We start from the raw sequence: 230,686 nt of genomic DNA on the forward strand, positions 1-230,686 counted from the left end.
GGAACCAGGTGTTGATGTCGTTCATCCGGTACTTGCCGACGCCCATGTCGCCGGTGGAGCACTCGACGACCTCGTAGGCCAGGCCCAGCGCCTGGAGGATCGCCTCGGCGGTGCCCAGCAGCTCGGCGTGCCAGCGGTCGGACTCGGCCAGGTCGTCCGCGCAGATGACGAACTGCTCGACCTTCTCGAACTGGTGGACCCGCAGCAGCCCGCGCACGTCCCGGCTCGCGCTGCCGATCTCGCGGCGGAAGCAGGTGGAGATGCCGGCGTAGCGGATCGGCAGCCGCGAGGCGTCCAGGATCTCGCCCGAGTGCAGGCCGACCAGCGCCACCTCGGCGGTGCCGGCGAGGTACGCGTCGTCGGCCGGGATCTCGTAGATCTCCGCGCGGCCCTTCGGCAGCATGCCGCTGCCGACCAGCGGCGCCTCCTTGACCAGGACCGGCACCGACATCAGCTGGAAGTCCCGGCCGCGCAGCACGTCGAGGGCGTAGGAGTGCAGCGCCCGCTCCAGCAGGACCAGGTCGCCGCACAACGCGTACGCGCGCTCGCCTGCGACCCGGCGGGCGCGGGCGAACTCGGCCCAGCCACGCTTCTCGGCCAGGTCGACGTGGTCGAGCGTCTCGAAGTCGAACGTCGGCGGGGTGCCCCAGGTGCGCACCACCGTGTTGGCCGACTCGTCCGGCCCGACCGGCGCGCCCTCCCACGGGATGGTCGGCGTCGCCAGCATCAGCTCGGTCAGCCGCTCGCTGGTCGCGGCCTGCTGCTCGTTCAGCCGCCTGAGCTCGGCGTCGGTCTCGGCGCTCTGGGCGCGCAGCTCCTCCTTGCGCGCCGCGTCGGCCTTGGCGAACTCCTTGGCGGACGACTTGCGGCGGGACAGCGCCTGGTCCTTCGCGAACTGCAGCTCGCGGTTTTCCTGGTCGAGCTTGAGCAGCTCGTCGACGTCGAGGTCGAGCCCCTTGACGCGCACCGCCTGCTTCACCACGTCCGGGTTGTCCCGGATGAAGCGCTTGTCGAGCATGGAGTCCCGTCGTTCCTGATCGGAGTCTGGCCGGCCGGCCCTGCCCTGAAGCAGGCCTGCTCTCGTCCGAGACGGGCGTGCCCTGGCCTGAGGCGGGTCGTCACCGGCGTGGCGGCCGTCGACCGTTCGCTATAGGTCGGTTGAAGGTCACGCTATCAGCCGTCCGGACCGCGCCCGGCCCTCCCGGCGCCCGCGCCGCGGATCGCGTCCAGCCTGCCTTCAGCCGTGGGGGCCTACCGTCGAGGCCTACCGCCGAGGCCGGGGCAACTGGCGAGCGTGGACGCGCAGCAGGGCGGCTCCGGCGACACCCAGCCGGCGGGGGGTGCCGACCGCGACCCGGCGGTCCAGCACCTGGTAGTCGGCCTTCTCGATCTCGTCGAGGATGCCGCCGTAGAGGCGCGCCGCGGTCCGCACGCAGTCCCGCGACGTCGGGTGCAGCAGCCGGACCCCCGGCGCCGCGGCGCGCAGGATCTCCTTGGCGCGCCCCACCTCGTGGCGCAGCAGCCGGCGCACCGCGCCGTCGACCACGCCGGTCGCCAGCCGTTCCCGGGTGACGCCGAACAGCTCCATCGACTCCCGCGGCAGGTAGACCCGGCCGCGGCGCAGGTCCTCGCCGACGTCGCGCAGGAAGTTGATCAGTTGGAACGCGGTCCCGAGGTCCCCGGCGTACGGCGCCGCGGCCGCCGAGCTGGGTTCCAGGACCGGCAGCATCTGCAGGCCGATGACGGTGCCCGAGCCGTACACGTAGGTCATCAGGTCGTCGAAGGTGTCGTAGCCGGTGATGGTCAGGTCCATCGCCATCGATGCCAGGAACGCCTCGAAGTGGTCGACCGGGACGTCCCAGCGACGGATGGTGTGGAGCACGGCCGGCAGCACCGACACGTCCGACCGGTACAACGGCCGCGCCAGCGCGTCGTGGCCGCCGCCGCCCGAGCCGGCCGGGCCCGTCGGGTCCTCGCCAGCGGTGCCCTGGCGCAGCGCGTCGATCAGCCTGCCGCCCCAGTCGGCCAGCCAGGCGGCCCGCTCGGCGGCCGGCAGCTGTGAGTCGAGGCTGTCGACGATGTCGTCCGCGTACCGGGCGAACCCGTAGAGAGCGTGGACGTACGGCCGTTTCCACGCCGGCAGCAGCAACGTCGCCAGGTAGTAGGTGCGGCCGTGCTCCGCGTTGAGCCGCCGCGCCGCCGCGTAGGAGCGGCGCAGCTCCGGGTCCGCGGCGATCGCGGCCAGCTCGGCCTCGCCACCCCGGGCAGCTGTGGTCACAGCGCCTGAGGGTACGACGGCCGGTTTACGCCTGGGCGGCCGATCCGGGCCGTTCAGGGCAGCCGTCGGGCGAAGGCCAGGGAGAGCGCGGCCGCGGCGAGCCCCAGCCCGAGGCTGGTCGCGACGAACTGGTCGGTGATCTCGCGGAACTCCTTGCGGTAGCCGATCGAGCTGCCCAGGCCCTTGTAGATCGAGGTCAGCTCGTCCCCCGAGGTCGCCCGGTGGTGGGAGCCGCCGGTCTGCTCGGCGATCTGGCTGAGCGCCGGCTCGTTCACCGGCACCGGGATCAGCTGGCCGCCGACGTCGAGGGTGCCGTTGGGGGTGCCGTAGGCGATCGTGCTGACCGGGATGTGCGCGTCCTTGGCTGCCTGCGCTGCCTGGTTGTTCGGCCGGCCGCGGGTGGTCTCGCCGTCGGAGAGCAGCACGATCGCGGCCGGCGGCACCGCCTGCCCGCTGTTGACGAACTGGCTGCTGACCGTGTTGATCGCCGAGAGACCGGCGTAGATCCCCTCGCCGATCGCGGTCGCCGGGCCCAGCTGCAGGCCGTTGATGCCGGCCTTGACCGCGTCCCGGTCGGTGGTCGGCGGCACCAGCACCGCCGCGGTGCCGGAGAACGAGACCAGGCCCAGGTTGATCTTGGGTGGGAGCTGGTCGACGAACGCCTGCGCGCCCTGCTTGGCCGCCGCCAGCCGGCTGGGCGAGATGTCGGTGGCCGCCATCGAGTTCGACACGTCGATCGCCAGCACGATCGTCGCCCGTTCACGCGGGACCAGCTCGGTCCTGGCCGGGCGGGCGAGGGCGAGCACCATCCCGGTCAGCGAGAGCAGCAGCAGGGCCGCCGGGACGTGCCGGCGCCACCACCGTGGCCGGATCGGCAGCACCGAGGACAGCATCGACGCGGACGCCAGCCGGGCGGCGTAGCGGGCCCGGCGCAGCGACGTGACGATGTGCGCCGCGAGCAGCGCCGCGACGGCCAGCAGCAGCCACAGCCAGTGGGCCGACAGGAAAGTCATGACGTCCTGCCTGTTCGGGTCGCGTTCGTCCCGGGCCGCCCGCGGGCGCCGGCGGAGCGTAGGGCCGCCTGCCCGCGCCGGCTGGCCGCCGCGTAGCGGGCGATCTCGATCAGCCAGTCGGTGTCGGTCCGCAGCCGCAGGTGCGACGCGCCGGCGCCCCGCAGCGCCGCGGCGACGTCGTCGCGGTGGCGGGCCGCGGCCTGCTCGTAGCGGGCCCGGAAGCGGCGCGAGTGCGTGGGCAGGTCGAACAGCGCGCCGGTCTCCGGGTCGACGACCGCGAGCGGGCCGACGTTCGGCAACGACAGCTCCAGCGGGTCGATGACCTCGATCGCGAGCAGGTCGTGCCGGCCGGCCAGCGCCCGCAGCGGGCGTTCCCAGCGCAGGTCGACGGACAGGAAGTCGGACACGACGACCACCAGCCCGCGCCTGCGCGGCGGCCGGCGCAGCGACTCGATCGCCGTCGCCAGGTCCGTGCCAGCTCTGGCCCCGTCGGCGGTCCCGGCCGCGGCGGCCGTCCCGCGCCCGGCTCGCGGGGGCGGCTCGGCCGGGGTCCCGATCGTCAGCAGGGTGCGCAGGAGAGCCCGCAGGCCGGCCCGGCCCGGGCGGGCCGGGATCAGCCGGGTGCCGGTGTCGGTGAGCGCGACCGCGCCCATCCGGTTGCCGGTCCGCGCGGTCAGGAACCCGACCGCGCCGGTCGCCGCGATCGCGAGGTCTCGTTTCTCGCACCGGGCGCTGCCGAAGCGCTGGCTGCCGGTCAGGTCGACCAGCGCCCAGGTCTCCAGCTCACGGTCGGCGATCAGGTCGTGCACGTGCGGGACCGTCGTACGGGCGGTGACCGCCCAGTCCATCCGCCGGACGTCGTCGCCGAACTGGTACTCGCGGCTCTCGGCCTTCTCGCTGCCCTGGCCCGGCAGCAGGCCGAGATAGTCGCCGAGCAGCAGCCCGTCGAGCCGGCGCAGCACGGTCAGCTCCAGGTGCCGCAGGGTCCGCTCGACGACCGGGTCGGTGGCCCGGACGTGCTGGCCGGCAGCGTAGGTCTGGCCCGCGGCGTGCGTCCGGCCGGCACTGTCGGTCTGGCCGGCGCTGTCGGTCCCCGGCCCCGGGCTCATGCCGGCCGTTCCTCGTCGTACTCGGGGAAGCCGGAGCTGATGTTCGGCGCCCAGCGGCCCCGGGGGCCGATCGGGAAGCCCCCGTTGCCCTGTCGGGGCGCGACCTGGGGCGCCGGCACCCCGGCGACCACGCGGGCGGCGATCTCGTCGCTGGACAGCCCGTCGGCGAGCGCGTCGTAGGACAGCACGAGCCGGTGCGGGAGCACGTCGAGGGCGACCGCGCGCACGTCGTCGGGCACCGTGTAGTCGCGCCCGCGCAACAGCGCCAGCGCCCGCGCGGCGGCGACCAGGCCGAGGGAGGCCCGGGGCGACGCCCCGTAGGTGAGCAGCCCGGCGAGGTCGGGCAGGCCGTGGTCGGCCGGGTCGCGGCTGGCCAGCACCAGCCGGACGGCGTACTCGATGATCGCGTGGTGGACGAAGACCTCGTCCGCCCGTTCCTGCAGCCGTACCAGCGTCCGCGGGTCGAGCACCCGGTCGGCGTGCGGCGGGCGGACCCCCATCCGCCGGACGATCTCCAGCTCCTCGCCGGCCGTCGGGTAGGGCACGTTGACCTTCATCAGGAACCGGTCGCGCTGCGCCTCCGGCAGCGGGTACACGCCCTCGGACTCGATCGGGTTCTGCGTGGCCAGCACCAGGAACGGCACCGGCAGCCGGTGGGTCACCCCGCCGAGCGAGACCTGCTTCTCGGACATGACCTCCAGCAGCGCCGACTGGACCTTCGCCGGCGCGCGGTTGATCTCGTCCGCGAGCACGAAGTTCGCGAAGATCGGCCCGAGCTCGATGTCGAACGTCTCCCGGCTCGCCCGGTACACCCGGGTGCCGACGATGTCGGAGGGAACCAGGTCGTTGGTGAACTGGATGCGCACGAAGCTGCCACCCACCACGTCCGCCAGCGTCTGCACGGCGAGTGTCTTGGCGACGCCCGGCACGCCCTCCAGCAGGCAGTGGCCGCGCGCCAGCAACGCGACCAGCATCCGTTCGACCATGTGGTCCTGGCCGACGATGACCTTCTTCACCTCGAACAGCGCGCGTTCGAGCAACGCGGCGTCGCTGGTCGTGTCCGGTGCCGCCAGCACCTCCGGCCCTTCTTCCATGGCAGCATTCTCCCAGCCCCGCCGCGAGGCCGGCGCGGAAAATCGAGGCTCGGCCACGGTCGTCCGGTTTGTTTACGGTTCCTTAAGGCGGTTACGGTTTCCTGAGGCGGTTGCGGACACCCCCGCCCGGGCCGGGCGCGCGGCGGCCGGCGCGACCCGGGCCGACCACCCGTTCCGCGGCCAGCCGCCCCGAGAGCAGCACCATCGGCACCCCGACGCCCGGACGGGTGCCGCTGCCGGTGAACACCACGTTTTCCAGGCCCGGCGCGAGATTGCCCGGCCGGAATGGGCCGGTCTGCCCAAAGGTGTGTGCCGCCGCGAACGGCGCGCCGGCCGTGAGCCCGCGGGCCAGCCAGTCCGCCGGCGTGGTCATCGACTCGACCGCCATCGTGGCGGCGAATTCCTCGTAGCCGTGACGTTCCAGGGTCGCGACCACCTCGTCGCGGTAGCGCGGGCCGATGACCGACCAGTCGAGTTCCGCCCCGGCGACCGCATTGGGCGTGGGGAACAGGACATGGAAGGCATGCCCCCCGGCGGGCGCGAGCGCCGGTTCGGTCATCGACGGGACGCTGACCAGGAATGACGGGTCGCTCATCAGCTCACCGCGGTCGATGATCTCACTGAACGTGCGCCGCCAGGCCGCGCCGAAATGGATGGTGTGGTGGGCCGCGTCCAGCCGGTCCGCGTCCGGGTGCGCGTGCGCTCCCGCGCCGGCCAGCAGCAGGAAGCACGACGGCGAGTAACGCAGCCGGGCCAGCCGGCGCGGCGTCACCGTGGGCGGCAGCAGCTCCCGGTAGGCGGTCGGCAGGTCCGGGTTGAGCACCACGACGTCGGCGGCGATCCGCTCGCCGGTCGCGGTGCGCACCGCCACCGCCCGGCCGCCGCTCACCTCCACCTCGGTCACCGCGGTGCCGTAGCGGAACGTGGCCCCGTGCTTGGCCGCGGCGGCGGCCATCGCCACCGGCACCGCGTGCAGGCCGCCCTCGGCGTGGAACACCCCGGCGACCGAGTCCATGTAGGAGATCACCGCGTAGACGCCCAGCGCCTGGTGTGGAGCGAGACCGGCGTACATCGCCTGGAACGAGAAGAGCCGGCGGGTCCGCGGGTCGCGCAGGTGGCTCCCGACCAGCCGGTCGAGCCGGCGGAACGCGCCGAGCGCCGCCAGCCGGGCCAGCGACGGGCGCAGCAGGCCCAGCGGCGAGTCGAGCTGGGCGTCGATGAAGTCGCGCAGCTCGGCGCGGTAGATCGCCGTCACCGTCTCGACGAACCGCCGGTAGCCCGCGGCCTCGGCCGGGCCGCACAGCGCCGCGATCCCGGCCGCGGTGGCCTCCGGGTCGGCCCGTACGTCCAGCGCCGAGCCGTCCGCGAACCGGGCCCGGTACAGCGGGTCGAGCCGGCGCAGCGTCACCCAGTCGGCGAGGTCCTCGCCCACCGTGGCGAACGCGTCGGCGAGCAGGTCCGGCATCGTCAGCACCGTCGGGCCGGTGTCGAACTGGTAGCCGCCCGAGCGCCACACCCCGGCCCGCCCGCCGGGCACGTCGGCCCGCTCCAGCACGGTCACCCGGCGGCCGGCGCCGGCCAGCCGCAGCGCGGCCGACAGACCGCCCAGCCCGGCACCGACCACCACCACGTGGTCCGTCGGCCCCGTCACCGTCCGCACATCGGCCCCCTCCCAGTCCAGTTCCCGGCGGGGCCGGGTAAGCGCCAGGCGGCGCGGCGCCGGGTACGGTGCGTGCGTCCGCCCGGTCCGTCCCGCCTGGAGTAGTCGCCGTGTCCCATGTCACCGTCTCCGACGTGCTCGCGGTGGCCGTCTGCCTCGTCCTGCTGGCCGCCGCGCTGGGCGGGATGTGGCTGCTGCTGCGCCCCCCGCTGACCGCCGTGCGCACCGTCGAGGGCGTGCGCGCGGTCGAGGTGCGGCTGGCGGATGGCCGGGTCGAGATCGGCGAGGACGAGCGGGCCGACGCGCGTGTCGACCTGACGGTACGTCGCCGGGTCGGCCGGACCGTGCCCCGGCTGGTCAACGCCGGCGGCACGCTGCGCCTCGACGGCGAGACGAGCGAGGCGCGGCTGCGGCTGCGGCTGCCGCGTGCCACACCGGCGCGGGTGGAGCTGCGGGCCGGCGAGGTCAGCCTGTGGGGGTCGGCCGGCGACCTGGAACTGCTGACCGAGACCGCGACGATCGCCGGTCGGGAGCTGTCCGGGCGGCACGTGACCGCGCGCAGCGAGACCGGGGATGTCAACCTGCACTTCACCGGGGCGCCGGACCGGCTGGCGGTCGCGTGCGGGCCGGGCGCGGTCACCATCGTGCTGCCGGACGGCCGGTACGCCGTCGAGGTGGAGTCGCCCGACCCGGCGACCGTTCCCGACATCGACGTGCCCACCGACCCGGCCGCTCCGCACGCCGTCCTGGTGCGCAGTGACGGCGGTCAGGTCCGGATCGGAATCGCTGTATCCGGTGGCGCCCTGCCCATCTGACGGCCACCCGTTGCGGCTACCCTCGCCGTATGACAGCGGTAGGAAGCGCGCCGGCCACACCCCAGCGGGCGGGCACCAGGTCGGTGAAGGACTTTCTGGCCGCGGGCGAGATCTCCTACTCCTTCGAGTTCTTCCCGCCCAAGACCGCGGACGGCGAGCGGGCCCTCTGGCAGGCGCTGCGCGAGATCGAGGCGCTGCACCCGGCGTTCGTCTCGGTGACCTACGGCGCCGGCGGCTCGACCCGGGACGGCACGATCCGGGTCACCGAGCGGATCGCGGCCGAGACGACGCTGACCCCGATCGGCCACCTCACCGCCGTGAACCACTCCGTCGCCGAGCTGCGCCAGGTGATCGGCAGCTACGCCGGGGTCGGGGTGCACAACGTCATGGCGCTGCGCGGAGACCCGCCGGGCAACCCGCAGGGTGAGTGGGTCGCCCACCCGGAGGGGCTGCGCTACTCCAGCGAGCTGGTCGAGCTGGTGAAGTCGCTCGGGGACTTCTGCGTCGGCGTCGCCGCGTTCCCGGACAAGCACCCCCGCTCGCCAGACCTCGACAGCGACGCGGACTTCCTGGTCCGCAAGTTCGACGCGGGCGCCGACTACGCGATCACGCAGTTCTTCTTCGGCCCCGACGACTACTTCCGGCTGGTCGACCGGGTGCGGGCCCGCGGCTGCTCGGCCCCGATCATCCCGGGCATCATGCCGGTGACCAACGTCGCGCAGATCGAGCGGATGGCGCTGCTGTCCGGCGCGGACCTGCCCGCCGACCTCGTCACCCGGCTGCGCGCCGTGGCCGACGACCCGAAGGCGGTCCGCGAGATCGGCGTCGAGGTCGCCACCGACCTCTCCGAGCAGTTGCTCGCCGGTGGCGCGCCGGGCCTGCACTTCATCACCCTCAACCGCTCCAGCGCGACCCGCGAGATCTGCCAGGCCGTCCGAGCGCGGCGCGCCGGGCCCGCCGCCTAGGCGGGGGTCTGGGGGTCGTCCCCCGGGGCGGCATTTAGGAGGCGGACTGCGGGAAGCTGACCGAAGGTCAGCGAACAGGGTTCGCCCACCCCCGCCTCCTAATCCTGGTCCTCGTAGGCGTCGAAGACGCACAGCAGCCACTCGTCCCGCAGCGGCTGCTCGCGGACCAGGGCGAAGCCGGCATCGTTGGCGGCGTCGACGACGGCCATGACCAGGCCCAGGTCGAGCGAGCCGAACACGGGCGTGATCTTGACAGCCAGCACCACCTGGTCACGGCGGGTGTTGAAGAACTCGGCCGGGTCAAGGTCGTCCACACTGTCGACGACGCCCGAAATCTGCTCGCTCACGCGGGGGACTCTACGGGGAGGCGACGGTGGGCCGCGTGCGTACCCCCGTGCCGGCACGGGACAGCTACCTGCGTGCGTGGTCCGTCACCCATGGTGGGTACGACCCCGCGACCGGCGGCGCGCTCGTCCGCCGCTGGCTGGGCCTGACCTACCTGCTGGCCCGGCCGCTCGCCGCCCTGGGGGCCCCGCCGGCGGCGGTGACGGCCGTCGCGGCGGCCCTCCCGGCACTCGCGCTGGCTCCGGCCGCCGCCGGCGGGCGCTGGCCGCTGCTCGCCGGGGTCATCGTGCTCGCCAGCGCCGTGCTGGACAGCCTCGACGGCGCCGTCGCGATCCTGCGGGACCGCGTGAGCCCCGCCGGCTTCGTGCTCGACTCGGTGGCAGACCGGGTCGCCGACGCCCTCTACCTGATCGCGCTGTGGCTGCTGGGGGCGCCTGGCTGGCTCGCCGTCGCCGCGGCGGCCGCCCTGTTCCTGCTGGAGTACACCAGGGCCCGGGCCGGCAACGCGGGCTTCGGCGAGATCGGGGTCGTCACGGTGGGGGAGCGGCCGACGCGGGTGATCCTCACCGTCGTCGGGCTGCTCGCCGCAGGGGTGCTCCCGGGGCTGCGGGAGCCGGTGGCCGCCGTGGCGACGGCGGCCGTGCTCGCGGTCGCCGTGGTTGGCCTCGGCCAGCTCGCCGCCGTGCTGCGGCGCGTCCTGCGGCGACGGTGAGCGCGGCCGTCCCAGCCGCCGCGGGCCCGGATCAGGCCGGGCCGACGAGGTCGGCGACGATCCGGGCGGACAGGGCGACCAACGGCAGACCCCCGCCGGGGTGGCTGGAACCACCGACGAGGAACAGCCCAGGCACCGCCGTCCGGTTCGCCGGCCGCAGGAACGCCGCCCGGGCGCCGTTGGACGACGAGCCGTAGATCGAGCCACCCGGCGTGCCGGTGCGCCGCTCGAGATCGGCCGGGCTGATCGGCTCGTACCAGCGCAGCCGGTCCCGGACGTCCAGGCCACGCGCGGCCATCAGCTCCAGCACCCGGGCCGCGTAGGTCGCGACGAGTCCCGGGCGGTCCCAGTCGATGCCAGCTCGGCCTGGCCCGGGGTCGTGCGGCGGCGCGTTCACCAGGACGAACCAGGCCTCGCAGCCAGCCGGGGCGAGCGTCGGGTCGGCGGGCGCGGACACGTACACGGTCGGGTCGGTCGGCAGCCGGCCGCGGAAGACCGCGTCGAACTCGGCGTCGTAGTCCGCTGGGAACAGCACCGTATGGTGGCCCGTTCCGGCAGGCCCACTGGTCCCGGCCGCGCCTGGCCCGTCGGTGGGTGGGCCGAGGGCCAGGAGCAGGGCGAAACCGGACAGGGACGGCGTCGCCCGGCCGCCCGGCCAGCGGCCGGGCCGCCCCCCGGCCGAGCCGGCGAGCAGGCCGCCGTAGACCGTCGCCGCGTCCGCGTTGGCGACCACGACGTCGGCCGGCAACCGGCCACCGTCGGCGAGGATCACCCCGTCGACCCGGCCGCCAGGCCCACGGGAGATCGTCATCACCGGGGTGTCCAGCCGGATCTCGGCCTTGCGCTCGCGGGCCCGCTGGGCGATCGCCTCGCCGAGGCGGTACAGGCCACCGGGCACGTACCAGCCGCCGTACCGGCGCTCGATGTGCGCGATCACGGCGAGCGCGGCCGGCGCGCGGCGTGGGTCCGAGCCGGTGTAGGTCGCGTACCGCTCGACGAACATCCGCAGCCGGTCGTCGCCGAGGTACCGCGCGGCCACGCCCCGCAGGGTCCGGCCGGCGGTCACCGCGCCGATCCCGCCCGGATGGGCGGCGGCCAGGCGCAGCAGCCGGCCGGCGGACATCGGGCCGGACAGGAACGAGTCCCGGGTGACCTCCCAGACCTTCGCGGCATGCGCGTCGAAGCGAGCCCACTCGGCGCCCGCGCCGGCGTACAGGGTGTCGTCGAGCTCCGCGCGCAGGTCGTCGTCGCCTGCGCGGGCGGCGAAACCGGAGCCGTCGGCGAACCGGTAGGTGGCGATCGGGTCGAGGCGGCGCAGCTCGACGCTGTCGGCCAGCGCCCCGCCGGTCGCGGTGAACAGCTCCTCGAAGACCTCGGGCATGGTCAGCAGCGACGGCCCGGTGTCGAACGAGAACCCGTCCCGGGAGTACCAGCCGAGCTTGCCGCCGAGCTGGGGTGCCTGTTCGCACACCGTGACGACGTGGCCGGCGGCCGCGAGCCGGGCCGCCGCCGCGAGCCCACCGACGCCCGCGCCCACCACCACGATCCTCGCCACCCGGCGACTCTAACGATCCCCGGCGCCACGCACCGCCGCGACAGGGAACCTCAGTGACAGGGAACCTCAGTGACAGGGAACCTCAGTGACAGGGAACCTCAGTGACAGGAACCTCAGTGGACCGGGCGGCCCTTCCAACGCAGTGTGCCCCGCCTGTGCCGCCACCAGGACAGCCCGGTGAGCCAGGCCAGCGCGCCGATCGACACCGGGTGGGCGGCGGCGTCCGGCCAGCCTCGCCCACGGGTGGCCCTGGCGGTGACCAGCCGGCCGGCGACCCCGGCCAGGTAGCCGGCCAGGCCGGCCCGCGAGCCGCGCAGCGCGGCCAGCGCCGGCAGCACGAACAGCCACCCGAGCAGGCCCAGCTGGGCGGCGCTGGCCGCCGGCCGGCCACCACCCGCCGCCCACAACGACTTGGCGTACCCGTCGCGCAGCTCGCCGGCACCGCGGTACATCCGGGTCACGGCGAGGTCGGTCCCGTCGGCGACCACACCCCGCCCGCCGGCCCGCTTCACCGCCCGCAACAACGCGAGGTCCTCCAGCACCTCGGCACGCACCGAGGCGTGCCCGCCGGCCCGCCGGTAGGCGGCGGCGTCGACGCAGAGCAGCTGGCCGTTCGCGGCCGACAGCGAGCCGCGCCGGGAGCGCTCGGCCGCCCGCAGCGGCAGCAGCGCCAGGAACGACCACTGCAGCAGCGGCTGGACCAGCCGTTCCAGGACGCCGAGCGCCTCCTGGCGCGGGTACGGGCAGACCAGGTCGAGCCCGGCCTCGCGCAGCAGCCCGACCGTACGGGCCACCGCGTCCGGTTCGACCGTCACGTCCGCGTCGACGAACACCAGCACCGTGCCGGTGGCCGCCGCGGCGGCCCGGTCGCAGGCGTGCGGCTTGCCGAGCCAGCCGTCGGGTGGGCCGGCCCCGCGCTGGAGCGCGACCCGGGGGTCGGCGGCGGCGAACGCCGCCGTGATCGCGCCGGTCGCGTCGCGGGAGGCGTCGTCGTGGACGATGACCTCCAGGTTCGGGACGTCGGTCGAGGCGAGCACGGCCGCGACGCAGGCACCGATCCGCTCGGCCTCGTCGCGGGCCGGCAGCAGCACGCTCACCCGCTCGGCGACCGGTCGGGCCGGCGGCGGCCGTCGCCAGATCTGGGTGTTGACGGCGGCATGCGCCGCGACCAGCGCGGCCCCGGCCGAGCCGGACCAGACCGCGCCGCGGGCGGCCACCCCCACCAGCCGGGCCGTCCTTGCCCGGGCGGTCATCGCGGCGGGTCCGGGTCGGTCGGGTCCGGGTCGGTCGGGCCGTGGGGGGTGCGACGGGCCCGAGTACCGGGCCGTCGCGCCGGGAGGGGCCGCCACCGGAGCGGTCCGCCGCCGGTGGCGAGCAGGAGCGGGAGCCCCATGCCGATCCCGCCGGCCAGGGCCACCAGGGGCTGCCCGAAGAACGCCACACAGGCCAGCAGCCATGACCCGTACGTCCACCACACGAGACACAGCGGCACCCTGTCCCCTGGGGGCCACCCGGCTACTCCGTCCCCGGCGACGTTCCCGGCATGACCGCGGGTGGGGTCGGGCAGACGGTCCAGCACGGCGACGAGGACGGTGCCGACGACCAGCCAGCCGGCCGTGTTGGTCAGCGGGATGCCGTTGAGGCCGGGGCCGTCGCTGGGTGCCCAGGCCCAGAAGCCCTCGGCGACCATCCTCGGGTCGAGGAACAGGTCCCAGCCGGCCAGCAGCGTCCCGCCCACGAGCGCGGTCACCGCCTGGCCCGCCGGGCCCGGCCCGCGGATTGTCGTGGCGGCGTGACGGCCGAACAGCAGGGCGGGGTAGGCCATCATCGACCAGGCCAGCGGGATGATCACGGGAACGCCACCGATCTCGGGGCCGAGACCGTTGGTGTAGGCATACCGTCCGAACGGCCAGCCGGTGCGCAGCCCGACCACCTCGGCCACCAGCCCCAGCACGATCGTGAGTGTCAGATAGCGCGCGGTGAATCCCCAGCCGCGCCGGTGCGCGGCGTGGCTCACCGAGGCGGTGAAGAACGCCAGCACCTGGGCGGCCGTCAACCAGGCCCGACCGGTCCCACCGGCCGCGAGCAGCGGGTACGGGATCTGCACGGCGACCACCGCCCCGGCCGCGAGCCAGGGCAGCGCGCCCGCTACCCGGCCACCAGGGGGGCCTCCGGGCATCGTCCGCCCGCGCTGGGAACCCATCGGGGTGGCCCGCCCGCGCCGGCTGCTCGTCGCGGTAGCCCGTCCGGTCGGCGCGTCCGCCTGGCCGACATCCGGGTGCCGGTCGCCCGCGGCCCGGGCGCCGCCGGGCCTCCTCTTCTCCTGGACGTGGTCCGCGTTCTCCTGGACGTGGTCCGCGCGGCCACCGCTGGGCGAGCCAGCTGGGGGGCCGCCGAACGAGTCCGGGCCGAGACGCACGTCTCGGAGGTCTACAACGCTCGGGCGGGCCGGCCGAAACGGGCGGCCATCGCGCCACGGCGGTGCCGTGGGCTGGGCGGCGGCAGCTCCTTGCCGAGCACCGCGTAGGGGGTGTAGCTGCCCGGGAAACGGAAGTTCGACAGCAACGGGACGAAACCCTCGCTGGCGTAGAGCCGGCGGGCCCGGCTGTCCGGCAGCTCCAGCGCGGACAGCGCCGCGGTGCGGTAGGGCACGTCGCGCAGCAGCTCCCGCAGCAGCTCCCGGCCGATGCCCTGGCCCTGGTACTCCGGCAGGACGTGCAGCTCGACGATCTCGAGGCAGTCCTCCAGCCAGTGCACCGACGCGGCGGGGGACAGCGCGGTGGCCACCACGTCATGCCACCACTGACCCTGCCTGCCCGGCATCGCGTAGGTGACGCCGACCAGGGTGTCGTCGGAGGTCAGCGCGGCGACCGCGCGCAGGTCGCGCCGTTCCGTGTGCCGGCGGGCGTGCGTCATCCGGTCGCGGGCGGCGCGGACCGGATCCGCCTCGTGCACATCCAGGAAGGCCGCCTTGTAGACGGCGATCACCTCACCGAGGCGGGCACGCATCCGGGCGGGCGTCCAGCGCACCAGCCTGATGTCGGCACTCGCCAAGGCCTGCCTCGCAGTGAGTGGACGGGCGGTCGGGAGGTTGACGATAACCCGGCACTCTCGCCCCGTGCCCGGTGACCGAGTAACTGTCTCAAACGGGACACGGTGTGTCATCGCGCCGTCGTGGAACCGTCAGGACGCAGCGGATCCCGGCCGTCGACGGTGCCATGGCCGGCGAGGACCGCGAACCGGGCGAACAGCTCCTCGGCGTACCAACCGACCTGCCCGGTCCGGCGGACGACGGCGGCGTGCGCCGGGCGCCGGTAGGCGAACGCACGGACGGCGGCGAGGCTCGGCCAGACGCTGAACGTGCCCTGCAGCCCGATCGGCGCCTCCCCGATCCCGATCGCGAGCGTCGGTGCCACCGGGCCGTGCGGCTCGTCGGGGGAGGCGGCCAGGGCCGCGAGATCGGCGGCGACCGGAGGCGCGGCCCGCCAGAAGCTGACCGCGTGCCGGGGCGCGAGCCGGGCCCTGGTCAGCACCGCCACCAACCCTGGCGCCACCGGTTCCCGGGTTGGGGGCGCTGTGCCAGCTGTCCCGCCGGCCGCGGATTCGCTGCCTTTCAGGTCCGGGACCGCCGCCAGGTCCGGGACCGCCGCCAGGTCCGGGACCGCCGCCAGGTCCGGGACCGCGGCCAGGTCCGGGGTCGCTGCCAGGCCCGGGGCCAAGGCCGGCCCGCCTGCGTGATCGCCGTTTGTGCCCTCCAGTGGTTGCGGAACGGCCGTGAGCGCGACCACTGGAGGGCCGAAGTCGCGATCATGGATGGCGGGTTGGCCCGAGGCCGCAGGGGTCCCGGCTGGAGGGTTCCCCGCCGGTGGGGGGCCGAAGGGCTCGCGGCCGGACCAGCGGCCACGCCAGGCGAGCGGGCACAGCTCGACGTGGAAGTGCTCGTCGGCGATCCGCCCCCAGGACCGGGCGACCGGAGAGCCCCCGAACGCCTCGGCGGCGGCCGGGCTGTCCCAGACCGCGACCAGCCCCCAGCGGCGCGGCTCGGCGTCCCGCGGAGCGAAGGCCCCGGGGGTGCCGGTGCCGACCAGCCTGGCGAACGTGAGCCCGTCCGCGCGGCGCAGCCGTGCCCGGTCCAGGGCCATCCGGCCGAGCGCCCCGCCGATCCGCCGGGTGGGTACCCGCCACAGGTCGACGGTCACCAGCGGCCGCCCGGTGGCGCTCGGCGGCCAGCCGAGCGGCCCTCCCGGCGACGTCTTCTCCCACGACATTGACGCCTCCTCCCGGCCGGGCTACCGTCATCCTTGTTCGAACTTGTGTTCGAACAAAGTGTCGTTCGGACCAACACCGCTCGAACCAACATCGTTCGGACCAACACCGTTCGACACGCGACGTCGTTCCAGCAACATCGTTCAGCACCATGCCGGGCGGGCCGGCGACCGCACCTGGCGACCAGCCGGCGCGGTGGACCTCGGGAGGGTGGAGATGACCAGCCAGCCAACACGGCACCAGCAGTCGTCCGTGCCACAGCAGGCCGGGCGTCCGCCCGTGTGCCCGCAGCCCGCCCTGCATCCCGTCCGGCCTCGGCCCCCGCAGTCTGCCAACGGGGTACGACAGGTCGCGTCGGCCGACCAGCGGGCCATGGTCCCGGCGGCCGGGATGCCGCGGCGTTCCCGGGACGATCTGCTCGCGGCGGCCCGGCACGGACTGGCCGAGGCGGCCTTCGCCCACCCGGCGGGGGAGCGGTACGCGCTCGCGCACCTGGCCGCGCTGCGGGTGGCCGCGGCGGTGCTGGCGGCCCGGGCCAGGCCGCGGCCGGGCCGGCGTGGCCGGCCGGTGAGCGCCTGGCGGCTGCTGGCCCAGGTCACCCCGGAGCTCGGCGAGTGGGCCGACTTCTTCGCCGCGGGCGCGCCCCGGCGCGCCGCGGCCGAGGCCGGGCTGTCCGTCGTGTCCATCCGCGAGGCCGACGACCTCGTCCGGCAGGTGGAGATCTTCCTCGGGGTGGTCGAGGAGGTCCTGGGCCTGCCGTCTCAGCCGGCGCTCATCGGGGCGGCGGCGCCGGTGGCGCGTTCCGGGACGGACTAGCCGTGCACCCGGTCCGCGCCCGCGGCTTCCCGAAGTCCCGTGACGCCCACACCCGTGACATCCACACCCGTGACGCCCACACCCGTGACATCCACACCCGTGACGCCCACACCCGTGACATCCAGCCCCGTCACATCCAGGCCCGTGACGCCCATCCGGTGGGGCGGCCGCCCGGCCGCCCGGAGCCGGTGCTGGCCGCGCTGCGGGACCTGCGGGAGCTGCGGGACCTGCGAGAGATCACCCACGGCGGGCCGGCCGACCCGCCTGATCTCGGTGACCCTGACCGGCTGCTGCCGGTGCCGGCGGCACTGGCCGGGCTGCTGCCCCGACGGGCGCTGGCACGGGGGACGACGGTGGCCGTCGAGGGGTCGGCCGCGCTGCTGCTCGCCGTGCTCGCCGAGCCGTCCCGGGCCGGGGCGTGGTGCGCGGTGGTCGGCTGCCCGGCGCTCGGCCTGCTCGCCGCGGCCGAGGCCGGGATCGCGCTGGACCGGCTGGTCCTGGTACCCGAGCCGGGCCCGCGCTGGCCCGTGGTCACCGCGGCCCTGATCGACGCCCTGGACGTGGTGGCGGTCCGCCCGCCGGCGGGAGAGCGGACGGCCGGCTCGGCCCGACGGCTCGCGGCCCGTGCCCGTGAGCGGGGCTGCCTGCTGCTCCCGGTCGGTGCCGGCTGGGAGGGCGCGGAACTGCGCCTGACCGCGGCGGAACGGTCCTTCCACGGCCTCGGCCAGGGGCACGGGCACCTGCGCGGGGCCCGGCTGCTGGTCCAGGTGTCCGGCCGGGGCGCGGCCAGCCGGACCCGCCACGGCTGGCTCACCGTCGCCGGCCCCGACCCCGTCGTCGAGCTCGACACCACCTCCGGCCTGAGCCCCGCCACCGGAGGCCCCGCCTTCGGACTGGACGGCGTCATCGCCCAGAGCCGGGCGGCTGGCCTGGAAGGGGCTGGCGCGGTCGCCGGGCTGGACGGCACCGCCGGGCCGCGCCCGGCCGCCGAGCCGGCGGCCGGCGTGGCGCGAGAGCTGCACGTCGTCGTCGAGGGGGCCGCGTAGTCATGCCCGTGCGGATGCTGGCTGTGCACTGCCCGGACTGGCCGACGCTGGCCGCCGGGATCGGCCCCGAGGTGCCCGCCGCCGTGATCGAGGCGAACCGGGTGGTGAGCGTGACCGCTGCCGCCCGCGCCGCCGGGGTGCTGCCCGGGCTGCGCCGGCGCGACGCCCAGGGGCGCTGCCCGCGGCTGCGGCTGCTGGCGGCCGATCCCGATCGGGACGCCCGGGTGTTCGAGCCGGTGGTGGCCGCGGTCGAGACCGTCGTGCCCGGCGCCGAGGTGACCCGGCCGGGCGACTGCCTGGTGCCGGTCCGCGGCGCGGCCCGCTACTTCGGCGCGGAGGCCCTCGTGGTCGCCCAGATCCGTGGCGCGGTGGCCGCCGTCGCGGGCGACTGCCGGATCGGGATCGCCGACGGGCCGTTCGCCGCGGGGCTGGCCGGCCGGCTCGGTGAGACGGTGCCCGCCGGGGCCAGCGCCGGCTTCCTCGCCGGGCTGCCGGTGGAGCTGGTCGACCGGCCGGAGCTCGCCGGGCTGCTGCGCCGGCTGGGGCTGCCCACCCTGGGCGCGTTCGCCGCGCTGCCGGCGGCCCAGGTGCTCGACCGGTTCGGCCCGGACGGGGCGCTCGTCCACCGGCTGGCCAGGGGCGACGACGAACGGCTGCCGGAGCCCCGGGCCGTCCCCCCGGACCTGACCGTCGACACCCGCCTCGACCCGCCGGCCGACACCGTCGAGCAGGTCGTCTTCACCGCGCGCCGCCTCGCCGAGGACTGCCACGCGAAGCTGCTGGCCGCTGGCCTGGCCTGCGCCCGGGTCGCGATCGAGGCCGAGACCGAGAACGGGGAACGGCTGCGCCGGGTCTGGCGGCACGACGGCCCGCTGACCGCCGCCGCGATCACCGACCGGATCCGGTGGCAGCTCGACGGCTGGCTGTCCGCCGCGGCCCTGGCGTCGGAGGCCAGCCGGGCCGCCCCGCCCGGGACCGGCTATGGGCCCGGGTTGGCTGGGCCTGGGTCGGCTGGGGCCGGGCACGGGCCGACGGCGGGCGTGACGTGGATCCGGGTGGTTCCGGAGGACCTGCTGGCCGCCGACGGCCGCCAGTTGGGGCTGTGGGGTGAGCCGGGCGCGGCCGACGGCCGGGTGCGCCGGGCTCTCGACCGGGTCCAGGGCCTGCTCGGGCCGGAGGCGGTCCTGACCGCCGAGGTGCGCGGCGGGCGTGACCCCGCCACGGCGGTCCGGCTGGTGCCGTGGGGCGAGCCCCGCGGGCCGCGCGACGCCCTCGACGCGGACCGGGCCGGCGCCCCCTGGCCCGGGCGGCTGCCCGCGCCCGCGCCGGCGACCGTGCTCGCCGAACCGCGTCCCGCCCTGCTGCTCGACGCCGCCGGCGAACCGGTCGTCGTCAGCGGCCGGACGGTGGCCACCGGGGCGCCGGCCTGGCTGGCCGTCGACGGGCGCCCGCCGGTCCGGGTGACCGGCTGGGCTGGTCCCTGGCCGGCCGACGAGCGCTGGTGGGAGCCTTCCGGCCGCCGCCGCGCCCGTTTCCAGCTGACCACCGAGGACGGCGACGCCCGCCTGCTGTTCGTCGAGGGCGGTCGATGGTGGTGGGAGGCGTCCTACGGCTGAGCCGAGCGTGGTCGGGCCGGTCGGTGTGAGGACCGGCCCGGTGCCGGACCCGGCCTGGTTCGCCCCGTCTCGCATTCGCGCATGATCGCCGTTTGCGCCCTGCGGTGGTTGCGATCGAGCCCGGAATGCAACCACGGGAGGGCCGAAACGACGATCACTCAGGCCAGGCCGGGTCGACGTTGGGGCAGCGGCACTAGATGTGGTGACCAAGTACGCCGTGGCAGCGCGCGGCGGTGCCTGCCGGGGCGGCCCGGCGTCTGGGGGATAGGCGTGAGCTGGTGGAACCCGGCCGTTTCGTGGGCGGAGCTGGAGCGGCGGATGTCCGGGCGCCCACCCCAGCCGGGCGGGCAGGGCGGCCCGGAGGGGGATGGCGGGGACGCGCCCGCGTGGTCGAGGCACCGGGAGCCCTACCGGCCGGCCCCCGAACTGGTCGCCGCCGCGGCCGCGGCCCGCGCCGAGGGGGCGCCCGGCGTTGACGGCGCGGCCAGGCCGGCCCCGGCGGCGGCCCCGTACGCCGAGCTGCACTGCCACTCGGCGTTCAGCTTCCTCGACGGGGCCAGCCAGCCGGAGGACCTGGTCGAGGAGGCTGCCCGGCTCGGGCTGTCGGCGCTCGCGCTGACCGACCACGACGGCATGTACGGGGTGGTCCGGTTCGCGGAGGCAGCCGAGCAGGTGGGCCTGCGGACGCTCTACGGGGTGGAGGTCTCCCTGGCCCCGGGCCCGGACCGGCCCGTGCCGGGGCCGGACACGGGGGAACCCCGTCCGGGCCCGCGTCGGCCGGGGCCGCCCGGGGAGGCACCGGCCCCGCGCCCGGGGGTGCCCGACCCGGTCGGGGACCACCTGCTCGTGCTGGCCCGGACTCCGGAGGGGTACCGCCGGCTGTCGCGGGCGGTGTCCGACGCGCACCTGGCCGGCGGGGAGAAGGGCCGCCCGCTGACCAGCCTGGACGTGCTCGCCGCGGCGGCTGGCGACGGACACTGGCAGATCCTGACCGGCTGCCGCAAGGGGCTGGTGCCCGCCGCGCTGGCCGCCGGCGGCCTCGACGCGGCCCGGGTCGCCCTCGACGGGCTGGTCGGCCGGTTCGGCCGGGACAACGTCGCCGTCGAGCTGTGGGACCACGCGCACCCGCTCGACTCGGACCGCAACGACGCCCTCTACGGCCTCGCCCAGGAGGCCGGGCTGACCTGCGTCGCCACCAACAACGTCCACTACGCCACGCCGTCGGCCGGTCGGCTCGCCGCGGTGATGGCCTCGATCCGGGCCCGCCGGTCGCTCGACGAGATGGACGGCCACCTGCCACCGGCCGGCGCCGCGCACCTGCGTTCCGGCGCCGAGATGACCGACCGGTTCGCCCGGTATCCGGGCGCGGTGGAGGCGGCGGCACGGGTCGGGACCGAGAGCGCCTTCAACCTGCGGCTCGTCGCCCCGAGGCTGCCGGACTTCCCGGTGCCGCCCGGGCACACCGAGGCCAGCTGGCTGCGGCTGCTGACCATGCAGGGCGCGGCCCGCCGGTACGGGCCGCCGGTACGGGAGCGGGTCGGCGGCGCCTACGACCAGCTCGCCCATGAGCTCACCCTGATCGAGTCGCTCGGCTTCCCCGGCTACTTCCTGATCGTCCACGACATCGTCGAGTTCTGCCGCCGGGAGGACATCCTCTGCCAGGGCCGCGGCTCGGCGGCGAACTCGGCGGTCTGCTACGCGCTGGGCATCACCGGCGTCGACGCGGTCTCCTTCGGCCTGCTGTTCGAGCGGTTCCTCGCCCCGGAGCGGGACGGGCCACCCGACATCGACCTGGACATCGAGTCCGGCCGCCGCGAGGAGGTCATCCAGTACGTCTACGGCCGCTACGGGCGGGACCGGGCCGCCCAGGTGGCCAACGTCATCAGCTACCGGTCCCGCTCGGCGGTGCGCGACGTCGCCCGCGCCCTCGGTTTCTCCCCCGGCCAACAGGACGCCTGGTCCTCCGGCATAGACCGCTGGTCCCCACTACCCGCCGCCGCGCCGCCCGCCCCGCCGGCGGCCGTCCCGGCCGTGCCCGCCGCGGTGACGCCCGGGCCGGGCCAGGCCGTGGAACCGGCCGACCGGATCGGCACAGCGATTCCGGTCGAGGTGGTGGGGCTCGCGGGCCAGTTGCTTGGGTTTCCGCGTCATCTGGGCATTCACTCGGGCGGGATGGTGATCTGCGACCGGCCGGTGGCCGAGGTGGTGCCGGTGGAGTGGGCCCGGATGCCGGGGCGGACCGTCATCCAGTGGGACAAGGACGACTGCGCCGTCGCCGGGCTGGTCAAGTTCGACCTGCTCGGCCTCGGGATGCTGGGCGCCCTGCACCTCGCGTTCGCCCTGATCCGGGACCACCACGGGCGTCACCTGGACCTGGGGGAGATCCCGCCGGAGGACCCGGCCGTCTACGACATGCTCTGCGCCGCGGACTCGATCGGCGTCTTCCAGGTGGAGAGCCGGGCTCAGATGGCGACCCTGCCCCGGCTGCGGCCACGCCGGTTCTACGACCTGGTCGTCGAGGTGGCGCTGATCCGGCCCGGGCCGATCCAGGGCGGCTCGGTGCATCCGTACATCCGGCGCCGCAACGACCTCGAGGAGGTCACCTACCCGCACCCGCTGCTGGAGCGCTCGCTGAAGAAGACCCTCGGCATACCGCTCTTCCAGGAGCAGCTCATGCAGATGGCGATCGACGTCGCCGGGTTCACCGCGGCCGAGGCGGACCAGCTGCGCCGGGCGATGGGCGCCAAGCGGGCGACCGAACGGATCGACCGGCTGCGCGAGCGGTTCTACCAGGGCATGGCCACCAACGGGATCACCGGCGCGGCGGCCGACGAGCTGTACACGAAGCTCGCCGCGTTCGCGAACTTCGGCTTCCCGGAGAGCCACTCGGTCAGCTTCGCGTTCCTCGTCTACGCCAGCGCCTGGATCAAGCTGTACTACCCGGCGGCGTTCTGCGCGGCGCTGCTCAACGCCCAGCCGATGGGCTTCTACTCCCCGCAGAGCCTGGTCGCCGATGCCCGCCGGCATGGCGTCACCGTGCACGGCCCCGACCTGAACGCCTCCGGCGCGGGCGCGATCCTGACCGGCGAGGGGCGGCCCGCCGGGCTGGCCGAGCCGGTGTGGGACGGGGAGCCGGCCGGTGAGCCGGTCGGGGACGTGCCGGCTCCTGCCCGGATCGGGGTCGGGGCCGCGGCCGGCCAGGCCCCGCCGAACGGGGAAGCAGACGGCTTGACGGGGCCGCGGCATCCGGCGGTCCGGCTGGGCCTGGCCGGGGTCCGCCTGATCGGGACGGCGAACGCGGAGCGGATCGTGGCCGCGCGCGACGTAGGCGGGCCGTACCGGGACATGGCGGATCTGGCGCGCCGGACCGGCCTGGCCGCGGCCCAGCTGGAGGCGCTGGCCACCGCCGGGGCGTTCGGCTGCTTCGGCCTGGCCCGCCGGGAGGCGCTGTGGGCTGCCGGCGCCGCGGCCCAGGCGAGGCCCGACCGGCTGGAGGGGACGGCGCTGGTCGGGGATCCGGCGGCGGTCGCGGCGCACCTGCCCGGCATGTCCGGCGCGGAGGAGATCGTCGCCGACCTGTGGGCGACCGGGATCACCCCGAGCCGCTACCCGACCGAGTTCGTCCGGGACCGGCTGGACGCGCTCGGCGTGGTGGTCGCCACCCGGCTGGCGCGGCTCCCGGGTGACCGGCGGGTGGTCGTCGCCGGCGTCGTCACCCACCGGCAGCGCCCGGCGACGGCTGGTGGGACCACCTTCCTCAACCTGGAGGACGAGACTGGCCTGGTGAACGTGATCTGCTCCCGGGGAGTCTGGGTCCGTCACCGTGTGGTGGCCACCTCCGCGCCCGCGCTGATCGTCCGCGGCCGGCTGGAGAAGGCCGACGGCGTGGTGAACGTGATCGCCGAGCGCCTCGAGCGCCTCCCGCTCGCCGTGGCCCGCCGCTCCCGGGACTTCCGGTGAGGCCGGGTGTCGGGGCGCCCGTCGCCGGATCACCCCCGTTCGATTACCATCGGTTATCTTCACGGTCGCCTTGGTTACCGAACGTAGGGATAGCCGATGTCTCGATGGATGGTGACGGTCGCCGGAGTGTCGGTGGGAGGCCTCGTCGTCGGCGTGGTCATCGGGTTCTCGCTGCCCGCCCGATGACGGTCCCGGCCGCGGCGCCGTCGACGGGCCCGCCGGTGGACGGCCGGGCGGGCCCGCCAGCCCAGCCCGCGGGCGCGTACCGGGCGGCGGAGCGGGCCGACCCGCGGCACGCCGCCGTGTGGCGGGCGCTCACGGATGTACTCGCGGCCGGTCCGGCCGGCACCGGGGCCGGTCCAGCCGGAGCCGGGCTGACCGTGGTCGACGCCGGCGGGGGCAGCGGCGGGTTCGCCGTGCCACTGGCCGAGCGTGGCCACCGGGTGCTGGTCGTCGACCCGAGCCAGGACGCCCTGGCCGCCCTGGCCCGCCGGGCCGCCGACGCGGGGGTGGCCGCGCGGGTGACCGGCCGGCAGGGTGACCTGAGCGAGCTGAGCGCCGTGGTCGGTCCTGACCTCGCCGCGGCCGGCGGCGCGGACCTGCTGCTGTGCCACGCGGTCCTCGACCGGGTCGACGACCCGCGGCGAGCCCTCGCGACGGTGCTGCGGGTGCTGCGGCCCGGCGGCTGGCTGAGCCTGCTCGTCCCGGGCCGGGCCGGCACCGTGCTGGCGCGCGCGCTCGCGGGCAGGTTCGACGAGGCGGCCCAGGCCCTGGCCGGCCCGTACCCGCCGGCGCCTGGCCGGCGCCTGGCCGGCGAGACCCACCGGTTCGACACCGACGAGATCGTCGGCCTGGTGCGCGCGGCCGGTGCCGAGGTCGTCGCCGTGCACGGGGTCCGTGTGCTCACCGACCTCGCGACACCGCCGGCAGGCGGCGGGGACGAGCGGGAGCCCGCGGCCGGCTGGGCCGAGCGGCTGGCCGACCTGGAGGCCGCCGTCGCCACCCGTCCGCCCTACCGGGACCTCGCCGCCCAGCTGCACGTCCTCGCCCGTCGCACGGAGGCCGGACCGTGACCGGCGCGACGGCCGGCCCGGCCGGGACGGGCACCGACCGGTCGGTGGGCAGCCCGATCCTGCATGTCGACATGGACGCGTTCTTCGCCTCGGTGACCCTGCTGGAACGCCCGGAGCTACGCGGCCGGCCTGTGATCATCGGCGGCGGGACGCGCGGCGTCGTGCTGTCCGCGACCTATGAGGCACGCGCCTTCGGGGTGCGCAGCGCGATGCCGCTCGCCCGGGCGCGCCGGCTGTGCCCGCCGGCGCTGGTGCTCCCGCCCGAGCGGCACCGCTACCACGAGGTCTCCACCCGGGTGATGGCGATCCTGCGGGACATCACCCCGCTGGTCGCCCCGCTCTCGGTGGACGAGGCCTTCCTCGACGTCTCCGGATCCAGGCGGCTGTTCGGTACCCCGGCCGAGATCGCTCGGCTGATCCGCGCCCGGGTACTCGCCGAGGAGGGCCTGACCTGCTCGGTCGGAGTGGCGCCGACGATGTTCGTCGCCAAGATCGCCTCGACCCGGTCCAAGCCCGACGGCCTGCTGGTGGTGCCGGCGGGCGGGGTGCTGAGCTTCCTGCACCCCCTGCCGACCTCCGCCCTGTGGGGCGTCGGCCAGGCCACCGAGGCGGCGCTGGACCGGCTGGGGCTGCGCACCATCGGCGACATCGCCGACTGCCCGCTGCCGACGCTGCAGCGCGCGCTCGGCCAGGCCGCCGGCGCGCACCTGAACGCCCTCGCGCACGGCCGCGACGAGCGCGCCGTGGACCCCGGCTCGACCGAGGTCAGCATCAGCGCCGAGCACACCCTGTCGGTCGACAGCTCCGACCAGGACGCCCTGGCCCGGGAGTTGCTGCGCCTGTCGGGCCAGGTGGCCCGGCGACTGCGTGACCGCGGCCGGGTCACGAGGACCGTCAGCATCAAGATCCGGTTAGCCGACTTCAGCACGCTCACCCGGGCGCGCACGCTGCGCGAGCCGACCGACGTGAGCCAGGAGATCTACCGGGCCGCGCTGGAGCTGTTCCACGAGGCCGGCTTCGCCGGCAAGGCCGTCCGGCTGGTCGGAGTGCGGGCGGCGAACCTGGCGGACGCGGGCGGTGCCGGCCACCAGCTCGCGTTCGACGAGCGGCCGGTCGGCTGGTCCCAGCTCGACCGGGCCACCGACGCGGCCGGGCGCCGATTCGGGACCGGCTCCGTCGGCCCGGCCAGTCTGCTGCCCCGCCAGCCGAGGCGGCCGGAGAGCATCTGAGCCGAGCCGCGTCTCAGTCGAGCGTCCGCGGCTGGCGGGCGTCCGTCGACGAAGGTCTCGACGGCATGGCCAGGGTGGAGCGCGTCACGATCCGCGACGCCGGCGGGTCAGCCTTCCCAGCGACGGCGCCAGCGCTCCTCGACCCGCTCCATGAAGGTGGCACGGGTGCGCCGGCGCGCGGCCGTCCCGCCGCGGCGGGGGTCGGCGCTGCGCCCGCTCATCCGGCGCAGGTCAGCCGCTCCGCGCAGCGCGGCGGTCAACATGATCGAGAAGCCGAGAATGCCCAGGATGACGGTCAGCGTGGGTAGCTGGCTGAGAACGACGCCCACCACGAGGACAGCGAGGCCGAGGACAAAAAGCACCGCGTTGCGACGGATCCGTCGAACCAGGTAGGTCCGCGGGTTCGTGGACCGGACCGCGCTCGCGAATTTGGGGTCGTCCTCGACAAGAGCGCGCTCGATCTGCTCGAGCATGCGCTGCTCGTTCTCCGAGAGCGGCATCTACGCACTCCTCCCGCGACCCCAGCTCCTCAACCGGGCCACCTCGACCCGGCAGGACGAACCTAACCAAGGATAGGCATCGACACGCGGGCGTGGGGGACAACAGCCATCCTCGGTACCAGCCCTTTACCTGAGCCACCCACCCGCGCGTCCATTGTCGCGCACTGGCCATGACAAGGCGGGGCGGGCGCTGGCCCGCGCCCGTCCGCGACCCGGGCACATCGGTGCTATTCGGACTGGCGCAGGCGGTCGTCACCCATGCGCGCCGCCGCGGCCGGCGCCGAGCGAGTGGCCGGGCGCCGTTCAGCGGGCCTAGGCCTGGGCCGCCGGCTCACTCGGCTCGGGTTCGGGCTCGGCCGCTGCCGGGGGAGCGGGCCGGGCCGGCCGGCGCCGCCACGCCCGTTCGGCGGCGCCATACGCCCCCGAACGGGTCGCTCGCCGCAGCACGGACGGCGGCGCGACCTGCGCGACCAGCCTGCGGCTGCGTGGCGCGACCGACAGCAGCGCGCCGACGGCGATCGTCACGTCCGCGGCCACGGTGTCCGCGGCGGCCCCGACGGAGGTGCCGGGTGGGGCGTAGCGGACCCGCTCCTCGGCCCACGCCAGTCGGGCCAGCGCCGCCCGCGCGGCCACGACCCGGTCCTCGGTCGCCTCCGGCCCGGCCGACAGGTAGCGGTCAAGCCTGGCGATCACCATGCGGGGCGAGTCGCTGAGCCGCAGCGGGATACCGAGGTCCGTCGCCACGTCGAGCAGCTCCGTCCAGCCGGCCCGTACCCGGGCGCTGGCCTCCGCGGCGGCGGCCGCCGCGGAGGGCTCCGGCCCGGACCCACGGCGGGCCGGGTCCCCGCCCAGCCGGCGGCGGCGCAGGACGACCCGGGCGATCGCCGGCGTGGCGAGCAGGGCCAGGCCGGCCAGCGCGATCAGGACCCAGATCGCGACGCGGATCACGCCGTGGACGGTGCCGGTCGAGCCCGCCGCCGTCCCGGTCTGGCCGCCGGTCTCCAGCTGCTTCTGGCCGGGCTGCGGCTTCCAGGTGTTCGTGCCGAGGTCGAGGTCGCCCACCGGGGTCGGGTTGAACGCCACCCAGCCCGCGCCGGGCAGCCAGACCTCGGTCCACGCGTGCCAGTTGCCTGCCTTGTACAGCAACGACCCGTCCGGCTGCCGGACATCGGCGGTATAGGCGTAGCCCTCCGCGACCCTGGCCGGGATTCCCAGCGTTCGGGCCATGACCGCCATCGCCGTCGCGTAGTGGTTGCAGAAGCCCGTGTGGGTGCCGAACAGCAGATCGCTGACGCTGCCCGCCGGCGCGTGCACGTCATAGGTGAACGGCGCGGAGGTCAGGTAGTCCAGCAGCGCGTCTGCCTTCGCGTAGGCGGTCGTCGCCGTCGCGGTGACCGTCTGGGCCTGCTGGCCGATCCGCGGGTCGAGGCCGGCCGGCAGGGCCAGGTCGAGCTTCAGCGCGGCCGGGACCGGCCCGGACCTGGCGAGCTGGTCCGGGCTGGGATTCGGGATCTGGGCCTGGACCGTGTAGACCGCGCCGGCGGCCGTCGTCCCCGCGTCCGCGTAGATCGTGCCGGTCGCCTGGTGGAGCTGCCAGGAGCCCTCCAGGCCGGACACGGACGTGGCCACGGCGGGCACCGGCAGCTCGGACTCGTGGAAGTCGGGGTGTACGGAGATCGTCGCCGTCAGCTTCGTGGTCGCGACTCCGGCTGGCGGGCCGGGCAGGCCGTGGTCCAGCGGGGGGTCCCCGGACGCGGGCAGCGCCTGTTCGGTGAAGCCACTCGTGCCGTTGAAGTCGTCGAGTGCGGTCTCGCGCAGGAAGACGTCGCGGAAGGCGTCCGGATTGGACGTGCGCACGCTCAGCCGTGGCTGGGAGAGGTCGCCGTCCTGCAGGGTCTGGGCGAGGTCGGTCAGCGTGTGCCCGGAGCTCTGGGCGGTGGAGCCGTCCTGGCCCGACTGGGAGTTACCCGCGTCGGTGCCGGACGGCTGGCTGGCGGTCGCGCCGGGCGTCGGCTGCTGGGTCTGGGCGGCGGAGTCGTCCGGCGGTGTGGTCGGCTGGTCGGTGCCGCCGGCGTAGGACGGGAGCGTCACCCCGTCGGTGCGCGGCGTCGGCTCGAACGCGATCCAGCCGGTGCCGGGCAGCCAGACCTCCGGCCACGCGTGCGCGTCCCCGCCGCGGATCAGCACGCTGCCGTCGGGCCGCCGCTCGCCGCCGATGAAGCCGACGGCGACCCGCGCCGGAATCCCGAGCGCGCGCACGAGCAGCGTCATCGCCGAGGCGAACTGCTCGCAGTACCCGGTCTTGCTGACGAACAGGAACTGGTGCAGCGCGTCCTGCCCGGTGGGCGCTCCGTTGAGGTCGTAGTGGAACGTGCCGTTGTGGAAGTAGTCCTGGATCGCGCGGACCTTGTCGAAGTCGCTCGTCCTGCCGGTGGCGAGCGACTGCGCCAGCGCCCGGACCTGCGGGTCGAGGTTGTCGGGCAGCTTCGTGTCGTAGGCGATGTCGGCCGGGATCGGGCCCTTGGCCGTCTGCTCCTGGCGGCTCGGCGCCGGGTCGGCCGCCGTGACCGTGTAGGTGGAGCCCGCGGCCGAGCCCTTCGGGTTGAAGATCGTCTGGCTGGCCTTGTCGAGCAGCCAGTCCGAGCCGAGGCCCTGGACCGAGGTCGGGACCCACGGCGTCGGCAGGAAGTCCTCGCTGTAGCCCGGCTCGATCGAGATCGTCGCGGTCACCGGGCGGGTGTCCACGTTGTCCGGCGGGCCGGGCAGCCCACGGCTGGAGACCGGAGCCTTGGGGTTGCCGCTGAGCTCCCGGAGGTTGAACGACTGGCGGACGGCGTCGTAGTCCTCCAGCGCCACCGTCCGCAGCTGGACCGCGCCGGTGGTCCGCACGGTCAGCAGCGGCTGCTGCTGGTTGACGTGCAGCCGGTCCTGCAGCGTCACCATCGGCCACTGCACCGTCGTACGGGTGCCAGCCGGGCCGCTGCTGCCGGTGGGCCCGTTCGCGCGGTGCAGCAGCCCGTGGTTGTCCAGCGTCGGAAGGACCAGCGGCGCCAGCACCGCCAGCAGCAGCGCGCCGAGGGCGACCCGGCCGGCCAGGCCGCCGAGCCACAGCTGGGTCCTTCCCTCGCCGCGGGTCGTCACCAGCCGGCCCCAGCGGTGCACGACCGTCCGGCCGTCCAGGAGCAGCAGGGCGAGGAACCCGAGCACACCCAGGGTGAACGGCCCGGCGCCGACGCCGTGCGGCAGCACCGCCGCCGGCACCGCGAACAGGCCGAGCAGTGGCAGGCCCGCGAGGGTCGGGCGACCGGCGCCCACCACCAGCAGGTCGACGACCAGCGCGACGAACGCGGCGCCGAGCACCGTCAGCACGACCAGGCCGGGCCGGCTCGGCACGGGCGCGGCCAGCCGCGACATGTCCTGGCGGCCGCTGGACATCAGGTCCAGCAGGTAGGTGAGGCTCGCGCGGGTCGGCACGAAGCCCAGCCACGCCTCGGACCGGGCGCACAGCACGGTCAACGTCAGCAGCAGGCCGGCCAGGCTGAGTACCACGGTGGCCGACGGGCCGAGACCCAGCGCGCGGCCGAGGGCGGCGAGCCCGACGACCGCGAGGACCGCGAGCAGCACCGGTCCGAACCACCAGAAGAACCCGTCGAACAGCGGGCGCAGCGAGCTCGCGCACAGCAGCGACGCGAGCGCTCCGACCAACGTCGGCACGGCCTGGCCGCGTGCCGCGCCGAGCCGCGCCGCCGGGGCGACCCGGCGTCCGGCGGACCGGCCGAACCCGGGATCGCGGACGGTCGCCGGCCGGGTCATCGGGGCAGCCCCAGCCCGGGGGCCTCGGCTGCGCCCAGTCGCGGCTGGGCGGAGCCTGGGCTGGCGGGAGCGGGACCTCCGGCGGGGGCCCCGGCCGTGGGCTCACCGCCAGGCGTGGGCACGCGGACGAACCGGGCGGCCGGACCGGCCAGCCGTGGCCAGTCGTCGGCGAGCCGGCTGCCGATCCCGGTGATCAGGACCCGCCAGCCGGCGCGGGAGAGCGCCAGCTCGCAACCGGCCAGGTCGGCGCTGGCCCCGGGGTCCGCGCCCCATCGGCCGAGGTCGACGAGCACCGCGATGGCGGGCGCGTTGCGCGGGCGCATCGCGCCGAGCCGGCGCGCGACCTCCGGCGAGGTGCGGCCGAGCACCATCACGAGCATGCCGCCGTCGCCGCCGGCCACCGCGGCGTAGGCCGGGCGCGGATCGGCCTCCGTCACCTGGGTGATGACGGCGAGCTCGTCCAGCAGCGGGCCCGGGTTGCGGGCTGGCACCGCCGCCGCGAGCCCGCGGTGGGTGACCAGGCGCACCCCGTAGCCGCTGCGAGCCAGATGCGCGCCGATCGAGCCGACGGCGCTGACCGCCCACTCGAACGGCGACGCCGGCCCGACGTACTGCCCCCAGGAACCGAGGTGGTCGTCGAGCAGCAGGGTCGCGCCGCCGAGCCGCGGCGAGTCCTCGCGGCGCACCATCAGCTCGCCGGTCTTCGCGGTGGTGCGCCAGTGCACCCGGCGCAGGTCGTCGCCGGACCGGTACGGCCGCGTGGTCGCCTCGTCCTCACCCTTCAGCGCCGTGCGGCGCAGCACGGACGCGGCGGCCTGCGGCAGCGAGCGGGCGCCCGGCAGCTGCTCGATCGCCGGCGTCACCACCAGGTCGTCGCGGCTGCGGAACGCCCGGCTCAGCTCGCAGAAGCCGAACGGGTCGGCGAGCCGGATCGACATCGGGCCGAGCTGGTAGCGGCCGCGCAGCCCGGCGCGGATCTCATAGGACAGGTCGCGGGTCCCGCCCGGCTCGATCCGGTCCACCACGAACCGGGCCGGTGCCGCCAGGCCGTCCGGGAGGTTGTCCTCCACGAGCAGCACCGACGACGGCAGCCGGGACATGTTGTCCAGCCGGACCCGCACCTGCGCGGCCTGCCCCACGGTGACGCGAGGCGGCTCGATCCGGCGGGTGCACGCCAGCCGGTAGCGGGTCCTGGAGACGAACAGCGCCGCCGACAGGGGCAGCAGCATCAACAACAGCGCCACCCGGAGCAGGTCCTGCTCACCGAGCACGATCGCCGAGACGGCGCAGGCGCCGCCGGCGGCCAGGAAGGACCGTCCCCGGATGGTCAGGCCGCGCAGGGCGGCGGCGAGGTCGCGCACCGCTGGGCCGTCAGCGGCCGCGGCGCTGCTGTGGCCGGGGGGCCGAGCCGGGCCGGGGGATCGGGGTGCGGGCGATGATGTCGGTCAGCAGCCGGGCGGTGATGTCGATGACCGGCTCCCCGGACAGGGCCACCTCGGGCTGCAGCAGCAGCCGGTGGGCGATGACGGGGACCAGCAGCGCCTGCACGTCGTCCGGCAGCACGAAGTTGCGCCGGTCGAGAGCCGCCGCGGCCCTGGCGGTCCGGATCAGGTGCAGCGCCGCCCGCGGTGACGCCCCCAGGGCGACCTCGGGGTGGCGGCGGGTGGCGCCGACCAGCTCGACGATGTACTGGCGGACCTCGTCGGAGACGTGCACCGTGCGGACCAGCGAGATCATCTGGACGATCTCGCTGGCGGACGTGACCGGGACGACGTCGTCCAGCGGGTCGGCGGTGCCGTGGTTCTCCAGCATCGCGAACTCGGCGGCCGGCGACGGATAGCCCATCGAGATGCGCGCGGTGAACCGGTCGCGCTGGGCCTCGGGCAGCGGCCGGGTGCCCTCCATCTCCACCGGGTTCTGGGTCGCGATCACCATGAACGGCGACTCCAGCCGGTAGGTGATGCCGTCGACGGTGACCTGGTGCTCCTCCATGCACTCCAGCAGCGCGGACTGCGCCTTCGGCTCGGCACGGTTGATCTCGTCGCCGACGACGATGTTCGCGAAGACCGGCCCCGGCCGGAACTCGAAGTCGCGGGTGCCCTGGTTGTAGACGCTCACGCCGGTGACATCGCCGGGCAGCAGGTCCGGGGTGAACTGGATACGGCGAACCCGGGCGTCGATCGAGCGTGCCAACGCCTTCGCCAGCATCGTCTTGCCGACGCCGGGCACGTCCTCGATCAGCAGGTGGCCCTCGGTCAGCAGCACGGCCAGCGCGGTCCTGATCGCCTCTGGCTTGCCGTCGATGACGGCGCCCACGGACCGCAGGACCCGATCGGCGACGTCGGTCAGCTGGCCGACATCTCCGGCGGGTTCACGCCAGTGCAGTATTCCGGGCTCCGTCGCCACGTGGGCCCCCCTCCGGGATCAGCGGATGCGGCCCCCGGTGGGAGCTGTCCTCGCCCGAGTGTGACATCTCACCGGTCGATCTCGTTGTCCCAGGGCGAGGAAGACAGCCGGGACGGGGGATTTCCGCGCCGTATCGGGGTCGCGTGGTGCGCCGTAGTGCGGAGCGTGGCTCGTGGTGGTCCCCGGCGTTCCTCCGGCGGACCTCCTGGTGGGGCCGCCGCGCACAACGAGTTTCTCGGCGGCTGCCCACTTCTGGGCGAGGGCCACTCATCCAGAGGGCCGCCTGAACCGGAGCGGCGGTGGGGCCGCCACCTGGGAGTCGACGTTCCCTGGCGGCCCCGAACCGGGCCCGCCCAGGGGTGCCAACCACCGGCGCGCGCGGCCGTCGGGGAATGGGACCGCGGGCCGGAATCGAGGTGGGGAGGGGGGTGGTTCGTCGGGGTGTCGTGGGGGTGCTAGGTGGGGGGCAGTGGGGTACAGTGGCGCGCAGTGGGGGAACGGCGATCGGCTGGTGGCCTGTTTGCGGCATCCGTGCGCACTCGGGATCTCGGCGGGGTCCGGATCTTTGAGGTCTCGGATCGGCCGGGCGGTGCCGGCCCGTGACTCCGCCCTGGTGAGCGAGGAGGGGCGCCGGTGTTTCTCGGTAGCCACTCGCCACGCCTGGACGACAAGGGCCGGCTCACGCTGCCCGCGAAGTTCCGCGAGGAGCTGGAAGGAGGACTCGTGATTACCAAAGGACAAGAACGCTGCCTTTATGTGTTTCCGATGGCCGAGTTCTCCAGAATCAGCGAGTCGCTGCGCACTGCGCCGGTAACGGCGAAGTCGCTGCGCGACTACAGCCGGGTCTTCTTCTCGTCGGCCAACGACGACGTCCCCGACAAGCAGGGCCGCATCACGATCCCGCCGGCGCTACGTGACTACGCGGGGCTGACCCGGGACTGCATCGTCAACGGCGCGAACACCCGGGTCGAGATCTGGGATACCGAGCGCTGGGCGGCCTACCTGACCGAGCAGGAGGAGAGCTTCGCGGAGCTGTCCGAGGAGGTGCTGCCCGGCGTCATCTAGGGCCCGGCGGGATGCGGTCCGGCCGGGCACGACACCCATCGCCCTGGATCGTGATGCCACCTGGAGCGCGTCAGGCACCTCCCAGCGCTCCCCATCGCCCGCCGCCGAGACCCGCGGTGGGCCTAGCCGGCCAACGGGCCACGGTCAGGCAGCCGCCCCCGTACCCGTGGCCTTCCGGCCCCGCAACGGGCCGTCGCGTGCCGAGTCCTCCTCCCGCCCCGCCACCGGACGCCACTTCCCCGGCGTCCGGCGGCCCGGCGGGGTGAGACCGGGGCGCGGGCCGCAGCCGGCCCGGTGCCGCACGGACGGGCCGGTCGCGGCCACCGGGCGCCTGCCACCGGGTGGAGCGCCAGCGGCTTCCGGTGGACCTGTCCGGCCGCGCGCACGCGACTGTCGAGAAGGGCGGCGACTGGTGCAGGCCAGCCATATCCCTGTCCTGCTCGACCGGGTGCGCACGCTGCTCACCCCGGCGCTGACCCAGCCGGGCGCGATCGCCGTCGACGCCACCCTCGGCCTCGGTGGCCATGCCGAGGCGATGCTGCGCGCGCTGCCCGAGCTGCGGCTCGTCGGCCTGGACCGGGACCCTCAGGCGCTCGCCGCCAGCCGCGAGCGGCTCGCCTTCGCGGCCGGCCGGGTCGAGTTCGCGCACGCCGTCTACGACGAGATTCCCGCCGTCCTCGACCGGCTCGGCATCCCGGCCGTCCACGCGGTGCTGTTCGACCTCGGCGTCTCCTCGCTGCAACTGGACCTCGACGACCGCGGCTTCGCCTACTCCCGGGACGCGCCGCTGGACATGCGGATGGACCCGACGACCGGGCGCACCGCGGCCGACGTGCTCAACACCTATGACGAGGCCGCTCTCGCCCGGGTGCTGCGCCGCTACGGCGAGGAGCCGTTCGCCCGGCGGATCGCGGCCGCGGTCGTCGCCGAGCGGGCCAGGGAGGCGTTCACGACGTCGTCCCGGCTCGCCGATCTGGTGCGCGCCGCGATCCCGGCGGCGGCCCGGCGGACCGGCGGCAACCCGGCGAAGCGCACCTTCCAGGCGCTGCGGATCGAGGTCAACGCGGAGCTGGAGGTGCTGGAGCGGGCGCTGCCCGCCGCGCTCGACCGGATCGCGGTCGGTGGGCGGATCGCCGTGCTGGCCTACCACTCGCTCGAGGACCGGCTGGTGAAACGGGCGCTCGCCGACGTGACGACGACGCGCGTCCCACCCGACATGCCGGTCGTGCCGGCCGAGGCCGAGCCGACCTTCCGGCTGCTGACCCGCGGGTCCGAGCCGCCGACCGAGGCCGAGACGGCGGCGAACCCGCGGGCCGCGTCCGCGCGGCTGCGGGCCGCCGAACGGCTGAGACACAACGGCCAGGACCGGGCCATGGGACACAAAGGCCAGGACAGGGTTTCGAGCCACCCAGGACGTGCCAGAGGAGGGCGATCATGACAGCTCCTGCGAGCGACGAGCACCGGCCGCTGTCAGACGGTGCCACCGCACTGGCGCCGCAGTCCGACCCGGCCGTCCGCCCGGCCCCGGCCCCGGCTCGCCGGCCCAGGCCGCGTCGGGCCGCCGTGCCCGCCGGGCTGCCCGCTCGTCCCACCGCTCGCGCGGCGGCCGGCCGCGCCGCCGCGCCGGCGGCCGAACCCGTCACCGCGCCGTCGCGGACCGAGCCCAGGCCGGCCCGTCAGCCGGCGAGGGCGCCCAGGCCTGAACCGCTGGCTGGGCCGACCGCCCTTGCCCGGGCGCGGGCCAAGGCCGCCCGCGCGCAGCGGGCCCCGCGGGCCCCGTTCGTCATCCTGCTGCTGGTGCTCATGGCCAGCGGGCTGCTCTGCCTGCTGCTGCTGAACACCGCGCTGTCCGAGAACGCCTTCCACGCGCACAGCCTGCAGGCCCGGTCCGCGCAGCTGGCCGACGAGGAACAGGCGCTGGCTGTCCATGCCGACCAACTGTCCGCGCCGGGCGCGCTCGCCAGCCGGGCGGCCGCGCTCGGCATGGTCGCGGGCGGCCTGCCGCAGTACCTGCCGCCCGGCGCGAAGCTGCCGCCGGGCGCCCGAGTGGTCGCCGGTGGCGGCGGGGACGCGGCCGGGGGCGTCATCTTCTACGTGGTGCCCGCGCCGGCGCCGGCCCAGCCGGCGGGCGCCGCAAGCGGCGCCCCGACGGCCCCGGCCAGCCAGGGCCAGCCAGCAGCCGGCCAGGTCAGCGCGGCGCCGTCAACGCCGGCCGTGACGGGTACCGGGACGTCTGGCCGGTGAGCTCGACGCTCCTCCCACCGGACCGCCGCGCCTCCTCGCGGCTGCGGGTGGTGACGGAGGGCTCGCGAACCGGCTCCGCCCGGGCCGGCCGCCCGACCCGCGGCGACCGGGCCCGGCGGGAGCCGGCCCGGACCGTCGCGCGCTCCCCGTCGCCCGGCCGTCCCGGTCGCCGGCCGCCGCGCCGCCGCGGCGGCCGGGCGCTGGCGAGCTCCCGGCGCCGGCTGCGGATCGGCGTCGTCGTCATGACGCTGCTGCTGTTCGCGCTCGCGGCGCGGCTGACCCAGCTGCAGGGGTTCTCCGCGGCGACCTACGCCCGCCAGGCCGAGCGGCAGCGCACACAGGTGGTCAACCTGCCGGCGGTCCGCGGGGAGATCACCGACCGGGACGGCGCGACGCTCGCCGAGGACGTCGACGCCAGGTCCGTCTACGCGGACCCGAGCCTGGTCGACGACCGGGCGGTGACCGCCGCCAAGCTCAGCCCGCTGGTCGGCCTGCCCGCGGCGACGATCGAGCAGAAGCTGGCCGACCGCAAGCTGCGGTTCGCCTACATCGCGCGCGGCCTGACCCCGGATGTCGGCAACCGGGTGGAGGCGCTGGAGCTCAAGGGCGTCGGCGTGCTCCCTGAGCGCCGCCGGGTCTACCCGAACGGGACCGTCGCCTCGAACGTCGTCGGGTACACCAAGTTCGGCGCCAGGGACCTGCTGCAGGGCAACGGCGGCATCGAGTTCGCCTACGACAGCGTGCTGCGCGGCCAGGACGGCACCCGCCGGCTGCAGACCGACCCGGCCGGCCGGGAGATCCCCTCCGCGCCCAGCAGCGAGAAGGCCCCGGTCGAGGGCAAGGACCTGCGCCTGACCCTCGACGAGGACATCCAGTGGGATGCCCAGCAGGCCATCGCGGCCGGTGTCGCGCAGACCCAGGCGGACGCCGGCACCATCGTGATCATGAATCCGAGCACCGGTGACATCCTCGCGATGGCCGACGCGCCCGACTTCGACCCGAACAACGTCGCCCAGGCCAACCCGGCCGCCCTCGGCAACCGGGCCACCGGCTACGCCTACGAGCCCGGCAGCGTCAACAAGATCATCACAATGGCGGCGGCCCTGGACCGTGGCGAGATCACCGACACCACCCCGGTCACCGTGCCCGCGGACATCCGCCGTGGCGGGGTCACCATCCGAGACGCGGAGCCGCACGGGACCCTGCAGCTCACCGCCGCCGGAGTGCTCGCCCACTCCAGCAACATCGGCGCGGTGCTGATCTCGGAGAAGGTCGGCTCGGCCGGCCTGGAGGCGACGATGCGCGCCTTCGGCCTCGGCCGCCCGACCGGGCTCGACTTCCCGGGCGAGAGCGGCGGTCAGCTCGCGAGCTCGTCGACCTGGTCGGCCTCCCAGGCGGCGACGGTGTCCTACGGCCAGGGCATGAGCGCGACGGCGCTGCAGATGGCCACCGTCTACGCGACCATCGCCAACGGCGGGGTGCGGATGACGCCGCGGCTGGTCGACGCGGTCGGGTCGAGCTCCGGCGCGATGGTCCCGACACCGCGGGCGCCCGGCGTCCGGGTGGTCAGCGCCCGGACCGCGAGCACCCTGTCCGACATGCTCGAGCAGGTCACCACCTCCAACGGCACGGGCCCGGCCGCGGCCGTGCCGGGCTACCGGGTCGCCGGCAAGACCGGCACCGCCTACCGGATCGACCCTTCGTGCGGCTGCTACCGGGGCTACGTCTCGTCCTTCATCGGGTTCGCCCCGGCCGACCACCCGCGGGTCGTCATCGCCGTCGTCCTGGACAACCCGAAGACCTCTTACTTCGGCGGCACCTCGGCGGCGCCGATCTTCCAGAAGGTGATGACCTTCGCCCTCGCCACGCTGGGCGTGCCGCCGTCCACCGCCGCCGCGCCGAGCCTGCCCCTGACCCAGCCCGGCATCGCCGACCAGCCGGACATCCTCGGCCCGGGCGACGTGCCGGTCAGCCCGGCCACGCCGGCCACACCGACACCGGGGCAGGGCGCCCAGACCGGCCCGAACGCCGGGGCCTCGAGCCCACCGGCCGCCCAGCCGGGCGCCACCCGGGCGCCACCGGCGGCCGGGTGACCGCGGGCGTCGGCGCCGATCCACCCACCCCGGGTGATCGCGCGATGCCAGCCTGCCCACCGGCCGGCGGCGGCGGCCCGCTCGCCCCGAACGCGCCGGGTGAAATAGCCGAGGATCGCCCGGTTAATACCCGCTGTTGTGGGGGCAGGGCTGACAGTTGTGCGAATTCCGAGGAGACCGCATTGCCACGGGACGACACCGTGAGCAGGCGTGAGGCCGCGACGGGTGCCCTACTAAGGTCGACGGCGTGACCCCACCGGCACTGCGCCCGGCCCACCGGCCGGCCCGCACGCTCACCGAGCTGCGCGCTCTGCTCGCTGACCTCGGAAGTGTCCAGCGCGCCGCCGCGGCCGACGTGGCGGCGCCCGAGGTCGTTTTGCACGGCGTCACGCACGACTCCCGCGCCGTGCAGCCCGGCGACCTCTACGCGGCACTGCCCGGTTCGCACGCCCACGGCGCCGACTTCGCCGCCGCCGCGGCCGCGAGCGGCGCCGCCGCCGTGCTGACCGACCCCGCGGGCGCCGCGGCGCTGGCCGGCTCGGTCGACCTGCCGGTGGTCACGACCGCCGACCCGCGCAGCGACGTCGCCCAGGTCGCGGACTGGCTGTACGGCCAGCCGTCGCGCAGCCTCACGCTGCTCGGCGTCACCGGGACCAACGGCAAGACGACCTCGGCGTTCCTGGTCGACGCCGGCCTGCGCGCCGCCGGCCACCGCACCGGCCTGCTGGGCACCGTCGAGACCCGGATCGCCGACGAGCGCGTCGACTCGGTGCGGACCACCCCGGAGTCGAGTGACCTGCAGGCGCTGTTCGCCGTGATGGTGGAGCGCGGCGTCACCGCGGCCACGATGGAGGTCTCCAGCCACGCGCTGGCCCAGCACCGCGTCGACGGCCTGCGGTTCGCCGGCGCGCTGTTCACCAACCTCAGCCAGGACCACCTGGACTACCACCCGACGATGCGGGACTACTTCGAGGCCAAGGCCCGCCTGTTCGAGCCCGAGCGGACCGCCGCGTCGGTGATCGGGATCGAGCCGGGCGCCGGCACCTGGGGCCTGGAGCTGGCGGCCCGCGTTCCGGGATCGGTCACCTACGCCCCGGACCCGCCCGCCGACTGGTGGGCCGACGACCTGACCGTCGGCGCGCGGGGCAGCTCGTTCACCGCCCGCGGCCCGCGCGGTCTCGCCGTGCCGATGGAGGTCCGCCTGCCCGGGCGGTTCAACGTCGCCAACGCCCTCGGAGCGCTCGCCCTGCTGGTGGCCGCCGGCATCGAGCCGCGGGCCGCCGCGGCCGGCATCGGCACGCTGGCCGGCGTCCCCGGGCGCATGGAGCCGATCGAGGCCGGCCAGCCCTATCTGGCCCTGGTCGACTTCGCGCACACCCCGGACGCCGTCGAGACCGTGCTGACGTCCGTGCGCGGGCTCGTCGACGGCCGGGTGATCGTCGTCCTCGGCTGCGGCGGCGACCGGGACCGGGCCAAACGCCCCCTGATGGGTGCCGCCGCGGCGCGGCTGGCCGACCTGGCCTTCCTGACCAACGACAACCCGCGCTCCGAGGACCCGGCGGAGATCCTCGCCCAGATGACCGCGGGCATCGACCGGGTGGCCACCTCGGCGGCCAAGGTGACCGTCATCCCGGACCGGGCCGAGGCGATCGCCGCGGCCGTCGCCGAGGCCGGTCCGGGTGACGTCGTCGTCGTCGCGGGCAAGGGCCACGAACGCGGCCAGGAGCAGAACGGCGTCGTCACCCCGTTCGACGACCGGGCCGTCCTCGCCCAGGCGATCGCCGACGCCGGGCGGCCGACGGGCACGGGCCGATGATCCCGCTGACGCTCGCCGAAGTGGCCGCGGCCACCGGCGGCAGGCTCGACGGCGGCGCCGACGCGGCGACCCTCGTCACGGCCGCGGTCGTCGACTCCCGGCTGGTCGAGCCTGGCGCGCTGTTCGTCGCGCTGCCGGGAGCCCGGGTCGACGGCCACGACTTCGCCGCCGGCGCCGTCGCGGCCGGCGCGCGCGCGGTGCTCGCCGCCCGCCCGGTCAGCGTCCCCGCCGTGCTGGTCGCCGACCCCGCCGGCGCGCTCATGGCGCTGGCCGCGCACGTCCGGACGCTGACGAAGGCGACCGTGCTGGCCATCACCGGCTCCTCGGGCAAGACGACGACCAAGGACCTGCTCGCCGACCTGCTCGGGTCCCTCGGGCCGACGCTCGCCCCGCCGGGGAGCTTCAACAACGAGATCGGCCTGCCCCTGACGCTGCTGCGGCTGGAGCCGGACACCGAGTACGTGGCGCTGGAGATGGGCGCCCGGGGCATCGGCCACATCGCCGCGCTCTGCCAGGTCGCCCGGCCCCAGGTGGGGGTCGTCATCAACGTCGGCAGCGCGCACGTCGGCGAGTACGCCGACGGCCGGGCCGGCATCGCCCAGGCCAAGGGTGAGCTGGCCGAGGCCGCCACCGACGTCGTCGTGCTGAACGCCGACGACCCGCTGGTCGCGGCGATGCGCCCGCGCGCCGCCGGCCGGCGGGTTGTCACCTTCGGCGTCGCCGCGGACGCGGACGTGCGGGCCGAGCGGATCGCGCTCGACGCGGCCGGCCGGGCGTCGTTCGACCTGGTCACCGACGCCGAGCGCCACCGGGTGGCCCTCGCCCTGGTCGGCGAGCACCAGGTGGGCAACGCGCTGGCCGCCGCCGCGGCCGCCCTCGCGGTCGGGATGACGCCCACGGCCGCCGCCGCCGCGCTGGCGGCGGCCCGGCCGCGCAGCCGCTGGCGGATGGAGGTCACGACCGCGCCGTCCGGGCTGGTCGTCGTCAACGACGCCTACAACGCCAACCCCGAGTCGATGCGGGCCGCGCTGCGCGCCCTGGTCGGGCTCGGCGCCGACGGCGGTCCTGACCGGCGGCGGACCTGGGCGGTGCTGGGCCCGATGGGTGAGCTCGGGACCGCGGCCGAGGCCGAGCACGCCGAGCTCGGCCGGTTCGCCGCCCGGCTGGGCGTCGACCGGACGGTGGTCATCGGCGAGGCGGCCCGGCCGCTCGCGCAGGCGGCGGCGGGGGCCGGCGCGCGGGTGGACTGGGTCGCCGACGTCGACGCGGCCGCCGAGCTGCTCGCCACGGCGGCGCTCGGCGACGCCGACGTCGTGCTCGTGAAGGCCAGCCGCGCGGCCGGCCTGGAGCGGGTCGCGGCGGCGCTCACGGCGACCGGCGCGGCCGGTCCCGGGGCCGCGAGAGGAAACGGAAGTACAGAGGCGGCCGAAAGTCCGGCGGCAGCGGGAAGTACAGAGGCGGCGGAACAGACGCCGTGATCGAGGGGACGTGGGAAAGGGTGTTTAGCAGGGCCCGCGGGCCACAGCAGGCGCCGGCGGCCAGTGTGCCAGCCGACCGGGGCGGCCACGGGTGAGAGGTGTTCTCGTCGCGGCCTCGGTCGCGTTGTTGGTGTCGCTGCTCGGCACGCCGTGGGTCATCCGGCTGTTCCGCCGGCAGGGCTACGGCCAGGAGATCCGTGAGGACGGCCCGTCCAGCCACCTGAAGAAGCGCGGGACGCCGACCATGGGCGGCACCGCGATCGTCGCGGCCACCCTGATCGGCTACTTCGTCTCCCATCTGGCGACCGGCGCCGGGTTCACCGCGTCCGGCCTGCTGATCCTGATGGTGATGACGGGCCTTGGCGTCGTCGGCTTCCTGGACGACTACATCAAGATCCGCAAGCAGCGCAGCCTCGGCCTGACCGCGCGGACGAAGTTCGCCGGCCAGGCGATCGTCGCGCTCGCGTTCGGCCTGCTCGCCGTGCGGTTCAAGAACGCCTCCGGGCTGCTGCCCGGGTCGACGTTCATCTCGATCGTCCGTGACACCAACTTCTCGGTCGGGATCATCGGCTTCCCGCTGCTCGCCTGGATGATCATCGCGGCGACGTCCAACGCGGTGAACCTGACCGACGGCCTCGACGGCCTCGCGGCGGGCACCTCGGCGATGGTGTTCGGCGCCTACTGCGTGATCTCGTTCTGGCAGTTCGGCAACCTCTGCGAGCCGCACCACGCCGAGGCGGGCTGCTACTTCGTCCGTGACCCGCTGGACGTCGCGCTCGTCGCCGCGGCCGCGATGGGATCCTGTTTCGGGTTCCTGTGGTGGAACGCCAGCCCGGCGAAGATCTTCATGGGGGACACCGGCTCGCTGGCGCTCGGCGGGGCGTTCGCCAGCATCGCGATCTGCAGCCGGACCGAGCTGCTGCTGTTCGTGCTCGGCGGCCTGTTCGTCATCGAGACGGTCTCGGTGATCGTGCAGGTCGGCTTCTTCAAGCTGACCAAGCGCCGGGTCTTCAACATGGCCCCGATCCACCACCACTTCGAGCTCGCCGACTGGCCGGAGACCACGGTCATCATCCGGTTCTGGATCGTGTCCGGCCTCGCGGTCGCGTTCGGCCTCGGCCTGTTCTACGCCGAGTTCCTCTCCCATGGGGGGAGCAACCTGTGACCGGCCCGGGCGCCGGCGGCGTGGCCCGCCAGGCCCGCGGTGACGTGGCCGTCGACGAGCTGAAGGACGCGCCGGTGACCGTCGTCGGCACCGGCGTGTCCGGCGCCGCCGCGGCCCGCGCGCTGCTGCGCCTCGGCGCCAGGGTGACCGTCGTCGATGCCGGCGACGGCCCGCCCGCCCAGGCCGCCGCGGCCGAGCTGCGGGCCGCCGGGGCCGCCGTGCAGCTCGGCGGGCTGCCGACGGCCGTCGGCGCGGCCCGGTTGGTGGTCACCTCACCCGGCGTCCCGCCCGGCACCCCGCTGTTCGCCGCCGCGCGCGCCGCCGGCGTCCCGGTCTGGGGGGAGATCGAGCTGGGCTGGCGAATCCGGCCGGCCGCCCGCTGGCTCGCGATCACCGGCACGAACGGCAAGACGACGACGACGGAGATGCTCGGCGCGATCCTCACCGCCGCCGGCCGGCGGGCCGCGACCGCCGGCAACATCGGCACCCCCGTCGTCACCGCCGCGCTGGCCGAGCCGCCCTACGACACCCTCGCCGTCGAGCTGTCCAGCTTTCAGCTGCACTACACCGAGACGGCCGTGCCGGTCGCGGCCGCGATCCTCAACGTCGCCCCCGACCATCTCGACTGGCATGGCGGCCCGGACGGCTACGCGGCCGACAAGGCGCGGATCTGGATGCACCCGGCGACGATCGCGGTCGGCAACGCCGACGACCCCGGCAGCGCCGCCCTGCTCGCCGCGGCGCCGGGCCGGCGGGTCACCTTCGGCCTGGACCCGGCGACGGCCGAGGTCACCGTCGTCGACGGGTGGCTCGTCGACCGGGCGTTCGGCGGCGGCCCGCTCGTCGCCGTCGCCGACCTGCTCGCGGGGCCGCGTCCCGACGGCTCGGCCCAGGGCGGCTCGGCCCAGGGCGCGCCCGGCCCCGGGCGTCATCTGGTCGCGAACGCGCTGGCCGCCGCCGCGCTCGCCCGCGCGGACGGCGTCGAGCCGGCCGCGATCGCCTCGGCGCTCGCGGCCTACCGGCCGGGCGCGCACCGCAACGCCCTGGTCACCACCGTCGACGGTGTCCGCTACGTCGACGACAGCAAGGCGACCAACCCGCACGCGGCGGCCGCGTCGCTGACCGCCTACCCGTCGGTCGTGTGGATCGCCGGCGGGCTGAACAAGGGCCTGGCGTTCGACGAACTGGTCGAGCTCGCGGCCGGCCGGTTGCGCGCCGTGGTCCTGATCGGGCGCTGCGCGGACGAGATAGCCGCCGCGCTCGCCCGACACGCCCCCGATGTCCCCATGGAACGGGCCGCTGGCATGGACGATGCGGTGGAGGCTGCGGCGCGGCTGGCCCGGGCGGGCGACACCGTCCTGCTCGCGCCCGCCGCTGCCTCGATGGACATGTTCCGTGACTACGCCGAGCGCGGCGACCTGTTCGCCGCGGCGGCCGGTCGGCGCGGGCAGGTCGGTGCGGCCCCGGGGGTCGTCCCGCCGGGCGGGCAGAGTCGAGGAGGCTAGGGGCAGCGTGCGCGAGGCGCCGAGCTCCCGATCGGGTGTCGGATCCGGTGGCGCCGGATCCGGCGGTTCCGGTTCGGCGTCCGGGCAGCGGACCCGCCCCAGGGCGGCGGTCGCCCGTCCCGGGCGCGCCGCGCGCGCCGGAGCGGACGACGGGCGCCCGCCGACCGGCGACGACCGCCCGGCCAGGCGAGAGCGGCCGGCGGCCACCCCGCGCGACGCCGGCACGCTGCCGGCGCCCCGCGAGGACGAGAAGGCCTCGGGGCGTGACGGCGCGCGACCGGCGACGACCCGGGACGCGGCCCGGCCGGCGGGCTCGCGCGAGAGCCGCCGGCCCGCGACCCTGCGCGACGCGATGGCCCCGGCGGTGCGCCGCCCGAGGGTCCCGGCCGCGGCGGCGTCCGACCAGCAGGTCCGGGCCGGGAAGGCGGCCCGGCAGGCCAGCCAGGAGGCCGCCAGGCGGGCCGGGGGAGTGCTCTCGGTGCCGGGCCGAGGCGGCCAGCGGCGTTCCGTGCTGCGCCCGGTCCCGAGCCCGGACACCCCCGGCGCGGCCCTCGCCCGGCTGCCGCTGCTCGAACGGCCGCTCGCCTCGTACTACCTGCTCGGCTCGTCGGCGGGGCTGCTCCTGCTCCTGGGCCTCGTCATGGTCCTCTCGGCGTCCAACGTGCGGTCCTACGCGGCGTTCGGCTCGTCGTACACGGTCTTCGTCCGCCAGGCCACCTGGATGGGGATCGGCCTGCCGGTGCTGCTCGCGGCCAGCCGAGCGCCGAGCCAGTGGTTCCGCCGGGTCGCCTACCCGCTGATGGGCCTGACCCTGCTGCTGTTGCTGGCGGTGCTCTCACCGCTGGGGGTCTCCTCGAACGGCGCCCAGCGCTGGCTCGGGGTCGGCACGTTCAGCCTGCAGCCCAGCGAGCTGGCCAAGCTCGCGCTGGTGCTGTGGTCGGCGGATCTGCTGACCCGCAAGCGCCGGCTGCTCGGGGACTGGAAGCACCTGATCGTCCCCGTCGTCCCGGTGTCGGCGCTGATCGGCGGGCTGATCATGATGCAGCCCGACATGGGGACGACGATCGTCGTGTTCGCGGTGCTGTTCGTGGTGCTCTGGGTGGTGGGCACGCCCGGCCGGGTCTATGCCGGCCTCGTCGGCGTGCTCGGGGCCGTCGGCGCGATCCTGGCCGTGATCGAGCCGTACCGCCTGGAACGGCTGCTGTCCTACCGCGACCCGTTCCAGAACGCCCAGACCACAGGCTGGCAGGCCGTCCAGGGCATCTACGCGCTCGCCGGTGGTGGCTGGTTCGGCGAGGGGCTGGGCGCCTCGAAGGAGAAGTGGCCCGACCTGCTGCCCGCGTCGTACACCGACTTCATCCTGGCGATCATCGGCGAGGAGCTGGGGCTGCTCGGCTGCCTGGTCGTGGTGATCCTTTTCGGCGTCTTCGGCTATGCGGGCCTGCGGGTCGCGCACCGCAGCGACAACCAGTTCGTCCGGCTGGCCGCGGCCGGCTCGACCGGCTGGATCCTCACCCAGGCGGTGGTGAACATGGGCGCGGTCGTCGGCCTGCTGCCCATCACCGGCATTCCCCTGCCGCTGGTGTCGTTCGGCGGGTCGTCGCTGGTCCTGACCATGTTCTCGATCGGGATGCTGCTCGCGTTCGCCCGCTCCGAGCCGGCGGCGGCCCGGCTGCTGGCCGAACGGTCCCAGCGGCGACGCGAGGCGCGTCAGAAGCGCCGGCGTGGCCCCCGGGACCGGGCCCGTGACGGCGCGGCGGCCGGTGGCGCCGGGTCCGCCCCGACCCGCGCGGCCCGGTCCGCCGGCGCGGAGCGCGCTCAGACCGCCGTCCCGGCCAGGAGCAGGCCGGGACGGCGTGACCCAGACCTGAGCGGAACGCCGAAAACGCGCCGCACGAAGCCCGGCCGGGCCGGCATGGCCGGACCTGTCGCCACGACTGGCGGGCCTGGTGGGGCTGGGGAGTCCGGCGGGACTGGCAGATCCGGCCGGGCTGGCAGGCCGGGCGGCACTGGGGAGTCCGGTGGGTCTGGCCGGACTGGCAGGACCGGTGGGCCGGGCGGGTCCGGCGGGTCCGGCAGGGCGGGCAGGCCGGACGGGGCTGGCGGGTCCGGCCAGTCTGGCAGGGCCGGCGGAACGCGCAGGGGCGCCACGGCTCGCGGGGCCGACGGGGCCGGCAGGGGGAGCGGGGCTGGGAGGGGCGGCGCGACTGGCAGGGCTGGCACGACCGGCACCGCTGGTCGGGCCGGCAGGGCCGGTGATGGCCGGGAACGCACCGGAGACGCGACGGCGGACCGGCGGCGGCCCGAACCGGGACCGTACCGCCGCGGTGCCCGCGGGGACGGCGAGCCGGCCCCTGACGGCCCTCCGAGCGCCGGCTGATGTCCGTCCGCCAGGATGACCGGCCCTGACGGGCCAGTCGCTCGCGGCGGCCGGCCGGTGTGCCATCGTCAGGGGCGATGCTGAAGAGTGTGCTGCTCGCCGGCGGCGGTACGGCCGGCCATGTCGAACCCGCCCTCGCGGTCGCGGACGCGCTGCGCGCGGCCGACCCGCGCCTGCGCCTGACCCTGCTCGGCACGAAGACCGGGCTGGAGGCCCGCCTGGTGCCGGCGCGCGGGTACGAGCTCGCCACCGTGGAGAAGGTGCCGCTGCCGCGGCGCCCCAGCGCCCAGCTGCTCACCGTCCCGGGCCGGCTGGCCGGCGCGGTGAGCACGGCCGCCCACGTGCTGGCCGAGACCCGCGCCGACGTCGTGGTCGGCTTCGGTGGCTACGTGTCGGTTCCCGCCTACCTGGCCGCCCGCCGCCGTGGCATCCCGATCGTGGTCCACGAGGCGAACCCGCTGCCCGGGGTGGCGAACCGCCTCGGCGCCCGGTTCACGCCCTACGTCGCCACGTCGTACCCCGGCACGCCGCTGCGGGGCGCTCGCCTGACCGGCATCCCGCTGCGCCCGGAGATCCTCACCCTGGACCGCTCCGCGGGGGCGCAGCGCACCGCCAGGGGCCGTTACGGCCTGGACTACCAGCGCCCCACCCTGCTGGTCGTCGGCGGCTCGCAGGGCGCCCGCTCGGTCAACACCGCGATGACGCAGGCCGCTCGCGCGCTGGCCCGCTCCGGGGTCCAGGTGCTGCACGCCGCCGGCCCCCGCAACATCGACGAGGTGACGGCGGCGCTGCCCACCGGCCTGCCGGCGCCGTACGTGCTGCTGCCCTACCTCGACCACATCCCGTCGGCCTACGCCGCGGCGGACATGGTGCTGTGCCGGTCCGGCGCGATGACCTGCGCGGAGCTCTCGGCCGTGGGCCTGCCGGCGGCCTACGTCCCGCTGCCGCACGGCAACGGCGAACAGCGCCGCAACGCGCTGCCGACCGTGGAGGCCGGCGGCGGCCTGATCGTCGACGACGCGGACCTGTCCGCCGCATGGATCATGAACAACGTCGTGCCGGTGCTCGTGTCGCCGGAGCGACTGGCGAAGATGCAGGCGGCCATGGCCGGCGCCGGCCATCCGCAGGCGGCCCAGACGATCGTCTCGATGATCCACGAGGCCGAGGCCTCCCGCCGCCGCTCAGGCGGCCGCCACGCGGCCCACTGAGCCAGCCCGTCCCGTCCCGCCCGGCCCGGTCGGCCGGTCCAACCACGGAGACTCGGGTCATACGTGGTGGTTGCAGAAGATCGGGATTCGCAACCAAAGCGCATGATTCGCCGGTGGCCCGGTGGCCCGGTGGCCCGGTGGCCCGGGGCGTATCGTGCCGCGACCGCCAAGATCGGCGCGCGACATGATCGCCGCTTTAGCCCTCCCGTGGTCTCGAATCGGGCCTGGCTACGACCAGTCGAGGGCCGAACTCGCGATCATGGCCTTGGGGGCGAGGCGGGGCGAGGAAGGCTTCTGGGGGTTGGCACTAGGTGTCGAGGTGCATCGCGAGCAGGCGGGGTCCGAGCTCGGTGATGGTGCCCGCCCCCAGGGTCAGCAGGAGGACGTCGTGGCCTGGCAGGTCGGCGGCGAGGCGGTCGGGCAGCTCGGCCCAGGCGACGTAGCTCGTCTCGGCCGGTACCCGGACCCGCTTGGCCAGGTCGCAGGCGTGTACCCCGAGGTCGTCGCGTTCCCGCGCGGCGTAGATGTCCGTGACGTAGAGCCGGTCGGCGTCGCCGAACGCCACGGCGAAGTCGGCCAGCAACGCGGCCAGGCGGCTGTAGGTGTGCGGCTGGAGCACCGCCCAGACCTGCCGGCCCGCCGCCTGCTGGCGCGCCGCGGCGAGCGTGGCGCGGATCTCCGTCGGGTGGTGGGCGTAGTCGTCGACGATCTCGACCGCTCCGGTGCCGGGCAGTGCCCGGGCGCCGATCCGCTGGAACCGCCGCGCGGCGCCGGTGTAGCCGGCCAGCGCGGTGAGTGTCGTCTCGACCGGTACGCCCAGCTCGCTGGCGGTGGCGAGCACAGCCAGCGCGTTCAGGACGGTGTGCCGGCCGGGTAGCGCGAGGCGCAGTGTTCCGACCGGCTCCCCGTCGCGCAGCACGGTGGCCTCGGTCACCACCGGCGGCCCGGCGGCGGTCCGGTCGAGGCCGTCCGCGCCGCCGTCGGCGTCAGCGGAAGTGGCCGAGCCCGAGGCCGGACGGGCGCCGTCGGGCTGGCCGGTCGTGACGACGTCCACCGCGCGCCAGCCGAGCCCGTCCCCGAAGCCGTAGCGGACGACCCGCGGCCCGCCACCGGAGCCCTCGGCGAGCGTGCCGAGGACGGCCGCGACACCCGGGTCGTCGCCGCAGGCGACCAGCGTGCCGCCGGGACGAACCCGGGCGGCGAACGCGGCGAAGACCGCGCGCACGGCCGCCTCGTCGGGGAAGAGGTCCGGGTGCTCCCACTCGACGTTCGTCAGGATCGTGACCGCCGGGTCGAGCCCGCGGAACGCCCCGCCGTACTCGTCGGCCTCCAGCACGAAGATCTCGCCCCGGCCGACCACCGCTCCGCCGCCGAGCTGCGGTACCTCGCCGCCGATCACGGCGGTCGGGTCGGCGCCGGCGGCGCGCAGCGCGACCGTGAGCATCGCCGAGGTGGTGGTCTTGCCGTGCGAGCCGGCCACGGCGACCAGCCGGTAGCCGGCGGTCAGCTCCGGGAGCCAGTCCGAGCGCCGGCGCACGGGCAGGCCGGCCGCGCGGGCGGCGACGATCTCCGGATGGTCGTCGGGCAGGGCGCTGGAGGCGACGACGACGTCCACGCCGGCCAGTTCGGCGGCCAGGGCGCCAGGATCGGGCGGCGCGCCGGTGCGGACCCGGGCGCCCAGCGCGCGCAGCGCCTGGACCCGGTCGGACGGCTCCTGGTCGCTGCCCGAGACGCTCGCGCCGCGCGCCAGGGCGATCCGGGCCAGCGGGGCGAGGCCGGAGCCGCCGATGCCGAGGAAGTGCACGCGCGCGTCGCCCGCGCTCCGGGTTGCCTGCTCGCTTGTTCCTGCGCTCACGGGAGTGAGTGAACACCACCGGGGGCCGCGCCTATGCGCTGGCACGGCCGGGCGGGGTGGACGGGCCCGGGTGCGGGTCGGTCGCCAATGCGCCGAAACGCGGGGACCGGCTCGCCCGCGTGTCGTCGCTGGCGGGGGCCGGTACGGGGGCGACAGTGACGTGCCGGGAAGGAACGCTCGGCACTGTGACGAAGAGGACGGAGAATTCCATGGGTTGACGCGCCGGGCGGTTCCTTGACCCATGCGGACGCCATGCCTACTGTCCAAACACAGTCGCAAGTTGACATAACTCTAACCGTCTAGTGGACGGTGAAGGTTGAGGCTCGGCGGCTACTTCTCCCGACTCGCTCCGGCGGCGCCGTTAAGACGGACGTACTGGCGCGGGCGGGTGTTGTCCGCCCCACCGACGCCGCTGGAGGACCGACCCCGCAATGGCAGCCCCGCAGAACTACCTAGCGGTCATCAAGGTTGTCGGCATTGGTGGCGGTGGCGTCAACGCTGTGAACCGAATGATCGAGGTCGGTCTCAAGGGCGTCGAGTTCATCGCGATCAACACCGACGCGCAGGCGCTGCTGATGAGCGACGCCGACGTGAAGCTCGACGTCGGCCGCGAGCTCACCCGCGGCCTCGGCGCCGGCGCCGACCCCGAGGTCGGCCGGCAGGCCGCCGAGGACCACCGCGAGGAGATCGAGGAAGTCCTCAAGGGCGCCGACATGGTGTTCGTCACGGCCGGCGAGGGCGGTGGCACCGGCACCGGCGGCGCGCCCGTGGTGGCCAACGTGGCCCGCTCGCTGGGCGCCCTGACGATCGGTGTGGTCACCCGCCCGTTCACGTTCGAGGGCCGCCGCCGGGCGAACCAGGCCGACACGGGCATCGACACGCTGCGCAACGAGGTCGACACCCTCATCGTCATCCCGAACGACCGGCTGCTGGCGATGACGGACCGTGACATCAGCGTCCTCGACGCGTTCCGCAGCGCGGACCAGGTCCTGCTCTCCGGTGTCCAGGGCATCACCGACCTGATCACGACCCCGGGCCTGATCAACCTCGACTTCGCCGACGTCAAGACCGTCATGTCGCACGCCGGCTCCGCCCTGATGGGCATCGGCCGGGCCCGCGGTGACGACCGGGCCACCGTCGCGGCCGAGCAGGCGATCGCGTCGCCACTGCTCGAGGCGAGCATGGACGGCGCCCAGGGCGTGCTGCTCAACATCTCCGGCGGCTCGGACCTCGGCCTGTTCGAGATCAACGCCGCCGCCGAGCTGGTCGCCGACGCCGCCCACCCCGAGGCGAACATCATCTTCGGCGCGGTGATCGACGACGCGCTGGGTGACGAGGTGCGGGTGACTGTCATCGCCGCCGGCTTCGACACCGTGCCGGACCGGCGGGCCAAGGGAGCCGCGCAGCAGCGCTCCCGCCCGAGCCCGCCGCCGGCCGTCACCGCCGCCACGCCGGTCCCGGCCGGCGTGCTGCCGGCGATCCCGCCGGTCGTCACGCCGCCGCCCGCGTCGCAGCCGACCCCCACCTACGCCCCGCCCCCGTTGGGCCCGCCGCCGGCCGCTCCGGCGCCGACGCCGGCCCAGTACGTTCCGGAGCCGCTCGACCCGCGGCCGGAGATGGACGAGCCGCCGCACCGCTACGTCGCCCAGCACGGGGAGGGCCACGGCTCCGCGACCGGTGGGTACGGGTCCGACGGCGGCTACGGGTCCGGCTCCGACCAGCGGTCCGGGGCGCGGCCGAGCTACCCGCCGCAGCGCCGGCCGGTCCGGCCGATCGCCGACGACGAGGACGAGCTGGACGTCCCGGACTTCCTCAAGTAACCCGTGCCCTTCCTGTTCACCGACCGCTCCGGCGGCGTGTCCGCTGGCCCGTACGCCGCGCTGAACCTCGGCGCCCACGTCGGCGACGACCCCGCGGCGGTGGCGGCCAACCGGCGCGCTCTCGCCGAGATCACCGGGGCGTCGGCGTGCTTCATGCGCCAGGTCCACGGCGCGGAGGTGGTCACGCTCAGCGAGCGGACCCGGGCGGACTGGTTTCGCGATGACGCCCTCGGCTCCGCGCCCGAGCGGGCGGCCGCGCGCGGCGCCGACTCGCGCGGGGAGGACGGCCTCGTCACCGACGTTCCCGGTCTCGCGCTGACGGTGCTGGTCGCGGACTGCGTGCCGGTGGTGTTCACCGCCGCCGGCGCGGTCGGCGTCGCGCACGCCGGCCGGGCTGGGCTCGCCACCGGCGTGGTGCCCGCGACCGTCGCCGCGCTGGCCGACCTCGGCGCCGCGCCGCAGCACCTCCACGTCGAGGTCGGGCCGTCGGTGTGCGGCCGTTGCTACGAGGTGCCGGCGGCGATGCGGGACGAGGTCGAGGCCCTCGTCCCGGGCACGGCGACCGTCACCAGGGCCGGCAGCCCGGCGCTGGACCTGCGCGCCGGCGTCGCCGGACAGCTGCGGGACCTGGGCGTCACCGACATCACGGTCTCCGGTCGCTGCACCATGGAGGACCCCGCGCTGTTCTCGCACCGCCGCGACGCCGGGCGCACCGGCCGTTTCGCCGGCGTCGCGTGGCTGTGAGCGCGCGGCTCGCCGGTCGCCGGCCGCGGCCGGTCAAGGACCGGGGACCGAGGGCGTGGACCGGTCGACTTGACGGGAAAGGCCGGAGGACGGTCAGTAAGGACATGCACGGTGGCGACCTGACTGGCGTGGACACATCCGACGACGGACCGCGGGCCGACCTGCCCAGGCTGCGGGCGAACCTCGGCGACGTGCGGGAGCGGATCACCGCCGCGGCCCGCGCGGCCGGCCGTGACCCGGCCGAGCTGACCCTCGTCGCGGTGAGCAAGACCTGGCCCGCCGCCGATGTCGTGGTCCTGCGCGGCCTCGGGGTGACGCATTTCGCCGAGAACCGCGAGCAGGAGGCCGCCCGCAAGGTCGTCGAGGTCCACGCGCGGCTGGGCCTGCTCCCGGCCGGGGCGAACGGCGTCGCCGCCGGGTCCGGGCTGGCCGCGGATGCCGGTCGCGGAGGAGATTCCTGTCACGCGGGGACAAGTGGGACAGACGGGACGATCTGGCATTACGTCGGGCAGCTGCAGCGGAACAAGGCGAACGCGGTGGCCCGGTGGGCAGACTGGGTCCAGTGCGTGGACCGGCCCGAGCTCGTCGCGAGCCTCGCCCGGGCGGCGGCGACGGCGGGCCGCGAGCTCACCGTGTGCCTGCAGGTGTCGCTCGACACGTCCCCCGGCGGGCCCAACGGTGCCCCGACCGCCGGCCGGGGCGGCGCCGCACCCGCGGACGTTCCCGGTTTGGCTGATCTTGTCGCGGCGGCGGGCTGGCTGCGGCTAGCCGGTGTGATGGCGGTGGCTCCACGGGGACAACCGCCACGCCCCGCCTTCGCTCGGCTACGGGAGGTCGCCGAGAGACTGCGCCAAATCCACCCCGACGCGTGCGTCATCAGCGCCGGAATGTCGGGGGATCTGGAAGCGGCGGTGGCCGAAGGCGCGACACACCTACGGATCGGGACCGCTTTGTTCGGTGAGCGGCTTCCTGTCCCTTAGAGTCGCGCCATGGGGCTCGGGCGCAGGGCGATGGTCTACCTCGGTCTGGCCGAGGAGGACGATGAAGACTACGACTACCTCGACGACGAGGACGACGGTCAGGATGACCGACGGGACGTGCGTGAGCCCGTCCCGTTCGACCGAACGGTGCGGCGTATCGACGCGCGAGAGGAGCCGCCGCCAATGGCCAGACGTTCCTCATCCGTCGAGCCGCTGCGTCCCGCTGGAGCGGTTCCTATGCGACGGGTAGTTGCTGTGGAGGATGCGTCCCCCTACCGGATCACCACGCTCCAGCCGCGGAGCTACAATGACGCCCGTCAGATCGGTGAGGAGTTCAGGGACGGCACCCCCGTCATCATGAACCTCACCGAGATGGACGACGTCGAGGCCAAGCGGTTGATCGACTTTGCCGCTGGACTGATCTTCGGCCTGCACGGGGACATCGAGAAGGTGACCAACAAGGTCTTCCTGCTCACTCCCGCGAACGTCGACGTCACGGAAAGTGACAAGCGTCGGATGCGCGAGGGCGGCTTCTACAACCAGTCCTGACGGCTTGGCGTCTAACCCGCCAAGGACGTCCCGCCAACAAGGAGAGGTAGTCATCAGCACGCTGGGCGCTGTCATCTCATGGGTGCTGCTGGTGTACCTTCTGCTTCTGATTGCGCGGGCGGTCATCGACCTGCTGCAGTCGGTGAGTCGGAACTTTCGACCCACCGGCCCGTGGGTCGTGATCTGCGAGGTCGTGTACACGGCAACTGACCCTCCGTTGCGACTGCTGCGACGCTTCATCCCGCCGCTGCGCGTCGGATCGGTGGCCTTCGACCTCGGTTTCCTGCTGTTGTTCATCGTGATCGTGGTGTTGCGGAGCTATGCGACGAGGTTGTGACGGGGTCGTGTGCACACCGCCGACACGGGCGCGGGAGACTGCCCGTAGACCGCCCTCTCTTCGGGGAGCGGCGATGCCGCATGAGGAGGCGACGTGGCGCTGACACCACAGGATGTCCAGAACAAGGTCTTCAGCCCGACGAGGTTCCGGACCGGCTACAACGAGGATGAGGTTGACACCTTCCTCGACGAGGTCGAGGCCGAGCTGACCCGGCTGCTGGACGAGAACGCCGACGTTCGCCGCCAGCTCGACGAGGCCCGTCGCGCCGGCGGCGGTGGCCCGGGCGTGCCGCCTCAGCTCATCGAGGAGAACCAGCAGCTGCGCCGCCAGGTGGAGGAGGCACGCCGTGCCGCCGCCCAGGCGCAGGCGGCCGCCCAGCAGGCCCAGGCGCAGGCGGCGGCCGCCGCGGCTCGTGGCCCGTCCACGTCCCCGGTCCCGATTCCCGGCGGCGCGACCCAGGTGATCCCGGCGGTCGGTGCCCGTGCGGCCGCGGCGCAGCAGCAGCAGGCCCCGTCGGGCAACGCGGCGATCGACACGGAGATCGAGCAGCGGGTCGCCCGTACCCTGGTGCTCGCCCAGCGGACCGCCGACGAGGCTGTGCGGGAGGCGCGTGCCGAGTCCGAGCGTGCCCGCCGCGAGGCTCGTCAGGACGCGGACCGCATCCTCGCCGAGGCGCGGGCGCACGTCGCCGAGCAGCTCGGTGGCCTGGAGGACGACAAGCGTCGCCTCGAGGGCCAGGTCGAGCAGCTGCGCGCGTTCGAGCGTGAGTACCGGACCCGGCTGCGTGCCTACCTGGAGATGCAGCTGCGCGACCTCGACGGCATGCCGACCCAGCCGGCCGTCGGCGCGGGTGGCCCGCAGCGGCCAGGTCTCAACCCTGGCTCGCAGGGGGCCCAGCAGCAGCCACAGCCCGCGGGCGTCGGTGTGCCGGCCGGGGCCTACCAGCCCGGTCCCGGGCAGATGGGCGTCCAGAACGGCGTCGGTCGCCCCGACCACGACCCGCGCGCCAACAACGGCATGCAGGACTTCTGACGCGAGGCTCACCGTCGAGGCGGAGCGTTCGCCCGACGGTGACCACGCCTGGTGGGAAGGCGTCGCCGGCACGGTACCCGTGCCGGCTCGCAGTCGTCCGCCGGGCCGTCCCACCGTCGCGGAGAGGTCCGCGCCCAGGCCGCGGGTGACCGAGGGAAGGATGAACAGTGATCATCCTTAGTGGCGGGTTGCTCGCGGTCGCGGCCGTGCTGTGGATAGCGGGCGCCTTCGGACCGACCGCCTGTGTCTATGCGTCGCTGGCGCTGACGCTCTTCGCCGCGGGGATGCTGCCTCTCGGCGCCGCCCGCCGGGCCCGACGCGGTCCCGGCGGGTCCGTCGGCTGACCATCGCTGGGGGCCCGCCCGGTCCTCATGCCCAGGACGCCGTCTCGACCCCGGGCGGCTGACCGGGCGCCGGCCTACTGCTGGTCGGGGGCGACCGGGATGAAGCGGACCGTGCTTTCCACCGTGCCGGGCGGGGCGGTGTCGATGACCCGGACGGCCGGGTTCGCCCGCAGCTCGATCAGCCGGACCGCCGGCGTCCGGATGACGGCGGCGAACGCACAGTCGCAGTGGGCGCGCAGCGCGGCCGCCTCCGACTGGTCTCGCTTGCGGGTGGCCTCGTCCGCGGTGGTCGCGGCCCGTCCGGCCGCGCCGGCGGCCTGGGCGTCGAACGCGGCCAGCACGTCCGCCACCGGGTCACGGACCGCCGCGTGGTAGACCGCGCCGCTGCCCCCGGGGACGGTGAAGAAGACCTGGGTCACGCGGTAGTCGCTGAGCAGGGCGTGCAGGGCCTGCGGGGACCGGAACCCGCTCAGGTCCACCACGGCGAGCAGCTCCGCCTCCGGGGCGGCCTGGGCCTGCTCGGTCAGCTCGCGGTCCGCGATCCCGATGTAGGCGGCGGTCGAGTCGCCCGGAAGCGGGCCGATGGTGACGCTCGGGGTGAAGGCCGGCGGTGGCGCCGCCGGCCGCCCACCGCCCGGCGGCGGGACCGAGGTGACCGGCTCGACGACCGGCTGGCCGCTGACCCCGGGCAGCAGCAGCGCGGCCGCCGTGCTCAGCACGATCATCGCGACCAGGCCGAGCACCGCGATCCGCGCGCCCCGCTCCAGCACCGCCCGACCGACCGGCGTGACCCCGGTCGGGCCGGAGCCCGCGGCAACCCCGCCGCCGGTGCCCAGCGTGGCGTAGGAGGTGCCGTCCGCCGGGCTGGGGGGCGACAGCAGCCGAACCCGGACGGCTAAGCGCAGCAGCCGGGTCGTCACGGCGCGGCTGGTCGCGGCGGCGCCGGCGGCGACCACCTCCAGGGCCTCGCCCGTGGCCGGCAGCAGGGTGTCGTCCAGCTGGTCGAGGCGCGGCCCCGCGTGGTCGGCCGCCCGCGCGAGCCGGGCGCCGCCGGCGGTGGCGACCTCGACCGCCGCCCGGATGCTGGCCTGGCGGGCCGCGCCCACAACCTCACGCGCGGCCGCGCGCCCAGGGAAGCGGGGCGGCGACGGGCTCACGACATCGCCCGGAGCCGCTCCAGCGCCTCGGCGAGATCGGGCGGGTCCGGGCTGGTGAAGGTGACCAGCCGGCCGTCCGCCGGATGCTCGAAGGACAGCTGGAAGGCATGCAGCCACTGGCGGCGCAGGCCGAGCTTCTCGGCCAGGGTCGGGTCGGCGCCGTAGGCCAGGTCCCCGACGCAGGGGTGGCGCAGCGCGGACATGTGCACCCGGATCTGGTGGGTGCGGCCGGTCTCCAGCCGGACCTCGAGCAGCGACGCGGCGCGGAACGCCTCTTCGAGGTCGTAGTGGGTGACGCTGGGCTTCCCGTCGGCGACGACGGCGAACAGGCCCGGCTTGCGGGGATGCCGGTCGATCGGGGCGTCCACGGTGCCGCGCAGCGGGTCGGGGTGGCCCTGGACGACCGCGCGGTAGCGCTTGTCGACCTCACGCTCGCGGAACGCCCGCTTGAGCGCCGCGTAGCCCAGCTCGCTCTTGGCGACCACCATGACCCCGGTGGTGCCGACGTCGAGCCGATGCACGACCCCCTGCCGCTCGGCCGCCCCGGAGGTGGAGATCCGGTAGCCCGCGGCGGCGAGCGCACCGATCACGGTCGGCCCGGTGTAGCCAGGTGCCGGGTGCGCCGCGACCCCGACGGGCTTGTCGACGACGACGAGGTCGTCGTCCTCGTGCACGATCGTCAGGCCGTCGACGGGGGTCGCGATCACCTCGGTGACCGGGCGCGGCGAGGGCGGCAGCTCGACCTCCAGCCACGCGCCACCGCGCACGCGGTCGGAGCGGCCGGGCGCGGCTCCGTCCACGCTGACCTGGCCGTCGTCGACCAACGCGGCGGCGACGGTGCGGGACAGGCCGAACATCCGCGCGATCGCGGCGTCGAGGCGCAGCCCGTCCAGGCCGTCGGGTACCGGCAGCGAGCGTTGCTCGCCCGGGCGGCGGGAGACGGGGGAGCCGGCCTCGGCCGGCACCGGCGTCATCCCCGGCCGGCCGGGGGCTGCTCGACAGGCGGCCCCGGCGCGGCTGCCTGGTCCGCTCGGCTGTACCGGCCGCCGTCCAGGCCGATACCCAGCGCCGAGAGGATCACCGCGAGCACGGCGGCGATGACGATCGACGAGTCGGCCACGTTGAAGATCGGCCAGTGATGCAGGTAGATCCAGTCGACCACGTGGCCGCGCAGTGGACCAGGCGCGCGTACCAGCCGGTCGACGAGGTTCCCGACGGCGCCGCCGACGATCGCGCCGAGCACGACGGCCCAGGCGACCGAGGCCAGCCGGCGGGCGGTGCGCGCGACGATGACGACCACGGCCACGGCGATCAGGCTGAACAGCACCGTGGCGCCGCCCCCGATGCTGAACGCGGCACCGGAGTTGCGGGTCAGCTCCAGCTGGAGCACCCCCGGGATCAGCGTCACCGGCGCGTGGTTGGAGAGCGTCGCCACAACGATGATCTTCGTGATGGCGTCGAGCAGGACGATTCCGACCGCGGTGGCGAGCAGAACCCGCACGGGCGTGCGCGCGACTGGTCGGGGTGCCCGAGGGGCGGACCCTCCGCCCCGGAGCTCTCCGTCTTCGTCGCCGGGCAGGGTGACCCCGCCGGACGCACCGTCGGCCCGCGTCGCCGCGGGCGGACCGGCGTGCGCGCCGGTGGCCTTCCCAGCCGTCGGTTCCGGCTCCTTGCCCCAGTCCAGATACGCGCGCGCGACGGACTCGTCGCCCGGCTCGCGCACGCCACCCTCGCTGGTCGGTGCCTCTCCCACGCCGTCAACTCTACGGGCGTCGGCGACCGGACTCGTCGCCGCCCGCCGGATGGCCCGTGGGCTGGGCTTTCGTCCGCGCGCCGCCGCCGCCGGCCGGGTCAGGTCAGGCCGGCAGCTCGGCGACGTCGCCGGTGCCGAGCCGCTCCAGCACGACCCGGTAGGCCTGCAGCTGGCCGGTCACGAACCCGGCCGTCGAGCCCCACAGGAACGCGCGGAACTTCAGGTACAGCTCGGCCCCCCAGCGTTCGGTGACCTGCTCGCGGGCCGCGTCGAGGCGCAGCGCCCAGGCCCGGCAGGTCAGCAGGTAGTTGCGGGTGTCCTCGATCACCGTCCGGACCCGGAACTGCGGCGAGCGGGCGACGCAGGCCAGGTACTCGTGCAGCACCATCGGCGTGGAGCGCCCGGGGTAGATGTGCCGGCTCATGAAGCTCGACAGGTGATGCTTGCGGCGCATCGCGACGGCGTCCAGGTAGACCAGGCCGCCAGGGCGGACCAGCGCGGCGTACTTGCGCAGCGTGGCCGCGTAGTCGGGCAGGTGCTCGGTGACGCCCATGTTCACCAGCGCGTCGTAGGGCTCGGCGCTCTCGTAGGCGAACAGGTGCTGGCGCACGACCGCCGCGTCGTCGAACCCGCGGTCCTTGGCGAGCTCGTTCATGAACATCTCGGATGCCCGGGACAGGGTCAGGGACGTCACCTGGGCGCCCTGCTCGGAGCCGTACTGGAGGAACGCGCCCCACCCGCCGCCGACCTCCAGCACCCGGGCGCCGGGGGACAGCTCCAGGGCGTCATAGGCGTAGCGCATCTTGTTCGCCATCGCGTCCTCGAGCGGCTCGGCGTCCGACGTGAAGACGCCGTGTGTGTAGCACCGGTATTCCGAGTCGAGGAACGTGGTGAAGAAGTCCGCGTCCTCGTCGTAGTGGGCGGCGATCGCCTCGTCGTCGGCCTTGCGCTGCGCGCGGCCGCCGACCGCCAGCGGAGCGAACCGCCGGGCCCAGACGAGTGGGTGGAAGTCCGAGAACACCTTCCGGGAGGCGAGCGCCGCGACCACGTCGCCCTCGACCTCGACCGTGCCGCCGATGAACGCGTCGCCGACCTGGAACAGGTCCATGGAGGTCAGCGCCTGGTCACCGGCCGCCGACCGGCTGACCATCGAGAACCGAGGCTGGTCGTCGCCGACCTGGAATGTGAAGCCATCCGACATCTGGACGGTGAACGTCGTCCGCAACGACCTCTTCGCGTAGGCCCGCCGGAGCCGGCGCTCGAAGCGGTCCCAGGTAGCCGTGCTCATCCTCACCCAACCCGAGGTGTCCGCCGGGTTGCGCTCCCGGGGACCCCGGTGCCCATGGGGGTCCCGCTGATCCGCATACGGACCAAGTAGGGGATCGCTTGCCCGGGCCATTTGTGTTCATTGCTCCCTGGCGATTATGGCCACTTGGGACCCACTATGTGGAAACGTGGAGGGAACGGCTGTGCGAACCGGGGCAGGCCATTGAGCGGTGGGGCGTCCGTTCGGCATGGCGTCCCGGCCGGCCGGGAGCGGCCGGGTAAACCGGGTTGCGCCGCTCCGCTACGCTGGGAAACAGCCAGCGGCAAGACGTCGACGGGACGAGTAGCGGCGGGCGCGGCCAGAACGAGGACCTCAGCGAGCCGGGGTTGGTGGAAGCCCGGTGGCTAGCGCGTCGTGAAGATCACCCCTGAGTCGTCGGGAGAACACGCTCGTCCTGGGCGTCAGTAGATCCGGCAGCCGCGGTGGAACGAGGGGTGCGCCCGCGGCCGGCAGGCCGGGTCGGCGCGCAAGGAGGGTGGTACCGCGGTGTCGCCGCGCCGCCGGGTCTGGGCCCGGGGGAGCGCAGCGGCGTCGTCCCTCCGGCGGCACAGCCATGTCGACGGAGACCGGGACCCCACCACGATGACCAGCCCCACGGATACGCCCACCACCGCTGCCGGCGCCGACCATCCGCCGGCGTTCGCCCCGCTGCCGGCGAAGGTCGACCTGCCCGCCTTCGAACAGGAGACGCTCGACCGCTGGCGTGACACCCAGGTCTTCGAGCGCTCGCTGGCCGCGACCGCCGACGCGCCGTTGTGGGTGTTCTTCGAGGGCCCGCCGACCGCCAACGGCAAGCCGGGCGCCCACCACGTCGAGGCGCGGGTGTTCAAGGACGTCTTCCCGCGCTACCGGACGATGAAGGGCTACCACGTCCCCCGCCGCGCGGGCTGGGACTGCCACGGCCTTCCCGTCGAGCTCGCGGTCGAGAAGGAGCTGGGCTTCACCAGCAAGTCGGACATCGAGAAGTACGGCATCGCAGAGTTCAACGCCCGCTGCCGCGAGTCGGTGCTGCGCCACGTCGCCGACTTCTCCGCGATGACCGAGCGGATGGGCTACTGGGTCGACCTCGACGGCGCCTACCGGACGATGGACACGTCCTACATCGAGTCCGTCTGGTGGTCGCTGCGGCAGATCTTCGACAAGGGCCTGCTGGTCGAGGACTTCCGGGTCACCCCGTACTGCCCGCGCGACGAGACCCCGCTGTCCGACCACGAGGTCTCCCAGGGCTACAAGGACGTCGCCGACCCGTCGGTCTACGTCCGGTTCCCGGTCGTGCCCGGCACCGGCCCGGAGGGCTTCTTCACCGCGGAACGCGACGCGAGGCTGCTCGTCTGGACGACGACCCCGTGGACGCTGGTCTCCAACACGGCCGTCGCGGCCCATCCGGACGTCGCCTACGTCCTCGTGCGCACCGCCGCGGGGGAGCACCTCGTGGTCGCCGAGCCACTCGTCGCCACGGCCCTCGGCGACGCGGCCGAGGGAGCCACGGTCGTCGACCGGCTGACCGGCGCCCAGCTCGCCGGCACGCGCTACCGGCGGCCGTTCGAGCTGCTCGACGCCGCCCGGTTCGAGCCCGGCGCCGACGGCGTCACCGGCCGGCTCGCCGCCGGCCGTGCCCCTGCGGCCCCGCACTCGGTGCTGCTCGCCGACTACGTCACCACCACCGACGGCACCGGCCTGGTCCATCAGGCGCCGGCGTTCGGCGCCGAGGACCTCGGGGTCTGCCGCGGCGCCGGCCTGCCGGTCGTCAACCCGATCGGCACCGACGGACACTTCCTCGCCGACGTCCCGCTCGTCGGCGGACAGTTCTTCAAGGACGCCGACGCCGCGCTGACCGCGGACCTCGACGCCCGCGGGCTGCTGTGGCGCGGCACCAGCTACGTGCACAGCTACCCGCACTGCTGGCGCTGCCACACGCCGTTGATCTACTACCCGCTGCCCAGCTGGTACATCCGCACGACGGCGATCCGCGACCGGCTGGTCGAGGAGAACGCGAAGACCGACTGGCACCCGGACCGGATCAGGACCGGCCGCTACGGCGAGTGGCTGCGTAACAACGTCGACTGGGCGCTGTCGCGCAACCGCTACTGGGGCACGCCGCTGCCGATCTGGCGCTGCGCGGACGACCCGACCCACCTCACCTGCGTCGAGTCGCTGGCCGAGCTCTCGACGCTCACCGGCCGCGACCTGTCCGCCCTCGACCCGCACCGGCCGTTCGTCGACGACGTCACCCTGCCCTGCCCGCGGGAGGGCTGCGGCGGCATCGCCAGCCGGGTGCCCGAGGTGATCGACGTCTGGTACGACAGCGGCGCGATGCCGTTCGCCCAGTGGGGCGCCCCGCACCGCAACCAGGCCGAGTTCGAACGGCACTACCCGGCGCAGTACATCTGCGAGGCGATCGACCAGACCCGCGGCTGGTTCTACACGATGATGGCCGTCGGCACGCTGGTCTTCGACCAGTCGAGCTACGAGACCGTGCTCTGCCTCGGCCTGCTGCTGGACGCCGACGGACGCAAGATGTCCAAGCACATCGGCAACGTCCTGGACCCCTTCGCGCTGTTCGAGCAGCACGGCGCGGACGCGGTCCGCTGGCTGATGCTCGCCGGCGGCTCGCCGTGGTCGGACCGCCGGGTCGGCCACGAGGCGATCGAGGACATCGTCCGCAAGGTCCTGCTGACCTACTGGAACACCGCGTCCTTCTTCTCCCTCTACGCCTCGGCCTCGGGTTGGGACCCGGCCACGGCCCCCGGCGCGGCGCCCGCCGACCGCCCGGTCCTGGACCGCTGGGCTCTCTCGGAGCTGGCCGCGACCGTCCGCGAGGTCGACGAGGCGCTGGAGAAGTTCGACACGCTGCGCGCCGGTCGACGCATCTCCCAGTTCGTCGACGACCTGTCGAACTGGTACGTCCGCCGGTCGCGGCGGCGGTTCTGGGCCGGCGACCCGGACGCCCTGGACACCCTCTACCGCTGCCTCGACGGCGTCACCCGGGCGATGGCGCCGTTCGCGCCGTTCCTGACCGACTGGCTGTGGGCCCGGCTGTTCGCCCACACCCCGGGCTCGCCGGACTCGGTGCACCTGGCCTCCTGGCCCGAGCCGCCGGCCTCCTGGGTCGACGAGGCGCTGTCCGAGCAGATGACGCTGGTCCGCCGGATCGTGGAGCTGGGCCGGGCCGCCAGGGCCGGCAGCGCGGTGCGGACCCGCCAGCCGCTGCCCCGTGCCGTCGTCGGCGGGGCCGCCTTCGAGGGGCTTCCCGCCGAGCTGCGGGCCCAGATCGCCGACGAGCTCAACGTCACGACCGTCGAGGGCGCGACCGCGGACGTCGTGGACGTCTCGGTCAAACCGAACTTCCGGGCGTTGGGCCGCCGGTTCGGCAAGCGGACGCCGGTCGTGGCTGCCGCCGTCGCCACGGCGGGGCTGCCCGTGGACGGCACGCTCACCGTCGTGGTCGAGGGCGAGTCGATCGAGCTGTCCGGCGACGAACTGATCGTCACCGAGACGCCGCGCCAGGGCTGGGCGGTCACCTCCGAGTCCGGCCTGTCGGTCGCCCTCGACCTGGAGATCACCCCGGAGCTGGCCCAGGCCGGCCTCGCCCGCGACGTCGTCCGTGTCCTGCAGGACGCCCGCAAGAGCTCCGGCCTGGAGATCACCGACCGGGTCGACGTCTGGTGGTCGGCCTCCAAGTCCGCGACCGCGCTAGCGCTGCGCGAGCACGCGGCCACGGTCGCCGAGGAGGTCCTGGCCGTCAGCTTCGTCGAGGGAGATCTGCCGGCCGGCACCCACCACACCTCGGACGAGCTGGGCCTCACGTTCGCCCTGGGCAAGGCGGAGCCAGCGGCCAGGTAACGGTGTTCAGCTACGCCAACGAGGCCGGTGCCCGTTCTGCTCAAACGGACACCGGCCTCCGCCGAACGCGACTGACTGTAGGCCAAGGCTCGGGTGCCTAGACGGTGATCAGTGTGAGCCCGGGGTCCAGAACGTGGATGTCTTTCGGGTCCGAGGTGACCACCGGCGCGCCGAGGTCGCGCGCCAGCAATGCGACGTGGCCGTCGACGACGTCGCTCGTTCCCGTGACGGCCAGAAGACGCCCGACCTTCATCGCGACGCTTTCAGTAAGTGGTTCGACTCGGACGGTGTCACTCCGAACGAGCCCGATGACCGCATGCTGGCGAGCCGAGCCACGCCAAACCTGTGCGAGCACCCCGGCCGGGATGTGCGCAAAGAAACCCTTGATGGCCAGCTCGTCGATGATCGTCAGTACTCGGTGGGCCCGACGTTCCAAAGCGATCAAGGCTCCGGAGTCGAGCACGACCGTGGTCACCGCGCGTCCTCGGTCGCATCGTCGTCGTCACTGATGCCGAGCGCCGAACGGGCCCACGAACGCGTCTCGTCGTCGATGCCACCGGCCTCGGCGATCATCTCGTCGATGATCTCGCGGGAGCGAGCCCAGTCGGGCTCTCGGGCGGCCAGCTTGACGAAGTACGCCGAGATCGAGGTGACGTCGCCTGCCTCGACGGCGCGCCGCGCCTTCGCGAGGACCTCTTCCGGAACGCGGATCGTGACGCGCTTCAGGGCCATAGCCCGAGCGTAGGTTGTTCGCGGTGCATCTTCCGTCGCCTCAGGGTGAGCCGGTGGACTGGCCGTGGCTACCGCGGACATGGGCAACCTCCTTCTCTGACGTCCGCCGTCCGCGCCTTCCGGCGGACGAGGCGTGACAAGTGTGGGCCACTGGTGATGACTACGACACTGTCGTAGGCGACAGTAGTCGACCTGCACACATTCGCGCAAATCGTTCGCCCCACCCTCGGGCGCCGGCGTGCGACCGTGACGAGCAGGAGCGAGAGCGGCCAAGGGGCGCGGATCCGCCCCTAACGGGCGTCGGGTTCGCGGTGGGGCAACCGGTGCTTCCGGTCGGGGTCCGGGCAGGAGATTATCTTCAGCGGGTACCTGGGCGATCAGTGACGATCGCGACGGGTGGTCACAGAGCGCCACGATCGGCCGTACTGTTTGGGGGACACCGGCGCGCCCGCGCGCCCGGCTCGCCGTGCCCCCGGGCGCGGCCGGGACGACCGAGACCGCGGTGTGCCCTGGGACGGGCGCCAGACGCGAGGAATGAGGAACTTTCGGTGAAGCTGGCGATGGGCACCCGGGAGGTCTTCGACGCGGAGAGCCTGCTCGAGGAATACCTGGGGCCGCGCAAGCGCGGGCTGCGTTACGCCTACCCGTACTACGACGGCCTGGTCACGAACGGTGACCCCGATCTGCTCTGCACCGGCGACCTGCTCGCCCCCGCCCTGCTCGGCGTCGGGGTGGACGTCGACCGGCTGCACACCCTCACCGCGCTGATGCCGCTGCTGCAGCGGGCGCTGGACAAGCTCCCGCCCGGCATCGAGCTGATCGAGGCCGACGACGTCACCCTCGACCTGGTCGCCGCCCTCTACGACCCGCTGGACGACCCCGACGTCTCCGACCGCGACGTCAAGGGATCGCTCATCGCCAAGGTCCTGCACCGCAAGCGCCCGGCGCTCGTCCCCCTGTTCGACTCGAAGGTCCGGATCTTCTACCAGCACGAGAACTGCGTGCCGGCGGCGCCGAAGGACGGCCGGTCGTGGCGGCAGTACATGGAGCTGCTGGTCCGTGCGATGCAGTTCGACCTGCGCGAGAACGCCGAGGAGTTCCGACGGCTGGCGAACCTGGTCCCGACCGTCGGCCCGGGGGTCAGCTCGCTGCGGATGCTCGACATCGTCGTGTGGATGAGCAGCGCGGTCTGAGCGCAGCGCAGCCCCGGCCGGCCTCGCGTGACTATCCGGACGCCGCCGCCCGTACGAAGTGGTCCGGGCGTCAGGGAGAATGGTCCGGTGCGTAGTTTCGCCGTTCGGGGTCTGACCCGCCGGCACCGGTCCGGGGACACGGTCGTGCTCGCCAACGACCACATCGATCTCGATGTCCCGGCCGGTGAGGTGTTCGGCATCCTGGGCCCGAACGGCGCTGGTAAGACGACGCTGGTACGCCAGCTGATGGGCCTGCTGCGGCCCGACGAGGGCAGCATCGAGCTCTTCGGGCACGACGTCGTCGCCCGGCCGGACCTGCCGGCCCGGCTGGTCGCCTATCTTGGCCAGAGCGACCTCGCCCTGGCCGAGCTGCCGGTCGCGACGGCGGTGGAGACCACCGGGCGGATGCGTGGCCTGTCGAAGACCGCCGCCCGGGCCGAGCGGGACGCGGTGCTCGACGAGCTGGAACTGGTCGGCGTCGCCGGCCGTCCCCTCGGCCGGCTTTCCGGCGGCCAGCGCCGGCTGGCGTGCGTGGCGACGGCGCTCGTCGGCTCCCGGCCCGTGCTGGTGCTCGACGAGCCGACGACCGGTCTCGACACCCGCAGCCGGCGGGCGGTCTGGGCGGCGCTGCGGCGCCGGTGCGACGACGCGGGTGTGACGGTGGTCCTGATCACCCACAACGTGCTGGAGGCGGAGACGGTGCTCGACCGGGTGGCGGTGCTCGACGCCGGTCGGGTGATCGCCTGCGACACCCCGGGCCGGCTGAAGGCGCTCGTCGACGCGGATGTCCGCCTCGAGCTCGCCTGGCGCGAGGAGCCGCCCGCCGCCGACCCGACGGTGTGCTGGCTGGGCGAGGGCGCGACCCGCTCCGGCCGTCGCTGGACCGTCCGGATGTCACCGGAGCGGGCCCGCGAGGCACTCGCCCTGCTCACCACCGGCCCCGCGTTCGCGGCCCTTGACGACTTCAGCCTGGCGACGCCGTCCCTGGAGGACGTCTACCTGTCGCTCGGCGGAACCTCCCGTGACCTGGAGCGGATGTGACCCAGACCTGTCCCGACGGGCCCGGACGGCCGGTCCGGTGACGATCGCCCCCGTCGCCGCCGACGGCACGCCCCCGCCACCGACCACCCCGGCCGCCGCCGTGCCCGCGGCCCCGGCACAGGTCGGCCACACCGTCGTCCCCGCGGTGCCCGGACGTACCTCGTTCCCGGTCGCGTTCGTCGCCGTCTATCGCGGCCAGCTGTCGCGCGGCAAGGTCGCCCGGATGCCGCTGATGTTCGTCGCCGCGTTGCAGTCGGTCGGCATCCTGCTGTTGCTGCGCGGTGTCGTCGACATCGCCGACGTGGCCGTCGCCGCGCAGGCCGTCGCGGGCTGCACGGTGCTCGTCGTCGCCTTCGTCGCGCTCAACCTGCTCGCCCAGCGGTTCGGCGCCCTGCGGGCCGCCGGAGCGCTCGACTACTACCTGACGCTGCCCGTCCCGGGCACGGCCGTCGTGCTCGGTACCGCGGCCTCCTACGCCACGTTCGCCGTTCCCGGCGTCGTCGTCACCGCCGTCACCGGCGCGCTGCTGTTCGACCTGCCGCTCGGCGGCCTGTGGGTGCTCGCCCCGGTCGCGCTGCTCGCCGGCGCGAGTCTCGCCGGGATCGGTGCCGCCGCCGGGCTGCTCGCGCCCCGCCCCGAGCTCGCGACGATCGCCGGCCAGCTTGGCATGAGCATCGTGCTGTTCCTCGGCATCATCCCGTCGAAGCACCTGCCCGGCGTCGGCTGGCTGGTGCGTGACCTGCTGCCGAGCAGCTACGCCGTCGACGCGCTCACCGAGACCTTCCTGCCGTCGGTGCGCTGGGGCGTCGTCGCGCTCGACCTCGGCGTGTGCGCCCTGGTCGCCGTCGTCACCCTGGTCGCCGCGGCGGGGGCCCTGCGCCGGGCCGGCACGGCGTGAGCCGCCGGCACGAGCCCGCCCCGGTCTCCGACGCGGGCGGGGGTACGGGCAGCGGCGGGGCCCCAGACAGCGGGCCTGGCCCGTCGGGCGGGGAGGCCGGCCCCCGGCATGCCGCGCCGGGCCGTTTCCGGGCCCGGTTCCTCCCGGTCGAGCTGCCTGGCGGCGACCTGCGCGCGGGCCTCGTCTTCCTGCTGGGGCTGACGGCCGCCGGGCCCCTGCTCGGGCTGCTGTGGGCCGCCGTGGCGCCCCGGCTGGACGTGGCCGCCGGGATCAGCGGGAGCGAGACGGCGTTCACGGCGCAGGCCGACATCGACGCGACGTTCGGGTTCATCTGCCTGGGCGCCGGCGTCGTCGCCGGCGTCCTGGCCCGCTGGCGGGCCGCGGACGGCGGCTGGCCGGTGCCGGCCGCCCTCGCCGGCGGCGGGTTCGCCGGGTCGCTGCTCGCCGGCTGGATCGGCCACCTCGTCCGCTCGCCCGGCGTGCTGCGCAAGCTGCCGCCGCATGCCCCCGCGTATGTCGCCGGCCTGGTGGACTTCAAGGTTCGCGCGACCGGGCTGTACCTGGTGCTGCCGGTGACGGCGCTGCTGGTCCTGGCGTTCGCCCTCTGGCTGCCGACCGCCCTCGTCCGGCGCGCGAACGTTCCGCCCCCCGGACCCGACGAGCAGCCGGCCCCGGACGAGGCGTTCGCCGCCGCGTCGGCGTTCCGGCCGGCCGCGCTGCCGCCCGCCGAGCTGCCCGGCGACGAGCGGGCCGCCGCCGGGCCGCCGCGGATCGATGCCACGGCGCCGCCCAGCCAGCCGGCCGGCCCGGCATCAGGCGAGCCGGAGTAGGCCGCCGTTCGCTACGGACCGTGTCGACGATCCGCGGCCCGTGATTGCCATCCGTAGCCGGCTGCGTGCCTCCGGTGGGTGTTGAGCGCTGAGTCGGGTCCGGCGTGGTCGCGCTGCGCGGCCGGGCGTCCCGGTGTCCGCCGAGCGACAGCGTCGTGGTCCGAGGTGCGGAAGGCTGACTGGACGCGGACTGTAAGGTTCCACTCAGTCCGGTTCACATCGGATGCCGACGGGTGGGAAATCCAGCGGATTCCCGACCCGGCGCGGACGTCCGAACCACCCGGCGGCTGCGACACCGGCGCCCGGGCCCAGGCCCGTGACCCGGTCGCGGCCAGGCAGACGAGGGCGCGGCGGGGAGGATCAGCGTGGTCACGCAGTTCGGTCGAGGGCAGAAGAGCCAGCTGTCCGCGATCACGCAGGGCACCGACCTTGTCATCGGCATCCAGCTCAACGCCCCGGGCACCAGCTGGGACATCTCCTGCTTCGGCCTGGACGGCAACGACCGGCTCTCCGACGACCGGTACTTCATCTTCTTCAACCAGCCGAAGTCGCCGGAAGGCTCGATCGAGCTGCTCGGCGCCCAGCAGGGCGACACCGCCGCGTTCCGGGTGAACCTGGGCGCCGTGCCGTCCTCGGTCGACAAGCTGTCGTTCTGCGCGGCGATCGACGGGGCCGGCAGCGCCCGGCAGATCGTCTCCGGCTACTTCCGGATCGTCGTCGGTGGCCAGGAGGTGCTGCGCTACCCCTTCAGCGGCGCGGACTTCACCACCGAACGAGCCGTCATGATCGGCGACGTCTACCGCAAGGGCGTCTGGCGGGTCGCCGCCAACGGGCAGGGCTTCGCCGGCGGCCTCGCCGAGCTGATTCGCTCCTACGGCGGCGAGGTCGAGGACGAGGCCCCCGCCGCCCCGCCGCCGGTCGCCGCGCCGGCCCCGGCCGGCGGGTTCGCGCCGCCACCCCCGGCTCCCGGCGGCTACGCCCCGCCGCCCCCTGCTCCCGGTGGCTACGCTCCGCCGCCCGGCCCCGCGGCCCCACCGCCGATCCCGCAGCCGGCGCCTCCCGCGGCCCCGATGGCCCCCGCGGCCACCGGCCCGGCCGCGGCCGTGATCAGCCTGTACAAGGAACCGCCGCCGTCGCTGGCGCAGCCGGTCCCGCCGGGCGCGATGGCGAGCCTCACCCCGTACGCCGAGAACCAGGCGGCCGGCCGGTGGGTGCTGCAGAACCCCAGGCTGGTCAAGGTCCGGCTCGGCGAGGACGCGCTGGCGCTGCGCGGCGCGATGGTCGCGTACCAGGGCAACATCGAGTTCGACTACAAGGGCCGCGGCCTGCGGGGCATGCTCGAGGACAAGCTCACCGGCCAGGGCCTGAAGTTGATGACCTGCAAGGGCCAGGGTGAGGTCTTCCTCGCCCAGGACGCGGCCGACCTGCACATCGTCGAGCTCGGCCAGGGCCAGCAACTCTGCGTCAACACCAAGAACGTGCTGGCCATGGACGCGACGATCCGCAGCGAGGTCAAGCGGATCGAGAGCGCCGGCATCCCCGGCGGCGGCGTCTTCCACTTCGAGATGGCCGGCCCCGGCACGGTCGTCGTGATGACCAAGGGCACCCCGCTGACGCTGCCCGTCCAGGGGCCGACCTTCGCGGACATCAACGCGCTCGTCTGCTGGACGGTCGGCCAACGGGTCAGCGTCTCGTCCCACGTCGGGATCTCGCGCCAGATCTATCACACGGAGAGCGGCGAGACGTTCAACATGCAGTTCCAGGCCATGGGCGGTGGCCATTTCATCGTCGTCCAGCCGTACGAGGTCTGACGGGAGCCGGTCGTGCAGGGACAACTGATCGATCACTACGGCCAGACCCCGGTCATGGACCGGATGAGCAAGCACGGGTCCAAGATCGCCAAGGTGGTGATGTGGCCCGGGTTCGACCTGTTCGCCCGGTCCGGCTCGATGATCGGCTACGAGGGCCTCATCGAGTTCGACCCGCAGCCGCCGCAGGTCCGCAACATCGCCAAGAGCTGGGCGACCGGCGAGGGCGTGCCGCTGATGACGGCCAGGGGCCAGGGGCTGCTCTACCTCGCCGACTACGGCAAGGACGTCATCGTCCTGCAGCTCACCCCGAACGAGGCCGTTTCGGTCAACGGCAAGAACATCCTGGCCTTCGACGCCCACCTGCAGTGGGGCATCGAGCGGGTCAAGGGCGTGTCGATGTTGTCCGGCATGGGCATGTTCAACGTGATGATCCGCAACAACACGCCCAACCCCGGCTGGGTCGCGATGACCTCCAAGGGCACCCCGATCATGCTGGACACCCGCGAGGCGCCGACGTTCGTCGACACCGACGCGCTTGTCGGCTACACCGAGGGACTGCACATCGAGAAGCGGCGCACCGCCGGGATCGGCGGCATGCTCGGCCGCGGTTCGGGCGAGGCCTTCCAGCTGGGCTTCTCCGGCCAGGGCTTCGTCGTCGTCCAGCCCAGCGAGGACGCCCGCCCGCACTTCTCGCCACGCGGATGATCATGTCTCCGCCGGCTCTCCGCGGGTCGCGGCCCGCCGCCGATCCCGTCGTTGTGCTCCCGCGCCGGCCGTGCCCGGCCGCCGCTGGAAGGACGTCGTCATGAGCTACCCGCCGCCTCCGCCAGGCCACGGCTACCCGCCTCCGCCCGGTCAGGGCTTCCCGCCGCCCCCCGGCGGCTTTCCGCCGCCTCCCGGCGGTGGCTACCCGCAGGCCCCTGGCGGCTATCCGCCCCCCGGCCCCGGCGGCTACCCGCCGCCGCCCGGAGCCCCCGGTGGCTTCCCGCCCGGTGGCCCGGGTGCCTTCCCGCCGGGAATGCCGCCCCCGCCCCCTGGCATGGGCCCGGGCGGCGGTGGCAACGCGAGCGGCGGCATCCGCAGCTCGCTGCTCGACAACCCCGAGGTCAGCTCTGCCGAGCGGTTCACCCTGCAGAACGGCAAGATGCTCAAGGCCAACCTCGGCGCCCAGGGCATGCGGGAGTTCTTCGCCCGCGCCGGCGCGATGGTCGCCTACAAGGGCGGCGTCCACTTCGACGGCCAGTGGGAGGGCTGGGCCGGCCAGTGGAGCCACCTGTTCGGCGACGGCGAGACCCTGCACCTGATGAAGGTCCACGGCGCCGGCTCCGTCTTCCTGGCCAACCAGGCGCAGGACGTCTACCTCGTCGACCTCGACGGCCGGGACGGTTTCACGATCGACGGGCGCAACGTCCTCGCCTTCGACACCAGCCTGAGCTGGGAGGTCGTCAAGATCCAGTCCCATGTCGGGATCGCGGGGGTCGGCGGCTACCAGATCGAGCTGACCGGCAGCGGCAAGCTCGCGATCTGCGTGACGGGCGCGCCGCTGGTCATGCGCGTCACCACGCAGAACTACTACTTCGCCGACGCGGACGCGGTCGTCGGCTGGTCGTCCGGCCTGCAGGTCTCGATGGAGGCGGCGGTGACGTCGAGCTCGGCGTGGAAGCCGCGCGGCAACACCGGCGAGGGCTGGCAGATGCAGTTCACCGGCGACGGCTTCGTCGTGATCCAGCCGAGCGAGCTCATGCCGCCGTACAACGCGCTCGCCGGCCGGGGTCCCGGCGCCCAGCTGTTCGGCATGGGCCAGAGCGGCTTCGCCGGCAACCGGCTCGGCGGCCAGGGCAACCCGCACGGGAGCGGACAGCCCGGTCACGTGCAGGGCCCGCCCGGCCTCGGTGGCCTGTTCGGCCAGATGGGCCGCGGCTTCCTGCAGTAGCGGCCGAAGGCGGTGACCGGCCCGCCATCCCGTGATGTGCGCGAAACAGCACGTCGGCCGGGGTGCGGGCCAGTTACCGTCGGGCCATGTTTGCCGCGCTCCAGCTCGCGCTGGCCATCGTGCTGGAGATCGTGGCGACGACGGCGCTTCGGCAGTCCAACGGGTTCACCCGCCTGTGGCCGACGCTCCTGGTCGTCGTCTGCTACCCGGTGTGCTTCTACCTGCTGTCTCGGGCGCTGCGGACGATCTCGCTGGCCGTCGCCTACGCGATCTGGTCCGGCGCCGGCACGGCGGTCGTCGCGGCGATCGGCGTGTTCGCGTTCAAGGAACAGATGAACACCCTGAAGGCCGCCGGCCTCGCTCTCATCATCCTGGGCGTCATCGGCCTCCAACTCGGCGGCACCAGCCGCTGACCAGCAACTGTCCGGGGACCGGACCGGCGATCGCCGCGGACCGGGGACGGCGCCCTTCGCCGGAACGCGCCGGGCAACCCCCGGCGGCACGTAGGCGTCGAACCAGGTGCGTGTTGCCTGTTCAGGCCGCGAACCGGCAACACGCCCCTTCCTGCTACGAGCCGGCCCGCCCGGCGCCCGGGGTGATCAGGCCCGTCTCGTAGGCGACGATGACGGCCTGGGCGCGGTCGCGGACCTGGAGCTTGGCCAGGATGCGGGCGACGTGGGTCTTCACGGTCGCCTCGCTCAGCTGGAACCGCGCGGCGAGCTCGGCGTTGCTCAGCCCCTGGGCCAGGAACTCGAGGACCTCCAGCTCACGGGGGGTGAGCGCGGACAGGTCCCGGTGCAGCCTGGCGGCGCCGCTGTCCCGCGAGGCGAAGCGCTCGACCAGGCGCCGGGTGATGGCGGGCGCGAGCAGCGCGTCACCCATCCGGACCAGGCGGACCGCCGCGACCAGGTGCTCGGGGCTGACGTCCTTGAGCAGGAAGCCGCTGGCGCCGGCGGTCAGCGCCGCGTAGACGTAGCGGTCGAGGTCGAACGTGGTGAGGATGATGACGCGCGGGGCGGCGGCGGCGTCGATCGGCCGGCCGCCGAGGATCCGCCGGGTGGCCTCCAGGCCGTCCATCTCGGGCATCCGGATGTCCATCAACACGACGTCCGGGCAGGTCCGGCGGACCGCGTCGACGGCCTGCCCGCCGTCCGCTGCCTCCGCGACGACGTCGATCCCGTCGGCGGCGAGGATCATGCGGAAGCCGGAGCGGACCAGCGCCTGGTCGTCCACGATGACCACCCGCGGTGGCGAGGTCATGCCGGTCCCAGCGGGATCACGGCGCGCACCTGGTAGCCGCCTGTGTCGGCCTTCTCGGCCCGCAGCGTTCCTCCGTAGACGGCGAGCCGCTCGCGCAGCCCGATCAGGCCGCGCCCGCTGCCGGCGTCGGCCGGCGCCGTGGCCAGCCCGCCGGTGTCGGTGACCTCGACGCTCACGGCGTCGTCCGTGTAGCCGATGGTGATCGCGACGCTGGCCCCCGCGGCGTGCTTGACCGTGTTGGTCAGCGCCTCCTGCACCACCCGGTAGGCGGCCAGGTCGACACCGGGCGGCAGCGGCCGCGGCTGCCCGGCCAGGGTCAGCCGGACCGGCACCCCGGTGTCGCGGACGCGGCCCGCCAGCGCCTCGACCTGGCCGAGGCCCGGCTGAGGGGCGAGGTCGCCACCGCCCGCGGCGTCCGGGCCGTCGGTGGCCATCCCGTCGGTCGCCATCCCGTCGGTGGCCAGGGTGAGCAGGCCCATCACGTGGCGCAGCTCGGCCATCGCGGCCCGCCCGCCGGCCTCGACCGCGAGCAGCGCCTCCCTGGCGGCGTCGGGCGCCACGTCGATCACCTTGCGGGCCGCGCCGGCCTGAACGACCATCACGCTGACATTGTGGGTGACCACGTCGTGGAGCTCACGCGCGATCCTGGAGCGCTCCCGCTCGACCGCGAGCCGGGTGGTCGCCTCCTGCCCGGCCTCCAGTCCCAGCGCCCGCTGTTTCCAGGTGTGGATCGCGTTGGCCGCCAGGCCGAGCGGAACCAGCACGAGAAAGGGCACGTAGACGCCCTTGATCGTCAGGATCCCCCGGAACGTGACCGGCGCGATGAGGAGCGCGCCCACGACCACCGCCGTGAGGGCGCCCGTCCGGTAGGGGCTGTAGCGCGCGGCGCTGTAGCCGGCGATCAGGCAGGTCAGCGACAGCGCCTCGGCGGCGACCGGGCTGTCGGCGCACAGGTGGAAGACCAGGATCGCCACGACCACGGAGCAGAATGCCGCCAGCGGGTAGCGGCGGCGGACCAGCAGCGGCGCCGCGGTCAACGCGGCACCGACCGCCAGCGCCCAGTGGGTGCCGGCGTCCATCTGGGTCACGATGTCGACCGGAAGCTTGACCCCGGGAAGCGGCACGGGCGTCGCGAAGGGGGCGAAAGGCGCGTCGGGCGCCGTCGGCGCGTGGGGCAGGACCATCACGGCCGCGTCCTCGCCGACGCGGTCTCGCCATGCGTAGAGGCCCGTCCCCACGGCCAGGACCGCGGCGAGGGTCAGGTCGGCGAGCAGGGCCCAGGACGAGAGGTCGGGCCGGTCGCGGGTCGCCCGCGGCAGGTTGGTGGCCCAGGCGCGTACGCGCTCCGTGACCGCCTCCCGGGTCACCGGTCCGCCAGGGGCCAACACCTCGGCCAACCAGGGCCGCCGCGGCAGCGCCGACCGTGCGTCGGTCGTGTGGCGTCGACTCGCTACGCCGTCCCGCGGACGGTCTCCGATGGCTTCCCGGTGCACCGGTCCAGTGTGGCAACGCCAGGGACCTGGGACATCCACCTGGCGGTGCATCGCCGTACATCGCTCGCCTACCTCGCGGGGATGACACGCGGTTCGGATCATCCTGGCGCGGTAGCCGACTTCGCCATCGCGGGCGACGTAGCGGACCCGGTCGCCCACCTAGCGTCGCCGTCGACCTTTCCGACCGGACCGTGGGGACGCGTGGGCGAAACGATGATCGAGATCCATGAGGTGAGCAAGCGGTACGACGCCGGGCCGCCGGCCCTGGTCGACCTGTCGCTGAATGTGCGGGCCGGGGAGACGCTGGCCGTGCTCGGCCCGTCCGGCAGCGGCAAGTCGACGCTGCTGAACATCATCGCGGGGCTCGACCGCCCCAGCGCCGGCAGCGTCGTCGTCGACGGAGTCCGGGTCGACTCCTTGGGCGAGGCCGCCTCGGCGCGGTACCGGCGAGCCAAGATCGGCCTGGTCTTCCAGTTCTTCAACCTGCTCGACGACCTGACCGTCGTCGACAACGTCCTGCTGCCGGCCCAGCTCGCCGGGATGCCGCGGGCGAAGGCGCGCGCCCGGGCGGGCGAGCTGCTCGACCATCTCGGCATCGGCCGGCTGGCCCGGGCCTATCCCGGCCGGCTCTCCGGTGGAGAGCGGCAGCGGGTCGCGGTCGCCCGGGCGCTGGTGAACCGGCCGGCCCTGCTGCTGGCCGACGAGCCGACCGGCGCGCTGGACAGCGCCTCGGGCGCGCAGGTCAGGGAGCTGCTGGTCCGGCTGCGCGAGGATGGCCAGACGATCCTGCTGGTCACCCACGACGTGGCGCTCGCCGAGGCCTGCGCGAGCCGGACCATCGAGCTGGTGGACGGCGCGATCACCCGGGATGCCACGGCGGTGGCCCGATGAGGGCTCGGCGCGGAGCACTGGGCGCGGTGGTGCGGGCCGGGGTCGGCCGGCACCGGGTGCGGACCATCGTGCTGACCCTGACCGTGCTTCTGGCCGTGGCCGCGTCCGTCCTCGCCACCGGGCTGCTCGTCGCGTCGAACGCGCCGTTCGACCATGCCTTCGCCGGCCAGCACGGCGCGCACCTGACCGCCCAGTTCGACGGGACGAAGGTCACCGCCGCGCGGCTCGCCGCCACCGCGCGGGCGCCGGGGGTGACTGCCGCGGCCGGCCCCTTCCCGACCACGTCGGCCCGGCCGCGCACCACCGCAGGGAGCGTCGGCATTCCCGCGGGAATCGACCTGCAGCCGCTGACCATCGTCGGTCGAGCGGACCGTGGTGGGCCGGTTGACGACGTGACGCTGCTGCAGGGGCGATGGGCCACCGGCAGCGGGGAGATCGTGCTGGCCTCCGACGCGGGAGGTGCTCCGGTGGGGCTCGGCGACACGCTGCTGTTCCCGGGACGGACCGGCAGCCAGACGCTGACGGTCGTCGGCATCGCCCGCTCGGTGAGCCATACCGCCGACGCCTGGGTCGTCCCCGCGCAGCTGCCGGCCCTGACCGCCACCGGCACGACGGCCGGCTTCGAGATGCTCTACCGGTTCCACGCCGCCGGTACTGACGCCGAGGTGGCGGCCGGCCGGGCCACGATCGCGGCCGCGGTGCCCGCCGGGTCGATGACCGGCACCCAGTCCTACCTCGCGGTCAGGCAACGCGCGAACTCCAACACCGCGGCCTTCGTGCCGTTCGTCGCCGCCTTCGGCATCCTCGGGCTCGTGATGTCGGCCCTGATCATCGGCATCGTCGTCAGTGGCGCCGTCGGCGCGGCCATCGGGCGGATCGGCGTCCTGAAGGCGCTTGGCTTCACCCCGGCGCAGGTCGTGCGCGCCTATCTCGGGCAGGCGCTGATCCCCGCGTCGGTGGGCGTCGTGCTCGGCGCCCTCGGCGGGAACCTGCTGGCGGTGCCAGTGCTGCGCGAGCAGGCGAACGCCTACGGCGGCATCGCCCCGTCGATCCCGCTCTGGGTCGACGTCGCCGTGGCGGCGACGGCCCTCGCGGTCGTCGGCGCCGCCGCCCTGGCGCCCGCGCTGCGGGCCGGCCGGCTGCGGGCCGTCGAGGCGATCAGCGTCGGCCGGGCCGTCCGCACCACCCGCGGGCGCCTGGCGCAGCGGCTGGTCGGCCGGTCGCGGCTGCCGCGCGCGGTGGCGCTCGGCCTGGCCCAGCCCTTCTCGCGTCCGGCCCGGTCGTCGGTGCTGGTCGCCGCGATCGGCTTCGGCGCGATCGGCGTGACGTTCGCGGTCGGGCTCGGGCTCTCGCTGAACGACATCCAGGCGGCGCGCAACCGCGACTCACCCGGCGCCGTCGTCGTCTACGCGGCCGGTCCGGCGCGGGGCCCCGGGGCGGGGAAGGTTCCGCAGCCGTTGAGCGCGCAGACCCCGGTCCAGCCCGATTCGGGCGCGGTCGCCGCCGCGATCAGGGCCCAGTCGGGAACTCGCCGCTTCTACGGCGTCAGCCAGACGGAGGTAAGCGTCTCCGGTCTCACCGGGGCGACCACGGCCGTCGCCTATCAGGGCGACTCCTCCTGGGCGGCCTACCAGATGATCTCGGGACGCTGGTTCAGCCGGCCGGGGGAGGTCGTCGTCGGCACCCGGTTCCTCCATGCCGCGGGCGTGAAGGTCGGCGACAGCGTCACGGTTCTCGACCAGGGCCACAGCGTCAGCCTCCGGATCGTCGGCGAGGCCCTCGACCTCCATCACGACGGAATGACCCTGCTGACCGAAGGCGACTCGCTGGCCGGGCTTGGCGAGGACCTTTCGCCCACGGAGTTCCACGTCGACCTCAAGCCCGGTACCAACCTGGCCGGGTATCTCGGCGTCTTGGGCCCCGCGCTCAGGGCCAGCGGTGGCGACGCCGAGGCCAACCTCACCGACACCTCTTCGGTGATCGCGACGATGGAGACGCTGATCGGCACGCTCACCCTGGCCCTCACGGTCGTCGCGGCGCTGGGCGTGCTCAACACCGTCGTCCTCGACACCAGGGAGCGCGTCCACGACCTCGGCGTGTTCAAGGCGTTGGGCATGACGCCCCGCCAGACCGTGGGCATGGTGATCGCGTCTGTCTCGGGCCTTGGGCTGGTCGCGGGCCTGGTCGGCGTGCCCGCGGGAATCGCGCTGCACCACATGATCGTCCCGTTGATGGGCCACTCGGTCGGCACCGGGATTCCGCACGCGGATGTCGCGGTCTTCGGCGGGCCGGTGCTGGTGCCGCTGGCCCTGGGCGGGCTGGTCATCGCGGTGGCCGGCGCCATGCTCCCCGCGGTCTGGGCGGCGCGGACCCGGGCCGTGACAGCGCTGCGCTCCGAGTAGCCCGGCCGGTCCTGGGGATCCGGTCTGGTGGACCGGATCCCCTTGGCCTGGGGTCTGAGGTCCCGGCCGTAGGGTGCGGACCATGTCTGACGGTGCGCTGTCCGTGCGCGAGTTCGTGGCCGTGACGTCGAGGGCGTACCCGGTCCTGACCATGGACGCCGACCAGTGGCACGAGGTCGGCTGTTTCTTCGACCCGATCGAGAACGTCTACGGCTACTACGAGATCGACCGCAAGGACCAGCAGGATTCGGTCGAACGCTTCTCCAGCGCGGAGGCGCTGCTCGCCGCGCGTGGCGCGGACGAGGGGGTCGCCGCCTGGGTCGCCTCATTCCGGCTCTGTCTGGAGTTCGGCGAGCGCTTCGTCTACTTTCCCGCGACCCGAACGGTGCGGCGATTCCCGGTGGCGGCGTCGACCGAGATGACCGCGCGGGAGGGACTGGCGGAACTCGACGGCCGGCCGCTTTCATGGCTGCGCGAACAGCTGGCCTGACCTTTCGCGGGGTCGTCTCAGCTCGTGCGGTCGGCACCCGACACGGGGTCGTGTCATCGCCTGACCGGAGTCCTGCCGTTCATGCCGAAGTGAGGTGAGCACACCTCGGTGGTCGACTGAAGATCCGCGTGCCATACGCAGATCCACATGGTGGAGCCCCCGACCGGAATGAAGTTTGTCTTCGTGGCGCCCCACGACGCGGAGAAGGTGTAGGCCAGGGCATCGCCGCGGAACAGCTCGGCGACGCAGGACTGGGTGAGCGAGGTGTTGAGCACTCCCGCGAGCGCGCCGGAGCCGTTGTCGTCCAGCCACGCCGAACAGGTCGCGTCGTTGCCCACCCAGTAGGTGTCCGCCTCGGAGCCCGGGACCTGGGCCGGGTCGTCGCCGCCGTTGATTCCACTGATCGAGTAGGCGGTCGGGCTGACGCCGGCTTTCGGCGTCGCGCCACTCGACGTGCCGATCGTGCCGGAACCGCTGGGCGGGATGGTCGCGTCGACGGAGCCGCCCGTCGTCACCGACGGCGGCCGCGGTTTCCCGGCCACCGGCCCGGGGTCGGGCATCACGGTGGCGGACTTGTGCGCCTCGGGAGACCGAGGAGAGGTTCCGGGGGACATGGACGGCGCGAGGATTGCCGCCGTGGCCACCAGGATGAGCACGACGCCGCCGACGATCCAGGCGCCGCGCTCACGCCTCCGCCGTCGCCGCCGTCGGGCCCGCGCACCGGTGGGCTGATCCGCGGGCGGCTGGGAGCCCTCCCAGGATTCCTGCGACGGTAGTTGGGGCCCTGTCGCGAAAGGCGGATCGACGAGCCTGGCCAGCGGTGGCTCCAGCGTCGCCGATCCGGCACTCGTGATGGCCGGTGGGCGAGATGCGAGAGCCTCCGGGGCAGCGGCTTGCGGCCGCCCGACCAGGGCGACGGCCGCACGGTCGGGAAGCTGGTCGGTGGCGGCCCGGATCACGTCATCGAGATGCAGCGGCATCGGCCCGCGCGCGGCCCATCCGACGCCGAACACCGTGGTGGCCGCCGTCGCCAGTTCGAGCGCGAACGTGGCGGCGTCCGAGGGGCGGTCCGTGGGGGACTTGGCCAGCAGGCGCGACACCACCTCGACAAGCGGAGCGGCGACGCCGTCCATCGGCGGTGGCTGCCTGGTCAGCTGGTGGCTCAGCAACGCGAGCAGCGGAAGCTTCGGGTCGAACGGCAGCCGACCGGTGAACAGCCTGTACAGGACGATCCCCAGCGCGTACAGGTCGGTCCACGGCCCGAGCTGGCCGCCCTCGATCTGTTCCGGCGCCATGTAGGCCGGCGTGCCGGCGACGCCGCTCGAGGTCGTCCCCGAGCCCTCCATCAGCTTGGCCACGCCGAAGTCGGTGACCTTGAGCGTGCCGTCACTGGCGAACATGACGTTCTCGGCCTTGATATCGCGGTGCAGCACCTTGTGACGGTGCGCATGTTCAAGCGCCGCCGCGATCGCCAATGCCACCGCGCAGACCTGCTCGGGGCTCAGCACCGCCCGTTGGCCGGTCAGGGTGCCACCGGCCAGCAGTTCCATCACGACCAGGCTGAGGCCGTGGTCCTCGACGTAGTCGTAGACCCGCACGATATGCGGATGGTCCAGCCTGGCCAGCACCCGAGCCTCGGCCGCGAAACTCGCCGCGGTGCTCGTGGTCTCCATCACCTTGATAGCCACCGGCCGGCCCAGCTGACGATGCGTCCCCGCCAACACCAGTCCGAATGCCCCGGACCCAAGCTTCTCGCCCAGCACATAGCCAGGCAGCGCCTGCGTCACCCGCCCCCGGTCGACGATCACCAATCGTCCCGCAAGCTCTGTCGCCTCACATCGTCTCCACTGGGCACGATCGGGTTCGAGTCTAGTGGGCCGTCCTGAGAACCCCGCCCCGTAAAAGCGATGGCGGTCGCGGAATGCGCCGAGACCAGCAAGATCGCCGTTTCAGCCCTCACGTGGTGGTAATCGCGGCGGTTTCGCGACCGTGCGAAGCCAGAACGGCGATCAAGCCAGCGGGCCGACCTCGCCAGCCCCGGTGTTGCCGGGCGCGGGCTCCGCTCGAATGCCTGCCCACAGGCTGTCGCGCGCCCGCGTGATGGCCACATACAGCGCCCGGCGCTCCAGCTGGGTGCGCTCGTTGTACGCCTCGGTGGACTCGGTGACGCGGCGTGGCTCTGGAAAGCGATTGCGGTCCGGGACGCACACGTGGCCGAAGTCGAGGCTCTTGGCCCGGTGGTAGGTGCCGATCTTGACCGCCTCGCTGCCAGGTCCCACACCGCCCGGCGATGCCCGGCGAGCAGCGGGGTGCGGCGGCCGATCCGCGCCAGCTTGGCGTACTGGTCGAACGTGGTGAGCCCGCGGCCCTTGATGACGGTGCCGATCTCGTCCTTCCAGTCCGGGCCGGCCCGGAGAACCTGCGGCCCGGCAGCCGGGCCTGCGTCGGGTGCAGCCAGGTCATCCAGGACTCGATCGGCTCCCGGGCGGCGGCGTCGAGCAGCTCCTGCCAGAGCTCCTCCCGGGTCATCAACGGCTGCTGCGCCGGCTGCCCTCGGCCCTGCGCGGGCGCGACCTCGACCTCGACCTCGATCGACGGCGTCCAGCCCGCCGGGGTGGCCGTCGTGGGCTCTGGTTCCGGCCTCGGCGTGGTGCGCCTCGCCTCGACCCGACCCGGGTGGACCGTCGGCGTCACCGGCCGCGGCGTGGCCGCCGTCCGAGGCCGAACGGGCTGGGTCGCCACGGCCTGCGCGCGCGGCATCGGCTGGCAGCCCTGCTCCAGGCGGCCAGCAGGCGCTCCACGATCTCCGGCTCCAGGCGGGCGCCACGGGGGACGACCTCGCGAACCAGGTCGTCCTCGCCGATCACGAGCACCCGGTCGAGGGCCGCCCTGATGTTGCGCCGACCGGCGAGAACGAGCAGTGGAATCACCTCGGTCGGTGGCAGGCCCGCCTCGGCCAGCACCTCCTCCACGGCGACCGTCTGCCTGACCAGCTTGCCCAGCTCGTCGTCGGCGTCAGCGTCGCCCCGCCACAGCCGTCCGTCGCGGACGCTCGCCTCCCGCCAGTTCTTCACGTCGATGACGAAGACCCCGCCGGGCCCGACCAGAATCACGTCGATGTTCGCGCGGCGGCTTCCGGGCCACTGCCGGTCCGGGAGTACATGCCAGCCCGCGTCGTCCATCCCGACCAGCACGCGTGTCACGTTCTGCTCGCCCCGCCCGCCGGCCGTCCAGTTCCCGTGATGACGACGGAGCTGCTTCAGGAGGTCGTTGAGCTGCAGAATCTGGCGCTGAATTCCGTCGATCTCGTCGGCGAGCTGGGCGGCCCTGGCCAGGGCCGATGGTTGCGGTAGGTAATCGCCGCTTTCCGCCGCCGGAATTGCCGACCTGTGGCCACTCGACTCGGCGGAGCGACCGACACGCGATCCGGTCGCGGCCACGTCACCCCCTCGCATCGAGCCATCAGAATCATAGGGCGATGCCGTTGGGCGAATCCCGGTTTCTGCTCACCAGGCCAGATTCAACGTGCTAGGCGGACGGAAGTGTCAGTAAGTCAGCCGGGGCCTCTTCCGCGAATATCGACTCCACATTCGTTCGTATGTTCGAATTCGGGATGGTGGCAGCAGGCGCTCGACCTTGGTCGTCATCCGTGGCGCGGCGAAAGCAGAGGCCGCCTGGCTCTCCCATCTGCGAGGATTGGGCCATGGACGAGACGCGCGCCGCGACGGCGACACGCGAGGCCGTCGACGCGCTCCGCCAGGCAGGCGCCCGGTTCGCCTACCTGCACGGCAGCTATGCCGTCGGGCGCCAGCAGTCGGACTCTGACATCGACATCGCCGCCTACTTCGGCGGACCGGTGCCTCCGAACTCGTTCGACATCCTCCTGCCGACCGGAGTCGACCTCCTCGTCCTCGACAAGGCACCGCTCGAACTGGCCGGCCGGGTCGCGGCCGGTGGGCGGCTCCTCTTCGAGGAGGACCGGGCCGCCCGGGTCCACTGGGAGGCGATGACGAGAAAGATCTACTTCGACGAACTCCCGCGGATCACGCGCGCGCACCGCGAGTTCGTCGCTGCCCTGCTGAGCAGGAGCGCCTAGCCGATGGTCGACGAGGCCCGGGTGCAACGCCTGCTCCGCGCGATCACCGATGACCTGTCGGTTCTCGGCCGAGAGTCGGACGCCGATGACGGCCGCCGGGCAGACCCGATCTGGCTACGAGGCAGTCGGCTTCAGAAATGTCCTCGTCCACGACTACATCCAGGTCGACGACGACATCGTCACTGGCCGCCTGAAAGACCTCGGCGACCTAGAGGACTTCGTTCGGTCAATTGCGCGCTACCTGGCCGGCGCGGAGGCATGACCCTTCTCGGGTAGAGGATTTCGCATTCGGCCAAACCTCAGCAGTCGCGTAGGAGCCGGTCGAGAACGCGGGTGCCGAACACGAGGGCGTCGACCGGCACGCGTTCGTTCACGCCGTGGAAAAGGGCGGTGAAGTCGAGTTCCGGTGGGAGCCGCAGCGGGGCGAAGCCGAAGTGGCGGATGCCGAGCCGGGCGAAGGACTTCGCGTCGGTGCCGGCGGAGAGCATGTAGGGCAGCAGCCGAGCCCCCGGGTCCTCGCCGGCGATCGCCCGGGCCATCGCGTCGACCAACGCTCCGTCGAAGCTGGTGTGTACGGCGGGCAGCGTGTCCCAGACGGCCTCGATGTCGGGGCCGAGGACGTCGACCAGCTCGCGCGCCAGCGCCGCCTCCCGGCCGGGCAGGAAACGGGCGTCGACGGTCGCTTCCGCCACCGACGGCACCACGTTCGACCGATAACCGGCATGGAACAGGGTGACGTTGGCGGTGTCGCGCAGTGCGGCACCGATCAGCCTGGACAGGTTCCCGAGCCGGTCGACCGCGGCCTGTGGATCGCCCTCGTCGAAGGGGACGCCGGTGAGGTCCGCCACGCCCTCGAGGAACTCTCGGACGGGATCGGTCAGGATCAGTGGGAAGCGGTGCGCGTCCAGCCGGGCGACGGCCGCGGCCAGCTTCGCGATGGCGTTGTCGTCATGCAGCATCGCGCCGTGCCCGGCCGTGCCGCGGGCGGCCAGCCGCAGCCACATCGAGCCCTTTTCCGCGGTCTCGACCAGGTAGGCCCGGACGGGGTCGGCCGGCCCGCCGCCGGCCCGGTCACCGGGGAGGGTGACGGAGAACCCGCCGACCTCGCCGATCGCCTCGGTCACGCCCTCGAACAGGTCCGGGCGATGCTCCACGAGCCAACGGGCCCCTAGGATGCCGCCGGCCTCCTCGTCCGCGAGGAACGCGAAGACCAGGTCTCGGGGCGGGACGACACCCTCACGGCGGAACCGACGGGCCACGGCGAGCGTCATCGCGACCATGCCCTTCATGTCGACGGCGCCACGCCCCCAGACGTACCCGTCCGTCACCTCGCCGGAGAACGGATGAACCGTCCACTCTCCCGCGTCGGCCGGGACAACGTCCAGGTGGCCGTGCACCAGCAGCGCGCCGCGCGCCGGGTCCGCGCCCGGCAGGCGGGCGATCACGTTGCCGCGGCCACGGGCGCCCGACTCCACGAGGATCGGCTCGTATCCGGCCTCCACCAGCTTCTCGGCGACGTACTCCGCCGCCCCCCGCTCGGTCCCGGGCAGGTCCGGGTCGCCGAGGTTGGTGGTGTCGATGGCGATCAGCTCGCTGGCCAGCGTCACCACCTCGACGCATGGGTCGATGACCGGATCGGTCAACGTTCGGCCCGGGCACGGGCGCCGTCGAAGTAGTCCCGCAGCGCCGAGAGCAGCCGGTCGACGTCGCCGTCATCGTTGTACGGAGCGAGCCCGAGCCGCAGGCCGCCGGTGTCGCCGAGTCCGAGCCGACGGGAGGCCTCGTAGGCGTAGAAGGAGCCTGCTGGGGCGTTGACCCCACGTTTGCCGAGGAAGGCCCGGATGTCCTGTGGATCCTGGCCCTCGAAGGTCGCCAGGAGAGTGGGCGTCCGGCGGGCCGCTCTGGACCAGAGCCTGGTCCCAGGCAGCCCGGACAACCCTTCCTCGATCCGCCGGCGCAGACCGTCCTCGTGGGCCTCCAGCGCCGCCATCGAGGCACGGAGCCTCGCGCGGCGGTCCGCCCCCGGTCCGGCCGCGGCGGGGGCCAGGTCGGCGAGGAAGTCGACAGCCGCTGTCGTACCCGCCATCAGCTCGTAGGGGAGGGTTCCCAGCTCGAATCGCTCGGGGACGGCGTCGGTCGCCGGCAGCAGCTTGTCGGGGTCGAGCTGTTCGAGAATCTCCGGCCTGCCGTAGGTGACGCCGCAGTGGGGGCCGAGGAACTTGTAGGGCGAGCAGGCGTAGAAGTCCGCGCCGAGCGCCGGGACGTCCACCGCGCGATGCGCCGAGTAGTGCACGCCGTCGACGTGCAGCCACGCTCCGACCGCGTGGACGACCTGCCTGATCGCGGCGATGTCGGGCGTGGTGCCGATCAGGTTGGAGGCCGCCGTGACGGCGACCAGCCGGGTGGCGGGGGAGAGGACCCGCTCGATGTGATCCGGCGTGAGTTCGCCCGCCTCGGGGTCGAAGTCGGCGAAACGGACTGTCGCCCCGACCGCCCGCGCTGCGAGCACCCAGGGCCGGACGTTGCCGTCGTGGTCGAGCCGGGTGACGACCACCTCGTCGCCCGGCCCCCACCGCTTCGCGAGCGTGCGAGCGAGGTCCATCGTGTTCTGGGTCATGCTGCGGCCGAAGATCACGCCGTTCGGCTCGACCTGGAGGAAGTCGGCGAGAGCGGCCCGGCAGGCGACGACGGCATCCTCGGCGTTCCGCTCGGCGAGCGTCGCCGTGCCACGGTTGGCCAGCGGATGGGTCAACGTGTCGTAGACCGTCCGCGCCACGACCTCGGGGGTCTGCGAGCCACCCGGACCGTCGAAGTGGGCTGCGCCGGCGGCCAGCGCCGGGAACCGGGCGCGGACCGCCGCGACGTCGTAGCCGGCGGCGGTCTGAGTGCTCTTGGGCTCAGTCATCCCCGCAAGCCTGCCAGCGGCGCGCCGCGAGCGCTCTGAGCGCCCCGAGCGACCGCGGCCCGGACCTCGTGGGAAAGCCCACCAATGCCGTCGACATTATTGAGTGCTGTAATCCGCGCGTGCGAGCTGGGATGGATTCCAGGCGACGTGTCTTTCGGGGCTGTTGCCGGCCGGCGCCCGTGATTACCGCGTGCTTCAGTCCGGGCGGCACGAAGGCGGTGGCATCCAGGATGCCACCGCCCCGAACGTGCTCTGTACGCGCCCTGTTCGTGCTCGGTGCAGGTCCGTTACTTCGCCGCCGCCAGCTTCCGGCACGCGGCCGCGGCCCTGCGGCACGCCTCCGCGCAGGCCTTCATCTGGCTGTCAGCGGGCATCTTGGCGCACATGTCGGCGCACTGGGCGCACATGTCCGCGCACATGCGGCACATCTCCCGCATGCTGTCCGAGTCCCGCATGATCATGTCGGCGCACATGCCGCAGGTGTCGCTGCAGTCCAGGAGCATTCGTATCAGGGCGGCGTCCATCATCTTCCCACCCTGGCGCATACAGTAATCCATGGTGCTGCGACAGGTCGAGCGGGCGTCGATGCAGGAGTCAATGCAATCCTGCATCTCGGCGGTACGCACAGAAAGAGTGGTCACTGCGGCTCTCCTCGCGGGAAGAATGCTCGTCAAAACAGCCAGAGCGCGACCGGCGGTGCGTCTTTCCGATCCCCAGATGATCTTCGCGTGCGGCAAATCAACCGTAGCACCGCGTGATAGTGCGGGCAACGGGCGGTAAAGTGATCAGGATTGGTCGTCGTCAATTGACGATCCGAGCTGCCGGATCATGATCGAGACCTGCTCGTCATAGGCCCGTACGCCGGCAGCAGCGGTTAAACGCGAATTCTTCCAGTTTCTTCGAGCCTGCCCGAGATGGGCCGGGTCGCCCGTCAGTGGCCCTCGGAAAGAGATAACCAGGGGGAGTGGCGGCCGGGGAGAGCATCCGGTGCCGCGCGGTCGGCTGGGTGCGGCGACGCGAGCGTTGGCAGGGCCAATAACATGGTGTCGATGCCGACGCTTCTGATCGTCCACCACACGCCGTCGCCGTCCATGCAGGCGATGTTGGAAGCAGTGCTCGCCGGCGCCAGGGACGACGCGATCGAGGGTGTGGAGGTCGTCGTCCGCCCGGCCCTGGCAGCCACCGCGGTCGATGTGCTGGCGGCCGACGGCTACCTCCTCGGGACCCCGGCGAACATCGGCTACATGTCGGGCGCCTTGAAGCACTTTTTCGACACGATTTACTATCCGTGTCTCGACGCTACTGTGGGTCGTCCTTATGCCCTCTACGTCCATGGCAACAGCGACACGACCGGAGCGGTCCGCGGCGTCGAGACGATCGCCACCGGTCTGAGGTGGAAGCGCCTGCGCGATCCGCTCTCCGTGACAGGTCAACTGGACGCCGCCGACCGCGAAGCGTGCTGGGAACTTGGCGCTGTCGTCTCCGCGAGTTTGGCAGACGGCTGAGCGCCGGGGCGCAGGGCGACCTCAGGCCCGTGTGACGACGAGACCGCGCAGGTCGGCCAGGGTGCCGAAGAACGTGTCGCGATCGGTCGTGGCCGTGACGCCCGGGACCTGGCCCGTCGAGTGCTGCCAGAATGTCAGCCTGGGCCAGCCGGCGAATGGCTGCGGTGAGAGGGTGCGCGGCTGCGCGGCCCACAACCGGGTCGTCCGGGTGAAGGCCGCGGTGTTCTGCAGGCAGGTTCGCCAGAAGTTGGCCGCAGTGTAGATCATCGGTGTCACGCCGGTGCGGGCCGTGACGCGGGCCAGGAATGCCCGGATGTAGCTGGTCCAGGCAGCCGGGCCAATTCCGTCGCAGGCGGCGAGCTTGGGGTGACGTTCCACGTCGAGGACCGGCCAGAGGGTCGTTCCGTCGTTTAGGCGGCCGGTCATGGCCAGGAACCGGTCGGCGTCGGCCGTTCCGGTGGCGGTGGCCGGGTTGGCGAAGAAGTAGGCGCCCCGGTACAGGCCGGCGGCCGCGGCGCCGTCGTACTGGGTGCGGAAGCTCGGGTTCTCTCCGTAGCTGCCGACCGCGCCCACGTACGCGAACTGGTATCCCGCCTTGCGCACCTGACGCCAGTCGATGGACGGCTGCCACTTGGACACGTCGATCCCGGCGATGACCGCTGCCGGCGTTGGTGCCATTGCTGAGGCGGGCCCGGGGGCGGGAGCCGCGACCGTCGGGGGCACGGCCCCGCCGCCGTCTCCCGGCGCCGGAACAGCCCCGGGGGAGGGCGTCCCGGAAGCCGACGGGACCGGAGGGTGTGCAGCGAGCGGAGCCGCCTGAGTGGACGGCGTCTGGGCGCGGGGGCTGGGTGGCGTCGGCGTGGAGTGGGCCGGTGTCCGCCCGCAGGCCGCCACGAGCAGCAGGCTGACAAGCGCGGCCTGGGATGTCCGCCTGGCCGCGACCGATTTCCGGGCGTGGGGAGGAGATCTCATCCCAGCCACGATCGCAGGCGGCCGAGACTGACCGACTGTCAGGTGCCGGACCGCGTGACCTGAACAGATACATCGCCGCAAGATCTACCAGCACACGTTGTTGACGACGCCTGTCCAGGCTTGGTGGCCACCGCGGTGGATGTGCTGCCAACCCATGACTCCCTGCTCGGCTCGCCGGCCAACATCGGTTACATGTCAGGGGCTTTGAAGCACTTCTTCGAGCAGATCTTGGGTACGCCGCGCGCAGAAGTTGATCAGAGGGCGAGGTCCGCCAGAAGATCGTCAAGCAGAGACTCCTCGTGGACAGCCACGCCCGCTCGGATCATCGCGGCCGCGAGATCCGGATCCCACGCGGTGGCCTCGGGCGTGCCCGTGAGCGGGAGGCCGACGTCGGCGGCAAGCCCCGCCACCGCCCTCCGGTAGTCGGCCGCTGACATCCTCCAGGGCGTCGCGCCCACCGCGAGAAGACGGGCCGCGATCGCGATTCCCGGCCAGTCGAAGTCACCGTGGTAGCGGACCGGAGCGCCGTCACCGACCAGTGTTCGCACCAGACGTGTGCCGACCTCGGCCGGGCTGCCGGAGAGGCAGACCAACGGCGCCGAGACCTCCGCTCGGGCAGCGGCCTGGAGGACCTGCGGGTTCTCGCAGAGCGACACCACCTGGCCGCCCGGACGCAGCCGCACCTTCCCAGCACGTTCGAGCTCGTGCAGCGTGAGGTGGGTGACGAGGCCGAGGTCCGCTCGCAGGCGCATCATCTCGGACCACGGGTCGCAGCCCGGTGGGCGAAGCGACCAGACGAGGACGGTCCCGGACACGCTGTCGGTCGCGACGCCGACCATCCGCCACAGCGCGCGCCTGTCGGCCGACGATGCCGGAGCGGGGAGTCCGCAAGCGATCGCGACGGCACGAAGAACGGCCGCGCTCGTCAGACGCGCATCGTCCAGTCCATGCGAGTCGCCCGTTGTCGCCGTTGCGAGGGCGCCGATCTGTAACTGGGTGGACGCTTCGCCGGGAAACGGTTCGTCCGGGGCGGTACAGAGGCCAGGCGCCGACGTGCGGCCTAGCTGCCCAAGGGCGTGGGCGGCGTCGGTGACGGCTCGGCGCGCGATATCGGCGCCGGCGCGGGTGAGTATCCCGGTGCGCCTCAGGTCGGCTACCCAGATTCCCACCCAAGGGGCCGTGCCGAGGCCTTCGTCATGCAGCGTTTCGTCAAGAGCGCGCCATACTCGCGCCCATTGTTCGTCACTGATGCGCTGGTCGGCCTTCCGGTCGCGCAGGGTCTCGCCCGAGAGACTCTCCAGTACGGACACGAGGCCGCGGCCGGCCTTGGATGCGCGCAGCGCGACGTCGAGATCGGCGAGTCGGATCGCGCGGCCCGCTCCCGCCGGGACGGCGACGCCGAGCAGCCCGGACAGCTGCGCCGCGGCGGCCTCGTCCAGATCCATCCTGAGCGTGCCGGTCGGCTTGAGCTCGTTGCGCTCCAGCCGTGCCCGCGCCGCCGCCCACACTGGCGCGAGAACCGGAGCCTCAAGATAGGCCCGCGTCGCGGCCGGCAGCGGGGTGGGCGACGGGGACATCATGCGGACCGAAGGAAATGCCGGTTTCGGCCGTCCCAGCGCACGTGCACCGTCGCGGCCGGCCCGCCGCCGTCCTGGCGACAGATCTCGTAGATGTCGAGGGCTGGTACCTGCGGGACACATCCCCACAGGGCGTGGCCCGTCATCGCGAAGTCCACGTCGAGGCGCACGAGCAGACCAAGCAGTTCCGCGATCGTGGGCTCGTCGACCTTGGCGAAGGCGTCGTCGAGGAGAATGAGCCGCAGCGCGGTGGCGGTGTCGTCGAGGCCCGACAGATACGCGTCGACAGCGGCGAACAGCGTGACGTACGAGACGAACCGGGTCTCGCCCTGGGACAGCTTGGCGCGCCGGCTGATCTTGCGTTCCTGGCCCGGCTCAGGACCGGTGATGATGACCTCGACCGTGTGCCAGGCGCGATAGTCCAGAGCGCGGCGCAGGTAAAGGGCGTATCCACCGTTCGGTTCGGCGATCGCCGCGGCGGCGACTCTGTCCCGCAGCAGGCTCAGCAGTTCGGCGTCCTGTGCCTGGCTGCGTACCGAGGCCGCGGTGGCGGCCAGCTGTTTGATCCTGCCGGCGGCCGCGTCTCCCTCCGTGTCGAGCTTCCACGTGAGCCGGACCCCGATCCCGTGGCTGGTCTGGATGGACCGCAGGCTTCTGTTCATCGCCTTGACGAGGTTGTCTGCCTGGAGCAGGCGATTCCGGAGCTCTTCGCCGACCTCGCCGAGGATGAACTCGGTGAACACGTGCTGCTCGCGTTCGGTGAGCGCCGCGCGGCCTCGTTCGCGCTTGGCCGCAAGCTCACCGGCCGCCTGGACGAGCGGCCGCCGGCCGTCGGCGTCGGTCAGTTCGTAGAGGAGGATGTCGCTTTCCCGGGTGACGGTCACCTCGTAGCTCGCGGAGATCTCACGTTCGAATCCCTGTTGCGCGCGGATCAGTGCGTTCTCGTCGATCCGAGCCTTGCGAAGCCCGGCGAGCAGGATGGTTACGTCCGCGTCCACGCCGGCCGTCGACGAGTCGGTGAACGGCTCCGCGGGCTTTGTCGTGAATGCCGTGTCGACGACACCGGGCTCGCCTAGCTGGATACGGACGGCCGTGACCTGTTCGGTGAGACCGGCCCGCGCCTCCACGGCCCGCTGGCTCGCCGCCCGTGCGTCGGCGACGGCCGTCGCGGCACTGCCGCGAAGCCGGTTGACTATTCTCTCCGTGTCCTCCCGCTCACGTTCGGCCTTCAGCTGGCGCTTCTCGAGGGCTCGAAGCTCCTCCAGCACCTGGGCCGGGTCGGCTCCGAGAGCGTTCCGGAGTGCCTGGAGCCTGGTCTCCCCGGCATGCCACTTGTCCCAGGCTCGTGCGGCGTCGTCCTCGGCCCGGGCGCGTGGAGCCGCCTCGTCGTCGAGAGTGGCGACGGCGCGCTGGTGCCGGGCCATCGCCGCGTCGAGGGCGTTGATCTGCCCGATCGCGCGGTCACACGTGTCCGCCGCCGCGTTGGCGCCGCGAACCAGGCCGGTCAGCTCGTCGACGTCGGCGGGCAGCCCGAACTCGGCGCAGGCCGCGCGGTGCGCCCGCTCGTCGGCGGCCAGTGCGACGGTCCGGTGGTCGGCCTCGGCCCGCAGCCCGGCGGCCTTCGCCGCGGCCTCGCCGGCGAGACGCGCCTCGAGCGCGGCCCGCAGGCGGGCCTCCCCGAGCGGATTCGACCGCGGGACCGACCACAGGTGATCTCGGATCGCCTTCTTGCGCGCGCCGATCCGCTCTCGCTGTTCCTCGCGTTCCCGCAACGTTTCCGTGAGTACGGCGAGCTCGCTGTCGATCTCGCCGAGACGACGGATCCGGCGGGCTTCCCGAGCGGCGGCACCGATGTGCTGGGCCGCCGCGACGGTGTGCCGGCCCCGCACCGGGCCGTTCGCCCAGCTGCCGTCGGCCGACACCCAGGTGGGGACGGACCGGTCGGCAAGCCCGATCCGGCCGAGCAGAGCGACGACCACCTCAGGGGCCGCCGGGCCAGCCGAGTCGGGCACAAGCCGGTCGGCGAGGGAGACGGCGGCCCGCGGGCCGGTCGGCGACACGAGCAGCTGACCGCTGGCCGCCGTCAGGCCACCCGTGGACTCGACGGCGGCTGTCAGGAGGCCGGAGGCCAGGAGCGCCGCTTCGAGCCCGGCTTTCTCGTCCTCGGGAGTGTCGGCGGCGAAATCGACGCACCGCCACAGCGGCGCGTCACTCGTGGCGGTGACCCAGACCGGCGCTGACGGCGGGGCGTCCCGAAGGTTCAGGAGATCCTTCCGCTCCTCCTGAAGCACCAGGACCGCGCCGCGGTCCCGCGTGTCGAGGGCCGCGAGCCGCTGCAGCTCGGTCGTCAGCAGGTCTCGCGCACTGTCGGCCGCGTCGATGGGCGCGCGGTCGAGGTCCGCGAGATCGACCGAACTGTCCGTGCCACAGAGCGCCAGCTGGTCGCGAAGCAGCGGGCCGAGGGCAGCGGACGCCGACCAGTCCACGTCGCCCAGGAGGCCGGCGGTCGCGGGTGCAGCCAGCCACGCGCGCCACCGCTCGACGAGGCTGACGGCTTCGTCGTCCCGACGCTCGGCCTGCTGCTCGGCCCGGTCCGCCGCGGCGCGCGCCCCGTCGTCCGCCTCGTCGGCCCGCTCGACGGTCCGCCTGACCTCGTCTCGCTCGGTGGCGATCCGGCGAGCGTCGGCCGCCCTTGTGGTCGCGTGCGAGGCCCGCAGCCGCACGGCATCCCGCACGCGGATGGTCGCGCCACGCAACTCGGCGAGGTCAGCGGGAACCACGCGCACCTCGTCAGCCACGGGGCGCGCGAGTGGGCCAGGGGCGGCTTCCCGGCGCAGCCGGACTATCTCGGTTCGCTGGCCGCGCGGCGTCCGCAGCAGGCCGACCGAGGCGGGCAACTCGTGGGTGGCGAGCCCCGCGGCGGTCAACTGGCCGCGAGCCTGGCCGATCGTCGTGGACAGGCCGTCGACGCTGGCTGTCAGCTCGTCGGCCAGGCCGTTGGCGGTGGCCGCCTTGTCCGCTTCGCCGTCGCGCCGCAGCTGGGCCGTTTCCAGCCGGGCCTCGGCGGTCGTGGCGAGTGAGCCGACGGTTGCGGCCAGGTCGGTGAGCTCCTGCGCGCCTCGGTAGCGGTCCGACTCCTTCAACGCCTCCAACGCGGCTCGTAGCGTCGCCATCTCCTGGTCGCGCAGCGCGCGGTCTTGCTCCGCGAGGGAAAGCTCGCGGGCGAGCCCGTCCGCCGTCAGACGGAGACGTTCCGCCCCGACCTCGGCCCCGGCGCAGGCCGCCGCGTGCTGCCGCAGCCGCGTGAGCGACTGGGTCAGCACCCCCGTCACGTAACGACGATAGGTGTCGAGGAACGACACGACCTGGTCGTGGGCGGCCTCAAGCCGCTGCTGCTCCTCCCGGGTGCTGGTCAGGCCGTCGAGCTGCTGGCCGGCGTCCGTCAGTGCCTCCTCGGACAGGGAGGGCAGTGCGTCGGCGACGATCAGTGGCAGCTTCCCCTCCTCGATCCTGTTGCCCACGTCGGGGGAGCGCAGTGTGTGCAACAGCCGCATCAGGCCGGCGAAACGTTCCTTGCTGGCCTCACCGCCGGTGAGGCCGAACACCTCGGCCCGCACCCGTTCGCGATGCCGTTCCGGCCCATCGCTGATCCGGTCCTCCCCGATGGCCTCGCCCAGTTCGCGCCGCGAGAGTGGCGCCCGGTCCGAGGTCATGAGCATGAGCTCGTGGCCGACTCGAAGCGGCGTCGTGAAGTACCAGACCTTGGCCGCTTTCGTACTCGCGGAGAACTGAACCAGCGCGCCGAGCGTCAGGAACTGCCCGGTCGGGTCCTCGTCGGGCTCTGTCTGACGACGAAGCTCAAGCCACAGATAGCCGAGCCGGTTTGTCTGGCCTGCGGCGCCCGCGGACATCAGGTCCTCCATGCGCACCGCCGAGCCTGTTCCCATGTTCCGTCGATCGGCGTCGAGGAGGAACGGCAGCAACATCTCCAGGGCGCGGGATTTCCCCGACCCGTTGGTGCCCCGGAGAATCAGGCGGCCACCGGAGAGGTCGAAGACGTTGTCGTAGTAGTGCCACACGTTGACGAAACCGGCGCGCGACATCCGCCAGCGGTGGGGGTGGTGCCTGGCCAGCATCGGGCCGAACGTGTCCTGGGCGGGATCACCGAGTGCGAGAGCCTGCTGCATCACAGCTCCGGTTCCGGCTGGAACGAGGCGGCGCGGTATCCCAGGCGACGAGCCGCCCGTGTCGGTACCTCGCTGGCCGGCAGTGGGCGGTATCGGGCGGCGGCGGGATGGATCACGAGGCCGCCTGGGAGGACAGAAACCAAACCGACCTCGGCGAGTGTCGTCGCGACCAGGTCCCGCAGTTTGCGCAGGTCCTCCAAGGCAGCCGAACTCCATGCCTTCGCGTGTTCCTGGGCCAGCCGAGTGAGCACCGAGTCGACCTCGGACCAGCCGGCCGCCAACCCGGCCACGGCGCGCCCGTCGCGCAGCACGGCCGTGTCGCCCGGCTGCGGCTCCCGCCTGGCAATCAACGCGTCGACCAGGAGCAGCGCTGCCTGCCTGACCGTGCCGGTACCGGGAAACGGGCTGTCGGTCAGCGATCCCGTCGCGTCGTAGGCGAGAGCGCCCTCCGCTCGTACCTCGAGGGTGAGGCCGAAACTGTCCGCGAGCACCCGAGTCAGCTCGGACCGTTCGCGCGAGAGAACATCGCGCTCGGCCTCTGTGAGATCCTCGCGCCGGACAAGGGGGTTCTCCACCAGCCGGCGGCGTAGCGACCGCCGCGGTTGATCGGCGGTCGCTGGATCGCACGCGAGGAGATCGTCCGCGGTGGTCATGCCGGACAGCGGACGGGCGAGCAGGTGTGGAAGCTGGTGACGATTGATGTGAAGCAACGCCTCGTCAATCTGCCGCTCTCCCCAGGCCGCCGCGGTTCCGTCGGCCTCGACGAGAACTCCCCAGCGCACGAGGAGGTCGACGGCTGTTACCAGCGCCCGGCGTTCCGGCAGGGTGTCGCCAATCGGTACCCCGATCGTCGCCGCGTCCGCCCGGACCTGGTCGATCAACGCCGAGATGAGAATCATCTCGCCCGTGCCCGGCGCCAGCAGCGCCGCGCAGAGGAGGGCCAGATGCGTGTAGGCGATGGGAGTGAACGGGCCGCCGTCGCCCCGCCGGGCGGGCCGCGCGGGGGTGTCCGCCGTCAACGGCGCCTTGAACAGCCGGGCGAACTGCGCCTCGATGACGAGGACGTAACCGAGTTGCTTCTTGAAGGTGCTGCGCAATGCCTGCGCGTGCAGGCGAACCAGCGCCAGCTCATCGGGATGCGCCGCGGCCGTCAGCACGGGGTTGGCCAACAGCGCGCGGGCCGCGTCGACCCTCTCCTGCGCCGCTCGGGCCGCTGTGCCCGCGACGGGGGCGAAGCTCACGAGTTCACCGCCTTCCGCGCCCGCTCGAAGTCCTCGCCCAGCGGCAGGGCCCAGAGCAGCAGGCCTTCGATGGTCAGGACGCCGTCGTCCCCGTTGATGACGGTCTGACTGCCTGGGTCAGGCGCTCCCCACAGCGTCAACCCGAGGTCGGATACCGGGTGGTCTGCCTCTTCGTGGCCGCCAGCCGCCGTGGTGAACAGCGCGGGGACCAGCTCGAGAAGCAGGTCCCGAGCGGCTCGGCTGAGGTGGCTGCCGTGGAGCCCGCCGGCGGCGAGAAGCTCGGCCGCGGCCATCTCACGAGCCCTCGTCCGCTCCTGCGCCTGTGCCTCCAGACGCTCGGTCTGAGCCTTTGCGTCGGGCACGCGTGACGCTCGTCCCCGCGCGGTGCGATCACCTCGTTCCCGCAGCGAAACCGGCACGTCGACGGGCGCCGCCACCCACCATGAGGTACTCGGCCCGGCCCGCAGGTCCTGCTCCTCGGGCCCGAGGAGCAGATGCCGGGCCGGGAACGCGCCGAACGCGGCATCGAACATGCGATGCGCGGTCTCGCCGTCCGCGCCGTGGAACCAGCCCGCGAGCCTGAGGAGATCGGCCCGGCGCGAGACCCCGGTCCCGGACGCGGTCAGCATGCGCTTGGCGTTCGCGATCAGCTGGCCGAGCGCCTGGCGGGCGGCCACGCGCAGCTGCTCGGGCCCAGATCGTTGGTCGGACGCCCCGTACCAGGCGGCGAGCTGTTCCCAGTCCGCGAGTGTCCGTCCCGGCAGTCGCTCGACCACGATGAGGCGATCGCCCGCGGTGGGCGGCGCGGGCAGGTTGGCGAGCAACGTGTCGATCAGCGGGGGAGTGAGCAGGGTCTTCAGCCGGTTCAGAATCTCGGGCGCGTTCCGGGCGACGTCGGCCCCAATCAGGTCCACATAGTCGAGAAGCAGGTCTTTGAACTGGGCGTACTCCTCGCCCGCGAGGTCGTACCGGGTCAGGACGCCAGCCAGGTAGGCATAGAAGTCGGTCACGGACTCCTGGAACAGCCGGTGGTCGTTGAAGACCCCGGTGACCTGACCGGCTAACGACTCCGCGTCGACCGGCACCCTGTCGTACGAGACCTGAAGGAGGATGATCCTGAGGGTGTCGGAAATCCGCGCGAGCAGTTCCCGGGCGACCTCCCGCGCGCCGTCGACGGTCCGCAGGATCTCTTCGGCCTCGCGATGGAGCCGGCCGCCCAGCTTCGAGACCTGATAGCGGGACCGGGACCGGTGGTAGGCGGCGACGGTGCGCACCCGCGTCTCCCTGACCGACCGCACCAGGTTGCCCCAGACGACTAGTTGCGCGCAGCGGCTTTCGACAGCGTCGGTGTCGAGGTCAAGGCCCCGCTCGGCGAGCCGCGACGCGACCTCGGCTGCGGAGAGGTCCGCCAACAGGGTCTCGGTGAACAGCCGCATGACGGCCATGTACTCGTCGGCGGCCTCGACAGTGAGATAGGTGAAAAGCGAGCGCCTGGCCGCCATCTCGCGCGCGGCGGACGCCAGGTCCGGCTCGCCGTCGCCGTGGTCGTGCGCCATCCTGGTGGGCCCCCCTCCGCACTACGGAAGGACGCTAGACCCTGGGTGTGACAGTTCCGCGCCAGCCCGCCGTACGATCTGCGCCACAACTGCGCGCTTTTCAGTCCCGCGAATAGAGGTCGACTGGCAGGAAGGTGCGGACGGGTACGGGCTCTGCCCGCATCATTCGCTCCATGAGGTCGACGGCGTGTTCGGCGAGTCTGGCGTGGTCCTGTACGACCGTCGCGCAGAGCGGGCTCACACCCGAGTCGACGAGCGCGACGACCTCGGACGTCCCGTCCACGCCGATCACCTGAGCAGCCGCTCCGCCGCCGGAGGCGAACATCTGCACGGCGTCGACGGCGCCGAGCGCCATCTCGTCGCTTGTGCAGAAGATCATGTCGACCGATCTTCCTTGCTGGCCGAGGGAGGTCAGCTTGCGACGAGCGATGTCCCTAGCGCGCCTGCGAACGAATCCGCCTTCCTCGTCGAGGACGATCTCGGCCTGAGGGCACCGGTCGCGCATCACTTCGACGAATCGCCGCTGCCGGCCGGTCTGGCCTCTACCCGCGATCACCAGCACGACCGGGTTCGCTCGACCCTCGCGACGCAGCTGGTCGGCGACGAAGTCGGCGGCCCGTTCGCCGATTTGTTCCGGGCGGTATCCGACGAACGCGGCGTTGGGCGGGTAGTCGCTTTCGTTGCGGAAGGGATCCACGTCCGCGAACACCACCGGAACCGAGGCGTTACGACAGAACTCCGCCAGGTCCTCGTACGTGTTCTCCGGGTCGGCCGGGATGACAAGGCCCGCGGAGTACCGGGCGCTCTTGGTGATGGTCTGTCGGAGGCGGTAGTTCTGCGCGGCGCCGAGGTAGTCCCGGTCGGGAATCTTGAGGACGAGGTCGAAGCCCCGGCGGTCCAGGGACTGGTCGACCGCCCGCAGCAGGTCGGCGAGCCAGTGCTTCTGGCCCCAGGCGGACATCACGACGAAGACATTGCGCTGCGGTCCAGTCCGCCACCACTTTCTCGAACTCAGCACAAGAAGGAGGAGAAGGAAAGCGACCGTGCCGAGGAAGATTCCGATGGGAACCCTGGCGCCCGCCAGCGGACTGTTCCTCAGTTTTCCGAGCGCGCTCGTCGCGGCGATGACACCGAGCCCGCCGAGCACCGAGGTGACGATCGCGAACAGCACCGGTCGCCGCACCGGGTCAAGCATGCGAACGCCCTGCCTCCATCCGCCCTCCTCGTTCCTGTGAGCAGGCGTGAAAGGTCCGTGACGATTCTTCGGGCTTCCGCGAGAGCGTCAGGCGAGATGACTCCGACAGGCGCCGACCAAGACCTGAGGGATCAGCCGGTGAGCCTACCGGGAACGCGACCGACGGGACCGATGATTCCAATACCCTCATCCTCGGGTCGACGAGGGGCCTCGACCGGTGATGACGGAGCACCAGACGACGGAGCACCAGCGGCGACGACGGAGGATCGTAGCCGCGGCTCGGAACAGGCGGCGGAGTCAACGGGAAGCGTCGCGGAGTCAAGTCCGCACGCCGGCGGTGCGGCAGGTTGGACCCATGAGCAACCAGACCTCCGCGCCCGCGCCGACCGGCGAGGCCACCGTCCGGGCGACGGCCTGGGCGCCCGTGGCCGCGCTCGCGTCGGGGACGACCGTGCTCGTGACGAGCGAGTTCCTGCCGGCCGGCGTGCTGCCGACGATGGCCGCGGACATCGGTGTCAGCGAGGGCGTCGCGGGTCTCGCGGTCGCGGCCACGGCGATCGCGGGCGCCTTCACGGCCCCCACGATCGCGCTGCTGCTGCCGCGGACCGACCGTCGCACGGTGCTCATCGTGCTGCTGACCGCCGGCGTGGTCGCCAACCTCGCCGTGACGGTCGCGCCGAACTTCGCCGTGCTGCTGCTGGGGCGACTCCTGCTCGGCATCGCGATCGCCGGATTCTGGTCGTTCGCCTTTGGCGCGGGCCTGACCGCGATGCCCGGCCGGCCGAGCGCCGTGTCGACCGCGCTCGCGTTCGGCGTGAGCCTCGCGACGGTGCTGGGTGTGCCGCTGGCCGCGCTCGTCGGCAACGACGTCGGCTGGCGGGCCGCGTTCGCCGGCGCCGCGGCCGTCTGCGCCGCCGCGGCGGCCTGGCTGGCGGTCAGCCTGCCAGCGGTGCCGGCGCATCCGTCCGCCGGTCTGCCGATGCTGCGGGCGGCCCTCGCGCGGCGACGGCTCATGGCGGGGATCGGATGCGTCGCGCTCGCCGCGTTCGGGAACTTCGCCAGCTACCCGTACATCAGGGTCGCGATCGAGCGGGTGAGCGCCGACACGACGTGGCTGCTCGTAGCCTGGGGCGTCGGAGGCATGGCGGGCAACTTCCTAGCCGGCGCGCTCGCCGCGAGGCTGCGGCAGCTGGCGGCCGGGGCGCCGGTCCTGCTCGCCGCCGGACTGCTGATCACCGCCACGGCGCACTCCGTCGTGCCGCTCGCCGCCGGGATCGTGCTGTGGGGGTTCGCGTTCAACATGCTGCCGGTCGCGACCCAGCTGTGGGTGACCAGAGTCGAGCCGGACCGCGCGGAGGCCGCGGTGTCGCTGCAGGTCACGGCGTTCCAGGTCGCGATCACACTGGGCGCCTCGGTGGGCGGTGCGCTGCTCGACGCCCACGGCGTGCGGGTGCCGCTGGTCGTCGGGGCCGCCTCGGCGCTCGCCGCCGGCCTCGGCTTCGGGCTACTGCGGGTGCCCCGCGGCTGACGACGACGTCGCCGCGCGCCACGCCTGCGGCGCCGCGCCGTGGTGGGCGGCGAACGCCCTGCTGAACGCCGCGACCGAGCGGTAGCCCACCGCGGACGCGACCCGTCCCACCGGCTGGGAGCCGTCGGTCAGCAGCGTGCGCGCGTGGTGCATCCGCAGCTCGCGCAGTATCTCCATCGGGGACCGCCCGGTCGCGCGCCGGAACCGCGCCGTCAACGCGGATCGCGACAGGTGGGCCAACCGCGCCATCCGCTCGGGCGTCCAGTCCTCGCCCGGATCCGACGCGAGCGCGGCGAGCACGTCCGCGACGGCCTCGTCCTGCCGCGGCCGCTCGTCGGGTTCGCGCGTCTCCAGCCAGGAGGTCACCAGCGCGGCGCCGAGCAGGCTCGCGTAGCCGAACGCGAACAGTGGCGTGAGACACCGGCCTTCGAGCGGGCACGTTCCGATGAGGCGCGTCACGGCGGGATGGCGACCGCTGAACCCTCGCACGACGAACGGGCTCGGCAGCCGGTAGGACGACGCCACCACCGGCCGCAGGTCGGCGGCCGCGAGCAGCAGGTCCTCGCCGGCGACGAGCCGGTGGGCGGTGCGCGCCGCGACGAGCGCCGCGTCTCCCGTGTCGAGACCATGGCGACCGGCCGCGGTCTGGAGCTCCGCGGAACCGTCCAGAACGAGCATCCACAACGGACCCCGCGCGGGCGGGAGGGCCGAGCCGGCCGGAACGCGCTCGTGCTCGAGCCGTGACATCTCCCAGACGTTCCCGTGCGTCGAGAGCCGCCCGGCGTCGGACCTCGGCTCGTTCACAGTCGCGGCCACACCGACAGAGCGCTGTGCCGGGCACGGCGTATTCCGGACCACGGGCCGGTGGGCGGTCTACGTTCCTGCATGAAGTTGGGCGTCGACGGCGAGATGTCGGCTATCCCTGGGTACCCCCGGCGGCCGGCGGGTCGCCGGTGACGGGTTCCAGGACGAGGACCGGGATCTGGCGGTCGATCTGGCGCTGGTAGTCGGCGTAGTCCGCAAACGCGTCCACCGCGCGGCGCCACCAGAGGGCCTTCTCGTCCCCGAACACCTCGCGGGCCCGGTACTGGCGCGTCACCGCGCGGTCCTGGAGCTCGATGACAGGCGCGGCGAGCAGGCTCGCGTACCACTGCGGGTTGGCCGGTTGGGCGCCGTTGGACGCGACAGCCGCATAGCTGCCCTCGTGCTCGACCCGCATCACCGGTGTCTTGCGAACCTTGCCGCTCCTGGCGCCCAGGTAGGTCATCAGCACCATGGGCCGGCCTTTCATCGTGACGCCGTCCGTCGTGCCGGTGCGCATGATCTGCTCGACGTGGTCGCGCACGAAACCCAACGCGCTTGGTTCGTAGTCGCCCGTCCTCGGCCCGCGCCGATCGGGGCGCCCGGCCCGTCGCGAGTCCGCGACCGGAGCGGGCCGGCGGCCAGATGGCTGGTCGGGGCGCCTGGTGTCCACGTTGCGGGTCAGGGTGTTGAGGATGCCGGGTAGTTCCGTCACCGTCTCGGCGGGCAGGCCGGCCACGGTCTCCTGCGCGAGAGTTCGCCACAGGTCCTTGACCTGGTCGGCCACCGCCTGGCCGCGGTCGGTGAGTGCGACGACGCTGGCGCGCCTGTCGGACGGGTCCGCCGTGCGGCGGAGGTGGCCGGAGGCTTCGAGCTTGCGGGTCATGAGCGTGACGCTGGGTGGCTCGCACCCGAGGGCCTCGCTGAGCTGGGCCTGGATCCTCGGGCCGGTCCTGGCGAGTTCGAGCAGGAGCGCCTCCTGCCCGGGGTACAGGCCGAGCGGGGTCAGCAGGGCCGCGGCCCTGGCCCGGTGGCGCAGGCTCAGGAGCCGGATGGCCTGGTTGATGGCGTCGGCGTGCTCGAACTCCACGGCCCCTCCCCGACGAGACAAGTTATGCGCATAACGTTATGCGCATAACTAACTGGGCGTCAAGCTGAGGTGGTCAAGCGTGACGCCGCACCCGTTCGGCCGGGCGTCGGGCGGGAGTGTCGTGAAGCCGACCTTCGTCATCCACCTCGACCCCTCGGGCGAACTCTCCGTGACGCCAGCGCGCCTCTCCGTCCAAGGCTGGCGTCGGAAGGAGAAGACTGTGACCATCCTGCGTTCAGGTGCTCGCCGCCTCGTGCTCGGAGCCGCGGCCGCCGTCCTTGTCACGTCGGCGGCGGTCGTCGGTGGCGCCGCCACGCCGGCGTTGGCGGCCGGCACGTGCGTCGACCAGTTCACGGGAGCCGCGCTCCCGGTGACGCTGAGCGGAACGAACGGCAACGACGTCCTGACCGTCACCAGTAGCAACGCGGTGGTCGATGCCCTCGGCGGCAACGACACCGTGAAGGTCGGTCCCAACCTGTCCGGCGTGGTGATCTGCCTGGGCGACGGCGACGACACGGTCACCGGCAACGGCGGGGCGCCGAACCGCGCCCTGTCGGTGATGGGCGGCCCGGGCAACGACGCGATCACCTCCGGCAGCGGGGGCGACGTGCTCAACGGCGGCACGGGCTTCGACTTCATCGACGGCGGCGCCGGCAGCGACATCTGCAAGAACGTCGAGACCGCCGCGAGCTGCGAGCTCGTCCAGAACTGACGCGACCCACCGGTCACCCGCGCCCGCGGCCCTGGCCCCGGGCGCGGGTGACCGCCGAAGACAACAGGGTCGTCGGCAGGGAGACCGAGGCGGAGCGCGCAGCCGGCACGTTGGCTGACGTCGCCTGGAGTCAGATCGCCATCGCGTGGGCGGTGGATCCTGACCGGTCCTGGCCCAGCATCAGAGCCATTCGTCCAGTTGTTCCCAGGTCGCGGTGACCTCGATGGGGTCGATGGCGTCGATGGCGAGGATGTCCTTCTTCCGGAAGGTGACCTGCTCCATCGCGTAGGCGCCGTCCGACGTCAGGCGCAGCCGTTCGACGGAGACCGCCGGGCCGTCGTTCTGAGCGAGCCGGATGATCCAGTAGAAGCCGATTCCGGCCCTGGCGTAGCGGACTCGCTTGACGAGCAGGTCATCCGAGACCGAACCAGGTGACACGATCTCGATGACGATCAACGTGTCGGCCGCGGTGGGCTTGCCCTGCCACCGTCCCCGGCGCGGGTCGTCGAGGCACCGGAAGAGGGTCAGGTCCGGGCGGCGGAAATGAAACGGCACCTCGGTGAGCAGGACGTCGATGTCAGCGCGGACCCGATGACAGGTCCCCGTGCGCTGGTCGTGCTTGCGAGCGGCCTCTGCGAGCGCGTTGAGCAGGGCGTGCTGGACTGCCAGGTGCTTGTCGCTGGGCGAATGGCAGATGACAACCGATCCGTCCGAGACCTCGATCCGGCCGGCTAGATCCTCGGGAAGCTCTTCGTAAAGATCGAGAGTCATCTCGGGCGCCTGGGCCGCGGCACGTAGCCATGACCAGTCGGGGGCCTCTGGCGTCGCCATGGGCGTCAGGTTACCCGCCACCCGTGACACGCCACCGCCGGTCGAATCAGGCCCTCGCGTGAGGATCAAGGGACTGGCGCTGGCCTGATGGCCGGGCGTGGCCGTATTCCGATTACGGAAGCAGGTTGGTGCGCGACGCGCCGTGATGCTCGCTGGGGCGTTGGCGGCGCCTACGCCGCTAGCCTCTTGGGCCGATCGACCACCTCGTCGACGCGGCTGGCGGGCTCGGCGGCTGGCGGGGGCGTTCGGCCCGGCCCGGTGAGGCCGGCGCGGCCCTCGCCTGTGGCGGGCTGTTTCCGCAGGTCACGGGCGGCCGGTGGGCCGTGGCCGCAAGATCCGCCTGACAGCCGGCGCCAAGGTTAACGGGATAGATGTGTGCAAAGAGCCAGGAGGTGGGCAGCCCGGAGATCTGAGGGGAGTGCGGATGACGGGACAGGGAGACGACTCGGCGGGAGCGCCGCGCGGCGCGATCGTGGTGGCGCAGGCACGCCGAACGGCCGCGGGTGAACGGCCGGGTACCTCGGCGACCTGGCCCCCACCCCCGCGCAAACCCGGCCAGACCCGGCAGAACGTCCAGCTCACTGGTCGCCACGGCCAGACCGTGGCCCGCCCGGCTGCCGGTACCGCGGCCCGCCCGGCGGCGGAGGCGCCGGAACGGGGTGGGGTCCGGCCTGGGGGCTACAACCCCGCGCTGGACGGCGTCCGGGCGCTCGCGGTCCTCGCCGTGCTCGTGTTCCACATGGACTCGCTTCGCGGCGGCTACCTGGGCGTCGACGTGTTCTTCGTGCTCAGCGGCTTCCTGATCACCGGGCAGCTGCTGGCCGAGTGGGACCGGACCGGTGCCGTGTCCCTGACCCGGTTCTATCTGCGCCGCGCCTACCGCCTGCTGCCCGCGTTCTGGCTGTTGGCCCTCGTCGGGTTCGCGTCGGTCGTGGTGCTGGGCATGGGCACGGACGGCGAGCGGTCCGAGTTCCTGGACAGCCTGGCCTCGTCGATGCTCTACCTGAACAACTACTTCCAGGTCGCGCGGCAGAGCACGGGCGCCGGCTGGCTGGGGCACACCTGGTCGCTGTCGCTGGAGGAGCAGTTCTACCTGCTCTGGCCGCTGCTCCTGATCGCCCTGTGCCGCCGGCCGTGGTTCGCCCGCAGGCTGCCCCTGGTCCTGCTGGGTGGGGTGGCCGCGGTCCTGGTGTGGCGCAACGTCCTGATCGCGTTCGGGGCGTCGGGCACGCGGGCCTACTTCGCCCTGGACACCCGCGCGGACGCCCTGTTGGTCGGCTGCGCGCTGGCCGCCTGGCTGCGGGCGGCGCGCGGCGGGGTGGACGGCGGGGGCCGCGCCGCGCTGACCTGGCGACGGCGCCTGGCCCGGGTGCGGGCCGTCCTGCCGGTCGTCGGTCCCGTGGCGCTCGCGTTGCTGGCGGTGGCGGCCCTGACCGCGCCGAGTGGGTGGGGCCCGCGGCCGACCTCGCTGTCGCGCGGCGGTTTCACCGTCGTCGCGCTGCTCGCCGGGGTGGTCGTCCTCGCGCTGGAGCAGGGGCTGACGACGAGCTGGCTGTTCCGCGCCCTCGCCGCCCGGCCGCTCGCCTGGCTTGGCAAGATCTCGTACGGCTTCTACCTGTGGCACTTCCCGGTGGTCGCGCACTGGGGTGACAACCTGACCGGCTCGCTCGGCCGGTGGCCGGCGATCCTCGCCGTCGCGGCGATCTCGGTGGCGCTGGCCGCCGCGTCCTACTACCTGGTCGAACGCCCCATCCAGCGCCGCCGCCGGGCCGCCTCGCGGCCGGACCGGGTGAGCCCGCCGGACCGTCAGCCCGCGTTGGCCGCCGTCGCGGTGGCCGGCACCGGTGACCGCCTGGTGGGCACGGCGGTCCGCGACGCCGGCTGGGATCTGGGACAGCCGCGCCCGCCCATCTGAGGCCGGGCCCGCCGGCTCGGGGGCGCGCGGCTAGGGCCGGGCCGGGATGACGATGTTGTGCGGGGGCGCGCCGCCTGCCAGGGCGTCGAGCTGGCGGCGGAGCAGGGCGACGACGCGCGGGTGCATCGCGGCACTGTGCCCACCGACGTGCGGAGTGAGGATGACGCCTTCGAGACCCCACAGGGCGTGCTCCGGCGGCAGCGGCTCGGGATCGACGACGTCCAGCGCGGCCCTGACCCGGCCGGCCCGGACCGCGTCGACCAGATCCGCGGTGACGACCACCCCGCCGCGCGCGACGTTCACCAACAGGGCGGCGGGCTTCATCGCGGCCAGGAACTCCCGGTCCACCAGGGCCGCGGTGCTCGGGTTCAGCGGCACGGCGAGCACGACGATGTCCGCGTCGGGCAGCAGCGCCGGCAGTTCGCCGACCGCTCGCACGACGCCGTCGGCGTCGACCCTGCCGTGCGTCGCCACCCGGAGGACGTCGACCTCGAAGGGCTTCAGCCGGCCGACGACCGCCCGGCCGACGCCGCCCTGGCCGACCACGATCACCTTGGAGTCCGCCAGCGCCGGGGATTCGGCGTGGGCCCACCGGTGCTCCGCCTGCGCGCGCAGCAACGTCGGCAGCCGGCGCTGGCTGGCGATCATCAACCCGACCGCCAGCTCGGCGGTGGACGCCTCGTGCACCCCCGCGGCGTTGCAGAAGACGTGCCCGTCGGGAAGGACGGTACTGACGCCCTCGTAGCCGATCGACTGGCTCTGCACGACCAGGGGGCGCAGGCCCCGCAGCGCCGTCAGCACGGTCGGGGCGGCCATGTACGGCACCACGACGAGGTCGAGATCCGCCCGGGGCGGCGGGCCGGACAGGTCCCAGACAGTCACCTCCGTCCCGGCAATGGGGGCGAGCGCGGCCCGGAGCTCCTCGGTCGGAACGGTCACGACCAGCGGCCCGTGGTGTCCGGACAAGGAGGTCTCCTTCTGGCGTCGTGTGCTCAGGGCCGTGAGCGCGTGGGCGCGGCCGTCCGTCTGCCGTCGGCAGACGGATTCTGCTGCCAGCCGAGCGGCGTCCCGGTGCGGCCTCCCTCGGCCCTAGGTTGCCACCATGACCGAGACGACGACCGCCCTCGACGGCGAAGCGATCACGGGCTGGGCGGCCGGCGTCCCGTTCACGGCGCTGCCACCTGCCGGCGGCGCGGGCGAGCCCGCGCCGCTGGTGGTGACCTGGCACATGATGGACGCGCCGCGTTCGGACGCCGCGTTCGCCGCGGCGCTCCCGCTGGCGGCCGTGCCCGCGTGGCGGGTGCATCTCGGGATGCCGTGGGTCGGCCGGCGCCCGCGGGACGACGGGTACGAGGCGGCGCTGGCCGATCCGATGCTGGGATACGTCGATCCGGTCGTCCGGCAGGCCACCGGCGAGTTCCCCGCGGCGCTCGACGCGTTGCGGGAGATGTTCGCCTTCCGGGACGGGCCGATCGGCGTCGTCGGCGCGTCCCTCGGAGGCAACGTCGCGCTCGACGTCGTGGCCCGGCTGCCCGTCGAGGTCTCCGCGGTGGCGCTGGTCAACCCGGCCATCCGGGCACGCACCGCGGTCGAGGTCTTCACCGCGGCCGCGGGCACGACCTACGACTGGTCCGAGCCGGCGCTCGCCGCGGCCGACCGGCTGGACTTCGTGGCCCACGCCGGCCTGGTCGGCGCCCGCCGGCCGGAGCCGGCCGTTCTCCTGGTCAGCGGCGCGCTCGACTACCCGAACAGCCGCGCCGACGCGGACGCGCTGGTGACAGCGCTCCGGGCCGACTACCGCGAACCCGACCGGGTCCGGCTGGCCACGATCGAGGGCCTCGACCATCCGTTGGCCGAGCGTCCCGGCCTCGAACCGGCGCCCCAGCTCCCGTTGGCCAAGGTCGTCGACCGCGTGGTCGGCGACTGGCTGCGCGCGCACCTGTAACCGGGCCGCGTACCGGGACCGCCCGCGCGGCGCGCCCAGGCCGGCACCGCAGGGGTTGCTTTCCGCCGAGCGGCGGAATTGGGTTGGGTCATGGTCGAGGTCACCGTTGCCCAGAGGATGTGGCGGCTGTTCGAGCCGGTGCACGCCGTCACCTACTTCGCGCCGGCCAGCCTGGCGGCGTGGGAGGACGCCGGCGTGCGGGGCTACTGGCGCGGCTACTTCGCCGGCCGGGCCGCGCCGCTGGGTCCCGTCGAGGCCGGGCCGGTCGTCGGCGCCTTCTTCGGGTTCGCGCCCGCCATGGTGGCCCGCGCGCTGCCGGACGTCTGGACGCGGATCTCGCCGGAGAAGGCGCTCGCCACCCGCCTCGACGGCGCCCGTGCCGCGCTCGGGCCGCTGCTCGCCGGCACCGACCCGGACGAGGTCGCCGAGCTGGCCACGCTGCTGCGTTCGACGGCCGAGGCGGTGCCGGTCGCCGGTCGCGTCCTCGGCGCCGCGAACGCCGCGCTGCCCTGGCCCGACGACCCGGTCGCCGTCCTGTGGCACGCCAGCACGGTCCTGCGGGAGCACCGAGGCGACGGGCACGTCGCGGCCCTGGTCACCGCCGGTCTCGACGCCCCCGAAAGCCTTGTCTGGCGGGTCAGCAGGGGCGGCACCGACCGCGCGTTCTATCAGCGGATCCGCGGCTGGACCGACGACGAGTGGGACGCCGCGGCTGGCCGGCTGCGCGCTCGCGGCTGGCTCGACGCCGCCGGGGCCCCGACCGCGCTGGCGCTCGACGCCGCCCGCGACCTGGAGGCGACGACGGACCGCCTCGCGGGCCCGGCCTGGGATGCCCTCGAACCGGTCATGATCGAACGTGTGGCGACACTGCTCGCGCCGATCGCCCAGGCCGCCGCGCCGCTGCTGATGTGGCCCAACCCCGTCGGTGTGCCGGATCCACGAGCCCCAGACGCGGGCTGACCGGGGCGGGTGATCAGGGCCGGCGGGCGGGGGTCAGGACTGGGCGTCCGCGTTGGCGGCGATCGCGTCACGGACGTACCGGGCCAGGCCCGGAGCCACGCCCTCGTACAGCCGGGTGAACCGCTCGTCGGCCAGGTACAGCTCGCCGAGGCCGCGGTGGATGGTGTGGTCGCAGTCGTAGAACCAGTGGGTGATGAACCGGCGGTGCTGCTCGGCGAGCGCCATCGCCGCCGGTCCGTCCGCGGGCAGGCCGGCCAGCAGCGCGTCGCGGAAGGCACGCAGGCCCTCGTCCGACTCGGCCTTCATCCGGGCCCAGTCGGCCTTCGTGTAGGCGGCCGTGCGGCGTTGGGACTGTCGATAGGCGTCCGTCTCGCCCCACCGCAGCTCGGCCTCGTCGGCCCACGCCCCGCCGACCTGGTCGGTGCCGAAGACCTCGAGCTGCTCGTCCGGCGTCAGTCGCATGCCCATCGCGCGTGCCTCCAGTTCGTTGTCGATGGCGGTGACCATCGCGGCGAGCCGCGCGCCCCGCTCGACCAGCAGCTCCCGCTGCCGGCGCAGGTGCGCGACCATGTCCACGTCCGGGTCGTCCACCAGGGCTCGGACGGCCTCGAGCGTGAACCCCAGCTCGCGGTACACGAGTACCTGCCGCAGCCGCTCGAGATCGGGCCCGTGGTACACCCGGTACCCGCCGGTGGTCCGGCCCGACGGTCGGACCAGCCCGATCCGGTCGTAGTGGTGCAGCGTCCGGACGGTTATCCCGGCCCGCCGCGCGGCCTGACCGACCGTGAGCCCGGTGCCGATCGCCGCCTGATCGCTGCTCACACCGCCGACTCTGTGCCCTGACCTCGCGTCAGGGTCAAGCCGCGCGGCGCGGACACCTTGTAGAGGGCGACCAGGTAGCGGCAGGGCGCCTCGGTCGGGTTGACGTACACGCAGTCGGCCGGGGCGCCGAGCTGGAGGCAGTCGCCCTGGCCCAGCTCGTGGACGTCGTCGCCCTCCACGAAGCGGAGCCGGCCGGCGAGGACCCAGATCTGCTGGTCGATGAAGCGGTAGGTGCTGGCCGGCATCGCCACGGTCGCCCCGGCCGGCAGCTCGACCTGGACGAGCTCCAGGCCGGTGCTCGCCGGCGGGGACACGGCGCGGCGCGAGTAGCCGCTGTCGGGGTCGGTCCAGAGGGGCTGCTCGCCGTGACGGGTGAGCCGCGACGGCCCGCTCTCCGCCCGCGCGATCAGCTCCGAGAGCGTGAGCCCCAGCGCGCCGGAGAGCTTGGCCAGCAGCGCCGCCGTCGGCTGGGCCTCCGCGCGTTCGACCTTGGAGATCATCGCCCGGGAGACCCCGGACGCGTCGGCCAGCCCCGCGACGGTCAGGCCGCGCGCGGCCCGGGCGGATCGGACGGTGGCCGCCAGCGCGGCGCCGAGTGTGTCACTCACGGCCCCAGCCTAGTGAAACTATGGTAAGTCTCGCGTCTACTATAAGAACGTGCCTAGCGAACCCTGGCAGATCCGGCCGGCGACCGCGGCGGACGCCCCGGCCTGTGCGGCGATCTACGCGGACTACGTCACCGACACGGCGATCACCTTCGAGACCGAGGTCCCGTCGATCGAGGAGATGGCCGGCCGCATCCAGCGGTCGAACGAGCGCCACGCCTGGCTGGTGCTCGAGGTCGACGGGACGGTCGTCGGGTACGCCTACGGGCGGGAGTACCACGCCCGCGCCGCCTACGGCTGGTCGTGCGAGGCGAGCGTCTACCTGCGGATGGGCCGGCGCCGCACGGGCGCCGGGCGCGCGCTCTACCAGGCGCTGCTGCCCCGGCTCGCCGAGCGCGGCTACCGCCGGGTCATCGCGGGGATCACCCAGCCCAACGACGCCAGCAACGGCCTGCACTACGCCTTCGGCTTCACCGACGTCGGGGTCATGTACAAGATCGGCTGGAAGCACGGCGTCTGGCACGACGTCGCCTGGCTGCAGCTGGACCTGACGCCGGACGAGGACCCCGTCAAGCCGCCCGACCCGGTCGCCTGACGCCGCGGCCTCAGGGCCGGGGCTCACCGAAGGCGGCCTGGTCGCTGCCCCAGGGGTGCGCGGGGAACGGGTAGTCGTCGAAGCCGGGAAGCGCCGGACGGGCCGTCGTGCGGGTGCCGTGCGTGACGGCCGACCGGGCGGTGGGCACGGAGGCCGCAGGATGGTCCGGTTCGCGGCCGGGCCTGTCGAGCAGCCAGGCCGCTGTGCGGGCGAGGGCGGCGGCGAGGTCGCGGCCCCGCCCGTCGGCGGCCCGGTCGACCAGCGCGTCGATGATCGACGCGGCGAGCAGGTACCCGGTCGCGTGGTCGAGCGCCTGCGCGGGCAGCGCGCCAGGCGTCGCGCCGTCGGCGCTCTCGAGCAGCGCGATGCCCGACGCGGCCTGGACGATGGAGTCGAAGCCACGCCGGCCGGCCCACGGGCCGGTGTCGCCCCAGGCGTTCACCCGGGCGCGGATCAGCCCGGGTGGCGGGCGCAGCCCGAAGGCCTCGATCGCGCCGGGCCGGTAGCCGGTCACCAGCACGTCCGCCGCGTCGAGAAGCTCCTGGGCGCGGGCCAGGTCGGTCCGCAGGTCCAGGATCGCGGTCCGCTTGCCCTGGCCGGTGTCGAGCTGCTGCCAGGCGATCTCCGCGGGGACCGGGGGATCGAGGCGCAGCACGTCCGCGCCGAGCAGGGCGAGCGTGCGCCCGCACACCGGGCCCGCGAGGACCCGGGTCAGGTCGAGCACCCGCACGCCGGCCAGCGGGAGCGCGCCGCCCGTCAGCGTGCGGGCGGCGGCATCGGCGCGGTCCACGTCGTCGCGGTCAACCCTGCGCACGAGCGGTCCGACGGCCGCGGCGGCACCGGGCTCGGACGCCCGCCACTCGGCCTCGGTCCGGACCCGGACCGCGAGGGCGCCGGCCGCGGACGCCAGGTCCTCCAGCTCGGCGGCCGGCCGCGCCTCGATCGCCTTGGCCACGGTCTCTCGGTCGGCGGCGTCGGGAAGGCCGAGGAGGCGCAGGAGCCGGTCGCGGTGGTGCGGGTAGTTCGCGTGGGTCCGCACCCAGCCGTCCCGGGTGGGAAAGAAGCCGGACAGCGGCGCGAAGGCGTCCGCGCCGCCGTCGCCGTCACGGAACAGGCGCTCGCTGCCGAACGCGGCGGCGACCCGCTCCGGGTCCGGCGCGGCCCGGACGATCGGACCGGTCGCGCCGGCGCGCACGGCTGCCGCGCGGACCGCCTCCACCGACATCGTGGCGAGCGGGAGGACCGGGAGAACGGCGGACAACCAGCCGGACATGATCACAGCTTAGCCGCGGAGCCGACCGCGACCGCTCGGATCGTGACCGGTACCGCCTGACCGGCTAGGCGGGCTGCCCGGTCTCGCCGAGCGCGGCCTGCGGCCCGACGGCGGTGGAGGCGCGGGGCAGCGCCAGCGCGGCGATCACGCAGGCCAGCGCCATCACGCCGGCCATCACGTAGAACACGGTCCGGGTGGCCTGGGCGAAGTCGAGCTGGACGAAGTGGGGGATCTGCGCGGTCGAGCCGGTCGCGTGGTCGGACTGGGACGACTGGGCGGCGATCCGGTGGGCCTCGGCCGGCGGCGCGCCCTGGGCCACCAGCGAGCTGGTCAGGTGCGAGCGCAGCTGGGTCACCTGGATGGTGCCGAGGACGGCGATCCCCAGGCTGGAGCCGTAGTTGCGGACCGTCTGGGTGATGCCGGTGACCTCGCCGTAGGCCGTGGCGGGCGCCCGGTTGAGGGCGTCGGTGTTCGCCTGCCCGATGATCAGGCCCATCCCGGCGCCGGTGAGGATGATGCACCAGATCTGGCCGCCGAGGTGCAGCGAGTCGAGCCGCTGGCCCCAGAGCACCAGCCCGGCGCAGGCGACGGCGCAGCCCAGGACCACCGGGCGCCACGCGCCACCCCGGTCCAGCATCCGCCCGCCCACCTGCGCGGCGATCGCGAAGCCGATGAAGAAGTAGAGCAGCAGCAGGCCCGAGTCGGCCGGTTTCTCGCCGAGGGAGACCTGCGCGTACTCGCTCGCGAAGAAGAAGATCGGAACGAACGCGACCATCGACAGGCCGAGGATCACGTTGTCGACCAGGAAGCCGCGGTTGCCGAAGATCCGCAGCTCGATCAGCGGTGACCGGGTGCGCAGCTCGACCCAGCCGAAGACCAGCAGCAGGACGAAGCCCAGCGCGATGCACGCGCCGGTCAGCGGGTCCGACCAGCCCCAGCGCGCCGCCTGCTGGAAGCCGAACACCGACAGCCCCGTCCCGGCTGCGACCAGCGCGAACCCGCGGTAGTCCATCCGGGCGCCGGTCCGAACTGACGCCGGTCGCGCGAGCACCGTCAGGACGAGCGCCACGATGGCGATCGGGATGTTCACCCAGAAGATCGCCCGCCACGTCCACTGGGTCAGGAACCCGCCCAGCGCCGGGCCGACGGCCGTCAGCCCGCCGGCGATCCCGAAGAACAGCGCCATCGCCCGGCCGCGCTCGTGCGTCTCGTAGCTGTTGACGACGATCGCCAGGGCCGCCGGGTACATCAGCGCGCCGCCGGCGCCCTGCAGGGCCCGGAACGTCACGATCCACGCCTCGGCGAGGCTGCCCGACGGGGTGAAACCGCACATGGCCGAGGCGACGGCGAACGTCGTGATCCCGATGAGGACCATCAGCCGGTGCCCGAGCGTGTCGGCGAGCCGTCCTCCGAACGCGAACAGCGCCGCGAGGGCCAGCAGGTAGGCGTTGACCGCCCACTGGACGCCGGTCGCGGACAGCTTCAGCTCGCTCTGGATCTGCGGAGCGGCGATCGACACGATCGTCATGTCGATGAACGTCATCGCCACGGCGAAGATCATCGCGGTGAGCGCGAGGCCGCGGCGCGGGCTTCCCACGTCGGCTGTGGTCATGTCCGGCTCCAGTCGTGCGCGGAACCGCGCCCGCGGCCCGTCCGAGTGGGTTTCACGAACTCTGCCCGTTCGGTCCCACCGTAGCCGTGCGGCCGCGGCCGGCGCGGGCGAGGATCTCCTCGACGGGCAGTGGCCAGCCTGGGTGGTGACTCAGGCACAGCGCGGTGGTGACGCAGGGGAACGGGAGGCCGGCGCCGGCGGCGTAGAACTCGCCGACCCCGAGGCGGCCGACCTCCGGGGCCTCACCACCGAGCGCCCGCGCCATGGCCCGGGCCGCGTCGATCTGGGCCGGTGCGTTGAGCCGGCCGAAGAACTGGGTGGCGGCGAGGCGCGGGACGCGGTCGGGCAGGGCGTGCGGGGCCGGGGCGGCGAAGATCAGCCCGAGCCCGTGGTCGGCGGACTCGGCGGCGAGCAGCAGCGTGCTGTCGGTGCTCGGCGTCGGCGGTCCGGCCGGCACGAGGCGGTGCGCCTCGTCCATCACCACCAGGCCGGCCAGCGGCCGGTCCGTGGCGGGCAGCCGGCGGGCCCACGCCGTGGTGGCGAGCTGCAGCTGGCGGACGAACACCTGCCGGGCCTCGTCGGTGGGCAGGCCGGCCAGGCTGACGACCGACACCCGGGCCCGCCTGCCCGGCGCCGGGGTGAGCAGCTCGCCGGGGTCGATGGTCCCGGCGTCGAGGGGGCGCCCGTCCGGCCGTCCCGGGGTCCACACCACGACGTCCGTGTTCGCCGCGTACTCGCGGGCCAGCTCGGCGTCGCCGGGCACCCAGCCGGCCGGCGGCGACGGCCAGGCGTCGCCGAGGCGGGCCAGGTCGCCGGTCAGGTCGAGCACGATCGACGAGACGCCGCGCAGCGCGGACTCCTCGACCAGCCGCCGGACGAGAACCGTCTTCCCGGCGCCGGACCCGCCGAAGATCACCGTATGGCGGCGCAGCGCCGCCAGCGGTAGCCGGACCGGCGCCCGCGGTCCCGCGGCCGTGCCGATCGGCACCGACTCGGCGGCTCCGCTCGTCGCGGTCGTCGGCTCCGCCGCCGCCGCGTCGTCGGCCCGCTCGCCGCGCCCGGTGGGCTGCGCCACCAGGACCGGCAGCTCGAAGCGGGGCGCGGGGCGGGCCGGTTCGGCCGTGACGGCGGGGCCGACGGAGATCGTCAGGTCGGAGAACGCGGCCGGCGCGGCGGGGACGGCGACCGGCACGGCCGTGACCGGATCGAGGGAGAACTCCGCCGCCACCGTCACAGGCGGTTCCGCCGCCGCGGGTACCGAGGCCGGAGGTTCGGACACCGAGGCCGCAGGCTCGGGGATCGACGGCGGCGGCTCGGAGACCGAGGCCGGCGGCTCGGCCGACACGGGTGGCCGGGCGGACGCGGGGGCCATGGGCGTCACCGGAACAAGGCCGGCTGTTCGGACCGGGGCGACCCGCTGGGGCCAGGCCGGCGGCCGGGCGCCGTTCGACCGCACGGCCTGGGGCGGCGGCCCGGTCGGGGACGACGGCTCGACCGCCGCTGACGCGGGCGCTGGGCTGGCCGCCTGGGCCGCCACCGGCAGCGTCACCGGCACCGGCACCGGCACAGTGCCGGGCGGCGTCACCGGCGCCTCGGACGCGGGACCGGCGAGCGCCGACGGCGCCCCGGCGACCGGGACCGGCCGGGCGGGAGCCGTCGGAGCCGGCGCCATCGCTGGAGCTGGAGCCGGAGTCGGAGCCGTCGGCGTCGCCGGCCCGGCCGGGCCCCCGTTCGCGCTTCCGGGGACCGGGACCGGGACGAGCAGGGCGGCGGCCGCGAGGCCGGGACGGACGAGCTCCCTGGGAGGGAGCCCCCACGGCGCCCGGGCGGCCGTCGGGTTGGCCGGGACCGGCGGCCGGACCAGGGCGCCGTCTCGGCTCGGTGGCCGCCAGGTCGGGTCCTCCGACGGCGCGGGCGGAACCTCCGCCGCCGGCGGGCCCAGGTCCGCGGGCCTGGACACCGTCGTCGGCTCGATCCCGCGGACCACCGTCGGTGCCGGCGCGGTCATCGCCGCCGGACGTGGCGCCAGCCCGGGAACCGCGACCGGTGCCGGCGGGGTCGGCCTCGGCTCGGGGGTGGGCGTCGCGACGATGGCCAGGGCCGGCTGCGCCGGCTCGGGCTGCCCGGCGAGCGGACGCAGGTGGGCCGTGGCCGGTGCCGTGACGACGAAGGGGGAGCGGCTGGCGGGCACGGCGATCACCGGCGGGTACTGGGCGGGCTCGGGCGCGAGCTCCCCGAACAGCGGCCCGAGGATGGCCGCCAGCAGCGGAGTCGCGCTCGCCGGCCGGCGGGCGAGCAGCCACGTCTCCAGCGCCGGGTGCCGTCCGTCCAGCAGTTCGCGCAGGGCCGCGAACGTGCGGACGTCCTGTTCGGTGAGCAGGTGGGTCACGCCGCCGGCCCGCTCGAACGCCGCCACGGCGTCGAGCAGCATCGCGCGGCCGACCGGGTCCGTGTCATTCCGCGCGGCGGCACGGCCGCCGGCCGGGAGGCGGTCCCAGGACGCGGCGGGGTCCCAGGAAGCGGTGCGCAGCACCACCAGCGTCCGCTGACCGGGCGGCCCGGCGAACGGGTGGCGCGCGCCGCCGCCCGCGCCGGCACCGATGCCGCCGACGAGCCCCGACATCGCGCAGGCGGCGTTGAGCCGGGCCAGTGCCGTCCGCGGCTGCGAGGTGAGGATCGCCCGGAACGACCAGTGCGCCTCGGCCCCGGTCCGCTCGGCCAGGACCTGGCGCAGCCGGGCGTGCAGGGCAGGCCTGCCGCTGGGCTGGGCGTCCCGGCTGAACGCGGCGCCCGCCGGCCCGAGCTCGGTGAGCCACGCGTCCAGCCCGGCGGCCAGCAGGTCCGGGACGAGCGCGTCCTCGTTGCGCTCGGTCAGGGCGGCGAGTCCGGGGACGGCCGAGCGCAGCCGGGCCCAGGCGACGTCCAGCTCGGCGAGGCCGACCATGAGCCTGCGGGCCGCCGGCCCGTCCGGGCCGGTGCCGTTCGGTCCGGGCTCGATCGGCGGCGTTGCCGACGCGAGCCCGGACCGGTCCGGCTCGCTCGTGGGGTCCGTGGCCGCGCCGGGCGCGCGCAGCTCGGTGAAGGATCCGGCGGCCAGGCCGGCGCGCAGGTGGGTGTCGACGCGACGCAGCAGCGCGCGCGGGGTCTCGTCGACGGCGGCGCGCAGCGCGTCCGGATGCACCGGCCAGGTCGGGTACGGCGGCACGAACCCGATCAGCTGGTAGCGCGGGGCGAACCGGCGGGCCACGAGCCGCTCGGCGAGCCCGACGGCGCCGATGCGGCCCAGCGGGTCGAGCACCCGGAACCGGTCGGTCACCGGGCCGACCGCTCGGCCGGCGACGAGGTCCCAGGTCGCCGGCAGGCAGGTGACCAGGCACAGCGTCCGGGTGGTCAGGTCGCGCAGGCCGGCGAGCCCGTCGGCGACCTCGTGGACGAGCTGGCCGGCCCAGCCCTCCTCCGGTTCACCCTCGCGCGGCCCGGGTGGGTCGGCGGGCGAGCCCCCCAGCACCGGCTGGGCGTGCGCGGCCGGCAGGGCCGGGGCGAGGGCGGTGTCGATCTGGTCGACGGCGATCACGGTCGGGCCGGTCAGGGCGAGCAGCCGGGACAGCTCGCGGACGATCTCGGCGGCCGGTTTCGCCGGCGCGCGCATCCCCCGTTCGGCCCGCTGGTTCGGGAACTGCTCCGCCATCGACTGCAGGTAGCCGCGGCCGACGTCCTCGTCGGCCAGGTCGTCCGAGCCGAACAGGACCAGCGCGCGCAGCGTGTCCTGGCAGTCGCCGCCGAGCCGGCGGTCGTGGCCGCGCAGCGCGACGACGAGGTCCTTGAGGTGCACCGGCTCCAGCGGGGCCTCGCCGGTGACCGCCGCGGTGATCGCCGGCGCGGCGCCGACGACGTCGGCCAGCCGGCGCAGGAACAGCCGCAGCTGGGTCTCGCCGCCGTCGACCGGCCGGGCGAGGCCGTCGACGATCGCGCCCACGACGCTCTCCCAGAACGGCGTGCCCCCGCCGAGCGGGCCGACCAGGAAGAAGTAGCCGCCGGCCGTCTGCACCTGCTCGCGGGCCCAGCCGAGCAGATGGGTCTTGCCCGTGCCGGCCTCGCCCTGGAGGACCAGACCCGGTGAGTTGTCCGCGGGCTCGGCGGCCGCGTCGCGGACCGCGGCGGACAGCGCGCGGACGGCGTCGGCGTGCAGGCCGTCGACATGCCACGGCGCCGAGGCCCACACGCCGTCGAAGCTGCGGATCCAGCGGAGATTCAGGGCCGCGAACGCGGCCCGCTCGCCTGCACCCGACATCTCGTCCGCTCTCTCCGCTCCCGCCTCAGGCGCCAGACCAGCCCGCCGAGCCCGGCGGACGGCGGCCACGCGAAAGCCGGGGAAGCGGCTCTACGAGCGGATACCGTGCTCAGGGCGGTCAAGGGGCGCGAAACGTCACTATGGCGTTCTAGGTTTGCACACGGCCCGAAGCGAGCCGGCCGCGCCCTCCGTCCGGCCCGTCGGGCGCGGGGTTTCACCCGCGTGCCGGCTGCCCGTCGCCAGGCCACCCGGGCTGGGCGTTCGTCCGGGCGCCGGAAGCTCCTTGGCCGCGAACGGCCCCCGCCGCGATCGATGCGCGAATTGGCATGATCGCGTAGCGTTTGGGCCGGGGGGACCCGGGCGGTTTCGGGGCGTGCGATAACAATGGCGACGTCGCGTAACCGGTCGGACGCCCGTGGGCCGGCGCGTCGCCGGGACCCGCGCCCGCGGTCCCGCGTGGCCGTACCCGCGCCGCCAGCCGAGACACCGCAGCCCGCGCCGATCGGCGACGCCTGCGGGGAGGAGACGAAGACCCGTGCTCACGCCGCTGGGCGACAAGGACCCGCGCCAGATCGGCCCGTACCGGATTCAGAGCCTGCTCGGCCGGGGCGGGATGGGCGCCGTCTACCTCGGCTTCTCGCCCGAGGACAAGGCGGTCGCGGTCAAGGTCCCCGCGCCGGCGCTCGCGCGCGACGAGCAGTTCCGGTCGAGGTTCCGCCGCGAGGTCGACGCCGCCCGCCGGGTGCACGGCCCGGCCGTCGCCAGGGTGCTCGATGCCGACACCGCCGGCGACCGGCCCTGGATGGCCACCGAGTACGTCGAGGGCAAGAGCCTGGCCGAGGCGGTGTCCGACCGGGGCCAGCTCGACGACCGGCTGCTCACGGGCCTGGCCGCCGGCCTGGCCGAGGCGCTGGTCGCGATCCACGACGCCGGCGTGGTGCACCGCGACCTGAAGCCCGCGAACATCGTGCTCGCCTGGGACGGGCCCAGGGTCATCGACTTCGGCGTGGCCAGCGCCTCGGACACGACCAGGCACACCAGCACCGGGGTGCTCATCGGCACGATCGTCTGGATGGCCCCCGAGCAGCTGCGCGGCGAACGGGCCGGCCCGGCCGCGGACGTCTTCGCCTGGGGCGCCTGCGTCGCGTTCGCCGCGACCGGCCACCCGCCGTTCCGGGCCCCGACCCCGGAGGCCGTCGGGGTGCGCATCCTCAACGCGGCGCCTGAGCTCTCCGGTGTGCCGTCAGGGCTGCTGCCGATCGTGCGGTCCGCCCTGGACAAGGACCCGGCCCGCCGGCCGACCGCGATCGAGCTGCGCGACCGTCTTCTGCGCGGCGCGGCGGGGGACAACCTGTCGGGAGCCGCCGCGACCGAGCGCGTCGTGACCTCGGACGAACGCTACGAGACCGCGATGGCCCGCTTGTGGGAACTGCCGCCCGCCACCCCCGACCCCTCGGCCCCCCGCAGGCCTCCGGCCGGGCCGCCCCGGCCCACGGCGCGCCAGGAGTACTCGACGCCGCCGTACACCCGGTCCACCCCGCCGCCGGCCCACGGGTCGTCCGGGGGTTACGGCGACAGGGGCTACGGCGACAGGGGTTACGGCGACGCGGGCTACGGCGACAGCGGGTACCGCGGGCCCGGCTACCCGGCCGCCGGCGGTGGCGGCCGGACGCCGCCACCGACCCCCCGGGCCGGCCGGCGGGGCGCCATGGTGGCGCTCGTGGCCGTGTTCGTGCTGCTGGTCGTCGGCGGACTCGTCGCGGGGGCCCTCGCGCTCATGAAGAACGGCAGCCCCGGCTCGGACGCCGCGTCGACCGGCAGCCCCAGCGACACCGGTGCCGGCACCACGGCGGCCGGCGGGCCGACCGCGACGACCAGCCGGGCGTCCGCGACGGCCGTGCCGACGACTCCGCGCCGGCTGACGAAGCAGGACGTGCGGGACAGGGTGAAGTCGCTCGGCTACTCCGCCGACCTCTCGACCTTCGACGCGGCCCGCCCGCTGAACGTCGTCATCGGCAGCCAGACCGTCGCGAGCGGCAACCCCGACGGCAGCGACGCACTCGTCCAGCGCGCGTTCGTCTTCACCGACACCGAGTTCCTCGGCTACGACACGTCCCAGCCCAGCCGGCAGATCAAGGTGATCGCGACCACGAAGTCGTATGTCGTCCTCGAGTACGGCACCTTCGCGGCCGACGACCCGGACTGCTGCCCGACCGGCACGGCGCGGGTCCGGTTCAACTGGGACGGCCAGCACTTCACGCCGCAGGACCCCTCGGCCATCCCGCCGTCCGACCCGACCGTCGACGGCAGCCGCCGCTGACGACCGGCACTGCTGACGACTGGTACCGCTGATTACTGGCGCTGCTCGCGACTGGCACTTCGGTGGTCGTCGCCAGGCCGACATGGTGGCGTAGCGGGAAATGCCCACCTGGCTGACGAATGGTTGAGAAGGTGATGAGCAGCGGGGGTGCCATTCTCGTAGGACCCAGTCGACTGGCCTCGAACCCAATCCGGCACCGCCTCGGCTGCAGGGGGATTCGTGCTGGCACCGCTCACGGACGACGACCCGCGTTCCATTGGGCCGTTCCGGCTTGGTGGCCGGCTTGGCTCGGGCGGCATGGGCACCGTCTATCTCGGTTTCGGGACTGACGACCAGGCCGTCGCCGTGAAGGTCCCGTCGGCGTCGCTCGTCGATGACGCGCGCTTCCGGGCCCGGTTCCGCCGCGAGGCCGTCGCCGTCCAGTCGATAGACAGCGGCTCGGTGGCCGCCGTGGTCGCCGCCGACACCGAGGCCAACCCGCCGTGGCTGGCCACCGAGTTCATCCAGGGCGCCACCCTGCTCGACGCGGTCGCGGGACGTGGGCCGCTCGCCGCCCGGCTGGTCGTCGGCTTCGCCGCCGGCCTCGCCGACGGGCTGGTCGCGATCCACGCGGTGGGCGTCGTGCACCGTGACCTCAAGCCGGCCAACGTCGTGCTCGCCTGGGACGGCCCGAAGATCATCGACTTCGGGGTCGCGCTGACCACCCGCTCGCTGCTCGGCGTCGACAGTGGCGCCGACTCCGACGTCACGGTCGCCCAGACCCAGGCCGGCCAGCGCCTGGGCACCTTCGTCTGGATGGCGCCGGAGCAGCTGCGCGGCGGGACGGTCGGCCCAGCCGCGGACGTGTTCGCCTGGGGTGCCTGCGTCACCTATGCCACCACCGGTCACGGCCCGTTCCGGGCGGACGGCGCGTTCGAGATCATCGCCAGGATCCAGCGCGACGAGCCGGACCTCGACGGGGTGCCGGCCGAGCTGGTCGACCTGGTGCGCGCGACGCTGGCCAAGGACCCGGACGACCGGCCGACGGCGGCGGCACTGGTCAGCGCGCTGCTGCACCAGAACGTCCAGACGCCGCTCGAGTCGGACCGGGCGGTCGAGACCGCGCTGCTGCCCTGGGTCGCCCAGCCGCCCACGCCGTCGCCCATCGACACGGCGCTGGGCGAGGCGCCTGTTCCGGCGCAACCAGACGTGGACGTGCCGTCCGGCACCCTCGTGCTGCCGCCGCCCGTCAAGGCGCTGCCTGCCGCGAAGGCGCTGCCGCCCGCGAAGGCGCTACCGGCCGCGACGCCGGAACTCCCGGCTGTCGCCCCAGTGGACACCGGCCCGCGGCAGCTTGCCGCGCGCGCCGCCAGCGGGGGAGCGCTGCCCACTCCGCGCGCGTACGGCGAGGGCCGCGGGGGTGGCGGCTCGCGCCGGGACGACGATTCGGGCGACCTGCCGACCATGCTTCCGCCGGGCGCGTACGGGGAGGCTCGCGGGGGCGGCGGCTCGCGCCGGGACGACGACTCCGGCGAGCTGCCGACGATGCTGCGCTCGCCGCTGCAGCGGACCCAGGAGGGCCACGCGGGCGTCGGCGCGCGCCGCGAGGACGACGACTCCGGGGACCTGCCCACCATGCTGCGCTCGCCGTTGCAGCCGGACCACGAGCGGCCACGCGCCGGCGGCGGCTCTGGTGGCCGGCCGGACGAGGCCGCGTTCGCCGACGCCGCGGGCTGGCAGGGCGGCCCGCGGCCGCCCGTCCAGGTCGGTCCAGGCCGGCCCTCGTCAGCGGTCAAGATCGTGCTGGCCCTCGTGACGGTGCTCGTGGTGGCCGCGGCCGTCGGCCTCGCGCTGGTGCTCGCGCACTCCGGCGGCGGTGGCGGTTCCGGCGTCGAGGTCAGCTCGACCTCGACCGGAGCGCCGACCGACGCCGTCACCGCGACCCCGTCCACCCCTGAGACGGTGGCGAGCACCACCGACGCGGCGGTCCCGCCGCCGGCCGCGACGACGGCCGCGCCCAGCCGGCAGGCCACGACGAAGCCCTCCGCCACCCCGACGCAGGCGCCGACCTCGCCGCCATCCCAGACCCCGACGCACACCACCACTACCCCGCCGCCGACGAGCACGACGCCGTCGGTCGCCCCGACCAGCGACCACCCGTCGACGCCGTCGGCCACGGCCGCGCCTCCTACCGGCTCGGCCCCGACGCCCACGGCCTGAGGCACCTCCCGGGAAGCGCGGCCCGGAGCCGAGCGGCCGGCCCCCGCCGGTGATCGCTGGTTTGGCCCTGCCGTGGTCGTGAACTGGCCCTCGAAACAGCCACCAGAGGGCCAAAACGACGATCATGCGCTGCCCGCTGCCCGCTGCCCGCTGCCCGCTGCCCGCTGCCCGCTGCCCGCTGGCGCGGGTCGGGGCCGAGGGGCGTGCGCGGGCTCCGCGCGTCCGCTGCCGCCGACGGCGACCGTAGAAAATTTGTCAAAACCAGTGATCTGAAGAAGGATCTCCTGTGTAGAGACGGATGCGGCGACGTATTTACGACATGCGTCCCAAGTCTGTGATCTTCGTGATCTGGGAGGTCCCGTGGCCGTGCCTGCCTTCGTGACCGACACAGGCGCCGGCGCCGGCCGTCGGGGCCGGTCGGCCGGCCCCGACGGCCGGCGCGGCCGTGAGCGGCGGGCCGGGGACGCCGGCCCGCGCCCGCCGGGCCGGGCCGTCGTCGCGCCGGTCGACGTGCCGGAGGTGCTCGGCCGGCACGTCCTGGTGGACGGGCTGGACCTCGTCGTCGACCTCGACGCGAGCAGCGGCCGCACGCTCGTGGACGCCCGCAGCGGCGAGGCCTACCTCGACCTCTACAGCTTCTTCGCCTCCGCGCCGCTGGGTGTGAACCCGCCGGCCCTCGCCGGCGACCCCGCCGTGGTCGCCGAGCTCGGCCGCGCCGCCCTGAACAAGCCGGCGAACCCGGACGTCGCGACCGTCGCCTACGCGGAGTTCGTCACCACCTTCGCCCGTGTCCTGGGCGACCCGCGGCTGCCGCACCTGTTCTTCGTGGAGGGCGGCTCCCCGGCGGTCGAGAACGCGCTGAAGGCCGCGTTCGACTGGAAGAGCCGGCACAACGAGGCTCATGGCCGCCCGGCCGAGCTCGGCACCCGCGTCCTGCACCTGCGGCACGCCTTCCACGGCCGTGGCGGCTACACCCTCTCGGTGACCAACACCGACCCGAACAAGACCGAACGGTTCCCGAAGTTCGACTGGCCGCGGATCGACAGCCCGGCCCAGACCTTCCCGGTGACCGAGGCGAGCCTCGCCGCGGTCGTGGGGGCGGAGGACCGTGCCCTGGCCCAGGCCGCGGCGGCGTTCGCTGCGCATCCGCACGACATCGCCTGCGTCCTCGCCGAGCCGATCCAGTGCGAGGGCGGTGACCGGCACCTGCGGCCCGAGTTCCTGGCCGCCCTGGGCGCGCTCGCCCATGAGAACGACGCCCTGTTCGTCCTGGACGAGGTGCAGACCGGCGTCGGCACGACCGGCGCCGCGTGGTGCTACCAGCGCCTCGGCCTCGCGCCGGACGTCGTCGCGTTCGGCAAGAAGGTCCAGGTCGGTGGGGTGATGGCCGGCGGGCGGCTCGACGAGGTGGCGGACAACGTGTTCCGGGTGCCCGGCCGGATCAACTCGACCTGGGGCGGCGGGCTGGTGGACATGGTCCGCTCGACCCGGATGCTGGAGGTCATGGAGCGCGACCGGCTGTTCGACGCCGCGGCCCGGGCGGGGGAGCGGCTTCTCGCCGGCCTGGAACGGCTCGCCGGACGTCACCCGCGCCTCGTGTCGAACCCCCGTGGCCTCGGCCTGCTGTGCGCCTTCGACCTGCCCGACCTGGCCACCCGCGACGAGACGCTGCGCCGGCTGCGCGCCGACGAGCACGTCCTCGCGCTGCCCGCCGGGGCGGGCACGGTGCGGCTGCGGCCGGCGCTGACGATCACCGACGACGAGATCGACGCCGCGGTGGGCGCCCTCGGCCGGGTACTCGACGCCCTGGCCGGGTCCGCCCGCCTGGGCGAGACTACGGCCCGCGGCTGAACCGCCCGGCCGGACCAGCCGGGCCCGAACCCGCTGACAGACCTTCGCGGAGGCGACGATGACGCTGGTACACCCGCCGCTGGCGGCAGCCATGATCCACGGTGTCGAGACCGAGGGCCCGACCGTCGCCTCGACCAACCCGGCCCGCCTGGACGAGGTGGTCGCCGAGGTCCGGCTCGGCGACGCCGGCACGCTGGTCGCGGCGGCGCGGGTCGCCCGAGGGGCGCAGCGCGGCTGGGCCGAGGTGCCCGCCCCGGTCCGGGGCGGTGTCATCGGGAACTTCGGCCGCCTCGTCGAGGAGAACGCCGAGGCGCTGGCCCGGCTGGTCACCCGGGAGATCGGCAAGCCGCTGGCCGAGGCCCGCGGCGAGGTCCAGGAGATCATCGACACCTGCCGGTTCTTCCTCGGCGAGGGCCGCCGCCTCTACGGCGAGACCGTCCCGTCGGAGATGCCCGACAAGCAGCTGTTCACGTTCCGCGAGCCGGTCGGCGTGATGATGGTGATCACCGCGGGGAACTTCCCGGTCGCCGTGCCGAGCTGGTACCTGGTGCCGGCGCTGCTGTGCGGCAACGCGGTCGTCTGGAAGCCCGCCGAGTACGCCGCCGCCTGCGCCCGGGCGCTCACCGAGCTCGCCCAGCACGCGGGCCTCCCGCCGGGCGTGCTGTCGATGGTCCCGGCCGACGGCGCCGCGACCGCCGCCGGGCTCGCGCAGGCCCTCGACGCCGGGCTCGTCGACAAGGTGGGCTTCACTGGTTCGACCGAGGTCGGCCGCGAGATCGGCGCGCTGTGCGGGCGGCACCTGCAGACGCCGTGCCTGGAGCTGGGCGGCAAGAACCCGATGGTCGTCGCGCCCGACGCGGACATCGACCTCGCCGTCGAGGGCGCCCTGTTCGGCGGGTTCGGCACCGCGGGGCAGCGCTGCACGTCGCTTGGCACCGTGATCGTCCACGAGTCGGTGTACGCCGGGTTCCGCCGCCGGTTCGCCGCCGCCGTCGAGAACGCGGCGATCGGCGACCCGACCCGCCCGGTCCTCTACGGCCCGATGCTCGACGCCAAGTTCGCCGCGGGCTACGAGCGCCACCTCGGGCTGATCCGCGACCACCACACGACGTTCGGCTCGACCGCCGTCGGCCGGATCACCGCCGCGGCCCCGCGCCGCGGCTTCGTCGGCGACCCGGCCGAGGGCCTCTACTACCATCCGGTCGTCGTCGACGGCGTGCGTCCCGACGACGCCCTGTTCCTGGAGGAGACGTTCGGCCCGATCGTCGGCCTGGCCACCTACCGGGACCTCGACGCCGCCATCGAGCTGGCCAACGCCCCCGGCTACGGCCTGTCGTCCGCGATCTACACGAACGACCCGGCCACGGTGTTCCGGTTCCGGCGCGGCATCTCTGCGGGCATGGTCAGCGTCAACAACTCGACCTCGGGCGCGGAGGCCCACCTGCCGTTCGGCGGCAACGGCCGCTCCGGCAACGGCTCCCGCCAGTCGGGCCGCTGGGTCCTCGACCAGGTGACCCGCTGGCAGTCGGTCAACTGGGACTACTCCGGCCGCCTGCAGAAGGCCCAGTTGGACACCGCCGTCCCCGACGCCGACCTCGCGTTCCGCCTGGAGCCCTGGCGATGATCTTGGTCAGAAAAGGGTCGTAGGCGGGTCATCGTCGCCTTCAGGAACAAGGTCGCGAAGTTCGTCGAGGGACAAGGACTGGCCGTCTGCGTGTGTGGCCAGCAGGACGAACAACCGGGCCGTCACCAGGGCGTCGTAGGTGGCGCGGTGAGGCCGGAGGCCCGAGTTCAGACCCTGGGCCAAGCCAAAGGCCTCCACCAGCGAGCCGAGGCGGTAACTGACGCGCTCGAGCCGAAGTCTGTGGGCGAGCTTCAAGGTGTCGAAGACCTCGGCCGGCTCCCAGCCGGCGAGTTTGCGCTGGAGCACGCCAAGGTCGACGGGTGCGTTGTGGGCAACGATCACCGGACCCTCCAGGGCGGTGCGGATCTCCTTCGCCACGTCGGCCATGACGGGGGCGGCGGCTACGGCCTCATTGGCGATGCCGTGGATGCGCCGGGCGAAGGTGGTAATCGGGCCGTCCGGTCATAGGAGCCAGCTGGCCGGTTCGCCGATGGTGCCGCCTGTGATGGGTGCGACCGCCAGCTCCACCGGGTCCGGCGGCTGCTGGCCGTTGCCTTCAATGTCGATGAAGGCGTAGTCGAGGCTCGTCCAGTCGGTCACGAGGCAGCAGGCTCCTTCCATCCGATGTCGGCGCCGCCGTGGCGCCGGGTGTGGTGAGGATGGCGCACGTCGTGGACCTGGTAGCCGAGAGCGTGCTGGAGGAAGTAGCGCGGCTGTTCGTGAGGGAGGCCGGCGACCAGCGCGGCGCGATCGGTGATGTCGACTACCTTCATGTCCTCGTTGTCCGGCACGGGCTTTGCGAGAGCGGTTATCTGCTCTCCCGACCAGCCATGGCCACGTGATAGACCGGATAGATCTTGGGAGTAGGCTCCCAAAGAGGTAGCACCTGAGACGGGGGTCGACGTGGCAACCACCTTTGTGATCTCTGCGGCCGACGCTGCAGACCTGCTCTCACTCCGGACGTGGCTGCGGCGCGTCAATGGGCTGGAGGTGAAGCTATCGCCGACTGCTCCATCGTCGGGCGAGCAAGGCGCCGGGTGGGATGTCCTGAGCGTGGTCGCGGGGTCGGGCGGCGTCGGGGTCGCCATGCTGGCGACCATAAAGTCTTGGATCGAATCCCGCCGCTCCAGTCTGCGGATACGAGTCAAGGACAGCAGTTCTGAACGCGAGATCGAACTGGACGCCGAGAACATCGACGACGTGATGCCGTTGCTGAAGAAGATGCTGGATGGATGAGCTAACGGCGCCAGACTTCTCTAGGTCGCGCGCGATTTTGGTTGGTACTTCCGAATACAAATATCTCCCGCAGATGCCCGCTGCGGCAAACAGTCTCGACCGCATCAAGAACCTGCTGACCGGCCCGCTCTGCGGCTGGCCGTCCGAAAAAGTAGACGTTTTTCTAAATGAAAATGCCCTGGGCGATCTTTCGTTCAAGCTAGCCAAAATGATAGTAGAGACATCCGATGTCCTGTTCTTCTACTACGTTGGTCACGGTCAGTCGACGCTAAATGAAGATCTTTGCATGGGCCTGGTGGACACATCCGCGGATCCTGTCGAGCGAGAGTTTAGCGGTCTCCTTATGGCAGCCATCCGTAGGATGCTCTCCCACAGCCGGGCCCGGGTTCGGGTTATCGTCCTCGACTGCTGTTTTTCTGGAATCGCCACCGAAAACCGGCAAGGAAATTCCGACGAGGCGGAGTACTTCGCGGACATAGCAAAGGTGAGTGGCGCGTATACGCTGACCGCCTCCGAGGCGCACGCGCCTGCCCGCTACGAGGCGGGTCCGAGCCCTCTCACGCAGTTTACAAAGAATTTTTGTGACCTCATACAACATGGAATACCGGGCGAGCCGCTCCCATTGACGCTCAATCTTATCTTTCCCCACCTTCGGGACCGCTTGCTGGAACAGAGCCTGCCGGCGCCTACCCAGCTCAACATCGACAGAGGTAGCTCGTTCGTCTTCGCGCGCAATGCGGTTTCGCCTGAACTACGCTTTGACCCGAGGGTCGAGGTGGAGAGGCTCCGAATAGCCCTGCGCGAAGCGCAGGAGCGGGAAAGTGAGCTGCGCAATACTGCCAACGACCTGATGAACGAACTTAACAAGTTGCGGTCGCGATCCTCGTCCTCTCAAGATCGGAGAGATCTGAGCAAAGCCGAGGTCGACAGGAACGAGGGGAACGGGAAGCCAGACTCCGACACGTGGGACTTCTTTGTTTCGTACACTGGAGCCGATCTGCAATGGGCTGAATGGGTAGCAGCAGTTCTGGAAGACGCGGGGTACCGCGTCTTGATTCAAGCCTGGGACTTCGTCGTTGGCTCGAATTGGCAGCTCCAAATGCTGCACGGTATAAGAAGTTCCGCCCGCATGATTGCACTGTTGTCTTCCTCCTATCTCAGTTCGGTTTACGGACAGTCAGAATGGCAGGCTACCCTCAGGGCGGACCCGGATGGTATTCAGCGAAAGCTGCTGCCGGTACGAATTGAGGATTGTCCGCGGCCCGGCCTGCTCGATACGATCGTATCGCTGGATCTTTTTGGTCTAGACGAAGATGCTGCGCGTCGACGCCTCTTGCAGGCCGTCGCCGGCGCCGTCTCCGGAAGGGTAAAACCGTCAGAAAAGCCAAAATTCCCGTTCCGGTGAGAGAATTGCGGTTCGGCCACTCGCTGGGTAAAACCGTTGATCATGGTGTGTGCGTCGCAAAGGTAGTGGCTGAGGCTCACATCTCCCATGCGATCTCGATGTGGTCCGGGCCGCCGGGTCGTCCTCGCCATCGCCGATGACCTCGGCCGTGCAGAGCTGGGCGACCCGGCTGGCCAGCCGGGCCTCGCGCTCGAACAGCCGGCGAAAGTCCGGATCGGTCGCGTACTCCGCCCGGACGACCTTGACCGCGGCCTGCCGGCCCTCGGCTGAGCGGCCGAGATAGACGCTGCTCATCCCGCTCCGGCCCAACAGCCCCTCAAGCTGATACGGCTCGCCGGCCGACGGGTCGGAGCGGTTCGGCGGGCTGACCCCGCTCGTCGGCGTGGGCGGGAGCTACCCGCAGGTAGGACGTCAGGCGGGTGTGCTGGCGGTGAGCCGTCCTCGGTCGGTCGGGACGTCATCGATGTGTCGACCACGCGTGCGACCTGTGCCGGGCACGCGGACCCCAGCCGGACAGCACGGCGTCCCCCGTCAGACCGCCAAGTAGCCGACAACCCGGCCTGTTGTTCCTACCGGCCCGGCTCGGCGCAGAATCCGGCCCTCGGCGGGTGGACAGGCCCAGCCGGCCCGAGGGGCGGGCTAAAGCGATTTTCGTGGATCTTCGTTGCGGCCGGGCTACGCCAAATTCCATACCCAGACGCGGATCTCCAGGTCGTATCGAGCCACTGGCCGGGCCATGATCGCGAAGTGCGTATGGATAAAAGTCTCAAATCGGGCGCCGGGTGCCGTTTTCGATACCCAGTTCGCGATCATGGCCATCAGGTGGAGAGCGGGCCACCCATGATCGCCAGTTCAGTATGGAGATCGGCGCTCCTGCATGATCTACGGGATACGGGCTAGTAGGGCTTTGTCGGGTCGCTCGGACCAGGACAAACCGATGCCTCGGAGGCTCGTACAGCGCGATCTCTGTTCCGCATCTATGCAGGTCGCAGGGTTCGGCCGATTGAGCGGCCACGACCGGCTGCGCCACCCGGAGGGCGACCTGACGAAGTAGTACTGGTGCCGCCTCCGACAAGGTTCGCCCGCTTCGGGCGTTCCCATGATCGCGGTCTCAACCCTCTGGTGGTCGTGTCCGCTTCTGTTGCGCAGCCACCAGAGGGTCGAAACGGCGATCAAGGCGGCGGGCAGACGTTGTCCGCCGCAGCACTAGGCGGGTCAGGACATGGCCTGGAACATCCAGTGCTGCTCCTCGATCTCCTGCAGCAGGTTGATGAAGACGTCCTGGGTCACCGGGTCGGCCTTCTCGGTCGTCGCCATGTGGGCCCGCATGTGCTGGCTCGTCTCGCCCAGCAGGTCGGTCATGATCCGTACGACCTTCTCGTCCGGCAGGTAGCCGCTCTCCACCCCGCGCAGTGGCGACCGGGTCGTGACGGTGTGCGACTGGCCGTCGGGGTTGCAGCCGATCGCGACCGACCGCTCGGCCAGCGTGTCGGTGTAGGCGCGGGTGACGTCGACGACCTCGTCCAGCTGCTTGTGCACGCTGCGGAAGCTGTGGCCGATGACGTTCCAGTGCAGCTGCTTGGCGAGCAGGCTGAGATCGATCAGCTCGACGACGGCGGCCTGCAGGGCCTCGCCGGTGGTGGTCCGGGCCTCGTCGGACAGCGGACTACGTACGGTGCTCATCATCGTCCTCTCGGGGAGCCAGGTCGATGGTCCGTAACTCCCTGCCCGGCGCGCCTGGCTTCAACCACCCCGCGGCCTTTCGGAGCACCGCCCGAGGCCGGTGAGACGTGGGGAACATGTCGCCGGCCGCCGTGATAGGGGCTGTAGCGTCCAGCGCGTGGGCTATGCCGACGTCGGACCGGAGCACCTCCCTCGACGCGGTCGCCGCCAGGACGGGAGTCTGACGTGATCTCTTCGGTGCGCCTGCCCGGCGTGCATCACTCGGCACCGGCCAAGTCCGGCCCGCCTCGGGATCCGGCGCCCAAGCCGGCGCCGCCCAAGCCGCCGATGTGGCGCAGCTGGCTGCTGCCGTTCGGGCTGCTGCTCACGGCGCTGCTGCTGTTCACGCCCCACATGGCAGGCGGCAAGACGAAGGCGCTCGACTACTCCGATCTCCTCGGCCAGGTCAACGCCGGCAAGGTCGCGTCGGTGTCGATCAACGACAAGGGTGCCGTCGACGGCAAGTTGAAGGACGGCACGTCGTTCACCACCCAGATCCCCACGGTGCTCGACAACACCACGCTCGCCTCCCAGCTCCAGGCCAAGCACGTGACGGTCAAGGGCACCCAGACCGGCGGCTCCTGGATCTCGGTGCTGCTCAGCTTCCTGCCGCTGCTGCTGCTCGTCGGCTTCTTCGTCTGGACCGGCCGCCAGACACAGCGCCAGCTCTCCGGCGGCGGCCCACTCGGCGCGATCGGCCGGTCCCGGGCCAAGATCACCGACGCGGAGCGCCCGGAGACCCGGTTCGCCGACGTCGCCGGCTACGAGGGCGCCAAGCAGGAGATCAGCGAGGTGGTCGACTTCCTGCGCAACCCCGACCGGTACGCCAGGGCCGGCGCGAAGGGCCCGCGCGGCGTCCTGATGGTGGGCCCGCCCGGAACCGGCAAGACCCTGCTGGCCAGGGCGGTCGCCGGCGAGGCCGAGGTGCCGTTCCTGTCCGTGACGGGTTCCAGCTTCGTGGAGATGTTCGTCGGCGTCGGCGCCTCCCGGGTGCGTGACCTGTTCGCCGAGGCGCGCAAGCGGGCGCCGTCGATCATCTTCATCGACGAGATCGACTCGATCGGTGGCCGCCGCGGTGGCTCCGTGATCGGTGGCTCCAACGACGAGCGCGAGCAGACCCTCAACCAGCTGCTCGCCGAGATGGACGGCTTCGACGGCTCGACCGGCGTCGTCGTGCTCGCCGCGACCAACCGGCCGGAGACGCTGGACGCCGCGTTGCTGCGGGCCGGCCGGTTCGACCGCCAGGTCACCGTCCCGCTGCCGACGCAGGCGGAACGGGCCGCGATCCTCGCCGTGCACGCCCGCGGCAAGCAGCTCGCCCCTGACGTCGACTTCGACGTGGTCGCGCGCGCGACCCCGGGCTTCTCCGGCGCCGACCTGGCCAACCTGCTGAACGAGGCGGCCATCCACGCGGTCCGGGAGGGCCGGGACGTGCTGAGCGCCGCCGACCTTGGCGCGGCCCGGGACCGGATCCTGCTCGGCCGCCGGGAGGCGTCCAACGCGCTGCTGCCCGACGAGAAGCGCTCGGTCGCCTTCCACGAGTCCGGGCACGCGCTGGTCGCTGCCCTGTCCGCGCATGCCGACCCGGTCGCGAAGGTGACGATCCTGCCGGCCGGGATGGCGCTCGGCGTCACCGAGCAGCTGCCGGAGGCCGAACGCCACCTCTACACGCAGCCCTACCTGCTGGACAGCCTCGCGGTCCGGCTCGGCGGCCGGGCCGCGGAGCTCGTCGTCTACGGCTACGGCTCGACGGGGGCGTCCAGCGACCTCGCCGGGGCGACGGAACTCGCGACCAGGATGGTCCGGGAGTTCGGGCTGTCCGACGCGGTCGGCCCGGTCGGCTACAGCTCGGGGCAGCAGCAGTTCCTCGGCGGCGAGGAGCTCGTCAGCCGGTCCTACTCCGAGGACACCCAGCGGGTCATCGACGGTGAGGTCGCGCGCATCCTGCGGGAGGCCGAGGCCAGGGCGATCGAGCTGCTGCGCACGCACCGGGAGGCCCTCGACCGCCTCGCCGCCCTGCTGCTGGAGAAGGAGACCGTCGACGGTTCCGCCGTCACCGACGTCCTGCGGCTGGTGTCGGGCGACGGTGGCCCGGCCGACGGCTCCCCGACGTCGTTGGAACTTCCCGCGCAGCCGGCCGGCCAGGCCTGACCGTCCTTCCTTCCGGCGACGGTGGCCGTCGTCGCGGAAGGAAGGACGGGGAGAACGGTCCTACTGGGGGACAGTGCCGCAGGACTCCAGGGTGCCGCCCTGGTAGCCGGTCTGGAACGCGGTCTTACGCTGCTGGGCGGAGCCGTGGGTCCAGGTCTCCGGGTTCACGTCGACGCCGGCCTTCTGCTCGATGCGGTCGTCGCCGACGGCCTGCGCGGCGTTGAGCGCCTCGTCGACGTCGGCCTGGCCGATCGTCACGTAGCCGTCCTTGTTGGCCAGGGTCGACCAGACGCCCGCGTAGCAGTCGGCCTGCAGCTCCAGCTGCACCGACAGGGCGTTCTCGCGGGACGGGTCCGCCTGCTGCGCGTCCCGGACCCGGGCCTCGGTGCCGGTGAGGGTCTGGATGTGGTGGCCGACCTCGTGGGCGACGATGTACGCCTGCGCGAACCGGCCCTGGGCGCCGTAGCGCTGCTGCAGCTCGTTGAGGAAACCGAGGTCGATGTAGACCCGCTGGCCGTTCGGGCAGTAGAACGGCCCGACCGCCGACGACGCCTGGCCGCAGCCGGTGCTGGTGGACTGCTCGAAGTAGACCAGGGTCGGGCGGGTGTAGGCCTGGCCGCGGCCGGAGAAGTAGCTCGTCCAGGTCTGGTTGACCTCGTTGAAGACCTTCAGGACGAAGCAGTCGTCGTATGTGTCGAGCGCCCCCGCGGTGTTGCACCGGGCCGCCAGATCGGCCGCCGCCGAGGCGCCAGCCCCGGTGCCGCCCGCCGGCAGGCCGGTCGTGCTACCCGTGGTGCCGCCGCCGAGCAGCGTGACCAGCAGATAGATCACCACGCCGACGACGCCGAGGCCGCCGCCGCCCAGCGCGATCCGCCCACCCGAACCCATCCCGCCGCGCTGGTCGTCCAGCTGCGAGGTGTCGACCGACTGGTCGTCGAACTCCATGGCCCGCCTCTCGGTACCCGCCGTGATCGATGCCCGAGCCGGGCGGGACGTTCATGCCCCAACAGGCACCGAGTATGTCAACGGGTACAAAGGGCCCGGCACCGAGCCCGGCAGCGGCCCGGCAGCCGGCCACCCCACCCACCATGATCGTCGTTTGGGCCCTGGGGTGGTCGTAGAAGGGACGTTTCTACGACCACCCCAGGGCCCAAACCGCGATCTTGGGCGCGATGTGTGGGGCGGGTCTGGGGGCTCGGTGGTGGCGGCTGCCGGGCGGGGAGGGCTGCCGGGCTTTGGTGGCTGCGGGGCTGCGGTGGCTGCGGGGCGGTGGTGGCTTGGCGGCAGCCGGCGGTGATGGCTGGTCCGCGCGTGGCGGGGTCAGACCGGTGGTTCGGCGGGGTGGTGTGGCGGCGGGCCGTGGTGGGCGGCCGCGGCGGGGCCGTCGCCGTCGGCCCAGACGACCCGGCAGTCGGCGCAGTGCCGGCCCGGCGACCAGGCCCGCTTCGACTCGGCCCGTCCGTCCGGCGGGTCCCGGTGCCGGTGGTGCGCGCAGGCCAGCCGCAGCAGGCGCGGCGAGCGCGGGCGGTGGCCGGTCACACCCGCCCTCGGCCGTCGCAGGAGACGCAGACGTCGACGGCCTGCGCCCCGCGGTGGTCTCGTTGGACGAAGCCGGTGCCGCCGCAGCCGCCGCAGGTCAGCGGCCCGCGGTCGGCGTGCTCGTCCTCGGGTGGCGGGCCGTAGGTCGCGCCACCACGCTTCTCCTCGCGGCCAAACCGCATGTCGCCCTGACGGCGCCCGCCGGCGCCCTGCCGTCTCATGATCCGACAAACTAGGAGGCCGGCCCGGCTATGACTACCCGGCCTACCGTGGTCCTCCGTGTCCACCTCTTCTACATCTTTGTAGCTGTTGTTGCCCGACAAACCCGCCCTACCAAGCACAACGGCCCGCTCCGGCGAGGGAGCGGGCCGAGCACGTCCCGTGACGCGGCTGGCGAGGTCAGGCCGAGGTGGGCACACCCAGGCGCAGGCGCTTCGGGTTGGCCACCGGGCCGATCGCGATCACGTCCGACTCGACCGGGGCGGTCTCGGCCGCGACCTGCTCGGCCGCGGTGTCCCGCTGGACCGGCAGGGCGAATCCGGCCGTAGGCACGGCCGCCTCGTTCAGTTCCATCCGGATGAACCTCCTTTGTGCCTCGAATGTGCCTCGAACCGGGATGCGGGCGACGCGCACCGCGCAGTCCGCACCAAAACGGTATCGAGCGGGCGCGCGGGGCCAACCCCAGACCGCCCCGCCAGGGCGATAGTTGCGTCACAATCCGATCGGGTCCCGTTGGACTTTGCTAGGCAGGAGTGCGCAGGTTGGGCGGGTGGGGAGGTCCGATGGACGGCACCGGTCAGGTGGACGGGACGGCGGGCGCGGCGGTGACCGGTCGCTGGGTCGACGTCGACGGGCCGGTCTACTACGCGGACTTCGGCGGGCCGGCTGACGGGCCGGTGATCGTCTGCGTCCACGGGCTGGGCGCGTCCCACACCAGTTGGTGGACCTTCGGGCCGCTGCTGGCCCGGCATGGCCGGGTGCTCGCGCTGGACCTGGCCGGGTTCGGCCGCACGGTGGCCGGCGCCCGGCGGACCGACGTGGAGTCCAACCGGCGGCTGCTCGCCGGTTTCCTGGCCGCGGTGGCGGGGGAGCGCCCGGCGCTGCTGGTCGGCAACTCGATGGGCGGGATGATCAGCCTGCTGCAGGCCGCGGCCGATCCGCGCTCGGTCGCCGGGCTGGTGCTGATCTCGCCGGCACTGCCGATCCCGCGGCTGCGGCCGCCGGACGCCTCGATTCTCGGCATGTTCGCCGGGATGGCCCTGCCCAAGGTCGGCTCGATGGTCCTGGCGCGCCGCCGGGAGGTGTACACCGCCGAGCAACTCGTCGAGCAGGCCCTGGTCCGGACCACGGTGGACGCGCGGCGGGTGCCGGCGGACGCCTTCGCCGCCATGGTGGCGCTGTCGAAGGAGCGGGCGGAGCGGCCGGGCGGCGGCCCCGACAGCGACGCCGCGCTGGTGACGGCGACCCGGTCGGTCGTCGGGCGCCTCGCCCGGCCGCGGGACCTCGCCGCCGCCGTCGCCGCGGTGACCGCGCCGACCCTGCTCGTCCACGGCCGGCAGGACCGGCTGGTGCCGGTCGCGGCCGCGCGGCACGCCGCCCGCCGCCGGCCCGACTGGCGCTGCGAGATCCTCGACGACTGCGGGCACCTGGCGCAGCTGGAGGCCCCGGAGCAGACCATCGCGCTGGTCGAGGACTGGCTGGAGGGCCGGGGCGCCGGAGCGCTGCGCTCGGACCCGGCGGCGATCCCCGCGCAGCAGGCGACGCGGTCCTAGCGGCCGACCCGCCGGCGCGGCGGGCGGCCGAAGGGAACCCGCCACCGCCGCGGGCGAACGGGCGTTCGTGTCGGGCGCGGCATTGTCGGACCCTGCGGCTAGGCTGCAGCCACCGCGGAAATCCTCCCCATCTGGACAAGTCCCCGACGTCCGGTAGGGGCTGTTCGTCCGTGCGCTCTGCGCCTGTCGCTGCCAGCGGTCCCGCTGTCCCGGGTCCCGGAGATGGAGGCCTGCCGTGTCCGACTCGTTCGTGCACCTGCATGTCCACACCGAGTACTCGATGCTCGACGGAGCCGCTCGGCTCAAGGACATGTTCACCGAGGTCAGCCGGCAGCAGATGCCCGCGGTGGCGATCACGGACCACGGCTACATGTACGGGGCGTACGACTTCCACAAGCAGGCGACCGCGGCCGGCGTGAAGCCGATCATCGGGTGCGAGGCGTACATCGCGCCGGAGTCCAGGCTCCTGAAGCAGCGGGTCCGCTGGGGCGAGCCACACCAGAAGAGCGACGACGTCTCCGGTAGCGGCTCGTACACCCACATGACCATCTGGGCCCGCAACGCCGAGGGCCTGCACAACCTGTTCCGGCTGAACTCGCGCGCCTCCATCGAGGGCCACTACATCAAGTGGCCCCGGATGGACCGGGAGATCATCTCCGAGCACTCCGCCGGCCTGATGGCGACGACGGGCTGCCCGTCCGGCGAGGTGCAGACCCGGCTGCGGCTCGGCCAGCCCGAGCTCGCCCTGAAGGCGGCGGCCACCTACCAGGAGATCTTCGGCCCGGAGAACTACTTCTGCGAGATCATGGACCACGGCATCGAGATCGAGCGCCGGGTCCGCGACGGCCTGGTCGACATCGCCCGCAAGCTGAACATGCGGTTCGTCGTCACCAACGACTCGCACTACACCTACGAGTCCGAGCGCGAGACGCACTCCGCGCTGCTGTGCGTGCAGACCGCGTCGACGGTGGCGAACCCGTCGTTCCAGTTCGAGGGCTCGGGCTACTTCCTCAAGAGCGCCGACCAGATGCGCGCCATCGACTACTCCGACGCCTGGCGGGAGGGCTGCGACACCACGCTGCTCATCGCCGAGCGGGTCGACACCACCGGCATGTTCCCCAAGCACAACCTGATGCCCGTGTACCCGACCCCCGAGGGGGAGACCGAGGAGTCGTTCTTCCGCGCCGAGGTGCTGCGCGGCATGGAGCGGCGTTTCCCGGGCGGCATCGACGAGAAGCACCGCACGCAGGTCGAGTACGAGATCGGCGTCATCCTGCAGATGGGATTCCCGTCGTACTTCCTGGTCGTCGCGGACTTCATCATGTGGGCGAAGAACAACGGCATCGCGGTCGGCCCGGGCCGTGGCAGCGCCGCCGGCTCGCTGATCGCCTACGCGCTCGGCATCACCGACCTCGACCCGCTGCCGCACGGGCTGATCTTCGAGCGGTTCCTCAACCCCGAGCGCGTCTCGATGCCGGACATCGACATCGACTTCGACGACCGCAGGCGCGCGGACGTCATCCGGTACGTGACGGAGAAGTGGGGCGAGGACCGGATCGCCCAGATCGTCACCTACGGCACCATCAAGGCGAAGGCCGCCATCAAGGACTCGGCCCGGGTGCTCGGCTACCCGTACGCCGTCGGTGACCGGATCACCAAGGCCATGCCGCCGATGGTGATGGGCAAGGACATCCCGCTGCCCGGCATCTTCGACCCGAACCACCCGCGGTTCAGCGAGGCCGGCGAGATCCGGGCGCTGTACGAGTCCGACGCCGACGTCCGCAAGGTGATCGACACGGCCAAGGGCCTGGAGGGCCTGATCCGGCAGGCCGGGGTGCACGCGGCCGGGGTCATCATGTCCGCCGAGCCGATCATCGACCACATCCCGGTGTGGCGCCGCGACGCCGACGGTGTGATCATCACGCAGTTCGACTACCCGACCTGCGAGAACCTCGGCCTGCTGAAGATGGACTTCCTCGGGCTGCGCAACCTCACCGTCATGGACGACGCGGTGCGCAACGTCGAGTCCAACCGGGGCATCAAGATCGACCTGCTGAGCCTGGGCCTGGACGACAAGACGACCTACGAGCTGCTCTCCCGCGGCGACACCCTCGGGGTGTTCCAGCTCGACGGCGGCCCGCTGCGCTCGCTGCTGCGGCTGATGCGCCCGGACAACTTCGAGGACATCTCCGCCGTCATCGCGCTCTACCGGCCCGGCCCGATGGGCGCCAACTCCCACACCAACTACGCGCTGCGCAAGAACGGCCAGCAGGAGATCATCCCGATCCACCCCGAGCTCGGTACGGCGCTCGACGAGGTCCTCGGCACGACCTACGGCCTGATCGTCTATCAGGAGCAGGTCATGGCGATCGCGCAGGTGGTCGGCGGCTACAGCCTCGGCCAGGCGGACCTGCTGCGCCGCGCGATGGGCAAGAAGAAGAAGGAGATCCTCGACAAGGAGTTCGCCCCGTTCTCGGCCGGCATGAAGGCCAACGGATACTCCGACGCGGCGATCAAGACGCTGTGGGACATCCTCGTCCCGTTCTCCGACTACGCGTTCAACAAGGCACACAGCGCCGCGTACGGGCTGGTCTCCTACTGGACCGCCTACCTGAAGGCCAACTACCCGGCCGAGTACATGGCCGCGCTGCTGACCTCGGTGCGCGACGACAAGGACAAGAGCGCGATCTACCTGAACGAGTGCCGCCGGATGGGCATCAAGGTGCTGCCCCCCGACGTCAACATCTCCGACGCCGACTACACCGCGCACGGCGAGAGTGAGATCCGCGTCGGCCTCGCCGCGATCCGCAACGTCGGCATCAACGTCGTCGAGTCCATCACGCGGACCCGCCGGACCAAGAGCCCGTATACCTCGTTCCCCGACTTCCTCGACAAGGTCGAGGCGGTGGTCTGCAACAAGCGGACCATCGAGTCGTTGATCAAGGCGGGCGCGTTCGACTCCTTCGGCCACACCCGCCGCGGCCTCGTCGAGAAGCACGAGCAGGCCGTCGACGCGGTGATGGCGGTGAAGAAGAAGACCGCCGAGGGGCAGTTCGACCTGTTCGCGTTCGGCGGTGACGACGAGGACGGCTCTCCGCTGGAGACCCCCGGCCTCGGCGTCGGCGAGTTCTCCGAGAAGGAGTGGGACAAGGCCGTCCTGCTCTCGAACGAACGGGAGATGCTCGGCCTGTACGTCTCGGACCACCCGTTGTCCGGCGTCGAGCACGTGCTGGCCGCGAAGGCCGACACCACGGTGGCCAACCTGGTCGACTACCCGGACGGCGCCGTCGTCACGATCGGCGGCATCATCTCCAGCCTGCAGCGCAAGGTCACCAAGCAGGGCAAGGTCTGGGCGCTGACCACCATCGAGGACCTCGAAGGTGGCCTCGAGGTGATGTTCTTCCCCGCGACCTACGAGACGTGCGCGACCCAGCTGTCCGAGGACGCGGTCGTCATCGTCAAGGGCCGGCTCGACAAGCGGGAGGACGCGCCGCGCCTCGTCGCGTCCGAGCTGACCGTCCCCGACCTGTCCGAGCAGGCGCTCTCCCCGCCCGTGGTGATCACCCTGCCGACGGTGCGGGTGAACGCGCCGACGGTCGACCGGCTGCGCGAGGTGCTCGCCGACCACCCCGGCACGACCGAGGTGCACCTGCACCTGCAGTCCCCGCACCGCACGACGCTGCTGCGCCTGGACGACGCGTTCAAGGTCCGCCGGACGCCCGCCCTGATGGGTGACCTGAAGGCCCTGCTCGGCGCCTCAGCCGTCGCCTGAGCGCACCTGAATGCCGTCGGCCCGCGCGACCGGGTGGGTCGCGCGGGCCGAGTGGCTTGCTGGTGCTGGCCGGTCAGGCTGACGGGCCAGGCTCGCCGTCCCGTCAGTCGGTGTGGCGCGGCCGGTCCACCTGCGGGCCGCGGCGCGGCGCGCCTCGGCCGTCGCGCGAGGTCCGGCCGCCGCCGGCGCCGCGGTTGCCGAAGCCCCCACGCTCGCCGTACCGACTGCCCTCACGGGCCGGCCCGCCGAAGCGGCCACCCTGCCGGTCGGCCGCCGGGCGCGGTGCCGGGATCGAGCCGGGCTCGACCCGCGGCGCCGGCGGACCGGCGATCTCGGCGACCAGCGGGTCGCTCGGACCCACCGGGGTGATCTGGGTGTCGACCCCGGCGGTGCGCAGCATCGCGCGGACCTTGCCCCGGTCCGCCGCCAGTGTCACCAGCACGTCGGCGCCCTCGGCCCCGGCCCTGGCCGTCCGGCCGCCACGGTGCTGGTAGGTCTTGGAGTCCTCCGGCGGGCCCATGTGCACGACGAGCCGCACGTCGTCGACGTGGATGCCGCGGGCGGCGACATCGGTGGCGACCAGCACCCGGCGGGTGCCGTCGGCGAAGCCGGCCAGCGCCCGGGTGCGGGCGCCCTGCGGCAGGCCGCCGTGCAGCGGCTCGGCCGGCACGCCGGCCTTCGTCAGGTCGGCGGCGACGTGGTCGGCGTCCCGCTGGGTCCGGACGAACACCAGCGTGCGGCCCTGGCCACCCGTCAGGGCGGTGACGACCTCGAGCTGGCTGTACCGGTCGGACGCCTCCAGGGCGTGCCGGCGCAGCGTCGTGACCTGGCTGTTCTCCGAGTCGACCGCGACGAGCACCGGCTCGGGCAGGTACTCCCGGACCAGCACCTCGACCTCGCGGTCCAGGGTGGCGCTGAACATCAGCCGCTGGGCCGCGGGTGAGGTCGCGTCGAGGATCGACCGGACGGCCGGCAGGAAGCCGAGGTCGCACATGTAGTCGGCCTCGTCGAGGACGGTGACCTCGACCTCGTCGAGCTGGCAGGCACCCCGCTCGACGAGGTCGAGCAGCCGCCCGGGCGTGGCGACGACGATGTGCACGCCCCGGCGCATCATCGAGATCTGCCGGGAGATGGACGTGCCGCCGTACACGGGCCGCAGCCACAGGCCGACGGACCGGGACAGCGGGTCGAGCGCGTCGCTCACCTGCTGGGCGAGCTCACGGGTCGGCACGAGGATGAGCCCGCGTGGGCGCAGCGGCGTCGCCGGGCCGCGCCCGGCCAGCCGGGCCAGCATCGGCAGGCCGAAGCCGAGCGTCTTGCCGGAGCCGGTCTTGGCCCGGCCGAGCACGTTCTCCCCGGCGAGCACGTCGGGCAGGGTCGCCGCCTGGACCGGGAAGGGCGTGCTGATGCCGCGTTCGGCGAGCGCCCGGACGAGCCGGGCCGGCAGGCCGGCGGCCTCGAACGACTCGACCGGCGGCCGAGGCTCACGGGTGGGCAGCGCCGGACGGGCCGGTGCCGGCCGCCGGCCGAGGCTGCTGCCGCGGCGTGAGCCGCCGGAACGGCCACCGCCGTAGCCGCCATGGCCGGCGCCCGAACGGGTGCGCCCGCTGCCGCGCGCGGGGCGCGCCGGACGGCCGCCCGTGGGCGAGCCGCCTGGGTTGCTGGGATGTGTCGCGGAATTGCTGGGTTGAGACAGTGGAGCCCTCGATCAGGTCGGGGCCACCGCGCACATGCGCGAACACGAGCCGGCGGCCGGTACACACGGCCGGGTTCGCGAGGGATTGTCCGGGGGTCTTCCCCGGACCGTCAGTACCGCCCCGCAGCACACGACCAGGCCAGCGTCCACGGGTGAGCCGGTGTCGGACCCTCGCGTCGAGCAGGCTCGACATGGAGGTACGGGGGGCGGACATCCACCCCCCGGCCAGACATCGTGGCGTTCCGGGGCGCTGGCCGAAAGCCAGCGGACATGCGGGGCCGGTACCGCTCGCACCGACCTCTCACGCCCTGCCGTGAAGCGTCTTCTGACGCGGTTTGGCGGGGCGCGTGACGGCGGGAGCGGCCGTCAGTGCTCTCACGTTACCTGGCCGGCCGGCCTGGACGAGCCTCGGTGTGTGCTGGGCAACGAATGGGCCCTCGACGGCAGGGTCCGGTGCACCCCCCAGCCGAGCAGCGCGAGCACCGCGACGGTGGCCAGATAGGCGCCGGTCACGGCGTCTCGGCCATGGTGGGCGCGGGCCAGCGCCCAGCACAGCTCGAGGCCCGCGCCCGCGATCGCCGCCACGCCGGCCGCCCAGGGCGCGAGCTCCCGGGCCAGGCCGACGGCCCCGCGCCCGGGCGCGCGGGCGGACCGGTGGCGCCCGAGCTGGCGGCGCACCGCGTCACGCAGCGGCGCGGCGACGAGCAGGGTGACGACGAGCCCGGACACCGCGATCTCGGGCGGAGTGCTGAGGTGCGGGGTGACGAGCAGCCAGCTGACCGCGGTCGCGACGGCCAGCGCGCCGGTCCGTTCGCCGCCTTCCACGACCAGCAGCGGGACGGCGAGCAGCAGCAGGTAGTGGCTCCAGACGATCGGCGACGCGAGCAGCGCCACGGCGACGGTGGCCGTGAACAGCAGCCGGTCCTCGCCCGCGTCCCGGGCACCAGCCGAGAGCGCCGCCGGCGGCGTCGGGCGGCGGCGGCGTACGGCCAGCCAGGCGCCGGCGAGCAGAGCCGCCGCGAGGGCGCGCGCCACCCACGTCGCGGCGCCCAGGCCCAGCCCCGCGTTCATGAGCAGCCCGGTGAGGCTCAGCCCGTCGGGCGCCTCCGCCCGGGCGAGCGCGTCGAGCATGCCGGAGTAGGTCGTCAGCCCGACCGGGCTCATCGCCTGGCCGACGCCGAACAGCACGGCCAGGGCGCCGGCCGTCGCCGCCGTCGCGCGCCGCCGGCCGGTGAGCAGCAGCCACAGCGGCAGCGGGGCGAGGAACAGCTTGCTGTAGACGAGCAGCGCGGCGAGCAGGCCGGCGGCCAGCGGCCTGTCGCGCAGCCGCCACAGGGCGGCAAGCCCGGCGAACATCAGCGCGTTCAGCGTCCCCATCTGCAGGCCGGTGATCGTGCAGGACGCGACGAGCACCAGGGCGTACGCCTGCCAGCGGCGCGCGCCGGCCAGCCGGCAGCCGGCGAGCACGGCGAGCACCGAGAGCCCGATGAACAGCCCCTCGGCCCCCGCGCGGGGCAGCCAGGCGAGCGGGACGAACGGGATCGCGACCAGATAGGGATAGACGAACGCGAACCCGGAGTAGACGGCCGGGCTGCCGGGCGACGGATAGGGGTCACGGCCGGCGTCGACGGCGGCGCCGGCGCGCAGGAACACGTCGATGTCGAAATGCGCCAGTGGCCGCACGAAGGCGATCCAGATCACCATCACCAGCGCGCCGAGCAGCACCGGCGCGAACGCCGGCCAGCCGGCTGGCCGGGCCGGTCGGCGCAGCCGAGCCGTCATGACCGACGCCAGGCCTGTCGTCACCCGGCCATGTTCCCAGACGACCGGCGCGGTCGCCGAGCGCGCCCACCCGCGGCGGCGCGCCGCGCCCCTGGACGGCTGCCGGCGGGACCGGTCGATCGGCCGAGGTCCCCGACGCTGGCCGGCTACAGGACGAGCTCGGTGACGAGATGGATCAGCAGGCCGGCGAGCGCGCCCACGACGGTTCCGTTGATCCGGATGAACTGCAGGTCCCGGCCGACCTGCAGCTCGATGCGCCGCGATGCCTCGGCCGGCTCCCAGCTGGCCACCGTGTCGCCGATGATGGCCGCGATGTCGCCCTTGTAGCGGTTGACGGCCCGGGCGGCCAGGTCGCCCGCCGCCTGGTTGACGGACGCCGCGAGCTCCGGGTCGGTCGTGAGCTTCTCGCCGAACGAGGCCAGCCGGGTCGTCGCGGCGCGGCGGGGGACGGAGAACTCGTCCGTGCTCAGGTCGAGCAGGATGCCCTTGGCCGTCGACCACATCGCCGCGACGGCGTCCGCCGCCGCCGGGGAGGCGAGCGCCTGCGTCTTGAACTCCTCGACCTTCTCCCGCATCGAGGCGTCGGTGCGCAGCTTGCGGGCCAGGTCGGCGAGGAACCCGTCGAGGTTCTGGCGCAGCCGGTGGTCCCGGTCGGCCCGCAGCGAGCCGACCAGCCGGACGGCCTCGGTGTAGACCTTGTTCGCGACGGCCTCGTCGACCCAGCGCGGCGACCAGACCGGGGCGTGCTCCAGCACCAGCCCGCGCACCGCGTCGGGGTTCTTGACCAGCCATTCCTGGGCGTGGTCGAGCAGCACGTCCGCGGCCCGGTGCTGCAGGCCGTCGGCCATCGCCCGGTCGAGCAGCGCCCCGAGCACCGGCGCCCACGGCACGTCGACCAGCCGGGGCAGCACGGACTTCTCGACCAGCTCGACGACGAGCGCGTCGTTCATCTTCTCCAGCGCGCTCGCGAGCCGGTTCGCGACCTCGGTGCTGACCCGGTCGGCATTGGGCTGCTGGCGCAGCCAGTCGCCGACCCGGGCGGCGGCCCCGATCTGGGCGACCTTGCCGCGCACGACCGGCTCGGCCAGGAAGTGGGTGGCGACGAAGGACTCCAGCCCGCGGCCCAGGTCGTCCTTGCGCTTGCGGATGATCGCCGTGTGCGGGATCGGCAGCCCGAGCGGGTGGCGGAACAGCGCGGTGACGGCGAACCAGTCGGCGAGCGCGCCGACCGTGCCGGCCTCGGCGCCGGCTCGGACGTACCCGACCCAGCCGGGCGCCCCGTGCCAGAGCGACGTGGCGACGTAGACGGCGACGGCCGCGACCAGCAGACAGGTGGCGACGGTGCGCATCCGGCGTAGTCCGGAGCGCAGCGCGGCCTGTGCCTGATCGTCCGGTGCGCCGTCCACAGGTCCCCCGGTCCTCTCGACACCTGGTCGCTGCGGGCCACCTTACGGGTTTCGCCACGGGTTGAGCCGGGCCGGCCGGGCGGGCCCGGCGGGGCCAACCGCGGCCGGGCCAGCCCGAGGAGCGGGCCCGGCCGCGGGGCCGGACGGACGCGCCGGTCAGGGCGCCAGGATCGGTCTTGGCGCCAGGTCGGTCTGGGCGCCAGGTCGGTCAGGGGGCGAGGGTGTCCAGCAGGGGACTGGAGAAGATTCGGGACGGGTCGTAGGTGTCCAGGGTCGCCAGCGCCGTGTCCCAGGTGTCGCCCGCCGGCTGGCCGGCGCGCAGCGCGTTGGGGATCGTCGTGCCGATCATCGTCGGGTCGGCCCAGGCGGCGCTGTTCGTGTAGCCCCAGCCCTTCGACCACTCGGGCCGGGCCGCGGCGTAGGAACCGGAGTAGTTCGAGAACACCCAGGCCTCGACCTCCCGGTAGAACTGGTTGGCGTACGGGGTGCCCGGCACGGTCAGGATGTCCAGCCAGACGGCGACGTCCCACTCGGGGTGGTCCGGCCGGGGCCGCAGCGCCGACAGCTGCGGCGAGCCGGCCGACGGCACCTGGACGTCCCCACCCGCGTCGAGACCGGTGACCCTGATCTCGACCGGCCCGTTCATCGGGAACTGGTTGTTGTTCTGATAGGTCGTCAGCTTGGTGCGGTAGTAGGCGCAGAACTCGTTGACGACGCGCTGGATGTTCGCCCGGCTGGTGAGGATCGCGTAGCCGTTGGCGGTGACCCGCAGCGTGCTCGGCCGGACGTAGAGCGTCAGGTCCTTCGACCAGCCCCAGATGTCGTAGGTCAGCGTGCTGATCAGCCCGGCGCCGACGACCGCGATCTGGGTCTGGCCGAGGGTCGGCGCGAGCTGCGGGGCGCCCGTCGAGATCTGCGCGACGAGGTCGGTGATCGAGGACGGCAGGTTGTCCGAGAACGAGTAGTTGTACGGGCTGGAGACCTGCCGGGACAGCAGCGGCTTGTTCGGGCTGCGGGTCCACACCTTCAGCCACGGGTTGTCGGTGAACGGGAACCAGATCGCCTCGACCCGGCCGGCGGACTCGACGTAGCTGGCGAACGTGCGGCCCGACGACCCGGGAGCCGCGAACAGCTCGGTCCAGTTGATGTTGAACCAGCTCTGGCAGCGCAGCCGCTGGTTCGCGCCGACCTGCAGGGTGACCTCGGTGAGGAACGCCCGGCCCAGGTGGGCGAGGAACGCCTTCGAGGCCGCGTCCGCCCGGCTGAACGTCCTCAGCACGTACTGGGTCGTGCCGGGGTCCCAGACGACCGCCGTCAGTGACGTGATCAGGTTCGACAGCGAGCCGTACGTGGTGCCGGAGACCCGCGTCTCGCCGCTGGCTGGGACCGCCGTGCCATGGGCGTCGATCGCGAGCACCCCGCCGACGGTGAGGTCGCCGGGGGCCGGGTTCGCGGTGAGCCCGTAGCCGGCGGCCTGCAGCTGGGTGAGCAGGCTGTCCATCGTGACGCCGGTCTGCGCCCGCACCGTCGCGGGCGTCGACCCGCTCGGCCCGCTGATCGTGACGGCGGTGAGGTGCTGGGTGGTGTCGACGAGGATGACGTTGTTGCCGGACGAGCCGACGGCGAGCGTCAGCGGCGACCAGCCGTGGCCCATGCCGCGCGGCCGGATCCGGTAGTTGTTCGCCTTCGCCCAGTTGGCGAGGGTCACCACGTCCGCCGGGCTGGCCGGCGCGCAGGTCCAGACGCCGGTGACGTCGATCTCCCCGGACCAGTTCTTGAACTCCTGCCGGTACAGCGAGAGGCCGGCGGGGAAGTTGGGCGGCGCCGGCGGGTCGGCGTAGGCCGCCGCCGCGCCCAGCGCGGGGGTCCAGCCGGCCGCGGTCACCGCCGCGGCGCCGACCGCGCCCGCGAGCACCGCCCGCCGGGTGCCGCCGCGCCCCGGCGCCGGCCCGGAGCCCGGTAAGCCCCCTAACCCACCGTCGTCGGCGCCGTCGTTGCCCGCCTCGACGCCGATGCCGTCCTGCTGTTGCCCCATCGCGCTCTCCTCGGTGCCGCGTCCGCATTTCCTGACGAGTCGTCAGATTCTGCGGGCATGACGGTATGAGCGCGGGAGAGCATGGTCAACAGTGGAGATTTTGGCTCGCGAAGTCCCAGGTGGTGGCGCTGGTTGCCGACGGCCCATGAGCTGGCGGCGGGGCGGCAGCGAAACCCAGGCCTCACGGGTCGTCAGAAACGGCCCTGTCGGGGCGCGCGCGGGGATCGTTACGGAAGGTAGCTGCCGCTGTGGTCGCGTGGCCCAGGCCCCTGGTCGGAGCCCATCACGTGCGGCCGGCGCAGCCGGCGCCGCCGCCGGGCCCGCAGGCCGATGACGGTCAGGTCGACGATGGCGGTCGCGCCGGCGAGGCAGAGCAGGATGGCGGGCACGGTCCAGCCGGCGGCCGCGAACAGGCCGGCGACGACGCCGCAGAACACCAGGCCGAACAGGGCGAGCGCCGCCCGCAGCCCCAGCGCCGAGCGAGCAGGAGCCGCCCCGGTGAGGCCCGAGAACCTGCCGCCGGCCGGTCGACGCGCCCCCTCCGGCCGACGCTGGCGAGGAAGGATCCGAGTCACCCGAGCGGTGTGCCCTGGCCCTGCCCGGCGAACCGCCACCGACCAGGGGAGAAGGCCCCGAGGTCGGCCTCGCGGTCCGCGGCCCCGTGGGCTCAGGCTCCGGCCGGCTGCGGCGCGGTCCCGAGCACGTCGGCCGGGCTCAGGCCCGCCAGGCCGTGCGCGGCCGCGACCGGTGGGCAGGTGACCTGGCCGTCGTGGGTGTTCAGGCCGCGGGCGAGGGCCGGGTCGCGGCGCATCGCGCCACGCCAGCCGCCCTCGGCGATCGCGAGCGCGTACGGCAGGGTCGCGTTCGTCAGCGCGTGCGTCGACGTGCGCGGGACCGCCCCCGGCATGTTCGCGACGCAGTAGAAGACGGTGTCGTGCACCCGGTAGGTCGGGTCGTCGTGCGTGGTCGGACGGGTGTCCTCGAAGCAGCCGCCCTGGTCGACCGAGATGTCGACCAGCACGGCGCCCGGCCGCATCCGGGCGACCAGCGCGTTGCTGACCAGCTTCGGCGCCCGGGTCCCCGGGACGAGCACGGCGCCGATCACCAGGTCGGCGCCCAGCGCGGCCCGCTCCAGCTCGTAGGCGGTGGACGCGACGGTGCGGACCCGGCCCCCGAACCGCGCGTCGGCGGCGCGCAGCCGGCCGAGATCCAGGTCGAGCAGCGTGACGTCGGCCCGCATGCCGGCGGCGATCGCGGTCGCGTTCAGCCCGGCGACCCCCGCGCCGATCACGACCACCTTCGCGGGGTCGACGCCGGGCACCCCGCCGAGCAGCACGCCGCGCCCGCCGGCCGCGGCCATCAGCGCGTTCGCGCCGACCTGCGGGGCGAGCCGGCCGGCGACCTCCGACATGGGGGCGAGCAGCGGCAGCGACCGGTCGGCGAGCTCGACGGTCTCGTAGCCGACGGCGGTGACCCTCGCGTCCAGCAGCGCCCGGGTGCAGGGCAGCGACGCCGCGAGATGCAGGTAGGTGAACAGCACGAGGCCCGGCCGCAGCCGGTGGTACTCCTGCTCGACCGGCTCCTTGACCTTGAGGACCAGGTCGCCGGCGGCCCAGGTCTGGTCGGCGTCCTCGACGATCTTCGCGCCGGCCGCGACGTACTCGGAGTCCGGGATCATCGAGCCGGCCCCGGCGCCCTCCTCGACGAACACGTCGTGACCGTGGCGGGTCAGCTCGTTCACGCCGGCCGGGGTGACCGCCACGCGATACTCGCGGTTCTTCACCTCGCGGGGGATCGCGATCTTCACTGAGTGCTCCCTCGTCGACGTCGTGGCCCGCTGTGCCGCTGGCGGCGGCCGGCGGCGCGGCTCGGTCGGTGCGCGCGCCGCCCACGGGTCAAGCGTGGGTCACGGCGAGGCCTGGGTTACGGCGGCGCGCCGCGGCCGCCCGTTCACCGGGTGGCGTCCTGTCCGATACCGCACCGCAATGCGGTAACCGTTGTCGCGACGATCATACGCTGCGGAAAAGTTCGTAGAGCTGCCTGGCATCCGCGCTAACCGTATGATGTGTGCGATCTTTGGGGTGATACCCCGCCTGGCTCGGTGGAAGGACTGCCGTGACGACCCTCGACGAGACAGCGACCGACCTCAGCACCGCCACCGACTCGCTCAACCGGTCGGCCGCCGCGCACCTGTGGCCGCACTTCACCCGGCTGTCGGCCCTCGCCGCCGGGGAGGCGCCCGTCATCGTCCGCGGCGACGGCGCCTACATCTGGGACTCCAACGGCCATCGGGTCCTCGACGGCCTGGCCGGGCTGTTCGTCGTCCAGGTCGGCCACGGCCGGGCCGAGCTCGCCGAGGCCGCCCGCAAGCAGGCCGAGCAGCTGGCCTTCTTCCCGCTCTGGGCGCACACCCACCCGGCCGCGATCGAGCTCGCCGAGCGGGTCGCCAACCTCGCCCCCGGCGACCTGAACCGGGTGTTCTTCACCTCCGGCGGCGGCGAGGCCGTCGAGTCGGCCTGGAAGCTGGCCAAGCAGTACTTCAAGCTCGTCGGCAAGCCGCTCAAGCACAAGGTGATCAGCCGGTCCATCGCCTACCACGGCACCACCCAGGGCGCGCTGGCGATCACCGGCATCCCGAGCCTCAAGGAGATGTTCGAGCCGCTGGTGCCCGGGGGCTTCCGGGTCCCGAACACCAACATCTACCGCGCCCCGCTGTTCGGCGACGACCCGGTCGCGTTCGGCCGCTGGGCCGCCGACCAGGTCGCGGTCGCGATCGAGGACGAGGGCCCGGACACCGTGGCCGCGGTCTTCCTGGAGCCGGTCCAGAACGCCGGCGGCTGCTTCCCGCCGCCGCCCGGGTACTTCCAGCGGGTCCGCGAGATCTGCGACGCCTACGACGTGCTGTTGGTCTCCGACGAGGTGATCTGCGGGTTCGGGCGGACCGGCGCGATGTTCGGCGCGCAGCGCTACGACTACCAGCCGGACATCATCACCTGCGCCAAGGGCCTGACCTCGGGCTACTCGCCGCTCGGCGCGATGATCGCCAGCGACCGGCTCGCCGAGCCGTTCCTGCGCGGCTCGACCAGCTTCGCCCACGGCTACACCTTCGGCGGGCATCCGGTGTCGGCGGCGGTGGCGCTGGCGAACCTCGACATCTTCGAGCGCGAGGACCTCGTCGGCCACGTCGCCCGCAACACCCCCAACTTCCGGGCCACGCTGGAGAAGCTGACCGACCTGCCGATCGTCGGCGACGTCCGCGGCGACGGCTTCTTCTACGGCATCGAGCTGGTCAAGGACAAGACGACCAAGGAGAGCTTCACCGACGCGGAGTCCGAGCGGCTGCTGCGCGGCTTCATCTCGGGCGCCCTCTACGAGCGCGGCCTCTACTGCCGCGCCGACGACCGTGGCGACCCGGTCATCCAGCTCTCGCCGCCGCTGATCTGCGACCAGTCGCACTTCGACGAGATCGAGTCGATCCTGCGCTCCGTCCTGACGGAGGCCTGGACGAAGCTCTGACCTGTCGCACCCCTGCCGTAGGTTGTGGCCGTCCGGGCGAGTGCTCCGGGCGGCCACACCTGTCCGAGCGGGGAGCGCCGATGCGGATTCACCTGACCAGCGTCTTCGTCGACGACCAGGACAAGGCGCTGCGGTTCTACACCGAGGTGCTCGGCTTCGCGAAGAAGGACGAGGTCTCGCTGGGGGAGTACCGCTGGCTGACGGTGGTCTCGCCCGAGGATCCCGACGGCGTCCAGCTGGTTCTGGAGCCCGACGCCCATCCCGCGGTCGGCCCGTACCGGTCGGCCCTCGTCGGCGACGGCATTCCGGTGACCTCGTTCGCCGTCGACGACGTCCGCCGGGAGTACGAGCGCCTGCGCGGCCTCGGCGTCCGCTTCACCCAGGAGCCGACGGTCATGGGCCCGGTCACGACGGCCGTGCTCGACGACACCTGCGGCAACCTCATCCAGCTCGCCCAGCACGGCTGAACGCTGGACCGACGCGGCACCGACTGCTTCGCCCGCCCCCCCCCGCGGGCAGGTCTTGGCGGGCTGATGGGCGCACGGCCGTTTCAGGCGGCGGGAAGGCCCGCTGTCGGCTTTCTTACCATGACGGTTCTTTACCGTTTCTTTCTCGATTGCCCGCCTGGGCCCCGCCTACTGTCGTGCCAACTCGCCGCGGCCGGGACAATGCACGCGCCGTCGGCCAGCTGGGAGGATGGGCAGCCGAATGGCGGAAACGGAACGATCCGGAAGCCGTCGCGCCGAGACAGCGTGCTTTCTTGTCATCTTTATCTCGTTGGAGTCGGTCGCGATCTTGTTTGTCGAGGACGGCGACAGCCTGTGGCAGGACTTCGTCGCCGCCTTCGTGGTCGCGGTGATCGCGCGCACCGTCACCTGGCTGGCCTTCGGCCGCCGCCGGCGGGCGCGCCCGTGACCGGCCCGGCCGGCGGCCCGTCAGGCCGCGCGGCTGGGCCGCAGGCAACGCTCCAGGAAGGTCGCCGCCGTCGTCGACAGCGGCCGGTCGAGCGGGATTCCGATCGCCAGCTGATAACGCGGCGGGTGCGGTTCGATGGGCACGAACCGTAGGTCGGCGGCCTGGTCGGCCAGCGAGCCCGGGACGAACGCGACCCCAAGGCGGTGGCGGACGAGATCGACGACGGTGGCGAGGTCGGTCAGCTCCAGCTCGGGTGGCCGCCGGGTCAGCCCGGCGGCCGCGTAGGCCCGGTCGACGGCCGCGCGCACGCCCCAGCCGGTCGGGAACTCGATGAGGCCGAGCTCGCCGGTCTCGGGCAGGCTCAGCGCGTCCCGGCCAGCCAGCGGGTGATCCGCGGCGCAGGCCAGCACGAGCGTCTCCGTCCGCAGCGTGTACAGCCGCAGGCCCGGTACCGGCCCGGTGGCCGCGAGCACCGCCAGGTCCAGCTCGCCCTCGCGCAGCCTGGCCACCTGTGCCGGCGGGCCCGACCGGCAGCGGCCCTGGCCCGGAGCGGTCAGCCGGACCTGCACCAGCGGATGGTCGGCCCGGAAGGCGGCCAGCGCGGCGAGCACGGCCCGCGGGGTCAGGCCGTCCGGGATGCCCACCGACAGCGTGCCGCGGGCGCCGTCACGTACCTCCGTCACGACCTGGCGGGCCTGCCGGACCGCGCCGAGGACCCGGCGCGCCTCCGGGATCAGCGCCCGGCCGGCCTCGGTCAGCTCGACGTGCTGCGTCGTGCGCTCGAACAGGTCGACGCCCAGCTCCCGTTCCAGCGAGCGGATCGACGCCGACACCCCGGACTGCACCATGTGCAGCCGCGTGGCGGCCCGGGTGAACCCGCCCTCCTCGGCGACCGCGAGGAAATGCTCCAACCTGCGTGGCTCCACGCCGCGTCAGACGTCGCGCGGGCAGTTGAAGTTGCGCGCCCTTAAGCACTTCCGGTGCCTGGAGGCGGTTGACCAGGCATGATCCGGCGACGCGGTGCGCCGCGAAGCACTCTTCCGTTGCGTACGGGTGTGGCGCCGACTGCGGCCGTATAGGCACCTCGTCGCGGCTGTCCCAGGTTGTCGTCGTATCGTGCGGCCCATGGTGAAGGCAAACCCTCGTTGGGTCGCCCGCAACGTGGTGCGCCGCGTCCCGCCGGCGAACGCGCACATGCCGCTGAACATGTGGACGAGCCTCTGGGGTGGCGCCAACGGCCCGGGGATCGACGCGGTCTCCATCGTCAAGCGGATCGCCGACCGAGCCGGCCGGCCGCTGACCGTCGTCCAGATCGGGGCGAACGACGGCGAGATGGGCGACCCGATCCACGACGCGATCGTCAACCACGGCTGGCGCGGGGTCGTCGTCGAGCCGCTGCCGCATCTGTTCACCGCGCTGGCCAACTCCTACCGGGGCGTGCCGGGCATCAGCTGCGAGCGCACGGCCATCGGCACCGAGGAGGGGACGGCGACGATGTACGCCGTCCACTGGAAGCCGAGCGACCCCGTGTGGGTCATCGGGCTGAGCTCGCTGCGCCGGGAGGTCGTCCTGGAGTCCAAGGAGCTGATCCCGGACATCGAGGACCGGATCGAGGAGATCGAGGTCCCGGTGATGCGGCTGGAGACCCTCCTCGTCAAGCACGGGATCGTCCACATCGATCTCCTGCAGGTCGACACCGAGGGCTTCGACTACGAGATCATCCGACAGATCGACTTCGGCAGCCCGTGGGCGCCGCGCCACCTGATCTACGAGGCCTGTCACCTCGGCGTGGACCTGGAGAAGGCCCGCGCCCTGCTCCGCGACGCCGGCTACAAGATCGTCCCCGCCGGCTACGACGACTACGCGTTCCGCCCCTGACGGCCTGACCGGGCGAGCGTCAGCCGGCGGCGGCCGGCGGCCGGGTCTGGGCCGGCGCGGCGGTCGCGCCCCGCGCGGCGAGCTCGGCGGCGAGCGCCTGGATGCAGACGGCCAGGTCGTGGTCGGACAGCTGGCCCGGCGGCTGGCCACAGCGGGCCGCGGTCGTGGCCGCGGCGCCGGGCGGACCCGTCGCGGCGCCGCCGCCGGCCGGGGTGGCCGGTGCCGCACGGCCCTGGCCCCCGATGGTCACCAGCTCCACCGGGATCCGGTTGTGGTAGCTCAACGTGATCTGGTAGACGACGCGGCCCTGCACCTCGACGTAGCCCTGCCAGATGTCCCCGGACAGCGGGAGGAACTCGACGATCTTACCGCCGGAGCTGACCAGGCCGGGGTCGGCCTGGGACAGGAAGTCGGTGGCGCTGGCGACGAACTGGTCGAGGTTGACGACCCGCGGGTCGTTCTGGTCGAGCACGTAGTCGGTCAGCGGGTTGAGCTGACCGGCCGTGACCTCGTCGGCGGGCACGGTCTCGTAGGCGACGAACTGCTGGGAGTCGCTGCGGCGCGGCACCAGCGGCGTCACCCAGTACAGCCGGCCGTCGTCCGCGCTGCGCAGCAGGTAGTCCGAGTCGTTGCCGGCCTGGACCGACGACTTGCCGGGCACCAGGCCGAAGCCCTGACGGTTCATCAGCCGGCGGCCTCCGGCCCACTTCACCGTGTCGCGCTGCGCCTTGACCAGTGAGTCCGGGTAGACCGGACCGGGCAGCTCCCCGGGCCGCACCGTCGGCTGGTAGGCGAACACCGCGCCGCCGGACCGGGAACCCCGCACCATGACCACCCCGGCGGCGACCATGACGGTCCGCTGCTTGAAGTGGACCTGCCGCTGCGCGGGCAGCACGATGACCGGCTCCTGGCCGGCGCAGTAGCCCCAGGCGTCACCACGGTCGAAGACGAGACGCGGGTAACGGTCGTTGAGCAGGTGCATGAGGCTGTTGTCCCGGCTGCCGTCGAAAGCCCGGTCGATCCTGTGGTCGCCGCGGAAGAGGCACTCGGTCGGCGCGTCGCTGCCGCCGGTCCATTCGACGACGCCGTAGAGCGGGGTCTCCCAGCCCGACCCGTCGCGGATCGCCGACCAGGCGGCCTTCTGGCCGGTACCGCCCGGGTAGCCGCCGGACAGGTAGGTGAACGTGTCGTCCATCAGCTCGACGTTGCTGCTCGCGCTCGACGACCTGGTCATGATGATCTCGGCGCCGGCCAGCGAGCCCGGCCGGGACTGCCAGCCCTTCGGGGGCATCGTGCCCTGGCGAAGACAGGCCGGAACGTCATCTCCGTGCGGGCCCAACAGGTCGCAGCGGCGCCCGTCGCCGGCCGCGTTTCCGTTCACCAGCGTGTCGATGGCAGCGGGCGGGTTCTTCAGGTCGGGCACGACGAAGGTCGTGGACCGCTGGTAGAAGCGGGCCAGATCCTTCTCGTTGTCCCACACCGCGCGGATGAACAGGATCACGCTGAGGACCGCGAGCAGCGCGGCGAGCGCACCGATCGCCAGCCGGGCCTCGTAGCCGCCGGCCTCGACGGCCGGGAACCGCCTGGCGGGACCGCGGGCCCGGCCAACGCCGGGCCGCCGCGCCGGCACTCGCGACGAGACGATGACAATCGTGCCGAGGGCGCCGACCAGGAGGTAGAACCACCGCTGGCCGGCGTCGACGACGAACCAGGCGTCGAACCAGCGCCACGTGCCCAGGCGCAGGTCGCCGTAGCCCTCGAACACCACGTTCACGAAGAACAGCCAGATCGCGAATCCGGCCGGCAGCCAGAGCCACCACACGAGCAGCGGGATGGCGAGCCGCCGGCCCCTCGACCTCATGCGCTGATCATTCCGGCAATCGGCGCGATCACGGGATGAGTTTTGCGGAGTCCTTACATTCCGCCCTTGCCCGTCGTAGCGCCCCCCGCGTGTGGGATGCTGGTCGAGCGCGCTTGAGGGGATTCGATGGGCGACGGGCGGGACTCGGTTGATCTGGCCGATCTTTTCGGCCTTGATGGCGGTCGCGTACATATCGGCCGTCCGTTCGGCGACGCCGGCCAGGGCCGGCTGTACGCGCGGGAGGGGCATCCCGGGACGGCGGTAAAGCTCTTCAGCCCCGCCTTCCTTTTCCGGTCGGCGACGGACCTGCGCGCGAAGCTCACCTGGATGATCGGCCATCCGCCCGCGGACGTCGCCGGGCGGTACCGGTTCGCCTGGCCGCGCGAGCTGGTCGTCGACCGGACCGGCGCGCTCGCCGGCTACACGATGCCCGGACCGGCCGACGGGGCCGAGCTGCGGGCCCTGTTCGTCCGGGGCCGCCAGCAGCCCGCCGAGGCCCGGCTGCCGGACTGGCTCGTCGGCCCGCCCGCGCGGCGGCTGGACCGGGCCGACCGGCCGCGGGTCGCCGGCGACTGGCGGCTGCTGACGCGGGCGGCCGCGAACCTGGCCGCGGCGACGGCCGCGCTGCACGAGCTCGGCTACGTGGTCGGCGACTTCCACGACGGCCTGGTCCGGGTGGGCTCCACTGGCACGATCACCCTCGTCGACTGCGACGCGATGCAGGTGACCGTCCCGGGTCCGCAGCACCCCACCGGCCCCCTGGAAGCGACCGGGCCGCAGGACGTCGCCGGGCCGCGGAACACCACCGCGGCGCGGGGCGTCATCGGGCCGCGGGACGTCGCGGCGCCGTGGGAGGCTTCCGGGCCGAGCGGCGCGCAGGTGTACCGGGCGCCGGTGGGCCGGCCCGAGTTCACGCCGTCCGAGCTGCTCGCCGAGCGCGGGCGGCCGCTGGGCCCGGGCGCCGACGACTACGCCCTGGCGGTCCACTGCTTCGCTCTGCTGCTCGGCGGCCACCGGCCCTACACCGGGACCTGGCGGGCCGGCGGCGACGAGCCCTCCCCGCTGGGCCTGGCCCGGCTCGGGCTCCACGCGCTGGCCGGCGGCGGACGGCTCGACCCACCGCCCGGCATGCCGCCCGCCGACGTGCTGCCCATCGAGCTGCTGGCCCTGTTCGAGCGTGGCTTCGGCCTCGGCGCCGGGGTGCGCCAGCCGCGGCCCACGGCCGTCGAGTGGCGTGACGCGCTGCGCGGGCTGGCGGGCGACCTGCGGACCTGCGCCCGGACGCAGACCCATCACTACCGTCCAGGCCTCGACGCCTGCCCGTGGTGCGCCCGGGACGACCAGGCCCGGTCCCGCGCCGCCGCGCTGGTGCCGGCAGCCCTGCCGACAGCGCCGCCGAGCCCGTCGCGGACGGTCGTGACACCGCCTCGGGCCGTGCGCCCGCCGGCGGCGATCCCGGCCCGTACCGCCGGTTCGGCCCGCGCGCCGGGCCCTCGGCACCGGACACCCCCGCGGGCCGAGCCCCGGCGGTGGGTCGGCAAGCTGGGCGCGGCCGTGCTGTGCCTGCTGGGCGCGGCGCTGATGGCGCTCACCATCTTCGGCGCCGTCGATCAGCCGTCGGCCACCGACCAGGCGCGCCAGGACACCGGCGGCCCGGCCCCCGGCAGCGCGGCCGCGGCGATCGCCGCCTCGGCGCGGCCGTCGTCCGGCCGGCCGGCCGGCGCCACCGCGCCGCCTGGCCAGGCGGCGAGCGGCCCGACGGCGAGCCAGCCGGCGGCGCTGTGGCCGTGGCTGGGCCGCTGGCAGAGCGTCGCCAGCTCACCGCTGCCGGGCTTCGGCCTGCGGATCGACGATCAGGGCGAGACGGGCGGCCAGGAGGAGATCACGGCGACCGAGACGTCCGGGACCTGCCCGGTCCGCTACCACGGCACGGTCCACACCCGGCTGGACGGGCCGATCTCGACCTGGCCGCTGGACGCCTCGGTGCGTCTCACGCTCGATGCGGTCCTGCCCGCCGGGCAGGACCCGAAGGGCTGCGCGCTGCTGCCCGACCCGGCGTTCTACGCCGCCGGCACCGGCGGCGAGCTGACCAGTCCCGGCGTCATCCAGTTCCAGGTGATCGGCGCGATCGACGACTTGGCCCAGGCCCGGGTGATCGTGCACCCGGGCGAGCCGGTCGCCCTGATACTGCAGCGCGTGTAGGACCCTCGCCTGGCCGCTCGGCCTGCTCAGCGGCCTTGGCGAGCAGATAACGGCGTTCCGGCTCGCTCGCCGTGCGCTCGGCCGCCGCGCGGAAGTCCGCGCCGGCGCCGTCGCGGTCGCCGGTCTGCTCTCGCAGGTGGGCGCGGACGGCGAGCAACCGGTGGTGGGCCGCCAGCCGCCCTGTGGCCAACTCGTCGACGGCCGCCAGGGCCGCCGCCGCGCCGCGGACCTGGCTGAGCACCACCGCCCGGTTCAGCGCGACCATCGGGTTCGGCGCGATCCGTTCCAAGAGGTCGTAGAGGCCCAGGATCTGCGGCCAGTCGGTGGCGTCGGTGTCGGCGGCCTCGGCGTGCACGGCGGCGATCGCGGCCTGCACCTGGTAGGCGCCGACCGGGCCGACGGGCAGCGCCCGCTCCACCAGCGCGAGGCCCTCGGAGATCAGCTCCCGGTCCCAGCGGGACCGGTCCTGCTCGGCGAGCGGCACCAGCCGGCCGTCGGGGCCGGCCCGCGCGGGGCGGCGCGCGTCCGTCAGCAGCATCAGCGCCAGCAGGCCCAGCACCTCGGAGTGGGCCGGCGCGCCGACGGGCAGCAGCCGGGCCAGCCAGCGGGTCAGCCGGATCGCCTCGTCGGACAGGGCCGGGGCGGTGAGGTCGGCGCCGGAGCTGACCGTGTAGCCCTCGTTGAAGATCAGGTACAGGACGTGCAGGACGGCGCGCAGCCGGGCGTCGTACTCGGCGCCGGCGGCCGGCAGCCGGAACTCGGCGCCGGCGGCGCGCACGCCCTGCTTCGCCCGGCTGATCCGCTGCGCCATCGTCGCCTCGGGGACGAGGAACGCGGCCGCGACCTGCGCCGTCGTCAGGCCGCCGACCGCCCGCAGCGTCAGCGCCACCTGGCTGGCTCCCGACAGCGCCGGATGGCAGCACAGGAACAGCAGCCGCAGCGAGTCGTCCTGGTCGGCCGGCCGGTCCGCGTCCGCCGCGGCGGCGAGCAGCTCTCCCGCGGGCGTGGTCAGCGCGACCCCCTCCTCGCGGCGCCGGCGGGCGGACTCGGCCCGGATCGCGTCGATCACCCGCCGGCCGGCCACCGCCGCGAGCCAGCCGTGCGGGCTGTCCGGGACGCCGTCGGCCGGCCAGCGGGACGCCGCCGCGATCAGGGCCTCCTGGACGGCGTCCTCGCACAGCTCGAACTGGGTCGGGTAGCGGCGCAGCAGCCCGCCGAGGACCCGCGGCGCCAGCTCGCGCAGCAGGTCCTCGACGTGGCGGCCGTCCATCGGCTACGACCGCTGGGGCGCCGGCGACTCGTGGGGGAGCGGGACCAGCTCGACGGCCTCGTGCGAGGCCCACGGCAGGTCGGCCGCGATCTCGATCGCCCGAGCCTCGTCGGCGACGTCGAGGATGTAGAAGCTCCCCATGAACTCCTTGGTCTCCAGGTAGGGGCCGTCGGTGATGGCCGGCACCCCGTCGCGGACCCGGATGACCTTCACGTCGGCCTCGGTCCCGGACCCGTACGCGCCGATGAGCTCGCCGGAGTCGAAGTACTTGCGGTTGAAGGCCTCCTGCGCGGCGATCGCGGCCGGCCACTCCTCCGGCGGGATCGCCTCCCAGGTCTCGGCGCTTCCGTAGATCGTCACCAGGTACTTCATGGCCGGAACTCCTGCCGTCTCGGGCGCCGCCTCCCGGCGCCGACACCGCTGGGTCGAGGCCGCGTCCCCATTCTCTACGCCTCGACCGGCAGAGTGACACGGGTCACGTCTCGCTGGCCTTGGTCTCGCCGGCTGTGGTCTGCCCGGTGGCGGCCTCCCAACCGGCCAGCCGGCTGGTGCGGCGCCTGCGCCCGACGAGGCGGCGGCCAGGACCGGTGGTCACCAGCAGCCAGGCGGGCCGGCCGCGCCGGAACATCCGGCCAGGAATCAACGCGTACTCGCCCCGCAGGGCGCCCCCGACGACGGAGAGCACCGCGGACGGGGGCAGCCGCGGGAACTCGTACTCGCCGAGAGCGACCCAGACCTCACGACGCCACGGATAGACGGCTACCACCAGGTTCGGGCCGTCCCGCCTCGCCACGGCCACGGCCCGGTGGCCGCCGATCGTCCGCGTCGAGATCACGGCGTCGCTCGTCGCGAGCTCGGCCTCGAGAAGGCCGGCGAGCGAGTGCCACGTCTCGCCCAGGCAGGCGTCGGTGAACTCCACGTTCAGCCTGGTCACGGTCGCCAACAGCGTCGAGGACACCAGAAGGGACCCGGCCAGGAGACCGACCGGTACCGCGAGGTAGGTGTCGGGTCGCCGCAGGCCGAACCCGACGAGGGCGCAGGCCAGATAGACGCCGAGGGCTAGCAGGGCACGGAGACGGAGGCCCCGGTCTGCCCGCAACGCCGCCGCCACCGTCCGCGCCGGCACGGTCTTGGCCACCTCGCGCCGCCACCGGTCCGCGACCCAGCTCCCCGGCCTGTTCACGGGCAGCTCGCGGCCAGCAGCGCCCGCAGGTCGGTCGCGTCGGCCCGCTCCAGCGCCTCGGTGACCGCGTCGACGGCGCTGAAGGCCTCGCCGGCCGGGTCGAGGACGACGGTGGCACACCAGCGGCTGGCGCGGGGCCAGCCGGCGGCGCGTAACTCGGCGGCGACGAGCTGGCCGAGGAAGCCGGCGACGACGGCCCGGGCGACGGCCGGCCGGGACGGCCCGGGGACCCGCCGACGCAGGGACCGCTCGATCCGCGCGGCCAGCTCCGGCCAGTGGCCGTCGGAGATCGTGCCCAGTGCCGTGTCGAGCCGAGCGAGTGGCTCCGATTCGGCAGACCCGCCCTGGGCCGCCGGGAGCCGGGCGGACATCGCGCGCAGGGCGTGGGCAAGCTGGCGGCGCAGGCCGTCCAGGGGCGGGTCGAAGCGCTCCGGGGGCTGATCGAGGACGCGAGCCTCGGCCGGCTCCCGGCGTCTCCGGCCCTTGGCGCCGGACCGCGCACGCGAAGCCCACGCCCGCAGCGTCGTCCCGTTGTACAGGGTCAAGGGCCGGTTCGGCTCGGGGACGGTGGACAGTGGCGACGGCGGCTCGGCTGGCAATGATGACGAGGCAAGCGTGGCTATTCGGGCTGGTGTCGGCGGATGTCCGCTCAGCCCGGCCGGCACCACCGCCGCGGCGAGCAGATCCTCGACCTCGGCGACCGACTCCACCCGCCGCAGCGCGATCGGGTCGGTGAGCACCGCGGCGACCGCCAAATACAGATCCACCGGGTAGGTGTGGCTCTTCGCCAGCACGTCGACCCACTCCGGTACGTAGCTTCCGAACACGGAGTCGAGCAGCCGCCAGACAGCCAGAACCTCACGCACAGCGCGCGTACCGGCGACGCTGGCCGCCGTCGCGTCGGCGTCGAGCTCGACCCGCCAGGACCAGGGCTGGGTGGCCCGCAGCAGCGGCCCACAGACGGACCAGGCTGGGCGCCACGGGCGTCCGATGCTCGCGACGAGGCCGTCCCTGGCCCGGCAAAGTCTTCCGCCGCGGCGATCGGCGAAGGTCGACCCGTCATTCGACACGTGAGCGAGCTCGTGCGCGACGAGCGCCGCCAACTGCCCGGTGGTCAGCCGCTCCAGCAACGGCAGTCCGAGAACGAGCGCGTGACCGGATCGCCGGTGTGGTGACCGCCACGACCGGGGCGGCTGGCAGACCATCGCCTCCGGGGTCGGGACGACGTGAACCAGGACGGGCCCGCTGATGCCGAGCCGGTTGGCCACCTCGCACACGAGCGCGTGAAGGTCCGGCTCCTCGGCGGCGGACACCGCCCGGCCCGGAACAGACCGCCCCCGCACGATCGCCGCGACGGGATAGGCGCTCCAGATGAGCAGCGCGTGCGTTCCCGGCACGAGGCACCCGACGACCACCACGGCCGCCAGCCAGACGCTCCACGGCAGCCAGGGCAGAATCGTCATCGCCGCGACCAAGGCCCATTCCACCGGGGCTGGCCACCGGCCGTCACCGTGCCGCCGAGACCCGGCGGCCGGCGTTGCGAAGGGCGCCTCGACGCCCACGACCCGCGGCTGGGCGGAGCGCTCGGAGCTGGTCGACACCGGGCGCCTCCGTGGGCAGGCCGAACAGGACGCCGACCAGGCTTCCCGGCACACCGATCCAGGACGATAGGCGCCGGGACGATCTCGCGCAATACGCAGAACTGCCGACCTACCAGTACCTTCTCGCGGTGCCGGCCCTTGCCGATCCATAACCGTCGCCTGGCACCGGGGCCGTCGTGGGAGGGCTTGGGCCCTGCTGGGCCTGGTCGGGGCTTGGACGGGGCGCGGGTGGTTGGGCGCCGTCCACAGGAGGGCGGAAACAGCGGTCAGCGCGTTTCGGTTGGCCTGGGAAGGCGGTGTGTGTCCCGGGTGGCGCGGCCGCGGGCTAGCGTCATGGCCGGACATCGGCTCGGCTGGCGCGGCGACGGTTCTCCGGGCTCGACCAGGCCCGGCGCCGTCCCGAACGCAGGGTGCCCGGGATGCCGGGGGTGGCCGGGACACCGGATGTCCTCCGGCACGGCGGGATGGAGGCGGGCGGTATGGAGCTGCGCGAGGCGATGCGCACGGCCGGCGCGGTACGCAGGTTCACCGACACCCCGGTGCCCGACGAGGTGCTGGCGCGGGTGCTCGACGACGCCCGGTTCGCCCCGTCGGGCGGCAACGCCCAGCCGTGGACGGTGCTCGTCCTGCGTGACCCGGAGATCCGCCGGCAGGTGCGCGACCTGGCGGTGCTGGGCTGGCGCGAGTACACGGCGCAGGCCAAGGCCGGCGTCCGGCCGTTCGCGCCGGGGCCGGACGGGCGCTGGCGCGGAGCGGCCGTCGACCTCGACGAGGCCGCGGCGACGCCCGCGCCGATGTCGTTCGTCGACGAGCTCGACGAGGCGCCCGTCCTGCTGGTGCTGGTCGCCCGGCTCACCGCGCTGGCCGTGATGGACATCGAGCTGGAGCGGACGAGCATCGTCGGCGGTGGCTCGATCTACCCGTTCGCCCAGAACATCCTGCTCGCCGCCCGGGGCGAGGGCCTGGGCGGGACGATGACGACGTTCCTGGTCCGGCGTGAGCCGGTGGCCGCCACGCTGCTCGGGATCCCGGCCGACCACGCCATCGCCGGCGTCCTCGCTCTCGGCTACCCACAGCACCGGGCGACGAAGCTCCGGCGCCGGTCGGTGGCCGAGTTCGCCCACGTGGACACCTTCGACGGCCCGCCGTTCCCGGCCCCGTCCGAGGACTGAGAACAGGACTGAGGACCATATGAGTGCCGCGAACGACCGGCTGGTGGAAGGCATCGCCCTGATTACCGCGGCGGCCTCGCACGACCTCGCCCAGCTGGCCGCCGAGATCCGCCGGGCCATCGTCCTCGCCGCCGGACTGCCCGAGCCGTACGGCGACTCGGACGACGGCGGGTCCGGCGACGACCAGTCGGCCGCCGAACTGCTGCGCGAACTGGCCGCGAGCAATCCCGACGCCCTCGCCGAGGCGACCAGCAAGATCATTGAAGAGGCGGGGATGCGGATCGCCGCGGTCGCCTACCTGGCCGCCGCGCTCAACGGCCAGGGCCGCCCGAGCCTGGAGCACATCGCCCTGATCCTCGCCGCCGAGGCCCAGGACGAGGCCTGACGGCCACGGCGGCCCCGAGCCCGTTTCTGGCGTTGTTGGTGGCAGCCCTGCCGGCGAGGCTGCATCGCGACCTTCTCGCGGCGCAGCCCGGGAACGCGCCGGTTCCCACGGTCACGGCGCTGGTGTCGCATGCCGTCCCGGCGGACCGGGCAGGGATCGCGTGCGGGTTGCGCACCACGAGCCCGCCGCGGATCCCGGCCGTCGTACATCGAGAAGGAGGCACGCGATGACCACCTGGACGCCCTCCGAGCTCGATGCCCTGGGCAGCACCGAGGAGATGACCATCACCACGCGGCGGGCGGACGGCTCGCTGCGTCCCGCTGTCCCGATCTGGGTCGTGCGCGTCGAGGACGACCTGTACGTCCGGTCCTACCGCGGGCGCGACGGCTCCTGGTTCCAGCGGGCCGCGGCCCAGGGCACGGCCCATGTCCAGGCGGCGGGCGTCGACCGTGACGTCACCGTCGCCGGGCCGGGCCCGGCCTCCCGAGAGCCGGTCGACCGCGCCTACCGCGCCAAGTACGCCCGCTACGGCGACAGCTACCTGCGGCCCATGGTCGCCGACCCGGCGGTCGACACGACTTTGCGCCTCACACCCACCGACTGAACGGCGCAGTCATGCCTCAGTCCCAGGAACCGTCCGGCGCCGCGAAGATGTCCCGCGTCCTGACAGGGTCGGTCTCGTTCCGTGACCGGTAAGATCGCCGGTTTCGCCCTCGCGTGGCTGTAAACGCCGCCGGTCTTGCGACCACTTGAGGGCCGAAACGGCGATCATGATCTTGGTCTGCGAGTCCAGGGCCCAGGCCAACCGGGCCGGGCGTGCCACAGGTCGCGGTGGCACGCCGGGCCCTGGCGAACTCGGTACCTGACGGGTTCTACGGGCGGGGATTCCCGCTACAGCTTGAGGTCGGCGAACGACAGCTCGGCCTCACCGTCGGCGGGTGAGCGGTCGGCGAGAGTGCGCAGGTCAGCCGTGAAGGAGCGCAGGATCGCCAGTCGGTCGGGGATGGTCCCGTCCGTGGCGCCGGGGACGCACGCGGCCGTCCAGTCCTCCTGGAAGACCTCCAGCCGGCGTTGCGCGCGGGTCGCCGCCGCCTGGCCGCGCGCGGCCGCCGCCGACAGGCCGCAGACGTGCTCGATGGCCAGCAGCGCCAGCGCTGCGCCGAAGAACAGCGAGCACCAGGCCGCGCCCGCGATGTCGTTGCGAGCGGCCGCGATCACCGGCAGCAGCACGCCCACCGCCGCCAACAGGACGGCCAGCACCCGCAGCAGGCGGGAGAGCGACCGAAGGTCGTGGCCACGCCGCCGGTGCCGGTCGGTGGCGTCGATGGCCCTGCGCTCCAGTCGCCGGTACAGCGCGGCAAGGACCGCGTCGGTGTCCGTCCAGTCGCTGGACGAGACCACGGGAAGCAGGTCCATGCTCCCGCCGCTGGCCGGCGCTCCGATGGCCCGCGGCCGCCAGGCGAGCCACGGCGCCCGGTCGGCCGGCACGACCGCGCCGGCGAAAGCCGCGACGGTCCCGGGCGCCACGGGCGCGAGCGGCGAGCGCGGCCCCTGCGGCGGCGGCTGCGTCCTCGGACCCCACAACACCATCTGACCTCCTTCTGCACGATGGATACTCTCCGAACAATGATAGTGACGGATTGTAGTCAGAAGCGGGATCGGCCGCGGTCGCCCGGCGTGCCGCGCCGCCGCCGCGGCTGGTCGGGGTCGGACGGGCGGTAGGTCTGGGCGCTTCTGGGGGTTTGCGAGTTCGGACTATTGAGCTAACCTCCGTTGCGAAGGCTGCGACGCCTTCGTAGCCCGCTCGGTCGCCTCGACCCAGATCGGCGCGGCCGGAGGAGCGGGAACGGCGGGCGTTCGGCCTTGCCTGAGCAGAGGAGGGCTGGGCGATGTCGCTGTGAGTGAGGGAGAGTTAGCCGAATCGGCGGCGAAAGTTCGGACTAATAGTCCGATAGGCCGGCCTGGGGGCGGCGGAGCCGACACGGTCGTTCTGCGTCCGCAGGCGGACGGTGTCCCGTTCGCGCCGCGTACCCCGCTGACCGCGCCGTTCTGGGCTGCCTGTGCCCGCGGCGAGCTGCTCTTCCAGCGCTGCGTGGCCTGCGCCGCACCGGCCTTCCCGCCGGCGGCGGCCTGCCGGGCCTGCCTGTCCAGCGACCTGCGCTGGGAGCGGTCGGCCGGCCGCGCCACCCTCTACAGCTGGACAGTGGTGCACCGGCCGGTGAGTGCCGCGTTCCACACCCCGTACGCACCGGCGATCGTCGCGCTCGACGAGGGCTACCGGCTGCTGACCTGCCTCGTCGGCCTCACGGTCGCCGAGATCCACCCGGACCTGCGCCTGCGCGTCGCGTTCCACCCGGTCAAGGACGCGGGCGGCCAGGCCACCACGACGCTTCCCTACTTCGAGCCCGCCGCGCGCGCCTGAACGGAGATCGCCGTCATGCAGCCAGAGGACCTGATCCTGATCAGCGTCGACGACCACATCGCCGAGCCGGCCACGATGTTCGACGCGCACGTCCCTGCGCGGTACCGGGAGCTCGCGCCGCGGGTCGTCGACGAGCCCGACGGCGTCCAGCAGTGGTACTACGGCACCGCGCGCGGCCGTAACCTCGGCCTGAACGCGGTCGCCGGCAAGCCGCCGGAGATGTTCAACGTCGACGCCAGCCGCTACGACGAGATGCGGCCCGGCTGCTACGACGTCCACGAGCGCGTCCGGGACATGAGCGCCGGCGGCCAGCTCGCCGGCCTGAACTTCCCGAACTGGCCCGGCTTCTCCGGCCAGGTCCTCAACCAGGGCCCGGACCGGGACGTCAACCTGGTCATGGTCAGGGCCTACAACGACTGGCACGTCGACGAGTGGTGCGGCGCCTACCCGGACCGGTTCATCCCGTGCGGCATCCTGCCGCTCTTCGACGTCGACGAGGCGGCCAGGGAGGTGCGGCGGCTGGCGGCCAAGGGCTGCCACGCCGTCACGTTCTCCGAGAACCCCGAGGCCCTGCGGATGCCGAGCATCCACAGCGGCTACTGGAGCCCGCTGTTCCGCGCCGCCAGCGACACCGGCACCGTGCTGTGCCTGCACCTGGGCTCGTCGTCGCGCTCGCCGATGTACTCCAGCGACGCGCCCGCGAGCGTCAACATGACCGGCTCGTCGATCGCCTCGATCTTCTCGTTCGTCGAGCTGGTGTGGGCCGAGTTCTGGGCGGACTTCCCGGACCTGCGGTTCTCCCTGACCGAGGGCGACATCGGCTGGGTGCCGTACTTCCTGTGGCGCAGTGAGCACGTCCGGCGCCGCCACTCCGGCTGGACCAGGCCGGTCTTCCCCGCGGGGCTCGACGGCCCGGCGGACGTCTTCCGCAGGCACATCCTGACCTGCTTCATCAGCGACACCGTCGGCCCGCGGCTGCTCGACTGGTTCGACGTCGACAACGTCTGCTGGGAGTCGGACTTCCCGCACTCCGACTCCAGCTGGCCGAACGCGCCCGAGGACGTCCTGGCCAACCTCGGCGGCCTCCCCGACGAGACGATCAACAGGATCACCCACGAGAACGCCATGCGGCACTTCCGGTTCGACCCGTTCGCGACCCGACCGCGGGAGCGGGCCACGGCCGGCGCGCTGCGCGCCGAGGCGACCGACGTCGACGTCGTCACCCGGGTCGGCCGCCCGGCCAGCGAGCGTGACCTGGCGAGCTGGAAGCGCCTCACCACCCGCGCCGCGCCGCCGGCCGCCGCCGCGCCCGGACCTCGGGCCTAGGCGCCCGGATGGCCCCCGACCGCGCCGCCCCGGCACAGCCTGCCGCTCCCCTTGCCGGCGTCCGCGTCCTGGAGCTCTCGACGCAGCTCGCCGGGCCCTACTGCGGCAAGCTGTTCGCCGACGCGGGCGCCGACGTCGTGAAGGTCGAGCCGCCCGGCGCCGGCGACCCGCTGCGTGCCTGGTCCGCCTCGGGCGCACCGCTCGACGGTGATGGCGCGCTGTTCCGCTACCTCAACGCCTCGAAGCGGTCCGTCGCCGCCGAGCCCGACAGCCCACGGGTGCGCGGCCTGGCGGCGGCGGCCGACGTCGTCATCACCGGCGGCGCGCTCGCCGGCGGGAACCACGCCGGCCACGGCCTCGACGCCGCGGCCGTCCGGCGTCTGCACGCAGACAACCCGCGCGCCGTCGTCGTGTCCATCAGCCCGTTCGGCCTGGCCGGCCCGTGGACGGGCGCCGGCGCCGCGCACGGGTCCCAGCCACCGCGGGACCGGGCGGTGAACGAGTTCCTGCTGCAGGCGCTGTGCGGCTCGACCGCGGCCCGTGGCGAGCCGGACGCCGCCCCGCTGCAGGCGGGCGGCCGGATCGGGGAGTGGGCCGCCGGGGTCTACGCGGCGGTGGTGGGGCTCGCCGCGTTGCGCGGCGCCCGGCGCGACGGCGTCGGCGACCTGGTCGACCTCTCGATCCTCGAATGCATGACGATCATGATGGGCGGCCTGTCGGTGGTCGGGCCGACCATCATGGGCGGCCCAGGACCCGGGGTCTCCGGCTCGCCCGGCCGGGTACCGGAGATCCCGTCGATCGTGCCGACCAAGGACGGGCTGGTCGGCTTCTGCACCATCACCGCCCAGCAGTTCCAGGACTTCCTGGTCCTCATCGAGCGGCCCGACCTGCTCGGCGACCGCGACCTGGCGCTGCTCGCGCGCCGCCACGCCCGCCGCGACGAGTTCCTGGCCGCCGTCCACTCGTGGTCCACCCGGCACACCACCGACGAGATCGTGGAGCTCGCCGCCGGGCTGCGCATCCCGGTCACCCCCGTCGGGACGCCCTCCACGGTGACGACGATCGACCACTTCACCGCCCGCGGCGTCTTCGTCCCCAACCCGAGCGGCGGGTTCGCCCAGCCGCGCACGCCCTACCGGGTCGACGGGTTCCGCGGCCGGCCGCTCGTCGGTGCGCCCGCCCTGGGCGAGCACACCGACACCGTCGCCTGGGAACCCGGGCCGGCGCCGGTCCAGGCCGGCGCGGCGGCGCGGGAGCTGCCACTGGACGGGCTGCGGGTCCTCGACCTGACCGCGTTCTGGGCCGGTCCGTCCGCGACCATGCTGCTCGGCTCACTCGGAGCCGACGTCATCAAGGTCGAAGGGGTGACCAGGCCCGACGGCCTGCGGTTCGCCGGCGGCAAGCCGCCGACCGAGCCGAGCTGGTGGGAGTGGGGCACGATGTTCCTGGCCACGAACGCCAACAAGCGCGCGGTGAGCCTGGAGCTGTCGACCCGCGAGGGGCAGGATCTGGCCCAGCGCCTGATCGGCGCCTGCGACGTCGTCATCGAGAACTTCACGCCCAGGGTGCTGCCCAACCTCGGCCTCGACCGGGACGCGGTGCGCGCCGCGAACCCGGCCACGGTGCTCACCCGGATGCCGGCCTTCGGCCTGGACGGCCCGTGGCGCGACCGCACCGGCTTCGCCCAGACGATGGAGCAGGCCAGCGGCCTGGCCTGGCTCACCGGCACCCGCGACGGCCCGCCGGTGATCCCGCGCGGCGCGTGCGACCCGATCGCCGGCCTGCACGCCGCCTTCGCCACCCTGGTGGCGCTCACGGCGCGGGACCGCCCGGGCGGTGGCGGCGTCGGCGCGTTCGTCGAGGCGACCATGGTCGAGTCGGTCCTCAACGTCGCCGCCGAGCTGACCGTCGAGCACTCGGCGTACGGCGCCTCGCTGCACCGCGACGGCAACCGCGGGCCGCTCGCCGCCCCGCAGGGCACCTACCACTGCTCACGCGACCCGGCGGGCCCCGACGTCTGGCTCGCGCTCGCGGTGACCGACGACGCCCAGTGGCCGCGGCTGTGCGCGGTGGCCGGTCGTCCGGACCTGGCCGCCGACCCGGGCCTGGCGACGCTCGCCGGCCGGCGGGCCACCCCCGCCCACGACCGCGTCGACGCGGCGCTGGCCGCCTGGGCCGCCGCGCTGCCCGACCGGGCGACCGGGCTCGCGGCGCTCGCCGAGGCCGGGGTCCCGGCCGCGCCCGTCACCCCGGCCGCCGCGCTGCTGGCCAACCCGCAGCTGGTGGCCCGGGGCTTCTTCGAGCGGCTGGCCCACCCGGTGGTCGGCGAGCACCCGATGCCCGGCGTCGCGTTCCGCCTCGCCAGCCATCCCGGCCCGTTGCTGCGCCGGCCGGCGCCGGTCTTCGGCCAGCACGACGACGAGGTGTACCGGGACCTGCTCGGCCTCACCCACCCGGAGATCGAGGGCCTGCGCGCACGGGGCGTCCTCGCCGACCGGCCGGCGGGCGTATGACCGGCCCACGGCCAGACGTCGGCCCCGACGCCGCCGACGAGGAAGGCGCGGCCACCCCGGGCGGTCTGCCCGCGACGGCCTACGCCGTGCTCGGGCAGCTGGCGGTGGCCGACGTGCCGCTGTCGCCGGTCGAGCTGAAGACGCGGGCCGACTTCAGCCTGCGCTTCTTCTACTGGGCGCCGGCGATCAGCCACATCCGCAAGGAGCTGGCCCGGCTGGAGCAACTCGGCCTGGTGACGTCCAGCCCGGCGCCGGGCCGCGGGCTGCGGCGCACCCTCGTCCACGAGATCACGCCCGCGGGTCGCGCGGTGCTGCGCGACTGGCTGCACCGGACACCCGACGACGAGCCGGTGGTGATCAAGCACCCGGTGCTGCTGCGGGTGTGGCTGGCCGGCGAGAGCGACGACCCGGACCGGGTCGTGGAGATCCTCGACCACCACCTGGCCCAGACCCGGGCCGCCATCGACGAGCTGCGCTGGGGCCGGCGGCGGGCCCGCGAGGTCCGGCTGGCCGATCGGCCCGAGCTGCGCTACTCGGGCGCGGTCGGCGACTACGTGCTGCGCCGGATGTACGCGGAGCTGGCGAATATCACCCAGCTGCGGGACGAGCTCGCCGCGCTGCCCACCACGCCCCGGCCGCCGTTCGCCGGCCCGCCGCCGCTGCACGACTACGCCGCCGATCCGCCGGCCCCGAGCGCCGGCCCCGAGACCACCGTCCGCGACAACGCTGACGACGCTGCCGCCCGAGGCCCCGTCGTCGGCGACGAGGAGGGGAGCTGACCATGCCGTCGAGGCCGGCCGTGATCGTCGGCGCCTACAACACCGTCCAGGCCCGCCAGCTGCCCGGCGAGACGTCTGCCAGCCTGCTGTTGGACGCCGTCGGCGGCGTGCTGGCCGACGCTGGTCTGGCCCTCGGCGACGTGGACGGCGTGAGCGCCCCGGGCATGGGCGGTGCGGTCGTCTACGACCTGGGTCTGGGCCCGGCGTGGCAGGGCGCCCAGCCCGGCATCGGGGCGGTGCTGGAGGCCGCGGCGGCGATCGCCGGCGGCCAGGCGGACTGCGTGCTGGTCGTCTCCGCCGAGGCGGGCACCTACACCGAGCACACCGCGACCGCGCCGTGGACCCGTCCCGAGAACGAGTTCGTCATCCCGTGGGGGATGTTCACGGCCGCCGAGTTCGCCCTCATCGCCCGGCGCCACATGACCCAGTACGGAACGACCCCCGAGCAGCTCGCCGCCGTCGCGGCGACGATCCGCAACAACGGCCACGCGAACCCGGCGGCCGTCTACGCGGGCCGCGGCCCGTTCACGCCCGCCGACGTGCTCGCCTCCCGCCTGGTCGCGGACCCGTTCCACCTGCTGGACTGCTCGACGACCTCGGAGGGCGGCTGCGCCCTGCTGCTGACCACCGCCGAGCGGGCGGCCGACCTGCGCCGGGCCCCGGTCCATGTCCTGTCGGGCGGCTCCGACCACCTCGGGCCGAGCTACCGCTACCCGCCGGCGTGGGACCACGTCGGGCGGCGCCCGGACGCACCCGTCAACGGCCTTGTCGGGCGGCGCGCGTTCGAGCGCGCGCTGGCGAACGCGGGCCTGTGCCGCGACGACGTCGACGTCCTGGAGCTTTACGACCCGTTCTCGTTCGAGATCATCCGCCAGCTGGAGGCGTTCGGGTTCTGCGGCCCGGGGGAGGGCGGGCCGTTCGTCGCGGACGGCCACATCGCCATCGACGGCAGCCACCCGGTGACGACCGACGGCGGCACCCTGTCGTTCAGCCACGCGGGCTCGTCCGTCCAGATGCTCCAGCGGGTCATCCGGGGCGTCGAGCAGCTGCGCGGCGACTGCGGCCCCGCGCTCCAGGTTCCCGATGCAGACGTCGCCCTGTGCACCGCCGGCGGTGCCGGCGCCCTCTTCCTCACCCTCGTCCTGCTGGGGAGGCACCCGTGACCACCCTCGTTCCCGCGCCCCTGGATCCCGCCCTCTTCCTGCCGGAGCCCGAGGCCCGGCCGGTCCGCTACACCGTCATCTCGGTCGACGACCACGTGGTCGAGCCGCCGCACCTGTTCGCCGGGCGGGTGCCGGCCCGGTTCGCGGACGCGGCGCCGCGGATCGTCGAGACCGACCGAGGCCACCAGGTCTGGCGGTTCGAGGACGCGACGTTCACCCAGGTCGGCATGAACGCCGTCGCCGGCCGGCGGCCCGAGACGGTGAAGGTCGAGCCGTTCCGGTTCGAGCAGATGCGCCCCGGCTGCTACGACATCCACGCCCGGGTGAAGGACATGGACCTGGGCGGCGTGTGGGCCTCGGTCAACTTCCCGTCGCAGATCACCGGGTTCTGCGGCCGGGTCTTCTTCGGCGCCCGCGACCAGGAGCTGGGCCTTGCCTGCGTGCGGGCCTGGAACGACTGGCTGTACGAGGAGTGGTTCCAGGCCTACCCGGAGCGGGTCGTGCCGATGGGTATCGCGTTCCTGTCGGACCCGGAGCTCGCCGTCGCCGAGATCCGGCGCAACGCCGAGCGCGGGTTCACCGCCGTCACGTTCCCGGAGCGCCCGCATCGCGTCGGCCTGCCGTCGCTGTGGGACACCGACCACTGGGACCCGATCATGCGGGCCTGTGTCGACACCCAGACCGTCATCACCCTGCACGTCGGCAGCGCCGGCCTGGAGGAGAGGCCTCCGGGCGCGCCCGGCCTGCAGCTGGGCGCGACCCTGTTCGGCCAGGCCTCGCTGACCGCGTGCGCCGAGTGGCTGTGGTCCGGCTACCCGGCCCGGCTCCCGGCCCTGAAGATCGCGATGAGCGAGGGCGGGATCGGCTGGGTCGCGATGCTGCTCGACCGGCTCGACAACCTGGTCGACCGCTCCGGCTACGGCACGGGCTGGGACACCCGGCCGGCCGACGTGCTGCGCCGCAACTTCTGGTTCTGCACCCTCGATGACCCGTCGACCATCGACACCCGCCACCGGATCGGGGTCGAGAACATCATGGTCGAGACCGACTACCCGCACGGCGACGGGACCTGGCCGGACACGCAGCGGCTGCTGGCCGACGTCTGGGGCCACATCCCGCCGGCCGAGATCCGGGCGATGTGCTGCGAGAACGCGGCCGCGCTGTTCCGTCACCCGTTGCCGCCGACCGTGCTGCCGGCCGACTGAAGGGCAGACCCATGACGTTCGTCCCGACGGCCGAGAAGCTGATGCCGGAGCTCACCACCCGGGAGGAGATCGCCTTACTCGCCCGCGCCCTGTGGCGGGAGGGCTACAACGATCATCTCGCCGGGCACATCACCGCGCTGCAGCCTGACGGCACCCTGCTGTGCAACCCGTGGCTGGTCCGCTGGGACGAGCTGCGCCCCGAACAGGTCATCCGCATCGACCTCGCCGGGAACCTGGTCGAGGGCGACTGGCCCGTGCCGCTCGGCATCCCGCTGCACCTCGCGCTGCATGCCGCCCGTGCCGACGTCACCTGGGCCGTGCACAACCATCCGCTGTTCGGCACGGTCTGGGCCGACCTCGGCGAGATCCCGCCGATCTACGACCAGAGCTCGGCCCTCGGCGGCGGTGGCGACCTCGTTCTGGTCAACGAGTACTCCGGCCCGGTCAACGACGCCGCCACCGCGCGCAGCGCAGTCGACGCCATGAACGGCGGCCATCTCGCGCTGCTCGCCGGCCATGGCGTGTTCGTCCTCGGCGGCTCGGCCCGAGCCGTCTTCCAGCGCGCCGTCGCCCTCGAACAGCGCTGCCAGCGCGCCTGGCACGTCCGGGCGGCGGGCGGGACCCCGACCCCGGTGTTACCGGCCGGCTTCCTGAACCACCTGAAGGCCTCCGACGGCAACGGCTTCCTCGGCTTCTGGGAGTCCGCCGTCCGCGCCGAGCTCCGCGCAGACCCAACCCTCCTCGACCCCCGCTGACGCCCGAACACATCGCGATGTTGCGGACGGTCGTCAGGAGCCGTCGCTACCAGGTGATGGGTAGGCGTTCGGGGTAGCGCCAGATGGAGCCGGCGTGCCAGGGGACTTCCTCGGGGGGCACCGCCAGGCGCAGGGCCGGGAAGCGGGCCAGCAGGGCTTCGAGGGAGAGGCGCAGCTCGGCGCGGGCGAGGCTGGCTCCGGCGCAGTAGTGGGTGCCGTGGCCGAAGGTCAGGTGGGTCGCGGGCCGGTACCGCTGGAGGTCCAGCTGGTCCGGGTTCTGGTACACGTCCGGGTCGCGGTTGGCCGCCAGGTAGGAGACGTGGACGGCGTCGCCGGCGTGGATCGTCACGCCGCCGAGCTCGACGTCCTCGGTCGCGATCCGGGCGATGCCGACGCCCCGGCGGAACGGGATGAAGCGCAGCAGCTCCTCGACGGCGGGTTCCAGCAGGCTGGGGCGGGCGCGCAGCAACGCGAGCTGCTCGGGGTGGGTGAGCAGCGTGTAGAGGATGTTGCTGAGCTGGTAGGTGCTGGTGTCGTGGCCACTGATGGTGAGGACCATCGACATCACCGCCAGCTCGGTGTCGCCCAGCAGCTCGTCGCCGTCGCGGGCCAGGGCCAGGGTGCTGATCAGGTCGTCGCCCGGCCGGGCGCGCCGACGCGCGGTGAGTTCCAGGAAATAGGCGCGCAGGGCTGCCTTCGCCTCGCGGGTCGGGCCGGGGCCCGCGCCGGTCGACATGAGCGTGACCACCAGGTCCCGCAGGCGCCGCTGGTCGCCGTCGGGGATGGCCATGATCTCGCAGATCGTGGTGAGGGGCAGGCGCGCGGCGAACAGCCGGGCGAAGTCGGCGGGGGCGCCGTGGGCGCCGATGTCGTCGAGGAGCCGGGCCACGACCGCGCGGATCCTCGGCGTCATCCGCTCGATCTGGGCCGCGGTGAACCCCTGCGCGACCAGGCGTCGCAGCCGGGTGTGCCCGGGGGGATCCATCAGGTTGACCGCCTCGGCCTGGGCGATCGGCTCGGGCGTCATCCGCGGCAGGTCCCGGCCGATCCCCGCCGCGCGGCTGAAGCGGTGGTCCGTCACGACCGTCCGGACGTCGTCGTAGCGGGTCACCAGCCAGGCCCAGCCCTGGCCGTGGGACATGCTGATCCGGGTGACGGGCTCCTCGTCGCGCAGCTGGCGCAGCAGCGGGTCGAACTCCAGCGCCTCCAGGTGGCCGAACGGGCAGTGCCGTGCCCGCGGCTGGGTCTCGGTCGTCATCACGCGGCGCTTTCACGGGCCGTGAGCCGGGTGCGCAGGTCCGAAGGCTGGCTGATGGGGGAGGACCAGGTGCCGACGCAGCTTTCGGCCGTGATGCCGGGGCCGAAGCCGGCGATCACGCCGGTCGCCCCGTGTTCGAGAACGTTGTCCTCGAACATGCGCCGCAGGGCGTCGAGGACCACGGCGCTCGCGATGTTGCCATGCTCGGTCAGGGTCGCCCGGCTGTAGCGGAAGAACGCCGGGTCCAGGCCGAGAATGTCCCGCAGGTCGTCCAGAATGCGCGGGCCGCCGGCATGGATGATGTAGAAGTCGAGCGCGCCCGCGTCCCAGCCGTGGCTTTCCGCGAGTGCGCACAGCGCCGGGGCGAGCATCGCCATCGTCTTCGGCACCCGCTTGTCGAGCCGGAAATGAAAGCCCGTCTCCTTGACCGCGTAGGAGATCCAGTCCTCGGTGTCCGGAACGAGGTAGGAGCAGTTCCGTTCGAGCTGCACCCCGTACCCGCCGCGCCCGCGGACCACCGCGGCGGCGACGGCGTCACCGAACAGGCCGTTGGCCAGCAGCGAGCCGACGTCGCGGTCCGACGGCTGGTAGAGCAGCGAGCAGAACTCGCAGGCGACGATGAGGACGTTCGCGTTCGGGTAGGCGGTGCAGAAGTCGGCCGCCCGGTTGATGGCCGCGCCACCGGCGGCGCAGCCGAGCTGGGCGATCGGGATCTGCCGGGTGTCGTTCCGGAACCCGAGCTTGTTGATCATCCAGGCCGTCGGGGACGGCATCAGGAAGCCCGTGCAGGACACGAAGATGATGGCGTCGATGTCCTCGGGCCCAAGGTCCCCGGCCGCCGCGAGGGCTGGGCGCACCACTCCTGGAATCCGGGCCATCGCCTCCTGGGCGTACACGGCGTTACGCGCCTCGAAACCGGGATGCTGCAGGGTTTCGGCCAGGGGTCGGACCAGATGTCTTTTGTTGACCCCGGTGTTCGAGATGAGCTGGAGAACGAGATCGAGCTGAGGGTGGTCCGCGTGCATGCGGCGGGCCAGCTCGAGGGTCTCCTCCATTCCGATCGTGTTTTCTGGGACCAGCACGGCAGGGCGGCAGAGGATTGGCATGCGAAGCGCCCCTCCTTCGCGGGCTCGCGCCAGTCTGGGCGCGGCTGGCGCGCAGCCCGCGCGGCCAGGTTGGGTTGATCCTAGGAGCCTGGATGGCTCGCTCAACGTACCCGTTCTCACAATGCCGAAACGATGGCCGCGGCCCGCTCCGGGAGCTGCCTTGACGTGCCGGAATTGTTCCGCCAAAGAGGGCCGACGGGCGGGCGCCCGTATTTCATTCCGGAAGTGCGGGCAATCCGGCCATCGCGGGGCTCAGGACCCGAGCGGGGCGAAGGGATAGGCGTCCCAGGCGGCCCGTTCGGCGTCGCGGGGAGCGTCGACGACGTGCGACGTCGGCGCGTCCCAGATCATCGTCGCCCGCCGCGACGGCTGGTACGACGGCCAGGTCGGCCGTGACACCTGGCGCACGGCGTTCGGGTCGCCGGTGCGGGCGAACGAGGTCCAGGCATCCATGATCTGGGCCGACAGCCGGGCCAGCGGCGCGCGGTCGGCCCGGACGGCGGCCTCCCCGCCGGGGACCCCGGCGAAGCGCAGGGTGCCGAACACGAACGGCAGCTCGATCGTGTGAACCGCGCCCAGCCCCGTCGGCGGCTTCCAGTCGAACTCGTAGACGTAGGTTGGCCGCCAGCGGCTCTGCGCCTCGGCCAGCCGCAGGGCCGGGACGCGCAGGGCCTGGTCGGTGAACATCGCCAGCCTGATGTCCTGGTCACTCGCCCCGGGCAGGTCCCGGCGGTAGTCGGCCACCATCTGGTCACGCCGGCCGGCGAGCCGGGCCGGGAACACCGCGTCGTACTGCTGCGCCAGGACCGCCAGGCCGTCGGAGTCGAACTGGCCGAAGAAGTTCATCTCGTCGCGGGTGGTACCGAGCAGAATGCTGATATCGCGGGTCTTTCCCTCCTCGACCGCCTGGATGGTCGGCTCCCGAACGAGCGTGCCGTCGACGTATGGGGCGAAATAGAGCGCCGACTGCGCGCCCGGCGCGGCGCCGAGCAGCTTGTCCTGCAGGCCGAGGATCTGACTCGTCGACATCGCCGTCAGGTCCTCGATCCGCTTCACCGGGAGCCCGGCGGAGATGCTCTTCTCGAACCCGGCGGAGTGGACCAGATAGCCGCTGCCGCTTTCCAGGACCGCCCGCTGAAACAGCTTCTCGGGGTGGTCGGTCGCGAGCATCGCACTGATGGAGAACGCACCCTCGGACTGGCCGGCGACGGTCACGTTCGACGGGTCGCCGCCGAAGTCGGCGACGTGCGCCTGCACCCAGCGCAGGGCCGTCAGCTGGTCGCGCAGGCCGTTGTTTCCCGAGCCCTCATACGACGGGTCGATCCCGCCCAGCTCGGACCAGCCGAGAATGCCGAGCCGGTAGTTGAGCGAGATCACGACGGCATTGCCCGCCCTGGCCAGGCCGGCGCCGTCGTAGCGTGGCTCGTCGGCCGACCCGAGCCGGGCGGCCCCGCCGTGGATGAACACGATGACCGGCCGTCTCGTGGCGTCCGGCCGTGGTGTCCAGACGTTCAGGTAGAGGCAGTCCTCGTCGGTGTAGACGGCGCTGTCGTCCGGATAGTCCTCGGCGGAGTCCCGGTCCTGCGGGCAGACGTGCGTGCCGTCGGTCGCGGGCAACGTCCCGTGCCATGGGCCGACCGGGACCGGCGGGCGGAACCGAAGCCGGCCCGTCGGCGGCTGCGCGTAGGGAATGCCGAGAAACGCGCACAGGCCGCCCTCGCCCCGCCCCGCGACGGCGCCCAGGCTGGTTTTCGCGTCACACGATGGCGCGGGCGGTGAGCCGGACGCGGCCGTGGACGAACAGGCCGCCGCCGGCAGTGTCAGCAGAAAGGCGGCGAGAACGGTGGCCGCCAGGGACCGGAACATGGGCGATCTCCTTTCGAGAAACCGCCTTTGATGGTTCGCCGGCCGCACCGCGAGGCACATCGCCGCGGAGAACGAACCGAAGGTCACTCCCGCGGGTGACCCGCGACGACCGGCCCTGCCTTGCGACGGTCAGTCCTGCCCCGCGACGATCAGCCCCGACTCGTAGGCGAAGACGACGGCCTGCGCCCGATCCCGAAGCCCGAGCTTGGTCAGGACGCTGCTGACGTGGCTTTTGACGGTGTGCTCGCTGACCACCAGCGTCGCCGCGATCTCGCTGTTGGACAGGCCCCGGCCGAGCAGCCGCAGCGTCTCGGACTCGCGCTCGGTCAGCTCGTCCAGCCGGCGCGCCAGCGCCGGGCGGGCGGCGCCGCGGCCGACGACGTCGGCGATCAGCCGACGGGTCACGCTCGGCGCCAGCAGCGACTCGCCGGCCGCGACGAGGCGTACCGCGCGGACCAGCTCGTCGCGCCGGACGTCCTTGAGCAGGAACCCGCTCGCCCCAGCCCGCAGCGCCGCGTAGACGTAGTCGTCCACGTCGTACATGGTCAGGACCAGCACCTTCGCCGCGCAGCTCTGGCAGATCGCGGCCGTCGCCCCGACGCCGTCGAGGGTCGGCATCCGGATGTCCATCAGCACCACGTCCGGGGCCAGCGCCGCCGCCGCCCGCACGGCCTCGGCCCCGTCGGCGGCCTCGCCGACGACGGTGATGTCGGGCTGGGCGTTGAGGATCATGGCGAAGCCGCCGCGGAAGAGATCCTGGTCGTCGACCACCAGGACGCGGATCGTCGCGTCCATCGGTGTCACCCGCCCGCGGCGGCCGAACGCGGCCGGGGCCAGTGCTCGGCCGGTCGGCCGGGGGCCGGCAGCGACGCGGTGACGGTGAAGCCGCGCGGGTCGACGGCCAGCGTTCCGCCGCAGGACTGGGCTCGCTCCCGCATCCCGAGCAGGCCATGCCCCTCGCGCGGTGGCCCCGAGGCGCCGGTGCCGCCCCCGTCGTCGGCGATCCGGACCTCCAGCGACGCGTCGGTCCAGCTCAGAGTGACCTCCACGGACCGGGCCCCGGCGTGGCGGACCACGTTCGTCAACGACTCCTGGATGATCCGGTAGGCCGCCACGCCGACGTCCGGCGGCAGTGGGCGGCGCTCGCCCTCCTCCGTCAGGCTCGTCCGCAGCGCACCGCGGCCGGTCCGGGCCACCAGCTCGGCGACGGCGTCGATCCCCGGGACCGGCTCGCGCCCGGCCTGGCCCCGCAGCGCGCCGAGCATCACCCGCAGCTGGTCGACGGCCTCCCGGCCGGTCGCGGCGATCGTGTCGAAGACGGCCTCGGCCCGCGCCGGGTCCGTCCTGGCCACCACCGGCCCGGCCTCCGCCTGCACGATCATCAGCCCGACCGAGTGCGTGACGATGTCGTGCATGTCGCGGGCGATCCGGACCCGCTCGCGCTGCACCGCCGCGGCCCGCGCCTCGGCGGTGCGCTGGGCCCGCTCCGCGTCGGCCGCCTCCCGGTCCCGCCGCGCCCGGATCCCGCCGCCGATGGCGAACACGGCGACATACTCGGTGACCACGACGCGGGCGGTGTCGAAGCTCTCGCGTGGCACGACCAACGTGATCAGGACGCCAGCGGCGCAGATCGTGATCGCGACCGGCTGAAGCCGGCGTGTGCCGTGCGCGGCGAAGGTGTAGGCGCACAGCAGCGCGCCGTAGGGCACGAACAGCGGGCCGAGGTCCGGACACAGGGCGAGCACGGTGGTCGCCGGTCCCACGACCAGGCACACCACCAGCAGCGCCTGTCGGCGCCAGGCGACCGGCACGGACGCCGCGAGGCCGAGCGCGAGCAGCCACCACCGAGGATGGCCGGTGACGGCCGGCGGAGCGACCGTCGCCACGGTGATCGCCGCGGCGACCGCCACATCCCACCGGTTCAGGAGCCCCGCCCGCACAGCCTCTCCCGCGATCGCCGACTCCTCCCATAATCGCCCGCCGGGCTGTCGGTCCGCCTCGTCCGTACGAATGATTCCGACTCCCTCGGACGAGCGAGTCGCCCCGGGCCGCTGGAGGCCGACGCACACCGACTCTTGCGCCGGGGCGACTTCAGCGCTTTTGTAGAACCCGTTCTACTCGGTGACGGGTGCCGCCGGTCGCGGCCGGGACGGACAGCGGCCGGGACGGACAGCGGCCGGGACAGACAGCGGCCGGGACAGACAGGGGTGTGCGCTGTGCGGGACTTCGCCGGCAAGGTCGCCGTGGTCACGGGCGCGGGCCAGGGCATCGGCCGGGCCCTCGTCGAGCGGTTCTGCGCCGAGGGGATGAAGGCCGTCCTCGCGGACGTCGTGCCTGAGCTCGTCGAGAGCACCACGGCCGAGCTGCGCGAGGCCGGCCACGAGGTCACCGGGGTGGTCGCCGACGTGACGTCGCTCGAGTCCGTGGAGGCGCTGCGGGACGCCGCGCTGGCCGCGTACGGCGGCGTGCACGTCCTGTGCAACAACGCGGGCATCGGCTCGGGGTCGGAGGGCCAGCTCTGGGAGCACCACGTCAACGACTGGCGCTGGTCCTTCGACGTCAACGTGCTCGGGGTCGTCAACGGCATCCGCGCGTTCACCCAGACCATGATCGACCAGGACGTCGAGGGCCACATCGTCAACACGACGTCCGGCAACGGCGGCTTCACCCCCCTGATCAACAGTGCCGTCTACGCGGCGACGAAGGCCGCCGTCACCACCGTGACCGAATGCCTGTGGGGCCAGCTGCGGCAGTCGGGCGCGAAGGTCTCGGCCTCGCTGCTCTACCCCTCGACCGTGACGCCCGGGCTGCTCAACACCGGGATCTGGCGGCCGGGCGCGAACCGGCCCGACCGCTACGACCGCCCGGGCGCTCCGCCGAAGGAGGGGCGCGACTCGCTGGGCGCCTTCCAGGAGCGGATGGACGCCGCCGGGCTGCCGGTGGTCTTCGCGCCGCTGTCCGAGGTCGCCGACCTGTGCCTGGCGGGCATCCGGGCCGACGCCTTCTGGATCACGGTGCCGAGCGAGGCACAGAGCGCGAAGATCCTCGCCCGCGCCCACTCCCAGGTCGACCGGTCCGATCCGGGCTACCTGCTGGAGGCCAACCTCATGGCCGCCCGCCCAGCTACCCGCCCCGCCACCCGCCCGGCCTCTCGCCCAGCCGACCGCCCGGCCGGCAGGCCGTGACCATCGAGCCCACCCCCGATCCGTCCCCAGGAGGCACCCGGATGGCACACGACAACCTGCTGCGTCGGTTCGAAGGCCGCGCCGCGCTCGTCACCGGAGCCGCCTCCGGGATCGGGCGGGCCGTCGCGCTGCGGCTGGCGGCCGAGGGCGCCTCGGTCCTGGCCTGCGACGTCGACGCCGCCGGCCTGGAGACCCTCGGCAAGGAGAGGCCCGAGGGCGCCGGTCCGATCGTCGGGCGGGTCACCGACGTGCGGGACCGGTCGGCCTGCTTCGCGGCCGTCGACGACGCGGTCGCCGAGTTCGGCCGGCTCGACGTGCTCGGCAACGTCGCCGGCATCCTGCGCACCGGGCACGTGACCGACGTGTCCGAGGACGAGTACCGGCTCATGTTCGCGATCAACACCGACGCGTACTTCTTCTTCGCCCAGGCGGCGATCCCGCACCTGCTGGCGACCAGGGGCAACATCGTCAACATCGCGTCGAACTCGGGCCTCATGGGCGGCGCCTACACCGTCCTGTACTGCATGACCAAGGGCGCGGTCGTCCAGCTGACCCGCGCGCTGGCGATGGAGTTCCTCAAGAAGAAGATCCGTATCAACGCCATCGCCCCCGGCGGGACGGAGACCGCACTGGTGGCCGCGACCGCCTTCCCCGACGACGTGGACTTCGAGCTCGTCGGCCGGTACATGGTCCCGCGGCGGATGGCCAAGCCGGACGACATCGCGAAGCTGTTCGCCTTCGTGGCCAGCGACGACGGCCGCAACATCCACGGCGCCATCCTGTCCTCGGACGGCGGCGTCACCGCCGGCTGACCCCGGCGGGGCCGCCCTCGCCACCGCTCGTCGAGCGTCAGTCCGCTGCTGGGCCCGCCGCGCGGTGGGCGCGCAGCAGGGTGTCGACGGCATTGACCTCGCCCGCGGCGGTCCGCACCGGGCGCGGGACGCGGCCGGCGCGCTCGATGACGAGCCCGGGAACGTCGGCGAGGTCGGCGGCGGTGTCCTCCGGGGTGTAGAGGACCTCGCGCTCCCCGGGACCGCCGATGCCGTCGGTCAGGTTCTCCACGTCGTGGGCGACGACGAGCAGGGTGCCACCGGGCGCGAGCCACGCGGCGGCGCGGCGCAGCGCGATCCGGCGGGCGAGCGCGGGGATCTGCAGGTAGGCGACGATGACGGCGTCGAAGCAGCCGGCCGCCGGGAGGTCGGACCTGCCGCCGGTCTCCGGCTCCGCCTCGGCGATCACGTCGGCCACGCGGAACCGGGTGCGGTCGGCGACCCCTGCCTCGCCCGCGAGTCGGGCCGCGCGTTCGATCGCGGCGGCCGAGAAGTCCAGACCGGTGGCGTGCCAGCCCCGGCTGGCCAGCCAGATCGCGTTGCGCCCCTCGCCGCAGGCCAGATCGAGCGCGCGGCCGGCCGGCAGCTGGGCGAGCTCCGCCGCGACGAACCGGTTCGGCGGGAGCCCCCACACCAGCTCGGTGCCGGCGTACCGCGCATCCCAGTCCGACGCCCGCATAGCGATCGTGGTTCCTTCCGCCCGTCCCCGGCCGCGGCCCGGCGCCGCTCGCCCCGCGGACCACTCCGGCCATGCCGGTGCCGTCCGCCCCTCGGGCCCCCGACTATCCCAGAGGCCGGGTGAACCCGGGCCAACCATGACAACCGGGCGTCCTCGGCTGCCGTAGCGTCGCGCCGGGGCTACGGAATGTGGCACGACATTCCGGCCACACCACCTGCTGGCGCCGAGAAATAACAAGGTGAGAGAAGACCACGCTCACGCCGCACTCGCGGCATTAGGTGATGCACGGTGCGAGGATGACGCCTTGTCGACGCCTCCAACTTCTCCGTGCCATTGGATGGTGGCTTCTCTCACCTACAAGCCTTATACCCGCCCATCCGGTCTACACACAACCCCTCCGCGCGCCGCCCATCTATCGGCACCGGGTGCCGAATTCCCGCCTGCCGTCCTGAACGCGCGCTTGCTCCCGTCCGGGCGCACCGTACGGCCCGGTCCCGCTTTGTCCCGAGAACGGGGCGCGACCACCCGCGTGGGCAGGCTCGGGGCGCGCTCTCAGCCGGCAACACTGCCTCAGCCGGCGATACTGCCTCAGCCCGGCAACACTGCCTCAGCCGGCGATACTGGGGCCGTCGCCGGTGAGCGGACCGCCCTCGGTGAGCGGCGCCAGCTCCAGGTCCCAGTCGATGTGGCGGGACTCGCCGCCGGAGGGCACCGCGGCGGCGGCGCGGCGCAGGAAGGTGCGCACGGCCCAGCGGGGCAGCCCGATCCTCGCGTGCCCGCCGGGGCTCGACAGGGAGAGCTCTACGACGGTCTCGCCGGCGTGGGTTATCGGCGCGACCCGGACGTCGGCGATCCCGGCGGGCCGGCGCAGGCCGTCCTCCAGCAACTCCCGGGCGAAAACCCATTCGACCCAGGCGCCGTTGCCGACGTCGAACCGGATGACGACCGCGAACGGGTCCGTCGACCGGTAGGACAGCTCGGCGGGGAATTTCCCGCCTTCGTCCAGGAGCCGGGCGTCGAACGAGACACTGATGATTGCTTCGGCGCGGGTCACTGCGGCCTCCCCTCGCCGGGCGAGTGTTGACGATGCCGATATGGTCGCGCGTCGGCGGGAAACCGGCCAGACCCTCAATGCGCTGCTCCTGCTGGCGCCTGTCGGCGCGGCGTACCGCCAATGGTGACATCTCGGCCGACTTCGCTCAATGTATGCGGGCACTCCGCGTCCGACTGATTTTTCGCCGACCCGCGCCGGAACGCCCGGCGGCCGGGAGACCCGCCCGGCGTCGGGGCCGACCACACCCGGCGCTGTCTCTCCCGCGACCAGCGGGGAAGGCTGGATCCGAGGGCGCCCGCGCCGCGCGACGACCTCCGGGCGCGCGCCCGGAGCTGAGGAGGGCGAGATGACGATTCCCTACCAGGTGCCGGTCACGGTCTCGCCGGCCACGACGCTGGCGGACGCCGCCCGCCTGATGGACCGGGCGGGAGTGGGTGCGCTGCTCGTCCTGGACGGGGAGCGGCTCGTCGGCATCGTGACCGATCGTGATCTGGTACTCCGGGCCGTCGCGCGTGGGATGCCGCGCGACGCCCGGGTCGACGCGGTGATGACCAGCGGCGTCGTCACCCTGCCGGTGACGGCCGAACGCGCGGAGGTGGTGCGGGCCTTCCAGACCCACTCGGTGCGCCGGCTGCCGCTGGTGGCCGGGGCCGAGGTGGTCGGGCTGATCTCGCTCGACGACCTGCTCGCCGAGGCCGTCCCCGAGGATCTGCGCGGCATCGGCGCCCTGGTCGTCAACGAGGCTCACCACCCCCGCCACGAGGCCGGTCTTCCGGTTCCGGCCGCGAAGGCCGAGCGGAAGGCCCGAACGGCCAGGACGGAGCCCGGGCCGGGCCAGGCCCGGGTGGGCGACCAGATCGTCGTCCATCGCCACACCCAGGACGAGCCGGACCGGGACGGCGAGGTCGTCGAGGTCAGTGGGCCGTTCGGCAACCCGCCGTTCCGGGTCCGCTGGTCGGACGACGGGAAGGTCACCTTCTTCTACCCGGGGTCGGACGCCGAGATCCGCCATCTGGCCCGGGTGGGCCGCCACACCTGAGAGCCGCGGCGGCGACCGCCAGGGCAGATCAGGCGTCGAGGAGCTCGACGAGGGTGGCGTTGGCCGTTCCGCCGCCCTCGCACATGGTCTGCAGGCCGTAGCGCAGGCCGTGGTCGCGCAGGTGGTTGATCAGGCGGGTCATCAGGATCGCCCCGGACGCGCCCAGCGGGTGGCCCAGCGCGATCGCCCCGCCGAGCGGGTTGACGCGCTTCGGGTCGGCGCCGGTCTCGGCGAGCCAGGCCAGCGGCACCGACGCGAACGCCTCGTTGACCTCGAAGGCCCCGATGTCGTCGATCGACAGGCCGGTCTTCGCCAGCAGCTTCTCGGTGGCCGGGATCGGGCCGGACAGCACCTCGACCGGGTTGGCGCCGACGACCGTGCCGGCGACGTAGCGGGCGATCGGGGTCAGGCCCAGCTCGCGGGCCTTCTCGGACGTGGTGATCAGCAGCGCGGCGGCGCCGTCCGAGATCTGCGACGAGCTGCCCGCGTGGTGCAGGCCGTCCGGGCCCGCGACCGGCTTGAGGGCGGCCAGGGTGTCGGCGGTGGTCCCGCGGCGCAGGCCCTGGTCGACCGTGAACGGGCCGGCCTCGGTCGGCACCGCGACGACCTGGGTGTCGAAGGCACCGGCGTCGATCGCGGCGGCGCCCCGCTCGTGGCTGAGCGCGGAGAACTCGTCGAGCTCGCGGCGCCCGAAGCCCCAGCGGCGCGCGATCAGCTCGGCACCGGTGATCTGGTTGAAGTCGGAGCCGTCGTAGCGGTCGCGGGCCGTCGCGCCGTACGGCTCGCCGGACTGGCGGGAGGCGCCGAGCGGGATGCGGCTCATGCTCTCGACGCCACCGGCGACGACGAGGTCCTGCTGCCCGGACAGCACCGCCATCGCCGCGTACTCGATGGCCTGCTGGCTGGAGCCGCAGGCCCGGTTGATCGTCACGCCCGGGACGTGCTCGGGCCACCCCGCGGCGAGGATCGCGAACCGGGCGACGTTGCTGGACTGGTCTCCGAGCTGGCCCACGCAGCCAAAGTGGACGTCCTCGATCAGGGCCGGGTCGACGCCCGTCCGCGTGACGAGCTCGCGCAGCACCAGCGCCGCCAGGTCCACCGGGTGCACCCCGGCGAGGGCTCCGTTGCGCTTCCCGATCGGCGTCCGAACCGCCTCGACGATCACCGCGTCCCGCACTGCCGTTCCCTTCCCGACACCCGCCGCGCGGGGTCGTGGTCCGCGGTCGCGGCCGCCCGCCGGGCCGGTGGCCCGGCCGCGAGCCGACCGCCCGTCGCGTGGCGCCTGTCCGCGCCGCACGCCGCGAGGGAAGACGATAAGCGGCCTTTCGCCGTCGGCGCCGGTACTTGTGCCGAAGCGAACGTCTCTGGCTGGGCCGCGCAGCCGTCGGGCGGGGTGTAGTCGGGTCGGAACTCGGCGTTCCGGTAGTCTCCGGCTAGCTTCGATGGCAGGGTGTCCCTGTCATCCGGTGCCTGTGTCGTCGAACCGCGTCTGTGTCAACAAGCTGGGCCCAACGAGCTGTGGCTGCGTCATCCAAATGTGTCATCCAAGGCCGAGGCAGGCCCGGGCGAACGTGAGGCGGAGGAGCCGGTGCGCCGGACCAGGGGCGGTAGTGGGGGAGACGCGGCGCCGCTGCCGCAGCGGGTTCCGAAGCCGGTCCCGCCGGCTCGTCATCCGGTGACCTGCCTGGATGACCCAGACCTGCTCACCCGGGTCGCGGACCGGCTGCGCGCGCTCGACGAGCGCCGGCTCGCGGGCCTCGGCCGCCTCAACTAGCGCTGTGACCGCCGGGGTCCGACCGTCGCCCTGATCGCCGTCGTGGCCCTGGATCGGCAGCGACGGGCGCGTTTCCGCAACCACCCCAGGGCTCAAACGGCGATCGGGGCCGGTGCGGTGGCCCGCCATCCCGAGCGCCGCCGGCGGGAGCCGGTCGCGCCGCGGCGCGTGGCGCGGCAGCATGCGGACCATGAGACGGGCTGGCCAGGGGTGGGCGTCGGTGTGGGTCGGGTCCCGGAGCGGGCGGTGACGGGCGCCGGTTCGGCCACCGTGGGCGCGGCCGGCCTGGTGGGGTCGCTGACCGCCGTCCGCGGGCTCTCGGTCGGGCATGCCCGCCGGGTGACCGACGGCTGGCGGACCGGGGTGACCGTCGTGCTGGCACCGCCGGGCGGCGCCGTCGGTGGCGTGGATGTCGCGGGCGGCGCGCCCGGCACCCGGGAGACAGAGCTGCTCGACCCGCGCAACATGGTCGAACGGGTCCACGCGGTCGTGCTGGCCGGCGGCAGCGCGTTCGGGCTGGCCGCCGCCGACGGGGTGATGCGTCGCCTCGCCGCCGCGGGCATCGGGTTCCCGGTCGGTGCCGCCGGGGTGGTCCCGATCGTGCCGGCCGCGGTCATCTTCGACCTCGGCCGCGGCGGCGCGCTGCCGGCCGCCAGCGCGACCCCCGGTCCCGAGCTCGGCGCGCTCGCCTTTGACAACGCGTCCACCGGGCCGGTGGCGCGCGGCTCGGTGGGGGCCGGTACCGGGGCCAGCAGTTGCGGCCTCGCCGGTGGGGTCGGCGGAGCGGCGACGGTGCTCGGCGACGGGACGACGGTCGCGGCGCTGGCGGTGGTCAACTCGGCCGGCTCGGCGGTCGACCCACGTACCGGGCGCCTGTACGGCGACCTCGGCGCGGTCTTTCCCGACCCGGATCCCGACCTGCTCGCGGCCTGGCTGGCCTCCGAGCGGCGGCCGAGACCGTTCCCGACCGGTTTCAACGTCAGCCACGGCCCGCCGCCGTCGTCGGCCAGCTCGCCGATGAACACGACGATCGGGGTCGTCGCGACGGACGCGGTGCTGACGAAGGCCCAGTGCGCCCGGCTCGCCGCCAGCGGCCAGGACGGCATGGCCCGCGCGATCCGCCCCGTGCACACCATGGTCGACGGGGACACGGTCTTCGCCCTGGCGACCGGAGACCGGCCGGCCGGCAACCTGAACGCCCTGCTCACCGCGGCGGCGGACGTCTTCGCGCACGCCGTCGCCGACGCGGTCTTCCACGCGACCGGCTTCGCCGACCTGCCCGGCTACGGCGAACTCGTGCTCGGGCCCGGCCGGGCGGCCGGCCTCGCCGGTTAGACCGCGGCGCCGCCGGTAGCCGGGGCGGCCCGCGGGTCGGCGGGGGCCCTGGGCCGCGAGGCGGCGGTAGCCGGGAGGGGCGGGCCGGCGTGGACCTGGGCCGCGAGGCGGCGAAATTCCCGAACAGCATCGTGTTTGTGCAGGTCAGCCCGGTGACGTCGGGTGTCGTGGCGGGCGGCGTGAACTCGGGTCACGCGGGGCGCGCCGCGTGGACGAGGCGCGCCGGTCGGGGTTACCGTGCCGGCATGGCCGGGGCCGCCCGGGCCGACGAGCGCGGGACACCGTCGGGGCGCGGGCCACGCTGGCCAGGGCCGACGGACGTGAAGGCCGCGCGAGTCGGTTCGGTACGCGGTGTACCGGTGGGTTCCAGGATGGGCCAGAATTTATGTATTCGTCTGGTTACTGCCTGTTGCGCGATGAACCTCACCGTGACTGGCGCCGCGTTGTCAAGCATTGTTGGGGAGAGCCGAATTCTGGACGGGTGACCTGATGAATGCTGTGAGCGGTACCACCTCTTCTGGCCGCCGGAAGCCTCGGTTAGTAGCCGAGACCACGACCGGGTCAAATCAGTCGCGCCGGCTTCACCAACAGCCTGCCGCCGCGACGACCGGGCGCCCCAGCTGGGTCGCGATCCGGCTGCACGCGGCCCTCACCGAGGCCGACCGCCCGGTCCGGGCCCGCTCCCTCGCGTATGACCTCGGTCTCTCGGCAGCCGAGGTGACCGCGGAGCTCCGCCACCTGCAGGATCTCGGCGCCGCCACGTCGCGCGACCGCCGCTGGACGGTCGCCGCCGTCGATCTCAACGCGGCCGTCGACCGGGCCGCCACCACGGCGACCGCCGCGCCGCGCCGCACGGCCTGACCTCGCCGCACGCGCTTCCGGCGGGTTCGTCCGGACCGGGACGACCTCATCGCGTCGTTTCCAGCCGGTGACCGGTCTGTTTACACCCGCTGGTGTAACGGCCGGCGACCGGAAATTGTCCGGCAGCTGACAGCTCCCGCGGTCGTGGCGTTCAACTCGCCCGGGTCACCGCCATTAAGGCCTTTCGGCCCGGGCGTCACGGCCAGCTGGGCGCCATCCCGGTGACCACAGGTCCCGCGGGCGGCCCGCGCGCCCGGCTGCGCGCCTGTGACACATGTGGCGCACACATTCCACGGTCCCGTAACCCGGCTGGCCGGCCCGTGAAACCTCGGTACGACGTAATGGCCTGAGACGGGAACCACCGCGCGGCACCGTTGCCCGCCGGTGACGTCCGGTCCCGACGCCCGGTCGCGCCGCCACGGCCTGGCCGAGCGCGGGACGCACGGGCGCACCGAGCCGACCACGACCGGCCCCGGACGGCGGGCCGCCCAGGCGAGGGACCGAATGATGACGACACCTGATTTCCCGCTGCTCGACATCCGCCGGTGGCGGGACGGCACCGGCGACCAGCGTTACCGGTTCGCCTGCGAGCTGGACGTCGCCCTGCGCCAGTCCGGGTTCCTGCTCGTCGGCGGGCACGGGATCAGCGCCCGGCTGCGGGCGGACATCCGGGCCTGCGCCGCCCGGTTCTTCCGGCTCCCGCGTGAGGCGAAATCCCCCTACGTCACCCGGGTCGGCGGCCGGGGCTGGATCCCGGTCGGTGGCGAGGCCAACGCCTTCTACGGCGAGGTCGCCGACGCCACCCGGGCCGACCTCAAGGAGACGCTCACCTTCGGCCGGGCCTTCGCCACCGGCGACCCCGAGCTGGACGACCGGTGGTTCGCGCCGAACGTCTGGCCCGGCGAGTGCCCGGAGCTCCAGGCGATGTGCGAGCGGTTCGCGGCCGAGGTGCGCGCCCTGTACGACGACCTGCTGCGGATCTGCGCCGTGGCCTTCGGCCTGCCCGAAGGCTGGTTCGTCGACCGGGTCCAGGCCGGCCCGCACAGCCTCAACATCAACCGGTACCTCCCGCGCTCCGAGACCGGGGCGCCGCGCGACCATCAGTACCGGGTGGCCCCGCACACCGACTGGGGCGTCCTGACGGTGCTCGACCGGCAGCCGGGCTACGGCGGCCTGCAGGTCCAGACCCGCGACGGCCGCTGGATGGATGCCCCCTACGAGCCGGACGCCCTGACCGTCAACGTGGGCGACCTGCTGGCCCGCTGGACCGGTGACCGGTGGCGGTCGACCCGGCATCGGGTGCTGCCGCCGCCGGCCGAGGCTCCCGACGAGGAGCTGCTGTCCCTGATCGTCTTCCTGGAGTCCGATCTGGACGCGATCGTCGAGCCGCTCGTCGCCGGCACCGCCTACCCGCCGGTCATGGCCAGCACCTACCTGCTGGAACGCGCCAGCGCCGCCACCGTCGCCTGACGGCCGCCGACCCGGGCCGCCTCGGGGCGAGCGTCAGGCCTCGCCGCCGCGCGCCGGGCGGTGGGCCGCGCTCTCGGGCCTAGGGCCGACTGCATAGGCTGCGGCCGTGGCTCGCGACCAGACGCCTGGTGACCCGACCCCTGGTGCCCCGACGGCCGGTGACCAGGAGACGCCGCCGGACGCCCGGCGGGTTCCGGCGTCGCGCCGCCAGCTGCTGGCCGGCGCCGGAGCGGTGATCGCCACCGCCGGGTTCGCGGCGGCCTGTTCGAGCGACAGCGCGGCTCCCGCGCAGGTCCCCGCGGCCGCGTCGCCAGTACCCACGAGCCCGCGCCCGACGCCGACGGCCGAGCCGGCGCTCACGTTCGCCCCCGTCACCGCGCAGGCGGTGGCGAACGGCCCGCGTGACCGCAACCAGGTGGCGCTGACCTTTCACATCGGCCCGCACGAGGCCGGCCAGGACGTGTCGCTCGCCCATCAGCTGCTCGACGCCGCCACGCGGCTCGGCGTACCGATCACCGTCTTCGCCGTCGGCCAGTGGCTGGACGAGCACGCCGACCTGGTCCCGGCGCTCCTGGCGTCCGGCAACGAGCTGGACAACCACACCTTCACCCATCCGACGCTGACCAGGCTGCCCGCGGCCCAGGTGGCGCAGGAGATCGTCGGCTGCCGGGACGTGCTGTCCCGGCTGGCCCCGGCCCAGGGCCGCTACTTCCGCCCGTCCGGCACCAGCGCCGCGACGCCGCTGATCGTGGAGCAGGCCGGCGCCGCCGGCTACCCGACCGTCGTCGACTTCGACGTCGACCCGCTGGACTACACCTCGCCCGGCGCGGACGCCGTCGTCTCCCGGGTGCGGGCCGGCGCCAGGCCTGGCTCGATCGTGAGCATGCACTTCGGCTACCCGGGCACCGTGGCCGCGTTCCCCAGGATCGTCGCCAACCTGCGGGCCGCCGGCCTCACCCCGGTGACGGTCCACACCCTGCTCGCCTAACGCCTGCTGGCCTGACCCCCTGCTGGCCTGACCCCCTGCTGGCCTGACCCCCTGCTGGCCTGACCCCTGCTCGCCCGGCCCGCCTCGGCGTCGGTCAGGAGCCGGTCTGGGCTCTTCCCCGGGTGGTGACGGCGCGGCGGCGGGCCGCGAGCTCGGCCGGGTCCCGCCGCCAGGTCTCCGCGAGGATGCCCTCCAGCAGATGGGCCTCGTCCAGCGTCGCCGTGTTCGCCAGGGACCGGTAGTGGGCGAGCAGCCGGCGCACGCCGCGCTGGTCGTTGCTGACGATGTCGCCGGCGAGCTTGCGGGCGAACGGCAGCAGCTCCGCGTGCGGCACGACGTGGTTGACCAGGCCGAGGTCCAGCGCCTCGACGGCGGTGACGAAGTTGCCGGTCAGCGACAGCTCCACCGCGCGGCGCAGGCCGATCGTCTGGGCCAGCAGCACCGTCATCCCGCCGCCCGGCATGATGCCGACCCGCGCGTGCGTGTCGGCGAACCGGGCCCGCTCGGACGCCACGAGGAAGGTGCACTGCAACGCGATCTCGAGGCCGCCGGTGACCGCCACTCCGTTGATCGCGCCGATGACCGGCTTGGAGATCACCGGCAGGAAGCGGAACAGGCCGTTGCTGTCGCGCTCGGGGCCCGCGCCGGCCGGCCGGCCGGCGGCGGACCGCGGGGCCTCGCCGGAGGCCTCCTTGAGGTCGACGCCGGCCGAGAAGGCGGGGTCCGTGCCGGTCAGGATCACCGCGTCGATCTCGGGGTCCGCCTCGGCCGCGAGGATGCCGTCCCACAGCGCCTGCAGGAGGGCCCTGTTCAGCGCGTTGCGCGCTTCCGGACGGTTGAGCGTCACGGTCGCGACGCGGTCCGCCACCTCGTAGCGGACGACGGGCTCGGTCACGGGCACCTCGGTCTCAGCGTCTCGGCGTCACGGCGTCTCGTGGCGTGGCGGTCCTCAGCGTCACAGGTTGCCCGGCGAGAGGCAAAGGTAAGGAGCTCCCCAGCACGGTGGTTTTCGGCCGGCCGGTGAACGACGATGCTGTCCGGGTTCGGGGCGTGTCCCGGCGCACAGATCCCGGCACCAGATCCCGGCACTAGGTGGAGGTCGGCGATGCCAGATCCTGTTGTCACCACGGCCCGGCGGACCGACGGCAGGGCCCTGGGCTGCCCGGTCGCGAGCATCGTGCACGAGGCCCCGGAACGACCAGCCCTGCAGGGCTTCCGCGATTTCGACGAGTTACGCGAGCAGGGACCGCTGCACTACGTCGAGTCCGGCCGCGGGTTCTACCTGGCCGTCGGCCACGAGGAAGCCCTGGCGATCACGCAGGACTGGCGGAGGTTCCCGCAGTCCCGCTACATGCTCGGGGTGAACGGCCAGCCCAATGACTTCGTCCTCATCCCCGAGAGCCTCGACGGCCCGGCGCACACGGCGTGGCGGCGCCTGCTCGCGCCCTACTGGTCGCCCGCGGCGGTCGGAGCCTGGGAACCGGTGATGCGCCGGCACGCGGCCGAGATCATCGAGGAGCTGCGGGCGCGGGGCGGGTGCGACCTCGTCCGGGAGTTCGCGCTGCGGTTCCCGCCGACGGTGTTCCTGGAGATCATGGGCCTGCCGGTCGAGGACCTCGACGAGATGCTGGTCTGGAAGGAACACCTGCTGCACCCCGACCACACGGACCCCGCGACGGCGGGCGTGAACCTGGAACGGTCGCTGACGGCCATCATCGACTACTTCGTCGCCGCGATGGCGGCCCGCCGTGCCATGCCGCCCGAGGACCGGCCGCGAGGCCTGGTCACGACGGCGCTGAGCTGGCGGCTCGACGGCGAGCCGGTCAGCGACGACGACCTGCTCTCGTTCTACCTGCTGATGTTCCTCGCCGGGCTGGACACCGTCACCGCCGAGCTGGGGTACGGGTTCCTGCACCTGGCGACCCACCCGGCCGACCGGCGCCGGATCGCGGCGGATCCCGCGGTCGTGCCGCACGCGGTCGAGGAGCTGCTGCGGGCCTACCCGATCGTCAACATCATGCGGGACGCGGCCGAGGACACCGAGATCAACGGCTGCCCGGTCTACCGGGGAGACACCCTGATGATCTCGCTGCCCGCCGCGGGCAGGGACGACGCGACCTACCCCCGGGCCGCCGAGGTCGACTTCGACCGGGACCGGACGACCCATCTGACCTTCGGCGCCGGGCCGCATCGCTGCCTCGGCTCGCACCTGGCCCGCCTGGAGCTGCGCGTCGCCTACGAGGAATGGCACCGGCTCATCCCCGAGTACGAGCTCGACCCGGAGTTCAGCCCGGCCGAGGCGTCCGGCCAGATGTTCACCCTGAACACGCTGCGGCTGCGCTGGTCGCGGTGACCCGGTGGGGGAGTCGGTGAAGGTCGCCGTCGACGGCGCGAAGTGCACCGGTCACGCGCGCTGCCAGGCGACCGCCCCCGAGGTGTTCGCGCTCGACGAGCTGGGCTACGCCGTGCCCGGCGAGCGCGAGATCGCGGCCGGCGCCGAGGCCGAGGCCAGAAGAGGAGCGTCGGCCTGCCCGGAACGGGCCATCACGGTGTGGGGTGACCCGTTGGGCCGGCCTGCCCGCTGACGGCCGCCGTGGCCGTGGTGTCATGCCCCTGCGCGGGTGCGGCACCGCGGCCGCGAGGCATGGAGGTGGCCTGTGCTCTCGGATCTGTTCACGATGGGCATTCCCATCGGGGAGAAGGTGATCCGGACCGTCGCCGTGTACGTGGCGATGACGGTGCTCATCCGGGTGTTCGGAAAACGGGAGATGGCCCAGCTGAACACCCATGACCTGGTCGTCATGCTGCTGGTGTCGAACGTCGTCCAGAACGCCATCATCGGCAACGACAACAGCCTGACGGGCGGGGTCATCGGCGCGGTGACGCTGTTCGTCGTCAACGGGGTGGCGGTCCGGCTGTTGCGGGACAACGCCGCGGCCGAGCGGCTGTTCGAGGGAACCCCGACCGTCCTGATCAGCGACGGCCAGTTCGATGACCGGGCGCTGCGCCACGAGGGGCTGCGCCGAGGTGACGTGGAGCGGGCCCTGCGAGTCCAGGGCGCCGACGACGTCGCGGAGGTCGAGTCCGCGACGATCGCCCCCGGCGGCGCGATCGTCGTCGAGCTCCGCGCCGCCGACCAGAACGCCTCCCGCGGCGACCTCGCCGCCCTGCGCGCCCACGTCGACGCGCGCCTTGACGAGATCAGCGCGGCCCTCGCCCGGCTGGCCCCGTCCTAGCGCCACACGCCCCGCGTTGATCCAGCGGCCCGGTCGCGGGCGAAGATGGGGCATGCCCACGGATCTCGCCTTCGAGCCCGCGCTGTCCAGGCCCGACCTGCTGGCCGGCCCGGTCGCCGCCGCGCTCGCCTCGCTCGGTCTGGCCGACGCCGTCCAGGCCGCGCCGATCGACCCGGACCTCGCCGACACGGCGGCGTTCTGCGCCGCCTACAGGATCGGCGCTGCCGAGTCCGCGAACTGCGTCGTCGTCGCGGGCAAGCGGGGCCAGGCCGTCACCTTCGCCGCCTGCGTGGTGCTCGCGACCACCCGCGCGGACGTCAACGGGCTGGTCCGCCGCCGGCTCGACGCCCGCAAGGTCTCGTTCGCCGCCCGCGAGGACGTCGCCCGCGCCACCGGCATGGAGTTCGGCGGCATCACGCCGCTCGGCCTGCCGGCCGACTGGCCGGTCCTCGTCGACGCCGCCGTGGCCGCGGCCCCCTGGGTGGTCATCGGCAGCGGCCTGCGCCGCTCCAAGCTCGCCCTCGCCGGCAAGACCCTCGCGACCCTGCCGGCCGCCGAGGTCCTCGACGGCCTCGGCCTGCCTGCCTAGGGGCCCGCCGCGCCCTCACGCCGACCCGGCCGGCCAGGCCGCCGTCAGATGTTCACGTTCGACATGTTGGCGTAGCGCAGGCCCTGGACCGTGGCGCCGGCCGCCGCGAGCGTGGCCAGCTCGGCGTCCGTCAGGGTGACCGCGGCGGCGGCGACGTTCTCCTCCAGGTAGCGGCGGCGCTTCGTGCCCGGAATCGGGACGATGTCGGCTCCCTGGGCCAGCACCCAGGCGAGCGCGACCTGCGCGGGCGTGGCGCCGTGCGTGGCGGCCACCCGCTCGACCTGTTCCACGACGGCGAGGTTGGCGGCCAGGTTCTCGCCCCGCAGCCGGGGCAGGCTCGTGCGGAAGTCGTCGGCCGCGAAGTCCGCCTCCGTGCGGAACGTACCGGTCAGGAAGCCCCGGCCGAGCGGGCTGTAGGCGACGAAGCCGATGCCCAGCTCCCGGGTCGTCGGGAGGATCTCGCTCTCCGCCGGGTCCCGGGTCCAGATCGAGTACTCGGTCTGCACCGCCGAGATCGGGTGGACCGCGTGCGCCCGGCGGATCGTCGCGGGGGCGGCCTCGGAAAGCCCGAGATAGCGCACCTTGCCGGCCGTGACGAGCTCGGCCATCGCGCCGACGGTCTCCTCGATCGGCACGGTCGGGTCGACGCGGTGCTGGTAGTACAGGTCGATGTGGTCGATCCCGAGCCGGCTGAGCGACTCGTCGCAGGCGGCCTTCACGTAGGCGGGCTGCCCGTTGACCGGCCGCGCCGTCGGGTCCGTGGGGTCGTGCACGATGCCGAACTTCGTCGCGACGACGACCTCGGCGCGCCGGCCCGCGATGGCCCGGCCGACCAGGCGCTCGTTCGTGTGCGGGCCGTACCGGTCGGAGGTGTCCAGGAAGTTCACGCCGAGGTCCAGGGCGTGGTGGATGGTGGCGACTGACTCCTCGTCGTCACGGCCGCCGTAGAAGTCCGACATTCCCATGCAGCCCAGGCCCTGGGCCGAGACCACGAGTCCCTGACTTCCCAGGGGAACCTGGGCGGGCGTCGACTGCGCGTTCGGTGACATCAGGTGGAGGTCCTCTCCTCGTCAGCAACGAGCTTCTTCGCGTGAGTCCGCCCCGGCGAGCCGGCCAGTGGCGGGAGTTCCTCGCTGAGCGGTTCCCAGGGGAAGGGCCGGCCGGTCGCCTCCGGGTCGAAGACGACCCGGATGCCCCAGGCCCGCAACGTCGTCAGGGCGGCGACGAAGGCCGGGTGCCGGGCCAGCGGCCCGTTGACGGCCGGCACGAGCAGGATCTGCTTCTCCGCGCCCAGCCCCTCGTTGAGCAGGCCTAGCGCCAGCGTGTCGGAGATGCCGGCGGCCAGCTTGTTCACCGTGTTGAACGTCGCCGGCGCGACGACGAACGCGTCCGCGGGCGGCAGGACGTCGGGCTCGTCGGGCCGCTTGTACTCGGAGCGGACCGGGTGGCCGGTCAGCCGCGCGAGGAGCCCGGCGTCGATGAACTTCGTGCCCGCCGGGGTCGCGACCACGCAGACGTCCCACCCGGCGGCGAGCGCCCGCTCGACGAACGGCACGAGACCGACCGCGGGCTGGCCACCGCACACCACCACGTAGAGAACCCCGAGTTCGGGCCTGGTCATGCGCGCAGCTCCGATCAGGTGGCGGCCCGGTGCCGGCCGGTCAGGCGTGGGCCTTCCCGTAGAAGGCCTCGGTGATGTACGGGACGTGGACGTGGCCATCCTTCTCGTGGCGCGCGGCCAGCGCGCGGACGCGGCGCAGGAACTGCACGCCGACCGCGGCGATCGCGCGCTGCGCCTGGGTCGACGAGGAGCTCATCGTGACGAACTCGCCGACGGTCAGCGGCTGGCGCCAGGCCTGCTCGGCGCGCCGCACCTCGTCGAACGTGGTGGCGAGCTCGCCTTCGACGTCGATCGCCCGGAAGCCACGGCTGTAGAACGGGGACAGCTCCTCCAGCAGGTCCTCGTAGTCGGCGGCCAGGCCCCCCGCGGTCAGGTCGCGGTTGTTCTGGATGACCAGGCAGACCCCGCCCGGCCGCAGCGCGCTCGCCGCGGCGGCCCGGAACGCCGGCCGGTCCAGCCACTGGTAGGACTGCGCCGCGGTGACCAGATCGACGCCGGTGAACGTGGCCAGGTGCTGCTCCGCGTTGCCCTTCGCCCAGGTGACCGCCGGGAACTTCTGCCGGCCAAGCTCGATCATCTCGCCCGAGACGTCGACGGCGTGGACGTCGGCCTCGGCCGGGAGCAGGGGAAGGAGCGCTTCGAGCGCGATTCCCGTCCCGGCGCCCACGTCGACGACGGTGGGTCGGGCATCCGTAGGCAGGAGGCCGACCGCGTGCGCGAACAGCTCGACCGGGTACCGAGGTCGGGTGCGCTCGTAGCTGTCAGCTAGCCCGTCGAACTTGGCGGAAGGGGTGGCCATGCCGACGATGATCCTCGGGCGGCGGGCCGGTGCCGGACGGGGGGCCGCCGACGGTGTCGGTACTCACATCTGGGCGGCCGGCTGGCTGGCCCGGCGGCCCGGCGGCGGGGCCTCGGCCCTGTTCACCCGGTCGGCGCGGCCCGCGGCGGGTCAGCCTGCCGCGGGCCGGACGCGTCCGGCGACCGCGGCAACGCGGTCCGTCCGGATACGGAGTGTGGGAGCGTGGTCGTCGTGACCGACCGGCTCCCGCTGTTCACAGGAATCGAACTGTTGTCCCCGGCCCGGCTGCGGCTGGTGCCCGCCGAGCCACCGCCGCTCTCGCGGGCCGACCAGGCCGCCGTCGACGACGCGTGGGACGAGGCCGTGCGGGCGAAGCCGGGCTTGTTCGACGGCCCGGTGGCGGCCTCCGGCGGGCTGCGCTGGGACGAGGCCCAGCCGGGAACGCTGGTGCTCACCTGGCTGCGGGCGACCTACCGCCGCTACGTGTCGCCCCGGACGCCTGGTTCCGCGCGCTGGCTGCCGCACCTGTTCGTCAGCGTGCTGCAGCCGACGGACGACGGCGCGCTGATGGTCGGGCGGATGGCGGCCTGGACCTCGTCGCCGGGCCGCTGGCAGCTGCCGAGTGGCACCGGCGAGCCGCCCGCGGCCGTCGGCGACCCGCTGGAGGTCGCCGACCTGCGTGCGCTGGCCGCCCGTGAGCTGCGCGAGGAGACCGGCACCGAGATCCCCGCCGCCGACCTGCGGCTCTGGCGGCTCAGCCGGGGCCGCCAGGGCGACGTCGGCGTCCTGTTCCTGGCGCCGCCCCGACCGGCCGGCGCGCTGCGGGCCAGCTACGCGGCCCTGGTGGACGCCGAGCGCGCGGTGGGCCACGAGCCCGAGCTGGACCAGATCGCCTTCGTCCGCGTCGAGGCGGACCTTCCCGCGCCCGGCGACCCGCGCGGCGATGTGGACCCGATCCTGCGGGCCTTCCGGCAGGACGCGCCGGACCTGGCCGCGGTCGCCGGCCCGGCGGCCTTCCCGTTGGGACCCGTCAGGTAGGTCGCGACGGTGCCGGCCGGGCGGCACGCCCGGCCGCGGGCGATCAGGTGGGCCGGTCGCTCGCCGCTATCCCGACGAGCCCGCCGATGACGGTCCCGATGACGACCGGGAAGCCGTCGGGCACGGCCTTGTCCATCAGCACCATGGCGATCCAGCCGCCGATGGAGACGAGCATGGCGACGCCGAGCAGGCACAGCACGACGTAGCGCGGCTCGCGGTACTTGCGAGCCGCGGCGGGCGGCGGCGCGGGCAGGCTCGGCGCGGCCACCGGGCTCGCGGGCGTGCCGAGCGACTTCTCGGCCCCTGTGGGCGACATCGGTCCTCCGTCTCGACGCGCCGGGTCACGCGGCCCCGCCCAGGACGGGGTCCCGGCCAAGACGGCCGTCCGTCCAGGGTGAAACGGCGCGATCCGACCCCCACCAGCCGAAATCGCCAGCAGCCTAGCCGATCAGTCGGAGTCGGGTATCCGCGGGCGCATCGCCTCGGGAATGCCGGGCTCCACATCGAGGACGCGCATCAGCAGCCCCAGTAGCTGGCGCTGTTCCGCCGGCGACAGCACCCGCATCGACGGCGGTGGGACCGCGAGGAGCTTCTGGGCCTGCGCGAGGACCTCGCGGCCCTCGTCGGTCAGCGCCACGGTCTTCGCGCGCCGGTCGGTCGGGTGCGGCTCGCGCCGGGCGACGCCGCGGCGTTCCAGCAGGTCGACGACGCTGGTCAGGTAGGACGGGTCGTGCCGGAACGTCTCGACCAGCTCGCGCATCGGGCGAGGCCCGTCGGACAGCACCAGTAGGACCTTCAGCGCGGCCGGCGTGAGGTCCGTCGCCTGGCAGACGGTGTGCATCCGGGCGGGCGCCGCCCCGCCGAGCGTCAGGGCCAGCATCGCGCGCCAGGCCTCACTGGCGAACGCGTCCCGCTTGGCGATCTCCGGGCCCGCGGTCGCGCGCGCGGGTGCCGCCGGCGCGATGGCCATCCCGCCGGCCACCTCACCGGGGGTCTCCCGAGCGGCTTCGATCATGTCTCGATGGTAGCGGGTGCTTGCTCAGAAAGTGTCGTTGTGAGGACGATATATTTGACACCACTCAACGAACGCTGGATGCTGAGCCCGGAGCAGACGTCATCCTTAGGCCGTCAGGCCGCGGGAGCGGAGGGGGCGGGTCCGCCCGCGACCGACCTCCGCCCGTGCCGCCGTGACGGACGGCCACATTTCAGGGAGCTATTTCGTGTCCGACCAACCTGACGCGGCCTCGCGGCCAGCGACGGCCGCAGTGCCTGGGCCCGTCCCAGACGACGGCAAGCTCGACCCGGCGCTGCTGCGCCTCTGCGGGACCGTGATGCTCGGCGCGATCATGGTCATTCTCGACACCACGATCGTGTCGGTCGCGATCCGCGACCTGGGCAAGGAGTTCAACACCTCCCTGTCGACGATCTCCTGGGTGACCACCGGCTACCTGCTGGCGCTCGCCGTCGTCATCCCGCTGTCCGGCTGGGCCGTCGAGCGCTTCGGCGCCACCCGGATGTGGAACATCTCGCTGACGATGTTCATCGTCGGCAGCGCCCTGTGCGGTCTCGCCTGGTCCGCGCCGGTGCTGGTCGGCTTCCGGGTGCTGCAGGGCCTCGGCGGCGGCATGATCATGCCGATCTGCATGACGCTGCTGGCCCGCTCCGCCGGACCGACCCGGATCAACCGGGTGATGAGCATCATCGGCGTCCCGACCCTGATCGCCCCGGTCCTCGGCCCGGTGATCGGCGGCCTCATCGTCGACAACCTCAGCTGGCGCTGGATCTTCTACGTCAACCTGCCGATCGGCGCGCTCGCGCTGTTCCTGTCGTGGCGGGTGCTGCCGCGCGACGACCGCGGCTCGTCGAGCAACCGGCTTGACCTCGCCGGCCTCGCGCTCATCTCGCCCGGGCTCGCCGGCGTGGTCTACGGCCTGTCCGAGGCCGGCAACGGCGGCGGCTTCGGCAGCCTGAAGGTCGAGCTCAGCATCATCATCGGCCTGGTACTGCTGGTGGCCTTCGTCCTGCACGCGCTGCGCGCGCAGCACCCGCTGCTGGACATGAAGCTGTTCAGCAACAAGGACTTCAGCCTGGCCAGCGTCGCCACGTTCGTGATCGGCGCGGTCCTGTTCGGCGCGCTGTTCCTGCTGCCGCTCTACTACCAGGTGGACCGCGGGCTGAGCGCGTCGACGGCCGGTCTGCTGCTGGCGCCGCAGGGCCTCGGCGCGATGATCGCGATGTCGTTCTCCGGCCGGATCGCCGACCGGCGAGGACCCGGCTCCGTCGTCCCGGTCGGCATGGCGCTGACGCTCGTCGGCACCATCCCGTTCACGATGGTCGGCGGCCACACGAACGAGCTGGTGCTCGCGGCCGTGCTGTTCGTGCGCGGCCTCGGCTTCGGCGCGGCGATGATGCCGGCGATGGCCGCCGCCTACCAGACACTGGCCCCCAGCGCCGTGCCGCGGGCGACGACGACGCTGAACATCCTGCAGCGCGTCGGCGGCTCGGTGGCCACCGCGCTGGTCGCGGTGGAGCTGCAGCACAACATCGCCAGCCGGCTGCCCGGTGTCGGCGGTGGCAAGAGCACGCTCGCGGTGACCGGGGCGAAGCTCCCCGGCCCGGTCGCCGACAAGGTCGCCTCGGCCTTCGGCGCCACCTTCTGGTGGGTCATCGGCCTGTCCGCGCTCGGCTTCGTGGCCAGCCTGTTCCTGCCGCGCATCTCCCCGCCGGCGGCGGTCCCCACGCCGGTCACGCCGGCCACTCCCGCCCGCGAGCCCGTCGCGGTCGACTGACGCACCCCGCGACAGCGAGCCCCGGCCTGGACGGCGGTCCAGGCCGGGGCTCGTCGCGTCGGGGGCAGGTCAGCCGGTCGGGACCGGGTCGTCCTCGATCAGGGCCGGCAGCAGCGCGGGCAGCTCGGTGAGCGAGGCCAGGATGGTCTCGGCGCCGGCGGCGCGCAGGTCCGCCTCGGAGTACCGGCCGGTGGTGACGGCGACGAGCCGCGCGCCCGAGACCTGGGCCGCGGTGACGTCGTTGACGGTGTCGCCGACGAGCAGGACGTCGCGGGGGGCGATCACCTCGCCGAGGCGGTGGCGGGCCCGCTCCAGGGCGATGTCGACCAGGGCCGCCCGGTCGGCGTGGTCGTCCCCGAAGGCGCCGAGGGAGAGATCCAGGTAGGGGTCCAGGCCGAACGCCTCAAGCTTGATCGCCGCGACCGCCCGGGTGTTGCCGGTCAGCACGCTCTGCCACAGGCCAGGCCGGTCCGCGAGGGCGACCAGCGCCTCCAGGGCGCCGGGCAGGACCACGCCCCTGGCGGTGAGCTCCGCGCGGGCCGCCTCGAACCCCTCGGCCAGCGCCGCCAGCAGGCCGTCGACCAGCTCGTCGGTCGCCGGAAGGCCGTGCAGCTCCAGGGTGTCCCGGATGGTCTCCAGCTCCGTGCGGCCACCGAACAGCATCGCGACCTCGCGCATCGGCTGGCCGGTGACGCCCGGGAACACACGCTCGTAGACCACCCGCCCCATGCCCCGGGCGTTGATCAGCGTCAGGTCGATGTCCCACAGCACCAGCCGCACAGCCACAGCCGAAATCCTGTCACACCCGGTGGCCGCGAGATTCGCGGAAAATACGGCCACCGGGTATGACGGATCTCTCGCCGCTATACCTCGGCCGGCGGCAGGGCCAGCGTCCGCCCGGTGACGGCCTTGTAGTCGGCCTCCAGCTGCGCGAGGTTCACGCCCTCCAGGAACGTCTTCGAGCCCAGGTGCTCCGGCCAGATCACCACCCACGCCTCCTCGACGAGCGGGGTGCCCTGGACCTTTCCGTTCCAGAACGACGGCGCGAACTCGGTCTCGGTGCCCCAGGTGATGAACCGGACGTCGGGCGTGTAGCCGCCGGCCAGGATCGCGTGGCCGCCGTCGATCTTCGACCCGCGGACGTCGGTCCAGGGCTTGTGCGCGGCGAACTCATCCTGGTTGGCGTCGAGCACGGTGATGCCCAGCCAGATCCCGCCGAAGATGGCGAGCGCTGCCTGCACCTCGGCGAGGTTGGTGTGGTCGACGGTCGCGAAGGCCACCGCCTTGACCCCGTCGGGGCCACCGTTGACGTGCAGGTACTCCAGGCCGGTCTGGATTTCCATGCCCTGGTCCTGGCCGCTGCCGGGGCCGTTGTCGTCGGCCGTGCCCGCGGGGTCGAAACCCGGGTTCTGGGTCTGGTAGAACTCCCAGACCTCGCGCTGGGACGGGTAGTTCTCGGTCGAGAGGTTCGCCGTGACGAGACGGCGCAGGTTCGCCCAGGTGACGGCGTTGCAGTCACCGGCGACGTCGTTGCCGAGCACCTGCCAGTCGCTGAGCTTCGCCAGGTAGTCCTCGGTCTTCGGGTGCGTGGGGACCGGTTTGCGGCCCAGAGCAGACGGGGCGACGAAGGTGCTCAGTCGCAGCGCCGGAGCCTGCTTCGGCGCGCGGCGACCGTACTTGAATGGCATGGCGGTGCCCTTTCTGGGAACGGCGGTTCGGGCCAGGGACCGCCGCGATTGCCGCCGCGGTCGAGAGCCGTCGAGGCAGTCTCTTACCCCGTATACGCGGCAAGCTACAGAAAGAACCCTGTGAATACGATGTCAACACCCGCCGCCACGCAGTGCTTTCAGGCCCAGCCTGCATTTCTATTTATCTGTAGAAGCTGGTCGTCCAGAAATACCTCACGCCCGGATGTTCACGGTCGCGCGGGGGAGGAGCCACGGTCGATCGGAAGTCTGACCCACACCACGGTGTCGCCGGGCCGCGAGTCGATGCCGATCGTTCCGCCGTGCCGTTCCTCGATGATGCGCCGGACGATGTCCAGGCCGAGCCCGGTGCCCTTGCCGACGTCCTTCGTGGTGAAAAACGCCTCGAACGCCCGGGCCCGCACCTCTGGCGGCATTCCGGGACCGGTGTCGCCGACCTCGACCACGACGGCGTCACCGTCGAGCCGGGTGGTGAGGCGCAGGGTGCCGGCACCGTCCATGGCGTCGAGCGCGTTGTCGATGAGGTTCGTCCAGGCCTGGTTGAGCTCGCCGGCGTAGGCGCTGATCCGGGGGACCTCCTGACCGAACCGGCGTTCCACCCGCAGGCCGCCGCGCATCTTGTGCCCCAGCATGACCAGGGTGCTTTCCAGGCCCTCGACGAGGTCGGTGTCCTGCATCGACGCGCGGTCCAGCTGGGAGTACGACCGGACCGCGCCGACGAGCTCGGAGACCCGGCGCGTCGAGCTGCTCACCACACCCAGCAGATCGGTGGCGGCGAAGGTGCTCGCGACCCAGACGAGGGCCGGGGCCAGGGCGGGGCCGGTCACCACGTCCGCCACCCGCTCGCACCAGGCGACGTCGATCCCGGCCTTGGCCAGCACCGGAGCGATCGACCAGCCCTGGCTCACGCCGTGGCCGGTGAGCCAGGACCCCAGGTCCTCCTGCAGGTCCGAGAGGTCCAGCGGGTCCAGCGGCGCCGAGGGGGCGGCCACCTCGACCCGCAGCTGGTCCAGCGCCCGGAACTGGTCGGCGGCCAGGTCCCCGTCGGCCAGCTGGCGCAGCGACGACAGGAGCGTGTCGCAGGTGTCCTTGAGCGCGGCCACCGCCCGCGCGGCCGCCGCGGCCGGGTTGTTGATCTCATGGGCGAGGCCGGCGGCGAGCGTGCCCAGGGTGACCAGGGCGTCGCGCTGGCGCACGGCCGACTCGATGCTGCGGGCGGTCCCGAACAGGCCCTCGATGATGTGCATGCCGAACGGGAACCACGACTCGGTCAGCGCGCGCAGATCCGTCGCGGCGACCCGGAAGAGCCGCCCCGCGGTGCGGGCCCGCCCGGTCGCCAGGTAGACGCCGCGGGCGTCCCAGGCCCGGAAGCCGCCGGCCCAGCGGCCCGGGCTCGCCATCTGGCCGACGACCGACTCGTCCTGCGCCGTCCGGCGCACCAACTCGATCGCGCCGTCGAGCAGCACCCACCAGAAGTCCGCGGGATCGCCGTGGCGGAACAGCTCCTGGCCCGCCTCGAACCTCAGCTCGACGCCCACGGCGAGAAGCTGTTCGAGCTGCTGGTCGGTGAGCCCGTCGAAAAGGCCCACCGCGTGAAGGTCGCTGGCCCGCATCCCGGTCAGCCGAGGAACCGGTGGACCAGCGCGATCGACATCGCTCCGTCGCCCACGGCCGACGCGACCCGCTTCATCGACTCCAGCCGGACGTCGCCGGCCGCGAAGACGCCGGGAAGGCTGGTCTCCAGCGCCATCGGCGGACGTGGCAGCGCCCACCGGGCGGCGTAGGCCGGGCTGGTCAGGTCCTGGCCGGTCACGATGAACCCCGCGGGATCACGGGCGACCGCCTCGCCCAGCCACTCGGTGCGCGGCGCCGCGCCGATGAAGATGAACAGCCAGCTCGCCGGAACCTCCCGGCGGGCGCCCGAGTCGCGGTCCGCGACGGTCAGCGACTCCAGGTGGGTGTCACCGCCGCAGCCGACGACCTCGCTGCGCAGCGCCACCTCGATGTTGGCCGTCGCGACGATCCGCTCGACCAGGTAGTTCGACATCGAGTCCTCCAGGGCACCGCCCCGGACCAGGAGCGTGACCCGCTTGGCGTAACGGGCCAGGTTGAGCGCCGCCTGCCCGGCCGAGTTCGCGGCGCCGACGACGAAGACCTCGTCACCCTCGCACTGCGCGGCGTCGGCGGCGTTGGCGCCGTAGTAGACGCCGCGGCCGATCAGCCCGTCCAGGCCCGGCGCCGCCAGCCGCCGGTAGGAGACGCCCGTCGCCACGACCACCGACCGCGCCTCGACCTCGCCGGAGCCGGCCAGCCGCACGCCCAGCACCGGGCCGCGCGGCTCGATGCCGACCACCTCGCGGGCGAGCACCATCTCCGCGCCGAACCGGGAGACCTGCGCGACCGCGCGATGGGTGAGGTCGGAGCCGGTCAGCCCCTTGGGGAAACCGAGGTAGTTCTCGATCGCCGCGCTCTGGCTGGCCTGGCCGCCGGGCGCCTCCCGCTCGACGACGACCGTGCTGAGCCCCTCGGAGGCGGCGTAGACCGCGGCGGCCAGGCCGGCCGGGCCGCCGCCGACGATGCAGACGTCGTACAGCGGCTGCTCGGCCCGGGTGCGGATCCGCAGGGCGTCGGCGAGGTCCAGCGGCGAGGGCGACCTCAGGTTCGGGCCGTCCGGGACCAGCACCAGCGGCAGGTGGTCCGTGGTAGCGCCGGCCAGCTCGACCAGCCGGCGCGCCTCGGCGTCCCGGTCGATCTCGAACCACAGGTATGGCACGTGGTTGCGGTCCAGGAAGGTCTTGACCTCGTGGCTGCGCACCGACCAGCGGTGCCCGACGACGCGCAGGCCGCCCGCGCGGTCCGGGTTGGCGTGCCGCCAGTCCGTGAGCAGCCCGTCGATGGCCGGGAACAGCCGCTCCTGCGGCGGATCCCAGGGCTTGAGCAGGTAGTAGTCCAGCCCGATGTCGTTGATCGCCGCGATGGCGACGTTCGTGTCCGCGTAGGCGGTCAGCAGCAGCTTCTTGGCGCCGGGCGCGTGGGTCTCGGCCTGGCGCAGCAGCTCGATGCCGGTCATGGCGGGCATCCGCTGGTCGGCGACGATCAGGGCCACCGGCTGGTCGCGCAGCGCCAGCCGGGCCAGCGTCGCCAGCGCCTGCTCGCCGGACGCGGCGGCGACGACGCGGTATTCGGACCCATACTGACTGTGGAGATCGCGGCTGATCGCCGCCGAGACGTCCGGGTCGTCATCGACCGTCACGATCGTTGGCCTGCGCATAGGGGCATGCTATTAGCTCCCGAGCGCACTATTTTCATGATCAATCGGGCTGGATCGGCGACTTTCGCGATCTGTTGGGCGGGCGGCTCGCGCCGCCGAGCGCCCGGGTCGCGCGCCGGGTCCTCCGGGGTGTTGTCCTTCCGTCCGCGGCCGGTCGCCGCTGGGCAAATGCCGGACAGGACATGGACAGTTTTTCGCATAAATGTCCGAAAGTGGGCATCTGGCACGTTTGGGTGCTCCCGGGCGAGCGACATCGACTAGTTTCACCGGCACACCGGGCCTTTCGGCCGGTGACGGGGGGAGACGGCGATCCCGGGCTCGGTGTCGTCGCGGCTTGGACCGGGCTGCCCCACCATGTCCTCGCCGCCCATGAACCCGGGGCGGAAGGGCGCGGCGTGCGGCGTGCGCGACGACGAGCTGTTAGGCCTCGGCGAGCTGGGACTGCGGCTGTTCCGGGCGGTGGCACGCGAGCCAGGTAGCGACCTGACTACCCTCGCCGGACTCACCGGCGATCCGGTCGAGGCCGTCGAGGCGGAGGCGCGGCGCCAGATCGCCGCCGGCCTGCTGACCGACGTCGGCGGCAGGTGGGAGGCCCGTGACCCGGCCGCGGTCCTGGCCGACCGCCAGGCCCTGGAGCTTCGGTCCCAGCACCAGGCACACCGGGCCGAACGCGCAGCCCTGGCCCGCGCCGGGCTGCTCGCTGACTACCTGACCGGCCGGCACCACCGGCGTGGCCGGGCGTACGAGGTGCTCAGCCCGCGGCAGATGTGGGCCCGGCTGGCGGAGGTCACCGAGTCCGCCCAGACCGATCTGCGGTTCCTGCTCGACGGTGGGCCGGCCCCGGCGAACGACCGCGCCGAGGTCGCGGGGGCCCTGGTGCGGGCCGCGGGCCGCGGGGTGCGCGTCACCGGGGTGTGCGCCCCGTCGCCCGAGGCCCCGCCGGAGCTCGTCCAGCTGCCGCCGCCGAGCCGCGTTCAGGTCTACCCGCACGTCCCGCTGCGCGCGGTCGTCGTCGACCACGCGACGGCCCTCGTGCCGATCAACGCGCCCCGGCTCGACCGAGGGGGCTACGCGTTCACGTCGCCCGGCCTCGTCGCGCTGGTCACCAGCCTCGTCGACCTCGTCCACGCCAACGCGGCCCGCGACCCCGCCGGCGGCGTCGGCAGCGTCGTCGGCGCCGAGGGCGCGCCGGACGCCAGCCCCACCGCCGCTGAGCTGAGCCCGTCACCGGCGCTGCGCCGCCAGGCGATCTGCGACCTGCTCGCCACCGGCGCCCGCGACCCCGAGATCGCCGTCCGCCTCGGCGTCCCCGTCCGCACGATCCGCCGCGACATCTCCGTGCTGATGGCCCAGACCGGGACGCGCAGCCGGTTCGCCCTCGGTGTCGCGCTCGCCAACGACCACCTGATGGGCCTCGCCGCCCGCGGCGGCGAGGCCACCCCGCCCCCGGCCGGGCCGCCGATGACCACGGGGCTCTGACTGGTCGCGGGGCTCTGACTGGTCGAGTGGCTCTGACTGGTCACTGGGCTCCGACTGGTCGCGCCGCGGGCCACCCCCCTGACGGTGGCCCGCGGCGCGCCGGCCCTCGCGCCGTCGCGGCGCGGGCCCGCGCCGTCGCGGACGACAGGTGTTCGGAGCCGGCGGCCGGGTGGATGGGTGCGGATGTGGACCGATGTGCCAGGAGCGCCGTGACCGGCGCCGGGACCCGGTCTCGGCCGGCGGGGAGCGGCGCCGGCCCAGGGCGCGCCGGTGCCGCGCGGCGGGATCAACTTTGAGGTCGACGTCGACCTCAACATTGCGATACATTGCCTCGCGTCAGGCACCGTGCGTTCCACCGATCTCGGGGCTGGCGCGCCCGCGGGCGCCGGTCCCCAAGCCGTAGCGTCCCGCGCCGCAAGATTGGAGTCCTGACGCCCATTACTTAACACCGTGGGCCGGCGGCCCTCTCTCTCGGGCGGCCCACGGCGGCCGGCGGGCACCTCCACAGGACCCGGCCATGTTGCCAGGGCATTTCTCCCAGGATCTTGTCAAAGGCGATCACCCGGGCATGCCAGGTTTGTCCCGCATTCGCCGTTGAAGTTCTCGCAATATCAATCAGGAGTGGCCAGGAAATGCGTTCGAGGTCAAGAAGTGTTCTTGTCGCCGTGGCTGCCGCGAGCGCTCTCGCGGCAACCGCGGCCTGCGGTTCCAGCTCCGGCGGAACCGCTGGCGCTGCGACAGCCGGCCCCAGCAAGTCGATTGTCATCGGTCTGTTAACGGACCAGACCGGCCCGGCGGCGTCCGCGGCCCGGACAAGCGTGGACGGAATGAAGGCCGGCGTTCAGTACGCGGCCCGCAACGGCTACAAGATCCGTTATGTCGTCGCGGACACGGCGACGAACCCGACGACCGCGCTGGCCGCCGCCCAGAAGATGGTCACCCGTGACCACGTCTCGGCGGTCGTCGCGCTGTCGGCGCTGACCTTCACGACCTCGGCCTATTTCACCCAGCACAACGTCCCGGTGCTGGGCAACGGCCAGGACGGCCCCGAGTGGATCACGGCTCCCAACATGTTCTCCGTGGTGGGCGCGCTGAACACCACCAAGGTCGCCACGACCGCGGGCACGTTCTTCAAGGCGCAGGGCGTGACCACCCTGGGCGCCCTCGGCTACGCCATCTCGCCGACGTCCGCGGAGACGGCGAAGGCGGCGGGGGAGTCGGCGAAGAAGGCCGGTATCAAGGTCGGCTACCTGAACGCCGCCGTTCCCTTCGGCACGACCGACATCGGTCCCGTCGCGCTGGCGATGAAGAGCGCCGGCGTCGACGGGCTGGCCCTCCAGATCGACCCCAACACGAGCTTCGCGCTCATCACGGCGCTTCGTGACCAGGGCGTCAACATCAAGGCCGCGCTGCTGCCGACCGGGTACGGCGGCGACCTCCTCGGGGCCGGCCCCGGGGCGATCAACGACGCGCAGGGCGCGTACTTCGGCATGCAGTTCGAGCCGATCGAGCTGCAGACCGCGGCGACCAAGCAGTTCTCGGCCGACCTCAAGGCCGGGGGCGTCACGGGTGCGCCGACGTACGCCATGTACAGCAGCTACGTCTCCGTGGGCCTGCTGGTCCAGGCCCTGAAGGCGAGCGGCGGCCAGACCGCGTCGGCTCCCCTGATCAAGGCGCTGTCCGGCATCCACGACTTCACCGCGCTCGGCCTGTTCGGCAGCCACAAGCTCGACATCAACGACCGTAAGAGCAGCGTCGGCGGCGTCGACAACTGCCTGTGGGTCACCAAGCTGGAAGGCAAGGTGTTCACGCCGGTCAAGAACGCCTCGCCGGTCTGTGGCTCGGTGATCGACGGCGTCACGGTGTCGGCCTCGTCCTGAGGCGACGGCCTCGACGGCGGCGCAGGTCGGCCGCGCCGCCGTTCGAGGTCAGGAACGACCGCTCAGCCTCCGGGCTGGGCGGTCGTTCTCGTCTACGGGGCGCTGGAGCCCGAGCCGTCGGTCGAGACCCGCTTCAGGGAGATCTGCGGGACGAGATCGAGCTCGGGCAGGTCCGCTCCGGTGACCGCGACCGGGTCGAGGTCGTCGGCCAGCGGCGGGAAGGCGGCCTTGCGCTTCTCCAGGTAGCTGGTCAGGCCCTCGCGGAAGTCCTGGCCGGTGACCGCGACCGCCATGGCCCGGTAGGAGCGGTCCAGCGACGCCTCGAGGTCGCCCTGCTGGTCGGTGTGCAGCTGGTGGCGCAGCAGCGCGAGGGACGTCGGCGAGCAGTTCTCGGCGATGTCGGCGGCGTAGGCGCGGGTCGCCGCGGCCAGCTCGCCCGGCTCGACGACACGGTTGACCAGGCCCAGCGCCAGCGCCTCGTCCGCGTCGAAGACCCGGGAGGACAGCAGCAGGTCGGCCGCCCGCCCGGCCCCGATCAGCCGGGGCAGCAGCCAGGTGACGCCGAACTCGCCGGCCAGCCCGCGCCGGGCGAAGGCCGTGGTGAAACGGACCCCGCGCGCGGCGATCCGCACGTCGCACAGCAGCGCCTGCACCAGGCCCATGCCGGCGCACGCGCCGTTCACCGCCGCGACCATCGGCTTGCGCAGCGCCCGCGCCCGGACCGGCGAGCGGCGCCCGGTCAGGTCCAGGCCGTCGTTCGTGATCCCTTCGAGGCGGCCGCTGTCGACCCCCGGGCAGAAGGTGGTGCCCGCCCCGGTCAGGATCACCACCCGGATCCGGGGGTCGCGGTCGACCAGCTCCAGGACCTCGAAGTACCGCTGCTCCAGCTCGGGGTTCCAGCCGTTGCGCCGCTGCGGGCGGTTCAGGATCACCACGCCGACGCCGTCGGTCCCGATGTGGAGCGCCACCGGCCCGTCGGTCACCTCCGCGACGTCGCCGTCAGCCGGGGCGTAGCCGAGGCTGCTCGCCGGGGCCTGGTTGTCTGCCGTCACTGCGTGTCCTTTTCGCGTATGCCCAGGGCGTTGAGCCAGATCCGGGTGAGCGCCTCGATGGCGGTGTCGGTGTCCGCGTTGACCGGGTCGTGCGAGTTGAACAGCAGCTCGGCGAAGTAGGCGACCATGCCGCCGAGCGCCTGGGCCGCGTAGTAGGGCTCGATGGCCGGGTCGGCCAGGCCGCTCGCCTGCAGGGCCCGGATCCGCCGTTCGATGGCGTGCGCGAAGGCGTCCTGGCGCTGGAAGCGGGTCCGCCAGACCTCGACGTCGATGGTGGCGACCTGGTGGATGACGCGCATGATCCCGGCGTTGGCGGCGTAGGTCCGCAGGTAGTGCTCGTTGGCCGCTCGGATGCGTTCGACCGGGTCGTGGTCGTTGTCGGTGGCGTGCTCGACGGTGAGCAGGTCCAGCTCGATCGAGTCGACGAGGGTGCGGAAGATCTCTTCCTTGGAGACGAAGTACGTGTAGAAGGAGCCGTGCGAGACGCCGGCCTCGTCGCAGATGTCGGCGACCCGGGCCTGCAGGAAGCCGTCGCGTTCGAACACGACGCGGGCCGCGTCGAGCAGCTGGTCCCGGGTCTGGCGGCCCCGGCTGGTGCGCCCGGTTCCCCGGCGCTTGTTGCGGGCCGCGCCCTGCCAGCCCCGGGTCGCGTTGGGGATCGACGCCAGCGGCTCGGCGCGCTCGGCTCCCTCAGCCACGTCGATCCTCAGCCACTGCGATCCTCAGCCACTCCGAAACCCCCTGTCGGCGTCCTGCACCGCGACGCCGCCGCGGTCGGCCACCTGCCGGCCAAAGGATCGCATCTTACGCATAGTAACGCATAGTAACGCCCTGTCCGCGCAGAGCGTTCTTCCGCGCGACCCATCGTCTCTGAGCATTGGAGTCGACGTCAATGTCGGCTTTGACGCAGCGCCCACCCGCGGCGGGCGGGGCTGTGAGACGGGCGGGCCGCGGGGGGAGCACCCGGCCGGGGGAGTCTACGAGCGCGTCGTCACGGGCGTGCGTGGTGGCTCGTCCAGCCGCAGGGCGTGCAGGCACATCCGGGTGAGCTGCGTGACGGCGACGTCGAGGTCACCGGCGACGGTGCCGTCCACCAGCCAGCGCTCGGCGAACTGTTCCAGCATGCCGACGAGAGCGAAGACCGTGATCTCCGGGCTGACCCTGGCGTCGACCAGCCCGCGCCGCTGCAGCCGCCGGACCTGCTCCACGTGCCGGGCCACCGCGGGACGGCGCGGATCGCGGGAGCGGGCGCGCAGCCGGTCGTTCTGGTGCCCGGTCTCACCGAGCAGGGTCAGTATCCGCGCCTCGTCCCGAAAGACCTCCAGGTACCGGCGAATGCCGGCCGCGAGCAGGTCGGGCAGGTCGTCGAGCGAGTCGGAGTCGAACGTGACGCCGTCGAACGGAGTGCCCAGCCGTTCGGACGCGGCCTCGGCGAGCTCCAGCAAGACGGCCTCCTTGGAATCGAAGTAACGATAGAAACCGCCGTGCGCGAGCCCGCCGAGATGCGAGATGTCGGTGATCCGCGATTTCCTGAATCCGTCACGCTCGAACACCATCCGGGCGGCCGCCAGCAGCCGGTCGCGGGTCGCCTGGCGTTCCGCGGAAAGCGCGGGCGCGCCGCGGCGGGCTAGGTCCAGGTCGACCAACATTGCCGTCCGCCTTTGCTGTCCTCGGTGTTCCACGGCGCGTGCCCCGGCCGGCGGATCCCACGGCCGGCGGCCCGTCTCACGCGCGCCTCACGCCCGGCTCGGGGTGCTCGCGTCGGCGGCGGCCGCGAGGTATTCCTGGCGCAGCGCGGTCTTGGCGAGCTTTCCGGTCGGCATGCGGGGCAGCTCCTCGCGGAAGGTGACCACCCGGGGGACCTTGAAGCGGGCGAGCTGTTCGCCCGCGAAGGCGAGGAGCCGTTCGGCCAGCTCGGGTGTCGGCTCGACACCGGCCGCGGGCTGAACGACGGCGTGGACGTACTCGCCCATCTCGTCGTGCGGGAGGCCGAACACGGCGACGTCGGCGACCGCCGGGTGCAGGATGAGCACCGCCTCGATCTCGGCGGGATAGATGTTCACCCCGCCGGAGATGATGGTGAAGCTCTTGCGGTCGGTCAGGTAGAGATAGCCGTCCGCGTCGAGGTAGCCCATGTCGCCGGAGGTCGTCCAGGTCGGATGGGCGGGATGACGGCCCTCGCGGGTCTTCTGCGGGTCGTTGTGGTATTCGAACAATGCCGTGTCGCGGTCGAAGTAGAGCAGCCCCGGCTCGCCCGTCGGCAGCTCCGCGCCGTCCTCGGCGCAGACATGCGGGATGCCGACGGTGGGCCGGCCGACGGAGCCCGGGTGCTCCAGCCAGTCGGCGGCGCGGATGAACGTCATGCCGGAGCCCTCGGTGCTGGAGTAGTACTCGTCGACGATCGGGCCGAGCCAGCTGATCATCTGGCGTTTCACCGCCGGCGGGCAGGGCGCGGCCGCGTGCACCAGTGAGCGCAGGCTGGACAGGTCGTAGCGGGCCCGGACGTCGGCGGGGAGCTTGAGCAGGCGGACCATCATGGTCGGCACGACCTGGACGTGGGTCACCCGCTCGCGTTCGATCACCGCCATCAGCTGCTCGGCGTCGAAGCGCTCCATGACGACCAGCGTCGCGCCGAGCTCGTGGGCGGCGGCCGACCACTGCAGGCCGGCCGCGTGGTAGAGCGGCGCCGGCGTGAGGTAGACCGAGTCCTCCCCGATCCCGAGCAGTGCCCTGCCCATCCGGGAGGCGCTGATCCGGCCGGGCTCGTCGACCTGCAGCCCGGACAGCGCCCGGCGGATGCCCTTCGGCCGTCCGGTCGTGCCGGAGGAGTACAGCATCACCTCGCCGGCCGGCTGGTCCGCCAACGGCGTGTCCGGCTGCGCGGCGACAGCGTCCTCGTAGGACTCGAAGCCGGCCGCCGCGCCGTCGAGCAGGAACACCGCCGCGCAGGTCGGGCTCAGGCCGGCGACCTCGCGGGCCAGGTCGGTGAACCGTGTCGTGGTCACCAGGACGCGGGCCGCCGAGTCGTTCAGCAGGTAGGCGGCCTCCGGGGCCGTCAGGTGCCAGTTGACGGCGGTCAGGTAGAGCCCGGACCGGATGACGGCCCAGTAGACCTCGAGATAGCGCACGTGGTTCTCGGCCAGGATCGCGACCGTGTCCCCGGGACGCAGCCCGCGGGCCCGCAGCACCCGCGCGAACTGGCGGGACCGCGCCTCCAGCGTGCGGTAGTCGATCCGCTCACCGGCCGGGCTGAGGACCACCGCCGGCTTGTCGGGGCTCTTCTCGGCGTACAGACCCGGATACACGTCAGGTTCTCCACGAAGTGGTCAGGACTTGCCGCTGGCCGCCGTGTCGTCGCGGGCGGGCGGGGGCGCAAGCCGAGCGTCGGTCGGCTGAGGGCCCGGCTCGCGGCCGAGGTGACCAGGCGGGGGAGTGACGTCCCGGCGAGCACGTCACCGATCTCCGCCTCGATGTCCCTGGCCGCGAGCCGGAATCGCAGCGTGTCACGTCGCATTGAGCGAAGCAACAGCCGCACTATGCGAACGCGGGGCGTCAGCGGCGCCAGGTCCGCGGCGGCCGGCCCTGCGTCGCGGCCGTCAGGCCGGCGGCGGCCGCCGCGACCCGCTCGCCGAGCAGCACGACCTCGGCGCCGGTCCGGGGCGGCGCGTGGTGCTGTTCGGAGGCGCAGATGGCCGCGAGCACCACCACCACGTCACCGCCGCCGTCGAACACCGGGGCACAGACGGTGGAGACGCGGTAGCTGCCCGTGGGCTCGATCACGGCCGGAAGCGCGTCCGCGAGGCCGAAGAGCCGGTGAACGTCGCCCAGGATCCGGCGCAGCGCCGCGGCGTGCTCGACCCCGCGGTGGTCCTCGCCGAGCTCGATGGCGAGCAGGTCGATCCGTTCGCGCAGCTGGCTGTCCACCTCGGCCGACCAGCCGCGAGCGCGCACCCCGTCGAGGCTCGGGGCGATCTGGGTCAGGGCGTCGGCGGGGCGCTCGGGACCCAGCCGGTCGAGCCACCGCTCGACGGCGGTGGGATCGTCCGACCAGGCCACACAGACCGAGCCGATCGGCGGCTTCAGCGGGAACCGGTCGCCCAGCCGCAGGTAGCGGTGCGCGTCGCCGCCTCCGCCCGCCGGCGGCTGCGGCGGCTGCCCGATCTCGCCGACGAGCAGCTCGTCGGGCTCGCCGGGCATCGCGCCGGCGACGAACGCGAGGCAGGTCAGCCCGGTGGCGGCGGCGAGGCCGCGCACCACGGGCCGGGCGGCGTCGACGACGGGGTGGCCCCGGGCCGCGACGCGCCCGGCGGCGACGAGCGCCGGGCCGAGGCGGTAGGTGTGCCGCTCGGGATGCCGCAGCAGCCAGCCCCGCCGCGTCAACGTCACCATCATCGGATGGATGGTCGCCTTGCTCAGCCCGAGCGCGCGGGCGACCTCGGCCAGCGTGGCCCCGTCGGCCGGCTGCCTGGACAGCAGGTCGACCAGGTCGAGGAGCCGGTCTGTCTGCGGTGACGGTCTGCTCATGATGCGACAACGGTAGCGTCTGCGGCTGCCAGCGTTCGCGCAGTGCGAATCGTGCACCGCGCCGCCGTTGCCAGGCCCGCGAGCCACGGCTAGTGTGCTCGACATCGAGGTTGATGTCGACATCGATGCAGTGGCACAAAAGGTTCGGAGCCCGGGAGGTCGGAGCCCGCGGGCGAGCCGGCGCGGAGAGGATTGACGATGCGGTCAGCGGTGATCTGCGAGCCGGTGCGTACGGCGGTGGGTGGGTATGGCGGCGCGCTGAAGGCGCTGGCCGCCCATGAGCTGGGGGCCACCGTCGTGCGCGGCCTGCTGGAGCGGACCGGCCTGGAGAGCTCGGACGTCGACGACGTGCTGTTCGGCTCCTGTTACCCGACCATGGAGGCGCCGGCGCTGGGCCGGGTGGTCGCGCTCGACGCGGGGCTCGGCATCGACGTTCCCGGCCTCCAGCTCGACCGTCGCTGCGGCTCCGGGGTCCAGACCGTCACCATGGCCGCGATGCTCGTCCAGACCGGGGCCGCCGACGTGGTGATCGCCGGCGGGGCGGAGAGCATGAGCAACGCCGCGTTCTACTCCACCGAGATGCGCTGGGGCATCCGCGGCGGGGCCGTCGAGCTGCGCGACGCGCTCGCCCGCGGGCGGCTGACGGCTGGCGGCCGCAGGTTCCCCGTGCCGGGCGGAATGATCGAGACGGCGGAGAACCTGCGCCGCGAATACGCCATCTCCCGGTCGGAGCAGGACGAGCTCGCGCTGCGCTCACACCGGCGCGCCGTCGAGGCCCAGCGCGCCGGCCGGTTCGCCGACGAGATCATCCCGGTCGCGGTCCCGGCCCGTGGCGGGGAGGCGGTCGTCGACGCCGACGAGCATCCGCGCGCGGACACGACCCTCGAGAAGCTGGCCGGGCTGCGGCCCATCCTGGGCCGCTCCGACCCGGACGCGACGGTGACTGCCGGGAACGCCAGCGGGCAGAACGACGGCGCCGCGGCCTGCGTCGTGACCCATCCCGACGAGGCGCAGCGCCTCGGCCTGCGGCCGCTGGCCCGGCTGGTCAGCTGGGCGGTCGCCGGCGTCGAGCCGGCCCGGATGGGGATCGGGCCCGTCCCCGCGACGGCGAAGGCGCTCGAACGCGCCGGGCTGACGATGGCCGACCTCGACCTGATCGAGCTGAACGAGGCCTTCGCCGCCCAGGTCCTCGCCTGCGGCCGGGCCTGGGGCTTCGGCGAGAAGGACTGGGACCGGGTGAACGTCAACGGCTCCGGCATCTCGTTGGGCCACCCGGTCGCGGCCACAGGCGGCCGCATACTCGCGACGATGCTGCGGGAGATGCACCGGCGCGACGCGCGGTACGCGCTGGAGACGCTGTGCATCGGCGGCGGCCAGGGAATCGCCGCGATATTCGAACGCCTCGACTGAGAGCGCGGTTCCGGTCTCGTGTCCGCCCTGGCGGTCTCGAGTCCGCCCTGCGAAGCGAGGCAGAACGACGATCGTGGCGCATGGCTGATCGTTGCGGTGTGCTTGCCCGGGGCAGCGGCCAGCATGCGACGGCACCGGGCACCAGGTCCACCCGCGCTTGATCACTGTTACTATCGACGTCGACGTCGAGTTTGATTACCAGACCCGCGTCCGGCGGACGCGATCAGCGCGCAGATGCGGAGAACCCGGTCATGGACAGCGAGACAGCGGCCACCGTCTTCACCGATCCCCGGGCGTACGCCGACAACGAGCGTTTCTACGCGGCCACCGCGCTGCTGCGCCGTGAGTCGCCGGTGTACCTGGTCGAGCATCCGAAGTACAACCCGTTCTGGGCCATCACCAAGCACGACGACGTCATGACGATCTCGCGGGACGCCGGGCTCTGGATCAACGCCCCGCGCACGGCGCTCGGCCCGAAGCCGAAGGACGAGTCCCGCCAGGACATCCCGATCCGGTCCCTGGTCCAGATGGACGCGCCGGACCACCCGGTCTACCGGCACATCAGCGCGGACTGGTTCAAGCCGCTCGGTGTCCGCCGGCTGCGGGCCCGGATCGAGGAGCTCGCCAAGCGGTTCGTCGACCAGCTGGCCGACCTCGGCGGCGAGTGCGACTTCTTCGTCGACGTCGTCTCGCACTACCCGCTGTACGTGATCATGTCCCTCCTCGGGCTGCCCGAGGAGGACTTCCCCCGGATGCTCAAGCTCACCCAGGAGCTCTTCGGCGCCGACGACGAGGACCTGGCCCGCAAGGGCGACAAGCAGGCGCACATGGCCGCGCTGATCGACTTCTTCCAGTACTTCCAGACGGTCATCGCGGACCGCCGGGCCAACCCGACGGACGACCTGGGCTCCGTGATCGCCAACGCCAGGATCAACGGCGAGCTGATCGGCGAGATGGAGGCCGCCGGCTACTACGTGCTGATCGCGACGGCCGGCCACGACACCACGAGCTCGGCGCTGGCCGGCGGCATGCACGCCCTGCTGGAGCACCCGGACCAGTGGCGGCGGCTGTCCGGCGACCTCTCGCTCGTGCCGACCGCGTTCGACGAGATGATCCGGTGGGTGTCGCCGGTGAAGCAGTTCATGCGTACGGCCACCGAGGACACCGTCGTGCGCGGCGTGCCGATCGCGGCGGGGGAGTCCGTGCTGCTGTCGTACCCGTCGGCGAACCGCGACGAGGACGTCTTCGAGAACCCGGACGCCTTCGACGTCGGCCGCAGCCCGAACAGGCACGTCGCGTTCGGGTTCGGCGCGCACTACTGCCTCGGCACCCATCTCGCCCGCCTGGAGGGCCAGGCCCTCTACGCCGAGCTCGTCCCCCGACTGCGGTCGATCGAGCTGGCCGGCACCCCCGAGTACATGGAGACCCTTTTCGTCGGCGGCCCGAAGCGCCTCCCCATCCGCTACACGATGGCCTGACCGGCAGGGCCCGGCTGGCAAGGAGGAGGGCTGATGCTCCCCGCTCCCGCGGACCATGTGGCCATCAGCGACCTGGTGGCCCGTTACTGCCTGATGCTCGACCTGGACGACGTCGAAGGCTGGGTCGGGCTGTTCACCCCCGACGCCAGCTACCTGGTCTACGGGCGGTCCTTCGATGGGCACGACGCGCTGCGCGCGATGATGCGGGCCGCTCCCGGCGGGATGCACCTCGGCGGCCCGCCCAGCATCGAGATGCTCGGCCCGGACCAGGCCCGGACCACCCGGAACCTGCTGTTCGTCGACCAGGCCGGCGGCGCCCCGCGTCACGCGATCTACCACGACGACCTGGTCCGGACGCCGGACGGCTGGCGCATCGGCCGCTGCCGCTGCCAGTTCGTCACGCCGGACGGGCTCTCCGACCGCCCGGCCCGCCCCAAGGACCAGGCGCCGCGCACCACCTAGGCTCCGTGGTCCAGGGGCGTGGCCGGTCAGCCCGCCGTCGTCGGCGCTCGGCCCGGCCGCGACGCGGCGGCCGCCATCGCCCGTTCCATCCCGCCGATCATGTCGGGGTAGCGCATCGTCCGTCCCCCGCCGTCCACGCCGTACAGCGCGCCGGTGACGAAGGACGCCTGGTCGGACGCCAGGAAGTAGATCACGTTGGCGATCTCGTCCGGCTCGGCGAACCGGCCGAGCGGGGCGTTCTCGACGAACTCCTCGACCACGCCGGGCATCTGCCACAGGTAGCTGGTCATGGAGGTGCGGACCAGGCCCGGAGCCACGGCGTTGACCCGGATGCCGTGGCGGCCCAGCTCCAGCGCCGCGACCTCGGTCAGCGCCACGGCGCCCGCCTTCGCCGCGCAGTAGGCGCCCAGGCCGCGGCCGGGCTGCACGGCGTTGAGGCTCGCGACCGTGACGATGGACCCGCCGCGCCCCGCGTCCCGCAACGCCCGGCCACCGTGCTTGATGGTCAGGAAGGCGCCGTTGAGGCAGAGGTCGACGACGCGGCGCCAGGCCCGGAAGTCGTGGTCGGCGATCTCGCCCAGCGTGCCCACCCCGGCGTTGGCCACCACCACGTCGAGGCCGCCGAACCGTTCGGCGGCCAGGGCCACCAGCGCGGCCACGTCGTCCTCGACGGTCACGTCGCACCGGGCGCCCGCGAAGGCCTCGGGGCCCAGCTCGGCGTCGAGCGCCGCGAGGCCCGCCTCGTCGATGTCCCCGCCGACCACCTTCCCGCCCTCGGCGACGAACCGGCGGACGACCGCCCCGCCGATCCCGCCCGCGGCACCCGTGACCAGGGCGACCCGCCCCGCGCTCGGCCCGCTCATCGGGCGAGCCCCGGCACGCGGCGGTGGGCGGAGGGCGTCGGAACAGTCGATCGCAAGGCCATTGAGGGATCCTCTCGGGAAGTGCGCGGGCTCGTGGGAGTGCGGGGTTCCCAGGCTGCTCAGGCCTGGCGCAGGCGGGGGGCCAGGTCGCCGGCCTTCGCCGGGGCTTCCATGACCAGCCGGGACCGGACGACCTTCCCGGAGGCGGTCCGGGGCAGCGGCCCGTCCCAGCGCACCAGCTGCTCGGGCAGCTTGCGCTTGGCCAGCCCCTGCCCGAGCAGGTACTCGATGACATCGTCGAGCGTGATCGTGACGCCCTCGTCGGCGAGCACGGCCACCGCGAGCCGTTCGCCGGTGTCCGGGTCGGGCATCCCGAACGAGGCGTACTCCACCACGCCGGGCAGCGCCGCGAGCGCCGCGTCGATCTCGGTCAGCGAGACCTTGAGGCCGTTGCGGTTGACCAGCTCCTTCAACCGGCCGACGACGGTCAGCCGGCCCTGATGCGCCTCGATCTGGTCCCCGGTCCGGTACCAGCCGTCCTCGAACGCGGACTGGTCGTCCGCCGGGTCGAGGTAGCCGAGGAACACGCCGGGCCCGCGCAGCAGCCCTTCCGTCGGGTGCTCGGCCGAGCCGATCCGGACCTCGCCGCCCGGCATGAGCGCGCCGTCGTCGGACAGCCGTCGCTCGCGGTCGTCGGTGGCCAGGCTGCCGGAGAAGTTGGGCGCCTCGGAGGAGCCGTACACCCGGGCGATCTCGATCCCGAACGAGTCGGTCGCGAGCTCCAGCAACGGTCGCGGCAGCATCGCGCCGCCGAGCGCCAGGGTCCGAAGGGTGACGCTGCCCGTCCCGGCGCCGCCCGCGCCGGCGGCGGCGCGCAGCAGGCGTTCGGCGATGACCGGCGCGCCGCCCAGCAGGGTCGCGCCCGCCGCCGCCATGCGCCGGAGGGTGCCGGCCGGCTCGAACCTGTCCTCCAGCGCCAGCGTCGCGTGCTGGTCGGCGGCCAGGTGGACCTGCATGAGGCCCGTGATGCTGGTCAGCGGGCTGATGAGGAACGCCACCGTGCTCTCGTCGGCGGACGTTATCCGCGCCATGTTGGCGGCGCCCGCGGTCAGGGTGTTGAGCGAGTGCGCGACGCCCTTCGGCCGGCCGGTGGTTCCCGAGCTGAAGAGGATGACCGACGTGCGGTCCCGGTCCGGCTCGTCCCACGGCGGCGGAGCGGCCGGCCCTGGCTCGCCCCCGAAGAGCTCCAGCGGCACGGTCTCGACGCCGGCCAGCGCGTCACCGAGGCGCCCCGCCTCGCCGGCCGCGACGACGACCTTCGGCCGGCCGGGCAGCGCGTCGCGCGCGACCTGGACGTCGGCCGGGCCGCACCGCCGGTCGAGCACCGCGACCGTCGTGCCCAGGCGCAGGAGGGCGTGGTAGGCGATCACGCCGTGCCTGGTGTTCCCGCTGACCAGGACGACCCCGTCGCCCGGCTTGACGCCGTGGCCGCGCAGGGACGCGAGGCCCTGGCCGACGGCCGCCGCCAGCTCCGCCCACGAGAGCCGGCCGTCGCCGTCGATCAGCGCCACGGCGTCCGGCCGCCGGGCCGCCGCCGCCTCGATCCCGTCGGCGAGGGTCCGGTCGTCCCACGAGCCGTCGGCCCGATGGCGCGCCACCCGGTCCGCCCCCGCGCGCGGAAGCGCCTCGACTGCCGCCGCCGAAACCCGTCTGGTCGTGGCATCCATCCGTCAGTCGGTTCCATCCGCTCAGCGGCCCGCCGGGCCGCGGCCGCACGTGCTTCCGCCGGACAAGCTAGCCGCGCCGCCCGCCGGGGTCCACCTTAAGTCGACATTGACATCGATATTGTCATCGAACTAGTGTGCCGCGCGTGTCGGAGATTGCGCTGGGACTGAGCCTTGCCGGAATTCATGGGGACGTGGCTTCGCTCGTAGCCGTGGCGCGCCGGGCCGAGCAGGCCGGGTACGACTCGGTGTGGACGGGCGAGGCCTGGGGGAGCGACGCGTTCACCCCGCTGGCCGCCGTCGCCGCGGTGACCAGCCGGCTGCGGCTCGGTACCGCGATCGCGCAGATGCCGGCCCGCACGCCCGCCATGACGGCGATGACGGCGCTGACGCTGCAGCAGCTGTCCGAGGGGCGGTTCGTCCTCGGCATCGGCGCCTCCGGCCCGCAGGTGGTCGAGGGCTGGCACGGCGTGCCCTACCACCCGCCGGTGCCGATGACCCGGGAGTACCTGGCCGTGCTGCGCAAGGCCCTGGCCGGGAAGGAGCGGCTCGAGTTCTCCGGGTCGATCTACCAGGTTCCCTACACCGGCCCGGGCTCCACCGGCCAGGGCCGCCCGCTGCGCACGACCCTGCCGGGCGCCCCGGACACCCCGATCCTGGTGGCCGCGCTCGGGCCGAAGAACGTGGCGATGACCGTGGCGGAGGCCGACGGCCTGCTCCCGTACCTGTGGAGCCCGACCCGGTGGCGCGACGCCTGGGGGGACGCGCTCGCGAAGGCGCCGGACGGGTTTCAGGTGGCTCCGACCGTCCTGGCCTGCGTCGGTGACGACCTCGACGCCTGCCGCGACCAGGTCCGCCCCCGCATCGCGCTGCACATCGGCGGCATGGGCTCGAAGTCGAAGAACTTCTACGCGGCGCTGGTCGCCCGTTACGGCTACGTCGACGAGGCGAACCGCATCCAGGACCTCTACCTGGGCGGGGACCGGGCCGGTGCCTGCGCCGCCGTGCCGGACGAGCTCGTGGACGACCTGGCCCTGGTCGGCCCGCTGGCCAGGATCGCCGACCAGCTCGCCGCCTGGCGCGACGGCCCGGTGACCACGATGATCATCGAGCCCACCGATCTCACGATGGTGGAGCCGATCGCGAGCCTCTGGTGACGGGCAACCGCCGGCGCCCCGAAATCGTTGACAGCAGGTCCGACGGGACACGTTCCTCGTAGCTGGGAGTAGCCGATGTCGTCCGAGCAGCGCACCACCAAGATGGAGTTCTACACGTCGGCGGGCGCCCCCAGCCTGGAGCAGGACGGGATGATGACGCCGCCGACGATCGACAAGGCGGTCTACACCCAGCTCGACATCCGGCCGGTCGACGCCGGGCAGCGCGTCACCGTGCTCTACAAGGGCGAGGGCCCGGACGGGTTCAGCCTCGTCCACTCCTGGTTCGGTGCCGGCTTCCGGCTGCCCCGCCACAGCCATTCGGCCGACTGCCTCTACTACGTCGTGTCCGGGGAGATCCTCATGGGCACCCGCACCATGGGCAAGGGCGACGGGTTCTTCGTCGCGGCCGACGCGCAGTACGCCTACACCGCCGGCCCGGACGGAGCCGAGGTGCTGGAGTTCCGCACCTCGACGAGCTTCGACATGAGGATCACCGACCAGACCGCCGAGCGCTGGAAGCCGATCGTCGAGGCCGCGGTCGCGAACCGCGAGCTGTGGGCGGCCACCCGGCCCAGCTGACCGGCCTGGCGTGAACCGGCCTGGCGTGAACCGGCCGAGCGGCGGCCCGGCCCGGCTGGCGGGACCAGCATGACCCGGCCGTCGCGGCAGCCGGGTCATGCCGGTCCCGGTCAGGCCCGCGGCAGGCCCAGGAGCTGGCGGCCGATGAGGCCGCGCATGATCTCCGAGGCGCCACCCGAGATGGTCAGGGCTCGTCCCCACAGGAAGTTGTGGTGCCACCGGGCCGCGATCGCGACGCCGTCCTCGTCGATCGAGACCGAGGACGAGATCAGCTCCATCGCGAGGTCGCACAGCGCGACGTTGGTCTCGGTGTAGGCGAGCTTGGCGACCGGGCCGTCGCTCGGGCGCTCGTCGTCGACCAGGACCCGGTCGACGGTGTCCCGCACGATGAGCCTGACCTCCTCGACCCGGGCGAGCGCGCCGGCGAGCCTCGCCTGGACGTCCTCGTGCGCCAGCGCGGCCGTGCCGTCGGGCAGCCGGGCGGCCCCGGCCAGAGCGACCAGGTCGGCGAACATGCGCTCCAGCTGCACGGCGTTCGCGCCGACGAAGGCGCGTTCGGAGGCGAGGCCCGAGGTGACCACCTTCCACCCGCCGTTCACCGCGCCGAGGACGTGCTCGGGGCCGAGGCGCACTCCGTCGAGGAACACCTCGCAGAACTCGGCGTAGCCGGTCATCTCGCGGATCGGGCGGACCTCGATGCCGGGCAGGCCCATCGGGACGACGAACGCGGTGAGCCCCGCGTGCCGGTCGACCGAGGGGTCGGTGCGGGCCAGCAGCATCCCCATGTCGGCCCACTGGGCGTCGGTGCTCCAGATCTTCTGACCGGTCACGACGAACCCGTCGCCGTCCGGCTCGGCCCGGGTGCGCAGCGAGGCCAGGTCGCTGCCCGTGTCGGGCTCGCTGAACAGCTGGCACCAGATGTGCTCGGCGCCGCGGATGCGGGGGAGCAGCTCGCGCCGCTGCGCGTCGGAGCCGAACTCGATGATCGCGTGGCTGGCGAGCATGACCTGGTCCAGCGGGCGGTACGCGTTCCCGCGGATGAGCTCCTCCATCAGCACGAGGTCGCGGACGGGGACGTGGCCCGCCCGGCCGCCCCACTCCGGCGGCCAGCCCGCGCCCAGGTACCCGGCCTCGTAGAGCGCCCGCAGCCAGGCCCGGATCGCCTTCTCCTCGGCCTCGTCCCGGGGGACCCGGACGCCCTCACCCACCATGGGAACGCCGTGCTCGGCGATGAAGGCCCGGACCTGGCTCCGGTAGGCCTCGACGTCCGGATCGGCCCCGACGGCCCGCTCGGCCGCGACGTCAGTGCGCATGGGTCGTCCATCCCTCAAGCTCGGCGAGCGACCGCTGGGCCGCCCGGGGGTTCGCCGCCAGGCGGGCGTCCTGGTGGACCCGGCGCTCGTAGAGGTGCAGCCCGTACTCCCAGGTGAAGCCGATCGCGCCGGTGAGCTGGAGCAGGTCGTGCAGGATGAGCGGGGCCGCGGAGCTCACGCTCAGCGCGGCCGTCGCCACGGCGCGCCGCAGCGCGGCCGGGTCGGCGTCGAACAGGCCGGCCGCCGCGCGGACCACGAGGGTCATGCCCTGCGCCCGCACGGCGTGGTCGGCCAGCCGGTGCTGGACCGCCTGGAAGCCGCCGATCGGCCGGCCGAACGCCTGGCGCTGGCCGGCGTAGGCGACGGCCCGGTCGAGCATCCGGCGCACGCAGCCGACGGCGTCGGCGGCCAGCAGGAGCTCGTACAGCTCCACCGCCTGGCCCGCCGGCGGGAGCGGGCGCCCGGCCCCCGGGCTCACGGTGACGTCGCCGCAGGTCCGGGACACGTCGAAGCCGTGCGGAGCCGGGTCGGCCGTCCAGCCGTCCGGGTCGGCGAACAGCATCAGGCCGCCGCCGGGCTGATCGAGCAGCAACAGGGCGTCCGCCCCCGGCACGCCGTCGACCAGGCGGGCGAGCCGGCCGTCCGGCCCCAGGCGGCCGAACGCGCAGACCCGCTCGCCGGCCAGGATGCCGGCGAGCAGCTCGCCCGCGACAGGGTCGCCGGCGGCCTGGGCCAGGGCGTGCGCGCTCGCGGTGAGCCCGGCGTACGGGCCCCCGTACAGGGCCGCGCCGAGCTCCGCCGCCGTCATCACGGCGGCGTCGGCCCGCAGGCCGAACCCGCCGAGCGGTTCCGGGACGCACAGCGCGGTCAGACCAAGTTCCGCCAGTGCCGGCCACATCGAGCGCCAGTCGGCGGCTACCGTGGGCTGGAGGTCCTGGCCGTCGGTGCCGAGCGTCCCTCGCAGGGCCTCCCGCAGCTGGAGAAGCTCGTCGTTGGCTGTCGTGGTAGTCAGGACGGCCTCACATCAAAGAAACTCGACATTGGTGTCGACTTCGATACTCTGGCGTTGTCCGGTCCGGCGTCAAGCCGCGGGCCCGGTGATCGATGGCGGACGAGAGGCTGATCAAGATGAACCAGACGGCTCCGTGGATCTTCGACTTCGACAATCACTACTACGAAGCCGTCGATGCCTTCACGCGCCACCAGGACCGCAGGCTGGGTAACCGAGGCGTCCGGTGGGCCGACGTCGACGGCCGGCGGCGCATCCTGGTCGGCGGGAAGATCAACAACTACATCGCCAACCCCACGTTCAACCCCGTGGCCAAGCCCGGCTCGCTCTACGACTGGTACCGGGGCAACCCGCGCCAGCAGACGATCAAGGACGCGTTCGGCGAGCTGGAGCCGCTGCCGCCGGAGTACCAGGACCGCAAGGCCCGGCTGGCCGTCATGAACGAGCAGGGGCTGGCGGGCACGCTGCTGTTCCCGACGCTGGGCGTCGGCGTCGAGGACGCGCTCAAGACCGACCCGGAGGCCTGCGCGCAGGTCTTCGAGTCGTTCAACCGGTGGCTCGACGAGGACTGGGGCTTCCGCTACGAGGGGCGGATCTTCGCCGTCCCGTGCGTCCCGCTGCTGGACCCGGTCGCCGCCGCCGCGGAGCTGCGGCGCGTGATCGAGGCAGGGGCCGTCGCGGTGAACGTCCGCAACGCGCCGATCCCGGTGCCCGGGGGGTTCCGCTCGCCGTTCGAGCCGGCCTACGACCCGTTCTGGGCGCTGGCCGCCGAGGCCGGGATCCCGGTCGCGACGCATGCCGGCCTCGACGGCTACGACGCCCTGGTGCAGATGTGGGAGCCGGGCGGCGAGGAGAACTCGATCTTCCGTTCGCCGTTGCGGGGGATCGTCACCAAGGGCCGCGCGGTCACCGACTTCTACGCCGCCGCCGTCTGCCACAAGATCTTCGACCGGTTCCCGGCGCTGCGCTTCGCCAGCGTCGAGAACGGCGCGTCCTGGATCCCGGACCTGCTGCACCGGCTCGACGACGCCGCGAACCGCAATCCCGGCTACTTCGCCGACCACCCCCGGGAGGTCTTCGGCGAGCACGTGTGGGTCACGCCGTTCTGGGAGGACCACATCGACCAGCTGGTCGCCGACGTCCGGGTCGACCGGCTGCTGCTCGGCTCTGACTGGCCGCACGCCGAGGGCACCCGTGCACCGGTGGACTTCGTGACCGAGTCGCTCGCCGGCCTGCCGGAGGCGGACGTGCTGCGGATCGCGCGGGAGAACGCCCTCGAGGTCCTGGGCATCTCGCTCGGCTGAGTAAGCCTGAGCCGGGGCCGTGCGCCGACCGCTGGTCGACGCCGGTCCCGGCTCAGGGCCGGTCTCAGGCCGGGTCAGCGGGGGAGGCCGAGGCCTCGCTCGGCGATCGTGTTGCGCTGGATCTCGTCGGTCCCGCCGCCGAGGCGCAGGCCGGGGGCGAACAGCAGCCGTTCGATCCAGGGCGCGGACGTGGCGTCGTCGACCACGGTCGTGGCCATCCCGAGGATCGTCGTCGCCGCGTCGGCGCTGAGGCGCGCGTGCTCGGAGTAGAGCAGCTTCGTCGTCGGCCCGGCGGCCGGCACCGGGTGCCCGGCCGCGATCCGCGCGCGCAGCAGGTCCAGGGTCCGCTCCCGGATGGCCGCCTGGGCCAGCAGGTCGCGCACACCCGGGTCGTCGGCGTGGCCGAGGCGCTTCGCGAGGCCGACCAGCTCGTTCGCCGACCGGGCGCTGGTGCCGCCGCCGATCGCGGCGCGCTCGCTGGCGAGCATGGTCCGCAGCACGGCCCACCCGTCGCCCAGCCCGCCGATCAGGCCGCCCTCGGGCACGAAGGCGCCGTCGAGGAAGACCTCGTTGAAGTGGTACCCGCCGGAGATCTGGCGCAGCGGACGGATCTCGACCCCGGGCTGGGTCATCTCGATCGCGAAGCAGGACAGGCCGGCGCGGCCGTCCTCCTTGCGACCGGTCCTGGCGATGAGCAGGGCGTACTCGCTGCAGCCGGCGTTCGACGTCCACACCTTCTGGCCGGTGACCGACCAGCCGCCCTCGACAGGGGTCGCCCGCGTCTGGACGCTGGCCAGGTCGGAGCCGGCGCCCGGCTCGGACAGCAGCTGGCACCAGCTGTGCTCGCCCCGCACGATCGGCGGCAGGAAGGTGGCCCGCTGCTCGGCGGTCCCGTGGCCGAACAGCACGGCGGGCACCATCTCCAGGCCGACCGCGAACATCTTGGTCGAGACGCCCCACCTCGCCTGCTCCTCGGCGACGACGTCGTCCTGCCAGGCCGGCGCGCCGTGGCCGCCGCACTCGGCCGGCCAGGACCGGCCCGCGAGGCCTGCGTCGAACAGCCGGCGCTGCCAGTCGCGCGTCACGGCGATCGCGTGCTGCTCCTGGGCGTGGAACTGCTCCGGTGTCCGCGCGCTGACGATGTGCACGGCCGAGAAGTCCGCCGAGGACCCCTTGCGGGGCGCGTTGGCCGCGAACCACGCGTGGACCCGGGCCTGGAACTCCGCTCGCCCTTCGGCATGCGCCGCCGGCTCGGCTGGGGTCGCCATCACGTGCTCCTCCGATCGCTGGTGCGGGTCCGCCGGCCGGTCAGTCGTGGGCGGCGAGCAGGTGCCCGGCGAGGCGCTGGCGGTGGTACGCCGGGTTGCCGAACAGCTGGCGTGAGCTGTGCGCGCGCTTGAGGTACAGGTGGGCCGGGTGCTCCCAGGTGAAGCCGATGCCGCCGTGGATCTGGATGTTCTCGGTGGCCGCCGTGACGTAGGCGTCGCCGGCGCTAGCCTTCGCGAGGCTGGCCGCCAGCGGCAGCTCGGGTGGGCTCGCGGCGGCCGCCCACCCGCCGTAGTAGGCGGCCGAGCGGGCCGACTCGACGGCGAGGTGCAGGTCGGCGAGCTTGTGCTTGATCGCCTGGAAGGAGCCGATCGGCTTGCCGAACTGGACCCGGGTCCTGGCGTAGTCGACGGCCATGTCCAGCACGCGCCCCGCCCCGCCGACCTGCTCCAGGGCGATCGCGACGGCGGCGAGGTCGAGCACGTGGCGCAGCGCGGGCCACGCCGCGCCCTCCTCGCCCAGCAGCCGGGCGGGCGCGGCCTCGAAGACCAGGTCGGCCTGCCGGCGGGTCTGGTCGAGGGTGGCCCGTGGCTCCCGGCGCACGCCCGGGGCGTCGCCGGCCACCGCGAACACGCTGAGGCCGGCGCCGCTGCGGGCGGCGACGAGCAGCAGCGACGCGGTCTGGCCGTCGAGCACGGACGGCTTCGTGCCGGAGACCGTCCAGCCGCGGGCGTGCCGCGCGGCGGTGACCGCGAGGGCGTCCGGTTCGTCCTGGGGGCCGCCCGCCTCCGTCAGCGCGAGCGCGGCGACGGTCGTGCCGTCCGCGATCCCGGGAAGGTAGTCCGCTCGGGCCAGGTCGTCGTCCAGCGCGAGCAGCGTCGACGCGGCGAGGACCACGGTCGAGAGGACGGGCGCGCACAGCAGCGCGCGGCCGGCCTCCTCGAGGACGATCGCGAGCTCCGCGAAGCCGTACCCGGCGCCGCCGTACTCCTCGGGCAGGGCCAGGCCGGCGACCCCGATCTCGGCGGCGAGCTGGTGCCAGGCGGCGGGGTCGTAGCCGGCCGGCGTCTCCATGAGACGCCTGACCTCGGTCTCGGGCGAGGTCTTGTCCAGGAAGTCGCGTACCGTCCGGCGCAGTTCCAGCTGTTCCTGGGTGAAGGCGAGGTCCACGTGGCTCACGGCCTGCCGGTCAGGCCCAGGACGCGCGCGGCGTTCTCCCGCAGGAACTTCGGCCACACGTCGTCCTTCAGCGGGACCTGGCGCATCTCCGTCATGATCCGGTCAAGCGACAGGCCCATCGGGAAGTAGCCGCCGTACAGGATCTTGTCCGCGCCGCGGGTGTTGGCGTAGTCGAGGACGGCCGTCGGGTAGTAGCGCGGGGAGAACCCGCTGGTCGAGTAATAGAGGTTGGGCCACTTGAGCATCAGCTTCACGGCCAGCTCGGTCCACGGCTCGGCGCCGTGGCGCATCACGAACACCAGCTCGGGGAAGTCGTACATCACCTGGTCGATCAGCTCGACCCGCTGGACCATGGACGGCACCCGGGGTCCGGCGATGCCGACCGTCACGAAGACCGGGATCCCCAGCTCGACGCACTTGGCGTAGATCGGGTACATCTGTGGCGCGTCGATGGCCACCTGCGGCGACACCCCGTGGGGGAACAGGGACACGGCTCGGACGCCGAACTGCTCGTGCGCGCGGACGAGGGCGCGAATACCGTCCATCCCCTGGTTGGGATCGCAGCTCCACGAGGCGACGAACCGGTCCGGGTGCTCGGTCAGCGCCCGCTCGGCCGCCTGCGGGTGCGCGCTCATGCTGATCAGCGCGGTCTCGATGCCGTGCCGGTCCAGCTCGCCGAGCACGAGGCCGACCGGGTCCTCGTCGTCCGGGAGGTGGCTGGCCGGTACGTCGTGGAACATGTACGACGCGGGCATCACGAAGTCGTCCCGTGACTCCCGGTCGCGCAGCGAGGAGCGGATCTGCCGGTACAGCGCGGCGGGGTCCTGGGGGAGCCCGACCATTGTGTCGATCACGCCGAGGTCGGCCGGCCAGGGCTGGCCCGTCGCGGCGGGGGGCGAGAACGTGGAAGCCACCTCGTACCTTCCGTGCCGGGGGTGCCGCACCGGGAGTGCCGCACCGGAGAATGCCCGCCGGGAGCGCCGCGGCGCCGGCCGTCCCCATCCGGGTGACGGGGTCCTGACCTGGGGCGGCGGCGGTCGTCGTGGCCGGATTGACCCAACCATAGCCCGTCACTACTGTCTATGTCGACGTCGATATCGACATGCGCACCTCACCCGGTGACCGTGGCGCGTGCGGGAGGGTGAGCGGATGACGACGCAGCAGACCGCCGACGGCGAGTTCCTCACGGAGCTGGGCTTCTACACACTCGCCGGGCACAGCGCGACCCCGCGCGACCTGGTCGGCGAGGTGCGCCAGGCCGAGCGGCTCGGCATCGGTGCCGCGTTCATCTCGGAGCGGTTCAGCACCAAGGACGCCGCGACGCTGTCCGGCGCGGCCGGAGCCGTCAGCGAGACGATCGGCATCGCGACCGGCGCGACGAACCACAACACCCGCCATCCGATCGTCACCGCGACGATGGCGACGACGATGCACCGGCTGACCGGTGGCCGGTTCGCCCTCGGGCTCGGGCGCGGCTTCGACCGCCTCTTCCGTGGCCTGGGGCTGGACCCGGTCACGGGCGCCCAGCTGGAGGACTTCGTCGGGCTGATGCGCCGGCTCTGGCACGGCGAGACCGTGCTCGGGCATGCCGGGCCGGCGGGCAGCTATCCCTACCTGCACCAGGACGCCACGTTCGACGAGGACGTGCCGGTGCTGCTCGCGGCGCTCGGCCCGCGCTCGCTGGAGCTGGCCGGGCGCTGCATGGACGGCGTCGTGCTGCACACCTTCTACTCCGACGAGGCGGTCAGGGACGCGCTCGCCTCCGTCGCGAAGGGCGCCGTGGAGGCGGGCCGCGACCCGGCCAGCATCCGGGTGTGGTCCGTGCTCGCGACCGTGTCGGACGAGATCCCGGCGGATCTCCGGCTGCTGAAGACGGTCGGCCGGCTCGGCGCCTACCTGCAGGGCTACGGTGACCTGATGGTCCGCGTCAACGGCTGGGATCCGGCCGTGCTCGCGCGCTTTCGCGCCGACCCGTTCGTCAAGGGCTTCCGGGGCAGCCTCGACGGGCACGCGACGACGGACCAGCTGGAGCACGTGGCGACGCTGATCCCGCCGGACTGGCTCGCGACCAGCGCGACCGGCAGCCCGCGGCAGTGCGCCGAGGCCATCGTCGGGCAGTTCGACCTGGGGGTGACCGGGGTGATCATGCATGGCGCGACGCCGGCGGAGCTGACGTCGGTGCTCGACGCCTACCGGCGGATCCGCCCGGCCGCCGTGCGCGGGCTGCCGGCGAACCCCGGACGGCTGGCGTGACCGGCCCGGCCGGCGACGGGGGAGCCGGGCCGGCCACCCGCACCGACCGCCCGGGCTGGATCGCCGACGACCCGGCCGAGATCACGCCGGAGTGGATGACCGACGTCCTGCGGGCGGGCGGCAACGACGTGGAGGTCACGGGGCTGCGGTTCGCGCCGGTCGGCACCGGCCAGACGGCCGTCAGCTACCGTTTCCACCTCGACCTGGCGCCCGGCGCGGCCGGGCCGGCCACCGTCGTGGTGAAGATGGCCGCCGGCGCCCCGGCGGTCCGCAAGCGGCTGCGGCTCGCCTACAGCAACGAGGTCGGTTTCTACCAGACCTTCGCCGGGCGAACCCCTGGCCGGGTGCCCCGGTGCTGGAACGCCGCGCTCAGCGAGGACGGCCTCCAGTTCACCCTCGTGCTCGAGGACGCGCACCCGGCCCGGCCCGGCAACCAGCTCGACGGCGCCACGCCCGCGCAGGCGCTGGTCGCCGTCCGCAACCTCGCCGGCCTGCACGCGCCGTTCTGGAACGACCCGGCGCTGGCCGGCGACACGCCCTGGCTGGTACGCCTCGACGACGCGGGCCTGGCCTACCTCGGCAAGGTCGTCACCGCGGCGGCCGCGGAGTTCACCCGTCGCTACGAGGACCAGCTGGGGGCCGAGGACGTCGACACCCTGGTCCGGGCGGCCGGGCTGGTGGCCGGCTGGGGGCGGCACACCGCGGCCCCGGTCTCGCTCGTCCACGGTGACTACCGGCTCGACAACCTGCTGTTCTCCGGTGACCGGGAGGTGCGGGCGGTCGACTGGCAGACGATCGAGGCCGGCTTCCCCGGCCGGGACCTGGCGTACTTCGTCTCCACCGCCCTCCCGCCCGCCGACCGGCGCGCCCAGGAGGCTCCGCTGGTGGCCGCCTACCACCGGGAGCTCGTCGAGCAGGGCGTCACCGACTACCCGGCGGACGTCTGCTTCGAGGACTACCGGCGCGGGATGCTGCAGGGGCCGCTGATCACGATGATCGGCTGCGTCTACGCGAGCGCGCCGCGCACGGACAGCTCGGACCGGATGTTCCTGTCGATGGCCACGAACGCGGCGGCGGCCATCCGCGAGCTGGGAGTCCTCGACCTGCTGGCCTAGCCGCGGCCCCGGCCGACCGCGGCCTGGCCGGTGAGGCGAGAGCCGGTTAATGTCGACGTTGGCGTCAAGTTCGAGGACCGCCGCGGAATCAGAGACGGGGTCCTACCCGAGATCACCTGGGAGTGACATGACCGACGGCCAGGCTGCCGGCAGCGCGGTTCTGATCGAGGCCCGCGGCGCCGTGCGGGTCGTGACGCTGAACCGCCCCGAGTCGTTCAACGCCGCCGACGAGGCGCTGCACGAGGCGCTGGCCCTGCTGTGGCCGCGGCTGGACGCCGACGCCGACTGCCGCGCGATCGTCCTCACCGGCGCGGGCAAGGCCTTCTCGGCGGGTGGCGACCTCGGGCTGCTCGACCGGATGACCAGGGACGTCGCGCTGCGTGAGGCGATCATGGCGGAGGCCGCGGACATCGTGCGCGGGATGACGTCGGTCCGGGTACCCATCATCGCGGCGGTCAACGGGCCGGCGGTCGGCCTCGGCTGCAGCCTGGCCGCGATGAGCGACCTCGTCGTCGTCGACGAGCGGGCGTACTTCGCCGACCCGCACGTCGCGCTGGGCCTCGTCGCGGCCGACGGCGGGGCGCTGACCTGGCCGCTGCTGACCGGTCTCCTGCGGGCCAAGGAGTACATCCTGCTGGGGGACAGGCTGCCGGCGCAGGAGGCGCTGCGCCTCGGCCTCGCCAACCGGGTCGTCCCGGCCGGCACCGCGCTGGAGACGGCCCTGGAGCTGGCGGACCGGGTCGCCGCGCTGCCGCCGCAGGCGGTCCGGGAGAGCAAGGCACTGCTCAACAGCGCGCTGACCCAGGCGGTCGGGTCGCTGCTGACCGGCGCGATGGCGCAGGAGACGGCGTCCTTCGAGGAGCCGGCGTTCCAGGACAACCTGGCGGCGATGCTGCGCCGCACGGCCGGGCGGGCCAGCGGATGACGGCGGGCGAGGTCGGGCTCGCGGACCAGTTCGCCATCCACATGACGCTGGCCCGCTACTGCCACCGCTGCGACGACGCGGACTTCGAGGGCCTCGTGGCGCTGTTCACCGCGGATGCCGTCTTCACCTACGGCAACCGGTCGGCCCACGGCTCCGCCGAGCTGCTCGCGTTCTTCCGCGACACGCAGAGCCGGCCCGAGCAGCGCGGGAAGCACCTCACGGTGAACGAGGTGTACGAGCCCGACGGCGACCGCGGCGACCGGGTCCTCGCGGCGTCGGACTTCGTCTTCCTGCGCTTCGCCTCAGGCCGGCTCGTCCCGGCGATCGCCGGGCGCTACCACGACCAGTTCGTCCGGGTCGACGGCGAGTGGCGGATCGCCCGGCGGGAGGTGCTCACCCTGGAGGCGTTC

195 protein-coding genes and 1 pseudogene (3 of these 196 only partly in view) are annotated in these 230,686 nt (G+C 73.6%); 98 read left to right on the forward strand and 98 right to left on the reverse strand.

All coding sequences use genetic code 11. The annotated features are described in order from the left end of the window. The 6 genes from serS to crtI form a co-directional block, all read right to left on the reverse strand. Positions 1–1,018 carry the 5' portion of a serine--tRNA ligase gene (serS, locus tag FRAEUI1C_RS11655; protein WP_013423497.1) on the reverse strand. It extends 245 nt beyond the left edge of the window, so the window shows 1,018 of its 1,263 coding nt (coding positions 1–1,018); its start codon is at positions 1,016–1,018; the stop codon falls past the left edge of the window. A 246-nt stretch (positions 1,019–1,264) separates the two neighbouring features. Continuing rightward, on the reverse strand, positions 1,265–2,278 hold the full coding sequence (locus FRAEUI1C_RS11660; RefSeq protein WP_013423498.1) for a phytoene/squalene synthase family protein: 1,014 nt from the start codon (positions 2,276–2,278) through the stop codon (positions 1,265–1,267). A 53-nt stretch (positions 2,279–2,331) separates the two neighbouring features. After that, on the reverse strand, positions 2,332–3,291 hold the full coding sequence (locus tag FRAEUI1C_RS11665; RefSeq protein WP_013423499.1) for a VWA domain-containing protein: 960 nt from the start codon (positions 3,289–3,291) through the stop codon (positions 2,332–2,334). Beyond that, positions 3,288–4,400, reverse strand: a complete 1,113-nt coding sequence (locus tag FRAEUI1C_RS11670) for a DUF58 domain-containing protein (protein ID WP_013423500.1) — start codon at positions 4,398–4,400, stop codon at positions 3,288–3,290. Before FRAEUI1C_RS11670 ends, FRAEUI1C_RS11665 begins: the two co-directional genes overlap by 4 nt. Next, positions 4,397–5,494 (reverse strand): AAA family ATPase, encoded by a 1,098-nt coding sequence (locus FRAEUI1C_RS11675; protein ID WP_013423501.1) that lies wholly within the window; start codon positions 5,492–5,494, stop codon positions 4,397–4,399. The genes FRAEUI1C_RS11670 and FRAEUI1C_RS11675 overlap by 4 nt, the downstream gene beginning before the upstream one ends. Positions 5,495–5,585: 91 nt before the next feature. Next, a complete protein-coding gene (gene crtI, locus FRAEUI1C_RS11680) occupies positions 5,586–7,154 on the reverse strand; it encodes a phytoene desaturase family protein (RefSeq protein WP_013423502.1) in 1,569 nt (522 codons plus the stop codon). Positions 7,155–7,264: 110 nt separating this feature from the next. On the opposite strand from crtI, the gene FRAEUI1C_RS11685 reads away from it, so the two are divergent. Both FRAEUI1C_RS11685 and metF read left to right on the forward strand, forming a co-directional pair. Continuing rightward, complete coding sequence (locus tag FRAEUI1C_RS11685; protein ID WP_013423503.1) at positions 7,265–7,969, forward strand: DUF4097 family beta strand repeat-containing protein; 705 nt, start codon at positions 7,265–7,267, stop codon at positions 7,967–7,969. Positions 7,970–7,998: 29 nt separating this feature from the next. Next, complete coding sequence (metF, locus tag FRAEUI1C_RS11690; protein WP_013423504.1) at positions 7,999–8,934, forward strand: methylenetetrahydrofolate reductase [NAD(P)H]; 936 nt, start codon at positions 7,999–8,001, stop codon at positions 8,932–8,934. 98 nt (positions 8,935–9,032) lie between these two features. On the opposite strand, the gene FRAEUI1C_RS11695 is transcribed toward metF, so the two are convergent. Then, a complete protein-coding gene (locus FRAEUI1C_RS11695; protein ID WP_013423505.1) occupies positions 9,033–9,281 on the reverse strand; it encodes a hypothetical protein in 249 nt (82 codons plus the stop codon). A 35-nt stretch (positions 9,282–9,316) separates the two neighbouring features. On the opposite strand from FRAEUI1C_RS11695, the gene FRAEUI1C_RS11700 reads away from it, so the two are divergent. Further along, the gene (locus FRAEUI1C_RS11700; protein WP_157734909.1) at positions 9,317–9,991 is read left to right on the forward strand and encodes a CDP-alcohol phosphatidyltransferase family protein; all 675 of its coding nucleotides are present in this window, start codon (positions 9,317–9,319) and stop codon (positions 9,989–9,991) included. Positions 9,992–10,022: 31 nt separating this feature from the next. On the opposite strand, the gene FRAEUI1C_RS11705 is transcribed toward FRAEUI1C_RS11700, so the two are convergent. The 5 genes from FRAEUI1C_RS11705 to FRAEUI1C_RS42155 all read right to left on the reverse strand — a co-directional run bounded on the left by FRAEUI1C_RS11705 (position 10,023) and on the right by FRAEUI1C_RS42155 (position 15,814). Next, the gene (locus FRAEUI1C_RS11705; protein WP_041259208.1) at positions 10,023–11,546 is read right to left on the reverse strand and encodes a phytoene desaturase family protein; all 1,524 of its coding nucleotides are present in this window, start codon (positions 11,544–11,546) and stop codon (positions 10,023–10,025) included. 113 nt (positions 11,547–11,659) lie between these two features. Further along, positions 11,660–12,799, reverse strand: a complete 1,140-nt coding sequence (locus tag FRAEUI1C_RS11710) for a glycosyltransferase family 2 protein (RefSeq protein ID WP_013423508.1) — start codon at positions 12,797–12,799, stop codon at positions 11,660–11,662. Beyond that, complete coding sequence (locus FRAEUI1C_RS11715) at positions 12,796–13,965, reverse strand: carotenoid biosynthesis protein (RefSeq protein WP_013423509.1); 1,170 nt, start codon at positions 13,963–13,965, stop codon at positions 12,796–12,798. Before FRAEUI1C_RS11715 ends, FRAEUI1C_RS11710 begins: the two co-directional genes overlap by 4 nt. A gap of 11 nt (positions 13,966–13,976) precedes the next feature. Continuing rightward, entirely contained in the window at positions 13,977–14,600 is a 624-nt protein-coding gene (locus tag FRAEUI1C_RS11720; protein WP_013423510.1) for a GNAT family N-acetyltransferase, read from the reverse strand. Positions 14,601–14,707: 107 nt separating this feature from the next. Next, the gene (locus FRAEUI1C_RS42155) at positions 14,708–15,814 is read right to left on the reverse strand and encodes a hypothetical protein (RefSeq protein ID WP_013423511.1); all 1,107 of its coding nucleotides are present in this window, start codon (positions 15,812–15,814) and stop codon (positions 14,708–14,710) included. 370 nt (positions 15,815–16,184) lie between these two features. Between FRAEUI1C_RS42155 and FRAEUI1C_RS11735 the strand changes: the two genes are divergently transcribed. The 6 genes from FRAEUI1C_RS11735 to dinB all read left to right on the forward strand — a co-directional run bounded on the left by FRAEUI1C_RS11735 (position 16,185) and on the right by dinB (position 25,552). Then, complete coding sequence (locus tag FRAEUI1C_RS11735) at positions 16,185–16,628, forward strand: SAV_6107 family HEPN domain-containing protein (protein ID WP_041259210.1); 444 nt, start codon at positions 16,185–16,187, stop codon at positions 16,626–16,628. Positions 16,629–16,630: 2 nt separating this feature from the next. Next, positions 16,631–17,674: a DnaE2-dependent mutagenesis accessory factor ImuA' gene (imuA', locus tag FRAEUI1C_RS40920; protein WP_013423513.1), complete on the forward strand. Its 1,044-nt coding sequence runs from the start codon at positions 16,631–16,633 to the stop codon at positions 17,672–17,674. A 2-nt stretch (positions 17,675–17,676) separates the two neighbouring features. Beyond that, a complete protein-coding gene (locus FRAEUI1C_RS11745; RefSeq protein ID WP_013423514.1) occupies positions 17,677–19,290 on the forward strand; it encodes a DNA polymerase Y family protein in 1,614 nt (537 codons plus the stop codon). A gap of 270 nt (positions 19,291–19,560) precedes the next feature. Next, a complete protein-coding gene (locus FRAEUI1C_RS11750) occupies positions 19,561–23,250 on the forward strand; it encodes an error-prone DNA polymerase (protein ID WP_041259212.1) in 3,690 nt (1,229 codons plus the stop codon). 182 nt (positions 23,251–23,432) lie between these two features. After that, a complete protein-coding gene (locus tag FRAEUI1C_RS11755; RefSeq protein ID WP_013423516.1) occupies positions 23,433–24,323 on the forward strand; it encodes a methyltransferase in 891 nt (296 codons plus the stop codon). Further along, on the forward strand, positions 24,320–25,552 hold the full coding sequence (dinB, locus tag FRAEUI1C_RS11760; RefSeq protein ID WP_013423517.1) for a DNA polymerase IV: 1,233 nt from the start codon (positions 24,320–24,322) through the stop codon (positions 25,550–25,552). The genes FRAEUI1C_RS11755 and dinB overlap by 4 nt, the downstream gene beginning before the upstream one ends. Positions 25,553–25,659: 107 nt before the next feature. Here dinB and FRAEUI1C_RS11765 read toward each other — a convergent pair whose 3' ends face one another. The 4 genes from FRAEUI1C_RS11765 to FRAEUI1C_RS11780 form a co-directional block, all read right to left on the reverse strand. Further along, positions 25,660–26,052 carry an SCO2097 family morphological protein gene (locus FRAEUI1C_RS11765; RefSeq protein WP_013423518.1) on the reverse strand — a complete coding sequence of 131 codons (393 nt, stop codon included), beginning with the start codon at positions 26,050–26,052 and terminating at the stop codon, positions 25,660–25,662. 312 nt (positions 26,053–26,364) lie between these two features. Continuing rightward, positions 26,365–29,865, reverse strand: a complete 3,501-nt coding sequence (locus FRAEUI1C_RS36175) for a transglutaminase TgpA family protein (RefSeq protein WP_013423519.1) — start codon at positions 29,863–29,865, stop codon at positions 26,365–26,367. Then, on the reverse strand, positions 29,862–31,226 hold the full coding sequence (locus FRAEUI1C_RS11775; RefSeq protein ID WP_013423520.1) for a DUF58 domain-containing protein: 1,365 nt from the start codon (positions 31,224–31,226) through the stop codon (positions 29,862–29,864). Before FRAEUI1C_RS11775 ends, FRAEUI1C_RS36175 begins: the two co-directional genes overlap by 4 nt. Before the next feature lie 10 nt (positions 31,227–31,236). Next, the gene (locus tag FRAEUI1C_RS11780) at positions 31,237–32,271 is read right to left on the reverse strand and encodes an AAA family ATPase (RefSeq protein ID WP_013423521.1); all 1,035 of its coding nucleotides are present in this window, start codon (positions 32,269–32,271) and stop codon (positions 31,237–31,239) included. Between the two features lie 633 nt (positions 32,272–32,904). Here FRAEUI1C_RS11780 and mraZ point away from each other — a divergent pair. From mraZ to murG, 10 genes are all read left to right on the forward strand, one after another. Beyond that, a complete protein-coding gene (gene mraZ / locus FRAEUI1C_RS11785; protein ID WP_013423522.1) occupies positions 32,905–33,336 on the forward strand; it encodes a division/cell wall cluster transcriptional repressor MraZ in 432 nt (143 codons plus the stop codon). Between the two features lie 412 nt (positions 33,337–33,748). Next, on the forward strand, positions 33,749–34,774 hold the full coding sequence (rsmH, locus tag FRAEUI1C_RS11790) for a 16S rRNA (cytosine(1402)-N(4))-methyltransferase RsmH (RefSeq protein ID WP_013423523.1): 1,026 nt from the start codon (positions 33,749–33,751) through the stop codon (positions 34,772–34,774). Beyond that, a complete protein-coding gene (ftsL, locus tag FRAEUI1C_RS36180) occupies positions 34,771–35,580 on the forward strand; it encodes a cell division protein FtsL (protein ID WP_013423524.1) in 810 nt (269 codons plus the stop codon). The genes rsmH and ftsL overlap by 4 nt, the downstream gene beginning before the upstream one ends. After that, the gene (locus FRAEUI1C_RS11800) at positions 35,577–37,673 is read left to right on the forward strand and encodes a peptidoglycan D,D-transpeptidase FtsI family protein (RefSeq protein ID WP_013423525.1); all 2,097 of its coding nucleotides are present in this window, start codon (positions 35,577–35,579) and stop codon (positions 37,671–37,673) included. Before ftsL ends, FRAEUI1C_RS11800 begins: the two co-directional genes overlap by 4 nt. Positions 37,674–37,920: 247 nt before the next feature. Beyond that, complete coding sequence (locus FRAEUI1C_RS11805) at positions 37,921–39,489, forward strand: UDP-N-acetylmuramoyl-L-alanyl-D-glutamate--2,6-diaminopimelate ligase (RefSeq protein ID WP_013423526.1); 1,569 nt, start codon at positions 37,921–37,923, stop codon at positions 39,487–39,489. Beyond that, positions 39,486–40,967, forward strand: a complete 1,482-nt coding sequence (locus FRAEUI1C_RS11810) for a UDP-N-acetylmuramoyl-tripeptide--D-alanyl-D-alanine ligase (RefSeq protein ID WP_013423527.1) — start codon at positions 39,486–39,488, stop codon at positions 40,965–40,967. The genes FRAEUI1C_RS11805 and FRAEUI1C_RS11810 overlap by 4 nt, the downstream gene beginning before the upstream one ends. A 91-nt stretch (positions 40,968–41,058) precedes the next feature. Beyond that, positions 41,059–42,132 carry a phospho-N-acetylmuramoyl-pentapeptide-transferase gene (gene mraY / locus FRAEUI1C_RS11815; RefSeq protein WP_013423528.1) on the forward strand — a complete coding sequence of 358 codons (1,074 nt, stop codon included), beginning with the start codon at positions 41,059–41,061 and terminating at the stop codon, positions 42,130–42,132. Then, positions 42,129–43,637 (forward strand): UDP-N-acetylmuramoyl-L-alanine--D-glutamate ligase, encoded by a 1,509-nt coding sequence (gene murD / locus FRAEUI1C_RS11820; RefSeq protein ID WP_013423529.1) that lies wholly within the window; start codon positions 42,129–42,131, stop codon positions 43,635–43,637. Before mraY ends, murD begins: the two co-directional genes overlap by 4 nt. Positions 43,638–43,644: 7 nt before the next feature. Beyond that, complete coding sequence (gene ftsW / locus FRAEUI1C_RS41870) at positions 43,645–46,017, forward strand: putative lipid II flippase FtsW (RefSeq protein ID WP_013423530.1); 2,373 nt, start codon at positions 43,645–43,647, stop codon at positions 46,015–46,017. A gap of 77 nt (positions 46,018–46,094) precedes the next feature. Next, positions 46,095–47,225, forward strand: coding sequence for an undecaprenyldiphospho-muramoylpentapeptide beta-N-acetylglucosaminyltransferase (gene murG, locus FRAEUI1C_RS11830; RefSeq protein WP_013423531.1), 1,131 nt, complete (start codon positions 46,095–46,097; stop codon positions 47,223–47,225). A 307-nt stretch (positions 47,226–47,532) separates the two neighbouring features. Here murG and FRAEUI1C_RS11835 read toward each other — a convergent pair whose 3' ends face one another. Further along, the gene (locus tag FRAEUI1C_RS11835) at positions 47,533–49,080 is read right to left on the reverse strand and encodes a UDP-N-acetylmuramate--L-alanine ligase (protein ID WP_232425391.1); all 1,548 of its coding nucleotides are present in this window, start codon (positions 49,078–49,080) and stop codon (positions 47,533–47,535) included. A 431-nt stretch (positions 49,081–49,511) separates the two neighbouring features. Here FRAEUI1C_RS11835 and ftsZ point away from each other — a divergent pair, with 431 nt between their 5' ends. The 7 genes from ftsZ (at position 49,512) to FRAEUI1C_RS40190 (ending at position 54,886) form a co-directional block, all read left to right on the forward strand. Next, positions 49,512–50,900, forward strand: a complete 1,389-nt coding sequence (ftsZ, locus tag FRAEUI1C_RS11840; protein ID WP_013423533.1) for a cell division protein FtsZ — start codon at positions 49,512–49,514, stop codon at positions 50,898–50,900. A 3-nt stretch (positions 50,901–50,903) separates the two neighbouring features. Beyond that, complete coding sequence (gene pgeF / locus FRAEUI1C_RS11845; RefSeq protein ID WP_013423534.1) at positions 50,904–51,644, forward strand: peptidoglycan editing factor PgeF; 741 nt, start codon at positions 50,904–50,906, stop codon at positions 51,642–51,644. Positions 51,645–51,748: 104 nt separating this feature from the next. Next, the gene (locus tag FRAEUI1C_RS11850; RefSeq protein WP_013423535.1) at positions 51,749–52,624 is read left to right on the forward strand and encodes a YggS family pyridoxal phosphate enzyme; all 876 of its coding nucleotides are present in this window, start codon (positions 51,749–51,751) and stop codon (positions 52,622–52,624) included. A gap of 9 nt (positions 52,625–52,633) precedes the next feature. Then, entirely contained in the window at positions 52,634–53,173 is a 540-nt protein-coding gene (locus FRAEUI1C_RS11855) for a cell division protein SepF (protein ID WP_013423536.1), read from the forward strand. 61 nt (positions 53,174–53,234) lie between these two features. Further along, the gene (locus FRAEUI1C_RS11860; RefSeq protein WP_497006520.1) at positions 53,235–53,510 is read left to right on the forward strand and encodes a YggT family protein; all 276 of its coding nucleotides are present in this window, start codon (positions 53,235–53,237) and stop codon (positions 53,508–53,510) included. 93 nt (positions 53,511–53,603) lie between these two features. After that, the gene (locus tag FRAEUI1C_RS11865) at positions 53,604–54,542 is read left to right on the forward strand and encodes a DivIVA domain-containing protein (RefSeq protein ID WP_013423538.1); all 939 of its coding nucleotides are present in this window, start codon (positions 53,604–53,606) and stop codon (positions 54,540–54,542) included. A 167-nt stretch (positions 54,543–54,709) separates the two neighbouring features. Continuing rightward, a complete protein-coding gene (locus FRAEUI1C_RS40190) occupies positions 54,710–54,886 on the forward strand; it encodes a hypothetical protein (protein ID WP_013423539.1) in 177 nt (58 codons plus the stop codon). 74 nt (positions 54,887–54,960) lie between these two features. On the opposite strand, the gene FRAEUI1C_RS11870 is transcribed toward FRAEUI1C_RS40190, so the two are convergent. The 4 genes from FRAEUI1C_RS11870 to FRAEUI1C_RS11885 form a co-directional block, all read right to left on the reverse strand. Continuing rightward, a complete protein-coding gene (locus tag FRAEUI1C_RS11870; protein WP_013423540.1) occupies positions 54,961–56,043 on the reverse strand; it encodes a hypothetical protein in 1,083 nt (360 codons plus the stop codon). Next, positions 56,040–57,017, reverse strand: coding sequence for an RluA family pseudouridine synthase (locus FRAEUI1C_RS11875; RefSeq protein WP_013423541.1), 978 nt, complete (start codon positions 57,015–57,017; stop codon positions 56,040–56,042). Before FRAEUI1C_RS11875 ends, FRAEUI1C_RS11870 begins: the two co-directional genes overlap by 4 nt. Beyond that, entirely contained in the window at positions 57,014–57,796 is a 783-nt protein-coding gene (gene lspA / locus FRAEUI1C_RS11880; protein WP_232425393.1) for a signal peptidase II, read from the reverse strand. The genes FRAEUI1C_RS11875 and lspA overlap by 4 nt, the downstream gene beginning before the upstream one ends. A 103-nt stretch (positions 57,797–57,899) precedes the next feature. Beyond that, on the reverse strand, positions 57,900–59,084 hold the full coding sequence (locus FRAEUI1C_RS11885) for an SAM-dependent methyltransferase (protein ID WP_157734910.1): 1,185 nt from the start codon (positions 59,082–59,084) through the stop codon (positions 57,900–57,902). A gap of 621 nt (positions 59,085–59,705) precedes the next feature. Between FRAEUI1C_RS11885 and ileS the strand changes: the two genes are divergently transcribed. Beyond that, on the forward strand, positions 59,706–62,966 hold the full coding sequence (gene ileS / locus FRAEUI1C_RS11890) for an isoleucine--tRNA ligase (protein WP_013423544.1): 3,261 nt from the start codon (positions 59,706–59,708) through the stop codon (positions 62,964–62,966). A gap of 97 nt (positions 62,967–63,063) precedes the next feature. On the opposite strand, the gene FRAEUI1C_RS11895 is transcribed toward ileS, so the two are convergent. Beyond that, positions 63,064–63,441 carry a PIN domain-containing protein gene (locus tag FRAEUI1C_RS11895; protein ID WP_013423545.1) on the reverse strand — a complete coding sequence of 126 codons (378 nt, stop codon included), beginning with the start codon at positions 63,439–63,441 and terminating at the stop codon, positions 63,064–63,066. Further along, positions 63,438–63,698 carry a hypothetical protein gene (locus FRAEUI1C_RS11900; protein ID WP_041259215.1) on the reverse strand — a complete coding sequence of 87 codons (261 nt, stop codon included), beginning with the start codon at positions 63,696–63,698 and terminating at the stop codon, positions 63,438–63,440. The genes FRAEUI1C_RS11895 and FRAEUI1C_RS11900 overlap by 4 nt, the downstream gene beginning before the upstream one ends. 548 nt (positions 63,699–64,246) lie before the next feature. On the opposite strand from FRAEUI1C_RS11900, the gene FRAEUI1C_RS11905 reads away from it, so the two are divergent. The 8 genes from FRAEUI1C_RS11905 (at position 64,247) to FRAEUI1C_RS11940 (ending at position 71,817) form a co-directional block, all read left to right on the forward strand. Next, positions 64,247–64,891, forward strand: coding sequence for a DUF6308 family protein (locus FRAEUI1C_RS11905; protein WP_013423547.1), 645 nt, complete (start codon positions 64,247–64,249; stop codon positions 64,889–64,891). A gap of 87 nt (positions 64,892–64,978) precedes the next feature. Beyond that, positions 64,979–65,932, forward strand: coding sequence for an ABC transporter ATP-binding protein (locus FRAEUI1C_RS11910; RefSeq protein WP_013423548.1), 954 nt, complete (start codon positions 64,979–64,981; stop codon positions 65,930–65,932). A 37-nt stretch (positions 65,933–65,969) separates the two neighbouring features. Further along, complete coding sequence (locus FRAEUI1C_RS11915; protein ID WP_013423549.1) at positions 65,970–66,830, forward strand: ABC transporter permease; 861 nt, start codon at positions 65,970–65,972, stop codon at positions 66,828–66,830. Continuing rightward, positions 66,827–67,660, forward strand: a complete 834-nt coding sequence (locus FRAEUI1C_RS11920) for a hypothetical protein (RefSeq protein WP_013423550.1) — start codon at positions 66,827–66,829, stop codon at positions 67,658–67,660. Before FRAEUI1C_RS11915 ends, FRAEUI1C_RS11920 begins: the two co-directional genes overlap by 4 nt. Positions 67,661–68,025: 365 nt before the next feature. Beyond that, positions 68,026–69,471, forward strand: coding sequence for a TerD family protein (locus FRAEUI1C_RS11925; protein WP_013423551.1), 1,446 nt, complete (start codon positions 68,026–68,028; stop codon positions 69,469–69,471). Between the two features lie 12 nt (positions 69,472–69,483). Then, positions 69,484–70,176 (forward strand): AIM24 family protein, encoded by a 693-nt coding sequence (locus FRAEUI1C_RS11930; protein ID WP_013423552.1) that lies wholly within the window; start codon positions 69,484–69,486, stop codon positions 70,174–70,176. 100 nt (positions 70,177–70,276) lie between these two features. Then, positions 70,277–71,404, forward strand: coding sequence for an AIM24 family protein (locus tag FRAEUI1C_RS11935; protein WP_013423553.1), 1,128 nt, complete (start codon positions 70,277–70,279; stop codon positions 71,402–71,404). A gap of 86 nt (positions 71,405–71,490) precedes the next feature. Then, positions 71,491–71,817, forward strand: a complete 327-nt coding sequence (locus FRAEUI1C_RS11940) for a DMT family transporter (RefSeq protein ID WP_013423554.1) — start codon at positions 71,491–71,493, stop codon at positions 71,815–71,817. 154 nt (positions 71,818–71,971) lie between these two features. Here the strand turns inward: FRAEUI1C_RS11940 and FRAEUI1C_RS11945 are convergent, their stop codons facing one another. Continuing rightward, positions 71,972–72,664 carry a response regulator gene (locus tag FRAEUI1C_RS11945; RefSeq protein WP_013423555.1) on the reverse strand — a complete coding sequence of 231 codons (693 nt, stop codon included), beginning with the start codon at positions 72,662–72,664 and terminating at the stop codon, positions 71,972–71,974. Continuing rightward, the gene (locus FRAEUI1C_RS11950; protein WP_013423556.1) at positions 72,661–74,031 is read right to left on the reverse strand and encodes a sensor histidine kinase; all 1,371 of its coding nucleotides are present in this window, start codon (positions 74,029–74,031) and stop codon (positions 72,661–72,663) included. Before FRAEUI1C_RS11950 ends, FRAEUI1C_RS11945 begins: the two co-directional genes overlap by 4 nt. A 327-nt stretch (positions 74,032–74,358) precedes the next feature. Between FRAEUI1C_RS11950 and FRAEUI1C_RS11955 the strand changes: the two genes are divergently transcribed. The 3 genes from FRAEUI1C_RS11955 (at position 74,359) to FRAEUI1C_RS11965 (ending at position 77,940) form a co-directional block, all read left to right on the forward strand. Then, positions 74,359–75,048, forward strand: a complete 690-nt coding sequence (locus tag FRAEUI1C_RS11955) for an ABC transporter ATP-binding protein (RefSeq protein ID WP_232425394.1) — start codon at positions 74,359–74,361, stop codon at positions 75,046–75,048. After that, on the forward strand, positions 75,045–77,450 hold the full coding sequence (locus FRAEUI1C_RS11960) for an ABC transporter permease (protein WP_013423558.1): 2,406 nt from the start codon (positions 75,045–75,047) through the stop codon (positions 77,448–77,450). Before FRAEUI1C_RS11955 ends, FRAEUI1C_RS11960 begins: the two co-directional genes overlap by 4 nt. An 82-nt stretch (positions 77,451–77,532) precedes the next feature. Then, entirely contained in the window at positions 77,533–77,940 is a 408-nt protein-coding gene (locus FRAEUI1C_RS11965; RefSeq protein ID WP_013423559.1) for a hypothetical protein, read from the forward strand. Between the two features lie 53 nt (positions 77,941–77,993). On the opposite strand, the gene FRAEUI1C_RS11970 is transcribed toward FRAEUI1C_RS11965, so the two are convergent. The 3 genes from FRAEUI1C_RS11970 to FRAEUI1C_RS40935 all read right to left on the reverse strand — a co-directional run bounded on the left by FRAEUI1C_RS11970 (position 77,994) and on the right by FRAEUI1C_RS40935 (position 81,143). Next, entirely contained in the window at positions 77,994–79,748 is a 1,755-nt protein-coding gene (locus FRAEUI1C_RS11970) for a serine/threonine-protein kinase (protein ID WP_013423560.1), read from the reverse strand. A gap of 201 nt (positions 79,749–79,949) precedes the next feature. Next, positions 79,950–80,219: a 3'-5' exonuclease gene (locus tag FRAEUI1C_RS40930; RefSeq protein ID WP_041259218.1), complete on the reverse strand. Its 270-nt coding sequence runs from the start codon at positions 80,217–80,219 to the stop codon at positions 79,950–79,952. Between the two features lie 411 nt (positions 80,220–80,630). After that, positions 80,631–81,143, reverse strand: a complete 513-nt coding sequence (locus tag FRAEUI1C_RS40935; RefSeq protein WP_232425395.1) for a nuclease-related domain-containing protein — start codon at positions 81,141–81,143, stop codon at positions 80,631–80,633. A gap of 500 nt (positions 81,144–81,643) precedes the next feature. Here FRAEUI1C_RS40935 and FRAEUI1C_RS11985 point away from each other — a divergent pair, with 500 nt between their 5' ends. Both FRAEUI1C_RS11985 and FRAEUI1C_RS11990 read left to right on the forward strand, forming a co-directional pair. Further along, a complete protein-coding gene (locus FRAEUI1C_RS11985) occupies positions 81,644–82,036 on the forward strand; it encodes a nucleotidyltransferase domain-containing protein (RefSeq protein WP_013423561.1) in 393 nt (130 codons plus the stop codon). Positions 82,037–82,121: 85 nt separating this feature from the next. Then, positions 82,122–82,298 carry a HepT-like ribonuclease domain-containing protein gene (locus FRAEUI1C_RS11990; RefSeq protein ID WP_232425396.1) on the forward strand — a complete coding sequence of 59 codons (177 nt, stop codon included), beginning with the start codon at positions 82,122–82,124 and terminating at the stop codon, positions 82,296–82,298. A gap of 37 nt (positions 82,299–82,335) precedes the next feature. Here FRAEUI1C_RS11990 and FRAEUI1C_RS11995 read toward each other — a convergent pair whose 3' ends face one another. The 3 genes from FRAEUI1C_RS11995 to FRAEUI1C_RS12005 all read right to left on the reverse strand — a co-directional run bounded on the left by FRAEUI1C_RS11995 (position 82,336) and on the right by FRAEUI1C_RS12005 (position 85,552). Continuing rightward, positions 82,336–83,679 (reverse strand): M20/M25/M40 family metallo-hydrolase, encoded by a 1,344-nt coding sequence (locus FRAEUI1C_RS11995; protein ID WP_013423562.1) that lies wholly within the window; start codon positions 83,677–83,679, stop codon positions 82,336–82,338. Further along, complete coding sequence (locus FRAEUI1C_RS12000) at positions 83,676–84,941, reverse strand: cysteine desulfurase-like protein (RefSeq protein WP_013423563.1); 1,266 nt, start codon at positions 84,939–84,941, stop codon at positions 83,676–83,678. The genes FRAEUI1C_RS11995 and FRAEUI1C_RS12000 overlap by 4 nt, the downstream gene beginning before the upstream one ends. Positions 84,942–85,228: 287 nt before the next feature. After that, the gene (locus tag FRAEUI1C_RS12005; protein ID WP_049807163.1) at positions 85,229–85,552 is read right to left on the reverse strand and encodes a four-helix bundle copper-binding protein; all 324 of its coding nucleotides are present in this window, start codon (positions 85,550–85,552) and stop codon (positions 85,229–85,231) included. 429 nt (positions 85,553–85,981) lie between these two features. Between FRAEUI1C_RS12005 and FRAEUI1C_RS12010 the strand changes: the two genes are divergently transcribed. Beyond that, positions 85,982–86,446: a flavodoxin family protein gene (locus tag FRAEUI1C_RS12010; RefSeq protein WP_013423565.1), complete on the forward strand. Its 465-nt coding sequence runs from the start codon at positions 85,982–85,984 to the stop codon at positions 86,444–86,446. 21 nt (positions 86,447–86,467) lie between these two features. Here FRAEUI1C_RS12010 and FRAEUI1C_RS12015 read toward each other — a convergent pair whose 3' ends face one another. After that, entirely contained in the window at positions 86,468–87,124 is a 657-nt protein-coding gene (locus FRAEUI1C_RS12015) for a GH25 family lysozyme (RefSeq protein WP_049806883.1), read from the reverse strand. A 408-nt stretch (positions 87,125–87,532) separates the two neighbouring features. Between FRAEUI1C_RS12015 and FRAEUI1C_RS40940 the strand changes: the two are divergent. Beyond that, positions 87,533–87,646, forward strand: a pseudogene (locus FRAEUI1C_RS40940) (flavodoxin); the annotation flags it as partial. A gap of 26 nt (positions 87,647–87,672) precedes the next feature. On the opposite strand, the gene FRAEUI1C_RS12020 reads toward FRAEUI1C_RS40940, so the two are convergent. From FRAEUI1C_RS12020 to FRAEUI1C_RS12040, 5 genes are all read right to left on the reverse strand, one after another. Then, complete coding sequence (locus FRAEUI1C_RS12020; RefSeq protein WP_232425398.1) at positions 87,673–88,995, reverse strand: TIGR02679 family protein; 1,323 nt, start codon at positions 88,993–88,995, stop codon at positions 87,673–87,675. Further along, a complete protein-coding gene (locus FRAEUI1C_RS12025; protein WP_013423568.1) occupies positions 88,995–93,182 on the reverse strand; it encodes a TIGR02680 family protein in 4,188 nt (1,395 codons plus the stop codon). Before FRAEUI1C_RS12025 ends, FRAEUI1C_RS12020 begins: the two co-directional genes overlap by 1 nt. Then, complete coding sequence (locus FRAEUI1C_RS12030) at positions 93,182–94,423, reverse strand: TIGR02678 family protein (protein ID WP_013423569.1); 1,242 nt, start codon at positions 94,421–94,423, stop codon at positions 93,182–93,184. Before FRAEUI1C_RS12030 ends, FRAEUI1C_RS12025 begins: the two co-directional genes overlap by 1 nt. Then, the gene (locus tag FRAEUI1C_RS12035) at positions 94,420–95,979 is read right to left on the reverse strand and encodes a DUF2397 domain-containing protein (RefSeq protein ID WP_013423570.1); all 1,560 of its coding nucleotides are present in this window, start codon (positions 95,977–95,979) and stop codon (positions 94,420–94,422) included. Before FRAEUI1C_RS12035 ends, FRAEUI1C_RS12030 begins: the two co-directional genes overlap by 4 nt. Before the next feature lie 100 nt (positions 95,980–96,079). Next, positions 96,080–97,174, reverse strand: a complete 1,095-nt coding sequence (locus FRAEUI1C_RS12040) for a sugar ABC transporter substrate-binding protein (RefSeq protein WP_013423571.1) — start codon at positions 97,172–97,174, stop codon at positions 96,080–96,082. A 355-nt stretch (positions 97,175–97,529) separates the two neighbouring features. Between FRAEUI1C_RS12040 and FRAEUI1C_RS12045 the strand changes: the two genes are divergently transcribed. Next, entirely contained in the window at positions 97,530–98,702 is a 1,173-nt protein-coding gene (locus tag FRAEUI1C_RS12045) for an MFS transporter (protein WP_013423572.1), read from the forward strand. Here the strand turns inward: FRAEUI1C_RS12045 and FRAEUI1C_RS36185 are convergent. Together FRAEUI1C_RS36185 and FRAEUI1C_RS41875 are read right to left on the reverse strand one after the other, a co-directional pair. After that, on the reverse strand, positions 98,679–99,518 hold the full coding sequence (locus tag FRAEUI1C_RS36185; RefSeq protein WP_013423573.1) for a helix-turn-helix transcriptional regulator: 840 nt from the start codon (positions 99,516–99,518) through the stop codon (positions 98,679–98,681). The two genes, FRAEUI1C_RS12045 and FRAEUI1C_RS36185, sit on opposite strands and share 24 nt — an antisense overlap. 100 nt (positions 99,519–99,618) lie before the next feature. Beyond that, positions 99,619–100,593, reverse strand: coding sequence for a nitroreductase/quinone reductase family protein (locus tag FRAEUI1C_RS41875; protein WP_013423574.1), 975 nt, complete (start codon positions 100,591–100,593; stop codon positions 99,619–99,621). Positions 100,594–100,813: 220 nt separating this feature from the next. Between FRAEUI1C_RS41875 and FRAEUI1C_RS12060 the strand changes: the two genes are divergently transcribed. Continuing rightward, entirely contained in the window at positions 100,814–101,305 is a 492-nt protein-coding gene (locus FRAEUI1C_RS12060; RefSeq protein ID WP_157734912.1) for a calcium-binding protein, read from the forward strand. A gap of 180 nt (positions 101,306–101,485) precedes the next feature. Here FRAEUI1C_RS12060 and FRAEUI1C_RS12065 read toward each other — a convergent pair whose 3' ends face one another. Then, positions 101,486–102,136: a Uma2 family endonuclease gene (locus tag FRAEUI1C_RS12065; RefSeq protein WP_071587942.1), complete on the reverse strand. Its 651-nt coding sequence runs from the start codon at positions 102,134–102,136 to the stop codon at positions 101,486–101,488. Between the two features lie 424 nt (positions 102,137–102,560). On the opposite strand from FRAEUI1C_RS12065, the gene FRAEUI1C_RS12070 reads away from it, so the two are divergent. Then, positions 102,561–104,051, forward strand: a complete 1,491-nt coding sequence (locus tag FRAEUI1C_RS12070) for an acyltransferase family protein (protein WP_013423577.1) — start codon at positions 102,561–102,563, stop codon at positions 104,049–104,051. A 30-nt stretch (positions 104,052–104,081) separates the two neighbouring features. On the opposite strand, the gene FRAEUI1C_RS12075 is transcribed toward FRAEUI1C_RS12070, so the two are convergent. Next, positions 104,082–105,017, reverse strand: a complete 936-nt coding sequence (locus FRAEUI1C_RS12075; RefSeq protein WP_013423578.1) for a 2-hydroxyacid dehydrogenase — start codon at positions 105,015–105,017, stop codon at positions 104,082–104,084. 136 nt (positions 105,018–105,153) lie between these two features. Between FRAEUI1C_RS12075 and FRAEUI1C_RS12080 the strand changes: the two genes are divergently transcribed. Both FRAEUI1C_RS12080 and FRAEUI1C_RS12085 read left to right on the forward strand, forming a co-directional pair. Continuing rightward, a complete protein-coding gene (locus tag FRAEUI1C_RS12080) occupies positions 105,154–105,996 on the forward strand; it encodes an alpha/beta hydrolase family protein (RefSeq protein WP_013423579.1) in 843 nt (280 codons plus the stop codon). Positions 105,997–106,086: 90 nt separating this feature from the next. Continuing rightward, on the forward strand, positions 106,087–106,956 hold the full coding sequence (locus FRAEUI1C_RS12085; RefSeq protein ID WP_013423580.1) for an SCO6745 family protein: 870 nt from the start codon (positions 106,087–106,089) through the stop codon (positions 106,954–106,956). Positions 106,957–106,989: 33 nt separating this feature from the next. On the opposite strand, the gene FRAEUI1C_RS12090 is transcribed toward FRAEUI1C_RS12085, so the two are convergent. Beyond that, positions 106,990–107,778: a MerR family transcriptional regulator gene (locus FRAEUI1C_RS12090; RefSeq protein WP_013423581.1), complete on the reverse strand. Its 789-nt coding sequence runs from the start codon at positions 107,776–107,778 to the stop codon at positions 106,990–106,992. Continuing rightward, complete coding sequence (locus FRAEUI1C_RS12095; protein WP_013423582.1) at positions 107,775–108,386, reverse strand: helix-turn-helix domain-containing protein; 612 nt, start codon at positions 108,384–108,386, stop codon at positions 107,775–107,777. Before FRAEUI1C_RS12095 ends, FRAEUI1C_RS12090 begins: the two co-directional genes overlap by 4 nt. Positions 108,387–108,435: 49 nt before the next feature. Between FRAEUI1C_RS12095 and FRAEUI1C_RS12100 the strand changes: the two genes are divergently transcribed. Next, positions 108,436–108,978 carry a GNAT family N-acetyltransferase gene (locus FRAEUI1C_RS12100; RefSeq protein ID WP_013423583.1) on the forward strand — a complete coding sequence of 181 codons (543 nt, stop codon included), beginning with the start codon at positions 108,436–108,438 and terminating at the stop codon, positions 108,976–108,978. Positions 108,979–108,988: 10 nt separating this feature from the next. On the opposite strand, the gene FRAEUI1C_RS12105 is transcribed toward FRAEUI1C_RS12100, so the two are convergent. The 3 genes from FRAEUI1C_RS12105 to FRAEUI1C_RS40955 all read right to left on the reverse strand — a co-directional run bounded on the left by FRAEUI1C_RS12105 (position 108,989) and on the right by FRAEUI1C_RS40955 (position 116,154). Then, complete coding sequence (locus FRAEUI1C_RS12105; RefSeq protein ID WP_013423584.1) at positions 108,989–110,251, reverse strand: CoA transferase; 1,263 nt, start codon at positions 110,249–110,251, stop codon at positions 108,989–108,991. A gap of 64 nt (positions 110,252–110,315) precedes the next feature. Further along, positions 110,316–111,863 carry an MFS transporter gene (locus FRAEUI1C_RS12110; RefSeq protein WP_013423585.1) on the reverse strand — a complete coding sequence of 516 codons (1,548 nt, stop codon included), beginning with the start codon at positions 111,861–111,863 and terminating at the stop codon, positions 110,316–110,318. A gap of 52 nt (positions 111,864–111,915) precedes the next feature. Beyond that, positions 111,916–116,154 (reverse strand): helicase HerA-like domain-containing protein, encoded by a 4,239-nt coding sequence (locus FRAEUI1C_RS40955; protein ID WP_013423586.1) that lies wholly within the window; start codon positions 116,152–116,154, stop codon positions 111,916–111,918. A gap of 535 nt (positions 116,155–116,689) precedes the next feature. Here FRAEUI1C_RS40955 and FRAEUI1C_RS12120 point away from each other — a divergent pair. The 4 genes from FRAEUI1C_RS12120 to FRAEUI1C_RS12135 all read left to right on the forward strand — a co-directional run bounded on the left by FRAEUI1C_RS12120 (position 116,690) and on the right by FRAEUI1C_RS12135 (position 124,148). Continuing rightward, positions 116,690–118,474, forward strand: a complete 1,785-nt coding sequence (locus tag FRAEUI1C_RS12120) for a protein kinase domain-containing protein (RefSeq protein WP_013423587.1) — start codon at positions 116,690–116,692, stop codon at positions 118,472–118,474. A gap of 219 nt (positions 118,475–118,693) precedes the next feature. Beyond that, positions 118,694–120,673: a serine/threonine-protein kinase gene (locus FRAEUI1C_RS36195; RefSeq protein ID WP_013423588.1), complete on the forward strand. Its 1,980-nt coding sequence runs from the start codon at positions 118,694–118,696 to the stop codon at positions 120,671–120,673. 360 nt (positions 120,674–121,033) lie between these two features. Next, a complete protein-coding gene (lat, locus tag FRAEUI1C_RS12130) occupies positions 121,034–122,524 on the forward strand; it encodes an L-lysine 6-transaminase (protein ID WP_013423589.1) in 1,491 nt (496 codons plus the stop codon). A gap of 58 nt (positions 122,525–122,582) precedes the next feature. Further along, positions 122,583–124,148 (forward strand): aldehyde dehydrogenase family protein, encoded by a 1,566-nt coding sequence (locus FRAEUI1C_RS12135; RefSeq protein WP_013423590.1) that lies wholly within the window; start codon positions 122,583–122,585, stop codon positions 124,146–124,148. A 6-nt stretch (positions 124,149–124,154) separates the two neighbouring features. On the opposite strand, the gene FRAEUI1C_RS12140 is transcribed toward FRAEUI1C_RS12135, so the two are convergent. Genes FRAEUI1C_RS12140 through FRAEUI1C_RS38190 form a run of 3 tightly spaced genes read right to left on the reverse strand, consistent with a single transcriptional unit; the run spans position 124,155 to position 124,921 of the window. Further along, positions 124,155–124,598 (reverse strand): 3'-5' exonuclease, encoded by a 444-nt coding sequence (locus FRAEUI1C_RS12140; protein ID WP_198318814.1) that lies wholly within the window; start codon positions 124,596–124,598, stop codon positions 124,155–124,157. 12 nt (positions 124,599–124,610) lie between these two features. Further along, entirely contained in the window at positions 124,611–124,748 is a 138-nt protein-coding gene (locus FRAEUI1C_RS40195; protein WP_198318745.1) for a hypothetical protein, read from the reverse strand. After that, entirely contained in the window at positions 124,745–124,921 is a 177-nt protein-coding gene (locus FRAEUI1C_RS38190; protein WP_198318746.1) for a hypothetical protein, read from the reverse strand. Before FRAEUI1C_RS38190 ends, FRAEUI1C_RS40195 begins: the two co-directional genes overlap by 4 nt. 130 nt (positions 124,922–125,051) lie before the next feature. Here FRAEUI1C_RS38190 and FRAEUI1C_RS12150 point away from each other — a divergent pair, with 130 nt between their 5' ends. Continuing rightward, positions 125,052–125,384 (forward strand): effector-associated constant component EACC1, encoded by a 333-nt coding sequence (locus FRAEUI1C_RS12150; RefSeq protein ID WP_013423591.1) that lies wholly within the window; start codon positions 125,052–125,054, stop codon positions 125,382–125,384. Beyond that, on the forward strand, positions 125,377–126,789 hold the full coding sequence (locus tag FRAEUI1C_RS41880; protein ID WP_071587943.1) for a caspase, EACC1-associated type: 1,413 nt from the start codon (positions 125,377–125,379) through the stop codon (positions 126,787–126,789). The genes FRAEUI1C_RS12150 and FRAEUI1C_RS41880 overlap by 8 nt, the downstream gene beginning before the upstream one ends. A gap of 1,215 nt (positions 126,790–128,004) precedes the next feature. On the opposite strand, the gene FRAEUI1C_RS12160 is transcribed toward FRAEUI1C_RS41880, so the two are convergent. Then, on the reverse strand, positions 128,005–128,472 hold the full coding sequence (locus FRAEUI1C_RS12160) for a Dps family protein (protein ID WP_013423593.1): 468 nt from the start codon (positions 128,470–128,472) through the stop codon (positions 128,005–128,007). A gap of 225 nt (positions 128,473–128,697) precedes the next feature. Here FRAEUI1C_RS12160 and ftsH point away from each other — a divergent pair, with 225 nt between their 5' ends. After that, positions 128,698–130,662 (forward strand): ATP-dependent zinc metalloprotease FtsH, encoded by a 1,965-nt coding sequence (gene ftsH / locus FRAEUI1C_RS12165; protein ID WP_013423594.1) that lies wholly within the window; start codon positions 128,698–128,700, stop codon positions 130,660–130,662. A 60-nt stretch (positions 130,663–130,722) separates the two neighbouring features. Here the strand turns inward: ftsH and ypfJ are convergent, their stop codons facing one another. From ypfJ to FRAEUI1C_RS40200, 4 genes are all read right to left on the reverse strand, one after another. Next, entirely contained in the window at positions 130,723–131,607 is an 885-nt protein-coding gene (gene ypfJ, locus FRAEUI1C_RS12170) for a KPN_02809 family neutral zinc metallopeptidase (RefSeq protein ID WP_013423595.1), read from the reverse strand. A gap of 375 nt (positions 131,608–131,982) precedes the next feature. After that, on the reverse strand, positions 131,983–132,201 hold the full coding sequence (locus FRAEUI1C_RS12175; RefSeq protein ID WP_013423596.1) for a hypothetical protein: 219 nt from the start codon (positions 132,199–132,201) through the stop codon (positions 131,983–131,985). Further along, on the reverse strand, positions 132,198–132,422 hold the full coding sequence (locus FRAEUI1C_RS12180; protein WP_232425399.1) for a hypothetical protein: 225 nt from the start codon (positions 132,420–132,422) through the stop codon (positions 132,198–132,200). Before FRAEUI1C_RS12180 ends, FRAEUI1C_RS12175 begins: the two co-directional genes overlap by 4 nt. Before the next feature lie 178 nt (positions 132,423–132,600). Further along, complete coding sequence (locus FRAEUI1C_RS40200; RefSeq protein WP_013423598.1) at positions 132,601–132,774, reverse strand: hypothetical protein; 174 nt, start codon at positions 132,772–132,774, stop codon at positions 132,601–132,603. Between the two features lie 209 nt (positions 132,775–132,983). On the opposite strand from FRAEUI1C_RS40200, the gene FRAEUI1C_RS12185 reads away from it, so the two are divergent. Next, entirely contained in the window at positions 132,984–133,973 is a 990-nt protein-coding gene (locus FRAEUI1C_RS12185) for an alpha/beta fold hydrolase (protein ID WP_013423599.1), read from the forward strand. 235 nt (positions 133,974–134,208) lie between these two features. Next, positions 134,209–137,745, forward strand: coding sequence for a DNA polymerase III subunit alpha (gene dnaE / locus FRAEUI1C_RS12190; protein ID WP_013423600.1), 3,537 nt, complete (start codon positions 134,209–134,211; stop codon positions 137,743–137,745). A 103-nt stretch (positions 137,746–137,848) separates the two neighbouring features. On the opposite strand, the gene FRAEUI1C_RS12195 is transcribed toward dnaE, so the two are convergent. The 6 genes from FRAEUI1C_RS12195 to ald all read right to left on the reverse strand — a co-directional run bounded on the left by FRAEUI1C_RS12195 (position 137,849) and on the right by ald (position 146,471). Next, entirely contained in the window at positions 137,849–139,120 is a 1,272-nt protein-coding gene (locus tag FRAEUI1C_RS12195) for a DEAD/DEAH box helicase (protein WP_232425504.1), read from the reverse strand. Positions 139,121–139,816: 696 nt separating this feature from the next. Further along, a complete protein-coding gene (locus FRAEUI1C_RS12200; protein WP_013423602.1) occupies positions 139,817–141,247 on the reverse strand; it encodes a glycosyltransferase 87 family protein in 1,431 nt (476 codons plus the stop codon). Between the two features lie 122 nt (positions 141,248–141,369). Beyond that, on the reverse strand, positions 141,370–142,629 hold the full coding sequence (locus FRAEUI1C_RS12205) for a DUF445 domain-containing protein (RefSeq protein WP_013423603.1): 1,260 nt from the start codon (positions 142,627–142,629) through the stop codon (positions 141,370–141,372). Between the two features lie 208 nt (positions 142,630–142,837). Further along, a complete protein-coding gene (locus FRAEUI1C_RS12210) occupies positions 142,838–144,664 on the reverse strand; it encodes a cholesterol oxidase substrate-binding domain-containing protein (RefSeq protein ID WP_013423604.1) in 1,827 nt (608 codons plus the stop codon). A gap of 227 nt (positions 144,665–144,891) precedes the next feature. Further along, the gene (locus FRAEUI1C_RS12215; RefSeq protein WP_013423605.1) at positions 144,892–145,239 is read right to left on the reverse strand and encodes a hypothetical protein; all 348 of its coding nucleotides are present in this window, start codon (positions 145,237–145,239) and stop codon (positions 144,892–144,894) included. Positions 145,240–145,331: 92 nt separating this feature from the next. Further along, positions 145,332–146,471 carry an alanine dehydrogenase gene (gene ald / locus FRAEUI1C_RS12220; RefSeq protein WP_013423606.1) on the reverse strand — a complete coding sequence of 380 codons (1,140 nt, stop codon included), beginning with the start codon at positions 146,469–146,471 and terminating at the stop codon, positions 145,332–145,334. A gap of 308 nt (positions 146,472–146,779) precedes the next feature. Between ald and FRAEUI1C_RS12225 the strand changes: the two genes are divergently transcribed. The 3 genes from FRAEUI1C_RS12225 to FRAEUI1C_RS12235 all read left to right on the forward strand — a co-directional run bounded on the left by FRAEUI1C_RS12225 (position 146,780) and on the right by FRAEUI1C_RS12235 (position 149,095). Further along, a complete protein-coding gene (locus FRAEUI1C_RS12225; protein ID WP_013423607.1) occupies positions 146,780–148,180 on the forward strand; it encodes an aspartate aminotransferase family protein in 1,401 nt (466 codons plus the stop codon). Between the two features lie 80 nt (positions 148,181–148,260). Next, positions 148,261–148,647, forward strand: coding sequence for a VOC family protein (locus FRAEUI1C_RS12230; protein WP_013423608.1), 387 nt, complete (start codon positions 148,261–148,263; stop codon positions 148,645–148,647). Positions 148,648–148,888: 241 nt separating this feature from the next. Beyond that, the gene (locus FRAEUI1C_RS12235; RefSeq protein WP_013423609.1) at positions 148,889–149,095 is read left to right on the forward strand and encodes a hypothetical protein; all 207 of its coding nucleotides are present in this window, start codon (positions 148,889–148,891) and stop codon (positions 149,093–149,095) included. A gap of 20 nt (positions 149,096–149,115) precedes the next feature. On the opposite strand, the gene FRAEUI1C_RS12240 is transcribed toward FRAEUI1C_RS12235, so the two are convergent. Next, entirely contained in the window at positions 149,116–150,006 is an 891-nt protein-coding gene (locus tag FRAEUI1C_RS12240) for a LysR family transcriptional regulator (protein ID WP_013423610.1), read from the reverse strand. A gap of 214 nt (positions 150,007–150,220) precedes the next feature. Here FRAEUI1C_RS12240 and FRAEUI1C_RS12245 point away from each other — a divergent pair, with 214 nt between their 5' ends. Next, complete coding sequence (locus FRAEUI1C_RS12245) at positions 150,221–150,973, forward strand: FkbM family methyltransferase (RefSeq protein ID WP_013423611.1); 753 nt, start codon at positions 150,221–150,223, stop codon at positions 150,971–150,973. Positions 150,974–150,992: 19 nt separating this feature from the next. Here FRAEUI1C_RS12245 and FRAEUI1C_RS12250 read toward each other — a convergent pair whose 3' ends face one another. Next, positions 150,993–152,834: a hypothetical protein gene (locus FRAEUI1C_RS12250; protein ID WP_013423612.1), complete on the reverse strand. Its 1,842-nt coding sequence runs from the start codon at positions 152,832–152,834 to the stop codon at positions 150,993–150,995. 126 nt (positions 152,835–152,960) lie between these two features. Here FRAEUI1C_RS12250 and FRAEUI1C_RS36200 point away from each other — a divergent pair, with 126 nt between their 5' ends. After that, entirely contained in the window at positions 152,961–155,036 is a 2,076-nt protein-coding gene (locus FRAEUI1C_RS36200) for a hypothetical protein (protein ID WP_013423613.1), read from the forward strand. On the opposite strand, the gene FRAEUI1C_RS12260 is transcribed toward FRAEUI1C_RS36200, so the two are convergent. The 4 genes from FRAEUI1C_RS12260 to FRAEUI1C_RS12275 form a co-directional block, all read right to left on the reverse strand. Then, positions 154,936–156,306 (reverse strand): RNA polymerase sigma factor, encoded by a 1,371-nt coding sequence (locus FRAEUI1C_RS12260; RefSeq protein ID WP_013423614.1) that lies wholly within the window; start codon positions 156,304–156,306, stop codon positions 154,936–154,938. The two genes, FRAEUI1C_RS36200 and FRAEUI1C_RS12260, sit on opposite strands and share 101 nt — an antisense overlap. Positions 156,307–156,309: 3 nt before the next feature. Next, on the reverse strand, positions 156,310–156,678 hold the full coding sequence (locus FRAEUI1C_RS12265; RefSeq protein ID WP_013423615.1) for a YciI family protein: 369 nt from the start codon (positions 156,676–156,678) through the stop codon (positions 156,310–156,312). A 103-nt stretch (positions 156,679–156,781) separates the two neighbouring features. Next, the gene (locus FRAEUI1C_RS12270; protein WP_013423616.1) at positions 156,782–157,489 is read right to left on the reverse strand and encodes a hypothetical protein; all 708 of its coding nucleotides are present in this window, start codon (positions 157,487–157,489) and stop codon (positions 156,782–156,784) included. Beyond that, the gene (locus FRAEUI1C_RS12275; protein ID WP_013423617.1) at positions 157,486–159,090 is read right to left on the reverse strand and encodes a M48 family metallopeptidase; all 1,605 of its coding nucleotides are present in this window, start codon (positions 159,088–159,090) and stop codon (positions 157,486–157,488) included. The genes FRAEUI1C_RS12270 and FRAEUI1C_RS12275 overlap by 4 nt, the downstream gene beginning before the upstream one ends. A 419-nt stretch (positions 159,091–159,509) precedes the next feature. Between FRAEUI1C_RS12275 and FRAEUI1C_RS12280 the strand changes: the two genes are divergently transcribed. The 3 genes from FRAEUI1C_RS12280 (at position 159,510) to FRAEUI1C_RS12290 (ending at position 161,251) form a co-directional block, all read left to right on the forward strand. Further along, positions 159,510–160,262, forward strand: coding sequence for a nitroreductase family protein (locus FRAEUI1C_RS12280; protein WP_063747984.1), 753 nt, complete (start codon positions 159,510–159,512; stop codon positions 160,260–160,262). Positions 160,263–160,281: 19 nt separating this feature from the next. Beyond that, positions 160,282–160,647 (forward strand): hypothetical protein, encoded by a 366-nt coding sequence (locus FRAEUI1C_RS12285; protein WP_013423619.1) that lies wholly within the window; start codon positions 160,282–160,284, stop codon positions 160,645–160,647. A 226-nt stretch (positions 160,648–160,873) separates the two neighbouring features. Next, positions 160,874–161,251, forward strand: coding sequence for a DUF2255 family protein (locus tag FRAEUI1C_RS12290; RefSeq protein ID WP_013423620.1), 378 nt, complete (start codon positions 160,874–160,876; stop codon positions 161,249–161,251). Positions 161,252–161,538: 287 nt separating this feature from the next. Here FRAEUI1C_RS12290 and FRAEUI1C_RS12295 read toward each other — a convergent pair whose 3' ends face one another. Continuing rightward, positions 161,539–162,237, reverse strand: a complete 699-nt coding sequence (locus tag FRAEUI1C_RS12295; protein WP_013423621.1) for an SLATT domain-containing protein — start codon at positions 162,235–162,237, stop codon at positions 161,539–161,541. A 307-nt stretch (positions 162,238–162,544) separates the two neighbouring features. Between FRAEUI1C_RS12295 and FRAEUI1C_RS12300 the strand changes: the two genes are divergently transcribed. From FRAEUI1C_RS12300 to FRAEUI1C_RS12330, 7 genes are read left to right on the forward strand one after another with little or no spacing between them, the layout of a single operon-like run. Then, positions 162,545–163,069, forward strand: coding sequence for a Zn-ribbon domain-containing OB-fold protein (locus FRAEUI1C_RS12300; RefSeq protein WP_013423622.1), 525 nt, complete (start codon positions 162,545–162,547; stop codon positions 163,067–163,069). A gap of 15 nt (positions 163,070–163,084) precedes the next feature. Next, positions 163,085–164,395: an amidohydrolase family protein gene (locus FRAEUI1C_RS12305; protein ID WP_013423623.1), complete on the forward strand. Its 1,311-nt coding sequence runs from the start codon at positions 163,085–163,087 to the stop codon at positions 164,393–164,395. An 8-nt stretch (positions 164,396–164,403) separates the two neighbouring features. Continuing rightward, the gene (locus FRAEUI1C_RS12310; protein ID WP_013423624.1) at positions 164,404–166,908 is read left to right on the forward strand and encodes a CaiB/BaiF CoA transferase family protein; all 2,505 of its coding nucleotides are present in this window, start codon (positions 164,404–164,406) and stop codon (positions 166,906–166,908) included. Then, the gene (locus FRAEUI1C_RS12315; protein WP_013423625.1) at positions 166,905–167,687 is read left to right on the forward strand and encodes a PadR family transcriptional regulator; all 783 of its coding nucleotides are present in this window, start codon (positions 166,905–166,907) and stop codon (positions 167,685–167,687) included. The genes FRAEUI1C_RS12310 and FRAEUI1C_RS12315 overlap by 4 nt, the downstream gene beginning before the upstream one ends. A 2-nt stretch (positions 167,688–167,689) precedes the next feature. Continuing rightward, a complete protein-coding gene (locus FRAEUI1C_RS12320; RefSeq protein ID WP_013423626.1) occupies positions 167,690–168,850 on the forward strand; it encodes a thiolase family protein in 1,161 nt (386 codons plus the stop codon). After that, positions 168,847–170,055 carry an amidohydrolase family protein gene (locus FRAEUI1C_RS12325; RefSeq protein ID WP_013423627.1) on the forward strand — a complete coding sequence of 403 codons (1,209 nt, stop codon included), beginning with the start codon at positions 168,847–168,849 and terminating at the stop codon, positions 170,053–170,055. Before FRAEUI1C_RS12320 ends, FRAEUI1C_RS12325 begins: the two co-directional genes overlap by 4 nt. An 11-nt stretch (positions 170,056–170,066) precedes the next feature. After that, positions 170,067–170,810: a class II aldolase/adducin family protein gene (locus FRAEUI1C_RS12330; protein ID WP_013423628.1), complete on the forward strand. Its 744-nt coding sequence runs from the start codon at positions 170,067–170,069 to the stop codon at positions 170,808–170,810. Between the two features lie 46 nt (positions 170,811–170,856). Here FRAEUI1C_RS12330 and FRAEUI1C_RS12335 read toward each other — a convergent pair whose 3' ends face one another. The 5 genes from FRAEUI1C_RS12335 to FRAEUI1C_RS12355 all read right to left on the reverse strand — a co-directional run bounded on the left by FRAEUI1C_RS12335 (position 170,857) and on the right by FRAEUI1C_RS12355 (position 176,980). After that, the gene (locus FRAEUI1C_RS12335) at positions 170,857–172,068 is read right to left on the reverse strand and encodes a cytochrome P450 (RefSeq protein WP_013423629.1); all 1,212 of its coding nucleotides are present in this window, start codon (positions 172,066–172,068) and stop codon (positions 170,857–170,859) included. Continuing rightward, positions 172,068–173,123, reverse strand: a complete 1,056-nt coding sequence (locus FRAEUI1C_RS12340) for a type III polyketide synthase (RefSeq protein WP_269724399.1) — start codon at positions 173,121–173,123, stop codon at positions 172,068–172,070. The genes FRAEUI1C_RS12335 and FRAEUI1C_RS12340 overlap by 1 nt, the downstream gene beginning before the upstream one ends. Positions 173,124–173,426: 303 nt before the next feature. Next, a complete protein-coding gene (locus FRAEUI1C_RS12345; protein WP_013423631.1) occupies positions 173,427–175,040 on the reverse strand; it encodes a carboxylesterase/lipase family protein in 1,614 nt (537 codons plus the stop codon). A gap of 129 nt (positions 175,041–175,169) precedes the next feature. Continuing rightward, entirely contained in the window at positions 175,170–175,835 is a 666-nt protein-coding gene (locus FRAEUI1C_RS12350) for a response regulator (RefSeq protein ID WP_013423632.1), read from the reverse strand. Positions 175,836–175,840: 5 nt separating this feature from the next. After that, positions 175,841–176,980, reverse strand: a complete 1,140-nt coding sequence (locus FRAEUI1C_RS12355) for a sensor histidine kinase (protein ID WP_013423633.1) — start codon at positions 176,978–176,980, stop codon at positions 175,841–175,843. A 276-nt stretch (positions 176,981–177,256) separates the two neighbouring features. Between FRAEUI1C_RS12355 and FRAEUI1C_RS12360 the strand changes: the two genes are divergently transcribed. Together FRAEUI1C_RS12360 and FRAEUI1C_RS12365 are read left to right on the forward strand one after the other, a co-directional pair. After that, the gene (locus tag FRAEUI1C_RS12360; protein ID WP_013423634.1) at positions 177,257–178,225 is read left to right on the forward strand and encodes an SDR family NAD(P)-dependent oxidoreductase; all 969 of its coding nucleotides are present in this window, start codon (positions 177,257–177,259) and stop codon (positions 178,223–178,225) included. 41 nt (positions 178,226–178,266) lie between these two features. Then, complete coding sequence (locus tag FRAEUI1C_RS12365) at positions 178,267–179,037, forward strand: SDR family NAD(P)-dependent oxidoreductase (protein WP_013423635.1); 771 nt, start codon at positions 178,267–178,269, stop codon at positions 179,035–179,037. Between the two features lie 37 nt (positions 179,038–179,074). Here FRAEUI1C_RS12365 and FRAEUI1C_RS12370 read toward each other — a convergent pair whose 3' ends face one another. Together FRAEUI1C_RS12370 and FRAEUI1C_RS12375 are read right to left on the reverse strand one after the other, a co-directional pair. Beyond that, positions 179,075–179,734, reverse strand: a complete 660-nt coding sequence (locus tag FRAEUI1C_RS12370) for an SAM-dependent methyltransferase (RefSeq protein WP_013423636.1) — start codon at positions 179,732–179,734, stop codon at positions 179,075–179,077. A 607-nt stretch (positions 179,735–180,341) separates the two neighbouring features. Then, positions 180,342–180,788 carry an SsgA family sporulation/cell division regulator gene (locus tag FRAEUI1C_RS12375; RefSeq protein WP_013423637.1) on the reverse strand — a complete coding sequence of 149 codons (447 nt, stop codon included), beginning with the start codon at positions 180,786–180,788 and terminating at the stop codon, positions 180,342–180,344. A 346-nt stretch (positions 180,789–181,134) separates the two neighbouring features. Here FRAEUI1C_RS12375 and FRAEUI1C_RS12380 point away from each other — a divergent pair, with 346 nt between their 5' ends. Beyond that, a complete protein-coding gene (locus tag FRAEUI1C_RS12380; RefSeq protein WP_013423638.1) occupies positions 181,135–181,827 on the forward strand; it encodes a DUF1918 domain-containing protein in 693 nt (230 codons plus the stop codon). A gap of 28 nt (positions 181,828–181,855) precedes the next feature. Here the strand turns inward: FRAEUI1C_RS12380 and FRAEUI1C_RS12385 are convergent, their stop codons facing one another. Further along, positions 181,856–183,004: a thiolase family protein gene (locus FRAEUI1C_RS12385; protein WP_013423639.1), complete on the reverse strand. Its 1,149-nt coding sequence runs from the start codon at positions 183,002–183,004 to the stop codon at positions 181,856–181,858. Between the two features lie 411 nt (positions 183,005–183,415). Between FRAEUI1C_RS12385 and FRAEUI1C_RS37545 the strand changes: the two genes are divergently transcribed. From FRAEUI1C_RS37545 to FRAEUI1C_RS12410, 5 genes are all read left to right on the forward strand, one after another. After that, positions 183,416–183,601, forward strand: coding sequence for a hypothetical protein (locus tag FRAEUI1C_RS37545; protein WP_013423640.1), 186 nt, complete (start codon positions 183,416–183,418; stop codon positions 183,599–183,601). 246 nt (positions 183,602–183,847) lie between these two features. Beyond that, on the forward strand, positions 183,848–184,936 hold the full coding sequence (locus tag FRAEUI1C_RS12395; protein ID WP_013423641.1) for a P1 family peptidase: 1,089 nt from the start codon (positions 183,848–183,850) through the stop codon (positions 184,934–184,936). Between the two features lie 489 nt (positions 184,937–185,425). Next, the gene (locus tag FRAEUI1C_RS12400; protein WP_013423642.1) at positions 185,426–185,797 is read left to right on the forward strand and encodes a hypothetical protein; all 372 of its coding nucleotides are present in this window, start codon (positions 185,426–185,428) and stop codon (positions 185,795–185,797) included. Between the two features lie 507 nt (positions 185,798–186,304). Beyond that, complete coding sequence (locus FRAEUI1C_RS12405) at positions 186,305–187,267, forward strand: isopenicillin N synthase family dioxygenase (RefSeq protein ID WP_013423643.1); 963 nt, start codon at positions 186,305–186,307, stop codon at positions 187,265–187,267. A 106-nt stretch (positions 187,268–187,373) separates the two neighbouring features. Then, positions 187,374–188,255 (forward strand): polysaccharide deacetylase family protein, encoded by an 882-nt coding sequence (locus tag FRAEUI1C_RS12410; RefSeq protein WP_013423644.1) that lies wholly within the window; start codon positions 187,374–187,376, stop codon positions 188,253–188,255. A 94-nt stretch (positions 188,256–188,349) separates the two neighbouring features. Here FRAEUI1C_RS12410 and FRAEUI1C_RS12415 read toward each other — a convergent pair whose 3' ends face one another. After that, entirely contained in the window at positions 188,350–189,150 is an 801-nt protein-coding gene (locus FRAEUI1C_RS12415; protein WP_013423645.1) for an enoyl-CoA hydratase, read from the reverse strand. 210 nt (positions 189,151–189,360) lie between these two features. Here FRAEUI1C_RS12415 and FRAEUI1C_RS12420 point away from each other — a divergent pair, with 210 nt between their 5' ends. The 4 genes from FRAEUI1C_RS12420 (at position 189,361) to FRAEUI1C_RS12435 (ending at position 192,080) form a co-directional block, all read left to right on the forward strand. Continuing rightward, complete coding sequence (locus FRAEUI1C_RS12420; protein WP_013423646.1) at positions 189,361–190,608, forward strand: cytochrome P450; 1,248 nt, start codon at positions 189,361–189,363, stop codon at positions 190,606–190,608. 4 nt (positions 190,609–190,612) lie between these two features. After that, entirely contained in the window at positions 190,613–190,840 is a 228-nt protein-coding gene (locus tag FRAEUI1C_RS12425; protein ID WP_232425400.1) for a ferredoxin, read from the forward strand. A 72-nt stretch (positions 190,841–190,912) separates the two neighbouring features. Then, complete coding sequence (locus FRAEUI1C_RS12430) at positions 190,913–191,491, forward strand: DUF421 domain-containing protein (protein WP_013423648.1); 579 nt, start codon at positions 190,913–190,915, stop codon at positions 191,489–191,491. A gap of 52 nt (positions 191,492–191,543) precedes the next feature. After that, complete coding sequence (locus FRAEUI1C_RS12435; RefSeq protein ID WP_013423649.1) at positions 191,544–192,080, forward strand: YbaK/EbsC family protein; 537 nt, start codon at positions 191,544–191,546, stop codon at positions 192,078–192,080. Positions 192,081–192,124: 44 nt separating this feature from the next. Here the strand turns inward: FRAEUI1C_RS12435 and FRAEUI1C_RS12440 are convergent, their stop codons facing one another. The 3 genes from FRAEUI1C_RS12440 to FRAEUI1C_RS12450 are packed head-to-tail and all read right to left on the reverse strand — an operon-like array spanning position 192,125 to position 194,500. Next, positions 192,125–193,129, reverse strand: coding sequence for an aldo/keto reductase (locus FRAEUI1C_RS12440; RefSeq protein WP_013423650.1), 1,005 nt, complete (start codon positions 193,127–193,129; stop codon positions 192,125–192,127). Beyond that, positions 193,129–193,701 carry a flavoprotein gene (locus tag FRAEUI1C_RS12445; RefSeq protein WP_013423651.1) on the reverse strand — a complete coding sequence of 191 codons (573 nt, stop codon included), beginning with the start codon at positions 193,699–193,701 and terminating at the stop codon, positions 193,129–193,131. Before FRAEUI1C_RS12445 ends, FRAEUI1C_RS12440 begins: the two co-directional genes overlap by 1 nt. Positions 193,702–193,741: 40 nt before the next feature. Beyond that, on the reverse strand, positions 193,742–194,500 hold the full coding sequence (locus tag FRAEUI1C_RS12450) for a class I SAM-dependent methyltransferase (protein WP_013423652.1): 759 nt from the start codon (positions 194,498–194,500) through the stop codon (positions 193,742–193,744). 222 nt (positions 194,501–194,722) lie between these two features. On the opposite strand from FRAEUI1C_RS12450, the gene FRAEUI1C_RS12460 reads away from it, so the two are divergent. Continuing rightward, positions 194,723–195,538 (forward strand): NUDIX domain-containing protein, encoded by an 816-nt coding sequence (locus FRAEUI1C_RS12460; protein ID WP_013423653.1) that lies wholly within the window; start codon positions 194,723–194,725, stop codon positions 195,536–195,538. Between the two features lie 43 nt (positions 195,539–195,581). Here FRAEUI1C_RS12460 and FRAEUI1C_RS12465 read toward each other — a convergent pair whose 3' ends face one another. After that, positions 195,582–195,854 (reverse strand): hypothetical protein, encoded by a 273-nt coding sequence (locus tag FRAEUI1C_RS12465; RefSeq protein ID WP_013423654.1) that lies wholly within the window; start codon positions 195,852–195,854, stop codon positions 195,582–195,584. Positions 195,855–195,986: 132 nt separating this feature from the next. Next, positions 195,987–196,553 carry a MarR family winged helix-turn-helix transcriptional regulator gene (locus tag FRAEUI1C_RS12470; protein ID WP_157734915.1) on the reverse strand — a complete coding sequence of 189 codons (567 nt, stop codon included), beginning with the start codon at positions 196,551–196,553 and terminating at the stop codon, positions 195,987–195,989. A 205-nt stretch (positions 196,554–196,758) separates the two neighbouring features. On the opposite strand from FRAEUI1C_RS12470, the gene FRAEUI1C_RS12475 reads away from it, so the two are divergent. Continuing rightward, entirely contained in the window at positions 196,759–198,327 is a 1,569-nt protein-coding gene (locus FRAEUI1C_RS12475) for a DHA2 family efflux MFS transporter permease subunit (protein WP_013423656.1), read from the forward strand. Between the two features lie 69 nt (positions 198,328–198,396). Here FRAEUI1C_RS12475 and FRAEUI1C_RS12480 read toward each other — a convergent pair whose 3' ends face one another. From FRAEUI1C_RS12480 to FRAEUI1C_RS12495, 4 genes are all read right to left on the reverse strand, one after another. Continuing rightward, positions 198,397–199,113: an HAD family hydrolase gene (locus FRAEUI1C_RS12480; RefSeq protein ID WP_013423657.1), complete on the reverse strand. Its 717-nt coding sequence runs from the start codon at positions 199,111–199,113 to the stop codon at positions 198,397–198,399. Positions 199,114–199,190: 77 nt separating this feature from the next. Then, a complete protein-coding gene (locus FRAEUI1C_RS12485; RefSeq protein WP_013423658.1) occupies positions 199,191–200,015 on the reverse strand; it encodes a hypothetical protein in 825 nt (274 codons plus the stop codon). Between the two features lie 227 nt (positions 200,016–200,242). Then, complete coding sequence (locus tag FRAEUI1C_RS41615; RefSeq protein ID WP_269724400.1) at positions 200,243–201,622, reverse strand: sensor histidine kinase; 1,380 nt, start codon at positions 201,620–201,622, stop codon at positions 200,243–200,245. A gap of 29 nt (positions 201,623–201,651) precedes the next feature. After that, positions 201,652–203,304, reverse strand: coding sequence for an FAD-dependent oxidoreductase (locus tag FRAEUI1C_RS12495; protein ID WP_013423660.1), 1,653 nt, complete (start codon positions 203,302–203,304; stop codon positions 201,652–201,654). Positions 203,305–203,673: 369 nt separating this feature from the next. Between FRAEUI1C_RS12495 and FRAEUI1C_RS12500 the strand changes: the two genes are divergently transcribed. Both FRAEUI1C_RS12500 and FRAEUI1C_RS12505 read left to right on the forward strand, forming a co-directional pair. Beyond that, the gene (locus FRAEUI1C_RS12500; protein WP_013423661.1) at positions 203,674–204,783 is read left to right on the forward strand and encodes a LuxR family transcriptional regulator; all 1,110 of its coding nucleotides are present in this window, start codon (positions 203,674–203,676) and stop codon (positions 204,781–204,783) included. A gap of 632 nt (positions 204,784–205,415) precedes the next feature. Continuing rightward, positions 205,416–206,663 carry an ABC transporter substrate-binding protein gene (locus FRAEUI1C_RS12505; protein ID WP_013423662.1) on the forward strand — a complete coding sequence of 416 codons (1,248 nt, stop codon included), beginning with the start codon at positions 205,416–205,418 and terminating at the stop codon, positions 206,661–206,663. Positions 206,664–206,755: 92 nt separating this feature from the next. On the opposite strand, the gene FRAEUI1C_RS12510 is transcribed toward FRAEUI1C_RS12505, so the two are convergent. The 5 genes from FRAEUI1C_RS12510 to FRAEUI1C_RS12530 all read right to left on the reverse strand — a co-directional run bounded on the left by FRAEUI1C_RS12510 (position 206,756) and on the right by FRAEUI1C_RS12530 (position 212,239). Continuing rightward, a complete protein-coding gene (locus tag FRAEUI1C_RS12510) occupies positions 206,756–207,715 on the reverse strand; it encodes an enoyl-CoA hydratase-related protein (protein ID WP_013423663.1) in 960 nt (319 codons plus the stop codon). Continuing rightward, positions 207,712–208,413, reverse strand: coding sequence for a TetR/AcrR family transcriptional regulator (locus FRAEUI1C_RS12515; RefSeq protein ID WP_013423664.1), 702 nt, complete (start codon positions 208,411–208,413; stop codon positions 207,712–207,714). Before FRAEUI1C_RS12515 ends, FRAEUI1C_RS12510 begins: the two co-directional genes overlap by 4 nt. Positions 208,414–208,692: 279 nt before the next feature. Next, positions 208,693–209,364, reverse strand: coding sequence for a TetR/AcrR family transcriptional regulator (locus FRAEUI1C_RS12520; RefSeq protein WP_013423665.1), 672 nt, complete (start codon positions 209,362–209,364; stop codon positions 208,693–208,695). A gap of 87 nt (positions 209,365–209,451) precedes the next feature. Further along, entirely contained in the window at positions 209,452–211,020 is a 1,569-nt protein-coding gene (locus FRAEUI1C_RS12525; RefSeq protein WP_013423666.1) for an acyl-CoA synthetase, read from the reverse strand. Between the two features lie 247 nt (positions 211,021–211,267). Continuing rightward, the gene (locus FRAEUI1C_RS12530) at positions 211,268–212,239 is read right to left on the reverse strand and encodes a helix-turn-helix domain-containing protein (protein WP_013423667.1); all 972 of its coding nucleotides are present in this window, start codon (positions 212,237–212,239) and stop codon (positions 211,268–211,270) included. Positions 212,240–212,437: 198 nt separating this feature from the next. Here FRAEUI1C_RS12530 and FRAEUI1C_RS12535 point away from each other — a divergent pair, with 198 nt between their 5' ends. The 3 genes from FRAEUI1C_RS12535 (at position 212,438) to FRAEUI1C_RS12545 (ending at position 215,589) form a co-directional block, all read left to right on the forward strand. After that, positions 212,438–213,649 carry an acetyl-CoA C-acetyltransferase gene (locus FRAEUI1C_RS12535; protein WP_013423668.1) on the forward strand — a complete coding sequence of 404 codons (1,212 nt, stop codon included), beginning with the start codon at positions 212,438–212,440 and terminating at the stop codon, positions 213,647–213,649. 251 nt (positions 213,650–213,900) lie between these two features. Further along, positions 213,901–215,127, forward strand: coding sequence for a cytochrome P450 (locus FRAEUI1C_RS12540; RefSeq protein ID WP_013423669.1), 1,227 nt, complete (start codon positions 213,901–213,903; stop codon positions 215,125–215,127). Between the two features lie 33 nt (positions 215,128–215,160). Continuing rightward, the gene (locus FRAEUI1C_RS12545) at positions 215,161–215,589 is read left to right on the forward strand and encodes a nuclear transport factor 2 family protein (protein ID WP_013423670.1); all 429 of its coding nucleotides are present in this window, start codon (positions 215,161–215,163) and stop codon (positions 215,587–215,589) included. A gap of 26 nt (positions 215,590–215,615) precedes the next feature. Here the strand turns inward: FRAEUI1C_RS12545 and FRAEUI1C_RS12550 are convergent, their stop codons facing one another. Both FRAEUI1C_RS12550 and FRAEUI1C_RS12555 read right to left on the reverse strand, forming a co-directional pair. Continuing rightward, positions 215,616–216,452, reverse strand: a complete 837-nt coding sequence (locus FRAEUI1C_RS12550) for an SDR family NAD(P)-dependent oxidoreductase (protein WP_013423671.1) — start codon at positions 216,450–216,452, stop codon at positions 215,616–215,618. 119 nt (positions 216,453–216,571) lie between these two features. Continuing rightward, complete coding sequence (locus tag FRAEUI1C_RS12555) at positions 216,572–218,110, reverse strand: class I adenylate-forming enzyme family protein (protein ID WP_232425401.1); 1,539 nt, start codon at positions 218,108–218,110, stop codon at positions 216,572–216,574. A 260-nt stretch (positions 218,111–218,370) separates the two neighbouring features. Between FRAEUI1C_RS12555 and FRAEUI1C_RS12560 the strand changes: the two genes are divergently transcribed. Together FRAEUI1C_RS12560 and FRAEUI1C_RS12565 are read left to right on the forward strand one after the other, a co-directional pair. Next, positions 218,371–219,333 carry an LLM class F420-dependent oxidoreductase gene (locus FRAEUI1C_RS12560; protein ID WP_232425402.1) on the forward strand — a complete coding sequence of 321 codons (963 nt, stop codon included), beginning with the start codon at positions 218,371–218,373 and terminating at the stop codon, positions 219,331–219,333. A gap of 75 nt (positions 219,334–219,408) precedes the next feature. Continuing rightward, on the forward strand, positions 219,409–219,912 hold the full coding sequence (locus tag FRAEUI1C_RS12565) for a cupin domain-containing protein (protein WP_013423674.1): 504 nt from the start codon (positions 219,409–219,411) through the stop codon (positions 219,910–219,912). Positions 219,913–220,022: 110 nt separating this feature from the next. Here the strand turns inward: FRAEUI1C_RS12565 and FRAEUI1C_RS12570 are convergent, their stop codons facing one another. Next, positions 220,023–221,225, reverse strand: coding sequence for an acyl-CoA dehydrogenase family protein (locus tag FRAEUI1C_RS12570; protein ID WP_013423675.1), 1,203 nt, complete (start codon positions 221,223–221,225; stop codon positions 220,023–220,025). Further along, entirely contained in the window at positions 221,215–222,123 is a 909-nt protein-coding gene (locus tag FRAEUI1C_RS12575; RefSeq protein WP_232425403.1) for an acyl-CoA dehydrogenase family protein, read from the reverse strand. Before FRAEUI1C_RS12575 ends, FRAEUI1C_RS12570 begins: the two co-directional genes overlap by 11 nt. Positions 222,124–222,329: 206 nt before the next feature. Here FRAEUI1C_RS12575 and FRAEUI1C_RS12580 point away from each other — a divergent pair, with 206 nt between their 5' ends. After that, the gene (locus FRAEUI1C_RS12580) at positions 222,330–223,538 is read left to right on the forward strand and encodes an amidohydrolase family protein (RefSeq protein ID WP_013423677.1); all 1,209 of its coding nucleotides are present in this window, start codon (positions 222,330–222,332) and stop codon (positions 223,536–223,538) included. 74 nt (positions 223,539–223,612) lie between these two features. On the opposite strand, the gene FRAEUI1C_RS12585 is transcribed toward FRAEUI1C_RS12580, so the two are convergent. Genes FRAEUI1C_RS12585 through FRAEUI1C_RS12595 form a run of 3 tightly spaced genes read right to left on the reverse strand, consistent with a single transcriptional unit; the run spans position 223,613 to position 226,897 of the window. Then, positions 223,613–224,806, reverse strand: a complete 1,194-nt coding sequence (locus tag FRAEUI1C_RS12585; RefSeq protein WP_013423678.1) for an acyl-CoA dehydrogenase family protein — start codon at positions 224,804–224,806, stop codon at positions 223,613–223,615. Positions 224,807–224,846: 40 nt separating this feature from the next. Beyond that, entirely contained in the window at positions 224,847–225,974 is a 1,128-nt protein-coding gene (locus FRAEUI1C_RS12590; RefSeq protein ID WP_041260695.1) for an acyl-CoA dehydrogenase family protein, read from the reverse strand. 5 nt (positions 225,975–225,979) lie between these two features. Next, positions 225,980–226,897: an amidohydrolase family protein gene (locus FRAEUI1C_RS12595; RefSeq protein ID WP_013423680.1), complete on the reverse strand. Its 918-nt coding sequence runs from the start codon at positions 226,895–226,897 to the stop codon at positions 225,980–225,982. A gap of 235 nt (positions 226,898–227,132) precedes the next feature. Between FRAEUI1C_RS12595 and FRAEUI1C_RS12600 the strand changes: the two genes are divergently transcribed. From FRAEUI1C_RS12600 to FRAEUI1C_RS12615, 4 genes are all read left to right on the forward strand, one after another. Next, complete coding sequence (locus FRAEUI1C_RS12600) at positions 227,133–228,236, forward strand: TIGR03857 family LLM class F420-dependent oxidoreductase (RefSeq protein WP_013423681.1); 1,104 nt, start codon at positions 227,133–227,135, stop codon at positions 228,234–228,236. Continuing rightward, complete coding sequence (locus FRAEUI1C_RS12605) at positions 228,233–229,351, forward strand: phosphotransferase (protein WP_013423682.1); 1,119 nt, start codon at positions 228,233–228,235, stop codon at positions 229,349–229,351. Before FRAEUI1C_RS12600 ends, FRAEUI1C_RS12605 begins: the two co-directional genes overlap by 4 nt. A 127-nt stretch (positions 229,352–229,478) precedes the next feature. Next, positions 229,479–230,276 (forward strand): enoyl-CoA hydratase/isomerase family protein, encoded by a 798-nt coding sequence (locus tag FRAEUI1C_RS12610; RefSeq protein WP_013423683.1) that lies wholly within the window; start codon positions 229,479–229,481, stop codon positions 230,274–230,276. Further along, positions 230,273–230,686: the 5' portion of a nuclear transport factor 2 family protein gene (locus tag FRAEUI1C_RS12615; RefSeq protein WP_013423684.1), read on the forward strand. The gene runs 6 nt beyond the window's last position; only the first 414 of its 420 coding nucleotides appear in the window; the start codon lies at positions 230,273–230,275; the stop codon falls past the right edge of the window. Before FRAEUI1C_RS12610 ends, FRAEUI1C_RS12615 begins: the two co-directional genes overlap by 4 nt. Further along, a protein-coding gene (locus FRAEUI1C_RS12620; protein WP_013423685.1) for an LLM class F420-dependent oxidoreductase crosses the window boundary here: on the reverse strand, positions 230,670–230,686 show its final stretch. It continues 862 nt past the right edge of the window; 17 of the gene's 879 nt are visible here — the last part of the coding sequence; its start codon lies off the right edge, out of view; it ends in the stop codon at positions 230,670–230,672. The two genes, FRAEUI1C_RS12615 and FRAEUI1C_RS12620, sit on opposite strands and share 23 nt — an antisense overlap.

It is taken from the genome of Pseudofrankia inefficax (genome assembly GCF_000166135.1).
GTDB lineage: Bacteria > Actinomycetota > Actinomycetes > Frankiales > Frankiaceae > Pseudofrankia > Pseudofrankia inefficax.

Coding starts and splice junctions, on each gene's coding strand:
- FRAEUI1C_RS11665 (WP_013423499.1), bottom strand. CDS start 3,291: ATGACTTTCCTGTCGGCCCACTGGCTGTGGCTGCTGCTGGCCGTCGCG.
- FRAEUI1C_RS11670 (WP_013423500.1), bottom strand. CDS start 4,400: ATGAGCCCGGGGCCGGGGACCGACAGCGCCGGCCAGACCGACAGTGCC.
- FRAEUI1C_RS11675 (WP_013423501.1), bottom strand. CDS start 5,494: ATGGAAGAAGGGCCGGAGGTGCTGGCGGCACCGGACACGACCAGCGAC.
- metF (WP_013423504.1), top strand. CDS start 7,999: ATGACAGCGGTAGGAAGCGCGCCGGCCACACCCCAGCGGGCGGGCACC.
- FRAEUI1C_RS11710 (WP_013423508.1), bottom strand. CDS start 12,799: ATGACCGCCCGGGCAAGGACGGCCCGGCTGGTGGGGGTGGCCGCCCGC.
- FRAEUI1C_RS42155 (WP_013423511.1), bottom strand. CDS start 15,814: ATGTCGTGGGAGAAGACGTCGCCGGGAGGGCCGCTCGGCTGGCCGCCG.
- FRAEUI1C_RS11735 (WP_041259210.1), top strand. CDS start 16,185: ATGGTCCCGGCGGCCGGGATGCCGCGGCGTTCCCGGGACGATCTGCTC.
- FRAEUI1C_RS11745 (WP_013423514.1), top strand. CDS start 17,677: ATGCCCGTGCGGATGCTGGCTGTGCACTGCCCGGACTGGCCGACGCTG.
- FRAEUI1C_RS11755 (WP_013423516.1), top strand. CDS start 23,433: ATGACGGTCCCGGCCGCGGCGCCGTCGACGGGCCCGCCGGTGGACGGC.
- FRAEUI1C_RS11765 (WP_013423518.1), bottom strand. CDS start 26,052: ATGCCGCTCTCGGAGAACGAGCAGCGCATGCTCGAGCAGATCGAGCGC.
- FRAEUI1C_RS36175 (WP_013423519.1), bottom strand. CDS start 29,865: ATGACCCGGCCGGCGACCGTCCGCGATCCCGGGTTCGGCCGGTCCGCC.
- ftsL (WP_013423524.1), top strand. CDS start 34,771: ATGACAGCTCCTGCGAGCGACGAGCACCGGCCGCTGTCAGACGGTGCC.
- FRAEUI1C_RS11810 (WP_013423527.1), top strand. CDS start 39,486: ATGATCCCGCTGACGCTCGCCGAAGTGGCCGCGGCCACCGGCGGCAGG.
- murG (WP_013423531.1), top strand. CDS start 46,095: ATGCTGAAGAGTGTGCTGCTCGCCGGCGGCGGTACGGCCGGCCATGTC.
- ftsZ (WP_013423533.1), top strand. CDS start 49,512: ATGGCAGCCCCGCAGAACTACCTAGCGGTCATCAAGGTTGTCGGCATT.
- FRAEUI1C_RS11850 (WP_013423535.1), top strand. CDS start 51,749: ATGCACGGTGGCGACCTGACTGGCGTGGACACATCCGACGACGGACCG.
- FRAEUI1C_RS11855 (WP_013423536.1), top strand. CDS start 52,634: ATGGGGCTCGGGCGCAGGGCGATGGTCTACCTCGGTCTGGCCGAGGAG.
- FRAEUI1C_RS11875 (WP_013423541.1), bottom strand. CDS start 57,017: ATGACGCCGGTGCCGGCCGAGGCCGGCTCCCCCGTCTCCCGCCGCCCG.
- FRAEUI1C_RS11885 (WP_157734910.1), bottom strand. CDS start 59,084: ATGAGCACGGCTACCTGGGACCGCTTCGAGCGCCGGCTCCGGCGGGCC.
- ileS (WP_013423544.1), top strand. CDS start 59,706: ATGACCAGCCCCACGGATACGCCCACCACCGCTGCCGGCGCCGACCAT.
- FRAEUI1C_RS11900 (WP_041259215.1), bottom strand. CDS start 63,698: ATGGCCCTGAAGCGCGTCACGATCCGCGTTCCGGAAGAGGTCCTCGCG.
- FRAEUI1C_RS11935 (WP_013423553.1), top strand. CDS start 70,277: ATGAGCTACCCGCCGCCTCCGCCAGGCCACGGCTACCCGCCTCCGCCC.
- FRAEUI1C_RS11940 (WP_013423554.1), top strand. CDS start 71,491: ATGTTTGCCGCGCTCCAGCTCGCGCTGGCCATCGTGCTGGAGATCGTG.
- FRAEUI1C_RS11945 (WP_013423555.1), bottom strand. CDS start 72,664: ATGACCTCGCCACCGCGGGTGGTCATCGTGGACGACCAGGCGCTGGTC.
- FRAEUI1C_RS11960 (WP_013423558.1), top strand. CDS start 75,045: ATGAGGGCTCGGCGCGGAGCACTGGGCGCGGTGGTGCGGGCCGGGGTC.
- FRAEUI1C_RS11965 (WP_013423559.1), top strand. CDS start 77,533: ATGTCTGACGGTGCGCTGTCCGTGCGCGAGTTCGTGGCCGTGACGTCG.
- FRAEUI1C_RS11985 (WP_013423561.1), top strand. CDS start 81,644: ATGGACGAGACGCGCGCCGCGACGGCGACACGCGAGGCCGTCGACGCG.
- FRAEUI1C_RS11990 (WP_232425396.1), top strand. CDS start 82,122: ATGACGGCCGCCGGGCAGACCCGATCTGGCTACGAGGCAGTCGGCTTC.
- FRAEUI1C_RS12000 (WP_013423563.1), bottom strand. CDS start 84,941: ATGACTGAGCCCAAGAGCACTCAGACCGCCGCCGGCTACGACGTCGCG.
- FRAEUI1C_RS12005 (WP_049807163.1), bottom strand. CDS start 85,552: ATGCAGGATTGCATTGACTCCTGCATCGACGCCCGCTCGACCTGTCGC.
- FRAEUI1C_RS12010 (WP_013423565.1), top strand. CDS start 85,982: ATGGTGTCGATGCCGACGCTTCTGATCGTCCACCACACGCCGTCGCCG.
- FRAEUI1C_RS12015 (WP_049806883.1), bottom strand. CDS start 87,124: ATGGCACCAACGCCGGCAGCGGTCATCGCCGGGATCGACGTGTCCAAG.
- FRAEUI1C_RS12020 (WP_232425398.1), bottom strand. CDS start 88,995: ATGTCCCCGTCGCCCACCCCGCTGCCGGCCGCGACGCGGGCCTATCTT.
- FRAEUI1C_RS12025 (WP_013423568.1), bottom strand. CDS start 93,182: ATGCAGCAGGCTCTCGCACTCGGTGATCCCGCCCAGGACACGTTCGGC.
- FRAEUI1C_RS12035 (WP_013423570.1), bottom strand. CDS start 95,979: ATGGCGCACGACCACGGCGACGGCGAGCCGGACCTGGCGTCCGCCGCG.
- FRAEUI1C_RS12040 (WP_013423571.1), bottom strand. CDS start 97,174: ATGCTTGACCCGGTGCGGCGACCGGTGCTGTTCGCGATCGTCACCTCG.
- FRAEUI1C_RS12045 (WP_013423572.1), top strand. CDS start 97,530: ATGAGCAACCAGACCTCCGCGCCCGCGCCGACCGGCGAGGCCACCGTC.
- FRAEUI1C_RS12065 (WP_071587942.1), bottom strand. CDS start 102,136: ATGGCGACGCCAGAGGCCCCCGACTGGTCATGGCTACGTGCCGCGGCC.
- FRAEUI1C_RS12070 (WP_013423577.1), top strand. CDS start 102,561: ATGACGGGACAGGGAGACGACTCGGCGGGAGCGCCGCGCGGCGCGATC.
- FRAEUI1C_RS12080 (WP_013423579.1), top strand. CDS start 105,154: ATGACCGAGACGACGACCGCCCTCGACGGCGAAGCGATCACGGGCTGG.
- FRAEUI1C_RS12085 (WP_013423580.1), top strand. CDS start 106,087: ATGGTCGAGGTCACCGTTGCCCAGAGGATGTGGCGGCTGTTCGAGCCG.
- FRAEUI1C_RS12105 (WP_013423584.1), bottom strand. CDS start 110,251: ATGTCCGGCTGGTTGTCCGCCGTTCTCCCGGTCCTCCCGCTCGCCACG.
- FRAEUI1C_RS12110 (WP_013423585.1), bottom strand. CDS start 111,863: ATGACCACAGCCGACGTGGGAAGCCCGCGCCGCGGCCTCGCGCTCACC.
- FRAEUI1C_RS40955 (WP_013423586.1), bottom strand. CDS start 116,154: ATGTCGGGTGCAGGCGAGCGGGCCGCGTTCGCGGCCCTGAATCTCCGC.
- FRAEUI1C_RS12135 (WP_013423590.1), top strand. CDS start 122,583: ATGACGCTGGTACACCCGCCGCTGGCGGCAGCCATGATCCACGGTGTC.
- FRAEUI1C_RS38190 (WP_198318746.1), bottom strand. CDS start 124,921: ATGAAGGTAGTCGACATCACCGATCGCGCCGCGCTGGTCGCCGGCCTC.
- FRAEUI1C_RS41880 (WP_071587943.1), top strand. CDS start 125,377: ATGGATGAGCTAACGGCGCCAGACTTCTCTAGGTCGCGCGCGATTTTG.
- FRAEUI1C_RS12160 (WP_013423593.1), bottom strand. CDS start 128,472: ATGAGCACCGTACGTAGTCCGCTGTCCGACGAGGCCCGGACCACCACC.
- ypfJ (WP_013423595.1), bottom strand. CDS start 131,607: ATGGAGTTCGACGACCAGTCGGTCGACACCTCGCAGCTGGACGACCAG.
- FRAEUI1C_RS12180 (WP_232425399.1), bottom strand. CDS start 132,422: ATGAGACGGCAGGGCGCCGGCGGGCGCCGTCAGGGCGACATGCGGTTT.
- FRAEUI1C_RS40200 (WP_013423598.1), bottom strand. CDS start 132,774: ATGGAACTGAACGAGGCGGCCGTGCCTACGGCCGGATTCGCCCTGCCG.
- FRAEUI1C_RS12185 (WP_013423599.1), top strand. CDS start 132,984: ATGGACGGCACCGGTCAGGTGGACGGGACGGCGGGCGCGGCGGTGACC.
- FRAEUI1C_RS12210 (WP_013423604.1), bottom strand. CDS start 144,664: ATGGGGCAACAGCAGGACGGCATCGGCGTCGAGGCGGGCAACGACGGC.
- FRAEUI1C_RS12230 (WP_013423608.1), top strand. CDS start 148,261: ATGCGGATTCACCTGACCAGCGTCTTCGTCGACGACCAGGACAAGGCG.
- FRAEUI1C_RS12235 (WP_013423609.1), top strand. CDS start 148,889: ATGGCGGAAACGGAACGATCCGGAAGCCGTCGCGCCGAGACAGCGTGC.
- FRAEUI1C_RS12245 (WP_013423611.1), top strand. CDS start 150,221: ATGGTGAAGGCAAACCCTCGTTGGGTCGCCCGCAACGTGGTGCGCCGC.
- FRAEUI1C_RS12250 (WP_013423612.1), bottom strand. CDS start 152,834: ATGAGGTCGAGGGGCCGGCGGCTCGCCATCCCGCTGCTCGTGTGGTGG.
- FRAEUI1C_RS36200 (WP_013423613.1), top strand. CDS start 152,961: ATGGGCGACGGGCGGGACTCGGTTGATCTGGCCGATCTTTTCGGCCTT.
- FRAEUI1C_RS12260 (WP_013423614.1), bottom strand. CDS start 156,306: ATGGACGGCCGCCACGTCGAGGACCTGCTGCGCGAGCTGGCGCCGCGG.
- FRAEUI1C_RS12265 (WP_013423615.1), bottom strand. CDS start 156,678: ATGAAGTACCTGGTGACGATCTACGGAAGCGCCGAGACCTGGGAGGCG.
- FRAEUI1C_RS12280 (WP_063747984.1), top strand. CDS start 159,510: ATGCCGGGGGTGGCCGGGACACCGGATGTCCTCCGGCACGGCGGGATG.
- FRAEUI1C_RS12285 (WP_013423619.1), top strand. CDS start 160,282: ATGAGTGCCGCGAACGACCGGCTGGTGGAAGGCATCGCCCTGATTACC.
- FRAEUI1C_RS12290 (WP_013423620.1), top strand. CDS start 160,874: ATGACCACCTGGACGCCCTCCGAGCTCGATGCCCTGGGCAGCACCGAG.
- FRAEUI1C_RS12295 (WP_013423621.1), bottom strand. CDS start 162,237: ATGGTGTTGTGGGGTCCGAGGACGCAGCCGCCGCCGCAGGGGCCGCGC.
- FRAEUI1C_RS12305 (WP_013423623.1), top strand. CDS start 163,085: ATGCAGCCAGAGGACCTGATCCTGATCAGCGTCGACGACCACATCGCC.
- FRAEUI1C_RS12310 (WP_013423624.1), top strand. CDS start 164,404: ATGGCCCCCGACCGCGCCGCCCCGGCACAGCCTGCCGCTCCCCTTGCC.
- FRAEUI1C_RS12315 (WP_013423625.1), top strand. CDS start 166,905: ATGACCGGCCCACGGCCAGACGTCGGCCCCGACGCCGCCGACGAGGAA.
- FRAEUI1C_RS12320 (WP_013423626.1), top strand. CDS start 167,690: ATGCCGTCGAGGCCGGCCGTGATCGTCGGCGCCTACAACACCGTCCAG.
- FRAEUI1C_RS12330 (WP_013423628.1), top strand. CDS start 170,067: ATGACGTTCGTCCCGACGGCCGAGAAGCTGATGCCGGAGCTCACCACC.
- FRAEUI1C_RS12335 (WP_013423629.1), bottom strand. CDS start 172,068: ATGACGACCGAGACCCAGCCGCGGGCACGGCACTGCCCGTTCGGCCAC.
- FRAEUI1C_RS12340 (WP_269724399.1), bottom strand. CDS start 173,123: ATGGAGGAGACCCTCGAGCTGGCCCGCCGCATGCACGCGGACCACCCT.
- FRAEUI1C_RS12345 (WP_013423631.1), bottom strand. CDS start 175,040: ATGTTCCGGTCCCTGGCGGCCACCGTTCTCGCCGCCTTTCTGCTGACA.
- FRAEUI1C_RS12350 (WP_013423632.1), bottom strand. CDS start 175,835: ATGGACGCGACGATCCGCGTCCTGGTGGTCGACGACCAGGATCTCTTC.
- FRAEUI1C_RS12365 (WP_013423635.1), top strand. CDS start 178,267: ATGGCACACGACAACCTGCTGCGTCGGTTCGAAGGCCGCGCCGCGCTC.
- FRAEUI1C_RS12370 (WP_013423636.1), bottom strand. CDS start 179,734: ATGCGGGCGTCGGACTGGGATGCGCGGTACGCCGGCACCGAGCTGGTG.
- FRAEUI1C_RS12380 (WP_013423638.1), top strand. CDS start 181,135: ATGACGATTCCCTACCAGGTGCCGGTCACGGTCTCGCCGGCCACGACG.
- FRAEUI1C_RS12400 (WP_013423642.1), top strand. CDS start 185,426: ATGAATGCTGTGAGCGGTACCACCTCTTCTGGCCGCCGGAAGCCTCGG.
- FRAEUI1C_RS12405 (WP_013423643.1), top strand. CDS start 186,305: ATGACGACACCTGATTTCCCGCTGCTCGACATCCGCCGGTGGCGGGAC.
- FRAEUI1C_RS12420 (WP_013423646.1), top strand. CDS start 189,361: ATGCCAGATCCTGTTGTCACCACGGCCCGGCGGACCGACGGCAGGGCC.
- FRAEUI1C_RS12435 (WP_013423649.1), top strand. CDS start 191,544: ATGCCCACGGATCTCGCCTTCGAGCCCGCGCTGTCCAGGCCCGACCTG.
- FRAEUI1C_RS12440 (WP_013423650.1), bottom strand. CDS start 193,129: ATGTCACCGAACGCGCAGTCGACGCCCGCCCAGGTTCCCCTGGGAAGT.
- FRAEUI1C_RS12445 (WP_013423651.1), bottom strand. CDS start 193,701: ATGACCAGGCCCGAACTCGGGGTTCTCTACGTGGTGGTGTGCGGTGGC.
- FRAEUI1C_RS12450 (WP_013423652.1), bottom strand. CDS start 194,500: ATGGCCACCCCTTCCGCCAAGTTCGACGGGCTAGCTGACAGCTACGAG.
- FRAEUI1C_RS12465 (WP_013423654.1), bottom strand. CDS start 195,854: ATGTCGCCCACAGGGGCCGAGAAGTCGCTCGGCACGCCCGCGAGCCCG.
- FRAEUI1C_RS12470 (WP_157734915.1), bottom strand. CDS start 196,553: ATGATCGAAGCCGCTCGGGAGACCCCCGGTGAGGTGGCCGGCGGGATG.
- FRAEUI1C_RS12485 (WP_013423658.1), bottom strand. CDS start 200,015: ATGCCATTCAAGTACGGTCGCCGCGCGCCGAAGCAGGCTCCGGCGCTG.
- FRAEUI1C_RS12495 (WP_013423660.1), bottom strand. CDS start 203,304: ATGCGCAGGCCAACGATCGTGACGGTCGATGACGACCCGGACGTCTCG.
- FRAEUI1C_RS12500 (WP_013423661.1), top strand. CDS start 203,674: ATGAACCCGGGGCGGAAGGGCGCGGCGTGCGGCGTGCGCGACGACGAG.
- FRAEUI1C_RS12505 (WP_013423662.1), top strand. CDS start 205,416: ATGCGTTCGAGGTCAAGAAGTGTTCTTGTCGCCGTGGCTGCCGCGAGC.
- FRAEUI1C_RS12520 (WP_013423665.1), bottom strand. CDS start 209,364: ATGTTGGTCGACCTGGACCTAGCCCGCCGCGGCGCGCCCGCGCTTTCC.
- FRAEUI1C_RS12530 (WP_013423667.1), bottom strand. CDS start 212,239: ATGAGCAGACCGTCACCGCAGACAGACCGGCTCCTCGACCTGGTCGAC.
- FRAEUI1C_RS12535 (WP_013423668.1), top strand. CDS start 212,438: ATGCGGTCAGCGGTGATCTGCGAGCCGGTGCGTACGGCGGTGGGTGGG.
- FRAEUI1C_RS12540 (WP_013423669.1), top strand. CDS start 213,901: ATGGACAGCGAGACAGCGGCCACCGTCTTCACCGATCCCCGGGCGTAC.
- FRAEUI1C_RS12545 (WP_013423670.1), top strand. CDS start 215,161: ATGCTCCCCGCTCCCGCGGACCATGTGGCCATCAGCGACCTGGTGGCC.
- FRAEUI1C_RS12550 (WP_013423671.1), bottom strand. CDS start 216,452: ATGAGCGGGCCGAGCGCGGGGCGGGTCGCCCTGGTCACGGGTGCCGCG.
- FRAEUI1C_RS12565 (WP_013423674.1), top strand. CDS start 219,409: ATGTCGTCCGAGCAGCGCACCACCAAGATGGAGTTCTACACGTCGGCG.
- FRAEUI1C_RS12570 (WP_013423675.1), bottom strand. CDS start 221,225: ATGCGCACTGACGTCGCGGCCGAGCGGGCCGTCGGGGCCGATCCGGAC.
- FRAEUI1C_RS12575 (WP_232425403.1), bottom strand. CDS start 222,123: ATGTGGCCGGCACTGGCGGAACTTGGTCTGACCGCGCTGTGCGTCCCG.
- FRAEUI1C_RS12580 (WP_013423677.1), top strand. CDS start 222,330: ATGGCGGACGAGAGGCTGATCAAGATGAACCAGACGGCTCCGTGGATC.
- FRAEUI1C_RS12585 (WP_013423678.1), bottom strand. CDS start 224,806: ATGGCGACCCCAGCCGAGCCGGCGGCGCATGCCGAAGGGCGAGCGGAG.
- FRAEUI1C_RS12600 (WP_013423681.1), top strand. CDS start 227,133: ATGACGACGCAGCAGACCGCCGACGGCGAGTTCCTCACGGAGCTGGGC.
- FRAEUI1C_RS12610 (WP_013423683.1), top strand. CDS start 229,479: ATGACCGACGGCCAGGCTGCCGGCAGCGCGGTTCTGATCGAGGCCCGC.